Source organism: Curtobacterium sp. 179-B 9B NHS (assembly GCF_045370965.1).
Taxonomy (GTDB): Bacteria; Actinomycetota; Actinomycetes; order Actinomycetales; family Microbacteriaceae; genus Curtobacterium.
Genome location: NZ_JBIQDQ010000001.1, coordinates 1 through 230,686 on the forward strand (window position 1 = coordinate 1; position 230,686 = coordinate 230,686).

Annotated in this window: 205 protein-coding genes, 2 tRNA genes and 2 pseudogenes (1 of these 209 cut by a window edge); 131 read left to right on the top strand and 78 right to left on the bottom strand. The window is 72.4% G+C overall.

Going from position 1 to position 230,686, the window contains the following annotated elements:
* The 3 genes from ACH0A8_RS00005 to ACH0A8_RS00015 all read left to right on the top strand — a co-directional run.
* Nucleotides 1-564: hypothetical protein (locus ACH0A8_RS00005; RefSeq protein WP_406905998.1), on the top strand; the 564-nt coding region annotated here is incomplete at its 5' end.
* Nucleotides 565-654: 90 nt separating this feature from the next.
* On the top strand, nt 655-1,818 hold the full coding sequence (locus ACH0A8_RS00010; protein ID WP_406906000.1) for an exonuclease SbcCD subunit D: 1,164 nt from the start codon (nt 655-657) through the stop codon (nt 1,816-1,818).
* Complete coding sequence (locus tag ACH0A8_RS00015; protein ID WP_406906001.1) at nt 1,818-4,856, top strand: AAA family ATPase; 3,039 nt, start codon at nt 1,818-1,820, stop codon at nt 4,854-4,856. Before ACH0A8_RS00010 ends, ACH0A8_RS00015 begins: the two co-directional genes overlap by 1 nt.
* Before the next feature lie 97 nt (nt 4,857-4,953).
* Here the strand turns inward: ACH0A8_RS00015 and ACH0A8_RS00020 are convergent, their stop codons facing one another.
* Nucleotides 4,954-5,130 (bottom strand): hypothetical protein, encoded by a 177-nt coding sequence (locus tag ACH0A8_RS00020; RefSeq protein ID WP_158407726.1) that lies wholly within the window; start codon nt 5,128-5,130, stop codon nt 4,954-4,956.
* Nucleotides 5,127-5,933 (bottom strand): class E sortase, encoded by an 807-nt coding sequence (locus tag ACH0A8_RS00025; RefSeq protein ID WP_235426468.1) that lies wholly within the window; start codon nt 5,931-5,933, stop codon nt 5,127-5,129. The genes ACH0A8_RS00020 and ACH0A8_RS00025 overlap by 4 nt, the downstream gene beginning before the upstream one ends.
* A gap of 111 nt (nt 5,934-6,044) precedes the next feature.
* Between ACH0A8_RS00025 and ACH0A8_RS00030 the strand changes: the two genes are divergently transcribed.
* Nucleotides 6,045-6,503: a GNAT family acetyltransferase gene (locus ACH0A8_RS00030; protein ID WP_066652210.1), complete on the top strand. Its 459-nt coding sequence runs from the start codon at nt 6,045-6,047 to the stop codon at nt 6,501-6,503.
* Between the two features lie 40 nt (nt 6,504-6,543).
* Here ACH0A8_RS00030 and ACH0A8_RS00035 read toward each other — a convergent pair whose 3' ends face one another.
* Nucleotides 6,544-7,566: an EamA family transporter gene (locus ACH0A8_RS00035; protein WP_406906005.1), complete on the bottom strand. Its 1,023-nt coding sequence runs from the start codon at nt 7,564-7,566 to the stop codon at nt 6,544-6,546.
* A gap of 35 nt (nt 7,567-7,601) precedes the next feature.
* Here ACH0A8_RS00035 and ACH0A8_RS00040 point away from each other — a divergent pair, with 35 nt between their 5' ends.
* The 6 genes from ACH0A8_RS00040 (at nt 7,602) to ACH0A8_RS00065 (ending at nt 14,204) form a co-directional block, all read left to right on the top strand.
* On the top strand, nt 7,602-8,732 hold the full coding sequence (locus ACH0A8_RS00040; protein WP_406906006.1) for a lysostaphin resistance A-like protein: 1,131 nt from the start codon (nt 7,602-7,604) through the stop codon (nt 8,730-8,732).
* A gap of 9 nt (nt 8,733-8,741) precedes the next feature.
* The gene (gene recQ / locus ACH0A8_RS00045) at nt 8,742-10,583 is read left to right on the top strand and encodes a DNA helicase RecQ (RefSeq protein WP_209683972.1); all 1,842 of its coding nucleotides are present in this window, start codon (nt 8,742-8,744) and stop codon (nt 10,581-10,583) included.
* A 126-nt stretch (nt 10,584-10,709) separates the two neighbouring features.
* Nucleotides 10,710-11,423, top strand: coding sequence for a 1-acyl-sn-glycerol-3-phosphate acyltransferase (locus ACH0A8_RS00050; RefSeq protein ID WP_081985203.1), 714 nt, complete (start codon nt 10,710-10,712; stop codon nt 11,421-11,423).
* 121 nt (nt 11,424-11,544) lie between these two features.
* A complete protein-coding gene (locus ACH0A8_RS00055) occupies nt 11,545-11,976 on the top strand; it encodes a hypothetical protein (RefSeq protein ID WP_406906008.1) in 432 nt (143 codons plus the stop codon).
* 118 nt (nt 11,977-12,094) lie between these two features.
* The gene (locus tag ACH0A8_RS00060) at nt 12,095-13,204 is read left to right on the top strand and encodes a M23 family metallopeptidase (RefSeq protein WP_406906010.1); all 1,110 of its coding nucleotides are present in this window, start codon (nt 12,095-12,097) and stop codon (nt 13,202-13,204) included.
* Between the two features lie 142 nt (nt 13,205-13,346).
* On the top strand, nt 13,347-14,204 hold the full coding sequence (locus ACH0A8_RS00065; RefSeq protein WP_209683967.1) for an NAD(P)-dependent oxidoreductase: 858 nt from the start codon (nt 13,347-13,349) through the stop codon (nt 14,202-14,204).
* A 13-nt stretch (nt 14,205-14,217) separates the two neighbouring features.
* On the opposite strand, the gene ACH0A8_RS00070 is transcribed toward ACH0A8_RS00065, so the two are convergent.
* Nucleotides 14,218-14,481, bottom strand: coding sequence for a hypothetical protein (locus ACH0A8_RS00070; RefSeq protein WP_066652222.1), 264 nt, complete (start codon nt 14,479-14,481; stop codon nt 14,218-14,220).
* A 9-nt stretch (nt 14,482-14,490) separates the two neighbouring features.
* Nucleotides 14,491-15,012 carry a MarR family winged helix-turn-helix transcriptional regulator gene (locus ACH0A8_RS00075; RefSeq protein ID WP_066652224.1) on the bottom strand — a complete coding sequence of 174 codons (522 nt, stop codon included), beginning with the start codon at nt 15,010-15,012 and terminating at the stop codon, nt 14,491-14,493.
* Between the two features lie 146 nt (nt 15,013-15,158).
* Here ACH0A8_RS00075 and ACH0A8_RS00080 point away from each other — a divergent pair, with 146 nt between their 5' ends.
* The gene (locus ACH0A8_RS00080) at nt 15,159-16,052 is read left to right on the top strand and encodes an alpha-E domain-containing protein (protein ID WP_209683965.1); all 894 of its coding nucleotides are present in this window, start codon (nt 15,159-15,161) and stop codon (nt 16,050-16,052) included.
* Between the two features lie 139 nt (nt 16,053-16,191).
* On the opposite strand, the gene ACH0A8_RS00085 is transcribed toward ACH0A8_RS00080, so the two are convergent.
* Both ACH0A8_RS00085 and ACH0A8_RS00090 read right to left on the bottom strand, forming a co-directional pair.
* Complete coding sequence (locus ACH0A8_RS00085) at nt 16,192-17,538, bottom strand: MFS transporter (protein WP_066652228.1); 1,347 nt, start codon at nt 17,536-17,538, stop codon at nt 16,192-16,194.
* On the bottom strand, nt 17,535-17,954 hold the full coding sequence (locus ACH0A8_RS00090) for a MarR family winged helix-turn-helix transcriptional regulator (protein WP_406906014.1): 420 nt from the start codon (nt 17,952-17,954) through the stop codon (nt 17,535-17,537). The genes ACH0A8_RS00085 and ACH0A8_RS00090 overlap by 4 nt, the downstream gene beginning before the upstream one ends.
* Nucleotides 17,955-18,072: 118 nt before the next feature.
* Here ACH0A8_RS00090 and ACH0A8_RS00095 point away from each other — a divergent pair, with 118 nt between their 5' ends.
* Nucleotides 18,073-18,825, top strand: a complete 753-nt coding sequence (locus ACH0A8_RS00095; RefSeq protein ID WP_406906016.1) for an SDR family NAD(P)-dependent oxidoreductase — start codon at nt 18,073-18,075, stop codon at nt 18,823-18,825.
* Between the two features lie 429 nt (nt 18,826-19,254).
* On the opposite strand, the gene ACH0A8_RS00100 is transcribed toward ACH0A8_RS00095, so the two are convergent.
* Nucleotides 19,255-20,196, bottom strand: a complete 942-nt coding sequence (locus ACH0A8_RS00100) for an acetamidase/formamidase family protein (RefSeq protein WP_406906018.1) — start codon at nt 20,194-20,196, stop codon at nt 19,255-19,257.
* Nucleotides 20,197-20,322: 126 nt separating this feature from the next.
* Here ACH0A8_RS00100 and ACH0A8_RS00105 point away from each other — a divergent pair, with 126 nt between their 5' ends.
* The 4 genes from ACH0A8_RS00105 (at nt 20,323) to ACH0A8_RS00120 (ending at nt 23,339) form a co-directional block, all read left to right on the top strand.
* Nucleotides 20,323-21,192 carry an alpha/beta hydrolase gene (locus tag ACH0A8_RS00105; RefSeq protein WP_251155344.1) on the top strand — a complete coding sequence of 290 codons (870 nt, stop codon included), beginning with the start codon at nt 20,323-20,325 and terminating at the stop codon, nt 21,190-21,192.
* 83 nt (nt 21,193-21,275) lie between these two features.
* Complete coding sequence (locus ACH0A8_RS00110) at nt 21,276-22,325, top strand: biotin/lipoate A/B protein ligase family protein (RefSeq protein ID WP_066652234.1); 1,050 nt, start codon at nt 21,276-21,278, stop codon at nt 22,323-22,325.
* 43 nt (nt 22,326-22,368) lie between these two features.
* The gene (locus ACH0A8_RS00115; protein ID WP_066652236.1) at nt 22,369-22,890 is read left to right on the top strand and encodes a hypothetical protein; all 522 of its coding nucleotides are present in this window, start codon (nt 22,369-22,371) and stop codon (nt 22,888-22,890) included.
* A gap of 119 nt (nt 22,891-23,009) precedes the next feature.
* A complete protein-coding gene (locus ACH0A8_RS00120) occupies nt 23,010-23,339 on the top strand; it encodes a hypothetical protein (protein ID WP_406906021.1) in 330 nt (109 codons plus the stop codon).
* Nucleotides 23,340-23,357: 18 nt separating this feature from the next.
* Here the strand turns inward: ACH0A8_RS00120 and ACH0A8_RS00125 are convergent, their stop codons facing one another.
* Nucleotides 23,358-23,642 (bottom strand): GNAT family N-acetyltransferase, encoded by a 285-nt coding sequence (locus ACH0A8_RS00125; RefSeq protein WP_209679875.1) that lies wholly within the window; start codon nt 23,640-23,642, stop codon nt 23,358-23,360.
* A gap of 88 nt (nt 23,643-23,730) precedes the next feature.
* Here ACH0A8_RS00125 and ACH0A8_RS00130 point away from each other — a divergent pair, with 88 nt between their 5' ends.
* Together ACH0A8_RS00130 and ACH0A8_RS00135 are read left to right on the top strand one after the other, a co-directional pair.
* Nucleotides 23,731-24,618: a DNA-methyltransferase gene (locus tag ACH0A8_RS00130; RefSeq protein ID WP_406906248.1), complete on the top strand. Its 888-nt coding sequence runs from the start codon at nt 23,731-23,733 to the stop codon at nt 24,616-24,618.
* A gap of 106 nt (nt 24,619-24,724) precedes the next feature.
* The gene (locus ACH0A8_RS00135) at nt 24,725-25,192 is read left to right on the top strand and encodes a hypothetical protein (protein WP_271826280.1); all 468 of its coding nucleotides are present in this window, start codon (nt 24,725-24,727) and stop codon (nt 25,190-25,192) included.
* An 88-nt stretch (nt 25,193-25,280) separates the two neighbouring features.
* Here ACH0A8_RS00135 and ACH0A8_RS00140 read toward each other — a convergent pair whose 3' ends face one another.
* The 8 genes from ACH0A8_RS00140 to ACH0A8_RS00175 all read right to left on the bottom strand — a co-directional run bounded on the left by ACH0A8_RS00140 (nt 25,281) and on the right by ACH0A8_RS00175 (nt 34,521).
* Nucleotides 25,281-27,704, bottom strand: coding sequence for an MDR family MFS transporter (locus ACH0A8_RS00140; RefSeq protein WP_406906023.1), 2,424 nt, complete (start codon nt 27,702-27,704; stop codon nt 25,281-25,283).
* A gap of 212 nt (nt 27,705-27,916) precedes the next feature.
* Nucleotides 27,917-29,536: a phosphoglucomutase (alpha-D-glucose-1,6-bisphosphate-dependent) gene (gene pgm, locus ACH0A8_RS00145; protein ID WP_251155341.1), complete on the bottom strand. Its 1,620-nt coding sequence runs from the start codon at nt 29,534-29,536 to the stop codon at nt 27,917-27,919.
* Nucleotides 29,537-29,699: 163 nt separating this feature from the next.
* Nucleotides 29,700-29,945 (bottom strand): hypothetical protein, encoded by a 246-nt coding sequence (locus ACH0A8_RS00150; protein WP_209683951.1) that lies wholly within the window; start codon nt 29,943-29,945, stop codon nt 29,700-29,702.
* Nucleotides 29,946-30,065: 120 nt separating this feature from the next.
* On the bottom strand, nt 30,066-30,728 hold the full coding sequence (locus ACH0A8_RS00155) for a class I SAM-dependent methyltransferase (protein WP_066652249.1): 663 nt from the start codon (nt 30,726-30,728) through the stop codon (nt 30,066-30,068).
* Nucleotides 30,725-31,375 carry a DUF2064 domain-containing protein gene (locus tag ACH0A8_RS00160; RefSeq protein ID WP_406906026.1) on the bottom strand — a complete coding sequence of 217 codons (651 nt, stop codon included), beginning with the start codon at nt 31,373-31,375 and terminating at the stop codon, nt 30,725-30,727. Before ACH0A8_RS00160 ends, ACH0A8_RS00155 begins: the two co-directional genes overlap by 4 nt.
* Nucleotides 31,372-32,115 carry a glycosyltransferase family 2 protein gene (locus tag ACH0A8_RS00165; RefSeq protein ID WP_406906250.1) on the bottom strand — a complete coding sequence of 248 codons (744 nt, stop codon included), beginning with the start codon at nt 32,113-32,115 and terminating at the stop codon, nt 31,372-31,374. Before ACH0A8_RS00165 ends, ACH0A8_RS00160 begins: the two co-directional genes overlap by 4 nt.
* 475 nt (nt 32,116-32,590) lie before the next feature.
* Nucleotides 32,591-33,664, bottom strand: coding sequence for an NAD-dependent epimerase/dehydratase family protein (locus tag ACH0A8_RS00170; RefSeq protein ID WP_406906028.1), 1,074 nt, complete (start codon nt 33,662-33,664; stop codon nt 32,591-32,593).
* Nucleotides 33,661-34,521: an MTAP family purine nucleoside phosphorylase gene (locus ACH0A8_RS00175; protein WP_251160616.1), complete on the bottom strand. Its 861-nt coding sequence runs from the start codon at nt 34,519-34,521 to the stop codon at nt 33,661-33,663. The genes ACH0A8_RS00170 and ACH0A8_RS00175 overlap by 4 nt, the downstream gene beginning before the upstream one ends.
* A 117-nt stretch (nt 34,522-34,638) precedes the next feature.
* Here ACH0A8_RS00175 and ACH0A8_RS00180 point away from each other — a divergent pair, with 117 nt between their 5' ends.
* From ACH0A8_RS00180 to ACH0A8_RS00210, 7 genes are all read left to right on the top strand, one after another.
* Nucleotides 34,639-35,880, top strand: coding sequence for a molybdopterin molybdotransferase MoeA (locus ACH0A8_RS00180; RefSeq protein WP_406906031.1), 1,242 nt, complete (start codon nt 34,639-34,641; stop codon nt 35,878-35,880).
* Complete coding sequence (gene moaC, locus ACH0A8_RS00185; RefSeq protein WP_406906033.1) at nt 35,877-36,377, top strand: cyclic pyranopterin monophosphate synthase MoaC; 501 nt, start codon at nt 35,877-35,879, stop codon at nt 36,375-36,377. The genes ACH0A8_RS00180 and moaC overlap by 4 nt, the downstream gene beginning before the upstream one ends.
* Nucleotides 36,374-36,886 carry a molybdenum cofactor biosynthesis protein B gene (locus ACH0A8_RS00190; protein WP_066652261.1) on the top strand — a complete coding sequence of 171 codons (513 nt, stop codon included), beginning with the start codon at nt 36,374-36,376 and terminating at the stop codon, nt 36,884-36,886. The genes moaC and ACH0A8_RS00190 overlap by 4 nt, the downstream gene beginning before the upstream one ends.
* A 17-nt stretch (nt 36,887-36,903) precedes the next feature.
* Nucleotides 36,904-37,311 carry a molybdenum cofactor biosynthesis protein MoaE gene (locus ACH0A8_RS00195; RefSeq protein ID WP_209683943.1) on the top strand — a complete coding sequence of 136 codons (408 nt, stop codon included), beginning with the start codon at nt 36,904-36,906 and terminating at the stop codon, nt 37,309-37,311.
* On the top strand, nt 37,308-37,976 hold the full coding sequence (locus tag ACH0A8_RS00200; RefSeq protein ID WP_406906036.1) for a hypothetical protein: 669 nt from the start codon (nt 37,308-37,310) through the stop codon (nt 37,974-37,976). Before ACH0A8_RS00195 ends, ACH0A8_RS00200 begins: the two co-directional genes overlap by 4 nt.
* Before the next feature lie 58 nt (nt 37,977-38,034).
* Nucleotides 38,035-38,433, top strand: coding sequence for a PLD nuclease N-terminal domain-containing protein (locus tag ACH0A8_RS00205; protein ID WP_209683939.1), 399 nt, complete (start codon nt 38,035-38,037; stop codon nt 38,431-38,433).
* A gap of 285 nt (nt 38,434-38,718) precedes the next feature.
* Nucleotides 38,719-40,566, top strand: coding sequence for an ABC-F family ATP-binding cassette domain-containing protein (locus ACH0A8_RS00210; RefSeq protein WP_406906038.1), 1,848 nt, complete (start codon nt 38,719-38,721; stop codon nt 40,564-40,566).
* Nucleotides 40,567-40,626: 60 nt separating this feature from the next.
* Here the strand turns inward: ACH0A8_RS00210 and ACH0A8_RS00215 are convergent, their stop codons facing one another.
* The 3 genes from ACH0A8_RS00215 to ACH0A8_RS00225 all read right to left on the bottom strand — a co-directional run bounded on the left by ACH0A8_RS00215 (nt 40,627) and on the right by ACH0A8_RS00225 (nt 42,253).
* Nucleotides 40,627-41,190 (bottom strand): hypothetical protein, encoded by a 564-nt coding sequence (locus tag ACH0A8_RS00215; RefSeq protein ID WP_406906040.1) that lies wholly within the window; start codon nt 41,188-41,190, stop codon nt 40,627-40,629.
* Between the two features lie 35 nt (nt 41,191-41,225).
* A complete protein-coding gene (locus ACH0A8_RS00220; protein WP_406906042.1) occupies nt 41,226-41,693 on the bottom strand; it encodes a VOC family protein in 468 nt (155 codons plus the stop codon).
* A 65-nt stretch (nt 41,694-41,758) separates the two neighbouring features.
* Complete coding sequence (locus ACH0A8_RS00225; RefSeq protein WP_066652288.1) at nt 41,759-42,253, bottom strand: MarR family winged helix-turn-helix transcriptional regulator; 495 nt, start codon at nt 42,251-42,253, stop codon at nt 41,759-41,761.
* Between the two features lie 94 nt (nt 42,254-42,347).
* On the opposite strand from ACH0A8_RS00225, the gene ACH0A8_RS00230 reads away from it, so the two are divergent.
* The 12 genes from ACH0A8_RS00230 (at nt 42,348) to mpaP (ending at nt 52,112) form a co-directional block, all read left to right on the top strand.
* Nucleotides 42,348-42,419: transfer RNA gene (locus ACH0A8_RS00230), tRNA-Gln, on the top strand.
* Nucleotides 42,420-43,416: 997 nt separating this feature from the next.
* Nucleotides 43,417-43,596 carry a hypothetical protein gene (locus ACH0A8_RS00235; RefSeq protein ID WP_400428065.1) on the top strand — a complete coding sequence of 60 codons (180 nt, stop codon included), beginning with the start codon at nt 43,417-43,419 and terminating at the stop codon, nt 43,594-43,596.
* Between the two features lie 5 nt (nt 43,597-43,601).
* Nucleotides 43,602-44,189: a hypothetical protein gene (locus tag ACH0A8_RS00240; RefSeq protein WP_406906044.1), complete on the top strand. Its 588-nt coding sequence runs from the start codon at nt 43,602-43,604 to the stop codon at nt 44,187-44,189.
* Between the two features lie 69 nt (nt 44,190-44,258).
* On the top strand, nt 44,259-45,251 hold the full coding sequence (locus ACH0A8_RS00245) for a hypothetical protein (protein WP_400428059.1): 993 nt from the start codon (nt 44,259-44,261) through the stop codon (nt 45,249-45,251).
* A complete protein-coding gene (mpaM, locus tag ACH0A8_RS00250) occupies nt 45,248-46,054 on the top strand; it encodes a daptide-type RiPP biosynthesis methyltransferase (protein WP_400428056.1) in 807 nt (268 codons plus the stop codon). Before ACH0A8_RS00245 ends, mpaM begins: the two co-directional genes overlap by 4 nt.
* Nucleotides 46,051-47,322, top strand: coding sequence for a daptide-type RiPP biosynthesis aminotransferase (gene mpaD, locus ACH0A8_RS00255; RefSeq protein ID WP_406906046.1), 1,272 nt, complete (start codon nt 46,051-46,053; stop codon nt 47,320-47,322). The genes mpaM and mpaD overlap by 4 nt, the downstream gene beginning before the upstream one ends.
* Nucleotides 47,323-47,407: 85 nt before the next feature.
* On the top strand, nt 47,408-48,484 hold the full coding sequence (gene mpaC, locus ACH0A8_RS00260; protein ID WP_406906251.1) for a daptide-type RiPP biosynthesis dehydogenase: 1,077 nt from the start codon (nt 47,408-47,410) through the stop codon (nt 48,482-48,484).
* 29 nt (nt 48,485-48,513) lie between these two features.
* Nucleotides 48,514-48,666 (top strand): hypothetical protein, encoded by a 153-nt coding sequence (locus tag ACH0A8_RS00265; RefSeq protein WP_400428047.1) that lies wholly within the window; start codon nt 48,514-48,516, stop codon nt 48,664-48,666.
* 101 nt (nt 48,667-48,767) lie between these two features.
* Nucleotides 48,768-48,926, top strand: a complete 159-nt coding sequence (locus ACH0A8_RS00270) for a daptide-type RiPP (protein ID WP_400428044.1) — start codon at nt 48,768-48,770, stop codon at nt 48,924-48,926.
* 98 nt (nt 48,927-49,024) lie between these two features.
* Nucleotides 49,025-49,747 (top strand): ABC transporter ATP-binding protein, encoded by a 723-nt coding sequence (locus tag ACH0A8_RS00275; RefSeq protein WP_400428041.1) that lies wholly within the window; start codon nt 49,025-49,027, stop codon nt 49,745-49,747.
* A 5-nt stretch (nt 49,748-49,752) separates the two neighbouring features.
* The gene (locus ACH0A8_RS00280) at nt 49,753-50,496 is read left to right on the top strand and encodes a hypothetical protein (RefSeq protein WP_406906049.1); all 744 of its coding nucleotides are present in this window, start codon (nt 49,753-49,755) and stop codon (nt 50,494-50,496) included.
* Nucleotides 50,493-52,112, top strand: a complete 1,620-nt coding sequence (gene mpaP, locus ACH0A8_RS00285; RefSeq protein WP_400428036.1) for a daptide biosynthesis intramembrane metalloprotease — start codon at nt 50,493-50,495, stop codon at nt 52,110-52,112. The genes ACH0A8_RS00280 and mpaP overlap by 4 nt, the downstream gene beginning before the upstream one ends.
* Before the next feature lie 197 nt (nt 52,113-52,309).
* On the opposite strand, the gene ACH0A8_RS00290 is transcribed toward mpaP, so the two are convergent.
* Complete coding sequence (locus ACH0A8_RS00290; RefSeq protein WP_400428033.1) at nt 52,310-52,567, bottom strand: hypothetical protein; 258 nt, start codon at nt 52,565-52,567, stop codon at nt 52,310-52,312.
* 741 nt (nt 52,568-53,308) lie between these two features.
* Here ACH0A8_RS00290 and ACH0A8_RS00295 point away from each other — a divergent pair.
* From ACH0A8_RS00295 to dapA, 4 genes are read left to right on the top strand one after another with little or no spacing between them, the layout of a single operon-like run.
* Complete coding sequence (locus ACH0A8_RS00295) at nt 53,309-54,547, top strand: exo-alpha-sialidase (protein ID WP_400428030.1); 1,239 nt, start codon at nt 53,309-53,311, stop codon at nt 54,545-54,547.
* Complete coding sequence (locus ACH0A8_RS00300) at nt 54,544-55,986, top strand: SLC13 family permease (protein WP_400339734.1); 1,443 nt, start codon at nt 54,544-54,546, stop codon at nt 55,984-55,986. The genes ACH0A8_RS00295 and ACH0A8_RS00300 overlap by 4 nt, the downstream gene beginning before the upstream one ends.
* 27 nt (nt 55,987-56,013) lie before the next feature.
* A complete protein-coding gene (locus ACH0A8_RS00305; protein ID WP_406906052.1) occupies nt 56,014-56,370 on the top strand; it encodes a hypothetical protein in 357 nt (118 codons plus the stop codon).
* Nucleotides 56,371-56,421: 51 nt separating this feature from the next.
* Nucleotides 56,422-57,318, top strand: a complete 897-nt coding sequence (gene dapA / locus ACH0A8_RS00310; protein ID WP_406906054.1) for a 4-hydroxy-tetrahydrodipicolinate synthase — start codon at nt 56,422-56,424, stop codon at nt 57,316-57,318.
* A gap of 88 nt (nt 57,319-57,406) precedes the next feature.
* Here dapA and ACH0A8_RS00315 read toward each other — a convergent pair whose 3' ends face one another.
* A complete protein-coding gene (locus ACH0A8_RS00315) occupies nt 57,407-58,378 on the bottom strand; it encodes an aldo/keto reductase (RefSeq protein ID WP_406906056.1) in 972 nt (323 codons plus the stop codon).
* 164 nt (nt 58,379-58,542) lie between these two features.
* Here ACH0A8_RS00315 and ACH0A8_RS00320 point away from each other — a divergent pair.
* The 3 genes and pseudogenes from ACH0A8_RS00320 to ACH0A8_RS00330 all read left to right on the top strand — a co-directional run.
* Nucleotides 58,543-59,181 (top strand): annotated as a pseudogene (locus ACH0A8_RS00320) (four-carbon acid sugar kinase family protein); the annotation flags it as partial.
* Nucleotides 59,182-59,268: 87 nt separating this feature from the next.
* Nucleotides 59,269-60,863: pseudogene (gene pdxA, locus ACH0A8_RS00325) on the top strand (4-hydroxythreonine-4-phosphate dehydrogenase PdxA); the annotation flags it as partial.
* A gap of 28 nt (nt 60,864-60,891) precedes the next feature.
* The gene (locus ACH0A8_RS00330; protein ID WP_307810389.1) at nt 60,892-61,662 is read left to right on the top strand and encodes a DeoR/GlpR family DNA-binding transcription regulator; all 771 of its coding nucleotides are present in this window, start codon (nt 60,892-60,894) and stop codon (nt 61,660-61,662) included.
* 322 nt (nt 61,663-61,984) lie between these two features.
* Here the strand turns inward: ACH0A8_RS00330 and ACH0A8_RS00335 are convergent, their stop codons facing one another.
* Nucleotides 61,985-62,581: a TetR/AcrR family transcriptional regulator gene (locus ACH0A8_RS00335; RefSeq protein ID WP_209683923.1), complete on the bottom strand. Its 597-nt coding sequence runs from the start codon at nt 62,579-62,581 to the stop codon at nt 61,985-61,987.
* A 103-nt stretch (nt 62,582-62,684) separates the two neighbouring features.
* Between ACH0A8_RS00335 and ACH0A8_RS00340 the strand changes: the two genes are divergently transcribed.
* Nucleotides 62,685-63,572 (top strand): SDR family oxidoreductase, encoded by an 888-nt coding sequence (locus ACH0A8_RS00340; RefSeq protein WP_209683922.1) that lies wholly within the window; start codon nt 62,685-62,687, stop codon nt 63,570-63,572.
* Between the two features lie 83 nt (nt 63,573-63,655).
* Entirely contained in the window at nt 63,656-64,039 is a 384-nt protein-coding gene (locus ACH0A8_RS00345) for a hypothetical protein (protein WP_406906059.1), read from the top strand.
* A gap of 190 nt (nt 64,040-64,229) precedes the next feature.
* On the opposite strand, the gene ACH0A8_RS00350 is transcribed toward ACH0A8_RS00345, so the two are convergent.
* The 3 genes from ACH0A8_RS00350 to ACH0A8_RS00360 are packed head-to-tail and all read right to left on the bottom strand — an operon-like array spanning nt 64,230 to nt 69,076.
* On the bottom strand, nt 64,230-65,756 hold the full coding sequence (locus ACH0A8_RS00350) for a glyceraldehyde-3-phosphate dehydrogenase (RefSeq protein WP_066652317.1): 1,527 nt from the start codon (nt 65,754-65,756) through the stop codon (nt 64,230-64,232).
* The gene (locus ACH0A8_RS00355) at nt 65,756-67,615 is read right to left on the bottom strand and encodes a phosphoenolpyruvate carboxykinase (GTP) (RefSeq protein ID WP_209683918.1); all 1,860 of its coding nucleotides are present in this window, start codon (nt 67,613-67,615) and stop codon (nt 65,756-65,758) included. Before ACH0A8_RS00355 ends, ACH0A8_RS00350 begins: the two co-directional genes overlap by 1 nt.
* 24 nt (nt 67,616-67,639) lie before the next feature.
* Nucleotides 67,640-69,076 (bottom strand): cation:dicarboxylate symporter family transporter, encoded by a 1,437-nt coding sequence (locus ACH0A8_RS00360; RefSeq protein WP_406906062.1) that lies wholly within the window; start codon nt 69,074-69,076, stop codon nt 67,640-67,642.
* A gap of 190 nt (nt 69,077-69,266) precedes the next feature.
* Between ACH0A8_RS00360 and ACH0A8_RS00365 the strand changes: the two genes are divergently transcribed.
* The gene (locus ACH0A8_RS00365; RefSeq protein ID WP_406906064.1) at nt 69,267-70,928 is read left to right on the top strand and encodes an ATP-binding protein; all 1,662 of its coding nucleotides are present in this window, start codon (nt 69,267-69,269) and stop codon (nt 70,926-70,928) included.
* Nucleotides 70,925-71,605 carry a response regulator gene (locus ACH0A8_RS00370; protein WP_326495588.1) on the top strand — a complete coding sequence of 227 codons (681 nt, stop codon included), beginning with the start codon at nt 70,925-70,927 and terminating at the stop codon, nt 71,603-71,605. Before ACH0A8_RS00365 ends, ACH0A8_RS00370 begins: the two co-directional genes overlap by 4 nt.
* A 157-nt stretch (nt 71,606-71,762) precedes the next feature.
* Here the strand turns inward: ACH0A8_RS00370 and ACH0A8_RS00375 are convergent, their stop codons facing one another.
* Nucleotides 71,763-72,272 carry a BLUF domain-containing protein gene (locus ACH0A8_RS00375; RefSeq protein ID WP_066652328.1) on the bottom strand — a complete coding sequence of 170 codons (510 nt, stop codon included), beginning with the start codon at nt 72,270-72,272 and terminating at the stop codon, nt 71,763-71,765.
* Nucleotides 72,273-72,375: 103 nt separating this feature from the next.
* Here ACH0A8_RS00375 and ACH0A8_RS00380 point away from each other — a divergent pair, with 103 nt between their 5' ends.
* The 6 genes from ACH0A8_RS00380 (at nt 72,376) to ACH0A8_RS00405 (ending at nt 78,853) form a co-directional block, all read left to right on the top strand.
* Nucleotides 72,376-72,678, top strand: coding sequence for a hypothetical protein (locus ACH0A8_RS00380; protein WP_066652329.1), 303 nt, complete (start codon nt 72,376-72,378; stop codon nt 72,676-72,678).
* Between the two features lie 111 nt (nt 72,679-72,789).
* Nucleotides 72,790-73,851: a LacI family DNA-binding transcriptional regulator gene (locus tag ACH0A8_RS00385; RefSeq protein WP_406906066.1), complete on the top strand. Its 1,062-nt coding sequence runs from the start codon at nt 72,790-72,792 to the stop codon at nt 73,849-73,851.
* A gap of 89 nt (nt 73,852-73,940) precedes the next feature.
* The gene (locus ACH0A8_RS00390; RefSeq protein WP_066652332.1) at nt 73,941-75,260 is read left to right on the top strand and encodes an ABC transporter substrate-binding protein; all 1,320 of its coding nucleotides are present in this window, start codon (nt 73,941-73,943) and stop codon (nt 75,258-75,260) included.
* Nucleotides 75,261-75,363: 103 nt separating this feature from the next.
* Nucleotides 75,364-76,356, top strand: a complete 993-nt coding sequence (locus ACH0A8_RS00395) for a carbohydrate ABC transporter permease (RefSeq protein ID WP_066652333.1) — start codon at nt 75,364-75,366, stop codon at nt 76,354-76,356.
* Entirely contained in the window at nt 76,353-77,297 is a 945-nt protein-coding gene (locus ACH0A8_RS00400; protein ID WP_209683910.1) for a carbohydrate ABC transporter permease, read from the top strand. Before ACH0A8_RS00395 ends, ACH0A8_RS00400 begins: the two co-directional genes overlap by 4 nt.
* Nucleotides 77,294-78,853, top strand: coding sequence for a glycoside hydrolase family 32 protein (locus ACH0A8_RS00405; RefSeq protein WP_406906069.1), 1,560 nt, complete (start codon nt 77,294-77,296; stop codon nt 78,851-78,853). Before ACH0A8_RS00400 ends, ACH0A8_RS00405 begins: the two co-directional genes overlap by 4 nt.
* Nucleotides 78,854-78,923: 70 nt before the next feature.
* On the opposite strand, the gene ACH0A8_RS00410 is transcribed toward ACH0A8_RS00405, so the two are convergent.
* Nucleotides 78,924-79,781: a formate/nitrite transporter family protein gene (locus ACH0A8_RS00410; protein ID WP_400339692.1), complete on the bottom strand. Its 858-nt coding sequence runs from the start codon at nt 79,779-79,781 to the stop codon at nt 78,924-78,926.
* Nucleotides 79,782-79,987: 206 nt separating this feature from the next.
* On the opposite strand from ACH0A8_RS00410, the gene ACH0A8_RS00415 reads away from it, so the two are divergent.
* The gene (locus tag ACH0A8_RS00415; RefSeq protein WP_406906072.1) at nt 79,988-85,444 is read left to right on the top strand and encodes a discoidin domain-containing protein; all 5,457 of its coding nucleotides are present in this window, start codon (nt 79,988-79,990) and stop codon (nt 85,442-85,444) included.
* A 41-nt stretch (nt 85,445-85,485) separates the two neighbouring features.
* On the opposite strand, the gene ACH0A8_RS00420 is transcribed toward ACH0A8_RS00415, so the two are convergent.
* From ACH0A8_RS00420 to ACH0A8_RS00430, 3 genes are read right to left on the bottom strand one after another with little or no spacing between them, the layout of a single operon-like run.
* A complete protein-coding gene (locus tag ACH0A8_RS00420) occupies nt 85,486-86,457 on the bottom strand; it encodes an ATP-grasp domain-containing protein (protein ID WP_311206213.1) in 972 nt (323 codons plus the stop codon).
* Complete coding sequence (gene alr, locus ACH0A8_RS00425) at nt 86,454-87,611, bottom strand: alanine racemase (RefSeq protein ID WP_311206212.1); 1,158 nt, start codon at nt 87,609-87,611, stop codon at nt 86,454-86,456. The genes ACH0A8_RS00420 and alr overlap by 4 nt, the downstream gene beginning before the upstream one ends.
* The gene (locus tag ACH0A8_RS00430) at nt 87,608-88,288 is read right to left on the bottom strand and encodes a M15 family metallopeptidase (RefSeq protein ID WP_209683889.1); all 681 of its coding nucleotides are present in this window, start codon (nt 88,286-88,288) and stop codon (nt 87,608-87,610) included. The genes alr and ACH0A8_RS00430 overlap by 4 nt, the downstream gene beginning before the upstream one ends.
* A gap of 88 nt (nt 88,289-88,376) precedes the next feature.
* Here ACH0A8_RS00430 and ACH0A8_RS00435 point away from each other — a divergent pair, with 88 nt between their 5' ends.
* From ACH0A8_RS00435 to ACH0A8_RS00455, 5 genes are all read left to right on the top strand, one after another.
* Nucleotides 88,377-89,075, top strand: a complete 699-nt coding sequence (locus tag ACH0A8_RS00435; RefSeq protein ID WP_209683887.1) for a response regulator transcription factor — start codon at nt 88,377-88,379, stop codon at nt 89,073-89,075.
* On the top strand, nt 89,072-90,187 hold the full coding sequence (locus ACH0A8_RS00440) for a HAMP domain-containing sensor histidine kinase (protein ID WP_251160561.1): 1,116 nt from the start codon (nt 89,072-89,074) through the stop codon (nt 90,185-90,187). The genes ACH0A8_RS00435 and ACH0A8_RS00440 overlap by 4 nt, the downstream gene beginning before the upstream one ends.
* Nucleotides 90,188-90,234: 47 nt before the next feature.
* Complete coding sequence (mtnN, locus tag ACH0A8_RS00445) at nt 90,235-90,939, top strand: 5'-methylthioadenosine/S-adenosylhomocysteine nucleosidase (RefSeq protein ID WP_251160560.1); 705 nt, start codon at nt 90,235-90,237, stop codon at nt 90,937-90,939.
* A gap of 444 nt (nt 90,940-91,383) precedes the next feature.
* Complete coding sequence (locus ACH0A8_RS00450) at nt 91,384-93,333, top strand: potassium transporter Kup (RefSeq protein WP_251160559.1); 1,950 nt, start codon at nt 91,384-91,386, stop codon at nt 93,331-93,333.
* 101 nt (nt 93,334-93,434) lie between these two features.
* Nucleotides 93,435-93,650, top strand: coding sequence for a hypothetical protein (locus tag ACH0A8_RS00455; RefSeq protein WP_066652356.1), 216 nt, complete (start codon nt 93,435-93,437; stop codon nt 93,648-93,650).
* 158 nt (nt 93,651-93,808) lie between these two features.
* Here the strand turns inward: ACH0A8_RS00455 and ACH0A8_RS00460 are convergent, their stop codons facing one another.
* The gene (locus ACH0A8_RS00460; RefSeq protein WP_406906074.1) at nt 93,809-94,687 is read right to left on the bottom strand and encodes a DUF808 domain-containing protein; all 879 of its coding nucleotides are present in this window, start codon (nt 94,685-94,687) and stop codon (nt 93,809-93,811) included.
* Between the two features lie 295 nt (nt 94,688-94,982).
* Between ACH0A8_RS00460 and ACH0A8_RS00465 the strand changes: the two genes are divergently transcribed.
* Nucleotides 94,983-95,795 carry a glycoside hydrolase family 16 protein gene (locus ACH0A8_RS00465; protein ID WP_406906075.1) on the top strand — a complete coding sequence of 271 codons (813 nt, stop codon included), beginning with the start codon at nt 94,983-94,985 and terminating at the stop codon, nt 95,793-95,795.
* A gap of 54 nt (nt 95,796-95,849) precedes the next feature.
* On the opposite strand, the gene ACH0A8_RS00470 is transcribed toward ACH0A8_RS00465, so the two are convergent.
* A complete protein-coding gene (locus tag ACH0A8_RS00470) occupies nt 95,850-96,158 on the bottom strand; it encodes a hypothetical protein (RefSeq protein WP_406906076.1) in 309 nt (102 codons plus the stop codon).
* A gap of 64 nt (nt 96,159-96,222) precedes the next feature.
* On the opposite strand from ACH0A8_RS00470, the gene ACH0A8_RS00475 reads away from it, so the two are divergent.
* On the top strand, nt 96,223-96,507 hold the full coding sequence (locus ACH0A8_RS00475) for a hypothetical protein (RefSeq protein WP_066652361.1): 285 nt from the start codon (nt 96,223-96,225) through the stop codon (nt 96,505-96,507).
* Between the two features lie 6 nt (nt 96,508-96,513).
* Here ACH0A8_RS00475 and ACH0A8_RS00480 read toward each other — a convergent pair whose 3' ends face one another.
* The 4 genes from ACH0A8_RS00480 to ACH0A8_RS00495 form a co-directional block, all read right to left on the bottom strand.
* The gene (locus ACH0A8_RS00480) at nt 96,514-96,936 is read right to left on the bottom strand and encodes a glyoxalase (RefSeq protein ID WP_066652363.1); all 423 of its coding nucleotides are present in this window, start codon (nt 96,934-96,936) and stop codon (nt 96,514-96,516) included.
* A 256-nt stretch (nt 96,937-97,192) separates the two neighbouring features.
* A complete protein-coding gene (locus ACH0A8_RS00485; protein ID WP_406906079.1) occupies nt 97,193-98,215 on the bottom strand; it encodes a hypothetical protein in 1,023 nt (340 codons plus the stop codon).
* A 182-nt stretch (nt 98,216-98,397) separates the two neighbouring features.
* Nucleotides 98,398-98,988 (bottom strand): TetR/AcrR family transcriptional regulator, encoded by a 591-nt coding sequence (locus ACH0A8_RS00490; protein WP_066652370.1) that lies wholly within the window; start codon nt 98,986-98,988, stop codon nt 98,398-98,400.
* Nucleotides 98,989-99,107: 119 nt separating this feature from the next.
* On the bottom strand, nt 99,108-101,348 hold the full coding sequence (locus ACH0A8_RS00495; protein WP_066652372.1) for an MDR family MFS transporter: 2,241 nt from the start codon (nt 101,346-101,348) through the stop codon (nt 99,108-99,110).
* A 182-nt stretch (nt 101,349-101,530) separates the two neighbouring features.
* Between ACH0A8_RS00495 and ACH0A8_RS00500 the strand changes: the two genes are divergently transcribed.
* The gene (locus tag ACH0A8_RS00500; protein ID WP_066652376.1) at nt 101,531-103,351 is read left to right on the top strand and encodes a DEAD/DEAH box helicase; all 1,821 of its coding nucleotides are present in this window, start codon (nt 101,531-101,533) and stop codon (nt 103,349-103,351) included.
* Between the two features lie 180 nt (nt 103,352-103,531).
* Here the strand turns inward: ACH0A8_RS00500 and ACH0A8_RS00505 are convergent, their stop codons facing one another.
* Nucleotides 103,532-104,461, bottom strand: a complete 930-nt coding sequence (locus ACH0A8_RS00505) for an NAD-dependent epimerase/dehydratase family protein (protein WP_406906082.1) — start codon at nt 104,459-104,461, stop codon at nt 103,532-103,534.
* A gap of 121 nt (nt 104,462-104,582) precedes the next feature.
* Between ACH0A8_RS00505 and ACH0A8_RS00510 the strand changes: the two genes are divergently transcribed.
* From ACH0A8_RS00510 to opgC, 4 genes are all read left to right on the top strand, one after another.
* A complete protein-coding gene (locus tag ACH0A8_RS00510) occupies nt 104,583-105,332 on the top strand; it encodes a TetR/AcrR family transcriptional regulator (RefSeq protein ID WP_406906083.1) in 750 nt (249 codons plus the stop codon).
* 115 nt (nt 105,333-105,447) lie between these two features.
* Nucleotides 105,448-107,475: a glycosyltransferase gene (locus ACH0A8_RS00515; RefSeq protein WP_406906084.1), complete on the top strand. Its 2,028-nt coding sequence runs from the start codon at nt 105,448-105,450 to the stop codon at nt 107,473-107,475.
* A complete protein-coding gene (locus tag ACH0A8_RS00520) occupies nt 107,472-107,885 on the top strand; it encodes an ATP-binding protein (RefSeq protein WP_066652386.1) in 414 nt (137 codons plus the stop codon). The genes ACH0A8_RS00515 and ACH0A8_RS00520 overlap by 4 nt, the downstream gene beginning before the upstream one ends.
* Nucleotides 107,873-110,389, top strand: a complete 2,517-nt coding sequence (opgC, locus tag ACH0A8_RS00525; protein ID WP_406906087.1) for an OpgC domain-containing protein — start codon at nt 107,873-107,875, stop codon at nt 110,387-110,389. Before ACH0A8_RS00520 ends, opgC begins: the two co-directional genes overlap by 13 nt.
* 193 nt (nt 110,390-110,582) lie before the next feature.
* Here the strand turns inward: opgC and ACH0A8_RS00530 are convergent, their stop codons facing one another.
* The 8 genes from ACH0A8_RS00530 to ACH0A8_RS00565 form a co-directional block, all read right to left on the bottom strand.
* On the bottom strand, nt 110,583-111,461 hold the full coding sequence (locus ACH0A8_RS00530; protein ID WP_406906088.1) for a hypothetical protein: 879 nt from the start codon (nt 111,459-111,461) through the stop codon (nt 110,583-110,585).
* A gap of 135 nt (nt 111,462-111,596) precedes the next feature.
* On the bottom strand, nt 111,597-112,217 hold the full coding sequence (locus tag ACH0A8_RS00535; protein WP_406906090.1) for a response regulator: 621 nt from the start codon (nt 112,215-112,217) through the stop codon (nt 111,597-111,599).
* On the bottom strand, nt 112,214-113,578 hold the full coding sequence (locus ACH0A8_RS00540; protein WP_406906092.1) for a sensor histidine kinase: 1,365 nt from the start codon (nt 113,576-113,578) through the stop codon (nt 112,214-112,216). The genes ACH0A8_RS00535 and ACH0A8_RS00540 overlap by 4 nt, the downstream gene beginning before the upstream one ends.
* 260 nt (nt 113,579-113,838) lie before the next feature.
* A complete protein-coding gene (locus tag ACH0A8_RS00545; protein WP_251160550.1) occupies nt 113,839-114,960 on the bottom strand; it encodes a Gfo/Idh/MocA family protein in 1,122 nt (373 codons plus the stop codon).
* Complete coding sequence (locus ACH0A8_RS00550) at nt 114,957-115,793, bottom strand: ThuA domain-containing protein (protein WP_406906094.1); 837 nt, start codon at nt 115,791-115,793, stop codon at nt 114,957-114,959. Before ACH0A8_RS00550 ends, ACH0A8_RS00545 begins: the two co-directional genes overlap by 4 nt.
* 49 nt (nt 115,794-115,842) lie before the next feature.
* Nucleotides 115,843-116,733, bottom strand: coding sequence for a carbohydrate ABC transporter permease (locus ACH0A8_RS00555; protein ID WP_209683854.1), 891 nt, complete (start codon nt 116,731-116,733; stop codon nt 115,843-115,845).
* Entirely contained in the window at nt 116,730-117,680 is a 951-nt protein-coding gene (locus tag ACH0A8_RS00560) for a carbohydrate ABC transporter permease (protein ID WP_066652406.1), read from the bottom strand. The genes ACH0A8_RS00555 and ACH0A8_RS00560 overlap by 4 nt, the downstream gene beginning before the upstream one ends.
* Nucleotides 117,681-117,738: 58 nt before the next feature.
* Nucleotides 117,739-118,977 (bottom strand): sugar ABC transporter substrate-binding protein, encoded by a 1,239-nt coding sequence (locus tag ACH0A8_RS00565; protein WP_066652409.1) that lies wholly within the window; start codon nt 118,975-118,977, stop codon nt 117,739-117,741.
* A gap of 247 nt (nt 118,978-119,224) precedes the next feature.
* On the opposite strand from ACH0A8_RS00565, the gene ACH0A8_RS00570 reads away from it, so the two are divergent.
* From ACH0A8_RS00570 to ACH0A8_RS00585, 4 genes are all read left to right on the top strand, one after another.
* Nucleotides 119,225-120,244, top strand: coding sequence for a LacI family DNA-binding transcriptional regulator (locus ACH0A8_RS00570; RefSeq protein WP_251160549.1), 1,020 nt, complete (start codon nt 119,225-119,227; stop codon nt 120,242-120,244).
* 161 nt (nt 120,245-120,405) lie between these two features.
* Nucleotides 120,406-121,725: an ABC transporter substrate-binding protein gene (locus ACH0A8_RS00575; RefSeq protein WP_066652411.1), complete on the top strand. Its 1,320-nt coding sequence runs from the start codon at nt 120,406-120,408 to the stop codon at nt 121,723-121,725.
* Nucleotides 121,726-121,823: 98 nt separating this feature from the next.
* Complete coding sequence (locus tag ACH0A8_RS00580) at nt 121,824-122,705, top strand: carbohydrate ABC transporter permease (protein WP_066652417.1); 882 nt, start codon at nt 121,824-121,826, stop codon at nt 122,703-122,705.
* On the top strand, nt 122,705-123,553 hold the full coding sequence (locus ACH0A8_RS00585; RefSeq protein WP_081984659.1) for a carbohydrate ABC transporter permease: 849 nt from the start codon (nt 122,705-122,707) through the stop codon (nt 123,551-123,553). The genes ACH0A8_RS00580 and ACH0A8_RS00585 overlap by 1 nt, the downstream gene beginning before the upstream one ends.
* Nucleotides 123,554-123,688: 135 nt before the next feature.
* Here ACH0A8_RS00585 and ACH0A8_RS00590 read toward each other — a convergent pair whose 3' ends face one another.
* Together ACH0A8_RS00590 and ACH0A8_RS00595 are read right to left on the bottom strand one after the other, a co-directional pair.
* Nucleotides 123,689-123,841 carry a hypothetical protein gene (locus ACH0A8_RS00590; RefSeq protein ID WP_209683848.1) on the bottom strand — a complete coding sequence of 51 codons (153 nt, stop codon included), beginning with the start codon at nt 123,839-123,841 and terminating at the stop codon, nt 123,689-123,691.
* Nucleotides 123,842-124,002: 161 nt separating this feature from the next.
* Nucleotides 124,003-124,449 (bottom strand): MarR family winged helix-turn-helix transcriptional regulator, encoded by a 447-nt coding sequence (locus ACH0A8_RS00595; RefSeq protein ID WP_209683845.1) that lies wholly within the window; start codon nt 124,447-124,449, stop codon nt 124,003-124,005.
* Nucleotides 124,450-124,570: 121 nt separating this feature from the next.
* Here ACH0A8_RS00595 and ACH0A8_RS00600 point away from each other — a divergent pair, with 121 nt between their 5' ends.
* Nucleotides 124,571-125,557: a helix-turn-helix domain-containing protein gene (locus tag ACH0A8_RS00600; protein ID WP_406906098.1), complete on the top strand. Its 987-nt coding sequence runs from the start codon at nt 124,571-124,573 to the stop codon at nt 125,555-125,557.
* Nucleotides 125,558-126,316: 759 nt separating this feature from the next.
* Here ACH0A8_RS00600 and ACH0A8_RS00605 read toward each other — a convergent pair.
* A complete protein-coding gene (locus ACH0A8_RS00605) occupies nt 126,317-127,345 on the bottom strand; it encodes a LacI family DNA-binding transcriptional regulator (protein ID WP_066652428.1) in 1,029 nt (342 codons plus the stop codon).
* A gap of 158 nt (nt 127,346-127,503) precedes the next feature.
* On the opposite strand from ACH0A8_RS00605, the gene ACH0A8_RS00610 reads away from it, so the two are divergent.
* From ACH0A8_RS00610 to ACH0A8_RS00630, 5 genes are all read left to right on the top strand, one after another.
* On the top strand, nt 127,504-128,802 hold the full coding sequence (locus ACH0A8_RS00610; RefSeq protein WP_066652430.1) for an ABC transporter substrate-binding protein: 1,299 nt from the start codon (nt 127,504-127,506) through the stop codon (nt 128,800-128,802).
* 2 nt (nt 128,803-128,804) lie between these two features.
* Complete coding sequence (locus tag ACH0A8_RS00615) at nt 128,805-129,824, top strand: carbohydrate ABC transporter permease (RefSeq protein ID WP_058728968.1); 1,020 nt, start codon at nt 128,805-128,807, stop codon at nt 129,822-129,824.
* Nucleotides 129,824-130,717, top strand: a complete 894-nt coding sequence (locus ACH0A8_RS00620; protein ID WP_066652437.1) for a carbohydrate ABC transporter permease — start codon at nt 129,824-129,826, stop codon at nt 130,715-130,717. The genes ACH0A8_RS00615 and ACH0A8_RS00620 overlap by 1 nt, the downstream gene beginning before the upstream one ends.
* Before the next feature lie 182 nt (nt 130,718-130,899).
* Entirely contained in the window at nt 130,900-133,272 is a 2,373-nt protein-coding gene (locus ACH0A8_RS00625) for a glycoside hydrolase family 3 N-terminal domain-containing protein (protein WP_406906253.1), read from the top strand.
* A gap of 164 nt (nt 133,273-133,436) precedes the next feature.
* A complete protein-coding gene (locus tag ACH0A8_RS00630) occupies nt 133,437-134,594 on the top strand; it encodes a PP2C family protein-serine/threonine phosphatase (protein WP_066652440.1) in 1,158 nt (385 codons plus the stop codon).
* A gap of 21 nt (nt 134,595-134,615) precedes the next feature.
* Here the strand turns inward: ACH0A8_RS00630 and katG are convergent, their stop codons facing one another.
* The gene (gene katG, locus ACH0A8_RS00635; protein WP_406906102.1) at nt 134,616-137,021 is read right to left on the bottom strand and encodes a catalase/peroxidase HPI; all 2,406 of its coding nucleotides are present in this window, start codon (nt 137,019-137,021) and stop codon (nt 134,616-134,618) included.
* A gap of 109 nt (nt 137,022-137,130) precedes the next feature.
* A complete protein-coding gene (locus ACH0A8_RS00640; protein WP_066652441.1) occupies nt 137,131-137,595 on the bottom strand; it encodes a DUF2231 domain-containing protein in 465 nt (154 codons plus the stop codon).
* Between the two features lie 490 nt (nt 137,596-138,085).
* On the opposite strand from ACH0A8_RS00640, the gene ACH0A8_RS00645 reads away from it, so the two are divergent.
* Both ACH0A8_RS00645 and ACH0A8_RS00650 read left to right on the top strand, forming a co-directional pair.
* Entirely contained in the window at nt 138,086-138,259 is a 174-nt protein-coding gene (locus ACH0A8_RS00645; protein WP_200884131.1) for a hypothetical protein, read from the top strand.
* Nucleotides 138,260-138,377: 118 nt separating this feature from the next.
* Nucleotides 138,378-138,950, top strand: coding sequence for a TetR family transcriptional regulator (locus ACH0A8_RS00650; protein WP_066652443.1), 573 nt, complete (start codon nt 138,378-138,380; stop codon nt 138,948-138,950).
* Here the strand turns inward: ACH0A8_RS00650 and ACH0A8_RS00655 are convergent.
* From ACH0A8_RS00655 to xylA, 4 genes are all read right to left on the bottom strand, one after another.
* On the bottom strand, nt 138,908-139,915 hold the full coding sequence (locus ACH0A8_RS00655) for a helix-turn-helix domain-containing protein (RefSeq protein WP_406906105.1): 1,008 nt from the start codon (nt 139,913-139,915) through the stop codon (nt 138,908-138,910). The two genes, ACH0A8_RS00650 and ACH0A8_RS00655, sit on opposite strands and share 43 nt — an antisense overlap.
* 120 nt (nt 139,916-140,035) lie before the next feature.
* Nucleotides 140,036-141,025: an acetylxylan esterase gene (locus ACH0A8_RS00660; RefSeq protein WP_406906107.1), complete on the bottom strand. Its 990-nt coding sequence runs from the start codon at nt 141,023-141,025 to the stop codon at nt 140,036-140,038.
* 114 nt (nt 141,026-141,139) lie between these two features.
* On the bottom strand, nt 141,140-142,630 hold the full coding sequence (locus tag ACH0A8_RS00665; RefSeq protein WP_406906109.1) for a xylulokinase: 1,491 nt from the start codon (nt 142,628-142,630) through the stop codon (nt 141,140-141,142).
* Nucleotides 142,623-143,816: a xylose isomerase gene (xylA, locus tag ACH0A8_RS00670; protein WP_311205992.1), complete on the bottom strand. Its 1,194-nt coding sequence runs from the start codon at nt 143,814-143,816 to the stop codon at nt 142,623-142,625. The genes ACH0A8_RS00665 and xylA overlap by 8 nt, the downstream gene beginning before the upstream one ends.
* 97 nt (nt 143,817-143,913) lie before the next feature.
* Here xylA and ACH0A8_RS00675 point away from each other — a divergent pair, with 97 nt between their 5' ends.
* The 11 genes from ACH0A8_RS00675 to ACH0A8_RS00725 all read left to right on the top strand — a co-directional run bounded on the left by ACH0A8_RS00675 (nt 143,914) and on the right by ACH0A8_RS00725 (nt 155,955).
* Complete coding sequence (locus ACH0A8_RS00675) at nt 143,914-145,107, top strand: Gfo/Idh/MocA family protein (RefSeq protein ID WP_406906112.1); 1,194 nt, start codon at nt 143,914-143,916, stop codon at nt 145,105-145,107.
* On the top strand, nt 145,107-145,808 hold the full coding sequence (locus ACH0A8_RS00680) for a ThuA domain-containing protein (protein WP_311205990.1): 702 nt from the start codon (nt 145,107-145,109) through the stop codon (nt 145,806-145,808). Before ACH0A8_RS00675 ends, ACH0A8_RS00680 begins: the two co-directional genes overlap by 1 nt.
* Entirely contained in the window at nt 145,793-146,890 is a 1,098-nt protein-coding gene (locus ACH0A8_RS00685) for a Gfo/Idh/MocA family protein (RefSeq protein WP_251155295.1), read from the top strand. Before ACH0A8_RS00680 ends, ACH0A8_RS00685 begins: the two co-directional genes overlap by 16 nt.
* Before the next feature lie 109 nt (nt 146,891-146,999).
* Nucleotides 147,000-148,076, top strand: a complete 1,077-nt coding sequence (locus tag ACH0A8_RS00690) for a sugar phosphate isomerase/epimerase (RefSeq protein ID WP_235426493.1) — start codon at nt 147,000-147,002, stop codon at nt 148,074-148,076.
* 137 nt (nt 148,077-148,213) lie between these two features.
* The gene (locus tag ACH0A8_RS00695) at nt 148,214-149,506 is read left to right on the top strand and encodes an ROK family protein (protein WP_406906115.1); all 1,293 of its coding nucleotides are present in this window, start codon (nt 148,214-148,216) and stop codon (nt 149,504-149,506) included.
* Nucleotides 149,503-150,549, top strand: a complete 1,047-nt coding sequence (locus ACH0A8_RS00700; protein WP_066652463.1) for an NAD(P)-dependent alcohol dehydrogenase — start codon at nt 149,503-149,505, stop codon at nt 150,547-150,549. The genes ACH0A8_RS00695 and ACH0A8_RS00700 overlap by 4 nt, the downstream gene beginning before the upstream one ends.
* A gap of 167 nt (nt 150,550-150,716) precedes the next feature.
* Nucleotides 150,717-152,096 carry an MFS transporter gene (locus tag ACH0A8_RS00705; RefSeq protein WP_406906117.1) on the top strand — a complete coding sequence of 460 codons (1,380 nt, stop codon included), beginning with the start codon at nt 150,717-150,719 and terminating at the stop codon, nt 152,094-152,096.
* A gap of 85 nt (nt 152,097-152,181) precedes the next feature.
* Nucleotides 152,182-153,609, top strand: a complete 1,428-nt coding sequence (gene glmU, locus ACH0A8_RS00710; RefSeq protein WP_209683812.1) for a bifunctional UDP-N-acetylglucosamine diphosphorylase/glucosamine-1-phosphate N-acetyltransferase GlmU — start codon at nt 152,182-152,184, stop codon at nt 153,607-153,609.
* A gap of 55 nt (nt 153,610-153,664) precedes the next feature.
* A complete protein-coding gene (locus ACH0A8_RS00715) occupies nt 153,665-154,642 on the top strand; it encodes a ribose-phosphate diphosphokinase (protein WP_406906119.1) in 978 nt (325 codons plus the stop codon).
* Nucleotides 154,643-154,688: 46 nt separating this feature from the next.
* Complete coding sequence (locus ACH0A8_RS00720; protein WP_251155293.1) at nt 154,689-155,474, top strand: putative protein N(5)-glutamine methyltransferase; 786 nt, start codon at nt 154,689-154,691, stop codon at nt 155,472-155,474.
* A gap of 28 nt (nt 155,475-155,502) precedes the next feature.
* A complete protein-coding gene (locus ACH0A8_RS00725; protein WP_251155292.1) occupies nt 155,503-155,955 on the top strand; it encodes a GNAT family N-acetyltransferase in 453 nt (150 codons plus the stop codon).
* Here ACH0A8_RS00725 and ACH0A8_RS00730 read toward each other — a convergent pair.
* The gene (locus ACH0A8_RS00730; protein WP_251155291.1) at nt 155,942-157,543 is read right to left on the bottom strand and encodes a molybdopterin-dependent oxidoreductase; all 1,602 of its coding nucleotides are present in this window, start codon (nt 157,541-157,543) and stop codon (nt 155,942-155,944) included. The two genes, ACH0A8_RS00725 and ACH0A8_RS00730, sit on opposite strands and share 14 nt — an antisense overlap.
* Nucleotides 157,544-157,687: 144 nt before the next feature.
* On the opposite strand from ACH0A8_RS00730, the gene ACH0A8_RS00735 reads away from it, so the two are divergent.
* Entirely contained in the window at nt 157,688-158,374 is a 687-nt protein-coding gene (locus ACH0A8_RS00735) for a hypothetical protein (protein WP_144411237.1), read from the top strand.
* Between the two features lie 216 nt (nt 158,375-158,590).
* On the opposite strand, the gene gndA is transcribed toward ACH0A8_RS00735, so the two are convergent.
* Complete coding sequence (gene gndA / locus ACH0A8_RS00740; protein ID WP_081984671.1) at nt 158,591-160,063, bottom strand: NADP-dependent phosphogluconate dehydrogenase; 1,473 nt, start codon at nt 160,061-160,063, stop codon at nt 158,591-158,593.
* A gap of 113 nt (nt 160,064-160,176) precedes the next feature.
* On the opposite strand from gndA, the gene ACH0A8_RS00745 reads away from it, so the two are divergent.
* Entirely contained in the window at nt 160,177-160,716 is a 540-nt protein-coding gene (locus ACH0A8_RS00745) for a gluconokinase (RefSeq protein WP_209683801.1), read from the top strand.
* Here ACH0A8_RS00745 and ACH0A8_RS00750 read toward each other — a convergent pair.
* A complete protein-coding gene (locus ACH0A8_RS00750) occupies nt 160,703-160,948 on the bottom strand; it encodes an SHOCT domain-containing protein (RefSeq protein WP_209683798.1) in 246 nt (81 codons plus the stop codon). The two genes, ACH0A8_RS00745 and ACH0A8_RS00750, sit on opposite strands and share 14 nt — an antisense overlap.
* Nucleotides 160,949-161,164: 216 nt before the next feature.
* Between ACH0A8_RS00750 and ACH0A8_RS00755 the strand changes: the two genes are divergently transcribed.
* Nucleotides 161,165-162,595 (top strand): sensor histidine kinase, encoded by a 1,431-nt coding sequence (locus ACH0A8_RS00755; RefSeq protein WP_406906124.1) that lies wholly within the window; start codon nt 161,165-161,167, stop codon nt 162,593-162,595.
* Nucleotides 162,592-163,275 (top strand): response regulator transcription factor, encoded by a 684-nt coding sequence (locus ACH0A8_RS00760; protein ID WP_251155288.1) that lies wholly within the window; start codon nt 162,592-162,594, stop codon nt 163,273-163,275. Before ACH0A8_RS00755 ends, ACH0A8_RS00760 begins: the two co-directional genes overlap by 4 nt.
* Here the strand turns inward: ACH0A8_RS00760 and ACH0A8_RS00765 are convergent, their stop codons facing one another.
* The 4 genes from ACH0A8_RS00765 to ACH0A8_RS00780 all read right to left on the bottom strand — a co-directional run bounded on the left by ACH0A8_RS00765 (nt 163,276) and on the right by ACH0A8_RS00780 (nt 170,329).
* Nucleotides 163,276-163,899 (bottom strand): class I SAM-dependent methyltransferase, encoded by a 624-nt coding sequence (locus ACH0A8_RS00765; protein WP_251155287.1) that lies wholly within the window; start codon nt 163,897-163,899, stop codon nt 163,276-163,278.
* Between the two features lie 183 nt (nt 163,900-164,082).
* Nucleotides 164,083-167,490 carry an SdrD B-like domain-containing protein gene (locus tag ACH0A8_RS00770; protein ID WP_406906125.1) on the bottom strand — a complete coding sequence of 1,136 codons (3,408 nt, stop codon included), beginning with the start codon at nt 167,488-167,490 and terminating at the stop codon, nt 164,083-164,085.
* A 229-nt stretch (nt 167,491-167,719) separates the two neighbouring features.
* Nucleotides 167,720-169,159 carry a glucuronate isomerase gene (uxaC, locus tag ACH0A8_RS00775; RefSeq protein WP_406906127.1) on the bottom strand — a complete coding sequence of 480 codons (1,440 nt, stop codon included), beginning with the start codon at nt 169,157-169,159 and terminating at the stop codon, nt 167,720-167,722.
* A 129-nt stretch (nt 169,160-169,288) separates the two neighbouring features.
* Entirely contained in the window at nt 169,289-170,329 is a 1,041-nt protein-coding gene (locus tag ACH0A8_RS00780) for a LacI family DNA-binding transcriptional regulator (protein WP_066652489.1), read from the bottom strand.
* Between the two features lie 143 nt (nt 170,330-170,472).
* Here ACH0A8_RS00780 and ACH0A8_RS00785 point away from each other — a divergent pair, with 143 nt between their 5' ends.
* The 9 genes from ACH0A8_RS00785 (at nt 170,473) to ACH0A8_RS00825 (ending at nt 180,567) form a co-directional block, all read left to right on the top strand.
* The gene (locus ACH0A8_RS00785; protein WP_209683786.1) at nt 170,473-171,825 is read left to right on the top strand and encodes an ABC transporter substrate-binding protein; all 1,353 of its coding nucleotides are present in this window, start codon (nt 170,473-170,475) and stop codon (nt 171,823-171,825) included.
* A complete protein-coding gene (locus ACH0A8_RS00790; protein ID WP_066652494.1) occupies nt 171,825-172,838 on the top strand; it encodes a carbohydrate ABC transporter permease in 1,014 nt (337 codons plus the stop codon). The genes ACH0A8_RS00785 and ACH0A8_RS00790 overlap by 1 nt, the downstream gene beginning before the upstream one ends.
* Nucleotides 172,835-173,782, top strand: a complete 948-nt coding sequence (locus ACH0A8_RS00795) for a carbohydrate ABC transporter permease (RefSeq protein ID WP_066652496.1) — start codon at nt 172,835-172,837, stop codon at nt 173,780-173,782. The genes ACH0A8_RS00790 and ACH0A8_RS00795 overlap by 4 nt, the downstream gene beginning before the upstream one ends.
* A 125-nt stretch (nt 173,783-173,907) precedes the next feature.
* The gene (locus ACH0A8_RS00800; RefSeq protein ID WP_209683783.1) at nt 173,908-174,744 is read left to right on the top strand and encodes a sugar phosphate isomerase/epimerase; all 837 of its coding nucleotides are present in this window, start codon (nt 173,908-173,910) and stop codon (nt 174,742-174,744) included.
* Nucleotides 174,741-175,925 (top strand): Gfo/Idh/MocA family protein, encoded by a 1,185-nt coding sequence (locus tag ACH0A8_RS00805; RefSeq protein ID WP_251154668.1) that lies wholly within the window; start codon nt 174,741-174,743, stop codon nt 175,923-175,925. The genes ACH0A8_RS00800 and ACH0A8_RS00805 overlap by 4 nt, the downstream gene beginning before the upstream one ends.
* Nucleotides 175,922-176,794 carry a sugar phosphate isomerase/epimerase family protein gene (locus ACH0A8_RS00810; protein WP_251159916.1) on the top strand — a complete coding sequence of 291 codons (873 nt, stop codon included), beginning with the start codon at nt 175,922-175,924 and terminating at the stop codon, nt 176,792-176,794. Before ACH0A8_RS00805 ends, ACH0A8_RS00810 begins: the two co-directional genes overlap by 4 nt.
* A complete protein-coding gene (locus tag ACH0A8_RS00815; RefSeq protein ID WP_066652516.1) occupies nt 176,791-178,071 on the top strand; it encodes a mannitol dehydrogenase family protein in 1,281 nt (426 codons plus the stop codon). The genes ACH0A8_RS00810 and ACH0A8_RS00815 overlap by 4 nt, the downstream gene beginning before the upstream one ends.
* Nucleotides 178,068-179,423, top strand: a complete 1,356-nt coding sequence (manD, locus tag ACH0A8_RS00820; RefSeq protein ID WP_245171582.1) for a D-mannonate dehydratase ManD — start codon at nt 178,068-178,070, stop codon at nt 179,421-179,423. Before ACH0A8_RS00815 ends, manD begins: the two co-directional genes overlap by 4 nt.
* A 187-nt stretch (nt 179,424-179,610) precedes the next feature.
* Nucleotides 179,611-180,567: a hypothetical protein gene (locus ACH0A8_RS00825; protein ID WP_406906133.1), complete on the top strand. Its 957-nt coding sequence runs from the start codon at nt 179,611-179,613 to the stop codon at nt 180,565-180,567.
* Between the two features lie 13 nt (nt 180,568-180,580).
* Here the strand turns inward: ACH0A8_RS00825 and ACH0A8_RS00830 are convergent, their stop codons facing one another.
* Complete coding sequence (locus ACH0A8_RS00830) at nt 180,581-181,192, bottom strand: hypothetical protein (RefSeq protein WP_066652521.1); 612 nt, start codon at nt 181,190-181,192, stop codon at nt 180,581-180,583.
* 115 nt (nt 181,193-181,307) lie between these two features.
* Here ACH0A8_RS00830 and ACH0A8_RS00835 point away from each other — a divergent pair, with 115 nt between their 5' ends.
* The 7 genes from ACH0A8_RS00835 to mfd all read left to right on the top strand — a co-directional run bounded on the left by ACH0A8_RS00835 (nt 181,308) and on the right by mfd (nt 191,987).
* Complete coding sequence (locus tag ACH0A8_RS00835; RefSeq protein ID WP_066652525.1) at nt 181,308-182,510, top strand: sensor histidine kinase; 1,203 nt, start codon at nt 181,308-181,310, stop codon at nt 182,508-182,510.
* Nucleotides 182,507-183,163 carry a response regulator transcription factor gene (locus ACH0A8_RS00840; protein WP_251159914.1) on the top strand — a complete coding sequence of 219 codons (657 nt, stop codon included), beginning with the start codon at nt 182,507-182,509 and terminating at the stop codon, nt 183,161-183,163. The genes ACH0A8_RS00835 and ACH0A8_RS00840 overlap by 4 nt, the downstream gene beginning before the upstream one ends.
* Before the next feature lie 10 nt (nt 183,164-183,173).
* On the top strand, nt 183,174-184,133 hold the full coding sequence (locus ACH0A8_RS00845; RefSeq protein WP_406906136.1) for a hypothetical protein: 960 nt from the start codon (nt 183,174-183,176) through the stop codon (nt 184,131-184,133).
* 335 nt (nt 184,134-184,468) lie between these two features.
* A complete protein-coding gene (locus ACH0A8_RS00850; RefSeq protein ID WP_066652537.1) occupies nt 184,469-185,101 on the top strand; it encodes a 50S ribosomal protein L25/general stress protein Ctc in 633 nt (210 codons plus the stop codon).
* Nucleotides 185,102-185,133: 32 nt separating this feature from the next.
* The gene (pth, locus tag ACH0A8_RS00855; protein ID WP_058742290.1) at nt 185,134-185,718 is read left to right on the top strand and encodes an aminoacyl-tRNA hydrolase; all 585 of its coding nucleotides are present in this window, start codon (nt 185,134-185,136) and stop codon (nt 185,716-185,718) included.
* Nucleotides 185,719-185,878: 160 nt separating this feature from the next.
* The gene (locus tag ACH0A8_RS00860) at nt 185,879-188,314 is read left to right on the top strand and encodes a hypothetical protein (RefSeq protein ID WP_406906138.1); all 2,436 of its coding nucleotides are present in this window, start codon (nt 185,879-185,881) and stop codon (nt 188,312-188,314) included.
* A 61-nt stretch (nt 188,315-188,375) separates the two neighbouring features.
* Complete coding sequence (mfd, locus tag ACH0A8_RS00865) at nt 188,376-191,987, top strand: transcription-repair coupling factor (protein WP_066652554.1); 3,612 nt, start codon at nt 188,376-188,378, stop codon at nt 191,985-191,987.
* Nucleotides 191,988-192,241: 254 nt separating this feature from the next.
* Here the strand turns inward: mfd and nhaA are convergent, their stop codons facing one another.
* The gene (gene nhaA / locus ACH0A8_RS00870) at nt 192,242-193,420 is read right to left on the bottom strand and encodes a Na+/H+ antiporter NhaA (RefSeq protein ID WP_406906140.1); all 1,179 of its coding nucleotides are present in this window, start codon (nt 193,418-193,420) and stop codon (nt 192,242-192,244) included.
* A 103-nt stretch (nt 193,421-193,523) separates the two neighbouring features.
* Between nhaA and ACH0A8_RS00875 the strand changes: the two genes are divergently transcribed.
* From ACH0A8_RS00875 to ACH0A8_RS00910, 8 genes are all read left to right on the top strand, one after another.
* A complete protein-coding gene (locus tag ACH0A8_RS00875) occupies nt 193,524-194,222 on the top strand; it encodes a MazG family protein (protein ID WP_209683753.1) in 699 nt (232 codons plus the stop codon).
* Between the two features lie 323 nt (nt 194,223-194,545).
* A complete protein-coding gene (gene hisS, locus ACH0A8_RS00880; RefSeq protein WP_406906143.1) occupies nt 194,546-195,790 on the top strand; it encodes a histidine--tRNA ligase in 1,245 nt (414 codons plus the stop codon).
* Between the two features lie 98 nt (nt 195,791-195,888).
* A complete protein-coding gene (eno, locus tag ACH0A8_RS00885; RefSeq protein WP_058728084.1) occupies nt 195,889-197,172 on the top strand; it encodes a phosphopyruvate hydratase in 1,284 nt (427 codons plus the stop codon).
* 378 nt (nt 197,173-197,550) lie between these two features.
* Nucleotides 197,551-198,108: a septum formation initiator family protein gene (locus ACH0A8_RS00890; RefSeq protein WP_066652590.1), complete on the top strand. Its 558-nt coding sequence runs from the start codon at nt 197,551-197,553 to the stop codon at nt 198,106-198,108.
* Nucleotides 198,109-198,176: 68 nt separating this feature from the next.
* Complete coding sequence (locus ACH0A8_RS00895; protein ID WP_066652599.1) at nt 198,177-198,725, top strand: DUF501 domain-containing protein; 549 nt, start codon at nt 198,177-198,179, stop codon at nt 198,723-198,725.
* Nucleotides 198,726-198,772: 47 nt separating this feature from the next.
* Nucleotides 198,773-200,248 (top strand): NAD(P)/FAD-dependent oxidoreductase, encoded by a 1,476-nt coding sequence (locus ACH0A8_RS00900; RefSeq protein WP_066652606.1) that lies wholly within the window; start codon nt 198,773-198,775, stop codon nt 200,246-200,248.
* A gap of 82 nt (nt 200,249-200,330) precedes the next feature.
* Nucleotides 200,331-200,404 (top strand) — tRNA-Leu (locus tag ACH0A8_RS00905).
* A gap of 223 nt (nt 200,405-200,627) precedes the next feature.
* A complete protein-coding gene (locus tag ACH0A8_RS00910) occupies nt 200,628-201,956 on the top strand; it encodes a threonine/serine exporter family protein (RefSeq protein ID WP_081984684.1) in 1,329 nt (442 codons plus the stop codon).
* 337 nt (nt 201,957-202,293) lie between these two features.
* On the opposite strand, the gene ACH0A8_RS00915 is transcribed toward ACH0A8_RS00910, so the two are convergent.
* Nucleotides 202,294-204,654, bottom strand: coding sequence for an Ig-like domain-containing protein (locus tag ACH0A8_RS00915; protein WP_406906146.1), 2,361 nt, complete (start codon nt 204,652-204,654; stop codon nt 202,294-202,296).
* 237 nt (nt 204,655-204,891) lie between these two features.
* Here ACH0A8_RS00915 and ACH0A8_RS00920 point away from each other — a divergent pair, with 237 nt between their 5' ends.
* Nucleotides 204,892-205,473: a LemA family protein gene (locus ACH0A8_RS00920; protein WP_066652615.1), complete on the top strand. Its 582-nt coding sequence runs from the start codon at nt 204,892-204,894 to the stop codon at nt 205,471-205,473.
* Nucleotides 205,474-205,496: 23 nt separating this feature from the next.
* Nucleotides 205,497-206,399 (top strand): M48 family metalloprotease, encoded by a 903-nt coding sequence (locus ACH0A8_RS00925; RefSeq protein ID WP_251159906.1) that lies wholly within the window; start codon nt 205,497-205,499, stop codon nt 206,397-206,399.
* A 304-nt stretch (nt 206,400-206,703) separates the two neighbouring features.
* Here ACH0A8_RS00925 and ACH0A8_RS00930 read toward each other — a convergent pair whose 3' ends face one another.
* Nucleotides 206,704-207,966, bottom strand: coding sequence for a winged helix-turn-helix domain-containing protein (locus tag ACH0A8_RS00930; protein WP_406906149.1), 1,263 nt, complete (start codon nt 207,964-207,966; stop codon nt 206,704-206,706).
* Between the two features lie 93 nt (nt 207,967-208,059).
* Here ACH0A8_RS00930 and ACH0A8_RS00935 point away from each other — a divergent pair, with 93 nt between their 5' ends.
* Nucleotides 208,060-209,298, top strand: coding sequence for an AI-2E family transporter (locus ACH0A8_RS00935; protein WP_066652641.1), 1,239 nt, complete (start codon nt 208,060-208,062; stop codon nt 209,296-209,298).
* 65 nt (nt 209,299-209,363) lie between these two features.
* Complete coding sequence (ilvA, locus tag ACH0A8_RS00940; RefSeq protein WP_251159904.1) at nt 209,364-210,623, top strand: threonine ammonia-lyase; 1,260 nt, start codon at nt 209,364-209,366, stop codon at nt 210,621-210,623.
* Between the two features lie 343 nt (nt 210,624-210,966).
* Here the strand turns inward: ilvA and greA are convergent, their stop codons facing one another.
* Together greA and ACH0A8_RS00950 are read right to left on the bottom strand one after the other, a co-directional pair.
* Nucleotides 210,967-211,455 (bottom strand): transcription elongation factor GreA, encoded by a 489-nt coding sequence (gene greA / locus ACH0A8_RS00945; RefSeq protein ID WP_066652650.1) that lies wholly within the window; start codon nt 211,453-211,455, stop codon nt 210,967-210,969.
* A 67-nt stretch (nt 211,456-211,522) separates the two neighbouring features.
* Complete coding sequence (locus tag ACH0A8_RS00950) at nt 211,523-211,966, bottom strand: DUF4307 domain-containing protein (protein WP_406906255.1); 444 nt, start codon at nt 211,964-211,966, stop codon at nt 211,523-211,525.
* Nucleotides 211,967-212,087: 121 nt separating this feature from the next.
* On the opposite strand from ACH0A8_RS00950, the gene mca reads away from it, so the two are divergent.
* Both mca and ACH0A8_RS00960 read left to right on the top strand, forming a co-directional pair.
* Nucleotides 212,088-212,978 carry a mycothiol conjugate amidase Mca gene (gene mca, locus ACH0A8_RS00955; protein WP_209683737.1) on the top strand — a complete coding sequence of 297 codons (891 nt, stop codon included), beginning with the start codon at nt 212,088-212,090 and terminating at the stop codon, nt 212,976-212,978.
* The gene (locus ACH0A8_RS00960) at nt 212,975-213,268 is read left to right on the top strand and encodes a hypothetical protein (protein ID WP_406906152.1); all 294 of its coding nucleotides are present in this window, start codon (nt 212,975-212,977) and stop codon (nt 213,266-213,268) included. Before mca ends, ACH0A8_RS00960 begins: the two co-directional genes overlap by 4 nt.
* Nucleotides 213,269-213,427: 159 nt before the next feature.
* On the opposite strand, the gene ACH0A8_RS00965 is transcribed toward ACH0A8_RS00960, so the two are convergent.
* Entirely contained in the window at nt 213,428-214,126 is a 699-nt protein-coding gene (locus tag ACH0A8_RS00965; protein ID WP_209683735.1) for a hemolysin III family protein, read from the bottom strand.
* A gap of 86 nt (nt 214,127-214,212) precedes the next feature.
* On the opposite strand from ACH0A8_RS00965, the gene ACH0A8_RS00970 reads away from it, so the two are divergent.
* From ACH0A8_RS00970 to ACH0A8_RS00980, 3 genes are all read left to right on the top strand, one after another.
* Nucleotides 214,213-214,998: an isoprenyl transferase gene (locus ACH0A8_RS00970; RefSeq protein WP_235426501.1), complete on the top strand. Its 786-nt coding sequence runs from the start codon at nt 214,213-214,215 to the stop codon at nt 214,996-214,998.
* Nucleotides 214,999-215,110: 112 nt separating this feature from the next.
* Nucleotides 215,111-216,220, top strand: coding sequence for an aminotransferase class V-fold PLP-dependent enzyme (locus ACH0A8_RS00975; RefSeq protein WP_066652665.1), 1,110 nt, complete (start codon nt 215,111-215,113; stop codon nt 216,218-216,220).
* 368 nt (nt 216,221-216,588) lie between these two features.
* Nucleotides 216,589-217,950: a PhoH family protein gene (locus tag ACH0A8_RS00980; RefSeq protein ID WP_209683731.1), complete on the top strand. Its 1,362-nt coding sequence runs from the start codon at nt 216,589-216,591 to the stop codon at nt 217,948-217,950.
* Nucleotides 217,951-218,114: 164 nt separating this feature from the next.
* Here ACH0A8_RS00980 and ACH0A8_RS00985 read toward each other — a convergent pair whose 3' ends face one another.
* From ACH0A8_RS00985 to xseA, 5 genes are all read right to left on the bottom strand, one after another.
* Nucleotides 218,115-219,488, bottom strand: a complete 1,374-nt coding sequence (locus tag ACH0A8_RS00985) for an aspartate ammonia-lyase (protein ID WP_209684433.1) — start codon at nt 219,486-219,488, stop codon at nt 218,115-218,117.
* Between the two features lie 164 nt (nt 219,489-219,652).
* Nucleotides 219,653-220,267 (bottom strand): carbonic anhydrase, encoded by a 615-nt coding sequence (locus ACH0A8_RS00990; protein WP_066652668.1) that lies wholly within the window; start codon nt 220,265-220,267, stop codon nt 219,653-219,655.
* Nucleotides 220,268-220,302: 35 nt separating this feature from the next.
* A complete protein-coding gene (locus ACH0A8_RS00995) occupies nt 220,303-220,938 on the bottom strand; it encodes a DUF4245 domain-containing protein (RefSeq protein ID WP_066652670.1) in 636 nt (211 codons plus the stop codon).
* Complete coding sequence (locus ACH0A8_RS01000; RefSeq protein WP_066652672.1) at nt 220,935-221,207, bottom strand: exodeoxyribonuclease VII small subunit; 273 nt, start codon at nt 221,205-221,207, stop codon at nt 220,935-220,937. Before ACH0A8_RS01000 ends, ACH0A8_RS00995 begins: the two co-directional genes overlap by 4 nt.
* 64 nt (nt 221,208-221,271) lie before the next feature.
* Nucleotides 221,272-222,513, bottom strand: coding sequence for an exodeoxyribonuclease VII large subunit (gene xseA, locus ACH0A8_RS01005; RefSeq protein ID WP_066652675.1), 1,242 nt, complete (start codon nt 222,511-222,513; stop codon nt 221,272-221,274).
* A 137-nt stretch (nt 222,514-222,650) separates the two neighbouring features.
* Here xseA and ACH0A8_RS01010 point away from each other — a divergent pair, with 137 nt between their 5' ends.
* Together ACH0A8_RS01010 and ACH0A8_RS01015 are read left to right on the top strand one after the other, a co-directional pair.
* Nucleotides 222,651-223,715 carry a 4-hydroxy-3-methylbut-2-enyl diphosphate reductase gene (locus ACH0A8_RS01010; protein WP_081984691.1) on the top strand — a complete coding sequence of 355 codons (1,065 nt, stop codon included), beginning with the start codon at nt 222,651-222,653 and terminating at the stop codon, nt 223,713-223,715.
* Nucleotides 223,712-224,470 (top strand): DUF6264 family protein, encoded by a 759-nt coding sequence (locus tag ACH0A8_RS01015; protein ID WP_251154685.1) that lies wholly within the window; start codon nt 223,712-223,714, stop codon nt 224,468-224,470. Before ACH0A8_RS01010 ends, ACH0A8_RS01015 begins: the two co-directional genes overlap by 4 nt.
* A gap of 39 nt (nt 224,471-224,509) precedes the next feature.
* Here ACH0A8_RS01015 and ACH0A8_RS01020 read toward each other — a convergent pair whose 3' ends face one another.
* Nucleotides 224,510-225,079 carry a TetR family transcriptional regulator gene (locus ACH0A8_RS01020; protein ID WP_311205967.1) on the bottom strand — a complete coding sequence of 190 codons (570 nt, stop codon included), beginning with the start codon at nt 225,077-225,079 and terminating at the stop codon, nt 224,510-224,512.
* 85 nt (nt 225,080-225,164) lie between these two features.
* Between ACH0A8_RS01020 and ACH0A8_RS01025 the strand changes: the two genes are divergently transcribed.
* Nucleotides 225,165-226,286 carry a zinc-binding alcohol dehydrogenase family protein gene (locus tag ACH0A8_RS01025; RefSeq protein ID WP_251154686.1) on the top strand — a complete coding sequence of 374 codons (1,122 nt, stop codon included), beginning with the start codon at nt 225,165-225,167 and terminating at the stop codon, nt 226,284-226,286.
* A gap of 46 nt (nt 226,287-226,332) precedes the next feature.
* Here ACH0A8_RS01025 and ACH0A8_RS01030 read toward each other — a convergent pair whose 3' ends face one another.
* Together ACH0A8_RS01030 and fbaA are read right to left on the bottom strand one after the other, a co-directional pair.
* On the bottom strand, nt 226,333-227,592 hold the full coding sequence (locus tag ACH0A8_RS01030) for a M18 family aminopeptidase (RefSeq protein ID WP_406906161.1): 1,260 nt from the start codon (nt 227,590-227,592) through the stop codon (nt 226,333-226,335).
* Nucleotides 227,593-227,686: 94 nt separating this feature from the next.
* The gene (gene fbaA / locus ACH0A8_RS01035; RefSeq protein WP_066652690.1) at nt 227,687-228,715 is read right to left on the bottom strand and encodes a class II fructose-bisphosphate aldolase; all 1,029 of its coding nucleotides are present in this window, start codon (nt 228,713-228,715) and stop codon (nt 227,687-227,689) included.
* 120 nt (nt 228,716-228,835) lie between these two features.
* Here fbaA and glpX point away from each other — a divergent pair, with 120 nt between their 5' ends.
* Nucleotides 228,836-229,825 carry a class II fructose-bisphosphatase gene (gene glpX, locus ACH0A8_RS01040; RefSeq protein WP_081984693.1) on the top strand — a complete coding sequence of 330 codons (990 nt, stop codon included), beginning with the start codon at nt 228,836-228,838 and terminating at the stop codon, nt 229,823-229,825.
* Nucleotides 229,826-229,975: 150 nt separating this feature from the next.
* Here glpX and rmuC read toward each other — a convergent pair whose 3' ends face one another.
* On the bottom strand, nt 229,976-230,686 hold the 3' portion of the coding sequence (rmuC, locus tag ACH0A8_RS01045) for a DNA recombination protein RmuC (RefSeq protein ID WP_406906164.1). The gene runs 552 nt beyond the window's last position; 711 of the gene's 1,263 nt are visible here — the last part of the coding sequence; the start codon falls outside the window, past its right edge; it ends in the stop codon at nt 229,976-229,978.

Genomic DNA, 230,686 nt, shown 5'->3' on the forward strand with positions numbered 1-230,686 from the left:
GGCGCTCCCGGCGTCCCGGACCGCCGGTCGCCACGTGCCGTCCCGCGCCACGGCGACGAGCGCGGCCGCGCCGCACGCCGCGCGGCCGTGCAGCGCGTCCGTCGCGTGGGCCAGACCGGGGTCCTCGGGCTCGTCGCCGTCGTGGTCGGGGCGAGCGCCGTGCTCGTGCCGACGCAGGCCGATGCTGCACCGTTCGGTCGGACCACCGGCACGGCCGTCCAGCTCACCGCCGGGACCGTACCGGTCGTCACGACCCTCTCGTGTACGGACTCGAGCAACGGCTCGGTCGTGATCGGCTGGTCGTACGCCGGGGACTTGCCGAAGTCGTTCACCGTGACCGACGAGACCGGGGCGGTGCTCGCGACAACAGCCGACGGCCAGGCGCGGAGCGCGACCGTCAAGCTCAGCAGTGCGCTCGCCCTGGGCACGAGGCGCACCGTGCAGGTGCAGACCAACGCCGCCGCGCCGGGTGCCTGGACGTCGACGCAGAGCGCAGGGGTGCCCATTCAGTTCACGTCGCTCCTCGGGCTCGGGCTCGTCTCCGGCACGAGCTGCGTGCGCTGACGTTCCTGCACGGGCAGCGGCACGCGCCGGTCCTCCACAGGGCGGCACGGGCTCGCGGGTGATGTCCCCGGCCGCCGCTACCGTGGCGGCATGCGGATCCTCCACACCGGCGACTGGCACCTCGGCCGCACGCTGCTCGGTGCGGACCTGCTCGGACACCAGTCGACCTTCGCGGACTTCCTCGTCGAGACCGTCCGCGACCGCGCGGTCGACCTGGTCGTCATCGCCGGCGACGTCTACGACCGTGCGATCCCACCGGTCGACGCCGTCCGGCTGCTCTCGCGGACGCTCGAACGTCTGGCCGAGACGGCGACGGTCGTGCTGACCCCGGGCAACCACGACTCCGCCGCCCGGCTCGGCTTCGGCGCGGGGGTCATGCACGACCGCGTGCGGATCCTGGCGGAGCCGACGGGCATCGGCACGCCGGTGCTGCTCGACGACGAGCACGGCCCGGTCGCCGTGTACGGGATCCCGTACCTGCACCCCGACCTGACGCGCTACGCCCTCGCGGACGTGCCGGACGAGCCCCTCGCCCGGTCCCACCATGCGGTCGTCGGAGCAGCCACCGCACGGATCCGAGCAGACCTCGCCGAGCGCGCCGGCACCCGCAGCGTCGTCGTCGCGCACGCCTTCGTCGGCGGGGCTGCTCCGAGCGACAGCGAGCAGGACATCCGGGTCGGCGGGGTCGACCAGGTCGCTGCCTCGGTGTTCGACGGCATCGACTACGTCGCGCTCGGACACCTGCACGGACCGCAGCGCGTGGGCGCGGGGGACCGCATCCGGTACGCCGGGTCGCCGCTCGCGTTCTCGTTCGGGGAGCGGCAGCAGCGCAAGAGCGTCACCCTCGTCGAACTGGCGGCCGACGGTGGGGTCTCGGTGGAGCTGGTACCCGCTCCCGTGCCCCGGCGCCTGGTCGACGTCCGGACGAGCATGGAGGCGATCGAGTCCGGCGCGCACCGCGCGGACGCCGACGCCTGGGTCCGCGTCGCGGTCACCGACACCGTCCACCCCGAGCGGCTCTACGCCCGGGTGAAGGACCACTTCCCGCACGCGCTGGCGATCACGCACGAGCCCGCCGACCGCCCCGACCGGCAGGCGGCGCGGGCGGTCACGGCGACCTCCGACCCGGTCGAGGTCGCGGCCGACTTCGTCGCGTTCGCCACCGGCGCGACGCCGGGCGACGACGACCGCGCGGTCCTGACCGAGGCGTACGAGGCAGCGGTCCTCGCGATGCACGACGACCGGGGGCGCTGATGTACCTGCACCGACTCGAACTCCGGGCGATCGGGCCCTACCCCGAACTCGTGACGATCGACTTCGCGGCGCTCGCCGCCTCCGGGGTGTTCCTGCTCGAGGGCCCGACCGGCTCCGGCAAGTCGACCATCATCGACGCCGTGGTGTTCGCCCTGTACGGCGGGCTCGCGGGCGAGGGATCGACGCACGACCGCCTGCACAGCCAGCACGCCGACCCCGGGGTGGAACCCTTCGTGGAGCTCGTGTTCGAGACCGGTGCCGGCGTGTACCGGGTCCGCCGGACGCCGCAGTACGACCGGCCGAAGCAGCGCGGCGCAGGGACGGTGCGACAGCAGGCGTCGGCGCAGCTCTTCCGGCTCGCACACTCCGGCGACGTCGTCGGTGAGCCGGTGTCCTCGCGGATCCCGGAGATCGGGCTCGAGGTCGCTCGGGTCGTCGGACTCGACCGTGCACAGTTCCTGCAGACGGTCGTGCTCCCGCAGGGCGAGTTCGCTCGCTTCCTCCGGGCACCGGGCGAGGACCGCCGGAAGCTCCTGCAGTCGCTCTTCGGCACCCAGGTCTACGACCGCACGGCGGACGAGCTCGCCGCCCGCCGCCGAGAGGTCCAGGCCGAGGTGGAGTCCGCCGACGCCCGGGTGCGGGACGCGCTGAGCCGCTTCGCCCAGGCCGCCGGTGTCGTCGACGCCGACGAGGCCTCGGTGCCGGGGACCCTCGACGCGCTGCGCGCCGTGGCCACGGCGACCGCAGCAGATCGCACCGAGGCGGTCGCGGCGGCGGAACGCGCCCGGGTGCACGAGCACGACGTGGCCGCGCGACTGCAGGCCAGGGCGCGACGTGCCGTGCTCCTCGATCGTCGCCGCGCCCTCGACGACGCCGCACCCCGGGTCGAGGCCGCCCGCGCCCGGCTCGCGCTCGCCGAACGGGCCGTCCGGGTCACGACGCCGGCACAGGGGCTCGACGCCGCCCGTTCCCGTGCTGACGAGCACCGTCGCCGAGCGCACGACCTCCGTGCGCGCCTCGGTGTCCCGTCGGACGTCGACACCGCCGCACGCCGCACCGACCTGGCCACCTGCGTCGCGGCGGTCCGGCACCTCGTCGCGGTCGAGGCCACGCTCGACGACCGCCGACGGGCCCGCACGGACGCCGCCGACCGGGCCGCACTGCTCGTCCGACGGGTGGCCGAGCTCGACCGTGCGCTCGAGGCGCGTCCCGCCGGTCGGGCCGCGCTCGTCGAGGAAGCCCGGACCGCGGCCACCGCCGCGGGCGACGCCGAGGCCGCCCGAGCCGAGGTCGAGCGCCTCCGGCAGCTGCGCGCAGACCTCGACGCCCGTGACGCCGCAGCCGCCGCCGTGCACCGGGCGGAGCAGGTGGTGGCGGACCGCCGCGTCCGCGCCGAAGCGCTCCTGCGGACCGAGCAGGCCCTGCGCACCCGCCGCATCGCCGGACTGGCGGGCGAACTCGGCGCGGCACTCGTCCCGGGCGACCCCTGTCCCGTGTGCGGCGCGCTCGAGCACCCGGACGTCGCCCTGCCGCAGGACGACCACCCGGACGCAGCCGCCGTCGACGAAGCCGCCGACGCATCACGTGTCGCCGACGGCGCCCTCGCCGAGGCGGCGTCCGCGCTCGCCGTCGAGCGTGCCGCCCTCGAACGACTGCGCGCCGCCGTCGGGGAGACGGACGCCGACGCCCTGGCGACCCGAGCCGCGGCCGCCGACGCCCGCGTGCAGGCAGCCCACGCTGCGGCAGTCCGCGTCGCCGAGGTCGAGGGGCAGCGGACGGCGTACGACGACGAGACCCGGGCACTCGAGCGCGAGCACAACACCGTGCAGGCCGACCACGCCGTTCTCGTGGCGACGAGCGGGGCAGAGGGATCGCGGCTCGACCAGGACGCCGCTGCCGTGACGGACGCCCGACAGCGCGCAGCGACCGTCGCCGCGGGCTCCTGGGACGCATCCGCCGACACCGACGGCCGCATCGGTGGGACGTCGGACGACCGCTCCCTCGCGCAGCTGGTCCGGCAGCTCGACGACCTCGTCGCACGAGCCGACGAGGTCGCCGTCGCCGAGTCGCAGGCGACGACGGCGGCACAGGCCGTGCGCGAGCGGTCCGCCGAGGTCGACCTGGCGCTGACCGAGCAGGGCTTCGACAGGCTCGACGCGGCCCGGGCAGCACTGCTCCAGCCGGAAGCCTCGGCCGCGCTGCAGGCCGAGGTCGTCGCCGCCGAGCGGGAGCGTGCCGTCGTCGACGCCGGGCTCGTCGAACCGGCGGTGGTGGCGGCCGCCGCCGACGAGGGCTCCGCCGCCGGGGCCACCGTCGCGCTCGACCTGGACGCCGCCCGCACCGCGACCGTCGCCGCTGCCGAGCGTGCGGACGAGGCCACCCGCGCGGCGGTGTCCGCGTCCGACCGGTCGGAGGCCGCAGCCCGCTGTGCCGCCGAGGTGGTCCGGGCCGTCCGTGCTCGCGACGACACGTCGGCACGCAGCCGCGCCGTGGTCCGCCTGGCAGACGTCGCGAACGGTGTCACCGCCGTGAACCCGAGCGGGATCACCCTCGGTACCTACGTGCTCATGCGGCGCTTCGAGGACGTCGTCGCCGCAGCCAACGACCGGCTGCGGGGGATGCTCGGAGGGCGGTTCACCCTCGAGACGTCCGACGAGCGCGAGGCCGGGTCACGGGCCCGCCGGACCGGCCTCGCGCTGGCCGTCCACGACCACACCACCGACACCCGGCGCGCCCCGGGGAGCCTGTCCGGCGGCGAGACCTTCACGGTGTCGCTCTGCCTGGCACTCGGGCTCGCCGACGTCGTGCAGGCCGAGGCCGGCGGGGTCTCGCTCGGCACCCTGTTCGTCGACGAGGGGTTCGGCACGCTGGACCCGGAGACGCTGGACGACGTCATCGGGCAACTCGCACGCCTGACCGCCGGCGGACGGCAGGTCGGCATCGTGAGCCACGTCGAGGAGCTCAAGCAGCGCATCCCCGAGCGCATCGCCGTGCGGCGCACCGCCGAGGGCGGCTCGCGGGTCACGACCACGGTCTGACGGTCCGCGCGGGCAGCGGGCGGCGGGCAGCGGGCAGCAGACGTCGGACCGCAGACCGCCGCTGCGGACCTCGCGGGCGGTCGACGGACGGCTGTGGTCAGGGCGACGGCGGCGCGTCCACCGTGCCGTCGGGCGGCGGCAGGATGTCGGCGGCGATCCACGGGAAGACCCACGTGAACAGCGCGTACACGATCACCGCGAGCAGCACGAGCAGCTCGAGGACCTTCAGGGCAGCAGGGCCGGGCAGGATCCGCCAGACGAACGGGAAGATCACTTCGGCGTCTCCGAGAGTTCCTTGGGGGTGCCCTCCGAGACGGGCATCCAGTAGTCGAGCTTGGCGTGGGTCACGTAGCGCTCCTTGGCGGACCACATGGGGTGGCACGCGGTCAGGGTGAGCCAGCGGTCCTCGGCCGAGGGCGTGACACCCGGCTGGTTCGGCACCGGCGCGATCGTCTCGATCTTGTCCGGCGTGACGATCTGCGAGTCGGTGACCTTGTAGACGTACCAGACGTCGAAGTCCTTCTCCTCGTCGGTCACCCGGACGACGATCGCGTCGTCGGTCTTGAGCTCCGCGATCTGGTTGAGCGGCTTGCCGTACGTCACGCGGTGCCCGGCAACGGCGAAGTTGCCCTCGGCGCCCGGCATCGCGGTGTCCTGGTAGTGCCCGAGCCCGATCGTGTTGAGCACGCGCTCGCGGTCGGTGCCCTCACCGATCGGACGGAGGTAGTCGGCGCCGAAGCGGGGGATCTGCATCGTGCCGAACACGCTCGTGACCTCCGGCGGTTCGGCGAGCACGGGCGCTTCGCCCCGGTGCTCCGAGCCCTCGACCTTCGGCGCTGCGCGCTGCCCGAGGTCGTCGACGAGCTTCGTCTGCTCGTTCACGGCGACGACGTCCGTCCACCACGCGGTCCACACCACGTAGAGGCCCGTGCCGGCACCGGCGATGATCAGGAGCTCGGCCAGCAGCGAGACGAGCGCCCCGCCGACGGTCTGACGGCGTCGAGGGCGTCGTGGCGGCCGCGTGGCCTCGTCCTCGCGCGCCGAGCGGCGCGTCGGGGCGGTGTCGTGTGCGGTCACGGTGCTCCTGATCCGGATGGGGTGGTCGGACAGGTCTATCAGACCACGCCGACGAACAGGTGACGAGTCCTCGTACCTGTGGATGCCCACGGGTCCCGCTAGCGTGGACGGATGACCCCGGTGTTCCGACCGTTCCGCCCCGACGACACCGAGGCGGTCGTCGCCCTGTGGGAAGCCTGTGGGTTGCTGCGTCCATGGAACGACCCGCGTCGTGACATCGCGCGGAAGGTCGCCGAGCAGCCCGAGCTCTTCCTGGTCGCCGAGCAGCCCGACCAACCCGAGCAGCCCGAGCACGACGACGAGCGCACGGTCGTCGGCGTCGGCATGGCTGGGTACGACGGGCACCGCGGCTGGGTGAACTACCTGGCCGTCCGTCCCGACCTGCAGGGCTCCGGGCTCGGTCGCGCCTTCATGGCCGAGTTCGAACGGCTGCTCACCGAGCGCGGCTGCCCGAAGGTCAACGTGCAGGTGCGCGAGGGGAACGAGCAGGTCCTCGGGTTCTACGCCTCGCTCGGCTACGCCCCGGACCGCGCGGTCTCGCTCGGCAAGCGCCTCATCGCCGACGACTGACTCCGGCGCCCGACGCCCGACGCCCGACGCTCGACGCCCGCTAGGCCTGCGCCAGTCCGACCGCGGCCACGAACGCGAGCACGATCCCCGTCCACTGCACCGCGGTCAGCCGTTCGCGCAGCACGACGCCGGCGAGCACCACCGTGCCGATCGGGTACAGCGCGTTGAGGACGCTCACCACCGGGAGCGTGGCGTCGCCCGAGCCGACGTGCAGCGCCGCCTGGATGCAGGCGTTCGCGAGGGCGTCGAGCACCCCGCACGCCACCACGGCGACCACCGTCGGTCGTGACCAGCGCGGCCAGCGGAACGGACCCCGCCACCGCGACGGACCCGACGAGCCGGGTCGGCGCGACCGGCCCGGTCGACGCACCGCCCTCGCGTCAGCCGCGCCAGACCGCGCGGCCGGTGCCGGCGGACCGACGCGATCCGTGCCTCCCGGCCGACCGGACCGTGCCGGCCGCACCGGCCCCGACCGCACCGCCACCACGACCGCCACGGCGCCGAGCAGCACCGTCTGCACCACCCGCCCGACCAGGAGCGTCGCGACCCCGGCGTCCCCGGGTGCCGCGTCGTACGCGAGCACGATCCCGCCGAACCCGCACCCCGCCACCGCTGCAGTGGCCACCCCGACCGCGGTCACCCGCGCACCCGAGGAGTCCCGCACCGCCGCGACCAGCACGACCGCGAGCACCGCGACCACGAGCGCGACCGACGCCGCGAACGACAGCACCGTCCCGCCCAGCAGCGCGACGACGACCGGGGTGAGCGCGGCGAACACCGCCGTCAGCGGCGACAGCACGCTCATCGGGCCGACGGCCAGCGCCCGGTACAGCAGCAGCACCGCCACGGACCCGGAGACACCCGCGGCCGTCCCCGCGACGACCGCGCCGGTCGAGAACGACGCGCCCACGAGCGGCACCCCGGCACCGAGCGGGACCAGCCCGACCGCCGCAGCGGCGGCCGCGACGACCACGGCCCGGACCCGGCGTGCGGCGAGGCCGCCGAGGAAGTCGGCCGCCCCGTAGACGACCGCACCGGTCAGGCCGAGCAGGACGGAGAGCACGGCTCCCATCCTGCCCGTGCCGGTAGCCTGCGCGGGTGAGCGTTCCCTACCACCGCCTGCCCCGTGTCGATGCCCGTTGGCGCTGGTGGCGTCCGCTGGTCGCGCTCGCGTTCCTCGTCGGGTACTACGTCGTGACGCAGATCGTCCTCGCGGTGGCGTACTTCGTGCCGATCGGTGCGACGCAGGGCGCCGAGGGGCTGATCGGGTTCCAGGACGACCTGACGAGCGGCGCCCTCGACCCCACGGACCCGCTCATCCTGTCGCTGACCCTGCTGTCGCTCGTGGTGCTGCTGCCCGGCATCCTGCTCGCGGTGAAGATCGCCCGGATCGGCCCGGCGGGCATCCTGTCGTCGACGCGTTTCCGAGTGCGCTGGCGGTGGACGCTGTGGTGCCTGCTCCCCACGCTCGTCATCGCGATCCCGATGTTCCTGCTGCAGACGTGGGGGATGTTCTCGTTCGACGGCGGCTTCGGCTGGGACCACGACGCCATCGGGCAGTCGACGGTCTCGCCCGCCACCCTGACCTTCACGATCGTGATGGTCCTGGTGCTCGTGCCCTTCCAGGGTGCAGCGGAGGAGTACGTCTTCCGCGGCTTCCTGATCCAGACCATCGCGTCGTGGATCCCGGTCCGGATCGTCGGCGTCGTCGTCGCCGTCGCGGTGTCGACGGTCGTGTTCGCCGCCGGGCACATCCCGAACGGCTACAACGTGTGGGGCATCCTCGACGTCGGCTCGTTCGGGCTCGTTGCCGCGATCATCGTGCTGCGGACCGGCGGCATGGAGGCCACCGTCCTGCAGCACGCTTTCAACAACATCATGATCTTCGTGCTGCAGGCCCCCGGCTGGTCGAAGGTCGACCTCGACGCCTCGGGCGGCACTGCGGGCGGCTTCCTGGTCACGCTCGCGACCTCGCTCGCCTTCTGGGGCATGATCGAGCTCCTCGCGTGGTGGCGGGGGCTCGACCGTCGCTTCCCGGGACACGAGGCGCCCCGCTTCCGCGGTCCGGCTCCGGTCTGGGCGGGCGGTCGGCAGTGGACCCGGCCGGGAGGCACGGGCTGGGCAGCCGCACCGACCCGCGGTCCCGAGACGGACCGGGACACGTCGGCGGCTGGCCCGGACGACGCGGTGCCTGTGGACGAGACGGTGGGTGTCGCCCCGCGCTCGTAGGCTGGGTGCATGAGCACGACGACCACGACCTCGCCGTCGCGGGCTGCCGCGCTCGACGTCCTGCACCGCGTGTGGGGGTACGACGCCTTCCGCGGCGAGCAGGCCGCGATCATCGACCAGGTCGTCTCCGGCGGCGACGCGCTCGTGCTCATGCCGACCGGTGGCGGCAAGTCGCTCTGCTACCAGGTGCCCGCGCTCGTCCGTGACGGCGTCGGCGTGGTCGTCTCGCCGCTCATCGCCCTCATGCAGGACCAGGTCGACGCCCTCGCCGCCAACGGTGTCCGCGCCGCGTTCCTCAACTCCACCCAGGGCCCCGACGAGCGCGCCCGGGTCGAACGGGCGGTCGTCTCCGGCGAGGTCGACATGCTCTACCTCGCGCCCGAGCGCCTGCGACTCGAGTCGACCCGATCCCTGCTCGACCGCGCACGCATCGCCCTGTTCGCCATCGACGAGGCACACTGTGTGGCCCAGTGGGGCCACGACTTCCGCCCCGACTACCTCGAGCTCAGCGTGCTGCACGAGCGCTGGCCGACGGTGCCGCGCGTCGCCCTCACCGCGACCGCGACACCGCAGACCCACCGCGAGATCTCCGGCCGACTCGGGCTCGACGACGCCGCGCACTTCGTGGCCGACTTCGACCGGCCGAACATCCAGTACCGCATCGAGCCGAAGACCGGCGCGCTGCAGCAGCTGCTGACGTTCATCCGCACCGAGCACAGCGGCGACGCTGGGATCGTCTACTGCCTGTCCCGCAACTCGGTCGAACGCACCGCGGCCGCCCTCGCCGACCAGGGGATCCCGGCGCTGCCGTACCACGCCGGCCTCGACGCGAAGGTCCGTGAGCGCAACCAGTCGACGTTCCTGCGTGAGGACGGCATCGTCATGGTCGCGACGATCGCCTTCGGCATGGGCATCGACAAGCCCGACGTGCGGTTCGTGGCGCACCTCGACCTGCCGAAGTCGGTCGAGGGGTACTACCAGGAGACCGGACGTGCGGGGCGTGACGGGCTGCCCTCGACGGCGTGGCTCGCCTACGGGTTGAACGACGTCGTGCAGCAGCGCCGGATGATCGACCAGTCCGAGGGCGACGCGGCGCACCGGCGGCAGCTCAGCGCCCACCTCGACGCCATGCTCGCGCTGTGCGAGACGATCGAGTGCCGCCGGGTGCGGTTGCTGGCGTACTTCGGGCAGGAGTCCACGGCCTGCGGGAACTGCGACACCTGCATCGCACCGCCCGAGCCGTGGGACGGCACCGTGCCCGCGCAGAAGTTCCTGTCGACCGTGGTCCGGCTGGAGCGTGAGCGCGGCCAGCGGTACGGCGTCGCGCACCTCGTGGACATCCTGGTCGGCAAGCAGTCGCCCCGCGTGCAGGAGCTGCGGCACGACTCCCTCGCCACGTTCGGCATCGGCAACGACCTGGGCGAGGGGGAGTGGCGTGCGGTCGCCCGGCAGCTCCTGGCGCAGGGCTACGCGGCGGTGTCGGGCGACGGCTTCGGCACGATCGTCCTCAGCCCCACGAGCGCCGAGGTCCTGAGCGGTCGTACGCGCGTGCTGATGCGTCGCGACCCGGTGAAGGCTCCGCGGGGTCAACGGGTGCGACGTCAGGCGGTCACCGACGTGCCGCAGGAGGCGCTCGGCCTGTTCGAGGCGCTGCGTGCCTGGCGTGCGGCGCAGGCCCGGGAGCAGGGGGTCCCCGCCTACGTGGTGTTCAACGACGCGACGCTGCGGGGGATCGCTGCGGTGAAGCCGGCGGACGAGGACGCCCTCAGCGAGATCTCCGGCATCGGCGGCGCGAAGCTCGAGCGCTACGGGCGCGCGGTCCTCGACGTGGTCGCAGCGCACGCGGACTGAGCCGCCGGCGGTCGCCACGCAGACGCATTCCGCAGACGGAATGTGGCCCGCCCGACGCTCACTACACTCGGAACCTCCCACGACGAGGAGGCCCGGTTGCCCGGTACGACGAAGTTCGCCACCACGATGAGCCGTGCGGTGGTGACCCCGCTCGCGCGCCTGGTCTGGCGACCGCGCATCGTGGGACGGAAGAACGTACCGAAGCACGGGCCGGTCATCCTGGCGAGCAACCACAGGTCCTTCATCGACTCCCCGGCGATCACCCTCATGGCGCCGCGCAAGGTGTCCTTCCTGGCCAAGCAGGAGTACTTCACCGGGACCGGTCTGCGCGGTGCGGTCTCGCGCGCGTTCTTCGGCGGGATCGGTGCCATCGGGGTCGAACGCGGAGCGGGAGCCGCGGCGCAGCACGCCCTCGACCTCGGGCTCGAGCGGCTCGAGGCCGGCGAGGCCTTCGCCATCTACCCCGAGGGCACCCGGTCCCTCGACGGTCGGCTCTACAAGGGTCGGACCGGCGTGGCCTGGCTGGCGCTGACGAGCGGGGCTCCGGTGGTGCCGGTCGCACTCACCGGCACCGAGGACGTGCAGCCCGTCGGCTCGCGGCTGCCGCGGCTCGCCCGCGTCACCATCGAGTTCGGTGCACCGATGGACCTGTCCCACTTCGGCGAGGCGTCGTCCGGCCGTGCACGGCGCCACGCGACCGACGCCGTCATGGACGCGATCCAGGCGTTGAGCGGGCAGGAACCCGCGAACGCCTACAACAATCCGCCGTCGACGATCGTCGAGCGGGTCAAGCAGGTGCTGCGGCGCGACGACCCGACGCAGGCGGTCGAGCCCGACTGATCCAGAACGCGCTATTGCACATTCGGAATATCAGTGGTTGAATCGTCCTCGTGCCCGAGGCACGAGCCCAGTCGGACCGCCCAGGACGGCCCGATCCACCACTGACCGGAAGGCAAGCAGCATGTCCTCCACGCCCCTCTTCGACTCGATCTCGCGTCGGGCCTCCCGCGCCGCGACCACGGCTCCGGAACAGGCGCAGCCCGCGGTGACCCTTCCGGCGGCACCGGCACCGGCGCCGGCCCCGACGGCGACGCTCGCTCCGGCAGCAGCGGTCTCCGTCACCGCCGCACGCACCCGGGTCGTCCCCGCACCCACCTCGCCGCTGACGGCTCCCGTGTCCCCGATGCGGTCCGCCCTGGTGCCGGCTGCCCTCGTCGCCGCGATCGACGCGATCCCGCAGCCGGTCGGGACCGCGCTGCCGAACGAGGTCGCCGTCACGCCCGACCAGCTCGCGCTGGTCGAAGCGGTGACCGATGCGATCACCCGCGCGGTCGTCGACGCCGTCGTCGGGGAGCTCGAGCGCATCACGCGCGACGGCGTCGTCCGCGGCTGAGCCGACCGGCACCGCCACCGATGACGGACGACGTCCGAACGTCCCGACACAGCCGATCCCGACACACCCCATCCCGACCCACCCCATCCCGACCCACCCGATCCGACCTCCCGACACGATGACGACGACCACGACCGACAGCGCCCCCGGCTCGGCGCCGGCGGCACCGATCCGCCCCCGCGGAGCGGCCCGCCGAGCGGCGAACGACGCCGCTGCCCGGTCCGTCCGTGTCGGCCGCCAGACCGCCGAGGCGGCGGTCCCCCCTGCCGCCGCCTCGGTGTCCACCACCACCACCACCATCGACGGCGCTCGGTCCGGAGCAGCCCTGCCGAGTCGTCGTGACCTCCGCACCCCTCGCCGGTCCGCCGATCGTCCCGGCAGGCTCGGCAAGCACAACAAGCACGGCCTGCGCGTACCCGACCTGCGCGTGCCCGACCCGCGCGTGTCCGGGCGACCCGGGCGTGACCGGCACGTCCCCGAGCTCCGCAGGGGCGTCGCTGTCGGTCGGCCTCAGCGTCCCGCGGCGCTGCCGGCGGCCCGATCGGGGTCGTCCTCGCGACTCCTCCCGGCGACGGCGTCCGCCCTCGCCGCCTGCCTGGTCGTCTCCGTGTCGACCCCGGCCGCCGCACTCGACGACCCCACCGGGTTCGGTCTCGGCGCCGCACCCGCATCCGCACCCGCGCACCAGGTCGCCCCGGCGCCGGAGCAGCACTACCGCGTCGCGTCCGGCGTCACCGTCACCGTCGTCCGCGACGGCTTCGACGTGCAGGCGACCCGGGCGGGTGGCGATCGACACGGCCGCGTGCAGATCACGACGGGCTCGGACGTGGTCCGTCCCGTCGCGGGGACGATCCCGACCGCCGGAGGCTTCGGCGGTCGGCAGGTCGCCGGGTGTGGTGCGTGCTCGACGAACCACCACGGGCTCGACTTCGCCGCGGCATCCGGGACGCCCGTCGTCGCCGCGATGCCCGGACGGGTCGTGTCCGCCGGGCCGCTCGGCGGGTACGGCAACCAGGTGCTCCTCGCACATCCGGACGGCACGCAGACGCGGTACGGTCACCTGTCCCGCATCGACGTCCTGCCCGGGCAGACGCTGTCGGCCGGCGAACAGCTCGGCGCCGTGGGCAGCACCGGGGTCTCCACCGGCCCGCACCTGCACTTCGAGGTCATCGTCGGCGGGACGCCGATCGATCCGGCCCCGTGGCTCGCCGCTCGCGGCCTGCTCTGAACGGGTCGCACCGGCGACGGGTGTCGGCGTCCGCACGCCGACCGGGCCAGGCTGGTCGGGTCAGGCTGGTCGGGCCGCGCAGGCGTAGCGTCGAGAGCGACGTCGGCAGGGTGCCGGACGCAGGACGGAGACAGTGGTGCGCGTGACGGTGCTGGGTACGGGGACGATGGGTGCAGGGGTCGCGGGATCGCTGCTGCGCGAGGGCCACCGGGTGACCGTGTGGAACCGCAGCGCCGACAAGGCCCGCCCGCTCGGCGACGCCGGCGCCACCGTGGCGACGGACGCTGCCGCGGCGGTCAGCGACGCCGAGGTCGTCCTGCTGACGCTCTTCGACACCGATGCGGTCGTCGACGTCCTCGAGACCGCTGCCGGGGACGCTCCCGCGGACGCCGTGTGGGTGCAGGCCTCGACCATCGGCGTCGCGGGGACCGAGACCGTGGTGCAGTTGGCCGAGAAGTACGGCATCACCCTCGTCGAGGCGATGATGCTCGGCACGAAGGCCCCGGCGGAGCAGGGCAAGCTCACCATGCTCGCCGCCGGCCCGTCGGACGTGCTCGACCGTGTGGACCCGGTGCTCGACGCCATCGGGGCGAAGACCGTCCGCGCGGGGGAGCGGGTCGGCGACGGCACGGCCCTGAAGCTCGCGGCCAACGCCTGGGTCGCGTCGATCACCGCCGCCACCGGCCAGTCGCTCGCGATCGCCCGTGCGCTCGGACTCGACCCGCAGCTGTTCCTCGACGCGATCGACGGCACCGCGAGCGACTCGCCCTACGCGCACACGAAGGGCGCAGCGATGATCGGCGGTGACCTCGCGCCGCAGTTCGCCCTCGACGGCCTGCGCAAGGACATCGGGCTGATCGGCGACGCGGCACGGACCGCGGGGGTGTCGACGACCCTCCTCGACGCGCTCGACCGGGTCTACGCCGACGCCAGTGCAGCGGGGCACGGCGCCGACGACATCGCTGCGGTGGGCACCGCCTTCGCCGACGACCAGCGGTAGGCCGCCCGCCGGGTCAGTCTCGGCGCAGCCAGCGCAGCACGGCGCCGCGGAGTCGTCCGACGGCCTCGTCGTTCATCGTGTTCGCCAGGTCGAAGGCCTCCCGCGCGGGGTCGGCGCCGTTCCGGATGCGCCGGAGTGCGGCGTCGGCCCGGGCACGCGCGTCGAGCTCGGCGAGCGGCATGTCGTCCTCGGGGTCGCGCGCGTGCTCGCGGCCCGGCTCCTGCGACCGCGGACCGAGCGGTGGGACCCCGACGGGTTCGTCCGGTGCGCTGGGCATGGGACGAGGCTACGCGGAGCGCTCCGTGTCGGCCGCGTCCTCGTCGTGGTCGACGACCCGGGCCATCTCCTCGAGGAACGCGACGATGACCGACATGTCCGTCTGGGGCAGGTGCTCGGCGACCTCGATCGCGCGCGTGTCGAGCTGGTCGATCACCCGCAGCACCTGCCGCATCGACCCGCCGGACGCGGTGAGGATGACCCCGCGGCGGTCATGGGGGTCGGGGTGTCGTTCGACGTGACCGCTGCGGACGAGTCGGTCCACGAGTGCCGACGTCGACGCCGGCGTGATCTCGAGTCGGTCGGCGAGTTCCTTCGCGTTGACGGAGCGTCCCTCGGACTCGGCGTCCAGCAGGACCCGGAGCGCGAGCAGTGCGTTCTCGCCGATGCCGAGTGCCTCGCGCGCCCGGCGCTGGGCAGCGCTCTCGGCACTCCGGTACCTACGGAGCGCGTTCAGTACGTCCACCGCGTCGACCCTGGATCCTGACCCGTACCAGAAGCCCGTGGTGGTGTTCGTCACCTCGGTCGTCATACGGACAATGCTAGACGCTCTAGTTAGGTTGTCTAGCGAGTGTCCCCTGGGAGCGCGTCTGCCGGATGGCTCGCAACACCCGTGACGCGGTCCCGAAACACCGCCGCAACGCCCGCTCGGTAGCTTCGCCGCATGCAGGAGCCGACGTGCTGAGCCGACTCGCGGGGAGCGTGTTCCACGTCGGGAGCGCGGTGGAGCGGGCCGACGTGGTCGCGAGGATGCTCGACGTCTACGTCGTCCGGCCCGACGCGGGTGTGGTCGAGGAGGAGTCCACGGTCGGCTCCGTGCTGCACCGCGTCGTGGGTGCACGCGCGCCCGCACGACGCCGTGAGCGTGCGGCCGTCGTCGAGTCGCTCGCCCTCGACCGGCACGAACCCGCCTCGGTCGCACACGCGGTCGGTGTGGCACGGGACCACGCCCGTCGCGCGCGCGAGGTCGTGTCCACCGAGCTCTGGGACTGCCTCGACGTCACCCGGTCGCGCATGCCGCGCAAGGTCGCCGTCGACCGGGCGCACGAGTTCCTCGCGTGGGTGCGGGAACGGAGCGCGCTGGCCGTCGGCGTCGTCGAGGGCGACGTCAGCCGCGACGAGGTGTGGGAGTTCTTCACCCTGGGCAGGTCCCTGCTGCGGTGCGGCCTCACGGCGCGGTTGCTGGCGTCGTCGCTCGTCGATGCGGGGTCGGCGGCGTCGTGGACCACCGCGCTGCGGGCGTGCGGTGCCGGCGAGGCCTTCCGGCGCGGGCGCGACCACCACGGCGTCGATCCGCGGGACGCCGCCGGGTTCCTCCTCCACGAGTCGCACAGCCCGCGGTCGCTCGCGTTCCTCGCGGCGCGCGCCGACGACTGCCTCGCGGACGTCGCCCCCGCCTGCGTGGGGGACCAGGTCGCCGCGTTCCGGGTCGCGCGTTCGGCGCTCGGACGCGTGGAGGTCGGTGCTCCGGACCGGATCCGAGCCGCCGCCGAGGGACTCGCCGCCGCGGTCGACGCCGTCGTCGCGGCGCTCGAGGACCGCGTCTTCACGGTCGCGACCCCCGCGCGCTGAGCTGCGGTCGTCGGGCGGGGCACAGCGCCGGACGGGAGGGCCGTGGCGGGCTGGCGCCGTGCCTCCCGGCCGGCATCCCGTCGCGGTGCGCGCGCGGCGGGGGTGGCCCGTGCCTCCTGGCCGGCGACGGTCCCGACCCTCAGACCGAGCTGGACCGGTCCGCCACCGCCTCGTCGCGCTCCAGGTCCCGCCGCAGCGCGGCACGCGACGCCCGCGTGCCGACCACCGGTACCGCGTGCGTGACCGCGAGGTGCAGTCGGGCGTCGGCGTCGTACCGCAGCCGCAGGTGTTCCCAGCGGACGAGCCAGACCAGGGCGATCGCGAGCGCGACGAAGCCCGACGCGGCTCCCACCACGATCGCCCAGCGTGGCCCCCACGCATCAGCGACGGCGCCCACCACCGGGGCGCCGATCGGCGTGCCCCCGGCGAAGATCGCCATGTACAGCGCCATCACGCGACCGCGCATCGCGGGCTTCGTGGTGGTCTGCACGAGCGCGTTGGCCGTGGTCATGAAGGTGAGCGAGGCCAGGCCGACGAAGACGAGCACGACCGCGAAGGTCCAGTACGTCGGGGCGAGGGCCGCCGCCGTGCACGCCAGGCCGAAGCCGGCCGAGGCGACGACGAGGGTCCGCATCCGCGGGCGGTCCCGCCGGGCGGAGAGGAGCGCGCCGGCGACCGAACCGATCGCCATGACGGAGTTCAGCAGGCCGAACTCGCCGGCACCCTTGCCGAACTCGACCCGCGCCATGGTCGAGGTGAAGATGGGGAAGTTCACGCCGAAGGTCCCCACGACGAAGATCATGCAGAGCACCACGATGATGTCCGGACGGGTCCGCACGTAGGTGAAGCCGGCGAGGATCTGCCCCTTCCCGCGCTTCGCGCGCACGCGTTCGGCGAGCTGGGCGGGGTCGACGAAGCGGAGCGCGACGAGGACGGCCAGGAACGAGCCGGCATTGATGACGAACACCCAGCCGGACCCGATCGCGGCGATGAGCACCCCCGCGACCGCGGGCCCGATGAGCCGGGCGGCGTTGAAGGACGCCGAGTTGAGCGCGACGGCGTTCGAGACGTGCTCGCCCTGCACGACGTCGGAGACGAACGCCTGCCGGATCGGGGTGTCGAACGCGGCGACGATGCCGAGCGCCAGGGCGAAGCCGTACAGGGACCACAGGGTCGCCGTGTCGGTGAGGACCATGATCCCGAGGCCGAGCCCGAGGGCACCCATGAGTCCCTGCGTGAGCATGAGCATCCGCCGCCGGTCGAAGCGGTCCGCGGCCAGGCCGGTCAGCGGGAGCAGGAGCAGCTGCGGACCGAACTGCAGCGCCATCGTGATGCCGACCGCGATCGCGTCGTTGTCGGACAGCTTCGTCAGGACGATCCAGTCCTGGGCGGTTCGCTGCATCCAGGTGCCGACGTTGGAGACCAGGGCCCCGGCGAACCAGATGCGGTAGTTGCGGGTGGACAGGGAGCGGAACAGGGCGGTCACTGCTGGGCAAGCCTCCTCATGATCTCGGTGGCCTCGGCGAGGGTGCGGCGCTCGGTGGCGGTCAGGGTCGTGAGGCGCGGGGAGAGCCAGTCGTCGCGGCGGCGCCGGGTCTCCTCGACGAAGGTCGCTCCGGCCGGGGTCGCGGCGAGCAGGACCTTGCGGCGGTCGTCGCCGTGGTCGACCTTGGACACGAGGCCACGGTCCACGAGCACCGCGATCGACTTCGTCATGCTCGGCGGTGTGACGCCGTCCTGCCTGCTGAGCTCGGCGAGGGTCATGGCGCCCTCGCGGTGCAGTCGCGCGAGGGCCGAGAACTGGCCGTCCGTCATGCTCGCGTCGACCTTCTGTGAGCGCAGCGTCCGGGACAACCGGGCCACCGCGACGCGGAGGTCGGTGGCGAGTGAGGTGTCGGGCACGACCGTTAGCCTACCTCATTAGTTCAGCGAACGAACGGGTCTGCGCGAGGTGTACGCTACGTACGCAACAGGTGTTGCTTTGTGCACGATCGACGGAACGTCGAGGAAGAAGGAGAACATGTCCGAGTTCGAGGGCAGGGTCGCCGTCGTCACCGGTGGCGGCAGCGGCATCGGGGCTGCGATCGCGAAGGAGCTCGCGGCCGCGGGCGCGCGGGTCGTCGTCACCGACATCAAGGCCGAGGCCGCGCAGCGCGTCGTGGCCGAGATCGAGGACGCCGGGGGCACCGCGAGTGCGTTCGAGGCGAACTCCGCGGTCGCGGGCGACAACGAGCGGATGGTCCAGCACGCGGTCGACACCTACGGCGCGCTCCACCTCGCGGTGAACAACGCCGGCATCGGTGCGGCTCCCCAGCCCATCGGCGAGTACGACGTCGAGGCGTGGGACCGGGTCCGCGCGGTCGACCTCGACGGCGTCTTCTACGGGCTCCGCTACGAGATCCCGGCGATCCTGGCTGCCGGTGGTGGCGCGATCGTGAACATGGCGTCGGTGCTGGGGTCGGTCGGCATCGCGAACAACGCCGCGTACGTGGCGTCGAAGCACGCGCTCGTCGGGCTGACCAAGGTCGCGGCGCTCGAGTACACGGCGCAGGGCGTCCGCACCAACGCGGTCGGTCCCGGGTTCATCGACACCCCGCTCGTCCGGTCGTCGCTCTCCGCCGAGGAGCTCGCGGCGCTCGAGGGTGAGCACGCGGCGAAGCGGCTCGGCACCGATGCCGAGGTCGCAGCGCTCGTGCTGTTCCTGCTGAGCGACAAGGCCTCGTTCATCAGCGGCAGCTACCACCTGGTCGACGGCGGGTACTCCGCGCACTGACCCCGGAGCGGGTGTACTTGGTCGGATCGGGCGTACCCGGTGAGAACGGGCGTACCCGGTGAGAACGGGCGTACCTGATCGCAACGATCGACCAGGTACGCCCGTTCTCACCTTCCATCGCAGGTGCGATGGGAAAGAACGGGCGAACGGGAGGCGCGGCGCGGCTCGAGCGCGCCGTCTCGCCAGCGCGGACGCGACGAGCATGGTGGCGCGCCTGCCAACCGGGACGGATCGGGCGTGCCTGGTCGGTCCGGGCGTACCTGGTCGGAACTTCCGGTCAGGTACGCCCGTTCTCTCCCTGCATCGCGAGTGTCATGGGAAGGAACGGGCAGACAGGAGGCGCGACCCGAGTCCCCGACGTCGAGCACGCTGGTCGCGCCTCCCGTCCCGGCGCGTGGTGCCGATGGACCGTCGGCTCGCGTCGGGCGCTCAGCCTGCGTCGGGCTCGAGGATCGCGTCGTGGGGGAGCAGGGCGTGCACGCCCCAGGTCCGGTTCGCGACCTGGGTCACGCGCATGCTCACCGCGACGCTCGCCATCGCCAGTGCCTGCCCGCGGGTGATCCCGTGCAGCCCGACGATCCAGTCGACCATCCGGTCGAGCGCCGTCGTCGTCGCCGTGTTGAGGTCGGCGTCGAACCCGAACGTGATGTGGCCGGCAGGGGTGTCGGCGTGGACGCCCTCGACCGGGGCGTGGTCGAGCAGGGACAGCGTCATCGTGGTGGTCATGCCGCACTCGACCGCGGTGCCGGAGACCTCGCCGTCGCCCTGTGCGGCGTGCCCGTCCCCGACGGAGAGCAGCGCGTCCGGCACGGTGACGGGCAGGTACAGCGTCGCGCCGGCGACCAGTTCTCGGCAGTCGATGTTGCCCCCGCCGAGCGGACGCGGCGGGATCGTCGAGTGCTCCCCGGTGGGCTCCGGCGGCAGACCGACCACGCCGAGGAACGGCGCGGTCCGGACGCCCAGCCCGAGCTGGTTCCACGCCGTGCCGGCGTCCGCGTCGACGTCCCAGAGCAGCGGCCCGCGCGACGCAGCGTCGACGAGCCCGAGCGCCCGGTTGACCGGGGTGTCGACGCCGCCGGACCCGGTGTAGCCCCAGTCGTCCGGCACCAGCGCGTCGAAGCGCACGGCGAGCACCTGTCCGGGTCGCGCTCCCGCGACCGCGATCGGTCCGACCAGACAGTGCCCGCGTCGCGGATCGAGGAGCGTCGGTGCGTCCGCCCCCGGCGCGGCCAGCCGTTCGGTGTAGCCCGCGGCGCTCAGCGTCCGAACGGTCACGGTGTCACCGTCCTCGACGCGGAGCACGGGCTCGCGTTCCGCGGTGAGGACGTCGACAGCGGTGTCGGGCGAGGCATCGATGCGGTGGGAGGTCACCGGTCGATCCTCCCAGGCGTGCAGCGTTCCTGGTGGACCTGGGCGGGCTCCGAGCCGGCTGCGTGGACGCCGGACGGACACGCCACGGACCGCCTGCGCCGCCTCCACGTCTGCGAGGATCGACCCGTGCCCACCTTCTCCGCCGCTCGAGGGGACTCCTCGTTCACCGACGCCCACGGCGTCGAGATCGTCTACTCGACCTGGCGCGCCGCCAGGCCGAAGGGCATCGTGCAGATCGCGCACGGCGTCGGGGAGCACGGGCTCCGGTACGAGCCGCTCGCGCAGGACCTCGTCCGTGCCGGGTACACCGTGCACGCGAACGACCACCGCGGGCACGGCCGGACCGGTCTGGCGCAGTGGGACGGGGACCACGCGCGGCTCGGACGGCTCGGACCCGGTGGCCTGCGGGCGGCGATCGCGGCCGTGGAGCAGATGAGCGACGTCGCCCGCGCGCAGGACCCCGGCGTCCCGCTCGTGCTCGTCGGGCACTCGTGGGGGTCGCTCATGGCACAGCGGATCGTGAACACCTCGTCGGAGCGGTACGACGGGGTCGTGTTCTCCGCCACGGCGTACCGGCTGCCCGGGTGGATGAACAGCGGCGACCTGAACGCCCGGCACGCGGGCTCCGGACCGACGAAGTTCGAGTGGATCACGCGCGACCGGGCCGTCATCGACGCGATCGCCGCCGACCCGCTCGCGGTCGAGGCCGACGTGATCAAGCTCTTCGGCGTCCGTGACGCCGCGCGGCTGCTCGGCGTGCCGCGCCGAGGCATCCCGCACGACCTGCCGATCCTGCTGCAGGTCGGGTCGGACGACACCCTCGGTGGACCCCGTTCCGTGGAGCGGCTCGCCCAGGCGTACCGCCGTCGCGGTCGGCTGTCGGACGTCCAGGTCCACGTCTACGAGGGGGCGCGGCACGAGGTCTACAACGAGACGAACCGCGACGAGGTGGTCGCCGACCTGATCGCGTGGCTCGACCGCCACGTGGCGCGCTGACGCGACGGGCTGCCGGACGGGAGGCGCGTGGCAGCGGTGCCCCGTGCCTCCCGTCCGGCCGGTGGCGGGCGTAGGCTCGCCCTGTGCACGGTGAGTACAAGGTCCCCGGAGGCAAGCTGGTCGTCGTCGACCTCGAGGTCGTCGACGGGAGCATCCAGGAGTTCCGGCTGGCGGGTGACTTCTTCCTCGAGCCGGACGACGCGCTGCCGCTGATCGACCAGGCCGTGGACGGCCTGCCCGCGACCACCGACGCGGCCGGCATCGCCGCCGCGGTCCGCACGGCGCTGCCCGAGGGGGCGGTGCTGCTCGGCTTCACACCGGAGTCGGTGGGGGTCGCCGTCCGTCGCGCGCTCTCGCGGGCGTCGACGTGGCAGGAGTACGACTGGGAGATCGTTCACGAGGGGCCGATCAGCCCGAACGAGCACCTCGCACTCGACCAGGTCCTGACCGAGGAGGTCGGTGCCGGCCGTCGCGGTCCGACCCTGCGCATCTGGGAGTGGGACCAGCCCGCGGTCGTGATCGGGTCGTTCCAGTCCTTGAAGAACGAGGTCGACCCGACCGGTGCCGCGAAGTACGGCGTCGAGGTCGTCCGCCGCATCTCCGGCGGTGGCGCCATGTTCATGGACGCCGGCGCGATCATCTCGTACTCGTTGTACGTGCCGACCGACCTCGTGCAGGGCATGACCTTCGCCGACTCGTACGCCTACCTGGACGAGTGGGTGATCGAGGCGCTGAAGTCACTCGGGATCGACGCGTACTACCAGCCACTCAACGACATCTCCTCGACCAAGGGCAAGATCGGCGGCGCGGCGCAGAAGCGGCTCGGCACCGGTGCCCTGCTGCACCACGCCACGATGAGCTACGACATGGACGGCCAGAAGATGGTCGAGGTGCTCCGCATCGGTCGCGAGAAGATGAGCGACAAGGGGACGACCTCGGCCGCCAAGCGTGTCGACCCGCTGCGTTCGCAGACCGGTCTGACCCGAGCCGAGATCATCGACCGGCTGATCGGCACCTTCACGAAGCTCTACGGCGCGCACGAGGGCCACGTGACCGAGGCGGAGCGGGCCCGCGCGCGCGAGCTGGTCGAGACGAAGTTCGCGACGCGGGAGTGGCTCGAGCGGGTGCCCTGACCGGGCAGTGACGCCCAGCCGGAGCGCCCTCTGTGCTCTGCGCATGCGTCGTCCGAGCCGTCTCCTGTCCGCCACGGTCGCAGGACTCGTGGTCCTCGGTGTCGCGACGGCCTGCTCGTCCGCACCTGTCTCCGGACTGCTGTCCGACGATGCCGACGCGACACGGGCGGCAGGACTCGACCGGTGGGGCGACGCGATGAACGCAGCGCTGCTCGACGGGGACCGCGGCTTCGGTTCGTCGAACGGACTCGACCGTGGCGCGGCCGGGACGGAGACGCCCGCCGGCGACTGGGACCTCCTCGTCGCCTGCAACGGCGTCGACGGCAAGCGCCTGCGGGTGTCCGTGGGACCCGGCGGCCGTGACGAGGTCCTGCGCACCGACGTACCGTGCGGCCTGGTCACGAGGGTGCCGGTCACGGTGCCGCGCGGCGGCGGGCTGACGGTCGAGGTGGAGCCGCAGTCGGACGCGAGCGATGCCGTCCGGCACGGCGACGTCGTCTCGTACTGGTACGTCTCCATCGTGCACCGCGGCTTCGAGCCGGAGGCGACGGTCGTCGTCGACTGATCCGCACGACGGACACCGTTGGGCGAGCTCGCGAGCAGTCCGCCGGCGCAGCGGACCGATCGCCAGGATCATCCGCGCGGCGGAGGCCCTGGTCGGTCGACTGACGTAGCGTCGGGACCGTGAACTGGTTGATCCTCCTGGGGGCGGTGGCCGTGGCGGCCGTCGTGATGTGGGTCGCCGATCGCGTGGGGTGGATCGATCTGTCGAACAAGGCCACACGCAGCGGCGGATCCGGCGGTGTCGGCGCGATGATGGACGAGGTGTTCGCCCCGACCCGTCACGAGACGCAGGCCGAGTACGAGCGGCAGTCGCGCCTCCCGGAGGAGGCCCCGACGCCCGCCGACGACGACCACGACCTGCTCAGCGGCACCGTCCTCATCCGTGTGCCGTCGGTCGGACACGGCGGGCGGCACGAGGCGCGACCCGGCACGCTCGACCGCACCTACTGAGCGCGAGCACCTGCCGCGCTAGCGCGTGGTGAGCTCCTGGTAGTCCGGGTGCCGCTCGATCCACGCCTTGACGTAGGTGCAGAGCGGGACGACCCGCAGGGACCCCTCGCGGACGTCGTCGAGCGCGTGCTGGACGAGGATCGACGCATGGCCACCGCCGCGGTGTGCGGGGTCGACCTCGGTGTGGGTGAAGCGGATCTCGTCGCCGTCGACCTCGTACGCCGCGAAGCCGATGACCTCGCCGTCCTCGACCAGGGAGTACTGCTGCGCGTCGGTGTCGTTGCGGACTTCGGGTGATGCCATGCAGGGGACCGTACGCCGTCGGACGTGGTGGGGGCTGGGTGCGGTCGGGCGTCGGTCCGCTCTGCGGGAGGATGGTCCGGTGCGCAGCATCGACGACTCGAGCCCCGACCTCGTCGTGCTCGGCGACAACTCCGACGTCCTGCCGACACTGCCCGACGCGTCGTTCACGGTCGTCTACCTCGATCCGCCCTTCAACACCGGACGGAAGCAGCGGCGCCACGCGGTGACCGCCGAGCGCCGGACCGTCGGCCACGCCGGGACGATCACGGGCTTCCGTGGTCGGACCTACGAGCGGATCCGCGGTGACCTGATGCGCTTCGACGACCGCTTCGAGGACTACTGGGCGTTCCTCGAGCCACGCCTGCTCGAGGCCTGGCGGCTGCTCACCGACGACGGCACGCTGTACCTGCACCTCGACTACCGCGAGGCCCACTACGCCAAGGTGCTGCTCGACGCGCTCTTCGGCCGCGACGCGTTCCTCAACGAGATCATCTGGGCGTACGACTTCGGCGCGAAGTCCCGCACGCGCTGGCCGACCAAGCACGACACGATCCTGGTCTACGTGAAGGACCCGGAGCGCTACTGGTTCGACTCCGAGACGGTCGACCGCGAGCCGTACATGGCGCCGGGACTCGTCACGCCGGAGAAGCGCGAGCGCGGGAAGCTGCCGACGGACGTGTGGTGGCACACCATCGTGTCGCCGACCGGCAGCGAGAAGACCGGCTACCCGACGCAGAAGCCCGAGGGGGTCCTGCGTCGGATGGTGCAGGCGTCGTCGCGCGAGGGGGACTGGGTGCTCGACTTCTTCGCGGGGAGCGGCACGCTCGGTGCGGTCGCTCGTGACCTGGGCCGGCGGTTCGTGCTCGTGGACGACAACCCGGTGGCGGTCGACGTGATGCGGCGTCGGTTGCCGCACGCAGCGGTCGAGTCGGCGGTCGGTTCGGTGGTCGTGTCTCCCGTCGCGCAGGAGGACTGAGCGCCTGCCGCCCGGAGCGGCCAGGATGGATCGGGGCGGACGCGTTGCGCCCGGGGAGACGGGGGAGATGGCGGCGAAGAGTGTCCGCACGGCTGCGGTCGGACTGATGGTCAGTGCACTCGCCCTCACGGCCGGGTGCACGGGCGGGACGGGTTCCCCGTCGTCGCGGCCCGAGGACGCGGAGCGAGCGGTGCAGCAGATCGTGGACGACTCCGCCAGTGCGCTCGGAGGGGACTGGACCGTGGAGGAGGGCCCACGACTCGGGACGTGCACGGACGAACGCGGCAACGGCGAGGGCGTGCACTCCACGATCCTGTCCTCGCGAGCCGAGCGCGGCGACATCGAGACCGATGTCAGCACCCTCACCACGCTGTGGAAGCGTGCCGGGCTCGTGACGGAGCGCTTCACCAACGGGGACGGCAGCTACTCCGGACTCAACGGCAGGGGCGCCGGGATCGCGAACATCGCGTTCAACTCGTCCGACCTGGGCGGCGGCGACACGATCAGTGCGACCTCGGAGTGCGCGGCTGGCGACTACGTCGAGCTCCGGGAGCAGGAGCGCGGGCAGCGCTGACGAGCGCGGCGCCCGTCCGGGCGGGACGACGGAGGCGACACCCTCGACGTCGTACGACGTCGACGATGTCGCCTCCCACGGCGGCGGGCTACTCCGCCGTGTGTCGCCCGTGGTGCTCGGCCGTGGTACCCGGCGGCGTGGCCCCGTCCGACGAGGCGTGCGCCGGGTGCGTCCGGATGGTCGCGGTCGTGGCCGGAGGCTCGTCCACCGGTGCCGCCGCGGCGTGCGCGCCGTGCGTGGTCGCGTCGGTGAGCGGTGCCCGGGTGCCGCCCTCGGGGTGGTGACCGGCGCGGTCAGCTGCACCCGTGTCGGAGGCGGGCCGGTCGGCGGCGGAGGTGGAGCCTCCGGACCGGTCCTGCGGCTGCTGCACCGTGACGTCGGGCGAGGTCGGGACCGCCCGGACCGACCCCGTGTCCGGGGTGACCAGCGAGCCGGTGTCCGCCGCCGCCTGCTGCGCGTCCGCTGCCAGGCGGTCGGAGTCGCCCTTCGCCGCGTTCGCTTGTTCCTGCAGTGCAGACACCTTGCGGAGCGGCGGGACCCGGAAGAACCAGGTCAGGACGAAGGCGAGCAGGATGACGCCCAGCCCGACGAAGTAGACGACGACGGCCGACTGGCTGAACCCGACCAGGAACGGACGGGTGAGCCGCTGGTCCGCACCGTTGAGGAACGACGTGTCGCTCGTGGCCGAGCCGGCGGACGAGCTGGCCGCCGTGTCGCCGTTCTTCAGCTGGTCGACCAGCTTCGGCGCGACCTCGTCGACCACGGCCTTCCGCTGGTCGGCGTTGCTGTAGTCGATCTGCAGCGTGCCGTCGACGACCTCGGCGTTCGCCTTGGACGCGGCGGTCTCGAGCGCCTGCTGCTCGGCGGCCGACTTGTTCGCGGCGACCTGCTCGGCGATGACCGAGTCGGCAGAGGCGGCGGGGATCCGGCCGGCGGCGACCTGCTGCTGCACCTGCGCGGTGACCTGCTTCGTCACGGCCTGGTCCGCGGCCTGCTTCGCCGCTGCGGCACCCTGGTCGAGACCCTGCTGCACGTTCTGCTGCACCGGGTCGACGATCTTCGACCAGATCTGGTCCATCACGCCCTTGTTCTCGGACGCGCTGGCGACCGAGGGGGTGAGCGCGGCGGTGAGGGCCGGCTTGAGCGTCGACTCGTTCTGCATCGCGCCGGTGATGTTCGTCGGCATGAGCGTGAACAGGACGGACAGGAGCACCGCGGTGCCCATCGTGCCGCCGATCTGGCGGAAGAACGTCGCTGCACTCGTGGCGACGCCGATGTCCCGCGGGGAGACCGAGTTCTGCGCGGCGAGGGTCAGTGTCTGCATGAGCTGCCCGAGCCCGAGACCGATGCCGAACATGCCGAGCATGAGGAACCAGAGGGGGCTGTCGGCGGTCAGGAAGGTGAGGAGCGTGAAGCCGATCGCCGTGAACGCGGTGCCCGTGATCGGGAAGGCGCCGTAGCGGCCGGTGCGCGAGATGATCTGACCCGAGGCGATCGAGGAGATCATCAGACCGAGCACCATCGGCAGCATGGCGAAGCCGGACTCGGTCGGGGTGACGCCCTTGACGATCTGCAGGTAGAGCGGGATCGTCAGCATCGCGCCGAACATCCCGAAGCCGACGAGCACGGACAGGACCGCGGCCATCGAGAACACCCGCGAGCCGAAGAGCTTGAGCGGGAGGATCGCGTCGTCGCCCATGGAGCGCTCGACGATCACGAAGGCGACGAGACCCAGCGCACCGATCGCGTAGCAGGCGATCGCGCCGGGGGAGTCCCAGCCCCACTCGCGACCCTGCTCGGCGATGAGGAGCAGCGGGACGAGGGTGACGATGACCAGCGAGGCGCCCCACCAGTCGATGCGGGGCTTCCCGCGGTCGCCGAACTTCGGCAGGTGCAGGAACGTCGTCACCATGAAGAGCGCGATGATGCCGACGGGCACGTTGACCAGGAAGACCCAGCGCCACCCGCTGACGAACAGGATCTCGGACGCGCCGGCGAACAGCCCGCCGACGAGCGGCCCGATGACCGAGGAGATGCCGAACACGGCGAGGAAGTAGCCCTGGTACTTGGCGCGCTCACGCGGGGCGAGCATGTCGCCCATGATCGCGAGCGGCAGCGACATCAGGCCGCCGGCGCCGAGGCCCTGCAGCGCGCGGAACCCGGCGAGCATGAGCATCGAGGTCGAGAACGACGCGGCGAGCGACCCGAGGATGAAGATGCCGATCGCGGTGAGGAACAGCGGGCGGCGGCCGAAGATGTCGGAGAGCTTGCCGTAGATCGGCGTCGTGATCGTGGACGCGATCAGGTAGGCCGTGGTCACCCACGCCTGCTGGTCGAGCCCGTGCAGGTCGTCGCCGATCGTGCGGATGGCGGTGCCGACGATGGTCTGGTCGAGCGCGCCGAGGAACATGCCGGCCATCAGTCCGTAGATGACGAGCAGGATCTGTCGGTGGTTCATCACCGCGTTCGAGGACGTGGTGGGGGCCGCGGGTGCGGTCGCCGTCTGGGTCATTCGGTCTCCCGTGCGTACTGGTGCTCGCGCGTCGCTCTCGCCCGGGCGCGGGGAAGCGTTGTTGCGCGCACTGCAAAAATACAACCAGCGCAAACGGATTGTTCCCATCCGCCTCGTTCCTGTGGACATCGGCAGGGTCCTCCGGCGGATGCGGAGGAGCGACAGGGGCGCCACCGGACGGATCCGGTGACGCCCCTGTCGGTCGTCGGGGACTACGCGCCCAGGGCGGCGTCCACGATCTCCTTCGCCTCGCGCTGCACCTGCTCGAGGTGCTCCTGCCCGACGAAGCTCTCCGCGTAGATCTTGTAGACGTCCTCGGTGCCGGAGGGCCGTGCGGCGAACCACGCGTTGTCCGTGACCACCTTGACGCCGCCGACGGCGGCGTCGTTCCCCGGCGCCTTCGAGAGCTTCGCGGTGATCGGGTCGCCGGCCAGGGTGTCGGCGGTGATCGCGTCGCCGTCGAGCTTCGAGAGCCGGGCCTTCTGCTCCTTGCTCGCAGCGGCGTCGACCCGCTGGTAGACCGGCGCACCGAAGCGCTCCGTGAGCTCGGTGTAGAGCTGCGAGGGGGTCTTGCCGGTCACCGCGGTGATCTCGGACGCCAGGAGCGCCAGGATGATGCCGTCCTTGTCGGTCGTCCACGCCGTGCCGTCCTTGCGGAGGAACGAGGCGCCCGCGGACTCCTCGCCGCCGAACGCCACGGAGCCGTCGATGAGACCGGGGACGAACCACTTGAAGCCGACGGGGACCTCCCACAGCCGGCGGCCGAGCGACTCCGCGACGCGGTCGATGATGCTCGACGACACGAGCGTCTTGCCGATCGCCGCGTCGTCGCGCCACTCGGGGCGGTGCGCGTAGAGGTACTCGATCGCCACGGCGAGGTAGTGGTTCGGGTTCATCAGGCCGCCGTCGGGCGTGACGATGCCGTGACGGTCCGAGTCGGCGTCGTTGCCGGTCAGGACGTCGAAGTCGTCCTTGTGGGCGAGCACCGACGCCATCGCGGACGGGCTCGACGGGTCCATGCGGATCTTGCCGTCCCAGTCGAGGGTCATGAACGCCCACGTCGGGTCGACCTCGGGGTTCACGACGGTCAGGTCGAGGCCGTAGTGGTCGCGGATGCGCTCCCAGTACGGCAGGGACGCCCCACCCAGGGGGTCGGCGCCGATCTTCACCCCGGCGCGCTTGATCGCGTCGATGTCGATGATGTGCTCGAGGTCCGCGACGTACGTGCCGAGGTAGTCGTAGCCCTCGGCTGCGGTCTCGTCCTGGCGGCGGACGTCGGCGTTTCCGCCGGCGATGATCGCGTTCGCCCGGTCGGCGATCCACGACGTGGCGTCGCTGTCGGCCGGGCCACCGTGCGGCGGGTTGTACTTGAAGCCGCCGTCACGAGGGGGGTTGTGGCTCGGCGTTATGACGATGCCGTCGGCAGTGTCGCCGTGCTCCGCGCGGTTGTACCGGATGATCGCGTGGCTCAGTGCGGGCGTCGGGACGAAGCCGTCCTCGGCGTCGGCGAGCACGCGGACGCCGTTGGCGGCCAGGACCTGGAGCGCGGTCTGCTCCGCCGGCGCGGAGAGCGCGTGCGTGTCCCGGCCGATGAACAGCGGACCGGTGGTGCCCTGCTCGGTGCGGTACTCGACGATCGCCTGCGTGATCGCGGCGATGTGCGTGTCGTTGAAGGCGGTGTCGAGCGACGAGCCGCGGTGGCCGGAGGTGCCGAACACCACCTTCTGCTCGGGGATCGACACGTCGGGGACACGCTCGTGGTACGCGGCCAGGAGGGCGTCGAGGTCGACGAGGTCGTCTGCGGTCGCGGGGGTGCCGGCGCGGTCGTTCATGCGCCCATCCTGGCACCAGGACCCTCCGCGCGTCGCCGGGTGTCACGCAGCCGCACGGGTCCGGCAGGAGACCGTCCCGGTACGGCACGAGCGGCCGCCCTGCCGGGGACGTGGGGGGACGTCCCGGGTCGGGCGACTGCTCGCGGTCTGGGGGAGCCGGGGCTCAGGCGGTCCGGAACGACCCGGTCGTCGTCCGCAGCGAGCCGGTCACGGTCCGCGTCGAGGACGTCGCGGTGCCGGGACGGCGGAACTGGGTGTCCACGAAGCGGCCGAGCGCACGGCCCGCCCCGGTGCCGGTGTAGCTGCCGACCGGGCGCCATGCGGCCTCGACCGTGTACGCGCCGAGCTCGTCGCGCTGCTCGAGACCGGAGACGTAGGCGCCGCCGAGGGGGTTCTGTCGGTTCTGCACGGGTGCTCCTCGTCGTCGTGCCGAGGGTCCCGGGTCGTCGGACCGACGACCAGGACGCCGTCGGCTGTTGCCCACGACGCTACCGCGTTGTCTTGAATCATGCAAGACAACGCGACGCGGTCACGCGACGAGTTCGCAGAACGTCCGTCCGTCGGCGGTCCAGCTCTGCCGGGCTCGCAGCCCCGCCGTGGCCGCGTGACGGAGGAGTGCGTCGACGCCGACCTCGGCCCACGGGAAGCCCTCGCTCCGGTTGCCGTCCACGTCGACCACGTGCGCGGTGAACGCACGGTCCGCCGCGCGGTCCACGTGGGTCTCGACGACCACGCGGCCGCCGTCGCGGACGATCTCGCCGCACCGGGCCAGGAGCGCGACCGGGTCGCCGCCGATGCCGATGTTGCCGTCGATCACGAGGGCGGTGTCCCAGCGGCCCTCGTCGGGGATCGGGTCGAACACCGAGCCCTGCACGGCCGTGCCGCCGGAGCGTCGGGCGATCGCGACGGCCTCGGCGGAGACGTCCACGCCGAGCGAGGGGATGCCGAGCGCCCGGGCGGCGACGAGCATGCGACCGGGGCCGCACCCGATGTCGATCACGGGGCCGTCCGCGCCCTCGAGGAGGGAACGGTCGATCCGGTCGGCTGCGGCGCTCCACCGGCCGACGTCCATCGTGACCTCGACGTCGGGACGCTCCGGGTCGGTCAGGCGCAGGTGGCCGTCGGTCTGCAGGGCGCGGGCGTACGGCTCGCCGCCGCCGGCGCCGAACGTGACGGTGTCGTGCATCGTCATCGGGCACCTCCGGTCGTCGTGGTCATGGTCGTGTCGTGCTCGGCGGCGAAGGCCGTGGCGAAGCGCGAGGTCGGCGCGAGGGCGGCGACCTGCTCGGCGTCCGCGACGGTGTCGACGTCGAGCAGCGCGGGCAGGGTGCCGACCGACAGGCCGGCGTCGGTCAGGCGCGCGAGCTGCACGGCGCCCGTGTCGTCCTGCGACATCGGGACGCCGCGGAGCAGGGCGCCGTCGGGCTCGCGCAGGTACAGCGACCAGAAGCCACCGTCGTCCGCCGGACCGAACCACGCGTCGCGGTCCGGGTCGTCGAACACGGGTGCGAGGTGCTCGGGGGTGGCCTGCGGGGTGTCCATGCCGACGAGCAGCGTCGGACCGGTCATCGCGTCGAACATCGCCCCGAGGCGTTCGTCGAGCCCGCCACCGACCTGGTGCAGGACCTCGAAGTCGTCGGTGCCCTCGGGCAGGACGACGCCGTCGTAGAGCAGCACGCGACGCGCGGCGGGCAGGGCACGCACCGTCGCGATCGTGTCGGCCAGCGCGGCCGAGGCGACGCGGGCGGCACCCTCGGGGGTCAGGGCCGGCGTCAGCCGGGTCTTGACCTTGCCGGGCAGGCACTCCTTGGCCACGACGACCACCGTGACGTCCGTCATGAGCGTGCTCCTTCCGTGGTGGGCCCGGCCACGTCGCGGGCCGGACCGGGCGCAACCACGCGGGGGCGTGCCTCCCGGCCGTACTCGCGCAGCAGACGGGACATGTCGCGGACGGCGTTGACCGTCCCGCGGAGCGTGCCGGTGACCTTGCTGTCACCGACGCGCTGGGCGTACCCGATGTCGGACTCGTCGACCCGCCACCCGGCCGCGTGTGCCGCCAGGACCATCTCGAGCGGGTAGCCGCTGCGTCGGTCCTGCAGGCCGAGGGCGACCAGGTCGGCGCGGCGCATGACGCGCATCGGGCCGAGGTCGCGGAGGCGGTAGCCGGTGGCGCGGCGCATCAGGACCGCGAGCACGCGGTTCGCGAAGCGGGCGTGCGGCGCCCACGCGCCACGGGTGGTCGGCACGCGCCGACCGAGGGCGAGGTCGGTCCGCCCGTCGGCCACGCGGGCGACGAGGTCGGGCAGCTCCGCGGGGTCCATCGAGGCATCGGCGTCGCAGAACGCGACGTACTCCGCGGTCGCGGCGGCGACGCCGGCGGCACACGCCGAGCCGAAGCCCTTGACCGGTTCGGTGACGACCGTCGCGCCGTGGGCGCGGGCGACGTCGGCGGATCCGTCGGTCGAGCCGTTGTCGACGACGATGGCGCGGTACCCCTCGGGCAGGCGGCCGATGACGCGCGGGAGCGCGTCCGCCTCGTCCAGGCAGGGGAGGATCACGTCGACGGTCATGTGGTCCATTCGGTGCGGGTCGCCCTGGCGACGGGGCCGATCTCCGGTCGCGCGCGTCGCGTCCTCGTCGGGCTGGTCGCCGGCGGGTGGGGTTCGGTCCATGCTCACGACGTAACACGATGACACGTCGCGGGGTACAGGATCCTGTCCCCCGGGGCGTGTCGAGCGCGGTGATCGGACCGTCTGGCCCGCGATCGGGGGACGGCCGGGAGGCCCGGGTGCGGTCCCGGGTCCGCGTGCGCGGGCGGGTGGTGCGTGCTCGCCCCGCGCTGGTGCGGTGGCGCCCCGCGCTGGCGCGGTGGCGTCCCGCGCTGGTGCGGTGGCGTCTCGCGCTGGTGCGGTGGCGTCCCGCGCTGGTGCGCTGGCGTCCCGCGCTGGCGGTGGCGGACGCGAGTCTCGCCTGGGCGGACACGGCTCGCGCCCCGAGGCGCGAGCCGTGTCCGCTGAGACGAGTCTCAGGCGGCGTCGTCCGCTGGACGCTGCGTCACCGCTGCACGGCGGCGCGGAGCGGTGCGGTCGCGAAGTCACGCATGCCCTGCTCGAAGTCGACCTGCGCGTGCCAGCCGAGCTCCGAACGGATCCGCTCGGACGACGCCGTGATGTGCCGGACGTCTCCGAGTCGGTACTCCCCGGTGACGGCCGGCTGCGGGCCGTCCGGCCCGGCGATGGCCGCGGCCATGTCACCGATGGTGTGCACGACGCCCGAGCCCACGTTGTACGCGCGGAAGGTCTCGGCGGGCAGCTCCGCGGTCGCGGCGATCGACGCGGCGTTGGCACCCGCGACGTCGTCCACGTGCACGAAGTCGCGACGCTGGCGGCCGTCCTCGAAGACGCGGGGTGCCTCGCCGCGGGCCAGGGCCGAGCGGAAGAGCGACGCGACGCCGGCGTACGGGGTGTTCGACGGCATGCCCGGCCCGTAGACGTTGTGGTAGCGCAGGGCGATCGCGGTACCGCCGGTCGCGCGGGCCCACGACGAGGCCAGGTGCTCCTGCGCGACCTTCGTCTGCGCGTAGACGTTGCGGGGGTCCAGGGCGGCCGACTCGTCGATCAGCCCGGGCACGAGCGCGCGACCGTCGGGCCCGATCGGGTCGAAGCGTCCGGCGTCGAGGTCCTCGCGTCGTCGTGCCGGCGGCCGCATCGGTTGACCGTCGGCGGTCTCGTACGCGCCCTCGCCGTAGACCACCATCGAGCTCGCGACGACCAGGCGGCCGATGCCGTGCCGGTCCATACCGGCGAGCACGTGCGCGGTCCCGGCGTCGTTGGACGACACGTAGTCCGGGGCGTCCTGGAAGTCGACGCCGAGGCCGACCTTGGCCGCCTGGTGGCAGACGACGTCGACGCCGTCGAGCGCCGCCTCGAGGGCGACACGGTCACGGACGTCACCGTGCACGAACGACAGGCCCTGCTGCTCGTGGGCGCGGACGACCTCGGACGGGTCGCCGTGCACGTCGTCACGCAGGGAGTCGAGCACGCGGACCTCGTGCCCCTCGGCGAGGGCGCGACGGACGATCGCGGACCCGATGAAGCCCGCGCCGCCGGTGACGAGCAGGCGGCTCACGCCGTCGCCCCGAGGACGCTGGCGCTGGCGGCAGCGGGGACGAGCTCGCGCGGGGTGTAGTCGTCGGGCAACGCGGCGACGACGCCGCCGATGGCGCGGACGATGACCTCGTTCGCGCGGGCCAGGCGCTCCATGACGGCGCCGTGGGTGACCGGGGCGTCGGTGGACCGTGCCGCCTCGTCCTCGGTGGGGGCCAGGCCGGCGTCCGCGTCGGTCACGAAGGACAGGTTGACCGTGCCGATGCCGAGCTCGGCAGCGAGCGGCACCTCGGGCGTCATCGTCATGTTGATCGTGTGGCCGCCGGCCTCGCGCATCCAGGTCGACTCCGCGCGGGTCGAGAAGCGCGGGCCCTGGATGACGACGCACGTGCCCGTCGGCCGGAAGGGCACGTCGAGCGCGGCGACGGCGTCGATCGCGGCGCGGCGGAGCACCGGGTCGAAGGGGTCGGCGAAGGACAGGTGCTGCACCTGGTCCTCGAAGAACGTGTCCTTCCGGCCCCAGGTGCGGTCGATCAGCTGGTCGGTCACGACGAAGGTGCCGGGGGCGTAGTCCGGGTGCAGGCCACCGACCGCGCTCGACGAGACGATCGCACGCACGCCGAGGGACCGGAGGGCCCACACGTTCGCGCGGTGGTTGATCAGGTGCGGGGCGACCGAGTGCTCGCGACCGTGGCGGGTGAGGAACGCGACGCGCTTGCCGGCCATCGTGCCGACCGTGATCGGACTCGACGTCGGGCCGTAGGGCGTGTCCACGGTGATCTCGTCGGCGGTGCCCTCCTCGAAGAGGCGGTAGAGGCCGGAGCCCCCGATCACCCCGATGCGAGCCGTCGTTCCGTCCACAGGTTCGGTCGTGGTCACGTGGTCCTCCACAGGTCCTCCGGATGTCCTCGGCGCGTGGTGCGCCCTGGATACGCTACTGACGCCCCTCCGGCATCGACCGGGAACGGGGTGTCCCCACGAGGTTCGGAGGCATCCGTGCGCACGATCGGTCAGCACCGCGACGAGGTCGCCGCGCTCCTCGCGCCCGTGCTCGCTGCGCGGGCGGAGGAGACCCTGCCGCTCGACGCGCTGGCGGACGGCGCCGGTGCCGGCCGTGGGTACCGGGTGCTCACCCGGGCCGTCTCCGCGCCGGTCCCGCTGCCGGTGTTCGACAACAGCCAGATGGACGGGTTCGCCGTCCGGTCGACCGATGCCGGCCACGACGTCCGCGTGGTCGACCCGATCCCCGCCGGGGCCGTGCCGGCACCGCTCGGCCCGGGCACCGCTGCGCCGATCATGACCGGGGCGCGTATCCCCGAGGGCGCGGACGCCGTCGTGCCGGTCGAGGCGACACCGCCGGGGGCGTTCCCCGCGGCGCTGGGGCTCGACACGCTGACCGTGCCCGCCGGGACGACCACCGGGACGTTCGTCCGCCGGGTCGGCAGCGACGTCGCCGTCGGCGCCGAGCTCGCCCCGACCGGGTCCCCGGTGACGCCGGCGCTCCTGGGGGCCCTGGCCTCGGCGGGTGTCGGCGAGGTGTCCGTGGTCCGCCCGGTCCACGTGCTCGTCGTGTCCACCGGCAGCGAACTCACCGATGACGCCGCGCCTGACGGGCTCGACGGAGCGGGCGCGGTGATCCGCGACGCGAACGGTGTCGCGCTCCGTGCGGCCCTGGCCGAGGTCGGTGCGATCGCCCGTGGCGTCCGGCTCAGCGACGCCCCGGACGCCTTCCTGCCGGGACTCGAGTCGGCCGTCGGTGACTGGGCCGACGTCGTCCTGACCACCGGTGGGATCAGTGCGGGGGCGTACGAGGTCGTGCGTCAGGTGCTCGAGCCGCGCGGACTCGCCGTGACCCCGGTCGCGATGCAGCCCGGCGGACCCCAGGCCCTCGGACTCGTCGACCTCGCCGGTCGACGAGTGCCGGTCGTGGCGTTCCCGGGCAACCCCGTGTCCGCCCTCGTGTCGTTCGAGGTGTTCCTGCGGCCGGAGCTCGCGGCCCTCGTCGGTGCACCGGACCGCCCGACCGCCGAGCTGCCGGCCGCCGAGTCGGCGAGCTCACCCGTCGGCAAGCACCAGGTCCGCCGCGGCCGGGTCGCCGACGGGCGTGTGCACTTCGTGGGCGGGCCGAGCTCGCACCTGCTCGGGCACCTCGCGGCTGCCACCCACCTCGTCCACGTCCCCCTCGGCACCGACTCCGTCGAACCGGGGGACCCGCTGACCGTCTGGAGCCTCCGATGACCGACGACCACCCGAACGGCGTGCGCGACGCCGAGCTCTCCCACGTCCGCGCCGACGGCACCGCGCACATGGTCGACGTGTCCGACAAGGACGTCACTGCCCGCTCGGCCACGGCCGCGGCCACGCTGGTGACCCGCACCGACGTCGTCGAGCGGATCCTCGACGGGTCGCTGCCCAAGGGAGAGGTGATCGGCACCGCCCGGATCGCGGCGATCATGGCCGTCAAGAAGACGTCGGACCTGGTGCCGCTCTGCCACCCGCTGCCCATCGCCGGGGTCGAGGTGGACATCACCGGCGACGGCGACCGCGTGCGGATCGAGGTCTCCGTGCGCACGACCTCCCGCACCGGTGTCGAGATGGAGGCCCTGACCGGCGCGAGCGTCGCGGCACTGACCGTGTACGACATGGTGAAGGCCGTCGACCGCACGGCCGTGATCACGGACGTCCGGGTGCTTGAGAAGCACGGCGGACGCTCGGGCGACTGGAGCAACCGATGAACCCCGAACCGACCAGGGGCCGCGCGGGCGTCGTCGTGGTCTCCACGCAGGCCTCGACCGACCCCGCGCTCGACCGCACCGGACCCGTCATCGCCGCATGGCTGCGCGAGCGCGGCTTCGCCGTCGCCGAGCCGACGATCGTGCCCGACGGCGGCCCGATCGCCGAGACGGTGTCCGCCGAGCTCCTCGCGGACGCGAAGGTCGTCGTCACCACGGGCGGTACGGGCGTGACCCCGACCGACCGCACGCCCGAGGCCGTCGCACCCCTGATCGACCTCGAGCTGCCGGGCATCACCGAGGAGATCCGCCGGCGCGGACTCGCCGGTGCCGGTCCGACCGCGCTGCTGACCCGCGGGGTCGCGGGCATCGCCGGTGGCCGCACCGTCGTCGTGACCCTGCCCGGGTCGCGCGGGGGCGTCGCCGACGGGCTCGCGGTGCTGGACGGGGTGCTCGACCACGTGCTGGCCCAGCTGCACGGCGAGGGCCACGCACCCCGGAGCGCGTCGTGAGCGGCGACCGTGTCGTCGTGGCCGACGTCGTGGACCGGGTGATCACGGTGGACGAGGTCTCCGCTGCCGTCACGACCGACCGCGACGGCGCCGTCGTGACCTTCGCCGGGGTCGTCCGCGACCACGACGAGGGCAAGGGCGTCACGGCACTCGACTACGAACGGCACCCGAGCGCGGGAGACGTCATCGCCGAGGTCGCCCGGACGATCGCCGTCGACCACCCCGAGGTCCGCATCGCCGTGCTGCACCGCGTCGGCGCGCTCGGCATCGGGGATGTGGCGCTCGCCGCAGCAGTGGCGTCGCCGCACCGTGCCGAGGCCTTCGCAGCCTGCGCCGCGCTCGTCGACCTGGTGAAGGAGCGGACGCCGATCTGGAAGCGCCAGGAGTTCACTGACGGCACGGACGAGTGGGTCGCTGCGCTGTGACGGACGAGGAGACCGCGGCCGGTCACCGGTGGGCACTCGCGCAGGAGCGCGCGGAGGCCGTGCTCGCGGTTGCTGCCCCGGCCGACCGTCAGCGATCGGTGGGTGGCGTCGCATGGGTCCTCGGCGGGTCTGCGGGGGTCGTCGCCGTCCTGGTCGCGCTGGCACTCACGGCGCCACCCGAGGCACCCGCGAGGACGGTCGTGGCCATCGGCGTCGCCCTCGGCGCGCTCGTCCTCATGGTCACGCAGATCATCCGAGCGGCCGCGGCACGTCGACGTGCCGGACCGTCGCCAGCGCCGGTGGTGGCGGTCCTGCAGACGCGCGAGCGGCACGCGGTCCGGCAGGCGTTCCACGGCCGCCGTCTCGTGCCGGACGACCGTCACGACGTCGTGACCGCCGCGGCCGTGCAGGCAGCGTCGGGAACCGAGCTGGTGTGGTTCTGTGCCACAGCGGTGCTCTGGGTGAGCAGCGCTGCCGTCGGTGGCACGCTCTGGCCGATGTACGCCGCGCTCGCCGTGGTGAACATCGCAGCCGTCGTCGTTCCCGCTCGGGACACCCTCGCCGCGCGACGGTGGCTGACGCAGCACCCGCTGGCCGCGGGCGCTCTCGACGTCACCACGGCCGAGACCTGTGGAACCGCGCAGGAGACCGACGCCCGATCGTGATCCCGGCACTCGTTCAGGGCATGGTCCCGCACTCGGCGGATCCATAGACTCCGGAGCCATGAGCGTTCTGCTGTACGGCGCGGGGATCGTGCTGCTCGTCTTCGCCCTGATCGACATCGTCACCCGGGGCGAGGACCAGGTCCGCGGACTCCCGAAGTTCGCCTGGGTCCTGATCTGCATCTTCGTGCCCGTGGTCGGCAGCATCGTGTGGTTCGCCGTCGGGCACGACTGGAGCGCGAACGACCGGAACCACGGCCGCTACCTCGAGCCGAACCGTCACGAGGACCGGTACGCCAGCATCGGTCACGCCCGCGCCGCCCACGGCGACAAGCGCGTGAACGGCACCGAGCAGGAGCTCGCCGAGCTCGAACGCGAGATCGAGTACTGGGAGGCGCAGGCGCGCCTCCGGCGTGCCAAGGAGGCCGCGGGCGAGGGCGAGCCGACCCCGGGGAGCTGAGCCGCGCCTCCAGGCCGGCAGCCGCTGCCCCGCTCGCTCGCCGCAGCCGCTGCCCCGCTCGCCGCAGCCGTTACCACTGGCCGCAGCACAACCGGAAGCACGTCGCGCCGCGGAATCTCGTTGCGCGACGTGCTTCCGGTTGTGCGGGAGCACCCAACGCCGCCCCGCAGCGCCCGCACCCCGCAGCACCCGCACCCCGCGGCGCCCGCACCCCGCGGCGCCCGCACCCCGCGGCACCCGCACCCCGCGGCGCCCGCACCCCGCCGCGCCGCCTACCCTTGACGGGTGGCTCATCTCCTCGGCGCCGAGAACGTGCATCTCGAGTTCCCCACCCGTGTCGTCTTCGACAGCGTCACCCTCGGCCTCGACGAGGGCGACCGCATCGGCGTCGTCGGCCGCAACGGTGACGGCAAGTCGACCCTGCTCGCCCTGCTCGCGCAGCGCCTCGAGCCGGACGCCGGCCGCGTCACCCACCGGCGCGGCCTGACCGTCGGGTACCTCGACCAGCGCGACGTCCTGCCCGCGGGGGCGACCGTCGGCAGCATCGTCGTCGGCGAGCTCGAGGAACACGAGTGGGCCGGGGACCCGAAGATCCGCGACATCATCGGCGGCCTCGTGTCCGACATCCCGTGGGAGGCCACGGTCGACGACCTGTCCGGTGGGCAGCGGCGACGGATCGCGCTCGCGAAGCTGCTCGTGGGTGACTGGGACGTGCTGTTCCTCGACGAGCCGACGAACCACCTCGACGTCGAGGGCATCCAGTGGCTCGCCGACCACATCAACCGCCGGTGGTCGTCGAACCAGGGCGGCATGGTCGTCGTGACGCACGACCGGTGGTTCCTCGACGCGGTGTCGACCGACACGTGGGAGGTCCACGACGGTGTCGTCGAGCCGTTCGAGGGCGGCTACGCGGCGTACATCCTGCAGCGCGTCGAGCGTGACCGGCAGGCAGCCGCGAGCGAGCAGCGGCGGCAGAACCTGGCCCGCAAGGAGCTCGCCTGGCTCCGCCGCGGTGCCCCCGCGCGGACCAGCAAGCCGAAGTTCCGCATCGACGCGGCGAACGCCCTGATCGACGACGTGCCGCCGATCCGTGACACCGTCGGCCTGTCGCAGATGGCGACCGCCCGGCTGGGCAAGGACGTCGTCGACCTGCTCGACATCGGTGTCTCGTTCGGCGACGACGTGATCCTGCGTGACGTCGAGTGGCGGATCGCACCGGGGGAGCGGACCGGCATCCTCGGACCGAACGGTGCGGGCAAGTCCACGCTCCTCAACCTGGTGTCCGGCAAGCTGCAGCCGACCGCCGGCCGCGTGAAGACCGGCAAGACCGTGCAGGTCGCGGTGCTCGACCAGCAGCTCGCCGACCTGCAGCAGTTCGCGGACGACCGTGTCCGCGAGGTCGTCGCCCGCAAGAAGACGAGTTACGTCGCAGACGGCAAGGAGATGACGCCGTCGCAGCTGCTCGAGCGGCTCGGCTTCACCTCGGAGCAGCTGTCCACGCCGGTCAAGGACCTCTCCGGCGGGCAGAAGCGCCGCCTGCAGCTCATGCTCATCCTGCTCGACGAGCCGAACGTGCTGATCCTCGACGAGCCCACGAACGACCTCGACACCGACATGCTCGCCGCGATGGAGGACCTGCTCGACACCTGGCCGGGCACTCTGCTCGTCGTGTCGCACGACCGGTACCTGCTCGAGCGGGTCACCGACCAGCAGTACGCGGTCCTCGGCGGGCACCTCCGTCACCTGCCCGGTGGCGTCGACGAGTACATGCGGCTGCGCGCGTCCGGTTCCGTCCCGCAGACGGCTGCTGCGGCCGCCGCCGCCTCGGCCGGGAGGCCCGACACGGCTCCGGCAGGCGGCTCCGGCGGTGCCGCGGCCGGGTCCACCACCCCTGCCGCGCCCGGCCTGTCGGGTGCGGACCGTCGCGTCGCGGAGAAGGAGATGTCGGCCCTCGACCGGAAGATCGCGAAGGCGGGGCAGGACCGGCAGAAGCTGCTCGACGCGTTCGCCGCGCACGACCAGTCGGACTACGCGGGGCTCGGGGCGCTGCAGACGAAGCTCGGCGCCCTCGACGCCGAGGTCGAGCAGCTCGAGGAGCGCTGGCTCGAGGTGGCCGAGCAGCTCGGGGTGTAACGGGGGCCGCGGGTCGGAGACCCGTAGCTCGACCGACGTAGCGTTACCGGGTGGCCCGGGTCAGGGGCCCTCGCAGCCGAGTTCGGTCGGCTCGAGGTCCTCGCCCCGGCCCACGCCGTAGGCGGACGGATCCGTGACCGTGCGCAGTCGGCCGAGCCGGTCCTGCTCGGTGACGACGACGGCGCGGACGAACCCGGCGCGCTGGTCCGGGTCGAGCACGAACCGACCGACGACGTCGAGGTGCCCGTGCGGCGGGACGACGAGCCCACTGTCGACCGGCACCGTCCGGCCGTACTCCGACGGGCGCGCGGCGTCCTCGGTGACGGTGAGCCCGGCAGCGTCGGCGGTCGGGTGCGGCGCGAGCGCGAGGTGTTCGAGCCGCACGCCCTGCACGGTGTCGACCCGGACCGTGCGGACGTGCACGTCGTGGGCGGTGTCGTTGGCGAACTCCGTCAGGAACCAGGCGGCTGCGTCGCTGTCGTCGTCGGGGAAGGTGCCGCTCACGCAGCCACCCAGGATGTCCGTCGACAGTCCCCGGGCGGGTGCGAGCTCGATCGCGAGGCCCGCCGCGAGCACGAGTGCCCCGACGATGCTCGCTCCGACGACGGCCCGTCCTCTGTCCATGTCGCAACCGTAGGGCAGGTCAGGGTCGGGAGACGTTACTCGATCGACTCCGGGTCGACGCTGTCCTGCTCGGGGTCCGCTCCGGCCGGGTCACCGCCACCGGGGTTCGCCACGACCTCCCAGAGGTGGCCGTCCGGGTCCTGGAAGAAGCCGGACCACATGCCCCACGGGCGCGTGTACGGCGCCGCGAGCATCGTCGCTCCGGCGGCTTCCGCACGGTCGAGGAACGCCTGTGCGGCCTCCTGCGACGGCTCGAAGTGCCCGATGGTGGTGCTCGGTGCCTCGGCGAGTGCGACGCCGGAGTCCTTCCGCATGTCCTCGCGCCCGTAGACGCTGACGATCAGCCCGTCGTCGAGGGTGAACATCGCGGTGGTGCCGCCCGCCGCGGTCTCGGACGCGGGGTACTCGGTGCCGATGATCCCGCTGCCGTCGATGCCGAGCAGTGCGCGGTAGAAGGCTGCCGAGCGTCCGACGTCGGCCACGGCGAGGGTGATGGCGTGCATGCCGCGCACGCTACGCCGGACCGGCCGCCGGCCGCCGGCCGCCGGCTGCCGGCTGCCGGCTGCCGTCAGTCGCCGAGCCCGAGGATGAGTCGTCGGAGCAGCCCGGACAGCTGCGCCTGCTCGTCCTCGGACACCCCGGACAGGATCGCGCGTTCGGCCTGGAGCAGGTCCGCGATCGCAGCGTCCACGGCTGCGCGACCGCTCGCCGTGAGGGACACGAGGATGCCCCGACCGTCCCGCGGGTCCGTCCGCCGGTTCACGAGCCCTCGCGCCGCGAGCCGGTCGACCCGGTTCGTCATCGTGCCGCTCGACACCAGGGTCTGCTGCAGCAGCGCCTTCGGGCTGAGCTCGTACGGTTCGCCCGCACGCCGCAGCGCCGACAGCACGTCGAACTCCCACGGCTCGACGTCGCTCGCGTCGAACGCGGCCCGTCGTGCGCGGTCGAGGTGCCGGGCGAGCCGGTCGACGCGGGACAGGACCTCGAGCGGCCCGAAGTCCAGGTCGCCCCGCTCCCGACCCCACGCCGCGACGATCCGGTCGACCTCGTCCTGCTGCGGCATCCCTCCATCTTGGCCGAACCGGTCGCGCGCGGCCAGCGCCCGGGCCGTGGGAGGATGGACGGGCACCGGACGGGCTCCACCCCGTCCGGTGTGTTCCGCCTTGGTGTAACGGCAGCACGACGGCCTTTGGTGCCGTTAGGTCCGGGTTCGAATCCTGGAGGCGGAGCGCGGGGGTGATCCGAGTTTTCGGCGTTCGGGTTGAGACTTTTCGCTGCTGGGGGGGGGGGGCTTGGCGGCCCGGAAAGCCGGATTGGGCGCACCGCGGACGAACTGCGAGACGTCGAAGGCGATTGCACCCATAGGCCAAAGGTGCTCTGCGCCAACGACGGTACCCCCTGCCCGAAAAACGGGCAGGGGTACCGCGGCTGGGGCGGCCGTTAGGAGGATCGATGTTCAGTTCGGAGCGAGCAGTGCGCTGTGCGATGAGTCTGAGTTGCTCTATCTCCGCAAGTCGGTTGAACGGGTTGCGACGATCGTGCTCTTCGACCGTGAGGCTGTCGAGGCCCTGCTCGAAGAGCGCCGCGCTCGAGCGGTTCATGCGGTTCATACCCCGGAGAGCGAGGCGGGCCTTGAGCCAGTCGATGATGCGGGAGATGTTGGCGCTGTGTCCGCCGAACCGTTGGACAGCGTCGCCCGGCGCGTCATCACCGCCCTGAACTGGGCGTAACCCCGCTCGGGCAACCGCTCAACGGCGTCGCATCGGCTGTGAGCGGGTCGCGCGATCGGCGGCCGGCCACGAGTGACGGTCCTGATGCTGTAAGGCTCGACGCCGTCATTGAGTTCACGCATTGACCGAGTCGGAGACTCTCACGGTCATCGACCAGCAGATCGAACGCGGAATAGGAGGAATCGCAGTTGGTTCCGTAGTTCTTGTAGCAATGTCGCGTCGTGGTCGTTGCGGTAGTCGGCGCGGAGGAGTGTGTTTGCGGTGATGATGTGGTCGGGGTGGTCTGTGTAGCCGGCGGCTGCGGTGAGGAAGATCCTGGGATCGGCTGGGCGGACGAGTTCGGTGCTGGAGAAGCCGACCGTGTCGGATTCGGGGTAGAGGTGAGCTCGCGCTGTGTCTCGCAGGCGGTGGTCGCTCGCATTGTGATCGAGGGTGCGACGGAGCAAGCGTCAACCACGGGTTGACGTCACCCTGAAGGCGCGGCAGCATGTCACCCATGCGGAACACCATGATTCTCGGACTCATCGCCCTTGCTTTCGGACTCCTCGCGATCGGAACCGGTTACGCCTGGAGCGTCGGGCGTGACGGCATGCTGCTCGCTGTCGCAATCGGGGCCATCGTCTTCGGTCTCGTCTTCGCGGTGTTCGCCGTGAATGCAGCACGGGGCCAGCGCTGAGCCGCATGACCGACTCTGACGCCATCACCGCACAGCTGCGGGAGCTGATCGCCCGCGCCCTCCCCGAGCTGGACGACGACGATCCCGGTCTCGGTCCGGAGGCCCTCCGCGAGCAGTCACTGAGAGCGGTTGAGCTGTGCCTGACGATGCGCTCGTCGCTCCGTGAGGTCACCCAGGCGGCCGTCGACGGGGCAAGGCGGAACGGGGCCTCCTGGGCAGCGATCGGGCAGATCCTCGGTTCGTCTCGGCAGGCCGCGCAACAGATGTACGGGTCGGCGGGGGTCGACGCTGCTCCGTCCGCGGTCGACGCCGCGCCAGTGGTTCGGACGCTCTACCCGGTGACCGCGTTCGACGAGATGGGCAAGCTCGCGAAGCTGGGCGCCGATGGCTGGCACGCGATCCGTGTCGGGCTGCAGTCCCACGAGCTCGTGCAGGACACCCGCCCGTGGGAGCACGTGCGGGTGCTCCAGGGGGGCCGGAAATCCACTCGCCTGCCGATCGAGGGCTGGACGGAGGTTCCCGGCGGGACGTTCCCATGGGTGTACTTCACGCGACCGGTTCCGTCTGGACCGAGGGATTCGGCTCGCCGATGACATGCGGGAAGATCCGGGCCCCGTTCGAGGGGTAGAACGTACCGCCGCAAAACCTGTTATGGTCGCCGCGTGAGTTTTCTTGGGGGAGACATCCACGGCTTCGTGATGAGCTGGATGCAGGGGGCACAGGCCACTCGGAGGCGTCAGCGCGTGGCGTTCGCGGCGACGATCGAAGGCGCAGAAGCATTCGCGACGTCGTGGTTCGGTAGCGACTTCGACGCCGTGTTCGTGCCGAACGTCGAAGGGCGCACGACCGACGGCGCCCCGCTCGTCGGTTTTGACGGAGAGCTCGCCGAGGACGGCGAGGTACGGCTCGACGATGACCTCATCATCCAGTTCCAGAACTACGCGGTCGCCGAGTTCCTGAGCTTCCCTGGCCCGACGGTGCTGGTGCCGCAGACGAGCCACGACCGTGACGCCTTCGCGGCGCACCTGGCCGCGGCCCGTTCGACCGGCGTGTTCCCGGCCGTCCTCACCGATCCGCAGGTCGTCGTCGGCGATCGTCAGGCCTGGGTGGGCGGACCGGTCCCTGCCGAACCCGATTTCGTGTTCGTCGGCGAGGACGGGACCGTGTCATCGTCGCCGTGGGGGCCGGGGTACGGCCGGATAACGGACGGCCAGTTCGCTGCTGACACGGGCGTGCAGGACGGTCCTGTAGACGAGGCGGCGCTGCATTTCCTGCAGACGCTGGAAGCGTTGCGGTACGCCGCCGCGCGTGGCCTCGGCAGCCTGTCGGCCTCCGGCTACGGATCGTTCCTCGACAGCGATTCGTCCCCCGAATCCGTGCGTACCCAGACGACGAGCGGCGCGGTGCTCCTGTTCGACGCCGAACACCACCTGCTCCACATCTCCGACCAGCACAAGACGTACTCACTCACCCGCGACTTGGCCTCCCTCGTCGAGCTGCAACTCCGGTTCGGCGACCAGGCGCTCGAGCACGCGGATGAGTCGACCACTCTTCGCCGGCTTCCGGAGGACGAACGAGCCTCCGCCCTGGAGCAGGTGCGGAAGTTCATCGGGTCGCGGCTCTCCGCCGGCGAGGCCGAGCGGGTCAGCGCGTGAGCGGCGTCAGCTCGCCAGTCCTTCCCGCCGCGCTGACCGAAGCCCTCGGCGACCACGCCGGTGACGTCGTAATTGCTGACCTCTACGGCGATCAGGGCTCGAACGTGTACGAGGCGGCTGCGGTCCACGACACGCATGAGATCCGCGAGCTCATACGGGCGACACGAGGGGCCGGTTCCGAGGTACTCGAATTCGCAGCGGGCTCGGGCCGTCTCTCGCTGCCCCTCGCCGCTGCCGGAAGGCGGATCGTCGGCGTCGACTCGTCGCCGTCGATGATCGCGCTCCTCGACGACAAACTCGCCGGGCGCCATGCGGCACTCCGCTCGTCGATCCGCACGGTCGTCGCCGACATGACCACGTACGACGACGGAACCCGGTACTCCACCACGGTGCTCGGGTGCATCTCCATCTCGCTCCTCGACGAGGACCAACGCAGGCGCTTTTTCCGTGGCGCGTCCGCCTGGCTCGCCCCAGACGGCGTCCTGCTCATGTCCACGACGGACACGACTGTGCTCGGCGACACCACCGGCAGGTACCAGGACTTCCCGGGACTCTCTGGCCAGCGGTACCGATTGTTCGAGGAAATCGACCTGCTCGAGTCGGTCCGTCACGTCGGGGTCATCGACGTCGACGACCTACGCAGCGACCCGGTGACGGTCTTCTTGACACATGTGCGCGCCATCGCCCCCGCCGTGCTCGAGGCGGAACTCGCCGATGTCGGTCTGCGCGTCCGTGCCGTGCGCCCGGTCGCGACGCCGGACGGAGCACACCCGATCGTCATCCTCGAAGCGGTGTGGGCATGACCGAGCCGCGTGCGAACAGCGTCTGGCCCGCACTCGTTCCCCTTGCCACGCACAACGACCCCGGCACGCAGATCGTCGCGGCCTCAGGGACGCGCTTGACGTTCGGTGATGGGACCGAGTCGCTCTGCGGGACGAGCGGATTGTGGAACGTGAACCTCGGCTACGGCAACGAGCACATCGCGGAAGCGGTGCACGAGGCCATGCTGCGTGCGTCCTACGTGTCGCTGTTCCGCTACTGGAGCGAGGACATCGAGGCCGCAGCCGCTCAGCTTCGCGATGCAGCCGGACCCGGGCGCTACGCACGGGTCCTGTTCACGACGTCCGGGGGTTCCGCGAACGACGCTGTCATGAAGCTAGCCCGGCACTTCGCAATCCTGGACGGTCAGCCGGCCCGGAAGACCATCGTCGGACTGACGGGGAGCTACCACGGTCTCACCTACGGTGCGCACGCGCTCAGCGGTGACGACCTCGGTCAGCCGCTCTACGGAGTCGATTCACGGCAGATCCGTCACGTGACTCCAAACGACCTCCACGAGCTGGAACGGTTGCTCTCCGCGACCGGGGACCGGGTCGCCGCCGTCATCGTCGAGCCGGTCCTGGGGTCCGGCGCCTTCCCACTCAACGATGAGTACGTCGAACGCCTGTGCGCGCTCCGTGATCACCACGGCTTCCTCCTCGTCGCTGACGAGGTCGCCACCGGTTTCGGACGGACCGGGCAGATGTTCGCCTCGGAGTCCTGGCCGGGCTCGCCCGACCTCCTCATCGCGTCCAAGGGGCTGACGAACGGCACGCAGGCTGCCGCGGCGATCCTCGTCGCTGAGCGGGTCACGGAGCGGTTCCGCGGGAACGAGAGTGTCTTCGTGCACGCCGAGACGCAAGCAGGGACCCCGGTCGTCGGAGCGGCGATCAGTGCGACGATCGACGAATTCGAGCGGTCGAGCGTGGTCGACCAAGCCCGTCACCTGGGCCGCACTCTGGACGCGGAACTCGACGCGATCCGCGCCGAGTACCCGTCGGTGCTCGAGACTCGGGGTCTCGGGAACTTCCGAGCCGTCGCGCTGGCCGATCGGGAGGGCGAACCGCAGCGCGAGCCAACGGTTCTGGCCGGCGTCCGGCACTCGATCCGGCGAGCAGGCGCCATCGTCCACCCTGGGCCCGACGGGTTCCAGCTCGTGCCCGCACTGACCTACACCGACGACGACGTTCAGACGTTGTTCGCTGCTGTCCGCTCCGGACTCGATGAGTACGACGATGCGCTCCACGGCTGACGGCCTGGGCTGGGTCGTTCAGCCCGGTCCGCTGAGCATCGACTCGTTCGGCGAGTTCGTGCGCCAGGTCGCCGGCGCGACCGCGGTGAGCCGCGTCTGCATCGTCGCAGACCGCCACCGTGCTGCGCTCCCGACCATCAGTGGCCTCGTCGGCGAGCTCGTTGAACGCTTCGACGCCGAGGTCCACGCTGCGGAGGACGACAGCGATGAGCTCGTCGCGAGCATCGCCGGAGCCGGGCCGTGGGACGTCGTGATCGGAGTGGGCGGCGGTGTCACGCTCGACGTCGCGAAGCTGGTCGCGCTGCGGTCCGACGACCTCCGCAGAGCCACCGCCCCGGGCCGGTCGAGCCGTGTCGTCCTGCCGGACAGTGCGCGGACGGCGCGGCTCGCCCTGGTCCCGACGACGTTCGGTACCGGTTCGGAGCAGTCGTTGTCGGCATGCCTAACCACGCGAGGGCGGAAGCGCCTGGTGTCCGGCACAGCCCTGGGTGCGGACGTCGTCCTGGCACGGCCGGATCTGCTCGCCAGCCTCGACAACGAGCAGGTGACGGAAGGGCTAGTCGAAGTGGCCCTCCGCTTGACCACCGTCTACGCATCGGGCGAAACGGCGCCGCTGGCGGACACGCTCACGCAGGCCGCGCTCAGACAGGTCGTCGAGCTGGCGCCGCGACTCGGGTGTGGTGAGCGTGCGACGTCCGACCTCCGCACCCTCGCCTCGATCAGTGCATTCAGCCACTCCGGCTGGCTGAGCCGGGACCGACCTCCGATGACGACCCTGCCGTGGATCATCACGACGGAGGCATCGCTGGCCTGGTCATGCACGAAGGCGGTCGCCGCCTCGCTCGTCATGCCCGCCTACTGGTCCGTCATGCCGGAGCGCGACGGCAGGCTCGGGTCGCACGAGCGGCTCTGCGAACTCTGGGCGGCGTCGCTCCCATCGGCAGCGACGCCGGCCGAGGCGCTGAGCACCATCACCGGCGAACGGCTGGCTCAGCCGTCCGGCGAGAAATTCACCCGGTTCAGCGACGACGCGCTCGCGGCGCGGATCACTGAACGCTGGGGTGCCGGACTTCCCTTTACGGGGGAGGCGAGTCGAGACGACGTCCGAGAGGTCGTCGCCGCAGCACTCGCTCTAGGGAAAACGGTCGCACAGACCCTGTGACCGATGACTGTTTGAAGGGAGGGACAAACATGCAGGAACTCAAGACGAACACCATGCTCGACCTCGGCGCGACCGAGCTGGAGGACATGGAAGCACCGGACTTCTGGGGTGGCTTCGCAGTCGGCGTTGGTTCGGCCATCGCCGCTGCCGGCGCAGCCGCCGCGATCGTGGCGCTGACCTGATCCGTCGCTACTCGGTGCGCGGACAGACGTGCGCGCACCGAGGAGCGAGGCGGGGGCGCGTCTTCGCACCCGCAAGAACCTGATAACGAAAGGAGTGTGACATGACCGAGACAATCACTTCGGTGGGCACCCTCGACTTCGCCGTGAGCGAGCTCGAGGACCTCGAGGCGCCTGGCTTCTGGGACACGGCCGCGGGCTTCGCGACCGGCGTCATCGTCGGCGGCGGCATGGTCGCCGGTGGGGTCCTGATCCTCACGTGACGACCGTCGAGGGGTGGTCTCGAAAACGGGACCGCCCCTCGATCCACGGCGTCAACACGCGACCAGCACTCCTGCTCGATCATCGAGAGGTACGAATCATGAACCTGGCCGAGTTCAACGGCTTCAGCAAGACCTACGGCAGCAAACAGGTCGTCGAGGACCTGACTTTCGCCGTGCCCGAGGGACGTGTTGTCGGATTGCTCGGCAAGAACGGAGCAGGTAAGTCCACCGCGCTGCGTGGCCTGCTCGGATTGGTCCGTCCCACGTCCGGACACGCGCTCGTACAGGGACAGCCGTTCTCGTCGCTGTCGAACCCCGCCCGGGTCGTCGGGTACAGCGTGGACGGGGTCCAGTCACTGCAGCACGCCCGCGTCGCCGACGACCTTTCGACGTGGGCGAACCTCGTCGGCGCGTCGAGAGCCCGCGTCGAGGAACTCCTCGACCTGGTCGGAATGACCGAGCACCGACGCACACGGGTGCAGAAGCTGTCGACGGGCCAGAAGCAACGCCACGCACTCGCCATCGCCCTCCTCGCGCAGCCGCGCCTGCTCATCCTCGACGAGCCGACGAACGGGCTGGACCCGCAGGGCATCCGGTGGCTCCGTGAACTGATCCGTCACTACGCAGGACTGGGGAACAGCGTGTTGATCTCGAGCCACATGCTCGCCGAGGTGGAGCACACCGTCGACGACGTGGTCATCCTCGACCGGACGGTTCGGTACTCCGGCTCCCTCGCCGACCTCACGGGCAACGGCGCCTCGCTCGAGGAGCGGTTCTTCGACCTCGTGCCCACCCCCGTCGCGGCTGGGGCCGGACGATGAGCGCCGTGGCCACGCTCGCGCTGCGTTCCGAGGTCCGTCGTGCCTGGCTCGGTCGGGCAGTGCCCTACTTCCTGGTGTTCGGCGTGGTCCTCACCGCGGTGTCGGCGGGTGGCACCTTCTCCGGACTGACCGCGCAGTTGCGTACTCCGAACGGCGACGTCGAGACGACCGTCACGATGGTCCGAACGTGGTTCGCGCTCTCCCTGTTCATCGGGATGGCGACCGCATTCGACTCGGCTCGGGAGGTCAGCTCCGGCGTCGCGAGTCGCGTCATCACCGCAGTCGGCAGCAGGACCTCCTACTTCATCGGCAAGGCGACTAACGGGATCCTGGTCGGCTTCGTCGGCGCGCTGCTCGGAGCGGCCGCGTCGATCGGCTTCGCGTCGATCCTGCTGTCGATGAACGACTCGGGCCTCCACATGTCGAAGGAAGCCTGGCTGATCGTCCTCGGCTGCGCCGCTGTGAACACGGTCGCTGGGCTTTGGGGCACCTTCATTGGCCTGCTAACCCGCAATGCGATCGTGGCGATCGTCATCGTGTTCGCGTTGTGCATGTTGGTCGAGCCGGCGCTCCAGGCGTTCCTCCCCGATGTCGGAAAGTTCTTCATGACCAACGCGATGGCGTCGGTCTACCTCGACAAGCAGGACCACCTACTGCCCGTGCCCGGAGCGAGCGCCGTCATCGCCGGCTGGCTGGCGGTGCTCGGGCTCGGTGCGTTCCTGCTCACCCGCGCGAAGGACCTTCGTTGACCGAGGTACTCCAAACCCGACCGACCCTCTCGCCGGCGTCGTCAATCACGCAGACGGCCGAGGGGTGGGTCGGGGTCAACCCCGACGGCAAGGCCTACACGTTGGGCGAGGCAATCGCGCTCTACGCGCTCGCGCTGGAGACCGCGAGAACCAACGACGAGCTGCGGGACCGACTGCGCAGCGACACCGGTCAGGAGTGGACCGACGCAGACCTCGGCGCTGCACGGGGCCAGCTCGCGAAGCTCGGATTCCTCGAGCACGACGCTGGATCCGCGGCATCGCGGAAGCGGCGGGTCCGGTACGTCCCGCCCCTGACGGTGCAGGTCACGCTCGCGAACCCCGAGCGGCTCTTCTCGCTCCTGCAGCGGTCGTTGCAGCGGGTCAGTGGTCGGACGGTGTCCACCGTGGTCGCCACGGTGGTCGCTGCTGGACTGCTCGCAGCGGTCATCAACAGGGACGTCGTACTCAGTAGCGTCACGCATCCGCTCGGACTCTCCGAGTACGCGGTGCTCGTGGTGATGCTCACCGCTGCGACGGCGCTGCATGAGGCCGGGCACGCCGGAGCACTCGCTCGGCTGGGCGGCCGCCCACGACGCGTCGGCGTCATGCTTTTCTACCTGATGCCCGCGTTCTTCTGCGACGTGTCGGATGCCTGGCGAGTCGGTGATCGACGACAGCGGGCGCTCGTGGCCGCGAGCGGTGTCCTCGTGCAGGTCACCCTCGCAGGCCTGGCAGAGACGGCCGCGCTGCTCCCGTTCGGCGAGGCGTGGACCGAGGTGCTAGCTGCTTTTGGAGTCGTGTCCTTCCTCGCAGCGCTGGTGAACGCTATCCCGTTCGTGAAATTCGACGGGTACATCGCGCTCATGGCCCTCACCAATCACAACTTCCTACGACGGGATGCCATCGCCGAGGGACGTCGATTGCTCGCGCGGTCCTTCCTCTCCCGCAGGGTGACGTACGCCTTCCCGGAGCAGCGCTGGATGCGCTGGTACGGCGTCGGCTGCATCCTGTTCCCGGGCTACCTGGTCGCATCGGCGATGTGGTTGTGGTTGGGCGACCTCCGCGCGTTCGGCGTCGTCGGTGGGGTGATTGCGCTGGTGGCTGTCCTCGCCTTCGTCGTTGCGGTCGCCCGTGAGGTCGGGCGGGTGCTTCGGACCGCCGTGGACGCCGGCATGCCCGTCGTCGGCGCTGGGACGGCTGCCGTCGTGCTCCTCGGGCTGGCAGTCGCGGCGGGAACCCTCGTCTCGGTTCCGTCGGTCACCGTGGGCGGGTACGTTCGAGACGGCCACGACGTCCGACTCGTACTCCCCGTCGGCGCTGACGCTGACTCCATTGCCCGTCCGGCCCGCGTGGTCCTGCGGAGCAACGGTCTGTTCCTGCACGACGGCGACGTTGAGGCGGCCCTCATGAGTTCAACACGGTTCGGCTCGGAGGTCGTGCCGTTCGCCGCCGTGGCACCGGTGCGAACCTCGATGGTCGAGTTCCGTGCGTTCTCCGCGCCGCTTGAGCTCAGCGGTCAGGACGCGGCCATCCGCGATCTTGACCCCGCTGGCCAAGCAGTGGTCTCCGGACCCTCCGCGCCGTTATGGCGAGTGCTCTGGGACGGGATGTTCTGAGCTCGGCGGCGGCGCGCTCGACGAACCGGCCGCGTTCCGGGCGGGAGGCGCAGAGACCGCCCATGCCGCGTCTCACGCCAGAGATCGGCCGCGCCGCCCGAAGTCGAGCGTGCGCGGCGCGGGGATGTCCGCCCACCGCGTCCCTCCAAGCAACAATGGCGCGGCGGTGTGACGCCAAGCTGATCAGCCGGCCTTCGTCAGCTGGGCAGGTTGTGGCGGAGGTCGTAGCCGGTATCGGCGCGGAACAGCAGCCGGTCTCGAATCTCTTGCAGTGATGCTGCGTCGTCGGCGTTGCGGTAGTCGGCGCGGAGGAGCGTGTTCGCGGTGATGATGTCGTCGGTGCGGTCCGTGTAGCCGGCGGCGGCTGCGGTGAGGAAGATGGTGGGATCGGCTGGGCGGATGAGTTCGGTGCCGGAGAAGTCGATCGTGTCGGGTTCGAAGCCGAGCGCGGCCATGTCGACCTCTTGTTCGGTGAACGCGAGTCAGGCGCGATCACTGAAATACCAATTCTCTCGTTCGTGCGGGGCGCGGAGCTGCCGTGCAGCCGAGCTGGGAGACAGCTGAGGCTCGGACCGACCTGCGAACGCAGCTCGGTGCGGCGTTCTCCGCATTACACGCGAGATGCTCGGGCTGACAGCTGTCTCGACCATTAAGGGCCCGATCGACGCTCGTGCTGACCGACCGGACGGCCGGCGCGATGGCGGTTATCGGGGCCGGAGCGGTGCGGTCGCGGTTCCAGGCGGGTGTGCGCCATGGATCACCGCGTGGTGCCATGGAACGCAAACCCAATGCCCCTGGAACGCTCACAATCAGTGGGGGCAGCGATCCGCGCGCCTGCTGGCATCCGCGAATAAGCCGAACACCTCGCGCGGCGTCGGTCCGGTCGACGCCGGTCAGCCTCCCTTCGCGACGGGTGTCGCGACGTGCCCAGTCGCCTCTCCGAGAGCCCCGACGACGACCTGTGGTGCGCCGGGTCCACCTCCTCGCGGCTCGCAGCCGCGACGGGGCGGTGCTGACCCGTGCGCGTGGCGACGATCGCGTACTTCGAGCGACAACGGCGCATGCGCCTTCGTACAACGGCACGAGTGTGCGCATGTCGCGCATTGTCATTGCGCACTTCGAGCAGGTCTGTCAGGATGAGCGCGCAGCACCGATCCACCGGTGCCCACCGTCAACGTCGACTGGAGGATCCCCGCATGAGTGACTTCGACGGGCTGTTGCGAGCCCGGTCCGACGGGGGCGCAGAAGCGCTCCTCCCGACTCCCACGGTCCAGTGCCACGCGGCCAACCTCGCGTTCCTGCCCGGGGGAGACCTCGCCTGCGTGTGGTTCGGCGGCACGCAGGAGGGCGTCTCCGACATCTCGATCCACCTGTCGCGCCTCCCCGCCGGGACGGAGCGCTGGCTCGAGCCCGTCCAGCTGAGCTTCGACAGTGCGCGTTCCGAGCAGAACCCGATCCTCTTCACCGCGCCGGACGGCACCGTCTGGTTGCTGTACACCGCTCAGCTCGCCGGGAACCAGGACACCTCCGAGGTACGACGACGGGTCTCCCGCGACGGCGGCGAGACCTGGGGAGAGCCGGCACCGCTGCTCGGACGCGATGCGCCGGTCGGCGTGTTCGTGCGCCAGGCACCCGTCGTGCTCGAGAGCGGTCGGATCCTGCTCCCGGTGTTCAACTGCCGGACGGTCCCCGGTGAGAAGTGGGTGGGCAACGACGACACCGCCTCGGTCTGGTACTCCGACGACGGCGGCGAGACCTGGTCCGAGGTCGCCGTGCCCGAGTCGACCGGGTGCGTGCACATGAACATCGTGCCGCGCGATGACGGCGTGCTCTGGGCGTGCTTCCGATCCCGCTGGGCTGACCACGTCTACGAGTCGACGTCGTCGGACGGCGGGATGACCTGGGAGCCGTGCCGGCCGCTCGACCTGCCGAACAACAACTCGTCGATCCAGGCGCGCTCCCTCGACGACGGCCGCATCGCGATGGTGATGAACCACTCGAGCAAGGACGACGCGACGAGCCGCCGTGTCTCCCTGTACGACGAGATCGACGACGCGGGCCTCGCAGCTGACAGCGGCCCGCGGGTCGCTGAGCCCGCGTTCGACGCCGACGGCCCGAGTGCGTTCTGGGGCGCCCCGCGCGCGCCGATGACGCTCGTGGTCTCGAGCCCCGACGGGCGATCCTGGCCGACCGCCTACGACATCGAGAACGGCGACGGGTACTGCCTCTCGAACAACAGCCGTGAGTCACGCAACCGGGAGCTGTCCTACCCCTCGGTGCTCCCCGATCCGGCCGGGGGGCTGCACGTCGCCTACACGTGGCACCGAAAGTCGATCAAGCACGTGTACCTGCCTGCCGACGTCCTCGCTGCGATCGTGTCGACGCCGTCCGTCTCCGCCGGCCCGGACCTCCCTGCGAAGGAGCAGCGAGCATGACCCTTCCCATGGTCTTCGCACTCGCGATCACCGTCTTCATGATCGTGCTGATCATGATCGACCGCCTGCCGTTCGGCGTCCCGCCGTTGATCGCCTGCCTGCTGATGGTGGTGTTCGGCGTCGTGCCGATCAACGTGGCCTTCAGCGGCTTCGCCAACGCGACCATCATCATGCTCGCCTCGTTCATGGCGGTGATCGCCGCCTTGCAGAAGACCGACCTCGTCTCGGGCTTCAAGCGGATGATCACGAGACTCGGGACGAAGGGCGGGTTCCGTGCCTACGTCCTCATCGTCGTGTTCGTCATGGTGGGGTGCAGCATCTTCGGCACGGGGTCGACCGCTTACTACGTGCTGGTCATCGGCCTGCTGTCGACGCTCGCGTACAACAAGAAGCTGCCGCCGTCGAAGGTCCTCATGCCCGCCGGGTTCGCCGCGAACCACCCGATGCTGCCGTTCAACGTGGCGCTGCAGTACGGCATCGTCGTCGCGGTGCTCGAGGCAGCAGGGGTCCGGGAGAACATCGACCTCGTCCGGTTCTCGATCGTCAACCTCGTGCTCAGTCTCGGGTTCCTCGTCTGGTGTCTCATCGCCTACCGTCTGCTGCCGGACCACCCCATCGTCGACGGCGAGTCCGCCCCGGAGAGCACGAGCGCGGCGAAGGAACCGGCCACGGTCGGTGCCGGCAGCACCCCGACCGGCGACGCGTCCACGCCGGGCACACGTGCCGCTTCGTCCGCAGCGGACCCGGCCACGCCCGGCCCCCACGCCGCCGAGGCGAACGCGACCGCGATCGCCTCGTCGAGCGCGACCGCGACGGTCACCGCGCCGACGCTGGACCGTCGGAAGCAACTGGCGACGTACGCCTGCTTCGTCCTGGCGATCGCCGGCATGATCTCCTACAGCTACATCGGCGACGCGGGGTACGCGATCACGGGTCTCTCCGTGGCGCTCCTCCTGGTGATGAAGGTCCTGGACTTCACGGAGATCCGCGACGCCATCAGCCAGCCGATCATCATCATGTCCGCCGGTGTCATCGGCATCGCTGAGGCGCTCGGCGCGACCGGGCTCACGAAGCTCGTCGGCGAGTCCGTCGCCGGACTGCTCGGCGGCAACGTCAGCCCCTTCCTGCTGGTGTTCGCGTTCTGTGTCCTGACGAGTGTCCTCGCGACCCTCACGGGGTCGACGATCGGCACGGTGTACGTCTTCGCACCGCTGGCGATCGCGACCTGCGTCAGCCTGGGGCTCAACCCCGCGGCTGCGGCCGTCGCCATCGTCATCTCCGGGTGGAACGGACACTTCCTCCCCATCGACGGGCTCCCCGCGATGGTGATGGGGGTCGGGAAGTACTCGCTCCTCCAGTTCTGGAAGTTCACCATCCCGATGTACTTCATCCGCCTGCTGGCGCTGACGGCCGGCGCCCTCCTGCTCTTCCCGATGTGACGGACCTGACGTGACGGAGAACCTGTCGTGACGACCACCTTCGAGCTCGCCCACGTGGGCATCAACAACCCCGACGCCGCAGCCGCGCAGGAACTGTGCGACCTCTTCTGCCTCATGTTCAACCTCGACCCCCGCCAGGGGAAGAAGTCCGAGTTCGCCGGCACGTTATTCGAGTGCGTGCGATCCCAGTACCTGGGTACGCACGGCCACATCGGGATGTCGACCGACGACCTGGAGGCAGCGGTCGAGGAACTCACCGCGAAGGGCTTCGGCTTCGACCAGGACACGGCTGCACACTTCGAGGACGGCCGTCTGCAGAACATCTACCTGGCGGGGGAGTACGGCGGCTTCGCGGTCCACGTGATGCAGCAACCCCGTCCCTGACCCACCACCCGACCGCCTGGCCCCCCACCCAGCCGACAAGGAGTACCTGCAGTGACCACCACGATCAGCGGCAGCATCCACGCGCTCGTCACCCCGTTCCACGACGACGAGTCGCTCGACCTCGACCAGATGCGGCTGCACACCGACCGCGCCGTCCGGGCGGGCGCCGACGGCGTCTTCTGCCTCGGTACCAACGGCGAGTTCTTCCAGCAGACCGAGGACGAACGGCTCGCCGTGCTCGAGGCGGTCGTCGACGCCACCGGTGGCCGCGTCCCCGTCTACGGCGGCGCCGGTGCCGTCGGGACGAAGGAGACGGTGCGCATCGCCCAGCGCATGCAGGCGTCGGGTGCCGACGTGCTGTCGGTGATCACGCCCTACTTCGCTGCGGCGTCGCAGGACGAGCTGTACCGCCACTTCGCGGCGGTCGCCGGAGCCGTCGACATCCCGGTGCTCATCTACAACATCCCCGCGCGGACCGGGAACACCATCACGCCGGCGACGGTCGCCCGACTCGCGGAGATCGACAACATCGCGGGTGTCAAGGACTCGTCGGGGAACTTCGACGCGATCCTGCAGCTGATCGAGCTGACCGACCCCGAGCACTTCGCGGTGCTCGCGGGGACCGACTCGCTGGTCCTGCCGACGCTGCAGGCCGGCGGCGCGGGCGGCATCACCGCCGTCGCGAACGTCTACCCGCGGACCATGGTCGAGATCACCCGGAAGTGGGCGGCGGGCGACCTCGAGAGGGCCCGCGCGGCGCAGGCGTCGATCCGCCCGCTGCGCAACCTGTTCGCGCTCGGCAACCCGAACACGATCGTCAAGGCGGCCACCAACGCCGCCGGCGAGCCCGTGGGGCCGTGCCGCGCGCCGTTCAACCTGCTGAGCGAGGCGGCGCTCGAGAAGATCGCGGACACGGTGCGCGCCGATCAGGCGGCAGGACTGGGCTGAGCCTGCGCGACCCCGGACCGACGGGAGGCGCGGTGCCAGCCGGCACTGCGCCTCCTGTCCGTCACGTGGTCGGGCAGCCATCTATGCGTCAGCGGTTGTAGGCCGGCATCGGTCCGCGGAGCGCAGCGGCCACGTCGTCGACAGCCCGCTGCACGTCCTCCGGCAGCGCACCGGCGGCCAGCGCGGTGAGGTTCGCCTCGATGTTCGTGAGCCGCGACCCACCGATCAGGACGGCGTCCACGACGGCACGGCCGATCGTCCAGCGCAGCGCGAGCTCGGCCATCGGCATCCCCGCACCCTCGGCGATCGCACGGAGCTGTCCGACCGCGGCGAAGACCTCGTCGTTCCAGTACCGGTCGCGGTACATGCCGGCGAGCGGCGAGGACCCGAAGCGTCCCGCCGTCGGGTGCTCGTCCGGTCGGTGCCTGCCGGTCAGGAGCCCGCCGCCGAGCGGGTTGTAGACGATCGTCGCGAGTCCGGTGCTCCTGGCGTACTCGGCGTACTCGTCGTCGATGCGGGTCGCGATCACGCTGTAGACCTGCTGCCCGAGGACGGGCGCGTCGAGACCGAGTCGCGCGGCGGTGTGCCGCAGCTCCGCGATCTGCCAGGCCGCGAAGTTCGAGACACCCCACGTGCGCACCACGCCCGCCTCGACGAGCGCCCGGACGGCGGTCAGCGTCTCCTCCGCCGTGGTCGAGCGGTCGGGCTGGTGCAGGTAGAGGACGTCGACGTGGTCCGTCCGGAGCCGTCGGAGGCTCGCGCGCACGCACCGTTCGACCGCCACGGCGGACAGCGGCGCGGCCCCTCCGGCGTCCGGGTTCGGGATGCCGACCTTCGTCGCGAGCACGACCTCGTCGCGGCGTCCGGCGAGCACGGAGCCGAGGATCTCCTCGCTGCGGCCGCCGGCGTACCCGTTGGCCGTGTCGATGCCGGTCCCGCCGGATGCCAGGAAGCGGTCGACCATCTCGGCCGCCGTGGGCTCGTCGACGCTGTCGCCGAAGGTCATGGTGCCGAGGACGGCGGGGGCGAGCCGCCGGCCTCGGATGTCGGTGTCACGCACTGGGTTCCTCTCGTTCGGGCGCCGTCGGAGCGACTCGTCGTCGAGTCGCCGAGCGGCAGCCGTGCGCGCCCACTATTGCGTGTTTCACGCAGTTCGTCTAGCGTGTTTCGTGCACGCCGTCGATGCTTCGACGGGACCGTCCACCGAGCCCGAGGAGGGGTCCGATGTCGAACCGCCTCGCCGCGATCGCCGACGACCTGTCCGGAGCCGCCGAGGTCGCTGCGGTCCTCGGCACCGGGTCGGTCACCGTCGCCCTGACGCTCCCCGCCGCGCTCGAGCACGTCGCTCGATCGCGGTCCGACGTCGTTCTGGACTGCGACACGCGGTCGCTCGACCCGGCCGCGCGTCGTGCGGCCGTCGCGCAGGCATCACAACGGATGCGCGCAGCCGGAGCGCCGGTGCGGCTGGTGAAGACCGACTCGCTGCTGCGCGGCGGCGTGGGAGACGTCATCGACGGGCTCCTCGACGCCGGCGCACGCGTCGTGGTCGCCACGGCGCTCCCGGCACTCGGGAGGACGGTCGTCCACGGTCAGCTCCTCGTGCACGGCCGCCCGGTGGCGGATGCAGGGCTGCACGGCCTGGAGGCCCGGGTCGTCCCCGGCCCACTGGCCGCGGTCGGACCGCGAGCCCGGTCCGTCCCGCTCGCGGTCGTCCGCGCCGGGAGCGCGGCCGTCCTCGACGCGGTCGAGCGAGCGATCGGCGCCGGCGAGGTCCCCGTCGTCGACGCCGCCTCGGACCACGACCTCGACCGGATCGCAGCGGCGCTCGACGGTGCGGACTGCACGATCGTCGGGTCCGGCGGGATCGCTGCGGCAGTCGGTCGCCTCCGCGGAGCGCAGCCCCCGGGCCCCGTCGTGACGAACGATCGGGAGCGGGTGGCGCTCGCCGGGGGACTCCAGCCCGTCCTCCTCGTCGTGGGCACGGCCAGCACCGAGGCGACCGGGCAGCTCGCGGCCCTCGCAGCGAACGGTGTCCCCGTCGTGCCCGTGCCCCGTGACGTCCTGCTCCGCGCCGTCGACCGCCGTGAGGTCGACGACGTCGACCACCCGGCGATCGAGGAAGCGCGCGCAGCCCTGCGCAGTGGGAGCGCGGCGATCTGCGTCGAGGACCGGAACGACCCGGTCCCGCACCTCGCCCGACGGCTCGCCGACGGTCTCGGCATCGTGGCCGCCACCATCAGCGGTCGGTCCGCCCTGGTGCTGACCGGTGGCGAGACCGCCCGCTCCGTGCTCAGTCGCCTCGGCATCGCGACCATCGTGCCCGAGGGCGCCGTCGAACCCGGATGCGTCGTGTCCCGCGCGGACGACGGCCGGCTCGTCGTCACACGACCCGGCAGCTTCGGGACCGTCACGAACCTGCTCGACGCGGCCACGTTCCTCCAGTCCGCTCGCGACGACCCGTCCGCGACGCAGGCCGCGTCGAAGCGGCCGCAGGCCGCACGAACCGAAAGGCAGTACCGCAGATGAACGCAACTCCGATCGTCGCTGTCACGATGGGTGACGGGGCCGGTGTCGGCCCAGAGATCGTCGTCGAGGCCGTCGTGTCGCCGGACGTCCTGGCCGTCTGCCGCCCCGTCGTCATCGGCGACCTCGGTCGTCTCCGCCAGGCCGCCGCCATCCGGAACGTCGACGTCACCTTCAACGTCGTCGAGGACGTCGCTGACGCCGGGCACCGGGACGGCGTCATCGACGTGGTCGACCTCGGACTCCTGCCCGAGGACCTGCCGTGGGGGCAGCTCTCGCCGGTCGCCGGCGATGCAGCCTTCCAGTACATCCGTGTCGCGTGCGAAGCGGCGATGGCCGGGAAGGTCCAGGCGATCTGCACGGCTCCGCTCAACAAGGAGGCGCTGCACGCCGGTGGCCACGTCTTCCCCGGGCACACCGAGCTCCTCGCCGAGCTCATGGGCGTCGACGAGGTCTCGATGATGCTCTCGACCGCCAAGCTGAAGGTCGTCCACGTGACCACCCACCTCGGTCTCATCGACGCCGTCGCGAAGATCGAACCCGGACTCGTCGAGCGGACCATCCGGCGCGGGAACGAAGCCCTCGTCCGGTCGGGCAACCCGCACCCGAAGATCGGTGTCGCGGCGATCAACCCGCACGCCGGCGAGAACGGCCTCTTCGGGTACGGCGAGGAGGCCGAGAAGATCGCTCCGGGCGTCGAAGCGGCGCGCGCCGACGGCATCGACGCCGTCGGACCGCACCCGGCCGACACCCTCTTCTTCCTCGCCGGCCGCGGGGACTACGACCTGGTGGTCGCGATGTACCACGACCAGGGGCACGGCCCCGTGAAGGTGCTCGGGATCGAGGCCGGGGTGAACATCACGGTGGGTCTGCCGGTCATCCGCACGTCGGTGGACCACGGGACGGCGTTCGACATCGCGGGCTCGGGCAAAGCCGATGTCGCTAGCATGATCGAGGCGCTCCGCCAGGCCGCCGAGCTCGCCCCGACGTCGGGCGCGCTGCGACCGGCCTCGGGCGCCTGACAGGTCCTGAGTCCCCACTGTCCGGAAGGTGCCCGTGTCGATCTCGGCCAGAGCTCGGCGTGACGCGATCGTCACGCTCGCGACGACGGTCGGACTCGCGAGCGTCGACGAACTCTCGGAGCGGTTCGGGGTCACGGCATCCACCATCCGCCGGGACCTCGCGACCCTGCAGGAGCAGCGGAAGCTCACCCGGACGTTCGGTGGCGCGATGGCGGTGGCCGCGCACCCCGAGGCGTCGCTGCGGCAGCGGCTCGGTGAGCACTTCGACGCGAAGCGCGACATCGCGCGGCGCGCAGCCGAGGCCGTGCAGCCCGGGACGTCGCTCTTCCTCGACAACGGCTCGACCGTCGCGGCGTTCGCCCATGCGCTCCCGGTGGACGCCGACCTCACCGTCACCACCACCAGCGTCGGGGTCGTCACCGACATGGCGGACCGCGACGACGTCCGACTCGTCATGCTCGGCGGCGAGTACCGGTCGTTGAGCAACGGCTTCGTCGGACCCCTGACGGAGGCGGCGCTCGAGTACCTGACGTTCGATGCGGCGTACCTCGGCGCCGACGCGGTGTCCCCGGAGCGTGGGATCTGCGAGGCGGACCTCGGTCAGATCCGCCTGAAGGAACTCATCGCTCGTCGTGCGGCAGCGGTGTACGTCCTCGCTGACTCCTCGAAGCTCGCGCAGTCGGAGTTCCACGCATGGACCCGGCTCGGTGGCGGATGGACCCTCGTCACCGACGACGGCATCGCACCGGACCTCGTCGAGCGCTTCGACACCGCGGACGTCACCGTCGTCACGGCCTGACCGCCCGCACGTCCGAGGACGGGACGCGCCACCACCGGCGGGCCGTGCTCGCGGAGGTCCGGCGCTCGGCGCGCTGGTCACGGGGCTTCGGGGGCGGGACCGGTCGCGGCAGGTCAACGTCCGGGCCCTCGTCGATCGCACTGATCGTCTTGGGGCATCGTGCTCGTGGCGACCGGCGTCTTCGATCCGGCACGCCACGGCACCCGGGTCGGCGAGGGCATCATCGAACTCGCGGCCCAGTACCGGCCGGACCGGGTCGTCCTCGGTGGCGGCGCCGTCACCGGCATCCGCGAACAGACCGAACACCTCGCGCTGGGCTCGTTCATCGAGGTGTCGCTGGCGCCGCCCCGACCGCCGCAGACCGCAGTGCCGCCGCCTCCTGCCGCACGAGCGCCCCGAGCACCTCGACGGACGCCCCCGCCGGCTCGGCCGTCCACCGCTCGAACCCGTCCCAGTACGCCCGCACGCCGATCTCCGCGAGCACCACGGCCCGGTGCCCAGACACGCCCCGCTCGCGCAGCGCCGAGGCGAGCGCGTCGGAGACGACCGACCGCTTGTAGACGTACCGCTCGCGCAGTGCCTCGTGCTCGAGCGTCAGTGCCGTGATCGCGGCGCCGACCTCCTGCTGCTCCGGCACGTGCGCGGCAACGAGGGCGCCGAGCACGTCGTCGACCAGTGTCTCGTCCACCTGGTCCGCTGGCGCGTCCCGCACCACGCGCCGGACGGTGTCGATGGTGGCGGCCTGCCCCTGGAAGAGGATCTCGCGCTTGTCGGGGAACTGCCGGAAGAGCGTGGCCTTGGTGAGGCCGGCGCGCTCCGCGATCTGTGCCGCGGTCGTGGCGTCGTAGCCCTGCTCCGCGAAGAGCTCGAGCGCCGCTCGGAGGAGTCGACCCCGGGGGTCCGGTTGCCAGCGTGCCACGGGCAGAGTCTAGTCGATGCGACTCGGTCGCATCAGGTGTACGGTGACGATACCAAGTCTCATAACACGAGCGGTGTCGCATCGGCACCGGACGGGAGTCACCATGCACGTCTTCATCACCGGCGCGTCGGGTTGGATCGGCAGCGTCCTCACCCGCGACCTCGTTGCGCACGGACACGACGTCGTCGGGCTCGCCCGCTCCGCCTCCTCCGCCGAGCGCATCCGGGCCGCCGGCGCCGAGGCGGTGCGCGGCGAGATGGCCGACCACGCGCTCATCGTCGAGCAGGCCACCCGGGCCGATGCGACGGCGCACCTCGCGTTCACGCTCGACTTCGACGCGTTCGACGAGGCGATCGACAACGAGGTCGCGCTGTTCGACACGCTCGGTGACGCGCTGGCCGGCAGCGGGAAGGCCCTGTTCGCCGCTTCGGGCACCCCGACGACCCCGCGCGGCACGGCGACCGAGGGCGACCCGCTCGATCCTGACGGCCCGGCTGGTGCCCGTGCGCGCACGGCTGCTGCGGTCCTCGGGCTAGCCGACCGGGGCATCCGCGCCGGGCTGGTGCGGATGCCCCGGACGGTGCACGGCGTGGGGGACCGGAACGGGCTCGTCGCCGCACTCGTGCAGCTCGACCGACAGCTCGGCGCGGCTGCGTACGTCGGTGACGGATCGAACCGGTGGCCGGCGGTGCACGTCGGCGACGCAGCCCGTCTGTTCCGGCGAGCGCTCGAGAGCGCTCCGGCAGGGTCCGTCCTGCACGCCGTCGCCGAGGAGGGGGTCCCGATGCGCGCGGTCGCCGAGTCGATCAGCAGGCAGACCGGCATGCCGGCACAGCCGGTCGACGCGACGACACTCGGGGTGTTCGGTGCGCTGCTCGGCGGCGACCAGCCCGCGTCGAGCGCTCGGACGCGCGCGCTCCTCGGCTGGGAGCCGACGGGCCCGACCCTGCTCGAGGACCTCGACGCCGGGCACTACACGCAGGCCGCATGACGCGACGGTCCCGACGGACGAGGCACCGCCGATCGGCCCTTGCTCGACGAAGCGTCCGGCGCCCAGCGCGCTAGGGTCGGCGCATGGGGCTTCGGGGGCGGGACCGGTCGCGGCAGGTCAACGTCCGGGCCCTCCTCGCGATCGCACTGATCGTCCTGTGGGGCATCGTGCTCGTGGCGACCGGCGTCTTCGATCCCGCTCGCCAGACCCCGCCCTCCCAGTTCGACCACGACGACGGCATGCTCCCGCCCACAGCAGCCGATCGTCGGACCTCTGCCGTCCAGGCTGCCGCGCTGATCGGGTCCTTGCCCGTCGCCGTCCTCGCCCTCTGCATCGCGGCGAGCTCGCTCCGCGTCTGGCGCGAACAGGTGTCGGCGGTCGTCGCGACCGGTCTCGCCAGCCTCGCCGCGCTGGCCGCCATCGGCCTCGCCTGGATCGGCGTCGGCACCGTCGTCTTCTTCACCTAGCCGGTGCAGGTGACGGCACCGACGTCGGGGGAGACGGCACCGACGTCGCGTCCCGAGCGGTCGACGTGGCACGGCGATCGTGCCGGTCGTCCGCAGGCCGGCTGACGGACCGGCACCGCGACGACGGACTGGAGGCGCGGATCACCGTCGCCGGTCGGCGTCCGGTGGTCCGCGCCTCCCGTCCGCCCCGTCAGGACGACAGGTGCGCTGCCGCACGGACCGGACGGAGTGCGTGACCGGCGGGCGACGCCGCCCGCCGGCCGCCGGCCATCTCCTGCAGGACCCGGTGCACCTGTCGGCTGTAGCCGGACTCGTTGTCGTACCAGACGTACAGCACCGCGTGCTCGGACCCGTCCGCGATCGTCGCGAGCCCGTCCACGATGCCCGCCCGCCGACTGCCGAGCAGGTCCGTCGAGACGACCTCCGGCGACTCGACGTAGTCGATCTGCCGCCGGAGCGGCGAGGTGAGCGAGGCGTCCCGGAGCACCCCGTTCAGCTCGTCGCGTCCGACCGGGTGACCGAGCGTCAGGTGGATGACCGCGAGCGAGACGTTCGGCGTGGGGACGCGGACGGCGCTGCCGGTGAGCCGGCCGCGGAGTTCGGGCAGTGCCTTCTCGGCGGCCTTCGCTGCGCCGGTCGCGGTGATCACCATGTTCAGGCCCGCCGCCCGCCCTCGCCGGTCGGCGGGGTGGTAGTTGTCGACCAGGTTCTGGTCGTTCGTGGCGGAGTGCACGGTCTCGACGTGCCCGTGGACGATGCCCCAGGCGTCGGACACGACCTTGAGCACCGGGACGATCGCGTTCGTCGTGCACGAGGCGGCACTCACGACCGGGTCGTCGCCGATGCCGTCGTGGTTGATGCCGTGCACCACGTTCGGTACGTCGCCCTTCCCCGGCGCGGTGAGCAGCACGCGGGCCGCTCCGGGGGCGAGGAGGTGCTGCCCGAGCCCCTCGGCGTCGCGCCAGCGACCGGTGGTGTCGACGACGATCGCGTCCTCGATGCCGTGCGCGCGGTAGTCGACGGCGTCGGGGGAGTCGGCCGAGACGAACTGCACGAGGGTGCCGTTCGCGGTGATGGTGTCGTGCTCGGTGTCGACGGTCACCGTGCCGGCGAAGGGGCCGTGGATCGAGTCCCGGCGGAGCAGGCTCGCCCGCTTGACCAGGTCGCCGGGCCCGCGACGGCGGACGACGACGGCACGCAGGGCGAGCGGGGCGTGCTCCCCGGCGCGTTCGAGCAGGATCCGGGCGAGCATCCGACCGATCCGCCCGAACCCGTACAGCACGACGTCGCGCGGGGCGTCGCGGTGCGGTCCGTCCGCCGTGCCGCGGTGCAGGAAGAACTCGTCGGTGAGGAACTCGCGCAGGGTGCTGCCGAGGCGGTCACGTCGGTGGCGGGACGCGAGGTCGCCGAGGTCCACCGACACCGACGACAGTGCCATCGTGTCGAGCTCGGTCAGGATCGCCAGGCTCGTTGCGACCGGCAGTTCGGTCTCGTCGACCCGGCGGCTCGACCGGTGCGCCTTGACGATCCCGATCGGGGACTGCCCCACCAGGGGACGGCCGTGGACGGACGGCACGACGTCGTCCCGCCGGTACAGCCGTCCGATGAGCGGCACCATCGCCTCGGCGGCAGCGAGCTTCTCGTCCCACACCCGCTGCAGGCGCGCACGCTCGGCGGCGGTGGACACCCCGGTCGTGGTCGGGGCGCCGGACGGCATCAGGCGACCTGCCGGACGTCGGCCGTGGCGTGCAGGGCCGCGCGACGCTCGTCGAGGATCGCGGTGAGCACCGGGGGCGTGCGGTCGCCGAACCCGGCGAGGAACTCCTCGGTCAGGTCGCACTCCTCGAGCCACGGCCCGGGGTCGACGGCGAAGAGGGCCTCGAGCTGTGCGGCGGTGACGTCGAGCCCGTGCACGTCCAGGTCGTCCAGGTCGGGGAGGAGGCCGACCGGGCTCTCGACCGCCGGCACGGTGCCCTCGACGCGGCGCGCGATCCACTCGAGCACGCGGGCGTTCTCGCGGAAGCCCGGCCACAGGAAGGCGCCGTCCTCGCCCCGCCGGAACCAGTTGACCTGGAACACCGCCGGTGCCCCGGCGCCGAGGCGCTCGCCGATCCGGAGCCAGTGCGCCCAGTGGTCGGCCATGTCGTAGCCGCAGAACGGCAGCATCGCGAAGGGGTCGCGGCGGAGCTCCCCGACGGTGCCCTCGGCTGCGGCGGTCCGCTCGGACGACACCGTCGCACCCATGAACACGCCCTCGGCCCAGGTCGACGCCTGCGCCACGAGCGGGACGTTCGTCGACCGACGACCGCCGAACACGACGGCGTCGACGGCGACGCTGCGCTCCCACCCGTCGGCGAGCGTCGGGACCCGGTCGAGCGCCACCGTGAACCGGGCGTTCGGGTGCGCGGCCGGAGTGCCGCTCGCCGGTGTCCAGTCGGCGCCGGTCCAGTCGACCAGGTGCGCGGGCGGTTCGGGGGTGAGGCCCTCCCACCAGACGTCGCCGTCGTCCGTGAGCGCGACGTTCGTGAAGATCGTGTCCGCGGCGATCGTCTCGACCGCGACGGGGTTCGTGTCGGGGCCGGTCCCCGGTGCGACGCCGAACAGCCCGGCCTCCGGGTTGATCGCGTGCAGTCGTCCGTCGGCACCCGGGCGGAGCCAGGCGATGTCGTCGCCGATCGTCTCGACGGACCACCCGGGCAGGGCCGGCTGCAGCATCGCGAGGTTGGTCTTGCCGCAGGCCGAGGGGAACGCGGCGGCGACGTGGACGGCCCGGCCCTCGGGCGAGGTGAGCCGGACGAGCAGCATGTGCTCGGCGAGCCACCCCTCGTCACGACCCATCACCGAGGCGATCCGGAGCGCGAAGCACTTCTTGGCGAGCAGGGCGTTGCCGCCGTAGCCCGAGCCGTACGACCAGACCTCGCGGGTCTCCGGGAACTGCACGATGTACTTCGTCGCGTTGCAGGGCCAGGACAAGTCCGGCTGCGGGACGCCCTGGTCGTCGCGGAGCGGATGCCCGACGCTGTGCACGGTCGCGACCCACGGCACGCCGGCGTCGATCGCGCGGAGCACGTCCGCCCCGAGCCGGGTCGTCCTGCCCATGCTGAGGACGACGTAGGCCGAGTCGGTCACCTCGACGCCGAGCTGCGAGATCGGGCCGCCCACCGGTCCCATCGAGAACGGCACGACGTACATCGTGCGGCCGCGCATGCTCCCGGCGAACCGCTCGTCGAGCTCGGCGCGCATCGCGACCGGTTCCCGCCAGTGGTTCGTCGGACCGGCGTCTTCGGGCGTGCGGGAGCAGGTGAACGTGCGCCCCTCGACCCGGGCGACGTCGTCCGGGTCCGACCGGGCGAGGTAGCTGTTCGGTCGGCGTTCCGGGTCGAGGGCGATCAGCTTGCCCTCGTCGACGAGCTGCTGCGTCAGGCGGGCGGTCTCGTCGGCTGACCCGTCGCACCAGACGACCTGGTCCGGGCAGGTGAGGGACGCGATCCGGGCGACCCACGCCTCCAGGGCGACGCGGGGCGAGCCGGGCACGGTGTGCGGTGCGGGACTCGTGTGGTTGGGGTTCGTGATCATCGTCGATCTCCTCGTGACGGGGGACTACCGGCGGGTGGCGGTCGAGCCCTCGGGCTCGACGATGGTGCGAACGGCCGCGGTCGAGATCCGCTCGTCGGTGGCGGGAGCGGAGCCGGGACCGTCTGCGCGAGCCGACGCGCCGTGGTCGTCGGCGGACATCGTCCGCTCGTCGAACGGCGCCGCACCGGACAGCACCCGCTCGACCTGCTGCTTGTCGATCTGCTTCGTCCACGTCCCGACCAGCACCGTGGCCACGGCGTTCCCGGTGAAGTTCGTCAGCGCGCGGGCCTCGGACATGAACCGGTCGATGCCGACGATCAGGCCGACGCCGTCGACCAGGTCCGGGCGGTGCGCCTGCAGGCCGCCGGCGAGGGTGGCGAGTCCGGCACCGGTCACCCCGGCAGCGCCCTTCGACGCGATGATCATGAAGACCAGGAGCGAGATCTGCTCGGGGATGTTCAGCGGCGTGCCGAGGGCGTTCGCGATGAACAGCGAGGACATCGTCAGGTAGATCGCGGTGCCGTCGAGGTTGAACGAGTACCCGGTCGGCACCGTGACGCCGACGACGGGCTTCGAGACGCCGAGGTGCTCCATCTTCGCGATGAGCCGCGGGAGGCTGACCTCGCTGGAGGACGTCGACACGATGAGCAGGTACTCGCGGCCGAGGTACTTCATGAGCCGGAAGATGTTGACGCCGGTCACGACGCGGAGCAGGACACCGAGGACGCCGACGACGAACACGATGCAGGTGATGTAGAACGCGACCATGAGGGTCCCGAGCGCGACGAGCGCCGCGACGCCGGTGGCACCGACCACCGCTGCGATGGCCCCGAAGGCGCCGATCGGGGCGGCCCACATCACCATCGCGAGGATGCGGAACACCAGGGCCTGCAGGTGTCGGATGCCGGTGAGGATCGGCGCACCCTTCTCGCCCATCGCCTGCAGCGCGAAGCCGACGAGCAGCGCGACGAACAGGGTCTGCAGGATGCTGCCGCTCGTCAGGGACGACACGAGCGTCGCGGGGATGATCCCGAGCAGGAACCCGGACGTCGAGGACGCGCTCTCCTCGGTGCCGGCGGGCAGCTCATACGTCGCCTTCGACATGTCGAGCTGGTCGCCGGGGTGGATGAGGTTGCCGACGACGAGGCCGATCGCCAGGGCGAACGTCGACATCGCGACGAAGTAGCCGAGCGCCAACCCGCCGACCTTGCCGACCGTCGCCGCCTTCGCGATGGAGCCGACGCCGAGCACGATCGTGCAGAAGATGACCGGCGCGATCATCATCTTGATCAGCGCGATGAAGCCGTCGCCGATCGGCTTGAGTCCGACGGCGAAGTCGGGGGCCGTCAGGCCGACCACGATGCCGGCGAGCACGGCCACGATGACCGCGATGTAGAGCCAGTGCGAGCGATCCAGACCGCGTCGCCGTGGGCGGGCGGTGGTCGAGTGCGTCGATGCCATGCGACTTCCTTGTCGTCAGGATCAGGAGCGGCGTCGCTCCGGTCGGTTCGTCCTCGGGGGAACGGACACACCCTCGCGCGGAGCGACCCGCGGCGGCGACTTGTGTTCACAACGTTCACGGGGAGGCTGCGCGGACGGGCCCCCGTGCGCGAGGATGGGTCGTCCCGCAACGGAGCGAGGAGGCAGCTCAGTGGTACCCCGTCGGTGGAGCATCGCCGCGCGACTCTTCGCGCTGCAGCTGCTGTTCGTCGTGGTCGGGGTGGCGGTCGGTGGCGTCTGGAGCTGGACCTCGGCGCGAGCCGACCTCGAGGCGGACGCGGCCGAGAAGTCCACCGCCGTCGCGGTGTCGATCGCCCGGAACCCGTTCGTGGTCCAGCAGGCGACCACCGCGGACCCGTCCGAGCGCCTCGAGCCGTACGCGCTCGACCTGATGCGCCGCACCCACACGGACTTCATCACGATCATGGCGCCCGACCGGACCCGGTGGACGCACCCCGACCGGTCGGAGCTCGGCCGGCCGTTCCGCGGTACGGTCCAGCCGGCGCTCGACGGCCGGACCTTCACCGAGACCTCCACCGGGACGCTCGGCCCCTCGGTGCGGGCCGTCACGCCGATCACCGACGACGACGGCCGGATCGTCGGGCTGGTCGCCGCCGGGGTCACCGTGGCGAACATCTCGAGTGCCCTCGTGCCGCGACTCACGTCGGTCGTCCTGCTCGGCCTGGCGGTGGTCGCGGTGTCCGCGTTGTTCTCGTGGTTGCTCAGCCGGTACCTCGGTCGGGTCACCGCGGGACGGGGCCCGGAGGAGCTCGCGCGGGTCTTCGCGTCCTACGAGGGCGTGCTCCACTTGGTGCACGAGGGGCTCGTGGTCGTCGACCGGTCGGGGGCGGTCGTCCTGCACAACGACCGTGCGGCGGAGCTGCTGCACCTGCCGGCGCCGGCCGAACGCCAGGATCCGGTGCCGCTGGCGGCGCTCGACGTGCCGGACGCCCTCCGGACCCTGCTCGCATCGGGTGACCGTGCCGTGGACGAGACGTACCCCACGAGCGACCGGGTGCTCGTGGTCAACCAGGAGATGGCGTTCCCGCGGGGGGCGACCCGGCCGGTCGGCACCGTCGCGACCATCCGCGACCAGACCGACCTGCTGCACCTGTCCGGCGAGCTCGCCGCCACCAGGACGCTCACCGATGCGCTGCGCTCGCAGACGCACGAGTTCGCCAACCGCCTGCACACCGTCGTCGCGCTGCTGGAGCTCGGTCGGGTCGACGAGGCGATCCGGTTCGCCGCACACGAGATCGACCGGCACAGCGAGGTCGAGCGGCACGGCGAGACCGACCGGCGCAGCGGGACCGACGCGTCCGGCGAGAGCGACCCGTGCGCCGACCCGGCGCACACCGAGCCCGAGGTGCTCGACGCCCTCCTCGCCGCCAAGCGGGCACAGGCGGGCGAGCGCGGCGTCGACCTGGTCGCCGACACGAGCGGACTGCTCGGCCCCGTCCCGGCCGCACCCGCCGACGTGGTCACCGTGCTCGGCAACCTCGTGGACAACGCCGTCGACGCCGTCGCCGGTTCCCCGCAGGGCCCGGACCGCGGCCGCGTCGAGGTCGTCGTCGCCGCAGCCGGCGGGACCGTCCGGCTCGTCGTCCGCGACGACGGACCGGGCATCGCCGACGTCGACGCCGTCTACGAGCGCGGGTGGTCGACGAAGCAGTCCGGTCCCGAGGGACGCGGCATCGGCCTCGACCTCGTCCGCGCCACCCTGGCCCGCATCGGCGGTGACGTCGCCGTGACCACGGGACCGGACGGCAGCACGTTCACCGTCGAGATCACCACCGGGCGGGTGCCCTCGTGACCGCGCCCATCCGGGTCCTCATCGTCGAGGACGAGCCGCTGACCGCCGAGGCGCACACGGCCTACGTGTCGCGCCTCGAGGGCTTCGCCGTGGTCGGCACCGTGGGGACCGGTCGGGCGATGCTCGCCGCGGTCGCTGCGGAGCGACCGGACCTCGTGCTGCTCGACCTGAACCTGCCGGACGCCCACGGCCTGCAGCTCGTCCGCACGCTGCGAGCCGCCGGTTCCGCCGTCGACGTCGTCGCGGTGACCGCGGCACACGACGTCCAGGCGGTGCGGAACGCGATCGCCCTCGGGGTCGTGCAGTACCTCGTCAAGCCCTTCAGCTTCCGGTCGTTCGCCGACCGGATGACGTCGTACCGCGAGTTCCGGCGCGGGTTCGAGGACCGTCGTGCCCTCACGCAGGCCGACATCGACCAGCGGCTCGGGACGCTCCGTCCGGTCGCGCCCGCCGACCACGAGAAGGGCATCGCCCCGGAGACGCTCGAGGTGGTGCGCGACGCACTGCTGCAGCGGTCCGACGGTGGTTCGGCATCCGAGGTCGCCGAGGCGACCGGGCTGTCGCGGGTCACCGTCCGGCGGTACCTCGAGCACCTGGCCGCTGCCGGGCAGGTCGCCAAGGACGTCCGCCACCGCGGGCAGGGACGGCCGGAGTACGAGTACCGCTGGTTGCGCTGATCGGCGCGCTGCGGGCGTGTGACGTGCGGCGTACCGGACGGGAGGCACGACGCGTGCCGGCGCGGCACGCTGCGGCCGTGCGCGGTGCCGGACGGGAGGCACGGTGCGGGCCGGCACCGCGCCTCCCGTCCGTGGTCCGGTCGCCCCGGCAGCGGGGTCAGCGTGCGCGGGCCGTGCCCGCGTCCGCACCTGCTCCGGTCCGGTCCTGCCGGAACCACTGCAGGAGCTCCCGCACCGCGGCGAGGTCCGGTGCCCCGCCGTGGTCGTCCGGCAGGAAGTCGAGGTCGTCGAAGGTGGTGCGGTGACCGGGCACCGCGGCGCGCTGCAGGGTGGTCTCGGCCGCGTAGCCCATCGACCAGTCCGGGAACTGCCGTGCGGGCACCTGTTCCTCGAGCAGCACGGTGACCTGGTCGTGGCGCGGGTCCTCGGCGATGTACGCCATCTTCTCGCGGACCGCCGTGGCGGGCCCCTCGAGCAGCTGCAGGAACCGGTGGTCGCGGAACAGCAGCAGGCCGGTCACGCCGGCGCGGGCGTTCGCGCTGCGGGCGTGCGCCAGCAGGTCGTCGAGGTCGTCGAGTCCGAAGCCGACGACCGCGCGGCTGGCGTAGACGAGCGACAGCAGCGCGCCGTCACCCGGGGTCTGCGTCGGTTCCGATGAGGGCTGCACGGGTCCACTCAACCCGCGCGAGCCGAGAGCCGACCCGGTGACCGGGCGGTGACGTCCCCCGGTTCCCTGTGACCGACGTCGTGCCGCTCTCTACGGTGGAGCGATGCGAGAAGAGCTCGAGGCGGTCCTGCAGGCACACCGCGTCACGCCACTGCCCGACGGCGTGGACCGTGCCAGTGCCTGCGACCCGGAGCTGCCGAGCGCGGAGATCGTCGGGTGGGCGACCCTCGTCGTGGCCGGGGTGCCGCTGTCGGCGTCCGAGCAGGACCGGCTCGCGGACACCGCAGCGAACGCGTTCGCCCTGATCGCGGTGCTCCCCGTGGGCGCCCGACCGTACTTCGCCCGGCTCGGGCTGATCGCGACCCTGGCGTCGGCGCTCGCCGTGGGAGCGCCCGCTCCGCGCTAGTCCCTCGCCGCGCCCGCGTCCGCCGAGTGCGTGACTAGGCTCAGCACGTGCGGTCCGCGGGTGGTTCCCGGAAGGGCCGTCGGGCCGGACGGGCAGAGAGCAGGAGACCACGTGGCGCGAGCGACGAGCATCCGCGACGTGGCGGCCGAGGCCGGGGTGTCGATCACGACGGTGTCGCACGCGCTGAGCGGCAAGGGCACCGTGAGTGCCCGGACGCGCCTCCGGGTCGAGGAAGCGGTCGAACGGCTCGGGTACGCGCCGAACCCGATCGCCCGTGCCATGCGGACCGACCGACGGGCGGTCCTGGGGTTCGTGTCCGAGGAGATCGCGTCGACCCCGTACGCGGGCAAGATCATCGTCGGGGCGCAGGCCGAGGCGGCCGCGCACGACCACGTCCTGATGATCGTCGACATCGCAGCCGGGGAGTTCGACGACCCGCGCATCGACGCCCTGATCCAGCGGCAGGTCGACGCGGTGGTGTTCGCCTCGGCGTCGAACCGGGTCATCCGGCTGCCGCGGTCGCTCGACCCGGCCCGGACGGTGCTGCTCGACGCGTTCGACCCCGCTGCTCCGGTGCCGTCGGTGGTGCCCGACGAGCAGGACATCGCCGCGACGGCGGTCCGCGCGTTGCTCGAGGCGGGGCACCGGCGCATCGCGCACCTGACGGTCGAGGGCGCCGGTCCCGCCGTGACCGGCCGGGTCGAGGGGTACGAGCGGACCCTGGTGGAGGCCGGCGGCACCCCCGTGGTGGTCCGCGCGGTCGGCGAGGTCGCGGATGCCGCAGCGGGCTTCCGGGCGGCGACGGAGCTGTTCGGACCGGTACCGGAGGCGGCCGGCGACCGCGCCACCGAGCGCCCGACCGCGGTGTTCGCCTTCAACGACCAGATGGCGATGGGGGTCTACCAGGTCGCGGAGGAGCGGGGCATGCGGATCGGCCGTGACCTGTCGGTCGTCGGCATCGACGACCTGCAGCTCGTGGCCGCCGCCCTGCGTCCGGGCCTGACGACCGTCGCGCTCCCGCACGAGCAGATGGGTCGCGCGGCGGTCCGCCGTGCGCTCGAGCAGACGGGAGCGCTGACCGCACCGCCGACGCCGCGTGCCGGGGTCGAGCGGCTCCGCGGAGAGCTCGTCGTCCGCGACTCGATCGGACCGGTAACCGTTACTCGTTCGTGACCCGCGCCCGTGGCGAGCGGTCGGCCCCTGTGTGATGCTCTTCCTCAACACAAAACGATTTGGGTTTGTGCGAGTGAAAGGTCGAAGTAATGAGGCTTCGTAAGGGCATCGCCGTCGCCGCCGCGCTCGCGGTCGGGACCGGCTTGACGCTGACCGGCTGCAGCGCCGGAGGATCCGCATCGTCCGACGGCACGGTCACGATCTCCGGTGGCTTCACCGGTGCGCAGGCCACGGCGTTCCAGAAGGACCTGGACACGTGGGCCGAGGGCCAGGGCATCACGGTCAAGTACTCGGGCAGCGACAGCTTCCAGACGTCGATCGTCACGCAGGTGAAGGGCGGCCAGGCCCCCGACGTCGCGATCTTCCCCCAGCCCGGCGTGCTCAAGTCCCTCATCAGCCAGGGCATCCAGCCGCTCGACGACCTCGTGGACGTCAAGAGCGTCACCGCGGACGAGGCGAACGGCCTCGCCGACATCGCGAAGGTCAACGGCAAGACGTACGGCCTGCCCTACAACATCAACGTGAAGTCGCTCGTCTGGTACGACCCGGCCGCGTTCGAGGCCAAGGGGTACGAGGTCCCGAAGACCGACGCCGAGCTCACCGCGCTGCAGGAGAAGATCATCAAGGACGGCTCCGGCTACCCGTGGTGCGTCGGCATCGCGTCGCAGGGCTCGAACGGCTGGCCGATGACGGACTGGCTCGAGGAGTACGTGCTCCGCTACGGCGGCCTCGAGAAGTACGACGACTGGATCACCCACGAGGTGAAGTTCGACTCGCCCCTGGTCAAGCAGGCCGCGGGCAAGGTCGAGTCGATGATCTTCGCCGACGGCGCGGTCAACGGCGGCGGCAAGGCCATGGCGTCCACCGACTTCGGCGCGGCGGGCAACAACCTGTTCGTCGACGGCGGCAAGTCGGCCGGGCAGTGCTACATGATGCGCCAGGGCACCTTCATCACCGGCAACTTCCCGGCCGCGATCCAGGAGCAGATCGCGAAGGGCGACACGACGAACGTGAACGCCTTCCCGCTCCCGACGCCCGAGGGTGCCGCGACCTCCGGCACGCTCGGCGGTGGTGACCTGGTCGCCGCGTTCAAGACGGACGACGACACGAAGAAGGTCGTCGACTACCTGGTCGGCAAGGAGTTCGGCACGAACGGCTACGCCAAGAACTGGTCGGCCGCGCTCTCGCCGCACAACGACTTCCCGGCGTCCGAGTACACCAGCCCGTTCCAGAAGGTCGCGCAGCAGGCCGTGAAGGACTCGAAGGTGTTCGGCTTCGACGCCTCCGACCAGATGCCCGGAGCCGTCGGTGCCGGTACCGAGTGGACGAACCTGACGGCCTGGACCGCGGGTCAGCAGTCACTCGACCAGACGCTCAAGGCCATCGACGACTCCTGGCCGTCGCAGTAACACCCTCCACCTGCGCCGTGGCGGTGCCGACCGGCGCCGCCACGGCCGTCGGCGCCTGCACGCCGCGACGACACACCCCGACAACGAAGTGAGGTGACCCCTCGTGCAGCAAGTCCTCAGCGTCCTCGTCTCCGTCATCGGCGGACTGGCCGTCTCGTTCCTGATCTACCTCGGGCTGAACTTCCTGGTCTCGAAGACGCACGGCAAGTGGCACGGCCGACTGCTGCCCTACGTCTTCATCGGGCCGGTCCTGCTCCTCCTGCTCGTCTTCCTGGTCGTCCCGACGGTGCAGACGGTCATCCAGAGCCTGCAGAAGACGGACCAGTACGGGCTGACGTCCTTCGGCGGCCTCGACAACTACGTCTCGCTCTTCTCGACGCCGTCGTTCCTGTCGACCCTGTTCAACAACCTGCTCTGGATCATCGTCGTCCCGGCGGTGGTGGTCGTGATCGGCCTGCTCGTGGCGACCCTGGCGGACCGCCTCGGGCCGAAGCGCGAGAAGACGTTCAAGTCCCTGATCTTCCTGCCGATGTCGGTGAGCTTCATCGCGGCCGCGTCGATGTGGTCGTTCGTGTACGCGTACAACGCACCGGGACAGCCCCAGGTCGGACTGCTCAACGGCATCTGGACCGCGATCACGCACCAGAACCCGATCCCGTGGCTGCAGAACGACTTCCTGCGCATGAACAGCTTCCTGCTCATGGCGGTCGTGATCTGGCTGAACGCCGGCTACGCGATGGTCCTGCTCTCCGCGGCGATCAAGGCCGTGCCCGAGGAGACGATCGAGGCGGCACGCATCGACGGTGCCAGCGAGCGGCAGGCGTTCTTCCGTGTGATCGCTCCCCAGATCCGCACGACCATCATCGCCGTCGGCATCACGGTCCTCATCACGGTGATGAAGATCTTCGACATCGTCTTCGCGATGACCAACGGGCAGTTCGACACGAACGTGCTCGGCGTCGAGTTCTACTCGCAGTTCTTCGCGTTCAACAACCCCGGGAAGGCGTCCGCCGTGGTCGTCATCCTCATCCTCGCCGTGGTGCCCGTCATCGTGTACCAGGTGCGGACCTACCGCGAACAGGAGGCCCTCCGATGACCGAGATCGTCCCGGTGGCCGGAGCCCCGGAGATCGTCGCGACGAAGCGCGAACGGGTCACGAAGACCAGCGCCGAGCAGCGTCCCCGCGTCCTGCTGAGCATCGTCATGGGCGTCATCGCCGTGCTCTGGATGGTGCCGGCGATCGGCCTGCTCGTCACGAGCTTCCGCACGACGACCGCCGCCCAGAGCACCGGGTGGTGGACCGTCTTCGGGAACCTGTTCGGTACGGAGTGGACCCTCGACAACTACTCGAACGCGCTGACGGGGGCGACCTCGGGGACCGGGCAGAGCCTGGCGGCCGAGTTCCTCAACAGCGTCGCCGTCGCGGTCCCGGCCACGATCCTGCCGCTCATGATCTCCGCGTTCGCGGCCTACGCGTTCACGTTCCTGCAGTTCCGGTTCAAGGAGTTCTACTTCGCGGTCATCGTCGGGCTGCTCGTGGTGCCCGTGCAGATCTCGCTGATCCCGGTCCTGCAGCTGTACAAGACGATCACGCAGGCGACCGGGCTGCAGATCACCGGCACCTTCCCGGCGGCGTGGATCGTGCACTCGGCGTTCGCGCTCCCGCTCTGCATCTACATCCTGCGGAACTACATGTCGACGCTCCCCGTCGCGCTCATCGAGGCCGCCCGCGTCGACGGCGCGTCGCACTTCCAGATCTTCTGGCGGCTCGCGGTCCCGATGTCGGTGCCGGCGCTGGCGTCGTTCGCGATCTTCCAGTTCCTCTGGGTCTGGAACGACTACCTCGTCGCGTACATCTTCATCGGCAACACGAACCCCGTGCTGCAGCAGGGCCTGCTCGGGCTGCTCGGACAGTACGGGTCGGGCTGGAACCTGGTCGCGGCCGGCTCGTTCATCGTGCTGATCGTGCCCCTCGTGGTGTTCCTGTCGCTCCAGCGCTTCTTCGTCCGTGGCCTCACCGCGGGGTCGGTCAAGTGAGCACGGAGACGGCGACGCAGTCCGACGCGCCGGAGACGGAGCGCAGCCGGACCGAGCCAGCGACGGACGGCGCCACGATCCGGCGCCCGCGGCGGCACTTCACGCCCGCCCGCAACTGGATGAACGACCCGAACGGCCTGGTCGTCCACGACGGCCGGTACCACCTCTACTTCCAGCACAACCCGGACGGGATCGACCACGGCACGGTCGGCTGGGGGCACGCGTCGAGCACCGACCTGCTCACGTGGACCGAGCACGAGGTGGCGCTCGAGGCCGACGCGGACGGGCAGGTCTTCTCGGGCTCCGTGGTGTTCGACGCGGAGAACACGAGCGGGCTCGGATCGGCCGAGCAGCCGCCGCTGGTCGCGATCTGGACGCAGGCCGCCGAGACCGAGCAGTCGCAGGCCCTCGCCTCCAGCACCGACGGCGGGTACCGGTGGCGGAAGTACCCGGGGAACCCGGTGCTGCGCCGCGGCTCCGCCGACTTCCGCGACCCGAAGGTGTTCCGGTACGAGGGAACGGACGGCCCCTGCTGGATCATGGTCGCCGTCGAGGCCCAGGACCGCCAGGTGCTCGTGCACCGGTCGACCGACCTGCGCACCTGGACCCTCGTGTCGACCTACGGTCCCGCCGGTCCGGTCGGTGGCGTCTGGGAGTGCCCGGACCTCTTCCCCCTCACCGTCGACGGCGACCCCGACCGCGTGGTCTGGGTGCTGCTGGTCAGCCTCAACCCCGGCGGGGTCGCGGGCGGATCCGGCACGCACGTCGTGCTCGGGCAGTTCGACGGGGAGCGGTTCGTCCCGGACGAGCCGCTCCCCGCCGAGACCCGGTCGCCGGACGGGTCCTGGCGGCAGCAGTCCACCGAGGAGCTCGCGACGTACCGCTGGCTCGACCACGGTCCCGACTCGTACGCCGGCGTGACCTTCTCCGGTACGGGCCTCCGAGACCGGACGCTCGTCGCGTGGATGGACAACTGGGACTACGCGAAGGACCTGCCGACCACGCCGTGGCGCGGCGCGATGACCGCTGCTCGGGCCCTCGGCCTGACCGAGCGGGACGGACGCCTCGAGCTGGTGCAGCGGATCGTCGGCCCGACCGGTGCCGTGGACACGGTGCTCCGTCACGACGACGACGCGGCGAGCACCCACGAGCTCCCGGGACTCGTCCGCGTCGAGGTCGTGATCACGCTGCGCGGACCCGACGGTGTGGTCCGGTTGGAGCTCGACGACGCCGACGGCCGACGTCGGCTCGGCCTGCGCTACGACGCCGCCGACGCCTCGCTCCGGCTCGACCGTCCCGCCGTGCCGGGGCTCCCGGCGTCGTTCGGACGGCACGTGGCGTCGACGGTGCGACCGGAGGGCGACCGCGTCGCGCTCACCCTGTGGTTCGACGAGTCGTCGGTCGAGGTCTCGTCGGGTGCCGGCACCGGCTCGATGACGGCGCTGCTCGCCGGGTCGGCGACCGACGCACGCCGTCGCCTGCTGGTGGACCCCGGGCCGCACGCGGTCACCGTGACGGCATCCGCCGACGCGGACGAGGTGACCCCGGTCGGCTGACCCGACGCCGTACCGGACGGGAGGCCCGTGGCGACGCCGCCACGGGCCTCCCGTCCGGCACCCGGTCCGGTCAGCGCGCGGTGCCCCGCTCCTGCTCGCCCGTCGCACGGTCCGGTGCGTCCGGCGCGTCGCGCCGTCGACCGCGCAGCAGGTCCGCCGACCGGATGAGGCGCAGCGACGTCACCAGCACGACACCGCCGAGCACGTTGAACACGAGCACGTAGCCGAACCAGGCGGCCCACTGGCCGTACGTGATCGACGCCCCCGCCTGGATGGCGCCGAAGACCAGCAGCGAGTCCAGGATCGAGTGGAAGAGCTGCAGACCGGCCAGCAGGAAGCCACCGGCGATCGCCGCGACGAGCTTCGCCGGGTCCGAGTCGGTGCCCTGCTGCATGCGGGTCACGAGGGTGATCGTGCTCCCACCGAGCACGGCGAGCACCGCGGTCTGCAGTCCGAAGGGGGCGTCGACGTAGTGCCGGGCGGACTCCTCGAGCACCGTGTGCCACTGCGGGAACGCCTGGACGACGAGCCACATCACGACCCAACCGCCGGCGAGGTTGCTGACCAGCGTCCCCGCCCAGAGCCGGACGAGCTGCCACACCGTGCCCTCCCGGGCGACGAGCGCCACGATCGGCACGAGGAAGTTCTCGGTGAAGAGCTCGCTGTGCGCCAGGTACAGCGCGACGAGCCCGATGCTGAAGGCGAGGCCCGCGAGCAGGTGGCTGTCGGTCTCGTGCAGGACGGCCAGGTACCCCATCACGCCGAGCCCGATCTCCAGGCCGCCGGCGAACCCGGTCGCGAGCACCACCCGCAGGGTCCGCTGCAGGCGTTCGGCCCCCTCGTCGACCACCGCGTCGAAGGACTCCTCGATCTCGTCCTCGACCGGGGCGTCGTTGTCGCCGACCTCGCGGCGTCGTTCGTCCGTCACCGGTCCGACGGTAGCCCCGGGCCCGCTGGGAGCCGACGACGGTGCGGATCGGGGCCCGGCGGACGCGCAGCGGGGTCGTGCCGCCACCGCATCTCTAGAACGGATCCTCACTTCTCCTGACGTCCAGCGCGGGCCTGCCGACAGGGGTCCCTGCGACCCGACGCACGCCCCGCCGCCGAACCTCCGCCCCCGGAAGGGACCCCTCCGTGCACCTGGTCCGCACCGTCGTCGTCACGCTCCTGCTCGGCGGGCTCTCGCTCGCGCCCGTCGCCGCCGCGGACCTCGCGTCGGCGAGCACCCTCCCGACGGTCCTGCCGGACCCTGCCGCAGGGACCGGAGCCGCCGACCCGACGCACCAGCCGGTCGACCGGGCCGTGGCATCCGCTCCCGGTGCTGCCGGCCCGCAGGTCGACGGCGTGCGCGTCGGGGCCGGCTCGTACGCGCCGACGCCGCCGGCGGAGATCGCGTCCGTCGCCGACGTGCGGAAGACCGTCGACCAGCACCTGTACGTCGACCCGTCGCAGGCGGGGAAGCCCGTCCCCACGAACCAGTGGTGGACCGACCTGCTCGTCAGCAGGTACTCGGGCGACATGTGGGCGTACCCGTTCGTGTCGTCGAACAGTGCGCAGGGGACGAAGGTGACCCTCCCGACGTCCTGGAACGCGGACGGCACCGCGATGCGGCTCGACGCGCCGGTCACCGTGGGCGGCACGGTCGACCCGACGCCGGACGCCTCCGACCGGGTGCTCGCCGACTTCGAGGACGGTCTGCCCGACGGGTGGACCACGACCGGTGACGCCTTCGCCGGGACCTCGTCCGGGACCGCGTCGGGGCAGAGCGCCGTGTCCGGCTGGCTCGGTGGTGGGTTCGTCGACTCGTTCACCGACCGCGACGGCGACGGCGCGACCGGCACGCTCACCTCGCCGGGGTTCACGGTCGACCGGTCGGCCCTCGCCTTCCTGGTCGGCGGGGGCCGACACCCCGGGGCCGAGGCAGTGCAGCTGCTCGTCGACGGCGCGGTGGTCGAGGAGGCGACCGGCGCGGACAGCGAGGAGCTGCGCTGGACGACGTGGGACGTCAGCGCGTACCGCGGACGGACGGCGCAGGTCCGGGTCGTCGACTCGCTCCGTGCCGGGTGGGCGCACGTCCTGGTCGACCAGGTGCTGCTCACGGACGCCCCGGACGGCATCGCGGAGCGCTTCACCACGGCGTTCTCCGCCGATCGGGCCGACGCCCTGCGCTGGGGCGACTGGAACGTGAGCTGGCGGATGCCGCAGGCCGGACCGGGCGGTCAGTACATGGACGTGACGAGCGTGCAGGGGTCGCCGTACGAGTGGTTCGAGTTCCACGGCATGACCCCGCGCATCACCCTGCAGGACGGCGCCGCGCTCACCGACGCCGACGGCCGCGGACTCACCGGGACGATCACGACCGACCGCTTCGAGATCCGGCAGGACGGGCACGTGTTCGGGGTGCACGCGCCCACCGGCACCACCTTCACCCGCTCCGGGAACGTGCTCGAGGCATCCGCGGGCACCCCCTTCCTCGTGCTCAGCGCGGTGCCCGAGCAGGGGCTGACGCTCGACGACCTGCACCGCACGGCCTTCGCCGTCCCGCGGGACACCCGGATGGACTACTCGTACGACCCCGCGGCGGGTCAGGTCGAGCAGCGGTGGTCGCTGCAGACCGACGTGCTGCAGGGCTCGGACCACGACACCGTCCAGGGCTGGCTGCAGCACCAGTACGCCGAGGCGACGCACGACCTGTCGTTCACCGGAGCCACGTACGCGACGCCGCGCGGCACGATGAGGACGACCGTCGGGCACGACGGCTGGAAGCTGCGGTACGCCTTCAGCGGGCTGACCCCGATCGGCGCCGAGCCGACGAGCACGGGCGACGACCCGTACCGCGAGGAGGTCATGCGGCAGTACCTGTCGGACTACGCCGCGAAGGAGACCTACGGCGGCGACACCTACTGGGGCGGTAAGGACCTGCAGCAGCTCGGCGCGTACATGAGCGTCGCGGACCAGATCGGCGACACCGAGGACGCCGACCGGATGCGGGCGACCCTCGAGCGCGCACTCACGGACTGGTACACGTACAGCGAGGGCGAGCGGGAGCACTTCTTCGCGATGTACCCGACGTGGAAGGCCCTCATCGGGTTCGGCGACTCGTACGGGTCCGCCCAGTTCAACGACAACCACTTCCACTACGGCTACTTCACACTCGCGACCGCGCTGCTCGGACGGGCCGACCCCGAGTGGGCACAGCGGTACGGCGAGATGGCGACCCTCGTCGCGAAGCAGTACGCGAACTGGGACCGGGACGACGAGCGCTTCCCGCACTTCCGCACCTTCGGTGTGTGGACCGGTCACTCGAACGCCGGCGGTGTGTCCTCGCCGGGCGGCAACAACCAGGAGTCGTCGTCCGAGGCGATCCAGTCCGAGGCCGGGCTGTTCCTGCTCGGGTCGGTGCTCGGTGACGAGGACATGCAGGCAGCCGGTGCGGTGCAGTACGTCACCGAGCGTGCCGCCGTCCGCGACTACTACCAGAACGCCCACGGCAACCCGGCGTCGGCGGCGTACGACGGCGACGGCGCGTTCCCCGAGGCGTACGACGCCGGACAGGCCGGCATCCTCTTCGACTCCGGGCAGGCCGAGGCCACGTACTTCTCCGGCGACCCCGCGTGGATCTACGGGATCCAGTGGATGCCGACCGCGCCGTGGTTCACGTACTTCGGGTGGGACCCGGACTTCTCGAAGGCGATCATGCGGCAGATGATGGCAGCCCGGGGCGAGGTCGTCGGGCAGGACGGCGTCGTGGACGGCAACGCCGGGCACGTGCAGATGCTCACCAAGAAGTGGTGGGGCGTCGGTACCTACGGGGACGTCGCGATCACGCGGGACCGGCCGGCGGCGATCGGTGAGCTGCAGGACGCGATCCGGGCCGTGGAACGGAACCACCCGGGCTACGTGACCGCGAAGACCGCGACGAACCCCCTGTACGACCGGTCGACGGACACGCTGTACGTCTCGGTCGACGACGACGGCTCCGTCGTGTTCCCGTCCCGGTGGTGGACACCCGAGGCCCTGCCGGCGGCACTCGTGCCCGCGCAGCTCGACGGCCCGACGGCGGACCGGCAGCCGGGGGACTGGCCGGAGCCGTCGCCGCTCCTGCCGTTCCTCGTCACCGACTACCGGGCGGACCCCGACACCATCGGCCGGCTGTACGGCGTCGACCTGACCCACCACCGCCCGGGCGCCGACACCGCCCGCGCGGCCGCCGTCTTCAGCGAGATGGGCGATGCACTCGGCAACGTCGTCCTCGGGTTCCTCGCCCAGTACGACCCGGACACCTACGCCGACGTCCACGCGGCGCTCTGGGAGGCGCAGGACCCGACCGTGACCGGACAGTCGATGGCCGGGATGGTCTACCACCAGGCGATGTCGAACCGCACCGTCGGGCACGAGGTCACCGACCGCCACACGTCGAACCCGCTGAGCCAGGTGTTCCGCGCCGCCGACGGCACGTACTCCTACGTGATCGACAACGTCGACGACGTCCAGCGCACCTACGACGTGTACGCGGGGCAGCGGGTCGTCGGGCAGATCGCGGTGCCCGCCCGGACGCAGATCACGTCGCACCTCGATGCCCGACTGGCGAAGGTCGTCGTCGGGACGGAGGGCGACCCGCGCACGCTCGCCCCGGGCAGCACGACCGCGTTCACCGCGACCGGCTACGACCAGTACGGCGCGACCGTGCCGCTCGACGACGTGCGGTGGTCGACGAGTGCGGGGACGATCGACCAGGACGGCACCCTGCACGCGGGGGCCGCGGCGGACCAGGTGTCCGTGACCGCGACCGTCGGCACGGTCTCCGACGCGTACGACGTCCGTGTCGCCCCGGCACCGGTGCTCACGGGCATCGCCGTGACGCCCGGCACCGCCCGTGCCGTGGTCGGCGAGCCGGTGACGTTCTCCGCCGAGGGCCACGACCAGTACGGTGACCCGGCTCCGCTGCCCGCCGACGTCGCCTGGAGCACCACCGCTCCCGGCACGGTCACCGGTGACGGGACCCTCACCACCACCGCGCCCGGCGCAGGCTACGTCGTCGCGACGGTGGGCGACGTCGAGGCCGGCGGGGTCGAGGCCGGCGGGGTCGAGGGCAGCGCCGTCGTGTCGTCGATCGCCTCGGTCCCGGTGGTCGAGGGGACCACCGCGACCGCGAGCTCGACCGACGGGGGCAACACCGCGGCGAAGGCCGTCGACGGGGACCCCGCCACCCGCTGGGAGAGCGCGCACGGCGTCGACACGGTGGACCTGACGCTCGACCTCGGGTCCGCGCGGGACGTCGACTCCGTCCGGGTCACGTGGGAGAACGCCGCGGCGGCACGGTACGTCGTGCAGGTGTCCGACACGAACGACGGCCCCTGGCGGAACGTCCGCACCGTCACGAACGCGGACGCGTCGGTGGACACCGTGCCGGTCGGCGCGACCGCCCGCTTCGTCCGGCTGCACATGACCGACCGCCTCACCCAGTACGGCTACTCGGTGTGGGACGTGCAGGTGACCGGGACACCGGCCACCGCCGACGTGGACGTGCGCGACCTGCTGGTCGCCCCGCGCAGCGTCACGGTGCTGCCCGGCTCCTCCGTCCGGCTCGCCGCGTACGGGTTCGACGCCGACGGCTACGGCGGTCTGCTGACCGGTGACGCCCAGCCCGTCTGGACCGCGGACGAGGGTGCGACGGTGAGCGCCTCGGGCACGGCGACCCTGCCGGACCGCGGCGGTGCCACCGCGACGGTCCGCGCGGTCCGTGGTGCGGCGACCGGGCAGGCCGTCCTCACGACCCTCGACCAGGGTGAGTCGCCCGCGGTCTCCCGCGACGTCGCCGTCGGCAAGCGGGTGACGACCTCGTCCGACGAGCGCGGGGACCTGTCGGGCGACGCCGCCGTCGACGACGACGACACCACCCGGTGGTCGAGCACGGCTCGCGACGGCGAGTGGCTCGCCGTCGACCTCGGCTCGGTGCTGCCGCTCGACCGCGTCGAGGTCCTCTGGGAGACGGCTGCAGCGGCGTCGGACCACGTCGAGGTCCGCGACCGGGCATCCGACCCGTGGCGCACGGTCTCGACGACGGCCGAGGGACGGGGCGGGACGGAGACGCACGACCTCGACGGCGTCCGGGCCCGCTTCGTGCGCCTGGTGGCCGACTCGCGCACGACCCGGTACGGCGTCTCGGTGTGGTCGTTCCGGGTGTTCTCCACCGAGGGCACGCCGACGCCGGACCTCGCCCGGCGCGCCGCGGTCTCGTCGTCCGGCGACGAGTCGGCAGGCACACCGGCGCGTCACGCGGTGGACGGGGACCCGGGCACGCGGTGGGCGAGCGAGCACCGGGACGATGCCCGGCTCGACGTCGACCTCGGTGCGCGCCACGAGGTGCACGAGGCGACGATCCGGTGGGAGGACGCGTACGGCCGCGCCTACCGCATCGAGGGACGGGACGGGACGACGGGCGCGTGGACGACCATCGTCACCGTCACCGACGGTGACGGCGGCACCGACCGGGTCCCGCTGTCCGGTACGTGGCGGCAGATCCGGTTGCAGGGTGTCGACCGGGCGACACCGTACGGCTACTCGGTCTACGGGTTCGAGGTCCGGTAGACCGGGCGGCGGGCGGCACACCCCGCCGCCCGCCCGCCGGATCATCCGAGCACCGCGGCGAGCAGCTCGTCGACGAGCTCGACGTAGCCGAGGCCCACCGCCGCGTACATCCGCGGGACCTGCGACTGCTCGGTGAAGCCCGGCGCGGTGTTCACCTCGTTGAGCACCACCCCGTCACCGGTCACGAAGAAGTCGAAGCGGGCGACCCCGGCGCAGCCCAGGACCTCGTAGAGCACGGCGGCGGCCCCGGTGACCGCTGCGTGCTCGGCGACCGACAGGCCGGCCGGGATCCGGAACGGGGCGCTACCGTCGTACTTCTGTTCCCGGTCGAAGACGCCGCGCTCGTCGGTGGCGATCTCCAGTGTCGCGCCGCACCGCAGGACGCCGGACCGGTCGCGGAACAGCGCCACGTCGACCTCACGCCCGGCGACGAACGACTCGACGAGTACGGTGCTGCCGGCGGAGCGTGCGTGCTCGATCGCCGCCGTCAGGTCGTCGTGCCGCCGGACCAGGGTGACGCCGTTGCTCGACCCGGCCGACGTCGGCTTCACCACGAGCGGGGGTGCGGACGGGACGGCCGCCGCTGCCTCGGTCGCCGACACCGCTGCCGCGACGCGCACGGCGGGCGCGCAGGCGATGCCGACCGCGCCGGCGACCGTCTTCGTCACCCACTTGTCCGCCGCGAGGGCGCCGGCTCGGACCGGTGAGCCGACGACGGGCACGCCGACGAGGTCGAGCAGCCCGGCGACGGCGCCGTCCTCGCCGTGCTCGCCGTGGAGCAGCGGGAAGGCCGCGTCGCAGGACGTCAACCGGGCGACGGCATCGGCCGGGGACAGGAGCGCCCCGCCCTCGTCGTGCCACGTGCCGTCACGGCCGACGGTCAGCGGGACCGCGGTGTGGCCGCCGGTGCGGAGTGCGGCGACGACGGCCGCCGCGGAGGCCAGGGACACGTCGTGCTCGTCGTTCGCGCCGCCGCCGATCACGGCGACGCGGTGGTGTGGTCGGTCGGTCACGGGTGCTCCTCGGTGCTCGGATTGGTGCTGGTGCTGGTGCTGGTGCTGGTGCTGGTGCGGTGCACGCGGGCGACCCGGCTGCCGATCCGCGTGACGAGCTCGTGCGGGATCGTCCCCGCCCACGCCGCCCACTCGGCGACGGTCGGTTCGCCGCCGTCCCCGGGACCGAACACGGTGACCGGTTCGCCCGGGGACGTGCGTTCGGTGCCGGTGTCGACGACGACGCTGTCCATCGAGAAGCGCCCGACGACCGGACACCGGCGCCCACGGACCAGGACCTCGGCCCGGCCCGAGGCAGCGCGGGGGAGACCGTCGCCGTACCCGAGCGGCAGCAGCGCCAGGTTCGTCGCGGACGCGGTCGTGCTCGTCCCGCCGTACCCGATGCGGGTGCCCGCCCGCGCCGAGCGCGAGGACACGACCGCGGTCGTCAGTGACAGCGCCGGCCGCAGCCGGTCGGTCGTGCCCGAGGGGTCGATGCCGAAGAGTCCGGCGCCGATCCGGTGCAGGTCGAACCCGGCCCCGACGCCGGTCAGCGTGGCAGCGGTGGCCGCGAGGTGCACCGTGGACGGGGTCAGCCCGCGGCGACGGGCGGTCCGGACGGCGTTGCCGAAGAGCAGGCGTTCGCGGACGTTCTGGTCGTCCTCGGGGCGGTCCGCCGAGGACATGTGCCCCATCACGCCGACGACCCGGACCGCGCCGGTGCCCTCGGCCTCGCGCGCCAGCGAGCACAGCGCTGCCCAGTCGGCCGGCGCACACCCCTCGCGGGCCATGCCGACGTCGACGTGCAGGTGCACCCGTGCCGCGCGACCGACGGCGCGTGCCGCGACCACGACGGCGACCAGGACGGCGGGGTCGGCGACGGCGAGCGCGACGTCGGCGCCGACCGCCGCGGCGAAGTCCGCGTCCGGTGGGTTCAGCCAGCTCAGCACCGGTGCGGTCACGCCCTCGGCGCGGACCGCGAGCGCCTCGTCGACGCTCGTGACACCGACGGAGCCGGCCCCGGCCTCCAGGACGGACCGTGCGACCGCCCCGTGCCCGAACCCGTCGGCCTTGAGCACCGCCATCAACCGTCCGCCCGTCAGGGCGGCGAAGAAGGTCGTGTTGGCGCGGATGGCGTCGTCGTGGACCGTCAGGAGCGACCCGGACGCGGTCACTGCTGCATCCGCGGGTCGCCGGTCGGGTCCCAGTACTTGCGGGGGCACCCGTCGGAGGGGGCGTCCGGCCGGAGCTCGAAGTGCCACGCCTCGTTGTCGTAGACCTGGCAGAGCCCGTACCGAGCGCCGTTGTCCTGCAGCCAGGTGGCCGCATCCCAGTCCCCGATGTCGATCGCCTCGCCGCGGACGTGGAGCGACGTCTCGGGCGTCGAGACCCAGCGCGCCGCCTCCTGCCGCGAGCCGTACTCGGCGACGGCGTCGTCGAGGAGTCGTTCCTGGAGCGCGGGGGAGCGCCAGCCGCTGTTCACGACGAAGCGCACGCCCTCGCCCTCGGCGTCCCGGGCAGCGCGACGGACCGCGTCGAGCAGGTCCGGCTGCAGTCGTGCGACCGCGGGCAGGTCGTCGTCGAAGACCGACGCGCCGGACGGCACCTCGCCGGCGGCGGATCCGGTGGCGGCGCCGGCCGTGCCGTCGTCGTGTGTGCCGGCGGAGGCGCCGGTGAGGCCGTGCCCCGGTGCGCCGCCGGTCGCTCCGGGGCGGCCGGAGACGGCGGACAGCACGACGAGGACGACGGCGACCGCCGCGACGAGGGCGAGGAGGACGACGACCAGGACGGCCCCGGTTCGTCGCGGTCGTGCGGGGACGGGGACGGAGGGAGGAGCGGGACGGTGCTGCATGTCGACCAGTGCAGCGTGGACCGTGTCGTCGGAGCGTACGCGTTTCCGCATACGCTCCCGACACGTACCGCCGCCTAGCATCGGTGCCGTGCGTGTGCTGATCCTCGAGGACGAACCCCTGCTCGCCGAGGCCGTCCGCGACGGCTTCCGCCTCGAGGCCATCGCGGCCGACGTCGCGCAGGACGGGGACGCCGCGCTCGAGCTCCTCGCGCTGAACCGCTACGACGTCGCGGTGCTGGACCGGGACGTCCCCGGGCCGACCGGCGACGAGGTCGCCGCACACCTGGTCGCGACCGACGCCGGCGTCCCGGTGCTCATGCTGACCGCGGCCGACCGACTCGACGACAAGGTCTCCGGCTTCGCCGTCGGTGCTGACGACTACCTGACGAAGCCGTTCGCACTGCGGGAGCTCGTGCTCCGCGTCCGCGCGCTGGCACGGCGGAGCGGCGAGCACCGCCCACCGGTCCTCGAAGCGGCGGGGCTGCGGGTCGACCCGTTCCGCCGCGAGGTCTTCCGCGACGGCCACCACGTCGCCCTCACCCGCAAGCAGTTCGCCGTGCTCGAGGTCCTCGTCCGCGCCGGTGGCGGGGTGGTGAGTGCCGAGCAGCTGCTCGAACGCGCCTGGGACGAGAACGCGGACCCCTTCACGAACGCCGTCCGGATCACGGTGTCGGCGCTCCGCAAGCGTCTGGGGGAGCCGTGGGTGATCGCCACCGTGCCGGGCGTCGGCTACCGCATCGACACCGACGGACCGCGTGCCGGCGGCGTGACGGACGGCGGCTCGTGACCGACCGTCGCCGCGGCGCCAGCGTGCGGGTGCGACTCGCCCTCAGCTACGCGGGGGTGGTGGTGCTCACCGGAGCGCTGATCCTCGCCGTGGTCTGGGTGTTCCTCCTGCGGTACGTGCCCGTCGGGAACCTGGCCACGACCGACGGCTACGTCCCCGACCGTTCCGACCTCGTCCGTGCGTTCGTCCCCGCAGCGGCCGCGGTGTCCGTGGCACTCGTGGTCGTCGGGCTGGTCGGCGGGTGGTTCCTCGCCGGCCGGGTGCTGGCGCCGCTCCAGCGGATCACCGACGCCACGCGACAGGTCGCGGCCGGGTCGCTCGCGCACCGCGTCGCGCTCCCCGGGCGACGCGACGAGTTCCGTGACCTCGCCGACGCGTTCGACGGCATGGTCGGGCGGCTCGAGGCGTACGTGGCGGAGCAGCAGCGCTTCGCGGCGAACGCGTCGCACGAGCTGCGGACGCCGCTGGCCACGACGCGCGCGCTGCTCGAGGTCGCCGCCCGCGAGCCGGACCGCGACCCGGCCGGGGTCCTCGAGCGGTTGCGGAACGTGAACGAGCGGGCGGTCGACCTGACCGAGGCCCTGCTGGTGCTCGCACGAGCCGGCCGGGAGCTCCCGGACCGCGAGCGGGTGGACCTGTCGCTCCTGGCGGACGAGGCCGTCGAGACCGTCCTGCCCCTCGCCGAGGCGCGGGGCATCGACGTCGAGCCCGTCACGGCGACGGCGTGGACGACCGGCTCGACGTCCCTGCTGCTCCAGCTCGTGACGAACCTCCTGCAGAACGCCGTCGTCCACAACGTCGGCCCGGGGCGGGACGGCTGGGTCCGCGTCACGACGGGCACCCGGCAGGGCGCGTCGGTCGTCGTGGTCGAGAACCCCGGTGCCGTCGTGCCCGCCGCGGTCGTCCCGACCCTCACCGAGCCGTTCCAACGGGTGGCCTCGCGGCGGCGCGAGGACGACGCCGGCGCCGGTCTCGGTCTGGCGATCGTCGCGGCGATCGTGACCTCGCACGGTGGCACGCTCGACGTCGCCGCACGTCCGGAGGGCGGTCTCGTCGTCGAGGTGGCACTGCCCGCCGCGGGGTGCCCGGCCGGGCCGTCCTCTGCCGCGTGAGCGCCGTCGTGCACGGGAGCCGGGCCGCTCCGTGCGAGGATCGGTCGGTGCAAGCAACGCCCGTCGCCGTCGTCATCGCCGCGATGACCGAGGAACTCTCCGCCGTCGCCACCCTGCTGGGTGGTGTCGTCATCGACGACGGGCCGGTGGGCGGACACGACGAGCACCACCTGCTCGACGTCGGCGGATCGGTGGTCGCCCTCCGCCGCAGCGGCATCGGGTTCACGAACGCGACGGCCGCCGTCGCGCACTGCTTCCACGACTTCGGCACCGTCCCGGTGCTCAGCGTCGGGACCGCCGGCGGGCTCATGCGCGGCATCGAGATCGGTGACGTCGTCGTCGGCGAGCACTACGTGAACATCAACGCGGACGCGACGGCGTTCGGCTACGCGCTCGGGCAGGTCCCCGGGATGCCGCCGCAGTACGCGCCCGACTCCCGCATGCTCGCCCGCGCCGCCGCTGCTCGGACGCCGTACCGCATCCGATCCGCGACCATCGGCTCGAGCGAGGTCTTCGTCACCGAGGGGCGCGCCCGTGCGTTGCGCGAGGTCTTCCCCGCGGTCGCAGCGGTGGACATGGAGTCCGCGGCCATCGCGCAGTTCGCGCACGTGCACGACATGCCGTTCCTGTCGATCCGTGGGATCAGCGACCTGTGCGCACCGGACGGCGACGAGTTCCGGGAGCACCTCGACGACGCGTCGGCACGCGCAGCGCGCGTGGCGCACGACGTGCTGCTCGACCTGGCGGCCTGAGGCGGCGACCACCAGCGACCGCCACCGACCGCCGGACGGGAGGCAGGGCACCCGTCGGCCCCGCGCCTCCCGTCCGTCGGGCGCCCGCGTCGGACGCGCGTGGCGGCAGACCGGGTGAGCGCCGGGTCAGCGACGCCGGCGGCTGGCGATCAGGCCGCCGAACACCAGGACGACCGCGATCACGAAGACGATCAGCTGGGCCGGTTGGAACCCGTCGAGGTCCATGGTGCACTCCTTCCGTGCGCGGGACGTCCGCGCTCGCATCGACCCGAACGGTAGGACGCGGTTCCTGTACGCGTCGAGGGGACGGGGTACGACTCCTGCACGACAGCCGGTCTCCGCACACTCGTGCACGGTTGGGCGCCAGCCGAGTGCCTCGACGCTCCGCCGGTGCGATGATGATCCGCGGCCGTCGCCCGGACGGCCCGGACGGAAGTGACGAGCGTGACCGAGACCCGCTCCCCGGCGCCGACGAGCGACACCGTCGACGACCCCTCGCACGGGCCGGCGAAGGGCATCGCAGCCCTCGCCCTCACCGCCCTCGGCGTCGTGTTCGGCGACATCGGCACCAGCCCGCTGTACGCCCTCCGCACGGTGTTCACCATCGACGGCGGCATCGTGAAGGCGAACCAGGAGGACGTCTACGGCGTCATCTCGATCATGTTCTGGAGCGTCACGATCGTCGTGTCGATCAAGTACGTGCTCGTGCTCATGCGCGCCGACAACGACGGCGAGGGCGGGGTCATGGCGCTCGCCGCACTGGCGCGCCGGCTCTACGCGAAGCGGCGCGGGGGCGCGACGGTCTTCCTGGTGATCGGCATCATCGGTGTCTCGCTCTTCTACGGCGACTCGGTCATCACCCCGGCCGTGTCCGTGCTCTCCGCGGTCGAGGGGCTCTCGACCGCGGCGCCGTCGCTCGAGCACCTCATCGTGCCGATCGCGGCCGTCATCCTCGTGCTGCTGTTCCTCGTGCAGCGGTTCGGCACCGGCAAGGTCGGCAACCTGTTCGGTCCGGTGATGCTGCTCTGGTTCGTGGTCATCGCCGCGGCCGGCGTCCCGCACATCGTCGCGCACCCCGGCGTGCTGCAGGGGCTCTCGCCGACCTGGGCGATCTCCTTCCTCGTCGCCCACCCGTACATCACGTTCGTGGCGATGGGCGCCGTCGTGCTCGTCATCACCGGGGCCGAGGCGCTGTACGCGGACATGGGCCACTTCGGCCGTCCGGCGATCCTCCGCGCCTGGTTCTTCGTGGTGTTCCCGGCGCTCGTGCTCAACTACCTCGGCCAGGCGTCGCTGGTGCTGCAGGACCCCTCGGCGGCGAAGGACCCGTTCTTCCTGCTCTTCCCGGACGCCCTGCAGATCCCGGTCGTCGTGCTCGCGACGATGGCCACGGTGATCGCGAGCCAGGCGGTCATCTCCGGCGCCTTCTCGCTCACACGCCAGGCCGTCCAGCTCGGGCTGCTGCCGCCCCTGACGATCCGGCAGACCTCGCGGGAGGAAGGCGGCCAGATCTACCTGCCGGCGGTCAACCTGCTGCTCTTCATCGGTGTCCTCGCGATCATGCTCGCCTTCCGGTCGTCGGCGAGCCTCGCCACCGCCTACGGGGTGTCGGTGACCGGCGCGCTGGTCGTGGACACGCTGCTGCTGCTCCTGGTCGTCAAGCCGCTCTGGCACTGGGCGACGTGGAAGCTCGTGCTGGCCGCGGTGGTCTTCGGCGGGCTCGAGCTGACCTTCCTGGCCGGCAACCTGTCGAAGATCGTGCACGGCGGTTGGGTCCCGCTGCTCATCGCCCTCGCGGTGATCACGCTGATGACGACCTGGCGTCGGGGACGGCAGCTCGTACAGGAGGAACGCAAGGAACGCGAGGGGTCGCTCGCCGAGTTCATCGAGCGCATCAACACGAAGCACGTCCCACGGGTCGAGGGCATCGCGATCTTCCCGCACCCCAACAAGGAGACGACCCCGCTGGCGCTCCGCGCGAACGTCGAGCACAACCACGTGGTGCACCGGACCGTGATCATCGTCTCGGTGCTCACCGCGAACGTGCCGCACGTGCCGCACGCCAAGGCGTTCTTCCGCGACGACCTCGGGTACGAGGACGACGGCATCGACCACATCACGGTGAAGTTCGGGTTCTCCGACGACCAGGACCTGCCGCGGGCACTGCACGCCGCGTGCCTGGCCGAGGTGCTCGACGTCGATCCGGAGGCGATCGCCGGGGCGTCGTACTTCATCTCGCGCGGTGCGCTCCGACCGCAGGCCGGCAACCGCGGCATGGCGCGCTGGCGGAAGAAGCTCTTCGTCGGGTTGGCGCACAACGCGGCCGATCCGGCAGCGCGCTTCGGGCTGCCGGCACAGCGCACGGTGACGATGGGCAGCGACGTCGAGCTCTGAGCGCCGTCCTGGGCGGCTGAGCACCGTCCAGGCGGACGGCGTAGCGTCCGACGGGTCGTTCCGCCACCCGGGCTCCTGCGGCACCGAACGGAAGCCGCACCATGGCACACCGGAACGACCTCACCTGGCGTCAGGACAGCGACGCCTCCTGGTCGGCGTGGGCCGACGGCCGCGTGCTGGCCCGCATCACGCTCCAGCGGCAGTACGAGCTCGAGTCCGAGGACGGATCGGTGCGCGGGTCGCACAGCGCCCTCGGCAGTGCACAGGCGCAGCTCGAGGCCTGGTACCAGTGGGAGACCGCGGTCGGCGACGCCTGAGGCCACCGTCCCTCGGCCGGACCGGGCCGCCGCAGCACTCCGCCCGGTCGCGGTGACGACCCACCGTGCCGCGGCCACGTCGCGCCGGTCGGCCCGTGCCACGGCCACGTCGCGCCGGTCGGCCCGTGCCACCGTGCCGTCGGGGGAGCCCGGCCGGGTCAGTGTGCGCGGCCCCGCAGGCGACCGACACCGAGCACGATGCCGACCACGACCATGCCGAGCACGAGCCCGAACACGGCCGACACCGCGGTGTCGACGATCCACGTGACGACCGGGCCGGCGGCCTCGACCGCGTGCTCGACCACGTGCAGCAGTTCTTCCGGGCCCGCCCAGAACGTCTCCGCCAGGTTCGCGATCACCAGGTGCCCACCGACCCAGAGCATGGCGACCGTGCCGACGATGCTGATGACCCGGAACACCGTCGGCATCGCGCGCACGATCCGCGCACCGGCACGGCGGGTCCGCCGGGAGTCGTTCTTCATCATCTGCAGGCCGATGTCGTCGACCTTCACCAGGAGCGCCACGGCGCCGTAGACCAGGGCCGTCATCCCGAGCCCGATCAGCGCGAGGGCACCGACCTTCGGCCAGAAGTCGAGCCCGGTGTCCAGGCTCGACAGGGCGATGAGCATGATCTCGGTGCTGAGGATGAGGTCGGTGCGCACGGCGCCGAAGACGAGCTTGGGCTCCGTGGTCGGCTGCGCGTCGCCGGCGGCCTCGTGGTGCACACCGAACCACTCGGTGACCTTCTCGGCGCCCTCGAAGCACAGGTACGTGCCGCCGATGACGAGCAGCCAGGGCAGCACCCGCGGGGCGAACGCCGACAGCAGCAGCGCCAACGGGATGATGATGACGAACTTGTTGAAGAGGCTGCCGAGCGCGATGCGCCCGACGACGGGGAGTTCGCGAGCCGGTTGCAGTCCCTGGACGTACTGCGGTGTGACCGCCGCGTCGTCGATCACGACCCCCGCGGTCTTCGCGCTGGCCTTGAGGGCCGCGGAGAGGATGTCGTCCACCACGGCGAGCAACCCGACTGACATGTCGCTCACCCTACTGGAGCGGTCACCGGCGTCCGTCCCGCGCCCTCCCGCCGGCCGGCGCTTCCCCCAGATCGGGGTACGTGTGACGGCGGGTCCGTGCCGACATCCGTGGAGCGGCGCGCAGTCAGACCGTTCTGCTCGCGCGAACGGGGTACGCCGCTGGGGGTTGCCTGGCAGCCGCCCGTCGTTCCACTGACGGCAGCCCTTCCCGAGCCGACACAGCAGGGCACACCGAGCACCACCACCACGGTCCGCCGACGCCACCCACGTCGGCGCCCACAGGCAGGAGCGCCCCTTGCAGTCCTCGATCGTCGCAGCCCTCACCGTCGCCGTGCTCGCAGTCGGCGCGGTCGCCGATGTCTCGGCTCCCCCCTCCGCGTCCGCCGCGCCGACGTCGACCACGACGACCTCCGCCCCGAAGGGCACCGTCGTGTCGAACGGTCGGACCTGGAAGCAGACCTACCGGCAGGACTTCGCCACGGCCGCGCCGGCGGGCGGGGTCGCCGCGAAGTACCCGGGCATGGGCCTGTACGACGGGTTCTCCGACACGAGCGGTCAGGGGCGTTACACGCCGTCGAAGGTGCTGAGCGTGCAGAACGGTGCGCTCGACTTCTGGCTGCGGTCCGACCGCGGTCAGCCGCTCGCCGCGGCCGTCATGCCCGACGGCTACGCGCCGCACCGCACCGGCCGCGTCTCGATCCGCTACAAGACCACGAAGACCCCCGGGTACAAGTTCGTCGTGATCCTGTGGCCGTCGAGCGACCGGTGGAACGAGGGCGAGATCGACTGGCCCGAAGCGGCCCTCGGCGCGAAGCCCCGACCCGCGTCGGCCGTCCCGGGCAGCCTGCGGAACGGTGCCATGACCTTCCAGCCGGAGCGTGAGACCTTCGCGGCCACCGACACGAGCAGCTACCACGTCGCCACCACCGAGTGGGACAGCAAGGTGGTCCGCTTCTTCTGGGACGGCAAGCTGGTCGCGTCGACGACGAAGGCCGTGCCGACGAAGCCGATGCGGGTCACGCTGCAGGCCGAGACCGACACCGGTGGGCGCGTGCCGGCGGGCGCCTCGGGGCACGTGAGCGTCGACTGGATCGCGATCTACGACTGACGGGAGGCGCGGTGTCGGTGAGCGGGACCGCCCACCGGCACCGCGCCCCCCGGCTCAGCCCGTGGTGCGACGGGCGGTCAGCCGACCGCGGCCCAGTGGCAGTGCGCCGCTGCGGTAGGCGAAGCCGTCGGCATCGCCGACCGTGCCGCTGGCGGTGCCGAAGTGCCACAGGCGGTTGAAGCAGGAGACGCCGATCCGGGTCGACCCGTCGTCGGCGACCGCCCACGTGCCGGTGCCCCACTGGGCCGGGTGACCGACGCCGTCGATCGTCACCGTCGGTCGGGCTCCCCAGGTCAGCAGGGGGCGACCGAGGTCGAGGGTGATCCGGCGCTTCGTCGTGCCGGACGGCTGCGGGGTGTCCATGCGGTCAGGGTACGGGCGTCGGCACCCTGAACGCGCCCGGGCGGCCGTCCGTAGGATCCGCTGCATGGCTGACTTCACCGCTGCACAGGCCGCCGTCGTCCGGATCGAGCGCGCGGAGGAGGGCCGGTGGGACCTCACCCTCGTCAGCGACTCCGGCGTCCGGATGGGGCACGGCGTGCACCTCCCCGACGCTGCGTCCGACGATGCCGAGGACGAGCGGGTCGCAGCCCTCGACTTCGTGCGCGGGTACGGGTTCCGCTTCGAGGCCGACGCCGTCGTCACGGACGGCCCGGACGCGTTCTGGGCGCCGTTGCTCCCGCTCGGGTCCGACGAGCACCCGACGGACTGAGGCTGGTCAGTCCTGGTCGTCGAGCGCTGACCGTTCGAACCCGATCAACCAGGTCACCCCGAACGCGTCGCGCACCGTTCCGTCCCAGTCGCCCCACGGCCGCTCCTGGAGGTCGTCGACCACCGTGCCGTCGGAGGCCAGGTCCACGAACCACCGCCGGAGCACCTCGGGCCGGGCGCTCCCGAGCAGGGCGAACAACAAGCCGGAGACCGCGAGCGCGGTGTCGTCGGGGCCGGTGTCGGCGGCGAAGAGCCGGACCGGGCCGACGAGCTCGCCGTGCGCCACGGCGCCGGGCGGCCCGTCCTCGCGAGCGGCCTCCTCGTACGAGGTGACGCGGACGTCGCCGCCGAAGACCTGCTGCCAGCGGGCGAGCGCCGTGCGGGCGGTGCCGGGGAGCAGGAGGTACGGGGTCGGGGCTGTGCCGTCCATGGGCTGACCGTACTCCGGTGCTCGCAGGCGGGCCCCCTTCGGCCTCCCTGTCCGTGGTCGACGTGAGATGCCGGCGTCGTGCCGAGACGCCGGCGTCGTGCCGAGACGCCGCCGTCGTGCCGAGACGCCGGTGTCGTGCCGAGACGCCGCCGAAGAGGACGGCGTCTCGCGCGATCGGGGGCGTCTCGCGGTGACGCCGGCGTCTCGGACCCGTCCGGCACGGCGAAACGCCGGCGTCTCGGGCCGGCCGCCCGGCTCAGGCGCGGTGCCGCGTCCGACGCGCCCGGCGCAGTCCGACCACGGCCGTGCCGAGCGTGAGGAGCGCCACGGCCCAGCCGATCGGCACGGCGGCATCGGCCCCGGTCCAGGCGAGCTCGCCGGCGGTGTCCGCGACGGAGCGGGCGCTCGACGGACCACCGTCCGGGTCCTGCCCGACCCGGGCTGCGGTGGTGGCGTCTCCCTCGGGAGCGGTCGCCGCCCGTCCGCCGGTCACCCGCACCGGGAACGTGGTCGCGGTGCCGTCGACCGACACCCGGACGGTCTGCGACGCCGCACCGGTGAAGGTCACCGTGACGGTCCCGTCGGCGCGGTCGACCCGGTCGGCGTCGTCGCTCGCACGGACCTCGGCGTCCTCGGCGACCGCCACCGTGTTGCCGAACCGGTCGGTCGTCCACGGTTCGAGCGTGAGGGAGCCGCCGAGCGCCACGCCCAGCGGATCCGGGTAGACCCGGCCGTCGGCACCGACCCAGGTGTACGTCCCGTCCGACGCGGCGGGGACGGTGCGGACGACCACGCCGACGCCGGTGGCGGCAGCGGGCAGGACGGTCCAGCGCACCCAGTGCTCCGCGGAGCCGACCGCGGTCGTCGCGGTGACCCGCACGGTGGCGGTGCCCGCGTGGGTCGGGGTGCCGGAGAGCACACCGTGGGCGAAGGTCAGCCCGTCGTCCGGGTGGGCCGTGGCGCCGTCCGCGGTGGTGAGCGAGTACGCGGCTCCGTCGGCGTCCCGTGCGCGCAGGTCGGCGGAGGACGGTTCGCCGGCCCGGACGGTCGGGAGCACCTGGGGGGAGGACTCGCTGGTGGCCGCTGCCCAGGACGGCACGTCCGCCGTCGTCGGCGGGGTGACCGGTGTCGGCGACGACGACGCTGTCGACGCCGACACGGGCTGGGTGGCGCCCCGGGCCGTGGCGGCCGGCAGGACGCCGAGTGCGGCGGCGACCAGCACGGCGGCAGCCGCTGCGGTGGTGCGCGCTGCGGACCGAGCGCTCGGGACGTGGTGCATGGTGCTCCTCGCGGATCCCCGGAGCGTCGGGAGACCGCGCCGGGACCGGTCGTCGGGTACGTCCGGTGCCGCGAGCGTAGGCGGCGAGGAACCTTCGCGGACGATCGGTTGCGGCTTCCCGAAGGGACCCTGTGGAACCCCGCAGCGCCGTGCGGCACCGTGCGTCGCACCGCGGGCGCGGATCAGGACGCGGCGATCGCGCCCATCTCGGCGACGACGGTGCGGAGCTTCACCGCGAGCTCGTCGCTGTCACCGACGGTGTCGCGGTGCGCGACCTCGGACAGCGCGGACAGCACGAGTCCGACGGCCGTGCGAGCGGTCTGCTCGTCGGTGCGCGACGACACCGTGGCGAGGAGCGACTGCCGCGACTCGGCCATCCACTGCATGACCATCGGTGCCATCTCGGGTCGGAGCACGAGGAGCTCCTTCATCCGGCGGCGGTCCTGGGAGAGCGGGACGGTCGCGGCGATCAGGACGCACAGGTCGTCGACGAGTCGGCCGTCCGCCTCGGCGAAGCGCGTGGCCGCCCACTCCGGCACCTCGACGGTGTCGAGACCGAGCGCCGCGTGCGCCTTCGACGTGAAGTAGTTGAAGAAGGTCCGCGGGGAGACGTCGGCGTCGCTGCAGATCTGCTCGACGGTGACGCCGTCGAGACCGTGCTCGGAGACGAGCGTCAGGGCGGCGTCGTGGAGCGCCTGCCGGGTCTGCTGCTTCTTCCGCTCGCGCAACGTGCACGGCGCGGTGACCGGCTCCGGTGCTGCTGTGGTGCTCACGTGCACTCCTGTGGTGCTGGGCGGCCACCGTGTCCTGCGGTGGCCCGGGTCGTCTGCGCCGGACGGGTCCGGCACGGGGAGGCCGCCCGCACCCCGGGCGGGGTGCGGGCGGCCGGGGGTCACCGACGCTGGGTCGGCGTGGAGCCGGTCATCGGCCCGGTGAACGATCCGGCCTCGGCTGCCGCGAGCCCGGCGCGGGCCTCGAGCTCGGCCTCGGCCGACGGCGCCGAGCGGTCGACATCGGACGAGGAACCGTCGGACGAGGAGCCGTCTGACGAGGATCCGTTCGCGGCGTCGTGCTGTTCCTGCAGCGCCGAGCGCTGGCGCAGCGGCGGCACCCGGAAGAACCACGTGAGCACGAAGGCGAGCAGGATCACGCCGAGTCCGACCCAGTAGATCGTCACGGACGAGGCGTTGAAGCCCGCCATGAACGGCCGCGTGAGGCGGCTGTCGGCGCCGGTGAGGAACGAGGTGTCGTTCGTGCTCGTCGCCGCGGAGTCCGAACTGGCGCCGTCGTCGATCTGCTTCGCCAGGGCCGGCGTGAGCTCGTCCACCCAGTACGACCGCTGCGAGGCGTTCGACCAGTCGACCGACACCGTGCCGTCCTGGACGCTGGCGTGCGCCTCGTCCGCCACGGCCTCGAGGGCTGCGGACTCTGCGGCCGGGGTGGCCGCTGCGACCTGCTGGTCGATCACGCCCTGCGCCGCGGCTGCGGGCACGGCACCGGCGGCGACCTGCTGCTGCACGGCCGCGGTGACCTGCTGCGTGACGGCCTGGTCGGCCGCCTGCTTCGCCTGCGCCGAGGCGTCGTCGAGCTTCCCCTGGACGGTCTGCTGCAGCGGGGTGGTGATCGGGGCCCAGATCGTGTCGATCGCGCCCTGGTTCGCCGGCTTGCTCGCCACCGCGGGGTCGAGTGCGGCCGACAGCGCCGGCTTCAGGTCGGCCTGGTTCGCGGTCGCCGTCAGGATGTTGCTCGGCATGACCGAGAACAGGATCGAGAGCAGCACCGCGGTGCCGAGCGTTCCGCCGATCTGCCGGAAGAACGTCGCCGAGCTGGTCGCGACGCCCATGTCCCGGGCCTCGACCGAGCCCTGCGACGCCAGGGTCAGCGACTGCATGACCGAGCCGAGCCCGAGGCCGATCAGGAACATGCCGATCATCAGGAACCAGAGCGGCTTGTCGATCGTCATGAAGGTCAGGACGACGTAGCCGGCCGACACCAGGAACGTGCCGATGACCGGGAAGATCCGGTAGCGGCCGACACGGGCGACGATCTGGCCCGAGGTGATCGACGCGATCATCAGACCACCGACGAGCGGCAGTGTGGCGAAGCCCGACTCGGTCGGGGTCAGGCCCACGACGATCTGCAGGTAGAGCGGGATGGTCAGCATGGCGCCGAACATCGCGAAGCCGACCAGGAACCCGATGACGGTCGCCATCGAGAACGTGCCGGAGCGGAAGAGCTTCAGCGGGATGATCGCCGCGTCGCCCATCTTCGACTCGACGAGCAGCAGTGCGACGAGTCCGAGCGCACCGATCACGTAGCTGGCGATCGCGGCGGGCGAGCCCCAGCCCCAGGTGCGGCCCTGCTCGGCGACGAGCAGCAGCGGCACGAGCGTGACGATGACGGCCGTCGCGCCCCACCAGTCGACCTTCGGCTTGTCGCCCTTGCCGTGCACCTTCGGCAGGTGCAGGAAGACGATCACCATGATGAGCGCGGCGACGCCGATCGGCACGTTGATGAGGAGCACCCAGCGCCACCCGGTGATCCAGAGGATCTCGGAGGAGCCGGCGAGCAGGCCGCCGATGAGCGGTCCGATGACGGACGAGATGCCGAACACGGCGAGGAAGTACCCCTGGTACTTCGCACGCTCACGCGGCGCGAGGATGTCACCCATGATCGCGAGCGGCAGCGACATGAGCGCGCCGGCGCCGATGCCCTGCACGGCACGGAAGGCCGCGAGCATGAGCATCGAGGTGGACATCGAGGACAGCACGGCGCCGAGGATGAAGACGACGATGCCGAAGATGTAGAGCGGCCGTCGGCCGAAGATGTCGGAGAGCTTGCCGTAGATCGGCGTCGCGATCGTCGACGTGATCAGGTAGGCCGTGGTCACCCATGCCTGCTGGTCGAGACCGTGCAGGTCGTCGCCGATGGTGCGGATCGCCGTGCCGAACACCGTCTGGCCGAGGGACGACAGGAACATGCCCGCCATCAGGCCGTAGATCACCAGGAGGATCTGGCGGTGCGTCATGAGCGGCTGCTGGCCGGAGGTGCCGGGCGCGTGCGCGCCGGTCGCCGCGTCGGGGCCGGCGGTGTCGCGGCCCTGCTGCACCGAGACGGGTGCGGTGGCGGTCATCGAACTCCTTTTTCGTACTGTGTAACTTTGCAGACCGCGCAACGATACATCCGGTGGTTCCGGAATGCAACTAAATGGCGACGGACGGGAGGCGCGTCGCGGCGCCGCCACGCGCCTCCCGTCCGGCCACCGCTCGCCCGGTCGCGTCAGCGGGCGTCCGCCGTCCGAGGTACCGTTTCCCCATGAGCACGGACACCGCCACCGCCACCGAGACCGCCGACGAGGGGCCCGTGGTGACCTTCGCCGACCTCGGCCTGAGCGATCCGGTGCTCAAGGCCGTCAAGGACATCGGCTACGAGACCCCCTCCGCCATCCAGGAAGCGACGATCCCGACGCTGCTCGAGGGGCGCGACGTCGTCGGCCTCGCGCAGACCGGCACCGGCAAGACCGCGGCGTTCGCGCTGCCGATCCTGTCCCGCATGGAGTCGGGCAGCAAGGTGCCCCAGGCCCTCGTGCTGTCGCCGACCCGTGAGCTCGCGCTGCAGGTGTGCGAGGCGTTCGAGCAGTTCGCGTCGCACATGAAGCACGTGCACGTCCTGCCCGTCTACGGCGGCCAGGCGTACGGCGTGCAGCTGTCCGCGCTGCGCCGTGGCGTCGACGTCGTCGTCGGCACGCCCGGTCGCATCATGGACCACATCGCGAAGGGCACGCTCGACCTGTCCCAGCTGAAGTACCTCGTGCTCGACGAGGCCGACGAGATGCTCAAGATGGGCTTCGCCGAGGACGTCGAGACGATCCTGGCCGAGACGCCGGACGACAAGCAGGTCGCGCTGTTCTCGGCGACGATGCCCGCGCAGATCCGTCGCATCTCGCAGCAGTACCTGAACGACCCGTCCGAGATCACCGTCAAGACCAAGACGAAGACCGCCGCGAACATCACGCAGCGCTACCTGATGGTGTCGTACCCGCAGAAGGTCGACGCGCTCACCCGCATCCTCGAGGTCGAGGACTTCGAGGGCATGATCATCTTCGTCCGCACGAAGAGCGAGACCGAGACCCTGGCCGAGAAGCTCCGCGCCCGCGGGTACGCCGCGGCGGCGATCAGCGGTGACGTCGCCCAGGCGCAGCGCGAGCGCACGGTCAACCAGCTGAAGTCCGGCAAGCTCGACATCCTGGTCGCCACGGACGTCGCCGCCCGTGGCCTCGACGTCGACCGCATCACCCACGTCGTGAACTTCGACATCCCCGTCGACATCGAGTCCTACGTGCACCGCATCGGCCGCACCGGTCGCGCGGGCCGCAAGGGCGACTCGATCAGCTTCGTCACCCCGCGCGAGCGCCGGCTGCTGTCGGCCATCGAGCGCCACACGAAGCAGCCGCTCACGCAGATGCAGCTGCCCACGGTCGAGGACGTCAACGAGACGCGCCTGAGCCGGTTCGACGACGCGATCACCGCGGCGCTCGAGCAGCAGGACCGCATCGAGAAGTTCCGTGACGTCATCGCGCACTACGTCCGCAACCACGACGTGCCCGCCGAGGACGTCTCGGCCGCGCTCGCGGTCGTGGCGCAGGGTGACTCGCCGCTGCTGCTCGACCCGGCCGACGACCAGCTCCGCAACCAGGTGGACCGCGACGGCCGCCGTGGTGAGCGCCGCGACCGTGACGACGACCGTGGTGGCCGCGAGGACCGTGGGCCGCGCCGCTCGCAGCCGATGACCGCCTACCGGATCGAGGTCGGGCGTCGCCACCGCGTCGAGCCGCGCCAGATCGTCGGCGCCCTGGCGAACGAGGGCGGCCTGCGGCGCGACGACTTCGGCGCGATCCAGATCCGACCCGACTTCTCGATCGTCGAGCTGCCCGAGAGCATGGACCCGGGCGTGCTCGACCGGCTCGCCGACACCCGGATCAGCGGGAAGCTCATCGAGATCGCGCCGGACCGCCGCGGCGGTGCCCGTCGGTACGACCGCGACGACCGCGGACCGCGTGCGCCCCGTCGGGACGACCGTCCCCGCCGTGACGACCGCCGCGACGACGACCGTCCGGCACGCAAGCCCCGGCACTGACCAGCCATCGGTCGGTCACTGACCGGCCACTGACCGGCCACTGATCCGCTGCGCGACCCCGTTCTCCGGGGTCGCGCAGTCGCGTCGCGGGACCCCATCGGCCCTGCCCACTGCCGGGCCGACTCCGGGACGGACGCGAGCCGCCCGCCCGTCGCGGGTCGTGCCTCCCGTCCGGTCGGCTCAGACGGTCAGCCCGTCCACCGTGCGGCGGCAGACCTCGTCCCAGGGCGTCGGGCCGAACCCGAAGTGCGACCGGGTCGCGGTGTCGTCGACCACGTAGGGGGCCGACCACTGGTAGCCGAGCTGCGCGACCTCCCGCATGAACGGGGACACCGCGCCGATCCCGCGGAGCAGGCCGATCGGCAGTGACCGCACGCGGACGGCGGGCCGACCGGCCGTCCGGAGCATCTCGGTGAGGACCTGCTCCTGGGTCCGCGGTGCGTTGGTCGGGACGATCCAGGTCCGACCGTGCGACCGCTCGTCGTCCGCCGCGGCGACGAGGAGCCGCGCGACGTCGCCGACGTCGGTGTACGAGTGCGGCTGGTCCGAGCGCCCGATCACGGTGACGGGCTTCCCCCGCATCGCGGTCGGGAGCACCCGCGTGACGTGCCCGTTGACGCCGGTGCCCGGGCCGACGTAGTCCGAGCCGCGGACCTCGACCGTGCGGATGCGTCCGGCCTCGTGCGCCGCCAGCGCGTCCGCCCACATCCGGGCCCGCAGGACGCCCTTGTGGTCGGTCGCGGCGTCGGGCAGGTCCGCGCGCATCGGTCCGTCGACCGGGCCGTACGGGTACAGGTTCCCGGTGATCGCGTACACGGCACCCGTCCGCTCGGCGGCGGTGAGGAGGGAGGACGCCAGCGGCGGCCACACCCGCTCCCACTGCGTGTAGTCGCCGGGGTTCGCGCAGTTGTGGAGTGCTGCCGCGCCGTCCGCGACGGCGGTCAGGGCGTCCGCGTCGGCGGCGTCGAGCCCGACGTGGCGGACCCCGGGCAGACCGGTGTCGCGTCCGGAGCGGGTGACGACGACGACCTCGTCGCCACGCTCGGACAGCAGTGCCGCAGTGTGGCGACCGACGGGGCCGGCGCCGACGACGACGTGGTGACGGGGCATGGTTCCTCCTGAGATTCGGGAGAGCAGTGCTCTCGGAAGCCATCATGCAGCCGGACGGGCTCCGATGCAAGAGCAGTGCTCTCGTTTGTGTGCAGTGCTCTCCCGTGGCACGCTTGACGGCATGGTGGAGAAGGCGAGGACCGCCCGGTCCCTGGCACGGGAGGCCGTGCACGCGAGCATCCTCGCGGCCGCGCGCGCCCGGCTCACCGAGGAGGGACCGGCGCAGCTGAGCCTGCGCGCCGTCGCTCGTGACGTCGGCCTGGTGTCCTCCGCCGTGTACCGGTACTTCCCGAGCCGCGACGACCTGCTCACCGCGCTGCTCGTGCTCGACTACGACGAACTCGGCGCCGCGGTCGAGGCGGCAGAGGCGCCGGTCGACCGGTCCGACCACGTCGGCCGCTGGGTCGCCGCGTGTCGTGCCGTCCGGCAGTGGGCGATCGGGCACCCCGGGGACTTCGCGCTCCTGTACGGCTCACCCGTGCCCGGGTACGTCGCACCGCAGGACACGGTCGAGCCCGCCTCGCGGACGACGCACGTGCTCGTCCGCGTCGTCACCGACGCGTGGTCGGGAGTCGCCGGGTCCGAGCTGGCTCCGGACTGGAGGCTCGGTGCCGGTCCCGCGATCGGCTCGCGGCCCGCAGCGCCGGGCGCCGTCGCCGACGCGGTCGCCTCCACACGGGCGCGCGGCTTCCACGACGACCCCTCGCCCGAGGTCGTCCTGCGGACCCTGATCGCCTGGACGACGGTGTTCGGCGTCCTGTCGTTCGAGCTGTTCGGGCACGCGGTCGGCTCGGTGACCGACCCGGCGGCGTACTTCGACGAGGTGATCGTCCGCCTCGCGCACGATCTGGGGCTCGCAGCGCCCGGATGAGCCGATCTCACCCCGCGGACGGGGCGGCGGGCTGACAGCGGTGCCCTGCCTGCGGTAGACAGGGCGGTACGGCGCACTCACCCAGCGCTCGCCGGCTGCAGCAGGAAGGACGCCGATGACCGCGCTCGACGTCAGCCGTCAGGACCGTCGCCGACTCACCACCGGTACCCCGACCAAGCGGCTCGCGACCGTGCGCACCGTCGCGCTCCTCGCGTCGATCGCCGGCGTCAACTACATCGTCTGGCGCTGGATCGGCTCGGTGAACTGGCACTCGTGGTGGATCGCGGTGCCGCTGATCCTCGCGGAGACCTACAGCGTGATCGACTCGCTGCTGTTCGCGTTCGGCGCCTGGCGACTCCGCGAACGCGGGGAACCGCCGACGAAGCCCGCCGGGGACGTCACCGTCGACGTCTTCATCACGACGTACAACGAGCCGGTCGAGCTGGTCGTCCGCACCGCCCGTGCGGCGAAGGCGATCACGCACCCGCACGCCACGTGGATCCTCGACGACGGCAACCGCCCGGAGATGCGCGCCGCCGCCGAGTCCCTCGGCATCGGCGTGATCACGCGCGGCGCCGACTGGGTCGACCGGCCACGGCACGCGAAGGCCGGCAACCTCAACAACGCGCTGCTCGCGACGCAGGGCGAGTTCCTGCTCATCCTCGACGCCGACCAGGTCCCGGAGCCGTCGATCCTCGACCGGACGCTCGGCTACTTCAAGGACGAGCGCATGGCGCTGGTCCAGACGCCGCAGTGGTTCGAGAACGTGCCCGAGGCCGACCTGCTCGGCAGCCAGGCTCCGCTGTTCTACGGGCCCATCCAGCAGTCGAAGGACGGCTGGAACGCGGCGTTCTTCTGCGGATCGAACGCGATCCTGCGGCGCGAGGCACTCATGCAGCTCGGCGTGACCCGCTACGTGCGCGAGGTCGAGGAGTCCGTCGAGCGGACCATCAAGACGTCGCGGAAGCTGCTCGCACGAGCCCGCGAGACCGAGACCGACCCGCGGGTGCTCGACGCGCTCGACGGTGCGGAGCAGGTCGTCGACCGTGCCCGTGACCAGATCGACCGCGGCGAACCGCTCGGCGACGTCACCTACGACTTCCAGCGCGGCATTGACGCGATCGCGTACCGGTTCGCCGCCGCCGACCTCGAGTCGGTCCGCCGTGACCTGCAGGAGCTCGCCGCGATGTCGACCGAGGCGGACACCTTCGCCGGCCTCGACGACGCTGCCCTCGACGTGCTCGGACGACGGGACGCCTCGCCGGTGGCCGCGATCGAGTCCATCGCGGTGCTCGCCCGGGCGCTCGACGTGAACCGCGACGACGAGGCCCAGCCGATCATGCCGCTCGCCACGATCTCCGTGACCGAGGACATGGCGACCGCGATGCGCCTGCACGGCCTGGGATGGAGGTCCGCGTACCACGACGAGATCCTGGCGAAGGGCCTCGCGCCGGAGGACCTGCCCACCATGCTCGTGCAGCGACTCCGCTGGGCGCAGGGCACCATGCAGGTCTTCTTCCGCGAGAACCCCCTCGTGCAGAAGGGCCTGTCGTGGGGGCAGCGCCTCATGTACTTCTCGACCATGTGGAGCTACCTTTCGGGCTTCGCGGCGATCGTGTACATCGCGGCCCCGGTGCTCTGCCTGTCGTTCGGTGTCGTGCCCGTGCAGGCCTACAGCGTCGACTTCTTCGTGCGGCTCATCCCGTTCCTCGTGCTCAACCAGCTGCTGTTCTGGGTGGTGGCCGCCGGCAGACCCACGTGGCGCGGGCAGCAGTACTCGCTCGCGCTGTTCCCCGTCTGGATCGAGTCGGTGACGAGCGCGCTCGAGAACGTGTTCCGTGGCAAGCCACTGGGGTTCCGGGTCACGCCGAAGGTCAAGGACGAGTCCGACCAGCGACCGCGGTGGGACCTCGTGAAGCCCCAGCTGTACGCGATGGGTGCGCTCGTCGCCGCCCTCGTGATGATCGCGATCCGGTACGCCACGGGCCAGGCGGACGGCATCGCGCCGCTCGTGAACACCGCGTGGGTGATCTTCGACCTGTTCATCTTCAGCATCGTCGTCCGCGCCGTGCTCTACCGCGGACCGGAGGCGGGGACGCCGCAGTCCGAACACGTGTCCTCGACGGCAGGAGGCCCACTGTGACCGACCACGACCTGACCTTCGACGTCCCGGCCGTCGCCGAGTCGCTCGACGTCGTGCAGGACCGCTTCGGCGCCTGGTGGGACACCATGGCGATCGACGACGCCCGTCTCCGCTTCTCGCTCGAGACCGCCCTCGCCGAGATCGCCGCCAACATCGTCGAGCACACGCGACGCACCGATGCCGAGGCCGGCCGCGGGTACACGGTGGAGCTCTGCGCCACGGACCGTGAGCTCGTCGCGGTGCTCACCGACAACGGGCGCCCCGCCGACGTCGACCTGTCCGCCGTGACCATGGCCGACCCCGACGAGGAGAGCGGTCGCGGCCTCGCGCTGGCGATCGCCGCGCTCGACCGCCTCGAGCACGAGCACACCGGCGGCCACAACATCTGGACCCTGGCGTGCAACCGGTGAGGGGCGCGCTGGCGAAGGCCGTCGCGTTCCTCGTCGTCGTCGGGACACTGCTGCTCGGCGGGGCGCTCCCCGCGTCGGCCGTGTCGGCTCCGGGTCGTGCCGGCGAGACGCCCTCCGACGGGCGCGTGTGGTTCGGCCCGGACCTCGACTGGGGGAGCGACGCCCCCGACGGGTACGAGGGTCGGCTCGGCGCGACGCCGTCGGTCTACGGGGTCGAGATCGAGTACCCCTTCGACCGCAGCGCACGGGACGAGTTCCTGCGGGCGACCCGCGCGGCGGCGACCCAGGGCGCGGTGCTCGCGGTGAGCCTGGAGCCGTCGCGGTCGCTGCGGTCCCTCACGAAGGCCGACGCTGCCGCGGCGAACCGGCTGTTCGAGGAGGTCCACCGGCAGTACGACACCCAGTTGCTCGTGCGCTTCGCTCCCCAGATGAACGGCACGTGGGTTCGCTGGGGACAGCAGCCGACCGCGTTCGTCCCGGCGTTCCGGACGCTGGCCGCGGCCGTGCACGCGGGTGACTCCGACGCTGCCATGGTGTGGTCGCCGTCGTACGGCGCGGGCTACCCGTTCGGCGAGTCCGCCGGGCGGCTGCAGACCCTGTCGGGCAGCGACGTCGCCGAGCTGGACACCGACGGCGACGGCCGACTCACCGCCGCCGACGACCCCTACGGCCCGTACTGGCCCGGCGCCGAGAGCGTCGACTGGGTCGGGCTGTCGATGTTCTTCTTCGGCAAGGGCAAGGCGACCGAGGCCGCCGGTCGCGACGTCCCGCTGACCCGCAACGAGGTCCCGCAGGACGGCGAGGTCGCGGCACGCTTCGACGAGACCTGGGGCTACGAGCAGACGCAGTCCGAGGGCACGTTCACCGAGCGCTTCGCTCAGGGCGAGGACCGGCCGATGCTGCTCGACACCGGCGCGCTGTACGACCACTCGTTGCGCGGTGCGGCCGAGCTCCCGGTCAAGCAGGCGTGGTGGCGGCAGGTGATCGCCGCCGTGCAGGACCACCCCGAGGTCCGGGGCGTGACGTTCCTCGAGACGAACCGGCGCGAGCCCGAGGCCGGCAACCGCGTCGCCGACTGGCGGGACACGGCCGACCCGGGGATCGCCGGGTCCTTCCGGACGGACCTCGAACAGGACGGGGACTTCGTCCTCGGACCGGTGACGGAGCGCGTGACGACGCAGGAGGGTGCCGCGGCGATCAGCCAGCAGTACGAGACCGGCGGCGACCAGATGGCGTGGATCGTCTGGTGCGCCTTCGGCCTCGCAGCGGCGTTCCTGCTGAGCGGGCTCGTCGGACGGCTGCTGCCGAGCTGGCGGTACCCCGACGACGGCAAGCCCGGGCGCGACCTGCGCCTCGACCTCTTCCGCGGGTTCATCATCCTCGCGGTGGTGATCACGCACATCGAGATCGGCGGGCCCTACTCGTACATCACGCTGCACGCCACCGGTGCGATCACCGGCGCCGAGATGTTCGTGTTCCTGTCCGGCATGGTGCTCGGCATGACGTACCCGTTCGCGATCAAGAAGTTCGGCGAGTGGGTGGCGGCCGTCGGGGCGTGGAAGCGGGCGCGGAAGCAGTACGTCGTCACCCTGGCGGTGATCGTGGTCGTCTTCGCGCTGAGCTTCGTGCCGTTCCTGAACACCGATGCGATCACCACCTTCACCGACCGGGGGACCGGCACCGGGGGCGTCGGCGCCGAGGGCCGGGTGTACGACCTGTACCCGAACGCGATGCAGCTGCTGGCCTACCCGCCGCCCTGGTTCGCGATCCGGCAGTTCCTGCTGCTCGAGATGGGGCCGTGGCCGTTCAACATCATGGGCCTGTTCGTGGTGCTGAGCCTGTTCATCCCCGTCTTCCTGTGGGTGATCCGGCGCGGCTTCTGGTGGGCGCTGCTCCTCGTCAGCTGGGGGCTGTACGCGTTCCAGGCGCTGAACCCCGAGTTCCGCCCGCTGAACTCGCAGTTCGAGTCGGTGTTCCCGCTGCTCACCTGGCAGGTGGTCTTCACGCACGGCCTGGTGCTCGGCTACTACCGGCGCCAGGTGATCGGTGCGCTGACCGGCCGACTCGGCAAGGTCCTGATCGGCATCGGGATCACCGGGTACGCCGCGTTCCTCGTCTACGTGTGGGCGGGCGACCAGTTCGGGTTCACCCCGGCACCGTTCCCCGCGTCGATGTACAACGACCTGTACAACACGGCGTACCAGCGGGTGGACCTGCAGTGGGGGCGTCTGGTCGACATCGCCTTCTTCGCGATCGTCTCGTACGCGATCCTCACCGTGTTCTGGAAGCCCATCAGCGCCGTCATCGGGTGGCTGTGGATCCCGATCGGGCAGGCGAGTCTCTACGTGTTCGTCTGGCAGGTCTTCTTCGCGCTGGCCATCGCGTCGATCCCGGGCGTGGACTGGTTCAACGGGTGGATCGGCTTCGCGGCCCACACGGCCCTGATCCTGCTGGTCTGGTACATGATCCGGAAGCGCTTCATGTTCTCGGTCATCCCGCGCTGACCCGCGTGGGCGGCATGGTCCGTCGCAGCGGGCTCCGAGTCTCGTCCTGACCGACGGTCTTCGCGGTCGGCGGCACGAGGACCGTCGCTGAGCCCGAGTCTCGGGCCGGGGCGGGCGGGCGGGACGGAACGACGGACGGGAGGCGCGGTGCCAGCTGGCACCGGGCCTCCAGTCCGTCCGTCGCGTGGTCGCGTCAGCGCGTGGCGACGCGCAACGGCTGCGGGTCCACCGGATCCGGCGGGACCGGCAGGGAGCCGCGGACCTGGTTCTGCGCCTGGCAGTCGCTCGTGCAGTTCGTCGCGCCCTGCGACAGCTCGACCGCGTCCTCGCCGAGCACACCACCCATGCGTCCGCCGGGCTGGACCGTCCAGGTCGTGGTGGTCGCGGTCTGCGAGGTCTTCGTCGCGACCTGCGGGCTGTCCTTGCCGAGCAGCATCTGGTGCGCGTCGCTGCCCGAGGACACCGCCGCGACGCCGTCGCCGAAGTTGATCTTCCCCGTGTAGGGGTTGGTGAAGTAGAACAGCCCGGCCCCGAGCGTGTGCGTGAACGTCACGGGCTGGGCGAACTCGGTCTCCATCTGGAAGATCCCGCCCTGGGCGCCGTCCTTCGCCTGGATCTTGAACTTGCCCGCGCCGGTGCCGAAGATCGCCACGAGCGTGTCGTCGCGGACCTCGAGCGAGGAGAGCTTCGTGCCGGCGAGCTGCGCGGCGGTGAGCGACGGGACCTTCGACGCGAACACCACGGTCGGCTTCGTCACCATCCGCTGGGTGTCCGGTGCCCCGGTCAGCGTGTAGTCGTACACGCCGAGGTCGGCGACGCGGATGTCGAAGCCGTTGTGCTTCCCGCGGACCGCGATGGTGCCGGCGACGGCGACGTCCTTGAGCTTGAAGTCCTTGCCGACCGCGGGGTTCGTCGTGGTGCCGTTCACGGTGACGGCGTAGTCCCCGCCGGTCGACGTCTTGCCGGACGCGTTCGCGGGGGACACCCCGACGAGGGCCGCCGCGGCGACGGCGCCGAGCGCGATCGCGGTGGCGATGCCGGTGGTGCGGCGTCGCGTGCGCTGGGTGGTCATGGGGTGCCTCCTGGGCTGGTCCGACGCGCCGGCGGTGGTCGCGTCCCTCGTGACGATCGTCGCCGGGACGCGGAGGCGGCACCATCGGACCTTGGTACTAGTACCCGCTCCGCCGGCGTGTGCACGGCCGGGTCGTCACCAGCCGTGGTCGCGGGCCCAGAGCGCCGCACTCGTCCGGTCGGCGACGCCGATGCGGCGGAACAGCGATCCGACGTGCACCTTCACGGTCCGTTCGGCGATCCCGAGCTCGGTCGCGATCTGGCGGTTCGACAGGCCACGTGCGATGCGGTCGAGCACGTCGCGCTCGCGGGGCGGCAGGGCCGGTCCGCGGTCCCGCCCCGGAGCCGGCGCACCCGGCAGCAGGGCACGGGCGACGCGTGGGTCGACGGGTGCCTCGTCGCGCGCCGTCGAGCGGACCGCGGCGACGACCTCCTCCGGAGCCGCGTCCTTGAGCAGGTACCCGGTCGCCCCGGCGGCCAGGGCAGCGCGCACGCGGTCGTCGTCGGAGAAGGTGGTGAGGATGAGCACCCGGACCGCCGGCATCGAGGTGCGGATCACCCGCGTCGCCTCGACCCCGCCCGCGCCCGGCATGGAGAGGTCCATCACGACGACGTCCGGGTGCAGGGACGCGGCACGCTCGGTGGCCTCCTCACCCGTGCCTGCCTCGCCGACCACGTCGCAGTCGGTCGTGGTCGCGAGCACGGCGCGGAGGCCCTGTCGGACCAGGGCGTGGTCGTCGACGAGCAGGACCCTCACCGCAGCGACTCCGTCCTGGCGGGCAGCGTCAGCTCCCAGGCGGTCCCCGCCCCAGGTGCGGTCCGCAGCAGCAGCGCGCCGCCGGTGTCCTCGGCGACCTCGCGCAGGAGCGTCGTGCCGAGGTGCCCGGCGGGAGCCGGCCCGTCGAGGAGCCGCGGGTCGAACCCCACCCCGTCGTCGGACACGCGCACCACCAGGTCCCCGCGGTCGGCCCGCACCGACACCCGGATGCGGGTCGCGTCGGCGTGCTTCACGGCGTTCCAGACCGCCTCACGCACGAAGCGCACGACCGCGGTCCGCGCGGCCGTGGAGGCCTCGAGCGGCTCCGGCACGTCGACGTCCGTCACCACCCCCGCGGCCCGGGCACGGGCGCACGCGTCGTCGAGCGCGGCACCCAGGCCGTCGCGACCGGGAGCGGCCGGGCGGATCGTCGCCATCGAGGTCCGGAGGGCGGACACCGCCTGCCGGAGCGTCTCGGCGGCGGCACGGGTCTCGGGCACCGCACCGAGGGAGAGTGCGAGCCCGGCGACGTCCTGCACGGGACCGTCGTGCAGTTCGCCCGCGAGGCGTCGGCGCTCGGCCGCCTCGGCGTCGAGCGCGCGCCCGAGCAACCGCTCGCGGAGCCGCTGGCCCGTGCGGATCCGCACGAGCAGCCAGAGCAGCAGCGGCACGAGCAGCACGAGCACGACCCCGACGGTGCCGAACGCCAGCGCGGCGAACGCGGCCCGCAGGTCGGCGGCGCGGGCGATGACCTGGTCGTACGGCCGGTACGCCTCGAACAGCAGGGCGTCGCCCGAGGGCGTGTGCACCGCCTGGTACGCCTCGAGCAGCGGTCCGTGCCCGCGTTCGTACCGGTTCTCGGGCTCGTCCAGGTCGGACACCTCGGCGTCGGACCGGTCGGTCCGGAGCGCCGCGAGGTCCTCGTCGGAGAGCGGGAAGCGCTCACCGACCAGCCGGGGTTCGTCGGACCAGAGCACGGTGCCGTCCGCGCCCCAGAGCTTCAGGCGCACGGTCGAGCCGGCGCGGGACTCGCCGGCCAGGGCGTCGTCGAGTCGTGCGCGGGCGACGGCTCGGGCGTCCGGGTCGCCGCTGGTGACGTCGTCCACGAGGGCGGGCTCCACCACCACCCGGGCGAGCGCAGCCGTGTCGGCGGTGGCGTCCCGCACGGCGAAGGACTCGGCGACGCGCTGCGACACGAGGGTGCCCGCGGTCGCGACGACGGCGCCCCCGAGCAGCGCGGCGACGACGACCCCGACGAGGACCCGCCGCCAGGGGGTCCGTGCCGCACGACGACGCGGGTCGGCGGTGACGAGCACGACCGGGGTCGGCTGCCCGCTGGTCGACGCCCGGTGTCCACGCACGGAGCAACCGTAATCGCCCTGAGCCACACTCGCGTCCTGATCACGGATGCCGGACGAGCCGAAAGTGTGTCGCGTGCCCGTTCCTCCCCATCACGCCTGGAGTGGGAAGCGGAACCGCGCGTACCTGGTCAGGAGGAACGACCTGGTACGCGCGGATCCGCCCGCGACGCGCGGATCCGTCCGGCAGGGCGGCGCGAACCGGGACGGACAGGAGGCGCGGTGCCGGCCGGCACCGCGCCTCCCGTCCGTGCGTGCATGCGTCAGCCCGCGGGCGTCCGGTCCGGCGCGGAGGCGAGCGCCTGCCGCACCGACCCCCACGCGGCGAGCCGCTCCCGGACCGCGTCGTCCCGCTCGACCTCGAGCGCCGTCGCGTGGGCCTGCTCGAGCACGTCGTCGACCACCACGCGCTGTCCCGAACGGGCGGAGGCGATCGCCGCGTCCACCATCACCAGGCTCATGACGTTGCCGTGCACCTCGCCGTCGGGGGTGACCCCGGTCCGGACGGCCCGCACGAAGGACGCGAGCGCCCCGGCGATCTCCCTACCGACCCCCGGCGCACCTGCCGGCGTGCCGGGTGCGTCGTCGATCACGCTCGACGGGTCGTGGTCGCCGTCCCACGATGCCGACCCCGACGCTCCCGACGCGCGCCAGTCACCGTTCCACGACGTCTCGTCGCCGGGCGCGCACCACGAGCCGTCGTAGACGTACCGGACGTCGTCCTCGAAGGTGAACACCGCGGCGGCGTCCGCGTCACCGCGGTACCAGGACCACGACGGGTTCCACGACTCGCAGTACACCGACACCGGGTCGCGCTCGAGCACGTAGCGGGCGGAGTCGAACGCGTGGATCGCCATGTCGAGGAGCAGGACGTCGTCCATCTCCTCGCGGAAGCCGCCGAAGTGCGGGGCCTTCGCGAACCGCGTGTTCAGGCTGCCGACCCCGCCGAGCGCGCGGACGTGCTGCCGGAAGGCCACGAGCTGGTCGTTGTAGCGGCGCGACTGCGACACCATGAACAGCTGCCCGGTGGCCTCGGCTGCGGCCGCGAGGGAGAGCGCCTCGGCGACGGTCTGCGCCGCGGGCTTCTCGCCGAGCACGGGGAGTCCCGCGTGCAGGGCGTCCATCGTCACCGGGTGGTGGGCGACGGGCACCGTGATGTCGAGGACGGCCTCGGCACCGGTCTCCGCCAGGAGCGCGGGCAGGTCACGACCGACCGGGATCGTCGGGGACCCGGCGAGCTCGGCCCCGGCGCGGGCGGCGTCGAGGTCGAGGTCGACGACTCCGACGAGCTCGACGTCCGGGTCGGCGGCGACCGTCCCGAGCCACGCGCGGCCCATGCCGCCGGCGCCGACCTGCACGACCCGCAGCGGGGCGTGCTCGGTCATGCGCGGGCCTCGGCGGGCTCGGCGGACTGGGCGGGCTCAGCGGGCTCGGCGAGCTCGTCCTCGGGTGCGTCGTCGAACGGGCCGCGGTAGTGCTGCCCGTCGAAGTACTCGCCGAGGTCGTAGCGGCGCAGGGTCGGCAGCTCGCGCTCGCGCTCCGGTCGCGCCCACTCGGCCGCGTTCGCGATCACCCGTCGGACGTCCGGGTGGTGGTACACGGGGAAGTCCTGGTCACCGGGGGAGAAGTAGAAGATCCTCCCCAGGCCGCGGCGGTAGGTCATGCCGCTCCGGAAGACCTCGCCGCCGGTGAACCCGGAGATGAAGACCAGCTCGTCGGGCGTGGGCACGTCGAAGTACTCGCCGTACATCTCCTGCTCGGGGATGACGATCGGGTTCGGGACACCGCGGGTGATCGGGTGCTGCGGGTTCACGGTCCAGACGAGCTCCTGGTCGTGCTCGCTCCGCCAGCGCAGGGTGCAGGTGGTGCCCATGAGCTTGCCGAAGATCTTCGACCAGTGGCCGGAGTGCAGGACCACGAGCCCCATGCCGGACAGCACGTGCTTGTGGACGCGGTCGACCACGGCGTCGTCGACGTCGGCGTGGGCGGCGTGCCCCCACCAGGTCAGGACGTCGGTCTCGGCGAGCACGGCATCGGTCAGCCCGTGCTCGGGCTCCTGCATGGTGGCGGTGCGGACGACGGCGTCCGGCAGGTTCTCGCGGATGCCGTCGGCGATCGCGCCGTGCATGCCGTCGGGGTAGCGCTCGGCGACGTGCTGCTCGACCTGCTCGTGGACGTTCTCGCCCCAGACGGTGATGCGCAGCGGGGTGGTGGTCATGGTGTGGGCCTTCCTGGAGGGGTGGCGTGGAGCACGTCGGGGGCGGTCGTCACTTGACCGCCCCGCCGAGTGCACCGGCGGAGATGTAGCGCTGGGCGACGATGAGGAGCACGGCCGCCGGCAGGGACGCGAGGACCGACGTCGCCATGACGGGTCCCCAGTCGGTGACGTTCGAGCCGATGTAGTTGTAGATGCCGAGCGTGATCGGTCGGACCGCGTCGGTCGAGGTGAGCGTGAGCGCGATGAGGAAGTCGCCCCACGCGCCGAGGAACGTGAAGAGTGCCGCGGTGACGATGGCGTTGCGGCTGATCGGCAGCACGATCGACACGAAGGCACGCAGGTCGTTCGCGCCGTCGACGAGCGCGGCCTCGACCAGGCTCGGCGGGATCGACTCCATGAACGCCCGCATGAGCAGGATCGCGAAGGGCACCTGCACGGCGCTGTCGGCCAGGATCAGCCCGACGTAGCTGTTGAGCAGCCCGACGTTGTTGAAGAGCGTGTACAGCGCGTTGGCGATCACGATGCCGGGGATCATCTGGGTGATGAGCAGCACGAGCAGGAACACCTTCGTGCCGCGCATCCGGAACCGGGCGAGGCCGTACGCCGCCGGGGTCGCGATCGCCAGCGTGAGCACGACGGTGCCGAGGCCGATGATCATGCTCGACACGAAGTTCTGCCCCTGCTGGGCGAAGGCCGCCCGGTAGCCGGCGAACGTCGGGTTCCACGGGAACCAGGTCGCGGTGGCGGCTCCCGAGGTCGCCTGGAGGCTCGTGTTCACCATCCAGTACACGGGGAAGACCATGATCGCGAGGAACACGATCCCGAGGATGGTGAACGGCAACCCCTTCGCGGTGCGGCGCGGGCGGGGCGCTCGTGCGCTCCGCTTCGTCGTGATCGCGCGGGTGACGGTGACGGTCTGGTTCGCGAGTCCGACGCTCATTCGTCGACCGCCTTCCGGGAGATCGCGATGTAGACCATCGCGAAGACGAACGAGACGACGATGAGCACGTTGCTCACCGCGGCTCCGATGCCGAACTGGAAGTTGATGAACGACTGGTGGTAGGCGTTCGTGGCGAGCGTCTGCGTCGAGTTCGCGGGACCGCCGCCGGTCAGGCCGAGGATGATGTCGACGACCTTCAGCGTGTAGACGACCCCGAGCACGATGACCACGCTCACGACGCTCCGGATGCTCGGCCAGGTGATGTACCAGAACGCCTTGACGCCGGTGGCACCGTCGAGGGCGCCCGCTTCGTAGAGCTCCGGCGGGACGGACTGCAGCCCGCTGTACAGGATCGTCGTGTTGAAGGGGATGCCGAGCCAGACGTTCACGCCGATGACGGCGATGAGGGCCAGGCTCGGGCTGACCAGCCACGGCACGGGGCCGATGCCGACGACGCCGAGCAGCTGGTTCAGCGCACCGCTGTCCTGGTCGAGCAGCCACTTCCACACCGCGCTCGAGGCGATGAGGGGGAGCAGCCACGGCAGGAGCAGCAGGCCGCGCAGGAAGCCCGACAGCGGGAAGTGCCGCCGGAAGAACAGCGCGAGGCCGAGGCCGAGGACGAACTGCAGGACGATCGAGCCCGCGGTGAACAGGGCGGTGTTGACGACGCTGGTCGTGAAGACGCTGCTCGAGAAGACCGCGATGTAGTTGCCGAGGCCGACCCAGGGGGCCTCGCCGGTGAAGAAGGTCTTCGTCGTGTAGTCCTGGAACGACATCAGGATGTTCTTGACCACGGGGTAGCCGAAGAACAGGGCCACGAACACCGCGGCCGGCACGACGAACAGCCAGCGGGTGATGGACGACCGGATGCGCGCGCGGCGCTGTCCGGGGCGGGCGGGGGCCGCGGGCGTCGTCGCCCGGGGCCGGATCTGCGTGGAGGCGCTCATGTCAGGTCCTTCCGTCAGGGAACGGGGAGCCGGTCTCGCGACCGGCTCCCCGGCTCCGCTACTGGTTCTGCGACTGCGCCTGCTCGAGCGCCTGCTCGGGGTCGGCCTTGCCGGTCAGTGCGAGCTGCACGGCGGTGTAGATCCTCGTGGCGGCCTTGGGCCAGTCCGGTCCGAGCTCGGCCGTCCGGGCCCGGGCGGTCTGCACGGTGGTGACGAACGAGGCCACGTCGGCGTGGTCCTCCGCCCACTTCTTGCCGACCTCGATGTTGGTGGGCACGTTGCCGCTGACCCCGGCCAGGACGGCCTGCATCTTGTCGCTGTTCAGGCACCCGACGAACTTGCCGGCGAGCTGCATCGTGTCCTTGTTCCCGGTCTGCGGGACGGTGAAGGCCTCGCCGCCGAGCGGGGCGACGGTTTCGGACCCGGTGCGCGTCGGGATCGGGACGCTGTCGAACTCGAGGTCCTTCGCCTTCTTGAGCGCCGGCAGCTGCCACGGACCGTTGATCATCATCGCGGCCTTGCCGGCGATGAACTGGTTGTTGACGTCGGCCTGCGCCCAGTTGATCGAGCTCTTCGACATCGAGCCGTCGTCCTGCAGGTCCTGCACGAGCTGCAGCGCCTGGGCGGCCTCGGGCGTCGCGATGTCCTTCTCGTCGCCGCCGTTCGACCAGAAGAACGGCAGGAACTGCCAGGTGCCCTCGTAGGTGTTGATGTTGCTCATCGCGAAGCCGTACGTCGACCCGTTCGTGAGCTTCTTCGCGGCTTCCTTGAGCTCGTCCCACGTCTTGGGCGGCTGGACGCCTGCCTCGTCGAGCAGCTTCTTGTTGTAGTACAGCGCGATGGAGTTCGTGTTCGGCTGCAGCCCGTAGAGCTTGCCCTCGAACGTGTTCGCGCCCTTCACGCCGGGGACGTCGTCGTCCGCGTCGAGGCCGTAGTCGGCGAGGTCGGACAGCGCCCCGGACGAGGCGATCTGCTGCACGTCGGGGTTGTCGAGCATGAGCACGTCGGGCAGGGTGCGCGACGACGCCTGCTGCAGGACCTTCGAGATGAGGCCGGCGCCGGCGACGTGGTTGATCTTCACCTCGACGCCGACGTCCTTCGCGCACTGCTGGTACACGGGGTCGTAGTTGGCGTCGTAGTAGTCCTCGATCGTGAGGGTCTTGCCGCCGCCGCCGGACGACGATGCGTTGCCGGAGCCGGAGCACCCGGCCAGGACGAGGGGGACCGTCGCGACGATCGCGGCGGCGCCGACGAGGGCGCGGCCCCGGCGGGACGTGGAGCGGAAACCAGGCTTCATTGCACTGCTCTTCTCTTCGCGGATGCGGGGAAGGACACGGTGCGTCGACTCCACTGACGTCGTCGTCGCGGTGGTCCTGGGGCGAGAAGCTAACAGAAAAGCGCTTCACCTGTAAAGCGCTTTTCTGGTTCCGGTGCGGGTCTATGCTCGTGACCACCGCAGTGCACGCGGAGCAGGACGGCACCGTCGCCGGCCTGCCGCCGGACGTGCACGGAACCCGACGGTGCCGATCGATCAGGAGGGGCCGATGGCCACGATGCAGCAGGTCGCCGACCGCGCCGGCGTCTCCATCGCGACGGTGTCGTTCGTGGTGAACGGCACGAAGTACGTCACGCCGGCGACGACGGCGAAGGTCACCGCGGCGATGCGCGAGCTGAAGTTCCGCGGCAACGTCGTGGCGCGCGCGCTCGCCAGCCGGCGGACGCGGATCATCGCCCTGCTCTTCCCGACCACGGGCAACCGCTTCAGCCCGACCACGTCCGAGTTCTTCATGAACGCCGCGGAGCGGGCCTCCGAGCGCGGGTACCACCTGGTGCTCTGGCCCGTCGACCCGGCCGGCGACGACCTCGACGACCTCGTCTCCGGCGGTCTCGTCGACGGCGTCGTCCTCATGGAGGTGCGGATGGACGACCCGCGCGTGGTCAAGCTGTCCGAGCTCGGGGTGCCCTTCACCCTGATCGGCCGGACGCGCGACGCGGACGAGCTGCCGTACGTGGACATCGACTTCGAGACCACCATCGAGGACGGACTCGACCACCTGCAGGGTCTCGGCCACCGGCGCTTCGGGCTCGTGCTCGAGAGCCTCGAGGGCACACCGATGGCCGGGTACGCACCGCACCTGCGGGTCGAGGACACCTTCCGCCGCTCGGTCGCCGAGCGCGGCGGTGCGGGAACGATCGTGTACGCCGGCCCCGGGAGCGAGGGCGGTCGCGACGCCGCCCGACGCCTGCTCGAGGTGGACCCGGACGTCACCGCGGTGCTCGTGATGAAGGACGACTCGTCCGCCGGTCTGCTGGTCGGTCTCTACGCCGCGGGTCGACGGGTGCCTGATGACGTCTCGGTGCTCAGCATCGCGTCGTCGGCCGCAGCGGGGGACCAGCACCACCCCCGCCTGTCGACGATGATCGCGCCCGGTCGCGAGCTCGGCGTGCGCGCGGCCGACGCGCTGATCGACCGCCTCGACGGCACGTCCGTCGAGCTCCCGCACTTCCTGCTGCCCTGCGTGCTCCGCCCCGCCGAGTCGACGGCCCCCGCACCCACCCGCTGACCAGCGCGGCCATGCCTCGGACGGGAGGCACGTGGCGGGGCCCGCACCGCGCCTCCCGTCCGTCGCCTACTCAGGCTCCCTGTGCGGTCGCTCAGGCGCGCTTGGTTCTGTGGTGCCACGTGATCGCCGGGTGCTCGCGCACCCTTCGTCGAGGAGGACGGATGGCAATCGACCGCAGGCTCTTCCTGCTCGGGGGCACGGGGGTGCTGCTGCTCGCCGGCTGCTCCACCCGGCCGGAGCGCACCACCGTCGAGCAGTGGCCCACCGACCCGCCCGAGGGCGACGTCACGATCAGCTGGTGGGCGGGGCAGGTGGCCTCGAAGGACGGCGGTGACCTCCGTCGCCGGTTGATCGCGGAGTTCCAGAAGGAGCACCCGAACATCCGCGTGCGGATCGTCAGCGCCCCGAGCGACACCGACACGAACCGCACCAGCCTGACGACGCAGATCGCCGCGGGGAGCCCGACACCGGACGTGTACCTGGGCGACGTCGCGTGGCCCGGGCAGTTCGCGAAGAACAAGCTCGCGACCCCGGTGAACCAGCTCGTCGGCGAGGACTTCTTCGAGCAGTTCCCCGAGGGACTCCGGCTGGCCGCCAGCGTCGACGGGACCTACTACATGTTCCCGCTCTACATCGACGAGTCGTTCTTCCTGTACCGGCAGGACCTGCTCGACAAGCACGGGTTCCAGGTCCCGCGCTCGTGGGAGGAGGTCAAGGAGACCGCCGCGAAGCTCGTCGACACGGGCGACGTCGACTACGGGCTGGCGTTCCAGGGCGACGTGTACGAGGGCCTCACCTGCAACGTCACCGAGTTCGTCGCCGATGCGGGCGGCTCGCTGCTCAACGACGACCTGACGAAGCCCGCGACCACGAGCTCGGAGACGAAGCGCGCCTTCGAGTTCATGCGGTCGCTCATCACCGACGGCGCCGCACCGCGCGCGACCCTGACGTACCAGGAGCAGGACACGAACGACGCCTTCGCAGGCGGTCGCGCCGCGTTCCTGCGCAACTGGTCGTACGCGTGGGGCATCGCCAACGGGCCGGACTCCGCGGTCGCGGGCAAGGTCGGTCTCGCCGCGCGCCCGACGTTCGACGGCACGGACGAGCACCACTCGACGATCGGTGGGTGGGGGAACTACATCAACCCGCACACCCAGCAGCCCGCGGCGGCGCTCACCTTCGCGGCCTGGATGTCGAGCGAGACGGCGCAGCAGTTCCTCACCCGCGAGGGCGGCGTCCTGCCGGCCCGCAGCGCGAGCCTCGTCAGCGACGACGCGAAGCGGCAGAACCGCCCGACGTACGACACCGCGGCGGGCATCACGCTCGTTCCCCGTCCGACCTCGACGGCGTACTACCCGAAGGTCTCGCAGGGCGTGTACCAGAACGGCAACAGCATCCTCGGCGGGCAGGCCTCCGTCGACGGCGGCACCCGCGCGATGGCCTCCGCGATCTCGCTCGCCCTGACCGGGGACGCGCTGTGAGCGCCGGCACCGCGACGCGGACGCCGGCCGGTGCGGCCGGGGGACGGACTCCGGGGAGGAGGCCCGACGGGTACCGCCAGGCGAGCGCTCGGTCGCGGATGGAGCGCGTCCGTGCCCGGGGCGCGTGGGGCTTCGCTGCCCCGGCGCTCCTGGTCGTCGCCGCGGTCACGATCTTCCCGGTGGTGTACTCGATCGTCCTGAGCTTCGCGGACGTCGAGATCGGCTACGACGGCTTCACGATCCAGGGCTTCGGCCTCGGCAACTACGCGGCCCTGCTGCAGAGCGCCGACTGGTACCGGGCGCTCGGCTTCACGGTGCTGTACACGGTCGTCACGGTGTCCGTGGAGCTCGTCCTCGGCATGCTCGTCGCCCTGGTGCTCGAACGGCTCGGGGTCACCCGTGGCTGGATGCTCGCGCTGCTCCTCGTGCCGTGGTCGCTCGTGACGATCGTGAACGCACAGCTGTGGAAGTACATCTACGACTCGACGTACGGCGTCGCGACGTGGTTCTTCGGGCTGTTCGGCGACGCCCCGGTGATCCTCGGTGAACCGGTCCCCGCGATCACGGGTCTGATGGTCGCGGACATCTGGAAGACCACGCCGTTCGTGGCGATCATCCTGCTCGCGGGCCTCGTCCAGATCTCGGAGGACCTCTACGAGGCCGCCGAGCTCGACGGGGCGAACGGGTGGCAGACGTTCTGGCGAGTCGTCGTCCCGCAGTTGGCTCCGACCCTGACGATCGCGGTCCTGTTCCGCGTGCTGCAGGCGTTCGGCGTCTTCGACCTGCCGTTCGTGCTGACGAACGGCGGACCGGGCACCACGACCCAGTCGCTCGCGATCATGGGCTACAAGGTGCTCTTCCAGGACATCAACATCGGACCGGGCGCAGCGATCGCGACCAGCACCGCGGTCATCGTGGCCGTCGGGTGCCTGCTCTTCCTGCGGGCGTTCCGGAACCAGGCGAAGGGAGGGGATGCCTGATGCCCCGTCAACGTGTCCGCAAGGGCTGGCGGAAGTGGGTCAACACCGTCAACGTCAGCGGTGTCGTCATCGCCGTGCTCACCGCGCTGCCGCTCTACTGGCTGGTCTCGACCTCGCTCAAGCCGTCGTCGGAGATCGCCCAGTCGCCGCCGACCGTCGTGCCGCAGTCGCTGACGTTCGACAACTTCGTCGTGGCCTTCCGTGACAACGCCCTCGGGCAGTACATGGTGAACAGCATCGTGGTGTCGGTGGCGACGACGGTCATCGTGCTCGCGCTGTCGTTCCTCGCCGGCTACGCCCTCGCCGGACGGTGGATCAAGGGCCGCACGGCGATCATGACCTCGCTGCTCATGCTGTCGGTCTTCCCGGCGATCGCGGTCCTGACGCCGCTGTACCTGCTCGAGCGGAACCTCGGGCTGCTCAACTCGTACCCGGGCCTGGTCGTGCCGTACGTCGCGTTCAACCTGCCCTTCGCCATCTGGATCATGCGCAACTACCTGCAGGGGATCCCCTCGACCATCGAGGAGGCCTCCGAGATCGACGGCGCCGGCGCCTGGCGCACCGTGCTGTCGGTGATCCTGCCCATGGCGAAGCCCGGGCTCTTCACCGTCGGGGTGTTCACCTTCACGGCGTCGTGGAGCGAGTTCCTCATGGCGCTCACGTTCAACAGCGAGAACTCGTTCCGGACCATCCCGGTCGGCATCGCCCTGTTCGGGACCCAGTTCACCGTGCCGTTCGCGCAGATCTTCGCGGCGAGCGTCGCCGCGACGATCCCGATCGTCATCCTCGTGCTGGTGTTCCGCCGCTCGATCGTCTCCGGGCTCACCAGCGGAGCGGTCAAGGGGTGACGTCCGCAGCCTCGGTGACCGCGGACCGGTCGCCGGCCCCGTGACGGACGGGAGGCCCGTGGCGATACCGCCACGGGCCTCCCGTCCGTCATCCGGCCGGTGCGCGCTCGTCGCGGCCCGGACGGTGCCGTGCCGTCAGCGACGTGCGTCGCGCGCGGTGTCGGTGAAGAAGTCGGCGTACAGGCCGTTCACGTCCTGCAGCTCGCCGTACTTCCACCGCTTGCGCATCCGGCGGAACGTCTCGATGCGCACCGGGTCGATGCCCGGCTCGGACTGGTACGAACCCATGGTTCCTCCCCGTTTCCCTGATCCACCCCCGTGTGGGGGTACCCAGTGGTGACGGTACGGGCAGAGCGGCTCCGCGTCCGGCAAGATAGGTCGGGAAGTTACCTAACTGCGCTTGTTGGACAAACGTTCGAGCAGGGTCCTCGGCCGCCCGTAGCCTGCCGTCAGGGGGTCGGAGCGCCGTACTCGAGCGCCTCGATCACACGATCGATCACGCGGACGTACCGCGTGGTCTCGCGCTCGGAGAAGGAGGACAGGAGCTCGTGCAGGTGCTCGTTCGTGCTGTCCATCGCCGCGGCGTAGGCGCGCTGCGTCTCCGGCGTGAGCTCGATGAACCGGCTGCGGCCGTCCTCCGGGTTCGGCACGCGGCACAGGTGCCCGGCGCGTTCGAGCCGGTCGACCGTCCCCGTGACCGCCGGGCCCGTCAGGCCGAGGTGCGACACGAGGTCCTTCACCCGGACCGTCCGGTCGGCCGCAGCGGCGCGGGCGACGAACTGCAGGACCGTGAGGTCCGAGCCGGAGACGGAGAGGCGTTCCCGCAGTCGGCCGCGGAGGGCACCCATCGCGGCTTCGAGCCGGGTGATCGCCGCCGTCAGGTCGATCTCACTCACGTGGTCGCCCCCTCCGTGCGCATCGGTCGTGCGCGACACTACGCGGCACCCACCCCAGAACCGTATCCGGATAACGAGGAAGCATGCGCCATCTGGACAGAGCCACCCCGACGGACCTGCCGTGGCTGACCCGTTGATCGAGGCGTTCGGCGCCGAGGAGACCATCGCACCGGTGCGGTTCGAGGTGTCCGGGACGCGCCCGGACACCGCCGTCCGCGACCTCGGCGGCATCTACGCGGGGGAGCGGTGGAGCGCCGTGCCGTCCCACGGACGGTTCGACTACCGCTACACCGCGATCGGGGACAGCGAGGTCACCATCCGGCGCTCCCAGATGCACGGCGAGATCCGGGGCTGGATGCCCGTCGGCTCGGTCGACTACGTCGTCACGTGGATCAGCACCGGCACGGGTGAGCTCGAGATGCGCGGTGAGCGTTGGCCCATGCTGCACGACACCCCGGTGATGTTCCCCGCCGACGAGGAGTTCGGCTTCGTCACCGCCGACTACGACCAGCGACTGGTGCACTTCGACCGCGAGTTCGTCCGACGTGTCGCCGCGGCGCGGGCGGACGTCGCGGACCGGCCGATGCGGTTCGACGCGCGACGCGGTGCCGACGAGTCGATCGAGCACCGCTGGCAGGGCGCCCTGACGGCGTTGTCCCGGGCGCTGCGCGTCGGCGGACCGGACTCAGACGCGTGGCAGGACGCCAAGGTCACCGCTGCCGAGGTCTTCCTCGACATGTTCCCGCCGCAGAGCGACGACCTGCCCGACGTGCTGGAGCAGCCGCGGAACGCCCGGCTCCGGGCCGCCGTGGAGTACATCCACGCGCACGCCGCCGAACCGGTGTCGATCGTCGACCTGTCCGAGGCCGCGGGGTTGAGCGTGCGGTCCGTCCAGGAGTCCTTCCGGCGGGTCTTCGACGTCTCCCCGCTGACCTACCTGCGCCACGTGCGGCTCGACCGCGTGCACGAGGAGCTCCTCGAGGCAGGGCCGCAGGCCGGTGCCGTCGGGGACATCGCGCGCCGGTGGGGCTTCGCGCACCTCGGGCGGTTCTCGGCGTCCTACGCCGAGCGCTTCGGCGAGTACCCGAAGCAGACGCTGCGGCGCTGAGCGCTGAGCGCTGAGCCGCTGCGCCGCGCCGGTCGGCGCAGCGCGCAGCGGCGGGCGCGACGTGCTCGCGCACGACCACAAGCACGTCGCGCCACGGAACGCCGTGGCGCGACGTGTCTTCGGTTGTGCCGCTGGCGCCGCGGGCGCGAGGGGCGCGGCCCGCGCCGCGGCCTGCGCCGCTGTCGGCGGGTGCGACGTGCTCACGCATGACCAGGAGCACGTCGCGCCACGGAAAGCCGTGGCGCGACGTGCCGTCGGTTGTGCCGCTGGCGCCGCGGGCGCCGCGGGCGAGAGCGGCGCGGCCCGCGCCGCGGCAACGACATGATTCCGTCTCCCGAGCGCGGCGCACTGTCGCTCTCGCGGACGACTCGCGCCACCGCGCAGCAGGCGAGCACCGCCGGACGGGAGGCGCGGTGCCAGGTCGTCGCGCGCCTCCCGTCCGTCGATCCGTCGGGACGTCGTGACGGCTGAGCGGGTACGACACGCCGCGGGCGTGCGTCGGGCGGGTGCGATCGGTTGTCAGCAACGCCGAGCGTGACGGATGTTGCCCGCTCGCCGCACCGCCGGGAGGCGCGGTGCCGGGTCGTCGCGCGCCTCCCGGCCGTCGACCCGGCCGTCGACCCGTCGCGACGGCTGAGTGGGTACGACACGCCGCGAGCGTGCATCGGGCGGGTGCGATCGGTTGCCAGCAGCGCCGAGCGTGACGGATGTGGCCCGCTCGCCGTACTGACGGGAGGCGCCGCGCAGCGGCCGCGCGCCTCAGGCGTGCGCCGGCGCCGTGCTGCTCCGGACGCGCAGCGTCGAACGCAGGCGCACGTGGTCGCTCGTGGGCTCGCCGCGGAGCATGGCGAGGAGCATCGCGACCGCGCTCGCGCCGAGTTCGGCGAGCGGCTGGGCCACGGTGGTGAGCGGCGGCGTCGTGGTCGACGCCTGCGGGACGTCGTCGAACCCGACGACCGACAGGTCCTCGGGCACGCGCAGCCCGAGCGACGCCGCGGCGTGCAGCACGCCGATGGCCGACGAGTCGTTCGCGGCGAACACCGCCGTCGGCCGGTCGGGCAGCGTGAGGAGCTCGTGCGCGACGGCTGCCGAGCGCTCCTCCTGGTAGTCACCGGCGCGCACGAGTCGCTCGTCGACCGCGATGCCGGCGGCGGCGAGGGCGTCCCGGTAGCCGGTCTCGCGGAGCTGCGACGACGCCAGGTCGCTGCGCCCCTGCACGTGGGCGATGCGGGTGTGCCCGAGCTCGAGCAGGTGGTCCACGGCGTCCCGGGCCCCGGCGACGTTGTCGGTGTCGACGGTCGCGTGGCCCTCCGGCCCGGTGTGCGGGTCGATCGCGACGACGGGGATGGACGCTCCCGACAGGGCGGCGGAGGGGGTCACGACGATGGCGCCGTCGATGAGCGTTCCGGACAGGCGTGAGAGCGAGCGGCGTTCCCACCCGGGCTGCCCCGTGCCGGCCTCGAGTCCGGCGTAGGCGAGCAGCTCGTAGCCGGTCCCCGTGGTCGCCGCCGAGACGCCGCGCAGGAGCTCGGTCGAGAACGGCTCGAACTCGGGGACCAGGATGCCGATGACGTTGGTGCGGGAGCTCCGCAGGCTGCGCGCGACGAGGGACGTCTCGTAGCCCAGGCGCTCGACCACCTCCTGGACGCGGAGCATGGTCGCGGGCGCCACGCCGTCGCGGTTGTTGACCACCTTCGACACGGTCGGGATCGAGACGCCGGCGGCACGCGCGACGTCCGCGATCGTGACCCGCCCCGGTCCGGGCGTGTGGTCGACGGCGGTCTGCATGTGCTCACCGTACCGCCGCAACAGCGTTCCGCCAGCGAACAGATCACGGTTAGAAAACGTTATCGATAACGATTGACAAGCCCGTGGAGCAGCTGGCACGCTCTCCGCAGCGGCATCGACTGCCGCGAACGTCAACGACGACACCGAGGAGTTCCACGATGACGAGGAAGATCCGTGCCGCGGCAGCCATCGCGCTGGTCGGGGCCACCGCTCTCACGCTGGCGGGTTGTTCCGCCGGCGGCAGCGACCCGTCGGAGGACGGCGGCAAGGTCACGATGACCTTCTGGCACAACTCGACCACCGGTCCGGGCAAGGCCTACTGGGACAGCACCGTCAAGGCGTTCGAGGAGAAGTACCCGAACGTCACCATCAAGACCCAGGCGATCCAGAACGAGGACCTGGACGGCAAGCTCCAGACCGCGCTCAACTCCGGTGACGGCCCGGACGTCTTCCTGCAGCGCGGCGGCGGCAAGATGGACGCGATGATCGCGGCCGGTCAGCTCATGGACATCTCCGACTCGATCAGCGACGACGCGAAGCAGTCGATCAGCAAGGGCACCTTCGCCGGGTACGAGAAGGACGGGAAGACCTACGCCATGCCGGGCGCCGTGCTCCCCGAGGGCATCTGGTACTCGAAGGACCTGTTCGAGCAGGCCGGCATCGACGGCACCCCGACCACGATGGACGAGCTGAACGAGGACATCGCCAAGCTCAAGGCCAAGGACATCGACCCGGTGGCCGTCGGCGCGAAGGACGCCTGGCCCGCCGCGCACTGGTACTACAACTTCGCGCTCCGCGAGTGCAGCGAGAAGACGCTGAACGACGCGGCGAAGACGCTCGAGTTCGACGACGCGTGCTGGACCAAGGCCGGCCAGCAGCTCGAGGACTTCAACGCGACGAAGCCCTTCAACCAGGGCTTCCTCACCACCGCCGCGCAGCAGGGCGCCGGCAGCTCGGCCGGACTCCTGGCGAACCACAAGGCCGCGATGGAGCTCATGGGCGCCTGGGACCCGGGCGTGATCGCCTCGCTGACCCCCGACGCGAAGCCGCTCGGCGACCTCGGGTGGTTCCCGTTCCCCGCGGTGGACGGCGGCAAGGGTGACCCGAAGTCGATGATGGGTGGTGTCGACGGCAACTCCTGCTCGGCACAGGCCCCGAAGAAGGCCTGCACGGACTTCCTCAACTTCATCGTGCAGAAGGACAACCAGGAGGCGTACTACAAGGCCTTCAACGCGATCCCCGTCAACAAGGACGCGCAGTCCGTCGTGTCCGAGCCCTACCTGAAGACGGCCCTCGCCGCCTACCAGGAGGCCCCGTTCGTCTCGCAGTACCTCGACACCCTGTACGGCCAGAACGTCGGCAACGCGCTGAACACCAGCGTCGTCGACCTGCTCGCCGGCAAGGGCAGCGCGAAGGACATCGTCGAGACCACCAACCAGGCCGCGGCCAAGGGCTGATCATGGCGCTCGACACCTCCCTCGGCACGACCCCGGCGAAGGCGTCGGGCACGGCTCCCGGGACGTCCCCGGCGGGGAGCGGTTCGCCGCTCCCCGCCCGGCGGACCGCCCAGCGCGTCGCCGACTGGCGCAAGCGCGTCGAGATCGCGGTCCTCGCCGGACCCGCGGTCATCGTCTTCGTGACGTTCGTCATCCTGCCGGTGGCGCTCGCCGCGTACTACGGCTTCTACAAGTGGCAGGGCTACGGCCCGCCGACGAACTTCGTCGGGCTGCAGAACTACCTGATCATCTTCCAGGACAAGGCGTTCCAGTCGGTCCTGCTGCACAACGGCTTCATCGTCGTGATGTCGCTCGTGCTCCAGGGCCCGATCGCCATCGTCCTCGCCCTGCTGCTCAACCAGAAGATGCGCGGCCGCGGGCTCGTCCGCGTGCTCGTCTTCGTGCCCTACGTGATCTCCGAGGTCATCGTCGGCACCGGCTGGAGCCTCATGCTGCAGTCCAACGGCGCCGTGAACGACCTGATGCAGGGCATCGGACTCGGCGGACTCCGTCAGGACTGGCTGTCCAACCCGGACATCGCCATCTGGAGCCTCCTCGCGATCATCTCGTGGAAGTACATCGGCTTCGCGGTGATCCTGTTCCTGGCCGGTCTGCAGAGCATCCCCGAGGAGCTCTTCGAGGCCGCGGCGATCGACGGTGCGAGCTACTGGCAGATCCAGCGCCGCATCACCCTGCCGCTGCTCGGCCCCACCATCCGCATCTGGGCGTTCCTGTCGATCATCGGCTCGCTCCAGCTGTTCGACCTCGTCTACATCATCTGGGGCCAGTACATCTCGTCGACCGCAGGGACCTCGACCATGGCGACGTACATGGTCGCGAACGGCCGGACCTCGGGCAACTACGGCTTCGGCAGTGCCGTCGCGGTGGTCATGTTCCTGATCTCGCTCGCCGTCGCCCTGGTCTACCAGCACTTCGTGCTCCGTCGGGACACCGCCGGCGCCATCACCGAGAGGAAGCACTGATGGCCGTCACCAGCGCCACCACCAACCTCGTCGCCCCCGGCCGCCGCGGTGCCCGGGCACGGAAGTCCGGCGCAGCACTCGGCCAGGCGAGCCCACTGACCTACGTCGTCGCGATCCTGTTCGTCGCCGCGAACCTCGCCCCGGTGCTCTACATCGTGCTGGGCGGGTTCCGGACGAACTCGCAGATCACGACGAGCCCGGCCGGTCTGCCGGCACCGTTCCAGTTCGGCAACTACGGATCGGTCCTGTCGAGCGGGATCTTCTGGCAGCAGCTCGGCAACTCGACGATCAGCGCGGTCACCACGACGCTCGGCGTCGTCGTGCTCGGGCTCATGGTCAGCTTCGTGCTCGCCCGCTACTCCTTCCGGGGTCGCGGTGCGGTGTACGCGCTGTTCGCCGCGGGCCTGATGTTCCCGATCACGGTCGCGATCACACCGCTCTACCTGCTCGTCAAGGACCTCGGTCTCACGAACAGCCTGGCGGGCGTGATCCTGCCGCAGATCGCCTTCGCCCTGCCGACGACCGTCATCATCCTGGTGCCGTTCCTGCGGGCGATCCCGGACGAGCTCGAGGAGGCCGCCTCGATCGACGGGGCCAGCCGCCTCGGCTTCTTCTTCCGGATGATCGTCCCGCTGTCCCTGCCCGGTGTGGTGACCGTCGGCATCCTGGCGTTCATCGGCAGCTGGAACAGCTACATCCTGCCGCTGTTCATCCTCAACAACGAGGCCGCCTACACGCTGCCGCTCGGCGTCCAGGCGTTCTCGTCGCAGTACTCCGTCGACACGGCGAAGGTGCTCGCCTTCACGTCGATGTCGATGATCCCCGCGCTGGTGTTCTTCACGATCTTCCAGAAGCGCATCGTCGGCGGTCTGACCGGGGCGGTGAAGGGGTGACCACGCTCGACCACACGGTCACCACCGACGGCACCACCGACGGCCAGGCGGCACGCGGCACGTCCGCACCGCGGCCCGCCGCCACCCGTGACGGACGGGAGGGACGTGGCGACGCCGCCACGGGCCTCCCGTCCGACCCGGGGCACGTCACGGACGCGACCGCGTCCGACCGCGTCACCGCGCTGCTGGCCGCGATGACCCTCGAGGAGAAGACCGCGCAGCTGGTCGGCTACTGGCTCGACCAGAACGGCGTCGTCGCCCCGATGCAGGGCGAGATGGCCGCGGCCCAGCAGGGCACGACGCTCACCGACGTCACCCGGCACGGCCTCGGCCAGTACACCCGCGTGTACGGCACCCGTCCCGTCGAGCCCGACGAGCGCGCCGCCTGGCTGTGGGCGGAGCAGCGTCGGCTGAAGCGCGAGACCCGCCTCGGCATCCCGGCGCTCGTGCACGAGGAGTGCCTGACCGGGCTCGCGGCGTGGAAGGCCGCGACGTTCCCGACACCGCTGGCGTGGGGTGCGTCGTTCGACCCGGAGCTCGTCGAGCACGTCGGCGCCGTGATCGGCCGCTCGATGCGCGAGCTCGGCGTCCACCAGGGCCTCGCGCCCGTGCTCGACGTCGTCCGCGACCCCCGCTGGGGACGGGTCGACGAGTGCATCGGCGAGGACCCGTACCTCGTCGGCACCGTCGGTACCGCGTACGTCCGCGGTGTGCAGAGCGCCGGCGTCGACGCCACGCTCAAGCACTTCCTCGGCTACTCGGCCTCGCGCGCCGGCCGCAACCACGCCCCGGTCCACGCCGGACCGCGCGAGGTCGCCGACGTGTTCCTGCCGCCGTTCGAGATGGCCCTCGTCGACGGCGGCGCCCGGAGCGTCATGAACTCGTACGCCGAGGTCGACGGCGTCCCCGTCGCCGCCGACCCCGCGCTGCTCACCGACCTGCTGCGCGACCGGCTCGGGTTCGACGGCACGGTCGTGGCCGACTACTTCTCCGTCGCGTTCCTCGAGGTCATGCACGGCGTCGCCCGTGACCGCGGCGAGGCCGCTGCGACGGCGCTCGCCGCCGGCATCGACGTCGAGCTGCCGACCGGTGACGCCTACCTGGCGCCGCTGGTCGAGCGGGTGCGCAGCGGACTCGTCGACGAGGCCCTCGTCGACCGCGCCGTGCTGCGCGTGCTCCGGCAGAAGGAGCGGCTCGGCCTGCTCGACCCGGACGTCTTCGAGGACGAACCGCCCACCGGTGTCGACCTCGACTCGCCGGAGCACCGGGCGCTCGCGCGGCGGCTCGCGGCGGAGTCGCTCGTGCTGCTCTCGAACGACGGCGTGCTGCCGCTCGACGGTGGCGCCGCAGCCCCCGTCTCCCCGACCCCGGGCGCCGACCTGCAGGGCCCGGTCGCGGTGATCGGCCCGAACGCCCACCGCGCCGAGGCCCTGCAGGGCTGCTACTCGTTCGCCAACCACGTGCTGGCCACGCACCCCGGGCTGGAGGCCGGTTTCGCGATCCCGACCGTGCTCGAGGCGATGCAGGACGCGCTCGGGTCCGACACGGTCCGGTACGCCCGCGGTGCCGAGGTCGAGGGCGAGGACCGCGCCGCGTTCGCCGAGGCGGTGGCGGTCGCGCGGGAGTCCTCGGTGGCGGTCGTCGTCGTCGGCGACCAGGCCGGCCTGTTCGGTCGTGGCACGGTCGGCGAGGGCAACGACTCCGAGTCGCTCGACCTGCCGGGCGTGCAGCGCGAGCTCGTCGAGGCCGTCGTCGCCACCGGCACGCCGACCGTCGTCGTGCTGCTGACCGGTCGTCCGTACGCGATCGGCTGGGCACTCGACGGCGACCAGCCGAAGCCCGCGGCGGTCGTCCAGGCGTTCTTCCCCGGCGAGGAGGGCGGCACCGCGATCGCCGACCTGCTCACCGGTGCCGCGGCACCGTCCGGCCGCCTGCCCGTCTCGCTGCCGCGGTCCGCCGGCGCGCAGCCGTACTCGTACCTGCACCCTCGTCTCGGCGGACCGTCCGACGTCACCGCGACGGACTCCACGCCGGTCCGACCGTTCGGCTACGGCCTGACCTGGACGTCCTTCGCGTACGAGGACCTGACGGTGGACGGGACCGCGTCCACGGACGGAGCGCTCACCGCGTCGGTCACCGTGCGGAACACCGGCGACCGGGACGGCGTCGAGGTCGTCCAGCTCTACGGGCACGACCCGCACGCGTCGATCACGCGCCCGGTCGCGCAGCTGCTCGGCTACGCCCGGGTCGCGGTCGCGGCGGGGGAGTGCGTCACGGTGCGGTTCGACGTGCCGGTGCAGCGGTTCGCCTTCACCGACCGCGCGATGCGGAAGGTGGTCGAGCCGGGGGACGTCGAGGTGTGGGTCGCGTCCGACGCGGCGGCGTCGCGGCCGGGAGGCCCGGTGGAGACGGGCGGGATCGTCGCGTCCGGGGACGGTCCGGTCCGGCACGAGTTCCCCCGGTCGGCGACGGACCGTGCGGTCGTGCGCCTGACCGGCGCCGTGCACGAGGTCACGCTGGCCGACCGGCGCACCGTGACCTGGACGACCGTCTGAGCTGCCGACGCCGCCGTGGAGTGTCCGGATCAGGGCCTCTGCGGCGGCGTCCGCGTGCGTTCCGACGTCCGGCCGGTAGCGTGGAACGAGTCTTCCACGGGGACCGCGTCACGGTGCGCCACCACGCACCGCGGCCCCGGTGGACCAGGAGGAGGACGACACCCGTGAGCACCGACGACCAGGCACGCGTGCGCAGCGCGCTCGTGGCGGCACTCGACGTCGTCGACGCGCCACCGTCGGAGCGCTTCGAGCGCATCGTCCGGGTCGCGCGCGAGGTCTTCGACGTGCCGCTGTCGTACGTCAACGTGCTCGACGACGACCTGCTGCACACCCTCACCCCGAACGTGCCCGACGAGATCGTCTCCGGACCGGTCGGGTGGTCCTTCTGCCAGCTGACGGTGCAGCACACGGAGCCGACCGTCGTGCCGGACACCACGGCCGACCCCCGGACCGCCGACCTGCCGGGCGTGACACGGCGCGGCATCCGGTTCTACGCGGGCGTCCCGCTCACGATCGCGGGTGGGGAGCCCGTCGGGACGCTCTGCCTGATGGACACGCGACCGCGCGCCTTCTCGCCGCAGGACACCGCCGCGCTCATCGACCTCGGACACTGGGCCGAGCGCGCGCTCGCCCAGGGGCTGCACCACGACCGCCTGCTCGAGGTCGCAGGCGCACTCGCGCCGAGCGCCGTCGCGCCCGACGGCTACCGGATCGCCGGCACAACGGTGCCCTACGGCGACCTCAGCGGCGACCTGCACGACTGGTCGGTCGTCGACGGCGACCTCGTGCTGACGCTCGCCGACGTCATGGGCAAGGAGCAGCCGGCCGCGCTCCTCGCGGCCGGGATCCGGGCTGCCCTCCGGCAGCACCGCACCGTCGCGCCCGTGGCCGCCGTCGCCGCCGTCGAACCCGCCCTCGCCGAGGACCTCGGACGTGCGAGCGCCTTCGCCACACTGTTCCACGCCCGGCTCGACCCGGCCAGCGGCGTGGTCGACGTGGTGGACGCGGGCCACGGGCTGGCGGTGCACGTGCCGGCGGCGGGGACGCCTCGGGTGCTCCGGTCCCACGGGCTGCCGCTGGGGTTGCACGCCGAGGGTGCACGGCGCAGGGCGTCGACCACGGTCCTGGAGCCCGGGGACGTCCTCGTCGTGGTGAGCGACGGGGCGCTCGACCTGGGTGACGGGACGATCGACACCCTGCTGGACCTCGCGCGGACCCTGCGCGCCGCGTCGAGCGTCGACGCCTTCCTCGAGACGGTGCGGCTGCGTGCGGCCGAGCGGGCCGAGGACGACGTGACGGTCGTCGTCCTCGGCCGGGCCTGACCGCGCACAGCGGCCTCCGGCTCAGGCAGCCATCGGGCCGTACCGGCGGTGCCCCTTGACGTCGTAGCGATCGAGCATCATCACCTTGTCCCAGGCGGCGACGAAGTCCCGCACGAACCGCTCCCGCCCGTCGCTGCCGGCGTAGACGTCGACGATCGAACGGAGCTGCGCGTTCGACCCGAACACCAGGTCGTTCCGCGAGGCCGTCCACCGCTCCTCGCCGGTGGCCTGCACGGTCCCGGTGAAGGTCGACTCGTGCTCGTCCGTCCTCGTCCACACCAGGTCGGTGTCGGTGAGGTTGACGAAGAAGTCCGTCGTCAGCGCGCCGACGCGGTCGGTCAGGACGCCCGTCGACGAGCCGTCCCAGTTCGCGCCGAGCACCCGCAGCCCGCCGGTCAGCACCGTCCACTCCGGTGCCGTGAGCGTCATGAGGTTCGCACGGTCCAGGAACACCGCCTCCGGAGCGACGCCGGGGGCGAAGTCTGCGAAGCGCTCGGACACGTGGTTCCGGAACCCGTCGGCGATCGGCCGGAGCCACTCGAACATCTCGACGTCGGTCTGCTCCTGGGACGCGTCCACACGGCCGGGCGTGAACGGCACGGTGACCTCGACACCCGCGGCGCGTGCGGCGTCCTCCACCCCGACGCAGCCCGCGAGCACGACCAGGTCGGCGAGCGAGACGTGCTTCCCGTCCTGCTCGAAGGCGGCCTTGACGCTGCGGAGGGTCTCGACGACCGGGACCGTCCGCCGGTTGATCGGCCAGTCCTTCTGCGGGGCGAGCGCGATCCGCCCGCCGTTGGCACCGCCGCGCTTGTCACTGTCCCGGTAGGTCGACGCGGCGGAGTACGCGGTGACGACCAGGTCGGAGACCGAGGTGCCGGTCGACCGGATCGCCGCTCGGAGCGTCTCGACGTCCGCGTCGCTCAGGGGCTCGCCGACCGGGTCGGGCAGCGGGTCCTGCCACAGCAGGTCGTCCGAGATCGTCGTCTCCGGACCGAGGTAGCGGTGCTTCGGCCCCATGTCGCGGTGCGTCAGCTTGTACCAGGCCTTCGAGAAGGCCGTGGTGAACAGGTCGAAGTCGGCGAGGAAGCGCTCGCACACCTCGCGGTAGGCCGGGTCGACCTTGAGCGCGATGTCCGAGGTCATCATCATGAGCGCGTGTGTCTCGCCGGGCACATGGGCGTCCGGGGTGCGCGGGGCCTCGGGGTCCGCCGGGGTCCACTGCAGGGCGCCCGCCGGGCTCTTGGTCTGCTCCCACTCGTGGCCGAACAGGTTCTCCAGGTAGCTGTTGTCCCAGCGGGTCGGGTCCTGGGTCCAGCTGCCCTCGATGCCGTTCGTCATCGTGTCCTTGCCGTTGCCGGCACCCTTCGGGTTGTGCCACCCGAGCCCCATCGCCTCGATCGGCGCGATCTCCGGCGGCGGACCGATCTCGGCCGCGGGGACCTGGCCGTGGCTCTTGCCGAACGCGTGGCCACCGGCGATCAGGGCGACCGTCTCCTCGTCGTTCATGGCCATCCGGCTGAAGGTGATGCGGATGTCCCGCGCCGAGCCCATCGGGTCGCCGTTCGCGTACGGTCCCTCGGGGTTCACGTAGATGAGCGCCTGGTGCGAGGCAGCGAGCGGGCTCTGCAGGTCGTAGTCCGCGTCGCCGTTCTCGCCGTGCCACCGCTCGTCGCGCTGGACCATGTCGTCCTGGCTCTCGACGTGGTGCGGGTCCCGGACCTCCGGGCCCCACCAGGTGCCCTCGTCCGGCTCCCACGCGTCGAGTCGACCGCCGCCGAAGCCGTACGTCGGCAGACCCATGAGCTCGAGCGAGCAGTTCCCCGTGAGGACCATCAGGTCGGCCCACGAGAGCGCGTTGCCGTACTTGTGCTTGATCGGCTGGAGCAGACGACGCGACTTGTCGGTGTTCCCGTTGTCCCACCAGCTGCTGATCGGGGCGAAGCGCTGCATCGCGGTGCCCGCTCCGCCGCGACCGTCCGCGATCCGGTAGGTCCCCGCGGCGTGCCAGGCCATCCGGATCATCTGCGGGCCGTAGTTGCCGTAGTCCGCGGGCCACCAGTCGACCGAGGTCGTGAGCAGCTGCGTGATGTCGCGCTTGAGCTCGTCGAGGTCGATCGTCGCGAAGGCCGCCGCGTAGTCGAAGTCCGCACCGAGCGGGTCGGCGTCGACGCCGTTGCGGTGCAGCAGCTCGACACGGAGCCGCTGCGGGTACCAGCCCTCGAGCGACGACGGTGCCTGACCGAACGTCCCGCCCAGGTGGTCACCGCCGGCGGGCAGGGACCCGGCCATGTGGAAGCTGCAGGTGTCGGTGCCGTCGGTGTCCCGGCCGTGGGAGCCGTGGAAGGACGCGCCCTGCGGGGTCGCAGTGTCGTGCTGCCCGCTGTCGTCGGTGCCGTGCGTGCCGGTCGTGCTGTCGTTGCTCAACGCTGCTCCTGTTCGATGACTGTCCGCGGAACGCGGGGGACGCCCGTCACGCTCCGCCCCGAGGCTGTGAGGACGGCGGGAGCAGTGCGCATCCCGCCGGCGGGTCCGGTCAGCCCTTCCAGACGGACACGGCGCCGGCGTGACCGATCACGACGACCTCGACGAGCGAGCCGATGCCGGCGGCGACGAGCAGCACGGGGCCGACGATCCCCACCGCTCGTGCGAGCCCGGCGTCCGCGACCCGCGGGGCGGCGAAGCGGTGCCAGCCCCACCACAGCGTCAGCAGCACGAACACCGCGATCGACCACGGCAGCAGTCCGTCGGCGAGCTCGGTGTGCCGCTCGAGCAGCGCGGTCTCACGCTCGCGGTGCTCGAGCCACTCGCCGGACGATGTCGCGAGCGGCACCGAGACCAGCGCCACCAGGGCGATGGCCGGCGCGCCGACCGCGAGCCACCGTCGGGCTGCCGGCCAGGCCGCCGTCACGATCGCGGTGAGGGCCGCGACGGGCACCGAGACCGTGGTCAGGTGCACGAGGAGCGGGTGCAGGGGGATGCCGTCGAACTGCCAGTCCATCGTGGCCTTCCGGATCGCGCGTCGGTGGTTCCGACGACCTGCGATCAGCCAAGCGGACCGACCGGTACCGCGCTCGCCCGGCAGGCCGGTCGACGCACTCCGCGATCACTCGAGACCTCACACGGAGCGGCCGGAGCGCCACACCGGGACGACCCCGTCAGGGGCGGTGGTCGTACCGACCCGGCGGTGGGGCGAGCGGCAGCTGTCGCGGCGACTGGCCGCCGTTCCTCGCAGCGCCCACGGCCGTGAGGGAGCGGGTCACGATGCTCACCGCGGTCGCGAACCACCCGCGCCTCCGCGGATGCTCGAACGCGTCGTCACCCCACGGTCGGTCGTCGTCCGAGTGCCCCATGCCGCCCCTCCCGGTGTCGGTGCTCGTGAGGCTGCACGGCCGCGGCCCGCACCGGGAGGTCCGGGACCCGACCTCGCTCCGGGAACCCCGGGGGAGCGTGGGTACCGTGGCACTCCTCACACCGTGAAGGAGCACGCCATGTCGGACGCACACGACCCCCGCGACACCACCAACGACCCCGAGGGCACCGAGAAGGCCGACGGCCTCGGCGAGGACGGCACGATCCCCGCGCACCCCGAGGGCGTCGCCGCCGGCTTCGCCGGTGACGACTCGCACTTCAACCCCGAAGAGGACGACGAGACGGCGGAGTAGCCGACCCGAGCACGAGACGTACGGGAGGCCCGTGGCGACGCCGCCACGGGCCTCCCGTTGCGTCTCCGGTCGCCGCGTCGCCTGCGGGACCGGGCCGCGGATCGGTACCGTGTCGGGCATGGCCCGCTTCACACCCCCCGCTGCCGACGCGATGCGTGCGGCCCTGCTCGCCGCCGCCCGCGACGAGTTCGCTGCGCACGGGCTGGGCGGGGCGCGGATCGAGCGCCTCGCCGCCGACGCCGGGAGCAACAAGGCGCAGGTGTTCCACTACTTCGGGGGCAAGGACGGCCTGTTCGACGCGCTGCTGACGAGCGAGCTGACGGCCGTGCACGAGGCCGCGCCGCTCGACACGGCCGACCTGGCGGCGTGGGCCGGACGCCTGCACGACGTCCTGGTCGAGCGTCCCTGGGTGCAGCGTCTCGCCACCTGGCACCGGCTCGAGCGGCCGGAGACACCGATCGAGGCGCTCGCCGAGCAGTACGCCGACGACGTCGCCGAGGTCGAGCGGGCACAGCGCGCCGGTGTGCTCCCGCGGCGCTTCCGCCCCGCGGTGCTCTACGGGCTGGTCGTCCAGCTCGCGGAGGTCTGGTCGACGCTCCGGCCCGAGGCGTCCGCTCCGGTCGCCGCGGTCGTGCCGCAGCGCCGCCGTCAGGTCGTCGTGGACGCCGTCGGAGCGCTGCTCGGCGACTGACCGGTGTCCCGTCGGGCCCTGCGGTGCAACGTGTCCGAGGGGCGCTCGACGAAGGCGCCGGCGTAGGTCCCCGCGAACCGGCCGAGGTGTGCGAACCCCCACGCCTGCGCCACCTCGGAGACCGTGGTGGTGGTCGGGTCCCCGGCCTCGAGCGCGGCACGGACCCGGTGCAGTCGCACGTCGCGCAGGAACTGCATCGGGCTCGCGGCTCCGACGCGGTGGAACGCCGCCTGCAGCCCGCGGGCGCTGAGCCCGGTGGCGCGACAGACGTCGGCAGTGGTGAGCGGGCGGTGCGCGTTCGCGGCGATCCACTCCTGCGCGACCCGCACCGATCCCCGTCCTGCGGCCGTGACGCCGGACGCAGCGGTCACGTCGAACGCCCCGATGACGGCCTCGGCGACGCGACGGTGCTGCACCGAGCGGACGACGGGGTCGGCGCCCGGGTCCCACAGGGTCGTGGCGGCGCCCGCGATGGTCCGCCGCAGTGCGGGGAGCGCGTCCGGGTCGGCCTCCGCGCGCAGGTCCAGCGGGCCGGGGAGGTCACCGCGGACCGCAGCCGAGACGGACTCGAGGAAGGCGCCGTCGAAGCGGATCACGTGCTGGACCGCGGGGGCGGCGTCGAAGGTGAACGGGCGTCCTGCCGGGTACATCACGGGGACGTTCGGCCGCATGGTGATCCGGTCACGGCGGTCGGTGTCGAGGACCATGCCCGGCCCGGTCGCCCACGCCAGGGTGTACTGGCGCCCCGGGTTGATCGTGCCCCAGCGGTGCGCCGCGACCGCTGACGTCGCGGTGGTCACCTGGTCGTCGCCGACCGCGCGGTACCGGTACGAGAACCCCTCGGAGACCGCCTGTCCGATGTTGATGTCGTGACTGCTGTAGACGCCCTCGAACAGCTCCACGGCGTCGTCGACCGCTGCGCCGTGCTGTTCGGTGGCGGTGGGGGTGCGGAGATCGGTTCGCATGCGCGCACCAGTCTGCGCCTCCTCGCCGAGGACCAGTGGTGCAGTGCGCGTCGCGGCGTTGCGGCGTTGCGGCGTTAAATTTATCGTCGCCGGTCCGACGTTGTTAAATTTAACTGCGGGTCAGCCGAGGTGCCGAGCGAGGAACGCGGCCTGCCGCTCCCAGTGCCGGTGGCCGCCGCCCTCGTGGCCGTTGTAGGGGTAGACCTCGATGTGCTTGTCGGTCGACGCGAGCGCGTTGTACGCAGCGAAGGTCGTGCGCGGCGGGACCACGTCGTCCATGAGGGCGACCGAGAACAGCGCCGGGGCCGTGATGCCTGCGGCCAGGTTCACGCCGTCGAAGTACGCCGCGGTGTCCCACACGGTGTCGACCGCGTCCCGGTGCACGGCGAGGTACTGGGCGAGCTCGAGGTAGGGGCCGCCGGTCGCGACGTCGGTGCCGTGCTCCCAGTCGGACAGGAACGCGACGTCGGGCAGCACGGCGACGAGCGGCGCGGTGTGTGCCTCGACCAGGGCGGCCGCCGCGATCGCGATGCCCCCGCCCTGGCTGCCGCCGGTCAGTGCGATGCGGTCCCGGTCGACGCCCGGCAGTGTCCGCACGACGTCGACGAGTCGGACGGCGTCCGTGTAGACCCGCCGGTAGTAGTGCTCGGCGGGCGAGGCGATGCCGTTCGCCATCCACCCGCCACCGTTCGGGCCGGACCCGTGCGGGTCGGGGGTGTCGCCGCCGGTTCCCCAGCCGCTGCCCTGCCCGCGGGTGTCCATCACGACGTGCACGTACCCGGCGAGCGCCCACGCGACCCGCTCGCCGGGCAGCCCGCGACCACCGCCGTAGCCGATGAACTCGACCACGGCGGGCAGGTCGCCCGTCGTGCCCGCCGGCCGCGAGACCCAGGCGCGGACGGGGTCGCCGCCGAAGCCCGGGAACGTCAGGTCCTGCACGTCGAGCGCCGTGACCGGCGTGGTGGCGGGGACGAGCACGGGCTCGGTCCCGGCGCCGGCCGCCCGCGCCTCGGCGACGGTGGCGGTCCAGAAGGCGTCGAGGTCGTCGGGCCGCCGCACGGTCGGGCGGTAGGCGCGCAGCTGGTCGAGGGGCAGGTCGGTGAGCGGCATGGGGTCCTCGCTGGTGGTGGGTCGTTCCGGGTGTCCCTGGTCGGAACGGGCGTACCTGGTCGGGAGTTCCGACCGGGTACGCCCGATTCCACCAGGTGGACGCGCCTCAGCGCATCAGCGCGCGGCGGCGCGGTACTGCTCGAGCACCTCGGGGTGCGGGTCCGCGGGCACCACCGTCGCGGCGACCTCCCACGACGGCAGGCTCCCGGTCAGCACCCACGCGGCCTGTCGAGCGGCACCCGAGGCGACGTACTCGCCCGGTTCCGGGATCGACACGTCGCGGCCGAACACCTGCGCGGCGACGGCCCGGACGGCCTCGTTCCGTGCGGCGCCGCCGATCAGCAGCAGCCGCGACACCTGCACGCCGGTGGCCTCGACCGCGGCGAGGCCGTCGGCCAGGGCGCAGAGCATGCCCTCGACGGCGGCGCGGGCGAGGTGCGCCCGGTCGGTCGTCGCGGGCGTCATGCCCACGAGCGAGGCGGTGGCGTCCGGTCGGTTCGGGGTGCGCTCGCCGACGAAGTACGGCACGAGCACGAGCCCGCCCGCCCCTGCCGGCGCCTGCAGCGCCAGCTCGCCGAGCTCGCCGTGGTCGACGGAGAGGAGTCCGCCGATCACCTCGAGCACGCGGGCCGCGTTGAGCGTGGTGACGATCGGGAGGCGCGACCCGGTCCCGTCGGCGAAGCCCGCCACGGTCCCGCTCGGGTCCGTCACCTCGGTGTCGGTGACGCCGAAGACGGTCCCGCTGGTCCCGAGGGACGCCGCGACGTCACCCGGGCCGAGCCCGAGGCCGAGCGCTGCCCCGGCGTTGTCGCCGAGCCCCGGGCCGACGACGAGACCGGCGCGGGCGACGGCGCCGCCCGGCAGCTCGACGTCGGACGCCAGGGTGCCCATCGCCTCGTCGGGCGCCACGACCCGCGGGACCACGACCGGGTCGTCGCCGCCGACGTGCGCGTCGCCGTCGTGCGGTCCGGCAGCGACCCGCGAGGGACGCCCGAGCGCCTGCTCGAACAGCTCCGCGTCGTACTCCCGGCGCACCGGGTCCCAGTAACCGGTGCCGCTGGCGTCCGAACCGTCCGTCGCCAGGGCGTCGAGGTCCGGGCCGAGCGGGCTCTCGTCGGCGGGGCCGTACCCGCGCAGTCGCCACGACAGCCAGTCGTGGGGGAGTGCGACGGCGGCGACGCGCGCCGCGTTGTCGGGCTCCGCGTCGCGGAGCCACCGCAGCTTGGTACCGGTGAACGACGCCACCGGGACCAGACCCGTGCGGGCGACCCATGCCTCCCGGCCGAGCTCCTCGACCATCTGCGCGGCCGCGTCGGCGCTGCGGACGTCGTTCCACAGGAGTGCGTCGCGGACCACGCGGCCGTCGGCGTCGAGCGCGACCATGCCGTGCTGCTGCCCGGCGATCGCGACGGCGGCGACGTCGTCGAACCCGCCGGCGTCCGCGATCGCGGTGCCGAGCGCGTCCCACCAGTGGCGGGGGTCGACGGAGGTGCCGTCCGGGTGGGACGCGCGCCCCTCCCGGACGACCGCACCGGTCGCCGCGTCACGGATCGTGACCTTGCAGGACTGGGTCGACGAGTCGACCCCTGCGACCAGGTCAGCCACGAGCGCCCATGAGGTGCTCGATCGCGAGCTGCTGCAGGCGCACGAAGCCGAAGCCCTTGCCGCCGAAGTACGCGTCGGCGTCGAAGTCCTCGTAGGCCGAGCGGTCGGCGAGGAAGTCGTCGTACGACTCACCGCTGTTCAGCGTCGGCGTCGAGAGCTCGTCGACCTTCGCGGCGGACAGGGCCTCCTGCACCTCGGGGTCGGCGCGGAACGCCTGGGCGCGCTCCTTGAGGAGCAGGTACATGCGCATGTTCGCCTGCGCCGAGTCCCAGACGCCGGTGATGTCCTCGGTGCGGCTCGGCTTGTAGTCGAAGTGGCGGGGGCCGTCGTACGCCTGGCCGCCCTGCGGGGCGCCGTGCTCGAGCAGGTCGACGAGCGAGAAGGCGTTCTGCAGGTCGCCGTGGCCGAACACCAGGTCCTGGTCGTACTTGATGCCGCGCTGCCCGTTGAGGTCGATGTGGAAGAGCTTGCCCTGGTAGAGCGCCTGGGCGATGCCGGCCGTGAAGTTCAGGCCCGCCATCTGCTCGTGGCCGACCTCGGGGTTGATGCCGAAGAGCTCCGGACGCTCGAGCGTCTCGGTGAAGGCGATCGCGTGACCGAGGGTCGGCAGGAGGATGTCGCCCCGGGGCTCGTTCGGCTTCGGCTCGATGGCGAAGCGGATGTCGTAGCCCTTGTCGGTGACGTACTGGGCGAGCAGGTTCACGGCCTCGCGGTAGCGCTCGAGGGCGGCCTGCACGTCCTTGGCGGAGTCGTACTCCGAGCCCTCGCGGCCACCCCACATGACGAACGTCTTCGCGCCGAGCTCGGCGGCGAGGTCGATGTTGCGGAGCACCTTGCGGAGCGCGAAGCGGCGCACGGCGCGGTCGTTCGAGGTGAACCCGCCGTCCTTGAAGACCGGCGCCGAGAACAGGTTCGTCGTGACCATCGGCACGATGATGCCCGTGGAGTCGAGCGCACCCTTGAGCCGGTCGATCTGCGCCTGGCGCTCGGCGTCGGTCGAGCCGAACGCGAACAGGTCGTCGTCGTGGAAGGTCAGGCCGTAGGCGCCGATCTCGTCGAGCTTCTCGACCGCCTCGACCACGTCCAGCGCGGGACGGGTGGGGCCGCCGAACGGGTCGGACCCGTTGTAGCCGATGGTCCAGAGACCGAAGGAGAACTTGTCGTCGCGGGTGGGCGTCGTTGCCATGGTGGATCACCGTTCGTCGTCGAAACAAAATGTTGCCGCGCCCAACATAAGCGGTAGGGTGGATCCTGGCAACACCGGATCGCAAAGGAGCGAGTGGATGGCACAGGACGGACACGGACCGGGACGACTGCGCGTCGCCATGGTCGGGCACGGCTTCATGGGAGCGGCGCACTCCCAGGCGTGGCGGACCGCACCGCGGTTCTTCGACCTCGGCGTCGAGCCCGAGATGGCCGTGGTGGTCGGCCGTGACGCCGAGCGCACCGAGGCAGCGCGCGTGCAGTACGGGTGGCAGGCCGCGTCGACGGACTGGCGGCAGGTGGTGGCGGACCCCGACATCGACCTCGTCGACATCGTCTCGCCCGGTTCCTCGCACGTCGAGGTCGCGATCGCCGCCCTCGAGGCCGGCAAGCACGTCCTCTGCGAGAAGCCCCTCGCCAACACGGTCGAGGAGGCCGAGGCGATGACCGCCGCTGCGGAGGCCGCCGCCGAGCGCGGCGTCCGCGCGATGGTCGGCTTCAGCTACCGCCGCGTCCCTGCGATCGCGTTCGCCCGGCAGCTGGTGGCGGACGGGAGGATCGGCACGGTCCGCCAGGTCCGCGCGCTCTACCTGCAGGACTGGTTGTCCGACGAGGACGGCCCGATGACGTGGCGCCTCGACAAGGCGCTCGCCGGCTCGGGCTCGCTCGGCGACATCGGTGCGCACGCGATCGACCTCGTCGAGCACGTCACGGGCGCACACCTGTCGACCGTGTCCGGCACGCTCGAGACCTTCGTGCACGAACGTCCGCTGATGGCCGAGGGGGTCGGGCTCTCCGGCACCGCGTCGAGCGACCGCGGACAGGTCACCGTCGACGACGCCGCGTTCTTCCTCGGTCGGCTCACCGGCGGCGCTGCCGACGGTGCGATCGGCACCTTCGAGGCCACGCGCTACGCGACCGGGCGGAAGAACGGCCTGACGCTCGAGGTCAGCGGGTCGGAGGGCGCGATCCAGTTCGACCTCGAGTCCATGAACGAGCTGCGCCTGTACGAGTCGTCGGCGCCCGCGGGGGAGCAGGGCTTCCGTCGCATCCTCGTCACCGAGCCGGAGCACGAGTACATGGCCGCCTGGTGGCCGACCGGGCACCTCATCGGCTACGAGCACACCTTCAGCCACCAGGTCGCCGACCTCGTGCGGGCGATCGTCGCGGGCACCGACCCCTCGCCGTCGTTCGCCGACGGCCTGCACGTGCAGCGCGTCCTCGACGCGGTCGAGCGCAGCGCGTCCGACGGCAGCGCCTGGACGGCGATCTGATGGCCGACACGACGAAGCGAGCGCTGGTCGTCCGTGGCGGGTGGGACGGGCACATGCCCGTCGAGACCACCGACCTGTTCGTCCCCTTCCTGCGCGACAACGGCTTCGACGTCCGCGTGTCGGACTCGACGGCCGTGTACGCCGACGAGTCCGTGATGGCGGACGTCGACCTGATCGTCCAGGTCGTCACGATGTCGACGATCGCCGACGACGAGTTCGCGGGACTGCAGCAGGCGGTGCTCGGCGGCGCCGGGCTCGCCGGGTGGCACGGCGGGATCGCGGACGCCTTCCGGAACACCGCCGACTACCTGCACATGGTCGGCGGGCAGTTCGCGCACCACGCGGGCAAGCACCCGTCCGAGCGCACCGGCGAGCAGTCCGACAACTACATCCCGTACACGGTGCACATCACCGAGGCCGGGCACGAGCACCCGATCACGCAGGGCATCGAGGACTTCGACCTCGTGACCGAGCAGTACTGGGTGCTCTCCGACGAGTACAACGACGTGCTGGCGACGACGACGCAGGAGGCCCGGGACTTCGACGCCTGGAACCGTCCGGTCACCGCGCCGGCGATCTGGACCCGGCAGTGGGGGCAGGGACGCGTGTTCGTCTCGGCACCCGGGCACCGGCTCGAGGTCGTCGAGTCGCAGCCGCTCCGCACGATCATCGAGAGGGGACTCCTGTGGGCAGCCCGATGAAGGTCGGTGTCGTCGGGGTCGGCGTCATCAGCCAGCAGTACTTCGAGCACTTCCCGGCACTGCCCGGGCTCGAGCTCACCGCCGTCGCGGACATCGACGTGGCCCGGGCACGGTCGGTGGGCGAGACGCAGGGCGTCCGCGGTTCCTCGGTCGACGAGCTGATCGCCGCGGACGACGTCGACGTCGTGCTCAACCTGACGATCCCGGCGGCCCACGCCGAGATCGCCACGCGGGCGCTCGAGGCCGGCAAGCACGTGTACGGCGAGAAGCCGCTGGCGATGTCGACGGCCGAGGCGCGCCCCGTGCTCGACCTCGCCCGTCGCTCGGGCCTGCGGGTGGGCAGCGCGCCGGACACCGTGCTCGGCACCGGGATCCAGACGGCGCGGCAGGCGCTCGACAGCGGCGCGATCGGCACCCCGGTCGGCGCCGCCGTGTCGTGGTCGGCGCCCGGGCACGAGCTCTGGCACCCGGCGCCGGCGTTCTACTACCAGCCCGGCGGCGGCCCGCTGCTCGACATGGGGCCGTACTACCTGACGAGCCTCGTGTCGTTCTTCGGCCCGGTCGTCCGGGTCAGCGGAGCCTCGACCCGGTCGGACCGCGAGCGCACCATCGCGACCGGCCCCGCGGCCGGCACCCCGCTCCGGGTCGACATCGACACGCACGTCGTCGCCGTCCTCGAGCACGCGGACGGCGTCGTCTCGACCGTCACGGTGTCGTTCGAGGTCTGGGCCACCAGGGCGCCGCTGTTCGAGGTGTTCGGCACCGCGGGCACCCTCGGCGTCCCCGACCCGAACCGGTTCTCCGACACCGTGTCGATCGCCGACGCAGCCACCCGCGAGTGGCGGGACCTGCCGACGAGCGCCGGGTACGCCGACGCCGGACGCGGCTACGGCCTGGCCGACATGGCGCACGCGATCGCGACGGATCGCCCGCACCGCGCGTCCGGCGACCTCGCGTTCCACGTGCTCGAGGTGATGGAGGCGGTCTCCACCGCGGCCCGCGAGCACACCGTGGTCGAGGTCCGGTCGCGCGTCGACCGCCCCGACACCGTGCCGGCCGGTGCCACCCCCGGGTCCTGGTGAGCCAGACTCGGCAGCAGCAGCAGCAGCAGCAGCAGCAGCAGCAGCAGCAGCAGCAGCAGCAGCACGACGCGACACGACACGACACGACAGGCGAGGAAGGACGACGACGATGACGACGACGGACGGAACCGGCGAGACCGGGGCGAGCGGCGCCTCCAGGCCGGACGGCGGCGGCCGCTCGACCAGGCCGGTGACCCTGTTCACCGGGCAGTGGGCGGACCTGCCCTTCGAGGAGGTCGCACGGCTGGCGGGCGAGTGGGGTTACGACGGGCTGGAGATCGCCTGCTGGGGCGACCACCTGGACGTCCGACGCGCCGCGACGGACCCGGCGTACGTGGCCGACCGGAAGGCGGTCCTGGAGCGCAACGGACTGCAGGTCTGGACGATCGCGAACCACCTGACCGGCCAGGCCGTCTGCGACGACCCGATCGACCAGCGGCACGAGGACATCCTCGCGCCGCACGTGTGGGGCGACGGCGACCCCGAGGGCGTCCGGCAGCGGGCGGCGGAGGAGCTGCAGTGGACCGCCCGTGCGGCCGCTGCGCTCGGGGTGTCGACCGTGACCGGATTCTCGGGATCCTCGATCTGGAAGACCGTCGCCGGGTTCCCGCCCGTGCCCCCGGCGATGATCGAGGCCGGGTACCAGGACTTCCACGACCGCTGGTCGCCGATCCTCGACGTGTTCGAGGAGGTCGGCGTCCGCTTCGCGCTCGAGGTGCACCCGTCCGAGATCGCCTACGACTACTGGACCGCGAAGCGGGCGCTCGAGGTGTTCCGGGACCGCCCGTCGTTCGGGTTCAACTTCGACCCGTCGCACTTCGTGTGGCAGGACCTCGACCCCGCCGCGTTCCTGCTCGACTTCGCCGACCGGGTGTACCACGTGCACTGCAAGGAGTCGGTGAAGCAGCTCGACGGCCGCAACGGTCGACTCGGATCGCACCTGCCGTGGGGCGACCCCCGTCGTGGGTGGGACTTCGTCTCCGCCGGGCACGGGGACGTGCCGTGGGAGCGGGTGTTCCGCGTGCTGAACCACATCGGGTACGACGGCCCGACGAGCGTCGAGTGGGAGGACGCCGGCATGGACCGACTGGTCGGCGGCCCCGAGGCGCTCGCGTTCGTGCGTCGCCTGGGGACGATCGCCCCACCGGACGCCGCGTTCGACGCCGCGTTCTCCCGCTCGCGCTGAGCCGCGCGCGGGTACGGACGGACCCGCGAGACTCGGCACCGCGGACAGTTCCGCGGTGCCGAACCCGCGAAGGTGTCCGCCGAGCCGAGACTCGCCCCCCCACACCACACCACACCACACCACCACGAGGAGGACCCATGGCCAGGTCGGCCACGACCACGCCCGGGAACGTCGCGCGCGTCCTCCGCATCGTGCACGAGGGCGGGCCGGTCACCCGTGCCGAGCTCACCCGTCGGACGGGACTCAACCGTTCGACGGTCCTGGCGCTCGTCGGGGAGCTCGTCGAGCAGGGGCTCGTGCACGAGGAACTCCCGGGAGCCGGGGCGGACCGTCCCGCCGGGGTCGGTCGGCCGAGCGCCGTCGTCCGGGCATCGCGCGACGTCGTGGCCGCCGCGGTGACCGTGGAGATCGACGCCGTCGCGGTGGCGCTCGTCGCGCTCGACGGCACCGTGCGCGACCGCCTCGTCGAACCGCAGTCGAGCGTGCCCGGTGCCGCCGCAGCGATCGACGCCGTGGCCCGTGTCCTCGCCACGCTGACCGCACGCGCCGATCCGGCACTGCGGCTCGTCGGTGTGGGCGTCGCGGTGCCGGGCATCGTCCGGGTCGAGGACGGGGTCGTCCGCGACGCCCCGCACCTCGGTTGGCGGGACGAGCCCTTCGCCGGGCCCCTCGCCGAGCGTCTCGGGCTGCCCGTCCGCGCGGCGAACGACGCGAACGTCGGTGCGTGGGCCGAACGGCTCTACGGCAGCGCGCGCGGCGTCGACGACCTCGTGTACCTCAACGGCGGCGCCAGCGGCATCGGCGGCGGGATCGTCAGCGCCGGCCGCCCGTTCAGCGGCGCGGACGGGTACGCGGGCGAGCTCGGGCACACCTTCGTCGCGGCGAACGGCATCCGCTGCCACTGCGGGGCGATCGGGTGCCTGGAGACCGAGGCTTCACGCGGGGCCCTCACCGCGGTGACCCGGACCGCGCCCGACGACCTGGACGCCCTCGCCGCCGCCCTGGCCGAGGGGCACGACGCGGTCGAACGGGTCGTGGACCGCCAGGCGACCGCGCTCGCGACCGCGATCCGGAACGCCATCCACACCGTCGACCCGCAGGTCGTCGTGCTCGGCGGCTTCCTCGGCGTGCTGCTCGGGCACGTGGGGGACCGCGTCGAGGACGACGTCCGGGCGCAGACGATGGCCGCGATGACCGACCGGCTGCGCATCGTGCCGGCGGAGCTCGGCCGTGACGTCCTCGTCCGGGGCGCCGCCGAGCTCGGCTTCGCCGACCTGCTGCGCGACGGGGCCCTCCCGACCACCAGCGGCGCGACCACGACCGGCCCGAGCGGCGCGACCACGACCGGCGCGACCGGGACCCGCGCGACCGACACCGACCACACCACAGCCGACCGCGACGACGCGGTCGAGGAAGCGAGATCCGCATGAGCACCACCTCCGACACCCAGCGCGCGAGCGTCCTGCTCGGCACCGAGGACCTGACGATCGAGGACCGCCCCGTCCCCGAGGTCGCCCCCGGCGACGTGCTCGTCCGCGTGGCCGCCGTCGGCGTCTGCGGCTCCGACGTCCACTACTACCGCCACGGCCGCATCGGCGACTTCGTCGTCGAGGAGCCCCTCGTCCTCGGCCACGAGCTCTCCGGCACGATCGCCGCGGTCGGCGAGGGCGTCGACCCCGCCCGCGTCGGCGAGCGCGTCGCCGTCGAGCCCCAGCGCCCCTGCCACCGCTGCGCGCAGTGCCTGGCCGGCCGCTACAACCTCTGCCCGCACATGCGCTTCTACGCGACACCGCCGGTCGACGGTGCCTTCGCGGAGTACGTGACGATCGAGGCCGAGTTCGCGCACGCCCTGCCCGACACGGTGTCCTTCGAGGCCGGCGCACTGCTCGAGCCGCTGTCCGTCGGCATCGCCGCGGCGCGCAAGGCCGGCATCGTGCCCGGCTCGAGCGTCCTGATCGCCGGTGCCGGTCCGATCGGGGTCATCTGCGCCCAGGTCGCCCGGGCGTTCGGCGCGACGCGCGTGGTCGTCAGCGACCTCGTCCCCGAGCGGCGCGAGCGTGCGCTGTCCTTCGGCGCCACCGAGGTCGTCGACCCCGTCTCGGTGGACGTCACGTCGGACATCGTCCCCGTCGACGCCTTCATCGACGCCAGCGGTGCGCCCCGTGCCGTCTCGGACGGCATCAAGGCCGTCGGACCGGCCGGCGCGGCGGTGCTCGTGGGCCTCGGCAACTCCGAGATGGTGCTGCCCGTCGAGCACATCCAGAACCTCGAGGTGACGGTCACCGGCATCTTCCGCTACACGAACACCTGGCCGGTCGCGATCGGTCTGGTCGCGTCGGGCCAGGTCGACCTCGACGCGCTCGTCACCGGGCGCTTCGGACTCGACGCGGTCCGCGAGGCCCTCGAGAGCGACACCGACCCGGCCTCGCTCAAGTCCGTCGTCTACCCGAACGGCGTGCCCGCGGGCGCGTGAGGACGCGAGCCGACGTGCGCGACGCGGGTCGCGCCGTCCGGTGAGCGGTCGACGGACGGGAGGCGCGGTGCCGGCGAGTGCCGTCCTCCCGTCCGTCGTCCGGTCACCACGGCGAGCCGTGGCCGGGTCGGCCCCGCCGCGACACCGCGACGCGCTACGGTTCGGCCATGACCGCGACACCGGCGGCGGCAGTGCCGCGACGCACCGACCGGCGGGCACTCGTGTCCTGGGCGCTCTGGGACTGGGGGTCCTCGGCGTTCACCGCCGTCGTCACCACCTTCGTCTTCAGCACCTACCTGGCGAGCCGGGCGTTCGTCGACCCGCGGCTCGTCGCTGCCGAGGACTCGTCGACGGCCGCTGCGCAGACGGTCGAGCGGGAGCTGGCGCACAACGCCGCGACGGTGTCGACGGCCCTGACCCTGGCGGGGATCGTCGTGGCGCTCGTCGCACCTGCGGTGGGGCGGCTGGCGGACTCGTCCGGGCACCGCCGCCGGTCCGTGCTCATCGGGACGATCGGGGTGGCGCTGTCGATCGGGGCGATGGTGTTCGTCGCGCCGCAGCAGCCGTACCTGGTGCTCGGCGCAGCGCTCCTCGGCATCGGGACCGTCGCGTACGAGGTCGCCACCGTCGGCTACAACGCGATGCTCGGCCAGGTGGCGTCGGGCCCGCAGACCGGCCGTGTCTCGGCGATCGGCTGGGCGGCCGGGTACTTCGGCGGGATCGTGCTGCTCGTCGTCCTGCTCCTGCTCTGCATCCAGGACTTCGGCACCGAGGGGGTCGCCGGCCTGCTGCAGCTGCCGTCGACCGTCGCGTCCGGGTCGTGGGACGTCCGGGTCGCGATCGGGATCGCCGCGGTGTGGCTCGCGGTCAGCTCGGTCCCGCTCTTCCTGACCGTGCCCGAGGCGGCGCCGGACCGTTCGCGCACGGGCGGTCTGCTCAGCGCCTACCGTGACCTCGGACGGCACGTCGCCCGGCTGTGGCGGGAACGCCGCAACGTCCTGGTCTTCCTGCTCGCGAGTGCCGTGTTCCGCGACGGCGTCGGTGCGGTCTTCACCTTCGGCGGCATCGTCGCCGCGCAGGTGTTCGGCTTCAGCCCGTCGCAGGTGATCCTCTTCGCGATCGCGGCGAACGTGGTGGCGGGTGTCGCGACCTTCGCCTCCGGGCGGCTCGACGACCGCTTCGGTTCCCGGGCGGTCATCACGGTCGCGCTCGTCGGGCTCGCGCTCACCGGCATCGGGGTGTTCCTGATCGGGAGCGCGACGGCCGGGTTCTGGGTGCTCGGGCTCACGCTGGCGATCTTCGTCGGGCCGGTGCAGTCGTCGTCCAGGGCGTACCTGGCACGACTCGCCACCCAGGGACGCGAGGGCGAGCTCTTCGGCCTCTACGCGACGACCGGGCGAGCGGCGTCGTTCCTCGCGCCGGCGCTGTTCGGCATCGCGGTGACGATCGGCGGCTCGACGCGGTACGGGATCATCGGCGTGGTCGTGGTCCTCGTCGCGGGCCTCGTGCTCATGGCGTTCGTGCAGCGGGAGCCCGCGCGGGCGTAGCGCACGGTCCGCTCTCCCCACGCCGGGCCGGCGCTGCCGGTGCGGGTCGAGCACCCGGTCGGAGCACATGCGCCAGGATGGGTGCATGACCGACCAGCGGATCGCCGTCGTCGTCCTCGCCGCCGGGCAGGGCACGCGCATGAAGTCGTCCACCCCGAAGGTGCTGCACCGCCTCGCCGGCCTGCCCCTGCTGGCGCACGTGCTGCGCACGGCGTCCTCGATCGAGCCGGAGCACGTCGCCGTGGTCGTGCGGCACGAGCGCGAGCGCGTCGCGGCCGAGGTCGCCGAGCGTGCCCCCGGGGCGATCGTGGTCGACCAGGACGAGGTCCCCGGCACCGGACGCGCCGTCGAGGTCGCGGTGCAGGCGCTCCCGGCGGACTTCGACGGCTCGGTCGTGGTGCTCTCCGGGGACGTCCCGCTGCTCGACACGGCGTCGCTCCGACGCCTCGTGGACGCGCACGCCGGCAACGCCGTGACCCTGGTCAGTGCGATCGCCCCGGACCCGACGGGGCTCGGCCGGGTCGTCCGCGACGCCGCCGGGGCGTTCGTGCGCGTCGTCGAGCACAAGGACGCCACCGAGGCCGAACGGGCCATCACCGAGGCGAACGCCGGCATCTACGCGTTCGACGTGACCCACCTGCGTGCGGTGCTGCCCTCGCTCACCACGGCCAACGCGCAGGGCGAGAAGTACGTCACCGACGTCCCGTCGCTCGTCGCCGCGCGCGGGGGAGCGATCGACGTCGTCACGCTGACCGACCCGTGGCTCGTCGCCGGCATCAACGACCGCGCGCAGCTCGCCGACGCGGCGCGTGAGCTCAACGCCCGCATCGTCCGTCGGCACCAGCTCGCCGGTGTCACCGTGCAGGACCCGGCGACCACGTGGATCGACGTCGACGTCACCGTCGAGGCCGACGCCGAGATCCTCCCCGGCACGCAGCTCGTCGGGGCGACGGCGATCGCCGCCGGCGCGGTGGTCGGACCGGACACCACGCTCCGCGACACCGAGGTCGGAGCCGGCGCGGTCGTGAACCGCGTCGACGCGACGCTGGCGGTCATCGGCGACGGCGCCACGGTCGGTCCCTTCGCCTACCTGCGACCGGGGACGGTCCTGGGCGAGCACGGCAAGATCGGCACGTTCGTCGAGACGAAGAACGCGGTGATCGGCCGCGGCAGCAAGGTCCCGCACCTGTCGTACATCGGTGACGCCGAGGTCGGCGAGGACTCGAACATCGGGGCCAACACGATCACCGCGAACTACGACGGCGTGCACAAGCACCGCACCGAGGTCGGGTCGAACGTCCGCACGGGCTCGCACAACGTGTTCGTCGCCCCGGTTAGGATTGGTGACGGGGCGTACACCGGCGCGGGTACGACCGTCCGCAAGGACGTACCGGCCGGGTCGCTGGCGATCAGCTACGCCCCGCAGCGCAACACCGACGGATGGGTCGAGGAACACCGACCCGGTTCGCCGGCGGCCGAGGCGGCTCGGCGCGCGCACGGCGAACAGATCTGACGGCGGTCGGGTCGATCGAGACGACCCCGAGCGGGTCAGGGAGTGAGCACCGCACTTGTCCGGAATCAAGACCACGGGCCAGAAACGACTCGTCCTCGTGTCGGGCCGGGCGCACCCGGAACTCTCGGCGCAGATCGCCGACGAGCTCGGAGTCGACCTGGTGCCGACCGATGCCCGGACCTTCGCGAACGGTGAGCTCTACGCCCGCTTCGACGAGTCGGTCCGCGGTTGCGACGCGTTCGTCATCCAGTCGCACACCGCGCCCATCAACGAGTGGCTCATGGAGCAGCTCATCATGGTCGACGCCCTGAAGCGTGCCTCGGCGAAGCGCATCACCGTCGTCGCGCCCTTCTACCCCTACGCGCGCCAGGACAAGAAGGGCCGCGGGCGCGAGCCGATCTCGGCCCGGCTCGTCGCCGACCTGTTCAAGGCCGCCGGTGCCCACCGCATCATGAGCGTCGACCTGCACGCCGCACAGATCCAGGGCTTCTTCGACGGCCCCGTGGACCACCTGTTCGCCATGCCCGTCCTGCTCGAGCGCTTCCAGCAGATCCTCGACCCGGAGACCCTGACCGTGGTGTCGCCCGACATGGGCCGTGTGCGCGTCGCCGACATCTGGTCCGAGAAGCTCGGTGCTCCGCTGGCGATCATCCACAAGCGGCGCGACCCGCTCGTGCCGAACCAGGTGTCCGTGCACGAGATCGTCGGTGACGTCTCCGGCCGCGTGTGCCTGCTCGTCGACGACCTCATCGACACCGGCCGCACCATCGCGAAGGCCGCCGAGGCGCTGAAGAACGCCGGCGCGACCGGCGTGGTCGTCGCGGCGACCCACGCCGTGTTCTCCGACCCGGCCACCGAGCTGCTGCAGAGCGAGTTCATCGACCGCGTCGTCGTCACCGACACGCTGCCCCTGCCCGAGGACAAGCGCTGGGACCGCCTCGAGGTCCTGCCGATCGCGCCGCTCATCGCCCGCGCGATCCACGAGGTCTTCGACGACGGGTCCGTGACCTCCATGTTCGACGGTGCCGCGTAGGCGGACCGGACGCGTGTCGGGCGTGACCCGGCCGGCGGGCTGAGCCGTGCCTCCCGTCCACCCGGCACGCGGTGCCCTGGCTGCCCGTCTGCGGGCGACGGGCAGCGTGTTCGCCGAGGACGAGGCCGACCTGCTGCTCGAGGCCGGCGACGGCGATCCGGTGAAGCTGCGCGGGCTCGTGCAGCGGCGACTCGGCGGTGAGCCGCTCGAGGTCGTGCTCGGCTGGGCCGCGTTCGACGGGCACCGTGTCCGGGTCGTCCCGGGGGTCTTCGTGCCGCGGACCCGCACCACCGTCGTCGCCGAGCAGGCCGCGCGACGCCTGCACCGCTACGACCGGGTCGTCGACCTGTGCTGCGGTGTCGGGGCGATCTCGGTGGCGTTGCTCGGACGGGTCGGCGCACTCGACCTCGTCGCGGCGGACATCGACGCGGACGCCGTCGACGTCGCGGCGGAGAACATCGGCGACCGGGGGATCGTCGTCCTGGGCGACCTGTTCGCGCCGTTGCCCGAGCGCTTCCGCGGTGTCGTCGACGTCATCGCGGTGAACGCACCGTACGTGCCGTCGGACGCGCTGGCCACCATGCCGGCCGAGGCGCGGGAGCACGAGCGGCGCATCGCGCTGGACGGTGGGCCGGACGGGCTCGACGTGCACCGGCGCGTGGCCGCGGGAGCGGGGGAGTGGCTGCGCCCGGGCGGCGCGGTCGTCATCGAGGTCTCGTCGACGCAGGCGCCGCAGTCCGCTGCGCTGTTCGAGGGTGCCGGGTTCACCGTGACGGTCGAGTCCGACGACCAGGTCGAGGGCACGTGCATCGTCGCGGAGCTCCCCGCCTGACACTCGTCCGCCGCGGTACCGTCGCGGTGTGGAGTACTCGTTCGCACTGCCGACCGCAGCGGAGTTCCGGGCCCTGTACGACGAGACCGGGTGGGGTGCGTGGGACCTCGAACGGTTCCGTCGGGCGCTGGCCGGCAGCTGGGTGGTGTGCAGCGCACGCGACGAGACGGGACGTCTGGTCGGCATCGGTCGGCTGATCAGCGACGGCGCCCTGCACGCCTTCGTGACCGAGATGATCGTGGCGGAGGACGCGCGCGGCCGGGGCGTCGGCGGCGAGGTGCTCGCGCGGCTCGTCGACGAGTCGCGCCGTCGTGGGGTCGACGACGTGCAGCTCTTCGCGGCTCGGGGCCGAGCTGCCTTCTACGAGCAGCGTGGCTTCGGACGCCGGCACGAGGACGGACCGGGCATGGACCTCGTGACGGTCGTCGCGGCGCCCGGCAGCGGCAGCGACGGCATCGGCAGCGGGGTCAGCCGGCGCTGACCTGCACCGTGTGCCACCCGGTCGCGCCGTTCGGCGCCGGCGGCCGCTCGACGCTCGTCTGCACCTGACCGTCGGCGCTGACCGCCCGGACCCGGATCGTGTGCGAGCCGGCGTCGGGCGTCCAGCGGTACACCCACTGTCGCCAGGTGTCGGCCGAGACGGAGTCGGCGAGCGTGGCGTCCTGCCACGCGCCGTCGTCGATGCGGACCTGCACGGCCTTCACGCCGGTGTGCGGCTGCCACGCGACGCCGGCGACCGCGACCTGCTGCCCGGCGGTCACCGAGGCACCGCCGCGAGGGGTGTCGATCCGCGACTCGAGCTTCACCGGCCCGCGCTCCGACCACCCGCGGGGTGTCCAGTAGCCCTGGGCGTCGGCGAAGCGGGTGACCTCGAGCTCCGTCACCCACTTCGTCGCGGAGACGTACCCGAACAGCCCGGGGACCACCATCCGCACCGGGAACCCGTGCTCGGCCGGCAGCGGTTCGCCGTTCATCCCGATCGCGAGCAGCGCAGCTGTGCCCTCGTCCTGCAGCACGTCCAGCGGCGTGCCCGCGGAGAACCCGTCGATGCTGCGGGACAGCACCATGTCGGCACCGTCCTGGACACCCGCACGAGCGAGCAGCTCACGGATCGGGTAGCCCAGCCACAGCGCGTTGCCGATCAGGTCGCCGCCGACCTCGTTCGACACGCAGCTGAGCGTGGCCATGTGCTCCTGCAGCGGGAGTGCCAGCAGCTCGTCCCACGTCAGCTCGACCTCGCGGTCGACGGCGCCGTGGATGCGGAGCGACCAGTCTGCGGGGTCGACGGACGGGACCCGCAGCGCGGTGTCGATCCGGTAGAAGTCGGCGTTCGGGGTGACGTAGGGCGTGATCCCGTCGACGTCGAGGGACGCGCCCCCGGGAACGGCGGGCGCGGTCGTCGCCGCACGCGGCAGCCGGACCGCCCGCCGTGCCGCTGCGGCGGCCTGCACCGCCGCGGTGCCGGCTCGCGACGCTCCTCCCACGACGATCGCCGCCACGGCCGTCGTCGCGCTCCACACGAGGAAGGTGCGCCGCTCGGTCGCCGCGGGGCGGGGCGAGGCCGACGGCGCGGCGGTCGCTGCCTCCCACCGGCGGAGGCGACGCAGGAGCACGCGGAGCACGACGATCGCGGCTGCGACGCCGAGGACCGTGGGCGCTCCGTCCCACGTGCCGCTGCCCGATCGGGTGGTGACGGCGATCAGCGCGAGGACCGCACCGGCCGCGAGGACGAGCGCGCCGAACGGCGGGCGGGCACGTTCGAGCACACCGGCGCCAGCGCTGACCGCGGCCGTGACCACAGCCATGAGCACGAAGAGGGCGACCTTGTCCCCGGTGCCGAACAGGCCGACCATCAGGTCCTTCGCCGCCGGGGGAGCGAGGTCGATCACGGCGGAGCCGACGGCCACCAGCGGACTGCCCGCCCCGCCGAGCAGCAGTGCTCCGAGCTCGGCGACCGCCAGGAACGCGGCGATCGCGATCACGCCGCAGACCGCGGCGAGCAGGGCCGGGCGACTGACCGGGGTCGGGGTCGGTGCCTGCTCGGTGGTCGGTGCCGCTGACGTGCTCACCCGTGCAGCGTAGGTCGGCGCCACCGCGGATGGGCTGACAACAGCACGGCGGTGGACGCCTCGGTCCCGCTCCGCGCCGGGTTCGTCGGTCGTGCGCCGCTCCGGGACAGCGCCGCCGACCGCGGCCGTGCGAGGATCGGGAGCGTGTTGGACCGACCAGACCGCGTGCCCAGCGGCCGCCGCGCGCACCGGCCGCGGACGCCGGGGAGCGCTGGCCGCCGGTTCGCGGTCCTGCGGTGGACCCTCGTCGGTGTCTGGACCGCGCTCGTCGTCAGCCGCATCGTGGTCGTGGCGGCAGCGCCGCAGACCGACCTGGCGTTCCTCGGCATCGCCGAGCTCGTCGCGATCTCCGTCGGCGTGGTCGGGCTCGTCGTCGCCGTCGTCCGCGCCCGCGCGATCCGTCGGCGACGCGCGGACGAAGCGCTCGCACTGGCCATCCGTCGCATCGACCCGACGGTCTGGCTGGTCCCCGCGGCGCCGACACCGGAACTGCGCCAGGACGTGCTGCGGGCCCGCCCCGAGGTCACCCTGGGCGAGCGCGTGACCTGGGCGTTCGGAGCCACCGAGGCGTCGCTCTGGGAACTCGAGGAGCGCCGGGCGACGCGGCTGCTCGTGATCCGCTGGAGCCGGATGGTGCACGTCGGGGTCGAGGACGTCCCGGGGGAGCGCGACGCGAGCGCCGTGGCGATGCACTACGTCCGACCGGACGACTCCGCTGCCGTCGCGACGTTCTTCGTCCGCTCGTCGCCCGGGTCCCGACGGCTGCTCGGACGGGGACCTCGGCTCGAGCGACTCGTCGCCGACCTCGCGCGGGAGCGGATCGTGGCCTGACCGCGTCGCCCGTGTCCGGCCCCGGGGCCGAACGGATCGACCGACCGGCCGCGGCAGCTGCCTCCTCCGGCCGGGCGGCAGCACGCCCCGCTGACCCGGCGGGAGCACGCCCCGCCGACTCTGCGGCAGCAGGCCCCGCCGACCCGGCGGGAACACGCCCCGTCGACTCTGCGGCAGCAGGCCCCGCCGTCCGACGGGGCCTGCTGCCCGACCGGGTCAGTGCGTGGAGGGTTCCTGCTCGACCTCGCGCCGGCCGTCCTCGGACCACAGCGTGTGGAACGTGCCGTCCTTGTCGACGCGCTGGTAGGTGTGCGCTCCGAAGAAGTCACGCTGCCCCTGGATGAGCGCCGCCGGCAGTCGATCGGACGCGAGCGAGTCGAAGTACGCCAGCGCGGACGAGAACCCCGGGGCGGGGATGCCGGACGCAGCGGCGATGCCGACGATGCGACGCCAGGCCGCTTCGCCCTCGGCGACGGCGTCCGCGAAGTACGGGTCGACCAGCAGGCTCTCGAGCGCGGGGTTCTTGTCGTACGCCTCGACGATGCGGTTGAGGAACTGGGCGCGGATGATGCAGCCACCGCGCCAGATCTTCGCGACCGCGCCGAGGTCGATGTCCCAGTCGTACTCCTTCGCCCCGGCGATGATGAGGTCGAAGCCCTGCGCGTACGCGACCACCTTCGACGCGTACAGCGCGGCCCGGACGTCGTCCTCGAACGTGTCGGGGACGTCGACCACGTCCGGTCGGTTCGTCACGGAGCGCTGGACGGCTGCGCGCTGCGACGGCTTCGAGGACACCGCGCGGGCGAAGACAGCCTCACCGATGCCGGAGACGGGGATGCCGAGCCCGACCGCGTTCTGCACCGTCCACACACCCGTGCCCTTGGAACCGGCCTCGTCACGGATGACGTCGACGAGCGGCTTCCCGGAGTCGGCGTCCTGCTGCTTGAGGACCTCGCCGGTGATCTCGATCAGGTAGGACTCGAGGTCGCCCTCGTTCCACTTCTCGTAGATCTGGACGAGTTCGTCGACCGAGTGTCCGCCGGCACGACGGAGCAGGTCGTAGGACTCGGCGATCAACTGCATGTCCGCGTACTCGATGCCGTTGTGGACCATCTTGACGAAGTGACCGGCGCCGTCGGTACCGATGTGCGTCACGCACGGCTCGCCCTCGGCCACCGCGGCGATCGACTTCAGGATCGGGCCGAGGGTCTCCCACGCCTCGTCCGAGCCGCCGGGCATGATCGACGGGCCCTTCAGCGCGCCCTCCTCGCCACCCGAGATGCCGGTGCCGACGAAGTTCAGGCCCTGCTCACGCAGGTCGTGCTCGCGGCGGATGGTGTCGTGGAAGTTGGCGTTGCCGCCGTCGACGATGATGTCGCCTTCCTCGAAACGGTCGGCGAGCTGCTCGATGACGGCGTCGGTGCCCTTGCCCGCCTGCACCATGATGATCGCGGTGCGCGGCTTCGACAGCGACGCGACGAAGCCGTCGATGTCCTCGGACGCGATGAACCCCATGTCGCCGTGCTCGTCCAGCAACTCCTGGGTGCGCGCGTAGGTGCGGTTGTACACCGCGACCGTGTTGCCCTCGCGCGAGGCGAGGTTGCGGGCCAGGTTCGACCCCATCACCGCCAGACCGACGACACCGATGTTCGCCGTGCCGCCGTCGTCGTGCTGTTCGTTGTCCGCCACCTGAGTCTCCTTCGTCCTGACGTGTCGCGGCCCACGGTACGACCGACACCTGGGGTCGGCACGGGGATCCGGTCAACTGGGGACGGGAAGCGGACGACCCGTACTGTGGAGGGATGACCGACCACGACGTCCTCCCGCCCGTGCTCGTGATGGGTGTCTCCGGCTCGGGCAAGTCCACGATCGGTCAGGCGCTGGCCGACGCGCTCGCCGAGCAGGGCCAGCCGAGCACGTTCGTCGACGCCGACGACCTCCACCCGGCCGCCAACAAGGAGAAGATGCGGCAGGGTACGCCGCTGACCGACGAGGACCGATGGCCGTGGCTGGACGCCTGCGCGGCACGGATCGCCGAGGTGCAGGCGTCGGGGCGCCGGTGCGTCATGGCGAACTCCGCGCTGAAGCGCGTCTACCGCGACCGGCTGCGCAGCGCGGCACCCGACCTGGTGATCGCCTTCCTCGACGGGTCGCACGACCTCATCGCCGAGCGCCAGGCGCACCGTCACCACGAGTACATGCCGTCGTCGCTGCTCGACTCGCAGTTCGCGACCCTCGAGCGGCCCCAGCCCGACGAGACCGTCGTCGCGGTGTCCATCGAGGGGTCGGTCGACGACACCGTGGCGACGATCACGTCGGCGCTGGCGGTCACTTCCGGCTGAGCTCCGCGAGCCGCGAGCGGTACTCGTCCGCGTCGATGTCACCCCGGGCGAACCGGTCGGCGAGGACGGCCCGGGCATCGGACCGCGCCCGCCAGCCGCCGCGACGCAGGACGCCGAACACGACGGCGGTGGCCAGGAGCACCAGCAGGAAGAACGCCGGGAACAGGAAGAAGGGCGGCCCGCCGTGCCCGAGGGGGCCGACGGCGGCGAAGGTGGTGAGAGCGGTGTGCACGGTTGCCTCCTGGGCGGATCGTGTCGCCCGGTCGGGCGACGTTCCCAGCATCCGGTCCGGAGGCTCGTCCCGCGTCCGCCACGGAGGCCGACTCCCGCCTGCTCCCGCAGCCGTACGACCGGTCCTCCTGCACCGCCGACTACTCCCGTGGGAGTAGTCCACAGCTCCTGCCACGACCCGATGCCGTGCCGCCGAGGCGACCCTAGGCTCGGACGCATGCACCGCACCCCCACTGCCGCCGCCGAGGCGACCGACGACCAGCGAGACGGCGTCCGTCGCTTCGCCCGGTTCGGTCGGGTGCTGCCGGTCGCACTCGTGCAGATCGTGGGGACCCTGCTGGCGGCGCGTTTCCCGAACGGGCCGACCGACACCGTCGGCCCTCGCGGTGGCCCGCCCTGGGCGACCCACGTCCTCGGCTCCTCGATCGTCGACGCAGCGCAGCCGGGTCCACTCGCGATCGTGCTGCTCGTCGTCGGGGTGCTCGTCCTGCCGTGGCGCTGGCGGTGGCCGACGGGCGTCCTCGCCGTGACACTCGTGACGACGATCGGCTACGCCCTGCTGGTCAGTCCGCGGGGGCCGTTCGTGGCCGCGCTGACGATGGCGGCGGTGAACGCGTGGCTGCACGGGGGCCGCACCGCAGTGGGTGTCGCGCTCGGACTGGCCGTCACGGCGCTGCCGACCGCCGACGAGTTCCTCGGCCGTGCACCCGCGCGGAACCTCGACGCGGTCGTCCTCGCCGTCGCCTGGGCAGCGGTGACCCTGTCCGTGGCGGAGCTCGTCCGCGTCCGTCTCGACCGCGTCGCGGACCGACGGCGTCGGCGCGCTGCCGCAGAGCAGGAACGCGCCCGTGACGAGCGCGTCCGCATCGCCCGTGAGCTCCACGACTCCGTCGCCCACAGCATGTCGCTCATCAACCTGCAGGCGGGTGTCGCGCTCCACCTGGGGTCCGCGCTCCCCGAGCAGACCCGCACCTCGTTGGCCGACATCCGTGAGACGAGCCGCGAGGCACTGGTCGAGCTGCGGACGATCCTCGGGGTCCTCCGGTCGGTCGACGGGTCCGGGGACCGGGTCGTTGACAGGACGGACGGACCGACCGGCGGAACGGCCGACCGCGGGTCCGCCGGGAGCGAGCCGCTCCCCGGCGCCGCGGACCGCACCCCCGTCCCGGGGCTCGACCGCCTGGCGGACCTGGTCGAGCGGGCACGCGCGGCCGGGGTCGACATCAGCGCGACGGTCGACGGTGACCCTGCACCGGTGGACCGGACCACGGACCGCACGGCCTTCCGGATCGTGCAGGAGTCGGTGACGAACGTGATGAAGCACGCTCCCGAGCACCGCGCCCGCATCGCGGTGCGGTTCGGACCGGAGATCGTGGACCTGTCGGTCGAGGACTCCCCGGCCCCGGACCGTGACCCGGCCGACGCCCGGGTCACGCCGCTGCTCGGACCGTCCGGCAACGGCATCATCGGGATGCGCGAGCGGGCCTCCGCCGTCGGTGGCACCCTGTCGGCCGGACCCACGCCGGACGGCGGGTGGCGCGTCGTCGCACGACTGCCCTCGACCGTCGCCGCGCGGTCGTCGGACGCGGCCGAGCACGAGCACGAGCACGAGCACGAGGACGAGGACGAGGACGAGGAGCGATCGTGACGACCACCGACGAGGCCATCCGGGTCGTGCTCGTGGACGACCAGGTGCTCATCCGCGCCGGGCTCCGCGCCCTGGTCGACGCCGAACCGGGGATGACCGTGGTCGGCGAGGCCGGCGACGGTGACTCGGCCGTCGCGGCGGTCCGGCGTGAGCGTCCGGACGTCGTGCTGATGGACATCCGGATGCCGGGCACGGACGGGCTCGTCGCGACCCAGCGCATCTCGGCGGATCCGGACCTCGACGGCGTGCACGTGGTGATCCTCACCACCTTCGAGGAGGACTCGTACGTGTTCGAGGCGATCCGTGGCGGTGCGGCCGGCTTCCTCGTGAAGGACACCGAACCCGCCGAACTGCTCCGCGCCGTCCGTACCGTGCACGCCGGGGAGTCGTTGCTGTCGCCGGGTCCGACGCGCTCGCTCGTCGCCGCCTACGCAACGCACGCGAAGCCGTCCGCGCTGGCCCCGTCCCTCGACGTCCTCACTGAACGCGAGCGCCAGGTCATGCAACTCGTCGCCCTCGGCCTGACCAACACGGAGATCGCCGAGCGGCTCTTCGTCAGTCCGATGACCACGAAGACGCACGTCTCGCGCGCCATGATCAAGCTCGGTGCCCGCGACCGCGCGCAGTTGGTCGTCTTCGCCTACGAGACCGGGCTGGTCACTCCGGGATGGCAGCCGTGATCAGGCCCGGTGCGCGAGGACGGCCGCGTGCGGGCGCGCTCCGTCGTCGGAGCGTCGGTGCACGGCGTCGACCGTGAGACCCGCGTCCTCGATCGCAGCGACCATCCGCTCGACGGGCCATCGGTGGGCGGTCGTCACCGCGTGGTCGAACGGCTCGAGCGTCGGACCCTCGAAGAACCCGACGAGCAGCCCGCCCCCGGGTGCCAGGATCCGGCGGCACTCCGCGAGCGCGACCGGCACCCGGTCCGGACGGTGGTGCACGAGCGAGTACCAGGAGAGCACACCGCCGACACCGCCGTCGGACAGACCTGTCGCCTCGATCGTCCCGGTCCGGAAGTCGACCTCGGGAGCGGCAGCGCGCGCGAGCTCGACGAACCGCGGTACGGGCTCGATCCCGATGACGGCGTGGCCACGACGGTGCAGGTGCGCGGTCCAGTGGCCGGGTCCGCATCCCACGTCGAGCAGGAGTCCGTGCGTCGTGTCCGCCCAGTCCTCGACGAGCGTCCGGTCCTCGGGGTGGACGGCGTCCATGGACCCGAGGACCTCGGCGTACTCGTCCGCCCGGTCGTCGTAGGCCGCCACGACACGGGCGTCCGCTCGAGCTGCTGCGCTCGGGGCGCTCATCGAGGCAGGGTCCACGGGGCGACGCTACCGCCGACCGCCGACCGCCGACCGCCGACCGCCGACGTACCGACGGGCGCACGACCGGGGCCGCTGCTGCCCGACGGTGAGCGGTGGGCGCACGACAGCGGGGTCGAGCCCCCCGGAGGTGACCCGACCCCGCCGTGCGGAGCGCCGGACGCCGGGTCAGTCAGACGACCGACGGGACCGTCGTCGGCTGATGAGCACGGTCAGCCCGGGCACGAGGAGCGCGAGCGCCAGCGCCACCGCAGCACCGACGGTCGTCCCCGTGTAGGCGAGTCGGCCGGCGGACAGGGCCTGCGCCGCGCCGGTCCGCTCGTGACCGCTGCCGATCGGCGCGTCACCGCCCCTGGTACCGGCACCGGTGCCACCAGGACGGCCGCCGTCACCGTCACCGGGGTTCCCCGGGCCATCGGTCCCGTCGCCTGCCCCCGGGTCCCCGCCGTCGTCCCCACCACCGCCGTCCCCACCGTCGCCGGGTCCGGCCTCGACCAGGCCGGCATCGACGGTCGTGTCGCGGCGTACCCCCTCGAGCGCACCCTCCGCGCTCGTGACCCGGTCGATCATGACCGCCGCGGTCTCACCGTCCGGTCCGGCGTCGGAGTCGACCGCCGGGTCGTCGCCGACGTGCTCCTCGGTGAAGTGCATGCCGTCGGGCGCCGTGAAGTGCACGCGGTAGTCGCCCGGCCGCAGCCCGTCGAACCGGTACCCACCCTCGTCGTCGGTGGTCGTCCGCCGCTCGACCGCGTCACCGTGGTCGTCGGTCCCGGTGAGGGCGACGGGGACGCCACGGACGCCGGGCTCGTCGTCGTCCTGCAGGCCGTCGTCGTTCCGGTCGTCCCACACCCGGTCACCGATCATGCCGGCGACGACCCGGACCGTCGACGGGTTCGACTGCACCGGGAGCGCCAGGTCGGACGTCCGCAGGCCGAACCGGTTCACGTAGCGGTCGCCGTCGTGCGCGCCGCTCGTCGCGAGCACGAGCCGGTGCGTGACGGTCTCGCCGGCGGGGACCGGCGTCTGCCGTTCGATCCGGACGGCGGTCACCCGGTCGAGTGTGTCCGGGCAGCCGCTCGCACCGAACTCGTCCTCGGTGCACCAGTGGGTCGTACCGCCGGGCTGGTTGCTCGGGTCGGCACCGTCGGGGGAGACGTCGGCGGCCTCGGTGTCGGTGTACCGGACGACCTCACCGGCGTCGGGGTCGGTGGGGGCCGGCGCCGCGAGTCCGACGGTGCCGTGGAAGTCCGAGCCTCGTGCGTCTCCGTGGTGCGGGAGCACGTCGATCAGGTCGAGGCCGCCGATCGCGGCGTCGTCGGTGTTCGTGACGTCGAGGTCCCACTCCGGATCGTCGCCGGTCACGACGACGGGGGCAGGCGTGCGCTTCTCGACCCCGACCCCGCCGGTGGTGACGACCTCCAGGCCGCGCTCGGCGGTGCGCCAGCGCTCGTCGGACCGGTCGGCCGGTGACGCCACGGTCACCGTGTTGCTGATCGGACCGGCCGGCGCCGAGCGGTCGATCCGCGCCGTGTAGGTGATCGGGGTGATGCGGCTGTTCGGTTCCACGTCGTGCAGCGTCCAGGTCAGACGCTGGTGCTCCTGGCCGTCGGCACCCGGCACCGTGTCGACCTCGGGGGTCCTCGACGCACTGTCCTCGACGTACGAGGTGTGCGCGGGCAGGACGTCACGGACGGTCACGTCGGTGGGGCGTCCGTCGGCGAAGCCGTTCGTCAGGGTCGGACGGAGCGCGTAGTCGACGGTGTTGCCGGGGACGACCGAGCTCGTCCGGTCCGGGGTGTCCGCAGCGGCGGAACCCGGATCGACGACGACCTTGCCGACGCGGACCAGGTCCTCGGTGAGCACCACGCTGTCGGCCAGCCCGCCGGCACCGAGCCCGGGGTCCTGGTGGTCGTGCACCCACTCGGGCCGGTGGTCACCGAAGCGGGCGTGCCCGAAGTCGTACACCCGGGTCCCGTCGGGCGCGCGCTGCGTCGTCACCGTGGAGTACAGACCGCCGCTCGCGCCGCCGGCCAGGTCGCCGGTGACGCGGACCGCCCCGACCGCCGCGATGCCGCCGGGGACCTCCGCCGGGTCGTCGAACCAGGGGCCGTCGTCGTCGTCGCAGGTGCGGACCTGGCCTGCCGCCGGTGACGCCATGTCGTACGCGGCGTACTGCACGTGCGCGTGCTCGAGGCCGCTCGACCACGCAGGAGCCCGCCCTGCCACCGTCGTCAGGCGCTGCGTCCGGCGGTCGAAGGTGTCGCAGAGCGCTGCGCCGCGGAAGGGTGCGAGACCGGTGTTCGCCATCGTGACGTCACTGCGGAGTCGGGTGCCGCCCGTGGCCCACGGGTCCCCGTCCTTCGCCGATCCGGCGGTCACGCCGCTGCCGTCGCTCCCGAGGCGCCAGAGCCGCTTGCCTGCGCTGCCCGGTCCGAGCTCGACGAGGTTCCGCCGGGCGCTGTTGTCGGCCGTCGGCTCCGCGCCGCCGGGGAAGTTCGGGGTCCCGCTGACCGAGGTCGTCTGCAGCGGCGTGAAGGTGTTCACCGACTCGACGGACGTCGGCACCGACGGGGTGGGCATCCACAGCGAGATCCACCCGCTCACGACGTACGGCTTCGCGCCGCCGCTGATCGGGCCGCCGCCGATGTTGCGCCCCGGCATGCGCGCGGCGTCCGTCACGGCGCCGTGGATCGTCACGTCGACCTCGCCGCCGGGCGCTGCCTGCGTGCAGGTGACGGTGCCGGAGTCGGCCACGGCTCGGTCGCCTCCGCCGCGGCCGCCCGGCAGACCGCCGAACTGCACGCCGTCCTCGCCGTTGCGGCCGCAGGCGGGTCGACCGCCGTTCCAGAGCACCGCACCCGACGGTCGGTCGCCGAGCAGGTGGGACAGGTCGTCGGTGAAGTGCATGTCGCCCGTGCTCCGCTCGAAGCCGAGCAGGCCCTGCCCGGGGACGGGGGACTGCCAGTCGACGGTGATCGGGTAGCGCAGTTGCACGCCGGGGGTGCCGTCCGGCCCCGGCACGTCCGACCGCAGGGTCGAGCCCACCACGGCCTTGCTGAGGTTGTACCGCGGCGCGGCGGACACGACGGTCGTCGCCGACGTGACCGGTGCGGTGGGCTCGGCGTCGTCGGCGGTCGCGGTGCCCGTCACGGCGATGCGGTCACCGTTCCGCAGGTCCCCGGAGACGTCGAGCACGGCCGGCACGGCGACGGCGTGCCCCGAGGGGACGTCGCCGAGGTCGCAGGTGAGCCGCTGGCCCTCGACCGCCGACCCGGCACCCGTGCACGCGAGCGGGACCCCCGCCCAACCCGTGCCCGCCGGGGCGTCGAGGACGAAGCGCTCGTGGTGCGCGGTCCCGTCGCCGGCGTTCACCGTGACCCGGTACGTGACGGCGTCGCGGGTCCGGACGATGCCGTTCGCGGGACCCCGGTCCCCGCCCGGGCCGTCGTCCGGCGTGAAGGGCCCGCGGCCGTCGGCGGCGACCTCGACGGCCAGGCCGACCACCGCCGCCGGCGCGGTCGCGGCAGCGGCAGCACCGGCCGGTCCGAGCAGGACCGAGGGGACCGCGAGGGCCACTGCCCCCAGGGCGCCGACCGCGCGGCCGAGCGAGGACGGCCCGTCGGGTCCGCCGAGTCGGCCGGGTCGGCCGGAGCGGGCAGGGGCGGGCGAGGGAGGACGTTTGGACGACGGACGACGAGACATGGCGCTCCTCGGTCGGAGATCGGATGGACGACGGACGCCTCACCCTGACCCCGCCGACGCCGCAGGACCGAACACTCCGCATGTCACATGTGCGGCATCCCGCTCAGAGCTTGAACGTCGCCCGCGGGATGTCCGACGCGATCCTCCGTGCCGTCCGCACCGCGTCCTCCTCGGAGAGCTGGTGCGACACCACGAGCGACGCCAGGTACGCCGCATCGGCCCGTCGTGCCATGTCGTGCCGTGCCGGGATCGAGCAGTACGCCCGGGTGTCGTCGATGAACCCGGAGGTCTTCGTGAACCCGGCGGAGTCCGTCACCGCCGCCCGGTAGCGGCCGATCGCCGCCGGGGTGTCGATGAACCACCACGGGGCGCCCGCGTACACGGCGGGGTAGAAGCCGGCCAGGGGGCCGATCTCGCGCGAGAAGACGGTCTCGTCCACGGTGAACAGCACGAGGTGGAAGCCGGGTGCGGTCCCGAAGGCCTCGAGCAGCGGCCGGAGCGGCTCCGTGAACGCGCCGACGGCCGGCAGGTCGTGGCCCGTGTCCGGGCCGAACCGCTCGAGGGTCGGCGTGTGGTGGTTCCGGAGCACGCCCGGGTGCAGCTGCATGACGAGGCCGTCGTCGACGCTCATCTCCGCCCACCGGTAGAGCATGTCGTGGCGGTAGGCGACCGCCTCGGCCGCGGTGACGCCCGACGGGCCCTGCATCGCCGCCGCGTGGATGCGCGAGCGCTCGGTCGCGGACAGCGGCGCGGATCCCGCGTCGAGCACGCCGGTGTCGGTGGCGGTCGCGCCGTGCTCGATGAAGTACCGGCGCCGGTCCCGGAGGGCCGCCAGCAGCCCGTCGTGGTTGCCCGTGTCGATGCCGGACGCCTCGCCGATCGACGCGACCACGTGCCTCCAGTCCGGGCGTGACGGGTCGAACACGGCATCCGCGCGGAAGGTGGGGAGCACCCGACCGGTGAAGGAGGGGTCGTCGGCGAGCCGTGCGTGCGCGGCGAGGTCGTCCGCGGGGCCGTCGGTGGTCGCGAGCACCTCGATCCCGAAGGAGTCGAACAGCGCGCGGGGTCGGAGCGCCGGCGTCGCGAGCGCGGCTGCGATGCGGTCGTACTGCGCGTCCGCGTTCGCGGCCGACGGCTGCTCGGTCAGACCGAAGACGTCGTGCAGCTCTGTCTCGAACCAGTAGCGGACCGGCGTGCCGGCGAAGTCGTCCCAGTGCTCGGCGAGCCGGCGCCAGACCTCCCGGCCGTCGGGGTCCGGGTGCGTGCCCGTCAGGTCGCGGCGACCCAGTTCCTGCAACCCGACCCCGTTCGCGTGCAGCAGGCGCAGGACGTAGTGGTCGGGCGTGACCAGCAGCGCAGCGGGGTCCGGGAACGGCTGGTCGTCCGCGATGAGCGCCGCGTCGACGTGCCCGTGCGGGGAGATGATCGGGGCGTCGCGGACCGCCTCGTAGACGGTGCGGGCGACCGAGCGCGTCCCCGGGTCCGCCGGGAACAGCCGGTCGGGGTGCGGTGCGAGCGGCGTGGTCGTGCTGGTGGAGGGCATCATCGGCTCCTTCGGGCAGGCGGGCGAGGTCGGGCGAGGTCGGGCGAGCGGGCGGGCGAGAGGGCAGGCAGTCGAGCGAGGTCGGGCGAGCGGTGGGTGGGCGAGCGGGATCGAGCGGCGGTGCGGGGATCAGCGGGGCCGCACGGGTGCCGGGCCCGTGGACCCCCGGACGGTCAGGTGGGTCGGCAGCGCGACGGCGCCCGACGGGTGCTCACCCGGCGGCTCGTCGGCCGGCAGCGCATCGAGTCGACCGAGCAGCATCCGGATCGCCACCCGACCGGCGCGCTCGATCGGCGACGTCATGGTCGTCAGGGGCGGGTTGCAGAAGTCGGCACCGAAGATGTCGTCGCAGCCGACCACGCTCACGTCCTCGGGCACGCGGACGCCCCGCTCCCGGAACCGCGTCAGCATCCCGATCGCGATGAGGTCGTTGAAGGCGATGCACGCGGTGGCCCCGGCGTGCACGGCGGCGTCGGCGGCGGCCGCTCCGGAGTCGACGAACGGCGCGTGCGGGCCGACGCGGGCGACCCGGACGCCCAGACGCCCCGCCACGCGGACGAGCGCCCGCCAGCGGCGTTCGTTCGACCACGAGCTGTCCGGGCCGGCCACGTAGAGCACGTCCCGGTGCCCGAGGGAGACCAGGTGCTGCACGGCCTGCTCGACGCCTCCGGGGGTGTCGATGAGGACCGACGGCACCCCGGCCGGGCGACGGTTCACGACGACGAGCGGGGTCCGCTCGGCGAACCGGGCGATCTGCGCGTCGGACAGGCGGGACGCCGTGAGCACGGCGCCGTCGGCCTTGCCGGCGACGGCACGCAGCGCCGCGACCTCGGCCTCGGCGGACTCCTCGGTGTCGACGAGCAGCTGCGTCCACCCGGCGGCGGAGAGCTGGTGCTGCGTGCCGCGGATCACGTCGAAGTAGAAGGGGTTGGTGATGTCCGACACCAGGACGGCGACCGCCCGGGTCCGTCCCGAGGTGAGCGCCCGGGCCTGCGAGTTCGCGACGTAGCCGAGCTCGCGGGCGACCTGCTGGATCCGCTGCTGGGTGTCGCGGTTGACCCGGTCCGGCAGCGAGAGCGCGCGGGAGACCGTGGACGGGGCGACCCCGGTCGCGTCGGCGATGTCCCGGATGGTCACCCGCCGCGAGGTGTCCGTGTCTGCGCTGCTCACGAGGCGAAACTAGGCCGGCGTGGCAACAAGTGGCAACCGGTTGCCGGTTGTTGCCACGGCCGGGACAGTGGTGGCACGTCGGCAGCGCAGCCGCCGTCCCGGGCACCGTCGCCCGGGGGAGATGTCGAGGAGGACACCCCCGCATGAGCACAGGAAGACGCAGGACCCGCATCCTGGTCGGTGCCGCCGTCGTCGCCGTCGCCGCCCTCTCGCTGCAGGGCTGCGCGATCGTCGACGGCAGCGGCGACGACCCGGACACCCTCCGCGTGATGATGGGCGCGGACACGACCTACCCGAAGGAACGCGCGCAGTGGCAGCGGGAGACCGCCGCCGAGTTCGAGCGCACCACGGGTGCCGACATCCAGTGGGAGACCTACTCGACCCCGCAGGAGGAGCTCACCGCGATCCAGACCAGCGTCATCTCGGGCCAGGGCCCGGACGTCTACGCGATCGGGACGACCTTCACCCCGACCGCCTACGCCACCGGTGCCTTCGTCGAGATGGGGCCGGAGCAGTGGGACGCGGTCGGCGGCAAGGACCAGTTCGCACCGGCGTCCCTCGGCATCTCAGGTCCGAGCACGGCGGAGCAGATCGGGATCCCCTTCGCCAGCCGACCGTTCGTGATGGCCGTCAACACGGAGCTCCTCGAGCGGGCCGGGATCACGGACCTGCCGACGACCTGGGACGAGCTCACCGAGGACGCCCGGAAGACCACCGGCGACGGTACCTACGGCATGGCGATCGCCTACGCGGACGGCTTCGACCCGTGGAAGTTCGTGTGGGGGATGGCACAGAACGCCGGCAACACGATCATCGACGGTGGGAAGGCCGAGATCGACGCCCCCGCCGTCGAGCAGGCCTACCGCACCTACTTCGACTGGGTGACGGAGGACGGCGTGGTCGACCCCGCGGCGATCGGCTGGAACAACCCGCAGGCCCTCGCGCAGTTCGCCGACGGCAAGGCCGCGTTCTTCCCGATGACCACGACGACCTCCCTGAACTCGCTGCAGGGCTCGGCCGTCGACGGCAAGTACGAGTACGCCCTGCTGCCGACCGTGCCACCCGGCGCGACCGAGCGCCCCGCCGACGGCATCGAGGCGGCGAGCATCCTGTCCGGGGACAACCTCGTCGTCGCCGACTACGGCTCGAAGCAGGACCTGTCGTTCGACTTCGTGCGGCAGGTGTCCTCGCCCGAGGCGCAGGAACGCTACTTCGAGCTGTTCGGGCAACTGCCGACGAACACCGTCGCGGCGGACCGCATCGCGCAGCAGAACCCCGACCTCGCCCCCATCGTCCGCGCCGGCGAACTGTCGAAGCCCACCGCCTTCACCGGCGCCTGGTCGGACGTGCAGCTCTCGCTGGTCGACGTCGTCGTGCAGTCGATCCCGTCGCTGAAGCGCGGCGAGGTCAGCGACGACCAGCTCCGGAAGCGCCTCGCAGCGGCGCAGCGGGACGCCCAGGCAACGCTCGACCGCCAGAAGAACGGAGGGCTGTGATGACCACCACGCAGACCCGACCCCGCCAGGAGACCCCGCGGGAGGTCCGCCCGCACGGGACGACCCCGCTGTACCAGCGCGAGCGTCCGCTCTGGATGCTCCTGCCCGGCGGCGTCCTCATGCTCGCCGTCATCGTCGTACCGCTGCTCGTCGGCCTGTACATCGCGATGCTCGACCTCGACCAGTACACGCTGCGCCAGTGGTTCAGCGCCCCCTTCGTCGGGTTCGCCAACTTCGCCGAGGCCTTCACCGACTCGCCGCTCCTGCACTCGATCTGGATCTCGGTGTCCCTGTCGGTGCTCGTCACCGCGGTCACCGTCCCGATCGGTGTCGCCGCGGCGGTCTCCACGCAGAACCGGTTCCCCGGGCGCGGCCTGGTCCGGTCGATCTACCTCGTGCCGTACGTGCTGCCGGCCTTCGTCGTCGGGACGTTCTTCCGCACGATGCTCCAGCCGCAGGGCGTGGTGAACACCGTCCTCGGCACCGACGTCCTCTGGCTGAACGGCTCCGCGTCCTACTGGGCGCTCGCCGGCGTCATGGTGTGGACGAGCTGGCCGTTCGTCTACCTGCTCTCGCTCGCCGGACTGCAGGCGGTCGACAACGAGGTGCACGAGGCCGCCGCCCTCGACGGCGTGACGTGGTGGGCGAAGCTCCGCTACATCGTCTTCCCGTACCTGCGCGGACCGCTGAGCCTGGCGATCATCATCTCGATCCTGCACAACATCAACAACTTCACGCTGCCCTTCGTGCTCTTCGGCAACCCCCTGCCCTCGAGCGTCGAGGTGATGCCCGTCCTGACGTACATCGCGAGCTTCCAGTCGTTCCGCTTCGGCCTGTCCGCGGCGATGGCGATCTGCTCGCTGGTGATCGTCGCGATCCCGCTGTTCGTCTACCTCCGGGCCGTCAAGCTCGACACCGGAGACGACGCGGGCCCCACCCGGAAGCAGCGTCGCGCGGACCGCGCCCTGCTCGCCGCCCCGGCCGCCGCCGACCTCGAGGGAGCCCGCGCATGAGCGCCTTCAGCCAGACCCGCACCCGTCCGACCGCGACGCTCACCGAGAGCATCACCGCCGGTGGCGCGAAGCGCCCGAAGCGTCCGTACGACACCGACGTCACCCGGCTGCTGCCGCGGTGGCTGCTGGTCACCGTGATCGCGGTCCTCGTCGCGTTCATCGCCGTGCCGGTGCTGTACATCCTGTTCGGCTCGGTGAACTCGGACGTCGCGGTCGCCCGCGGCGAGTACTTCCCGTCCGAGTTCACGCTGTCGAACTACGTGGCGATCTGGGACACCGTGGCGCTCGGGCAGGGCCTGGTGAACTCCCTGCTCACCGCCGGTGCGGTGGCGGTCGCGAGTGCGGCGCTCGCCGTGTCCACCGCCTACGTGCTCGTCCGGTTCCGGTTCCTCGGCAGGCTGACGATCCTCCGCGGGCTGCTCGCCCTGCAGTCGATCCCCGGCACCCTGCTGCTCCTGCCCGTCTTCGTGGTCTTCGCCAACATCGCGAGCGCCACCGGCGTGCAGGTGATCGGCACCCGCTGGGGCCTCTTCGTCACCTACCTGACGTTCGCCCTGCCGTTCTCGACGTGGGTGATGGTGACGTACCTGCGCGGTCTGCCGAAGGAGCTCGAGGAGGCGGCCCGCATCGACGGCGCCTCGAGCACCCGCATCCTGCGGAGCGTCGTGCTGCCCCTCTCGTGGCCCGGCATCGTGGTCTCGGCGATCTTCGCCTTCCTGCTCGGCTGGAACGACGTGCTCTTCAGCACGATCATGACGACCCCGAACACCCGCACGGTCGCCGTGGTGCTGCAGGTGCTCGGCACCGCCCAGGAGGGCGGCGCCGTCCCGATCTACGGCCAGATGATGGCCGCGTCGATCGTCTGCGCCGTGCCGGTCGTCGCGCTCTACCTCATCTTCCAGCGCTACCTGGTCGGCGGGCTCACCGCCGGCTCCGTCAAGTGACCTGGTCGGCGGGCAGAACCCGTCGAGGCCGCCGGCTCCGTCACGTAGCGAACGCAACCACACGACGGACGGGAGGCGCGGTGCCGGCCCGCCACGCGCCTCCCGTCCGACAAGGAAGGAACACGATGACCCAGCCAACGTGGGAGCTCTCCGGCTTCGGCGACGAGATCGATGCCGACCCGGCCGTCCAGGTCGCGGTGCTGCAAGCGCTCGGCGCGAGTGCGATCGAGGTGCGCAGCGCCTGGGGCACCAACGTCGTCGACCTCGACGACGACCAGCTCGCCGGCCTCCACCGCCTGTTCGAGGAGCGCGGGCAGACCGTGTCCGCGATCGCCTCGCCGATCGGCAAGGTGGTCGTCGACCGGCCCGTCGAGCACGAGGTCGAGCGGCTGGGCCGCGCGATCGCGGCCGCGCACGCGCTCGGCACGACGAACATCCGGATCTTCTCGTTCTACTTCGACGGGCGCACGGCGGACGAGGTGCGCGACGACGTCATGGTCCGGATGCGTGCGCTCGCCGACCTCGCCGAGCGCGAGGGCGTCACCCTGCTGCACGAGAACGAGAAGGACATCTACGGCGACGTCCCCGAGCGCGTGCTCGACATCGTCGAGAGCGTCGGGTCGAGCGCGCTGCGGCTCGCCTGGGACAACGCGAACTACGTGCAGTGCGGCGTCCGGCCGTTCACCGACGGCTGGGCGCAGCTCGCGCCGTACGTCGACTACCTGCAGGTGAAGGACGCCCTGGCCGCCGACGCGTCCGTCGTCCCGGCGGGGGAGGGCGACGGCGAACTGCTCGAGACCCTGACCGCCCTCCGCGACGCCGGCTACTCCGGGTACGCCTCCCTCGAACCGCACCTCAGCGACGTCACCTCCCTCGGCGGGTTCTCCGGCCCCGCGGCCTTCGGCCGTGCCGGACGGGCCTTCCGTTCCCTCACCGACCAGATCGGAGTCACCCTGCGATGAGCACCCCCCTGAAGTTGGCGGTCGTCGGCGCCGGCGTCATCGGACGCCACCACGCCCGCGTCGCCGTGCAGCACCCGGACCTGCAGGTCGTCGCCCTCGTCGACGCCGTCCCCGCAGCCGCCACCGGCGCGGCGGACGAGATCGAGGCGACGGGCGCCGACCGGCCCGTCACCACCGCGACCGTCGAGGAGGCCATCGCGCAGACCGACATCGACGTCGTCGCGATCTGCTCCCCGTCCGGCATGCACGTCCAGCTGGCCGAGGCGGCGCTCGCCGCGGGCAAGCACGTCGTCATCGAGAAGCCGCTCGACACCACGATGCCCCGGGCGCGCCAGATCGCGGCGCTCGCCGCGGACGCCCGCTCGCGTGGGGTGACGGCGAGTGTGATCAGCCAGCACCGCTTCGACCCGGCCTCGGTCGCGGTCGCGGGAGCCGCGCACGGCGGCGACTTCGGCACCGTGACCTCCGGCGTCGCGAGCGTCGCCTGGTACCGCTCGCAGGGCTACTACGACTCGGGCGACTGGCGCGGCACCTGGGCGCTCGACGGCGGCGGCGCGGTGATGAACCAGGGCGTGCACACCGTCGACCTGCTCGTCTGGGCACTCGGTCGTCCCGAGGAGATCTCGGCGCAGGTCGGGCTCCTCGCGCACGACCGCATCGAGGTCGAGGACACCGCGGTCGCGACCGTCCGGTTCCGCGGCGGCGCGCTCGGCGTCATCCACTGCACGACCGCCGCCTACCCGGGACTCTCCGCGCGCTACGCGGTGTACGGCACGCACGGTTCGGCGATCGTCGACGACGACCGGCTCGCGTACTTCCACGTCGCACCGGACGCGGCGACGCTCGAGTCCGCGTCGACCACGGCGAACGCCACCGCGGTCGCCGACGCCGTCGACCAGAAGCACGACGTCGTCCCGCCGGAGCACGTCGTCGGCGGCCCGCCGGAGCCCGACCACTTCGCCGCGGGGCACGCCCGCCAGTACACGGACATCGTCGCCGCGATCCGCGAGGGGCGCGACCCCGGCGTGACCGTCGACGACGCCCTCGTGTCGCTCGCGACCGTCCGCGGCCTGTACGTCAGCGCGACCCTCGGGCAGCCGGTCCGGATCGACGACGTCATCGAGGGGAAGTACGACGACGTCGAACCGGTCGTCGCTCCCCGGGAAGGAGCAGTCCGGTGAAGTTCTCCGTGTTCACCGCGTCCACGCCCGACTGGACCCCGTCGCAGGCAGCCGACACCCTCGCCGAGCAGGGCTGGGACGGCATCGAGTGGCGGATCGTCGACGACCGCACCGAGGACGGCTCGTCCGGCTTCTGGGCCGGCAACCGGTCGACCTGGCAGTTCACCGGCATCGCGGACCGGGTCGGCGAGATCGCCCGCACCACCGCCGCCGCAGGCCTGCAGTACTCGGGCATCGGCGGCTACCAGCCGGTGTCCGACCACGAGGGCGTCGAGACGATGCTCCGGGTGACGAGCGAACTCGGCGCCCGCCAGGTGCGCGTCACCATGCCCTGGTACCAGCGGGAGCGCGAGCGGACCGGTGCCACCTACGGGGAGCTCTTCGACCGCACGCGCGCCGACCTCGAGTGGGCGGCGGTGCGTGCTGCCGCGCTCGGTGTCAAGGCACTCGTCGAGCTGCACCACATGACGATCACCCCGTCCGCGTCGGCCGCGCTCCGGCTCGTCGACGGGCTCGACCCCGAGCACGTCGGCGTCATCCACGACCTGGGGAACCTCGTGATCGAGGGGCAGGAGGACCACCTCGCGGCCTTCGAGCTCCTCGGGCCGTACCTCGCCCACGCGCACGTGAAGAACGCACGGTGGGTCGACACCGGCGAGACCCGGGCCGACGGCAGCCGGATCTGGCGGAACGAGTGGGCACCGCTGCGCGACGGCCAGGCGTCGGTGTCCGAGTACCTCGACGCCCTGCGACGGCACGGGTACGACGGCTGGGTCACCATCGAGGACTTCTCGACCGACCTGCCGCTCGCCGAGCGCACCGCCGACAACCTGGCGTACCTGCGCTCCCTGGTCCCGGTGACCGCATGAGTCGGCGCCCCGGCATCGCCCACCTCGGCATCGGCGCGTTCGCGCGCGCCCACCTCGCCTGGTACACGCAGCACGCCAGCGGTGATCCGTGGGGGATCACCGCCTTCACCGGGCGCTCGCCCGGGGCAGCCGATGCGCTCGCCGGCCAGGACTGCCGGTACACGCTGGTGACGCGAGCGGCCGACGGCGACACGGCCGAGGTGGTCGACTCGATCGTGGCGGCGCACCCCGGCGGCGACGGCACGGCCTGGAGGCACGTGGTCGCGTCCCCGGGGACGACCATCGTCACGCTGACGGTCACCGAGGCCGGCTACCGCGCCGACGCCGACGTGCCGGCCCGGTTGGTCGACGGGCTCGCCGCACGCCGGGCCGCCGACGGCGGACGCATCGCCCTGGTGTCGCTCGACAACCTGACGCACAACGGCGCCGTGCTCCGCGAGGCGGTGCTGGGGGCGACGGACGACCCGGCACTCCGGTCGTGGATCGAGTCGTCCGTCGCCTTCCCGTCGTCGATGGTGGACCGGATCACGCCGGCCACCACCGCCGCCGACCTCGACGAGATCGGCGACCTGCCCGGGGCGTTCGACGGCGACCGTGTGCCCGTGGTCACGGAACCCTTCGCCGAGTGGGTGCTCGAGGACGTGTTCGACGGCATCGACCGCCCCGAGTGGGAGACCGCCGGCGTCCGGCTCGTGCCCGACGTCACCCCGTACGAGCAGCGGAAGCTCTGGCTGCTCAACGGGGCGCACTCGCTCCTGGCGTACCTCGGCCTGCTGCTCGGCCACGACACGGTGGCGTCGGCGATGGACGACCCACGCTGCCGGACCGCCGTCGAGCAGCTCTGGGACGAAGCCGCCGCCGAACTCCCGCTGCCGGCCGACGAGGTCGCCGACGCCCGGGCCGCGCTCGTCGAGCGGTTCGCAAACCCGCGCATCCGGCACACCCTGCGCCAGATCGCGTCCGGCGGCTCGCAGAAGCTGCCCGTCCGCGTCGTCGACGTCCTGCGTCGGCGACTCGAGCGCGACCCCGACGCCGGGGTCGGCCCGGGAGCCGCGACCCTGCTCGCCGCCTGGTGGGTGCACTGCACCACGCAGGCCGAGCTGGTGGACGACGCCGGAGCACCCGGGCCAGACTCGGACGTGCACGACGTCCTGGGGGTCGTCGCGCCCGACCTCGACACCACCCCCGTGGTGGCCGCCGTCACCGCGGCCGCCGAACGCATCCGCGCCGCCGCGGCACCAGCACGCGGCCCCGTCGACGAAGGAGTCCACGCATGACCGACACCGGCACCACGAACCCCGCTGCGCCCGTCCCCGGCGCTGCCGACGGCGGCGCGGCGACGGACCCGACCGCCGGCCGACCGGACACCTGGGCGTCGGCCGACCGCGGACAGCTCATCGACCGGGCGGAGGTCATCGTCACGAGTCCGGACCGCAACTTCGTCACCCTGCGGATCACCACCGCCGACGGTGTCACCGGGCTCGGCGACGCCACCCTCAACGGCCGTGAGCTCGCCGTGTCCGCGTACCTGTCCGAGCACGTCGTCCCGCTGCTCGTCGGGCGGGACGCCAGCCGCATCGAGGACGCCTGGCAGTTCCTCTACCGCTCGTCGTACTGGCGCCGGGGCCCGGTCACGATGGCCGCCATCGCGGCCGTCGACATGGCGCTGTGGGACATCAAGGCCAAGGTCGCCGGGATGCCGCTCTACCAGCTGCTCGGCGGGGCGTCGCGCACCGGACTCATGGCGTACGGCCACGCCTCGGGCAAGGAGTTGCCGGAGCTCTTCGACTCGATCCGCGAGCACCAGGAGGAGGGCTACCGGTCCATCCGCGTGCAGACGGGCGTCCCCGGGCTCGAGAGCATCTACGGCATCGCGTCGAACCGGACGACCGAGGGCAACGCCGGCGTCCGGTACGACTTCGAGCCGGCACAGCGGGGTGCGTTCCCGGCGATGGAGGACTGGGACACCCGTGCCTACCTGCGCCACGTGCCGACCGTGTTCGAGGCCGTCCGGAACGAGTTCGGGCCCGAGCTGCCGCTCCTGCACGACGGCCACCACCGGATGACCCCGCTGCAGGCGGCCAAGCTCGGCAAGAGCCTGGAGCCGTACGACCTGTTCTGGCTCGAGGACTGCACCCCCGCCGAGAACCAGGAGGCGCTCAAGCTCGTCCGGCAGCACACCACCACGCCGCTCGCGATCGGCGAGGTCTTCAACACGATCTGGGACTTCAAGGACATCATCCGCGACCAGCTCATCGACTACGTGCGCGGCGCCGTGACCCACATGGGCGGCGTCACCCCGCTGCGCAAGACGATGGACTACGCCGCGATGTACCAGATCAAGTCCGGGTTCCACGGGCCGACGGACATCTCACCCGTCGGACTCGCCGCGCAGATGCACCTCGGGATGGCGATCCACAACTTCGGCATCCAGGAGTACATGCAGCACGGACCGAGGACGAACCAGGTGTTCCGGCAGACGTTCACCTTCACGGACGGGTACCTGCACCCGGGCGACGAGCCGGGCCTCGGCGTGACGCTCGACGTGGACGAGGCGGGGAAGTACCCGTACGAGCAGGCGTACCTGCCGTTCAACCGCCTGGCCGACGGCACCGTCCACGACTGGTAGTCCGACGCCGGACCGGCGGCCGACCCCGCCCCCGCCCCCGCCCCCGCCCCCGAGCGGGCGGCGTACGGCACGGTCGCGCACGACGGTGACGTACGCGGCCCGCTCGGTGGAGGACGTGCGGCGTGTCCTGCCCGGTCGCTCGTGGTTCCGCCGAGAGCGCGGGTGAGCCGACGGGCATGCTGGGGGCATGGAGTTCGCGGACGAGGCGAGGGAACTGCTCCTCGTCGCGCCCGCCGACTTCGTGCGGGAGCGCACCACGCGGCAGCGTGCGGTGCGGAAGGACGACCGAGCGCTCGCGACGCGCCTCGGCGGTCTGCGCAAGCCCGCGCCCGCGGCGTGGGTGGTCGACCTGCTCGCGCACGAGGGCGCCCTGGACGAGGCGGTCGAGCTCGGGCCCGCGATCCGGCAGGCCCAGGCGGATGCGGACCCCGACGAGATCCGACGGCTCCGCCGCCAGCGGTCCGACGTCGTCGCCGCGCTGGCGCAGGCGGGGGCCGACCTGGCGTCCGACGCCGGGCACCCGCTGACATCCGCCGTCCTCGACCAGGTCCGCGCGACGATCGAGGCTGCGATGGCCGACGGACACGCGGGCGCCGCCGTCCGGTCCGGCCTGCTCGTCCGACCGCTCGAGAGCGCCGGGTTCGACGACGTCGACCTCGACGGGGCACTGGCCGATCCCGACGCGGTCCCGGACGCGTGGTCCGGTACCGACGCCGAACCCATCCCGATCACCAGCGCGCGGCGATCCCGGAAGGGGAGCCGAGCCTCCCGGCCGGAGCCGGAGCCGGAGCCGGAGCCGGAGCTGCAGCCGGAGCCGCAGTCCGAGCCGGAGCCGGAGCCGGAAGCCGAACCGCAGGCCGAACCCGGACCGCGTACCGACCCCGCTGCCGAGCGCCGCGCCGCTCGCGAGGCCGAGGCGACCGCTCGGGCCGAGTCCCGCGATGCCGACGCGGCCCTCGACGCGGCGGAGCAGGAACTCGAGGCCGCCGAGGACCGTCGTGCCGAGCTCGAACGGCAGCTCGCCGAAGCAGTCGTCGAGGTCGAGCGGGCCGAACGCGCGCGCGACGAGGCAGCGGACGCGAGTGACCGCGCGCGGGACCTCCTGCGCGCCGCGCAGCACCACCGCCGAGACGTCGGTCGCTGACCGGTGACGACCCTCAGGCACCAGCCGATCGCTCGGAACGCACCTCCGCGACGAGCCGCTGCACGCGCGACCACCGACGACGCTCAGCGACGGCGAGGACGACCACCAGGACGGCGGTCGCGAGGACGATGGCGGGGACGAGCGGCCCCGGGGAGCCGAGCAGGACGATCCCCAGTCCGACGAGGCTCGGCAGGGTCGCCGCCGACGTCCGGCGCTGCCACCGGGTGATCGCGTCGACCAGGTCGACCGATCGCGGCGTGGGTACCTCCGCACCGCGGAGCTGTCGGCGGAGGTCCCGACGATCGGCAGCCCCGAGGAGTGCGACCGGAGACCGGGCAGGGAGGAACGGTTCGAGTCGCCCGCGCCGTCGAGCGACCGACCACGCCCCGACCGCCACGACCCACCCGAGGACCGCGACGGCGACGCGCCAGTCGAGCCCACCGAGGACCGCGAGCGGCACGTCGATGCCGGCCACCAGCGTCGCGGCGGCGGCGAGGGCGGCCTGGATCGACGGCCCGCGTCCCCGCCTCGGTCCGCGGGCGAGCGCTTCGGCTGCGCGCGCCGCCGCTGCCCACCGGTCGTCGGTGGCCGGGTCGCGCGCGGGCAGGGACTCGTTCGTCGACACGCCCCGACGCTAGCGACGCGTCCTGACCGCAGGGCTCGACGGCACCTCATCCACTCGGATGAAAGGTGCCGCCCGAGCTCGCAGCCGCGTCGACGCCCGCCCTACGCTCGCCGACATGACCTCCTTCCTGCGTCGCCGCGTCCGGCACGTGCTGCCTCCGGTCGTCGGTGCCGTGTACCTGGTGCTCTGGATCGTCGCCGAGGCCGGACGCTCCGAGCTGACCGGGCACGTGCTCGTCGTCGCCGCGTTCGCCGTCGCCATCGGGTTGACGAACTGGATGCCCGCGACGGCGCTCGGCCTGGTCGTGGTGGTCCCGCTGCTGCAGGCGCTGCACCTGCTCGACCGCCCGCGCGCGACGACGTGGCCGGAGTACCTGGCGATCGCGATCGTCGTGGGCGTCGTCGGTGCAGGGCGGTCGGGGCTGCTCCGGTGGCTCGCGGTCCCGGTGCTCGGCGTCGCGAGCATCGCCGCCGCCTGGGCGATGGCGGTGCCGACGGTCGCCGACCCCGACGTCTGGGGCAACTGGACCGGGGCGCACTCGGGGACGCGGAGTGACCTCGTGCTCCTGTCGCTGGCGATCGCCGGCGCGAGCGGCATCGCCTGGGCCGCCGGCGTCGCCGTCGGTGCAGCGTGGCGGATCGGCCTCGCCAGGACCCGCGTCGTCGCGGCCGAGCGGGAGACCGAGGTCACGACCGCCGAGCTCCGCGCGGAACAGGAACGCGCCAGGATCGCCCGCGACGTGCACGACTCGCTCGCACACTCGCTCGCCGTGGTGGTCTCGCAGGCCCAGGGCGCCGCGGCGATCGCCGGTGCCGGCGCACCGGCAGCGACGGCCCTCCGCGACATCGCCGACGTGAGCCGGAGCGCCCTCGGCGACGTCCGTGCACTCGTCGAACGCATCCAGGGCACCGGGTCGGTGGCGGTGCACGGCCTCGTGGACGTCCCCGACCTCGTCGAGGACATGCGCGACCTCGGCATGCGTGCGACGTTCGAGCAGCACGGTGTGCCCGGAGCCGTCGGCACGGCGACCGGGGGAGCGGTGCACCGGATCGTGCAGGAGAGCCTGACGAACGTCCTCAAGCACCAGGGGCGGACGGCGTCGACCCGCGTCGTGCTCGACTGGCGCGGCCCGGGCCTCGGCATCGTGGTCACCTCGCGAGGGGACGCGCCCCTGGTGCAGCTCGACGGCGCGGGCTCGGGCATCGAGGGCATGCGGGAGCGGGCACGGCTCGCCGGCGGGTGGCTCCGGGCCGGTGCGGGTGACGACGCCGACGAGTTCGTCGTGACCGGTTGGGTGCCCGTCGAGGACGCCCGGTGAGCGCGATCCGCGTCGCCGTGGTCGACGACCAGCACCTCTTCGCCTCCGGCATGCGGATGCTCGTCGAGGCCCAGGACGACATGGTCTGCGTCGGCACCGCTGCCGACGGCGCCGCGGCGCTCGAGCTCTGCGCCGACGAGGACCCCGACGTCCTGCTCCTGGACCTCCGCATGCCGGTGCTGAACGGCATCGAGACCACCGCACGCCTGGCCGCGCAGGGCGGAGACCGCCCGAGGGTCGTGGTGTTGACGACGATCCGCCGCGACGAGGCCGTGCTCGCCGCCCTCCGTGCGGGAGCGGCGGCGTTCCTGACGAAGGACGCCCTGCCCGAGGTGGTGCTCGGCACGATCCGCGACGTCCACGAGGGGCGTCCGGCGCCGACCGAGGCCGAGGCGCTCGACCTGCTCCGCGCCGACGGGACCCTCGTCGAGACCCCGCGCCCGGACGAGGTGCTCGACGTCCTCACCGCCCGGGAGCGCGAGGTCTTCCTGCTCGTCGCGAAGGGGCTCAGCAACCAGGAGATCGCGGCGACCGTGTTCCTCAGCGAGGCCACGGTCAAGACGCACGTCCGCGCGGTGCTCACGAAGCTCGGACTCCGGAACCGGATCCAGGTCGTCATCACCGCACACGAACGCGGACTCGTCCGCGCCTAGGGGGAACACCATGCGCATCACCCAGCGTGCCGCGAAGTCCGGCGCACTCGTCCTCGTCCTCGCCGGCCTCGGGGGAGCCGTGCTGCACAGCCTGCCCGAGCCCGCCGACCACGCCGTCCGCCCGACGGTGGAGCGCGACCTCGACACGTGGTCGATGCCGCTCGACGGCTACGCCCGGCCCGCGGTCGACGAGACGTCCTACGCTGAGGAACTGGTCGCGGAGCCGTGTCTCGAGCGGCTCGGGATCGACGGGGCACCACCGTGGGCGACGGTCTCGGGGCTCCGCGCACTGAGCGAAGCGGACGACCCGGCGGTCCGCGGCAACACCGCGCCGGCACTCGCGACGACGAAGCCGCTGCTGCCCGCACTGGCCGAGCGCCGCGGGTACCACCTCACGTCGACCATCGGCGCGAACGTCGAGGCGAGACGGTCGTGGGCCGGCTCTCCCGAGCGGACCGCGGTCATCGCGGCAGCGCCGCGGGACGCGGTCGCCGGCTGCTGGCACCAGGCCCGTCGGACGCTCGGCACGAACGGGCGCGGCGTGGAGCAGAGCACCGAGGTGGCCGAGCGGCTCACCGCCCTCGCCGCCGCCGACGCCCGTCAGGACGCATCGGTCGAGGCGACGACGGGCGCCTGGCACCGCTGCATGTCCACGGCCGGTCTGGTCGACCTCCCCGTGGCGCCGAGCGGCCTCCCGTCGCAGTCGATGCTCATGGACTACGGCCTGAACTTCCGTGAGGGTGAGGTCACGAAGCCCGAGATCGCCCTCGCCGAGCACGACCTGGCCTGCCAGCAGTCGTCCGGCTACCGGGAGGCGCTCTACGACGCGCAGTGGTCCCGGCTCCTCCACGTCACCGCCACCGACGCCGCCGTGCTGGCAGCCGCCCGGCCGGACCAGCTCGCGGTCGCCGACCGCGTCGCCAGGACGATCGAGCGACTGGCGCCGGAGGCACCGGAGGGCGTCGACTGACGGGCACCGGCGACAGACCCGCGGTCGCGGGCAGGTGGACCTGGGGGGACCGGTCCGCGACCGTGCGCAGGGACGGACGGGAGGCTCGTGGCGGCACCGCCACGAGCCTCCCGTCCGGTGGTGGGCGGTGCCGCGGTGCGACACGCCCGACGTCCCCTGCTAGACTCACAAACCGACTTCGGCGAGGGCCGCGCAGCGCGCGGCCGTGATCGACGCGGTAGGGAGACCCGGCCCAGTCCTGGGAGCGTTCCTCACGCGTGCACGCGTTCGAGTTGCAACACCACAGACCCCCCGATGCCGGCACCCCGGCGTCGACCCCGACACCAGGAGGCACCATGGCCGACTACACCAAGCTCGCAGCGGAGACCCGCACCAAGTTCGGCAAGGGCGCTGCGCGCAAGCTCCGCGCCGCCGACAAGATCCCCGCGGTCGTCTACGGCCACGGCACCGAGCCGCAGCACATCACCCTCCCGGGCCACGAGACGATGCTGCTCGTCCGTACCGCCAACGCGGTCGTCGACCTCGACATCGAGGGTGCGGCCCAGCTCGCCCTCGTCAAGGACGTCCAGCGCGACCCGGTGCGCCAGATCATCGAGCACATCGACCTCGTCGTCGTGCGCCGTGGCGAGAAGGTCACCGTCGACGTCCCCGTCGTCGTCGAGGGCGAGTCGTTCTCCGGCACGATCCACGTCCAGGACCTCTCCTCGGTCTCGCTCCTCGTCGAGGCGACCGACATCCCGGAGCACGTGACCGTCGACGTCGAGGGCCTCGAGGACGGCACCCAGGTGCTGGCCTCGCAGCTCGAGCTGCCGACCGGCGCCGAGCTCGAGACCGACGGCGAGGCGCTCGTCGTGCAGATCGTCACCCCGCGTGGCACCGCTGACGACGACGCTGCCGACGAGGCCGCTGCCGAGGCGGGCGCCGAGGCCGGCGCCGAGGGCGGCTCCGCCCCGGTCGACTCCGAGTAACACACCCTCCGCGGAACGTCTGGCCGACGCTGATGACAGGAACGACCCTCGTCGTGGTCGGGCTCGGGAACCCCGGGCCCGGCTACGCGGGGAACCGTCACAACGTCGGCCAGATGGTCCTCGACGAACTCGCCGCCCGCATGGGTGCGACGTTCAAGAAGCACAAGACGCCGAACCAGGTCGCCGAGGGGCGCCTGGTGCCCGGCGGACCGAAGCTCGTCCTGGCGAAGCCGGGATCCTTCATGAACACCTCGGGTGGCCCGGTCTCGAGCGTGCTCGGGTTCTACAGCGCCACCCCGGCGGACCTGGTCGTCGTCCACGACGAACTCGACCTGCCGTTCGACACCGTCCGTCTCAAGGGCAGCGGCGGGCACGGCGGCCACAACGGGCTCCGCGACATCATCAAGGCGACCGGCACGAACGAGTTCACCCGGGTGCGGATCGGCATCGGCCGTCCCCCGGGTCGCCAGGACCCCGCCGACTACGTCCTGCGTGACTTCTCGCCGACCGAGAAGAAGACGCTGCCGAACCTGCTCGCCGACGGCGCCGACGCCGTCGAGGCGATCGCGGAGCTCGGGCTCCTCGCCGCGCAGCAGCGCGTGCACGCGCCCTCCTGACGCGTCCGGTCGAGTTCGCGGATCCGGCCGGGAGGCACGGTGTGGGTCGTCCACGCTGCTGTCCGGTTCCCGCCGGGTCCCCGAACTGGGGGACCGTCACGTCCCCCGGTCGTCGGTAGGTTCGCCGTCGGGGCGACCGTCCCGACGAGGAGGGGGCGACGTGGGGCGAGCACGACACCGGGCAGGACCGACAGACGTCGCACAGCGCTCCGGCACGGGGGTGCGTGCGGTCCTCGCCGTCGTCCCGGCCGCGGTCGCGCTCATCGCGGTCGGCATGGCCTCCCTGCTCACCCAGGACGGCGCGGTCGCAGCGACCGAGACCTGGACACCGACGAGCGCCGAGTCGTCCGCGCCACCGGTCGCGAGCAGCTTCTCCGCCCCGAACGACGTGCACCACGACGTCGACGGACGACTCCTGGTCGCCGACTTCGCCGGGAACGGCCTGCTGCGCCGCGGACTCGACGGCACCTGGAGCGTGGTCGCTCCGTTCGGCACGGCGCCGGGCGACATGTGGAACCCGTCGGCCGTGACCACCCTCGACGACGGCCGCATCCTCGTCGCCGAGGCCGGGCGGCGGTCGATCACGCTCCTCTCCCCGGACGGGCTCGTCGTCTCCCGGTGGGCCCCGCCTCCGAGCGGACGAGCCGTCTCCGAACTCGCGGTGCAGGGGACGACGGTCTTCGCGGCCGTGCCCGGCAGCGGATCGCTCTGGACGGCCGAGCTCGGCAGCGGGACGTGGACGGCGGTCGCGGGTCCGTGGTCCGACCCGAGCGGCGTCGCGATCTCCGCCGACGGTGGAACGCTCACCGTGACGGACGCCGGACCCGACGAGGTGTGGCAGGTCGACCGCGCGTCGGGCGTCGTCAGCGCGCTCGGGTTCCCGGCCGACGGGCAGACCCGGCTCCGCGGGGTGGCGGTCGACGACGGGGACGTCTTCGTCGTGGACAACGGGAACGGTCGCGTCTGGTCGGACGCCGGTGGCGCGTGGGCTCCGGCGTTCTCGACGGCGCCCGACGGATCGGCACTCGCGAACCCGACCGCCGTGTCCGTCGGCCCGGGTCGGAGCCTGGTCGTGGCGGACTACAACCGGCAGCGGATCGTCACCGCGACGTCGTCCGGCCGCGTGGAGGAGAGCCCGGGCACGAGCCCGACCGCGCCGACGGCGGAGCCCCTGCCGTCGGACACCCTGACGCCCGAGCCGACGGCTGGCCCCACGACCGCCCCGTCTCCCGGACCTTCGGCGGAGCCGACGACTCCGGCGACCGGCGAGCCGACGACGCCGGCGAGCAGTGACCCGAGCAGCGGTTCGACCCCCTCGCCGACGGCCGACCCGACCGACCCGCCGACGGCGGAGCCGACCGTCTCGCCGACGGCCGACCCGACCGACCCGCCGACGCCTGACCCGACCGCAGAGCCGACCGCCTCGCCGACGTCCGACCCGACGGGGGAGACCACCCCCGATCCGACGTCGGAACCGACCGCTGCACCGACGTCCGACCCGACGGGGGAGCCCACCCCCGGGCCGACGTCGGAACCGACCGCAGCGCCGACGTCGGATCCGACCGACCAGCCGACGCCGGCGACCGACGAGCCCACCCCCGCCCCCACGGGTGAGCCGACCGACGAGCCCTCCGACGAGCCGAGCGCGACGCCGACGGTGACCCCTGCACCGACCTCGTCGCCCTCCCCGACCGACGATCCCACCGCGGAGCCGACCGCCACGCCGCAGCCCGTCCCCTCGACGGAGCCCGGTCCCTCGACGGACCCGGAGCCGACCGACGAGCCGGGCCCCACCCCGACGCCGCCCGGACCGACCACCCCGGAGCCGACCCCGACGCCGTCGGGCACCCCGGGCGCGACACCGACGACCGACCCGGACCCCCGACCCGAGCCGGATCCCGACCCGACGTGGGGGGCGAGCGCGACCCCGACCCCCTCCGCCCCGGCCACGGCAGGACCGCTCCCGACCGGGACACCCTCGACGGGAGCGCAGCCGTCGCCCGCACCGTCCCCGACGGCCGAGCCGACCGCGGGGCCGGAGCCCGGAGCGACCTCCGCGCCGGAGCCGACCACCGCGCCCGGACCGACCACCGCGCCGGAGCCGACCACGGCGCCCGGACCGACGACCGCGCCGGAGCCGACCACCGCCCCCGAGCCGACCACCGCGCCCGGACCCACCACGGCGCCCGAACCGGGGGCGACCACCGCCCCGGAGCCCGGACCGTCGCCCGCGCCCGACGTCTCGTCCGGACCCACCCCCGGTCCGACCGGCGCCCCCGGACCGACGCCCGCACCCGACCCCGACCCGTCGCCCGGCCCGGGCGGCACCACCGGCGGGGGAGGACCGACCGCCCCGACCCCGAGCGACCCGACCCCGAGCGCCGACCCGGGGGCGGCCCCCGGCCGCGGCGGGACCACCGGCGTGACGGGTGCCGACGCGGCGGACGGTGCCGCGCCTCCCGACCGGGCCGGCTCCCCGTCTGCGGACCGCAGCCCGACCAGCCTCGCCTGGACCGGCGCCGCACCCGTCGCGCCCGCGCTGCTCGTGGCCGCGCTGCTCGTCCTGATCGGGTCCCGACTCCGTCGCCGCAGCTGACCGTGTTCGCCGCCCGCGCACGCCGGGCCGGGTGTCGGACGACGCCGGTACCATCGTCTGAGTGACGATCTCGGGCATCATCCCTGCGCTCTCGCGCGCCTCCGCGTTCGATCGCGTCCTCCGCGCTGCCGGGCGTGACGCGGACTTCTCCGTCGTCGACGGCCTGCGGGTCCCGTTGCTCGGCGCGCTGCTCGCCGAGCGCAACGGTCCCCAGTGCCTCTTCGTCGTCACCGCCACCGGGCGCGAGGCCGAGGCGGTGCGCGGCGCCTTCACGTGCACGGTCCCCGACGCCGAGGTCCTCGAGTTCCCCGCGTGGGAGACCCTGCCGCACGAGCGCCTCAGCCCGAGCGCCCAGACGGTCGGCACCCGCATCGCGACGCTCCGCAAGCTCGCCGCGTGGCAGGACGCCGATCCGGCCGACCGCCGCACGATCGTCGTGGTCGCGAGCGTCCGCGCCGCACTGCAGCCCATCGCGGGCAACCTGACGTCGCTCGCCCCGGTCGCACTCGCGACGGGTTCACGCGGCAACGACCTCGCGGCCATCGCGTCGCAGCTCGTCGACCTGGCCTACGCCCGGGTCGACCTCGTCACCCGCCGCGGCGAGTTCGCGGTGCGCGGTGGCATCCTCGACGTCTTCCCGCCCGGTGCCGACCACCCGGTGCGCGTCGACTTCTTCGGCGACGAGATCGAGGCGATCAAGGCGTTCTCGGTCGCCGACCAGCGCACCACCGACGACGACCTCGGCTCGGTCGAGCTCACCGCCTCGCGCGAGCTCCTGCTCAGCGACGACGTGCGCCAGCGGGCACGCGAGATGCTGCACGAGTTCCCGAACCTGTCGCAGATGCTCGCGAAGATCGCCGAGGGGATCCCGGTCGAGGGCATGGAGTCCCTCGCGCCGGCCCTCGTGCAGGACCTCGTGCCGATCACCACCTACCTGCCCGAGACCGCCACGATCGCGGTCCTCTCGCCCGAGCGGGTCGCCGGTCGCGCGCACAGCCTGGCCGAGACGAACACCGAGTTCCTGCAGGCCGCGTGGAGTGCCGCGGTCGCGGGCGCACAGGCACCCATCGACCTCGACGCGGGCAACTTCCTGTCCGTGCAGCAGCTCAAGAACACCCGTGGCCAGCGCACCTGGTGGACGGTCACGCCGTTCGACTCGGGGCTCGACGAGGGTGACCGCGAGCGCGTGCTCACCGACGCCGAGGCCGCTGCTGAGGCCGGTGAGTACATCCGCGTCCGAGCGGAGTCGATCCCGAGCTTCGCGGGCAGCGCGGACGGGGCCGTCGAGCACGTCAAGCAGCTCGTCGACGACGGCTGGGGCGTCGTCGTGACGGCGCAGGGCAAGGGGCTCGTCGAGCGCGCGGTGCAGGTGCTCGCGGACGCGGGTGTCGCGGCTCGTGCCGAGGACCTCACCGCGCCGCCCGAGCCGGGTGTCGCGATCGTCACCACCGCCACCGTCGAGGCCGGCTTCGCGACCCCCGACCCGCGGATCGCCGTCCTGAGCGAAGCCGAGTTCTACGGCCGCAGCGTCCAGCAGGGCGCCCGCACCGTCAAGAAGCTCGCCGCCCGCCGCAAGAACGTCGTCGACCCGCTGCAGCTGAAGCCGGGCGACGTCGTCGTGCACAACACCCACGGCATCGGCAAGTTCGTCGAGCTCGTCTCGCGCGAGGTCAGCTCCGGCGGTCGCAACGCCGTGAAGACGCAGCGTGAGTACCTCGTGCTCGAGTACGCCCCGTCGAAGCGGAACTACCCGGGCGACAAGCTCTTCGTCCCGACCGACCAGCTCGACCAGCTCTCCCGGTACGTCGGCGGCGAGAACCCCACCCTGTCCAAGATGGGCGGCTCGGACTGGTCCGCAGCGAAGTCGAAGGCGCGCAAGGCCGTCCGCGACATCGCCGTCGACCTCGTGAAGCTGTACTCGGCACGCATGGCCTCGAAGGGGCACGCGTTCGGCCCGGACACCCCGTGGCAGCGTGAGCTGGAGGAGGCCTTCCCGTTCGCCGAGACCGCCGACCAGCTCACCACCATCGACGAGATCAAGCGCGACATGGAGAGCCCGATCCCGATGGACCGCCTGCTCTCCGGCGACGTCGGCTACGGCAAGACCGAGGTCGCGATCCGCGCGGCGTTCAAGGCCGTGCAGGACGGCAAGCAGGTCGCCGTGCTCGTCCCGACGACGCTGTTGGTGCGTCAGCACATGGAGACGTTCCAGGAGCGCTTCGCGGGCTTCCCCGTGCACCTCCGCGCACTCAGTCGCTTCCAGACCGAGAAGGAGTCGAAGGAGACGATCGCCGGCCTCGCCGACGGCACCGTCGACATCGTGATCGGCACACACCGCATCCTGTCGCAGAACATCGCGTTCAAGGACGTGGGGCTCGTCATCATCGACGAGGAGCAGCGGTTCGGCGTCGAGCACAAGGACCAGCTCAAGAAGCTCAAGACCAACGTCGACGTGCTCGCGATGTCCGCGACCCCGATCCCGCGGTCGCTCGAGATGGCCGTCACCGGCATCCGGGAGATGTCGACGCTCGCGACCCCGCCGGAGGACCGCCACCCCATCCTGACCTTCGTCGGGCCGCAGTCCGACCTGCAGGTCGCCGCCGCGATCCGCCGCGAGCTCCTGCGCGAGGGCCAGGTCTTCTACGTGCACAACCGCGTGAAGGACATCCAGTCGGTGGCGTCGCACCTGGCCGAGATCATCCCCGAGGCCCGGATCCAGGTCGCCCACGGGCAGATGTCCGAGGGCACCCTCGAGCAGGTCATGGTCGACTTCTGGGAGCGCAAGTTCGACGTGCTCGTGTCGACGACCATCGTCGAGACGGGCCTGGACATCGCCAACGCGAACACGCTGATCATCGACAAGGCCGACAAGTACGGGCTGTCCCAGCTCCACCAGCTCCGAGGTCGCGTCGGCCGCGGGCGTGAGCGCGGGTACGCGTACTTCCTCTACGACGCCGACAAGCCGCTCTCCGAGACCGCGCAGGACCGACTGGAGACCATCGCCGCGAACAACGAACTCGGTGCCGGTATGCAGGTGGCCATGAAGGACCTCGAGATCCGGGGTGCCGGCAACCTGCTCGGTGGTGAGCAGTCCGGGCACATCGCGGGGGTCGGGTTCGACCTCTACCTGCGGATGATCGGCGAGGCCGTGTCCCAGTTCAGGGGAGACGTCGCCGAGGGGCAGACCGAGCTCCGGCTCGAGATCCCGGTCGACGCGCACATCCCCGAGGACTACGTCGAGTCCGAGCGGCTCCGGCTCGAGGCGTACCAGAAGCTGTCGGCCGCATCGGCCCCGGCTGCGCAGCCCGAGGCGATCGACATGGTGCTCGACGAGCTCACCGACCGCTACGGCCAGCCGCCGCAGCCGGTGCTCACCCTGGTCGAGGTGTCGCGCCTGCGGCGCATGGCGCAGCAGGTCGGCCTGTCCGACGTCGTCGTGATGGGGTCGAACCTGCGGATCGCGGGCAAGGAGCTCGCCGACTCGGCCCAGGTCCGGCTGAAGCGCATGTTCCCCGGCGCGCGCTGGTTCCCGCAGCAGGACGCCGCGAGCATCCCGCTGCCGAAGCCGCACGGCGAGACGCTGCCCGACGACGGGCTCATCGAGTGGGTGGAGAGCATCCTGACGGCCGTCTACGGCGCGTCCAAGGCCCCCGCGGAGGCGCCCGCGTCCTGACACGCGGCCGGGCGCGGCCTGGAGGCGTGGCTCGACGCGGCTTGGAGGCGCGGCCCGACGCGGCTCGGAGGCGCGACCCGACGTGGCCTGGAGGCGCGGTGCCAGCCGGTACCGCGCCTCCAGGCCGTCGGGTGGCCGTCATCCGACATCGCACGTGTCGATGGACCCGTGCGGAGTCGCACGGTGCGCCTGGAACGACACGTCCGCTGTCGTCCGACGGCGGACGTGTCGTTGTGCAGCGGCCGCTCGGTGCGCTACTCGGTGGCCTCGGCCTCGGAGAGCTCGCGTCGCGCGCGGTAGCGGCGGGCGCGCAGGCTGACGACGACGGCGGACGCGAGGATCGCGATGCCGGACCCGACGAGCACGGCGAGGACGCCCTCGTCGAGGATCTCCTCGTTCCGGGCGAACGCCAGCTCGTTCATGAGCAGCGAGACCGTGAAGCCGATCCCGCCGAGCACGCCGACCGTCACGATCGACCAGAACGAGAGCGTCGATCGACCGGGGGCGCGGAAGATGCGCGTCGCGACGGCACCGAACAGCGTGATGCCGATGACCTTGCCGACCGGGAGCGCGAGGACGACGGCCCAGAACGTGGGGGAGAGCTCGCCGACGCCGACGCTCGGGATCACGACCGCCGCCGAGGCGAAGGCGAACACCGGCAGGACGACGGCGTTCGACCACGGCTCGACGTTCTCGTGCAGCGTGTGTCCCGGACGGCGGGGCAGGACGAGACCGAGCGCGACGCCGGCGATGGTCGCGTGCACTCCCGAGTGGTACACGAGCCACCACGTCACGAGGCCGACCAGCACCATCGCGGCGATGATCCACACGCGGCCGGTGCGGCCCGGACGCAGCAGCCGACCGAGCACCGCGAAGACGGCGAGGGCGACGACCGCACCGCCGAGCGCGAGGAAGTCGGTGCCGTGCGCGAAGACGACGGCGATGATGACGATCGCGATGAGGTCGTCGAGCACCGCGAGCGCGAGCAGGAAGACGCGGAGCGTGGAGGGCAGCCCTCGACCGAACATCGCCAGGACCCCGAGCGCGAACGCGATGTCCGTCGCGGTCGGGATGGGCCACCCGTGCTGGTAGGGCGTGCCCGAGGTCACCAGGAGGAAGATCCCGGCCGGCACGAGCACGCCGCCGACCGCGGCGATCGCCGGGATGACGGCCGTCTTCGGGTTCGAGAGTTCGCCGTCGAGCAGCTCCTGCTTCAACTCGATCGCGACCAGCAGGAAGAAGACCGCGAGCAGGCCGTCGCTGATCCAGTGCGACACGGACAGGTCGAGACCGACCGTTCCCCACGGCGAGTGCGCGTCGAGGGCTCGTTCGAGGCCAGGTCCGAGCGGCGAGTTCGCCACGAGGAGGCCGAGCACGGCGGCGGTCAGGAGCGCGATCGCGCTGAAACGGGGGGAGCGGACGAGTGCCGACATGGATCTCCGACGGTGTGCGGGTACGGGTACGGAACCGTCGACCAGACTTCCCGACACACCAGGGGTCAGCCTACCGGAGCGGCCTGCGTGCGAGCATGACGCCATGACCGCCGTCACGGACCTCGTCGAAGTCGTCGACCGCCTGCTCGCCCCCGACGGCGGTTGCGTGTGGAACCGTGCACAGACCCACGCATCGCTCGCGCGGTACGCCGTGGAGGAGTCGTACGAACTCGTCGACGCCATCGACTCCGGCGACGACGACGACCTCCGCGAGGAACTCGGCGACGTGCTCTACCAGGTCGTGTTGCACGCCGGACTGGCTGCAGCGCAGGGCCGGTTCGACCTCGAGGACGTCGCCGCCGGTGCTCGCGACAAGATGGTCCGTCGGCACCCGCACGTGTTCGGTGCCGAACGGGCGGACACGGAGGCGGAGGTCGTCCGGGTGTGGCGGGCGGCGAAGTCGGCCGAGAAGGCGTCGCGCACGAGCGTCCTCGACGGGGTCCCGAGGGCGATGCCGCCGCTGGAGCGAGCCGTGAAGCTGCTCGAACGCCTGGAGGACCGTGGCGACGCCGCCACGGTCGTCGCCGCCGCCGTGCGCGCATCGGGGCGGGAGATCGGGAAGACAGGCGGGTCGGCGGACGTGGGCACGGTCCGGTCGGCGGGTGCGAACGCTGTGGACGAGCGGTGGGGCGCGCGCATGCTCGCCGAGGTCGCCGCGGCGCGGGAGGCGGGCGTCGACGTGGTCGCGAGCCTGCGCGCTGCGGTGACCCGGCTGGAAGCCGAGGCGCGCGTCGGGGAGTGAGGCGGGCCTCCGAGGCCGGTGGGTTGCGCCGCTGAGGCGGGGCCGTCGCGCTACCGAGACGGGGCCGTCAAGCCGCTGAGACGAGAGAGCGGGCACCCTCCCAACCCGAAAAAGGAGGGTGCCCGCGAGCGGGCCACGACGTGCCAGGGGGACACGACGACAGGGACGCCCGCTCGAACCGCGGGGCACCGTTGCAGCACACCGGCCCCGCGAACGATCTGGTGGCCGGATCAGGAGGCCGCCAGACCGAGGTTCTGCATCCAGAGTATCAGTGGACCGGATGCGGTGCAAGGTCATGCCCTGGTTCTGGCAGGATTGGCGGCATGGCGACGACCGTGACGGCTCCCCGTGGCATGCGTGACTTCCTCCCGGCGGACAAGGCCCGTCGCGAGCACGTCCTCGGGGTGGTCCGGGACGTGTACGCGCGACACGGGTTCGACGAGATCGAGACCCCGGTCGTCGAGGACGCCGCACGCCTGCACTCGGGGCTGGGCGGCGACAACGAGAAGCTCGCGTTCGCGGTGATGCGCCGAGGGCTCACCACCGAGGACCTCCAGAAGGCGGATGCGCCGCTCGACCTCGCGGACCTCGGGCTCCGCTTCGACCTGACGGTCCCGCTCGCCCGCTTCTACGCCTCGCACCGCGCCGAGCTGCCCTCGGTGTTCCGTGCCGTGCAGATCGCACCCGTGTGGCGTGCCGAGCGTCCGCAGAAGGGGCGCTACCGGCAGTTCGTCCAGTGCGACATCGACATCCTCGGCGAGCCGGGGCAGCTCGCGGAGATCGAGCTCATCCGCGCGACCACCGCCGCGCTCGCCGCGCTCGGCATCGCGGACACCACCATCCGGATCAACGACCGTCGCATCCTGCTCGCGCTGCTCGCTTCGTGGGGGATCACCGACCCGGACGCCGCGGACCGGGCGCTGATCACGGTCGACAAGCTCGACAAGATCGGTGCGGACGGTGTGGCCGCCGAGCTCCGCGCGACGATCGGCGCCGACCTGCCGGGCCTCGAGGACACGATCCGTGCGCTCGAGGCCGCGGACTGGGCGTCCGTCGAGGGGGCGTCGTGGCTCGATGCCGAGGCGTTCGCGGACCTGCTCCGCCTCCGCCGGGCCCTGCCGGGCGTGGACCTGCGCTTCGACCCGACACTCGTGCGCGGCATGGGCTACTACACGGGCACGATCTTCGAGGTCGCCCACCCCGACTTCGGTTACAGCCTCGGCGGCGGCGGTCGCTACGACGGCATGATCGGACGCTTCCTCGGGCAGGACGTGCCCGCGGTCGGGTTCTCGCTCGGGTTCGAGCGGCTCGTCGACCTCGTCACGCTGCCGGAGTCGGCCGAGTCGGACGCCGTCGTGCTCCTGTACGACAAGGACGTCGACCCGGTCCGCCTCGCGGCGCTCAAGACCGAGGCCCTCGCGTCGCACCGTCGCGTCCGGCTCGAGCGGCGGCCGAAGAACACCAAGAACCTGCTCGCGAGCCTCGCCGAGCAGGGCTTCGCGGCCTTCGCCGGTGTGCGGGCCGACACCGAGACCCTGGAAGGTGTCGAGTTCCGCCCGCTGGCGTGAACTCCTCCACACCCGACGTCATCCGCGGCGAGGCGTCCACCGCGCCTCGGTAGGATCGACCCGCTGTCCACCACAACCGAACTCGTAGGGAGTACCCCGTGGCCCAGATCGATGCCGTAGGCGCACGCGAAGTCCTCGATTCCCGAGGCAACCCGACGGTCGAGGTCGAGGTCCTCCTCGACGACGGCGTGGTCTCGCGCGCGCTCGTCCCGTCCGGTGCCTCCACCGGTGCGTTCGAGGCGTACGAACTCCGCGACGGCGACGCGAACCGCTACGGCGGCAAGGGCGTCCTGAAGGCCGTCGACGCCGTCCTCGACGAGATCGGCCCGGCGCTCGAGGGCTTCGACGCCACCGACCAGCGCCTCGTCGACGCCGCGCTCATCGAGCTCGACGGCACCGAGAACAAGTCCCGCCTGGGCGCCAACGCGATCCTCGGCGCCTCGCTCGCCGTCGCCCGTGCCGCCGCCGACTCGGCCGACCTGCCGCTGTTCCGCTACCTCGGTGGCCCGAACGCGCACACGCTGCCCGTCCCGCTCATGAACGTCGTCAACGGTGGCGCGCACGCCGACACCAACGTCGACATCCAGGAGTTCTTCCTCGTGCCCTACGGCGCCGAGAGCTTCTCGGAGGCCCTGCGCTGGGGCGTCGAGACCTACCACGCCCTCAAGGGTGAGCTGAAGAAGCAGGGTCTCGCGACCGGCCTCGGCGACGAGGGCGGCTTCGCCCCTGAGCTCGCCTCGAACCGTGCTGCGCTCGACTTCCTGCTCGCCGCGATCGAGAAGGCCGGCTTCACCCCGGGCAAGGACATCGCGCTCGGCCTCGACGTCGCCGCGACCGAGTTCTTCCACGACGGCAAGTACGCGTTCGAGGGCAAGCAGCTCTCGAGCGAGGAGTTCACCGGGTACTTCTCGGACCTCGTCGCGAACTACCCGCTCGTCACCATCGAGGACGCCCTGGCCGAGGACGACTGGGAGGGCTGGAAGCACCTCACCGCCGAGCTCGGCTCGAAGCTGCAGCTCGTCGGCGACGACCTGTACGTCACGAACCCGAAGCGTCTGCAGCGGGGCATCGACGAGCAGGCCGGCAACTCGATCCTGGTCAAGGTGAACCAGATCGGCACGCTGACCGAGACCCTCGACGCCGTCTCCCTGGCGCACCGCCACGGCATGACCGCGATCCTGTCGCACCGCTCGGGCGAGACCGAGGACACCACCATCGCCGACATCGCGGTGGCCGTCGACGGTGGCCAGATCAAGACCGGTGCCCCGGCCCGCTCGGACCGCGTCGCGAAGTACAACCAGCTGCTCCGCATCGAGGAGGAGCTGGGCGACGCCGCGGTCTACGCCGGCCGCACCGCGTTCCCCCGCGCCGCTGCGCTCTAGGTCGCACCCGCACCACCACGAGACGCCGTCCTCCTCCGGGAGGGCGGCGTCTCGCCGTCCCCGGGCACTCCCGGTGTCGCCGTCGCGCCGGTCCGCCCTCGCCCTCGAATCGGTCTGCTCTCGCCCTCGAGCGGGCAACATCTGCGACGTCCGGCGCAGCAGTCCGACGGATCTCGCCCACTCGGCGGACGCGAGCGGCACGTCCTGCCCGTTCGGCGGCCAGCCGGCCCAGCGGTGGACGCTCGGCGGTGGGTGGCGGACGGGAGGCGCGTGGCGGCCGTGCGCCGCGCCTCCCGGCCGCTGGGAGGGTGCCGAGCGACGCACGACGGTCCGCGTGCCGGGTCACGTGACCGTGCCGTGCCGGGTTATCGTCGAGCCGTGCCCAGCCAGAAGCCCCGCGTCCGCCGCATCCCCGTGGCCGTGCCGGAGTCCGGTGCGCACGAGCAGCCCTGGTACCGGTCCATCCGGTTCTCCGGCTTCAGCCTCCTCATGCTCGCGATCATCGTGCTGTTCGTCGTCGTGCTCGCCCCCTCGCTGCGGACGCTCATCCAGCAGCAGGAGCAGATCGCGCAGCAGCAGCGCGAGGTCGCAGCGCAGAAGGCCGACGTCGCGCAGAAGAAGCAGGACGTCGCGCGGTGGGACGACCCGGCCTACATCGAGGCCCAGGCCCGCGACCGGCTGCTCTACGTGTACCCGGGCGAGGAGAGCTACCTCGTGATGGGTGCGGAGCAGGCGAAGGGGTCGGACCGGGCCGAGACCGACTCCGGCAGCCCGGTCAGCTCGACGGTGCAGACGCCGAAGGTCGACTGGGTGCAGGCGATGCTCTCCAGCGTGCTGCAGTCAGGACTGACCGAGAAGACCACCGAGCAGCTCGTGGCGCCCGACGTCTCCGGCACCGGAGACCCGACCGGCGCGGCGACGAGCGACAGCAAGTAGGGCAGCCGGGGGCGCCGCGGCGTCACGGAGTGGGACGGCGACCAGGACTCGGGTAGGCTCACGTGCCCGTGACGACCCCTCCCTTCGATCCGCCGTCCGACCGCGACATCCAGGTCGTCTCGGCGCAGCTCGGGCGACCGGCCCGCGACGTCGTCGGGATCGCTGCACGGTGCGCCTGCGGCAACCCCACCGTCGTGTCGACGAAGCCCCGACTCGCGAACGGCACCCCGTTCCCGACGTTCTACTACCTGTGCCACCCCGCCGCCACCGCGGCCGTGAGCACGCTCGAGGCGAACCACGTCATGCCCGAGCTCGCCGCCCTGCTCGAGGACGAGACCGTCGCGGCGCAGTACCGCGCGGCCCACGAGTCCTACCTGGCGGACCGCGAGTCGATCGAGCACGTCGACGAGATCGACGGCATCAGCGCGGGCGGCATGCCCACCCGCGTGAAGTGCCTGCACGCGCTCGTCGGCCACGCCCTCGCTGCCGGACCCGGCGTCAACCCCATCGGCGACCTCGCGCTCGAGCGCGTGGACTGGTCGCCCTCCCGCTGTGAGTGCCGGGCGTATGATGGCATCGCAGACGCTGGAGTCGGGGCGGGTGGCGGCGAAGACTGACCAGCCTCCCGGCAAGCAACCACCCCACTCCAAGGAGATCATCCCCCGTGCCCAAGATCCTCGTCGTCGGCGGCGGCTACGCCGGTTTCTACACCGCCTGGAAGCTCGAGAAGCACCTGCGTCAGGGTGAAGCCGAGGTCACCATGGTGGACCCGCTGCCGTACATGACGTACCAGCCGTTCCTGCCCGAGGTCGCCGCCGGCTCGATCGAGCCGCGTCACGCGATCGTGTCGCACCGTCGTCACCTGAAGAAGACCCGTGTCGTCACGGCGAAGGTCACGAAGGTCGACCACGCCACGAAGACCGCGACGATCACCCCGGCCGAGGGCGAGGCGTGGGAGGAGTCCTACGACCAGATCGTCATGACCGCCGGTGCCGTCTCGCGCACCTTCCCGATCCCGGGCGTCGCGGACGAGGCCATCGGCCTGAAGACCATCGAGGAGGCCGCGGCGATCCGCGACAAGATCCTCACGAACTTCCACAAGGCGGCGAACCTGCCGGCCGGTCCCGAGCGCGACCGACTGCTCACCGTCGTCGTGGTCGGCGGTGGCTTCGCCGGCATCGAGGTGTTCGCCGAGCTCCGCTCCTTCGCGTCCGACCTGCTGAAGAGCTTCCCGCAGCTGTCCTTCGACGACACGCACTTCCACCTGGTCGAGGCGATGGGCCGCATCATGCCCGAGGTGTCGCTCGAGACCTCGCACTGGGTGCTCGAGAACCTCGCGTCCCGCGGCGCGACCGTGCACCTCGAGACCCAGCTGGCCTCGGCCGAGGGCGGCGTCTGCCAGCTCAAGGCCAAGGACGAGTCGATCGAGACCATCGAGTCCGACCTCATCATCTGGACCGCCGGCGTCATGGCGAACCCGATGGTCAAGGGCACCGACTTCCCGCTCGAGCAGCGCGGTCGCATCCGCGTGCAGCCCGACCTCCGCGTGGTCGACGACAACGGCGTGATCGCCGACGCGTGGGCCTGCGGTGACGTCGCGGCCGTGCCGGACCTGACCGGTGGCGGTGTCGGCGGCTTCTGCGTGCCGAACGCCCAGCACGCCGTGCGTCAGGCGAAGCAGCTCGCGAAGAACCTGGTCGCGGTCGTCCGCGGCGAGGCGACGACCGACTACAAGCACGAGAACCTCGGTGCCGTCGCGGGCCTGGGTCTCGGCACGGGTGTGTTCCAGTCCGGCAAGTTCGCCATGAAGGGCTTCCTGGCCTGGGGTGCCCACCGCGGGTACCACGGCCTGGCGATGCCGTCGTGGGAGCGCAAGTGGCGCGTCATCGGCGACTGGGTCGGCGGCTTCTTCCTGGGCCGTGACATCGCGTCGCTCGACGACCGTGAGACCCCGCGTGCCGCGTTCGAGGCCTTCGCGTCGCGCCCGAAGCCCGCTGCAGCCGAGGAGCCCAAGGCCGTCGCTGCCCCGGCTCCGGCGGAGGGTCAGCCGGCCGACGCCGCCGGCCCCGCGTACGCCACCCCGGCCGAGGACGTCTCGAAGGACGCTGCGCCCGTCGCAGCCCCGGCGGACGCCAAGTAGCACCAGCACCAGCACCAGCACCGACGGCCGTCGCCCCACGTGGGGCGACGGCCGTCGTCGCGTCGGTAGGCTGTTGCGGCCCGCCCCCGTGGCCCAATCGGTAGAGGCACGCGACTTAAAATCGCCGAGTTGTGGGTTCGAGTCCCACCGGGGGTACGCGAGGCGCGGGTGCGCCGCCGGCCGCGCCGCCGCGCCGGCCGCGCCGCCGGCGACGGCGACGGCGGGCGAGTCTCGGCTCCGCGGACAGTTTCGCGGATCGGCCGTCGCGAACGTGTCCGCACAGGCGAGTCTCGTGCGAGCGCCCCGCCGTCCGCACAGGCGAGTCTCGTGCGAGCGCCCCGCCCGCACAGACCCCAGCCGCGCAGTAGCATCGACGTCCGTGGTCGGACTCGGAAGCGCTCTCGCGAACCTGCGCAACGCGCTCAACCGACCCGAGGCGCACGTCGAGGTCGTCGACGGCGAGACGGTCCCCACCGGGATGCTGCTCGGGACCCTCGGCGCCCTGCTGCTCGACGCCGGCAGCTCCGTCACCGACGTCCGCTCCGCGCTCGAGAAGGCCCGCGACGCCGCCGGGGTCGGACCGACGCTCGCCGTGGGTGTCCTACCCGCACTCGTCATGGTCAGTGAGGTCGCCACCGGCGCCGCCACCATCGTCAACGCCGAGGGCGTCGAGCTCTCGTCGCGTCAGGCAGCGCGGGCGAACCGCCTCGTGCTCGGCCTGGAACGCGGGTCCATCGCCCTCGCCGAGATCCCCGCCCGGGTGCGCGCGATCCGGACCGGGACCGTGCCGCCGCCGGCGCTGCCGTGGATCACCGGGAACGCCCTCACCTCGGTCGGACTGGCCGTCGTGTTCCGCTGCCCGTGGTGGGCGATCGTGCTCGCGCTCGTCGTCGGTGCCCTGGTCGGTGTGCTCAGCCTGGTGCTCCGCCGCTTCCGCGAGGCCGTCGCGATCATCCCGTTCCTGGCCGCGTTCATGTCGACGAGCGTCGTCGGCCTCGTCGCCGCCGGCACCGGGTTCGACCACGTGCCCCTGTTCGCGGTGTGTGCGCCCGTCGCGGTCTTCGTGCCCGGCGCGCTGATCACGAACGCGCTGCTCGAACTGACGGCCGCCGACATCGTGACCGGAGCCTCGCGCCTGGTGCAGGGGCTCATCACGCTCGGCTTCATGGCCGCCGGTATCGCCGCGGGGAGCGCCCTCACCGGCCTGCGCGTCGACCCGTCGTCGGCGGCCCTCGTCGGCGAGGTCGCCGGCGTCGGCACGCTCCGCGGTGGTTGGGAGGCCGTGCCGTCCTACTGGGTGTCCTGGGTGGCGGTGGCGGGCCTCGCCGTCGGCCTCGGGCTCGTGTTCCGCTCCGGCTGGCGGCTCACCGTCGTGTCCGTCGCCGTCATGATCAGCGCGTACGCGGTCGTGAGCGGCACGACGCCGGTGTGGGGCAGCGTGGTCGCGACCGGAGCTGCGGCCGCGCTGCTGTTCGTCGCGACGCGGTTGCTCGAGCGTGTGGTCCCGGTGATCCCGGCGACGGTGTCGTTCTTCCCCGCGTTCCTGCTGCTCGTGCCCGGCACCGTGGGACTCGTCGCGGTGACCACGTTCGACCCCGTCGCGCTCGGCACGCCCCTGGCCACGTTCGTCAGCCTGTGCATCGGGACGAAGATCGGCGGCCTGCTGCCCGGTCTGTTCCGGCGGAACGCCCCGCACCGCGTGGCCTGAGACCCGGGGCGCGCGGCGGTCGGGAGGCGCGCGGCCGCCCCGTCACGTGCCTCTCGTCCGACCGGTACGGGCCGGGAGGCGCGTGGCGGGCGAACCCGGCGTCTCCCGTCCCGTGGGTGGCGGGCCGGGAGGGGCGTGGGTGGCGAGCCCGGCGTCTCCCGTCCGGTGGGTGGCGGGCCGGGAGGGGCGTGGCGGGCGGGCGCGGCGCCTCCTGTCCGGTGGGTGGCGGGCCGGGAGGGGCGTGGCGGGCGGGCGCGGCGTCTCCCGTCCGGTGGGTGGCGGGCCGGGAGGGGCGTGGCGGGCGAGCCCGGCGCCTCCCGTCCCGTGGACGGACCGGTCAGCGGTGCTGTGCGGCGGTGCGCGAGCCGCGCAACCAGACCCAGCAGCAGACGACGGCGGCGGCGCACAGGGCGGAAGCCACCGCGGTCTCGGTCGGTGAGGGGACAGCGGGAGCACCCGCGCCCGCCGTCACCGCCGCCAGCGCGACCCCAGCGGCGGTGAGGCCGACCCAGCGCGCACGCGCCCCGGCGACGAGCACCGCACCCGTCGACCCGGGCAACGGCAGCAGCGACACGACGAGTGCCCCGACCGCGCCGACGCAGAGCGTGGTGGCGAACTCGGCCGTCAGCGTCGTCCAGAAGCCCGACCCGTGCACCAGCGAGTGCAGGACCCAGCCGACGGTGGCGACGCCGAGCAGCGCGGCCGAGCGGGCCGTGGCGCTCCGGACCCCGCGGGCGAGGCTCGAGCCCAGTCGCAGGGCGGCGGTGTCGGCGCCGGGGCGTCCGACGGGGACGAGGACGGCCCCGACGACCAGGGCGGGGGAGAGGTCGGTGACGCGGGTCAGGGCGCAGCCCAGCACGGCGGCGAGCACGAGCCAGGGGGAGACGCGGAAACCGACGGCGGCGCGGTCCTTGCCGGCCGCCCAGCGGGTGGCCAGGACGACGACCCCGGTGGTGACCGCCGAACCGAGCAGCACCGCGAGCGCGAGCCGGACGTAGCGGGCCTCGAGCGCGACGCCGACACCGAGGAGCGTCGTGACGACCACGATCCCGACGCCGACGGCCGTCGCGGCCCAGGTGGGCAGGACCTCGTCCCCGAGTCGTCGCTCCGTGCGCGAGCGGTTGCGGCCGAGCAGCGCGGCGAACGGGTTGCGCAGGCGACCCCGGGCCGCGGCGCCGACCACCGCGAGCGGCACGGCGACGAGCACGAGGAACCCGGCGGCGACGCCGGTGGCGAGCAGGACGGTGCCCCACGAGAACGAGGCCTGGATCGTCGGGACGCCGCGGTCGTAGGCGGTGTCGGCGGTCCAGTCGCCCGCGGGGCCGGACCAGTCGGGCACCCCGCTGGTGCTGCTCCCGGCGCCTGCCGTGCCGCTGCCCCCGGCCGTCCCGGTCGACCCGCCGCCGCTCGTGCCGGTGTCGGTCGGGGTCCCGGTGCCGTCCGTCGCACCGGACGTGTGGTCCGGCGTCGTCCCCGGCGTGCCGGACGACGACGTCTGCCCGCCCGGGGCCCCGGAGGCACTCGCGCTCGGCCCGGCGCTCGGCGCTGCGGTCGCGTCGCTCAGCACGACGCGGACCCCAGACGACGACGGTGAGGAGTTGCCCGCGGCGTCCTGCTGCATCGCGCTCAGCACCCGGGTCCCGGCGGGTGCGGTCGCGCCCGTCGTCGTGCACGCCCACCGGCCGTCGGCACCGACGTCGGAGCGGCACACCGGCGAGCGGTCGACGTACACGGTGAGGACGGCGCCGGGCTCACCGGTGCCGCGCACGGTGAGCGGCTGGGAGCGGACGCGCTCGTCGGACTCCGGCGTGGTGACGACCGGTGCTGCCGGGGCGGTCCGGTCCACGACCACCGTCCGCGGGGCCGAGGGGGCGCTCCGCAGGTCCGAGCGGAAGCCGTTCGCGGTGCTCGCGGTCTGCGCCGCGGAGACCGTGATGCGCCCGTCGCGCGCGCTGCCGGGCAGCGCGACGGTCCAGCGACCGCCGGCGTCCACCCGCGCGGTGCGGTCGGTCGGGGTGCCGGAGACCGACACGGCGACGGTCGCTCCGGGCAGGCCGGTGCCGGACACGGGACCCGAGGTGGGACCGTCGGTCGTGACGGCCGGCGGGACGACGACGTCCGAGGCCGGAGCGCGGGACGACCCGAGCGCGGCGTCGGTCTCGTCGGCGACCGTGAAGACCTGCTGCGGGCCCGAGCGGACGGTGGCGATGCACGACCAGGACCCGTCGGTCGCCACGGTCGTCGTGCAGCCGCTCGAGCCCGTGGCCGCCGGTCCGGTGACGCGCAGCCGGTGCCCGGGGGTCCCGGCGCCGTGCAGCCGGACGGTGGCGGTCGTGACGTCGCCGGGGTCGGCGATGCTCGGGCGGACGGCGGGGCGGTCCGTCGGCGAGGGTGCCGGGGAACCGGTGTCCGGTGGCAGGGTGCCGAACTGGGGGAAGGGCGTCGGGGAGGCGGTCCGGGCCGCGTCGTCGTCCTGCTGCGGCACGGTGTCGGTGGTGGAAGTCGTGGTCGTGGTCGCGGACGTCGTCGCGGGCGCGGCTGCGGCGGGCTGTGCGCCGAGCAGGACCGTCCCGGTGGCGAGCACCGTCACCAGCGCCGCGGCCAGCAGCCCGACGCGCGATCGGGGTCGACCCACGGGACCGCCGCCCCCGACGGTCCCCTCCTGCACGTTGTCCCCGAGCCTGTCCACCGTCTCCATCACACGCGATCATCGGGCTCGGGTCAATCCACCACCCGGATGATGTGTCCCGGGACCGATCCCCGGCTGGGGGTCCCCGGACGGTGGGTGTGCGCCACTCGGGAATCCCCCGTGAACCAGACTGCGCGAACGGGTCGTGCCGGTGCGCCTCGGTACACTCGTGGACGGTCGTCCCACGGCCACGCACCGGCCGCGGTCCCACTGCGCCGGACCCGAAGCGCAAAGGAGTACGCCCAGATGGACACCGGACTCGTCACGACGCTGATCGTCGTCGGAGTGGTGGTGGTCCTGCTCGTCGTGGTCGGGATCTACCTCTGGGTGACCTACAACTCGCTCGTCACGCTGAAGCTGCGCGTGGACGAGGCGTGGAGCGACATCACGGTGCAGCTGAAGCGCCGCGCGGACCTCATCCCCACCATCGTCGAGACGGTGAAGGGGTACGCAGCGCACGAGAAGTCCGTGTTCGAGTCGGTGACGCGCGCCCGCGCCGAGACCCTCGGCGCATCGGACGCCTCGAGCGCCTCGGTGGCCGAGGGGCACATGCAGAAAGCCCTGAAGGGTGTGTTCGCCGTCGCGGAGGGCTACCCCCAGCTGCAGTCGAGCCAGAACTTCCTGCAGCTGCAGTCGGAACTCGTCGACACCGAGGACAAGATCCAGTCCGCCCGGCGCTTCTACAACGGTGGCGTGCGCGAGCTGAACACGAAGATCCGGGTCTTCCCCAACTCGACCTTCGCGAAGAGCAAGGGCTTCAGCGAGGCGACGTTCTTCGAGACGGCCGAGCCCGCGGCGATCGCCGAACCGCCGCGCGTCCAGTTCTGACGCCGACCGGGGCGGCCTGACCCGTGTACAGCGCCATCGCGCGGAACAAGCGCAACACCGTCGTCATCATCCTGGTCTTCCTGCTCATCGTCGGGGCGCTCGGGTTCCTGGGCGGCTACCTCGCGGGCAACGTCTCCGTGGGCGTCATCGTGCTGCTCGTCGCGCTCGGGTACGCGGTGCTCCAGTACTTCCTGGCCGGGCGGCAGGCGACGGCCATCGCCGGCGGCGTCGAGATCGACCGGAACACGGAGCCGCGGCTCTGGCGGACGGTCGAGAACCTGGCGATCACGAACGGCATGCCGATGCCGCGGGTGTTCGTCATCGAGGATCCGGCACCGAACGCCTTCGCCACCGGACGGGACCCGGAGCACGCGATCGTCGCGGCGACGACCGGGTTGCTCGCGATCATGGACGACAGCGAGCTGCAGGGCGTCATGGCCCACGAGCTCGGTCACGTCAAGAACTACGACATCCGCGTCTCGACCATGGTGTTCGGCCTGGTCGTCGCGGTCGGGTTCCTGGCGGACGTGCTCCTGCGCATCTCGATCTTCAGCGGGCTGAGCGGGCGCGGGCGGAACAGCGACTCCGGGGGTGGAGGTGGCAACCCGATCGTCCTCGTCGCGGGGATCGTGGCCGTGCTCGTCGCCCCGATCGCGGCCGCGGCGGTGCAGGCGGCCGTCTCGCGGCAGCGGGAGTACCTCGCCGACGCCACGGGTGCGATGACCACGCGGTACCCCGAGGGACTCGCCCGTGCGCTGGAGAAGCTCCAGGCGTACGGCCGACCGACCCGGTCGCAGAACTCCTCGATGGCGCACCTGTGGATCGCGGACCCGATGCGACCGGGCGTGATGGACCGGTTGTTCTCCACGCACCCGCCGCTGCCCGACCGGGTCGCGCGACTCCGGGGGAGCCTCGACCGGTTCTGACGGGCGCTGCCGCCGTCGCCGCCGTCGCTGCGATGCCGGCGCCGAGACGCCGGTGTCCACACGAGACGGACCCGTGCCGGCGAGACGCCCTCGGAATCCGCGGCGCCTCGACGACGATGCGGCGTCTCGACGACGCTGCGGCGTCTCGACGACGTAGCGGCGTCTCGGCGACGACGCGGCGTCGCCACGACGCGGCGGCGTTCCGCGGGCCGTGCACGACCGGCGCGACGCAGCGGCGGGTGACGGGGCCACGACCCGAGCCGGACGGGCGGGGCGGACGGGCGCCGTGCCTCCCGGCCGCTGGTCACACGACCGTGTCGTCCTCGGGAGCCGGAGCATCGGCGTCGTCCGCCGCCTCGTGCGGGACGAGCGCGACCCCGAGCGCCGCGGCCACCGCACCCGCGGCGGTGCCGCGATCGGTGACCTCGACGCCGTCGAGGCCCTGCCACGCCGCCGCCCGCCGCAGCGTCTCGGCGAGGCGCTCCGCGTCGAGGTGCTCGCCGGGCTCCTGCCAGGCCGTCCGCACCCGGAGCACGCCGCGCTGCCGATCGCTCTTCAGGTCGACGCGTCCGGTCAGCCGGTCGTCCTGCAGGACGGGCAGCACGTAGTAGCCGAACACACGCTTCGGTGCCGGCGTGTAGATCTCGATGCGGTAGTGGAAGTCGTACATGCGTTCCGCCCGACGCCGGAACCACACGACGGGGTCGAACGGGCTGAGCACCGCGTCGGCGGCGACGTGCCGTGGGACCCTGGCGTCGACGTGCAGCCAGGCACGGTCCCGCCAGCCCGCCACCCGGACCGGTACGAGTTCGCCGCGCTCCTCGAGCTCCGTGATCGCGGCGGCGGTGTCGTCCGCACGCAGGCGGAAGTAGTCGGCGAGGTCCGCGCGGGTCCCGACGCCGGATGCGCGCGCGGCACGCCGGACCAGCTCCGTGACCGCCGTGTGGCGGTCGGGCGCGGCCTCGAGCGTCCCCACCGGCAGCACCTGGTCGGGCAGGGCGTAGACACGCTCGAACCCGGCGCGTCCGGCGCTCACGACCTCGCCCCAGCGGAACATCTGCTCGAGCCCCGCCTTCACGTCGCTCCACCCCCACCACGGCCCGCGTCGGACGTTCGCCTCGTGCTCGACCGCGCTGGCGGGCAGGGGCCCCTCGGCGGCGAGCAGTGCGCGGAGCTCCCGGCGGACGCTCGCGGTCCGTTCCACGCCGGCGATCCGGTTCGGTCGGGCGTCGCGTTCGCGGTACGCGTCCATCCGCCACCGGAAGAGCGGGAGGTCCGTCCGCGGCAGGAACGCCGCCTCGTGCGCCCAGTACTCCGCGTAGGGGCCGGAGCGCCGCATGGTGAGCCGGTCCAACGTGTCCCGGTCGTAGGGACCGAGGCGGGCGAAGAGGGGCAGGTAGTGGCTGCGTTCGAAGACGTTGACCGAGTCGATCTGCAGCAACCCGAGCCGGCCGATCGTGCTGGTCAGGGTGCGGGTGCCCACCGCGTCGCGCGGGGGTGCGCCGAAGCCCTGGGCCGCCAGCGTGACGCGGCGGGCCTCGGCGGCGGAGAGCGTGGACCGGACCATGGCACGACGCTACCGATCGACGCCGACACCGGGGTCGGGCCGACGTATGCCGCATCTGGAACACACACCGGCACGCGTCGGTACACTCACCGCATGGCCTGGGGAAAGAAGACGCATCCGGATCCCGTCGTCGAGCAGGTCGTGCCGACGGGCATGCGGATCGCGGGCGCGTGGTCGTGGCGCGTGCTCGTGGTCGTCGGTGTGGTCGCGGTCTTCATCTACCTCGTGACGTTGTTCAGCGAGGTGCTCATCCCGTTCCTCATCGGGATCGTCGTCGCCGCCCTGCTCGTGCCGCTGTCGAACTGGATGCAGCGCCACCACGTGCCGAAGTGGATCGCCGTCGTGGTCAGCCTCGTCGGGGGCCTCGCGGCCGTCGGCGGACTCATCTGGCTCGTCGTCGACCAGATCGCGGCGGCCTACCCCTCGCTCCGCGACCGGACGCTCTCGCAGTACGACAACATCCGCGAGTTCGTCCTCAGCTCCGGTCTGGGCATCAGCCAGTCCGACCTCAACAACTACCTCAACCAGGCGACCGACTGGCTGTCGAGCAACTCCGGCTCGATCCTGTCCGGGGTCGCGAGCGCGGGATCGTCGCTGACGCACCTGCTCACCGGCTTGTTCGTGGTCATCTTCACGGTGATCTTCCTGCTCATCGACGGCAAGAACGTGTGGCGCTGGACCGTCCGGCTGTTCCCGAAGAACGCCCGCGCCGCGATCGACGGCGCCGGGGTCGCCGGGTGGACCACCCTGACGAGCTTCATCCGCGTGCAGATCTTCGTCGCGTTCGTCGACGCCGTCGGCATCGGCATCGGTGCCGCCGCGCTGCAGCTGCCGCTCGTCATCCCGATCGCCGTGTTCGTGTTCCTCGGCGCGTTCATCCCGGTCGTCGGCGCCATCGTCACGGGCTTCCTCGCCGTCTTCATCGCCCTGATCTTCAACGGCTGGGTCGCGGCGCTCGTCATGCTCGGCGTGATCCTCGTCGTGCAGCAGGTCGAGGGGCACATCCTGCAGCCGCTCGTCATGGGCAGCGCGGTCAAGGTGCACCCGCTCGCCGTCGTCCTCGGCGTCACCGCGGCGTCCGGGCTGGCCGGCATCGCCGGAGCCTTCTTCGCGGTGCCGCTGATCGCGACCGTGAACTCGATGGTGACGACGATCGCGAGCGGCCGGTGGAAGGGGCTCGACTCCGACCACGTGCTCGAGGCGAAGCAGCGCGACCACCACGCGAGCGTCGAGGCGAAGAAGCGCCGTCGCTGGCGGAAGCGCCACCCCGACGGCGTCCCGGCCCCGGGCAGCGACGAACAGCCCACCGCCGCGAAGGGGACCGCGGGCTGAGCGGGCGTTCACCGACGGACCGTCACGAGTTCGCCGTGACGGCTCCGACGGACGATGATGGGTCCGTGACCGACACCTCCGCGCCCCAGCAGCAGACCGACGCGTTCCCGACGCTGGCGGACATCGAGGCCGCTCGGCAGACCATCGCGGGCGTCGCACGCGTCACGCCGATGGAGACGTCGCAGTTCCTCGCCGAGCTGCTCGGCTCGCCGGTGCACCTGAAGTGCGAGAACCTGCAGCGCACGGGCGCGTACAAGGTGCGCGGTGCCTACAACCGACTCGCCGCCCTCAGCACCGAGCAGCGAGCGGCGGGCGTCGTCGCCGCGAGCGCCGGCAACCACGCGCAGGGAGTCGCCCTCGCCGCTCGTGAGCTCGGCATCCCGGCCACGATCTTCACCCCGGTGGGCGTCGCGCTGCCGAAGCTCCAGGCGACGCGGCACTACGGCGCCGAGGTCGTGCTGCGGGGTCACTCGGTGGAGGAAGCGCTGAGCGCCGCGAAGGACTTCGCCGCCCACACCGGTGCGGTGTTCATCCCGCCCTTCGACCACCCGGACGTCATCGCGGGCCAGGGCACGCTGGGCCTCGAGATCATCGACCAGGTGCCCGACGTCGACACGGTGGTCGTGCCGATCGGTGGCGGCGGGGTCATCTCCGGCATCGCGCTCGCGGTGAAGGGCATGTCCGAGCGCCTCGGTCGTCCGATCCGGGTGATCGGCGTGCAGGCGGAGAACGCCGCGGCGTACCCGTCGTCGATCACCGCGGGAGCACCGGTGACGATCACGACGAAGCCGACGATCTCGGACGGCATCGCGGTCGCCCGACCGGGCGACCTGAACTTCCCGATCATCCGCGACCTGGTCGACGAGATCGTGACCGTCTCGGACGACGACACCGCCCGTGCCCTGCTGGTGCTGCTCGAGCGCGCCAAGCTCGTGGTCGAGGCCGCCGGCGCCGTCGGCGTCGCGGCGATCATGTCGGGCGCCGTCCGCGACACCGGCCGCACCGTCGTGCTGCTGAGCGGTGGGAACATCGACCCGCTCATGATGGAGCGGATCATCACCCGCGGTCTCGTCGCGGCGTCGCGCTACATCGGCATCCGGATCATGCTGCCCGACCGCCCCGGGCAGCTCGCCCGCGTCGCCCAGGTCATCTCGGACGCCGGCGCCAACGTGGTCGAGGTACTGCACACCCGGCACGGGCAGGGCCTGGTGATCAACGAGGTGGCCCTGGACCTGTCGATCGAGGCACGCGGTCCCGAGCACGCGCAGGAGGTCATCCAGCGCCTGCACGAGGTCGGCTTCCGCCCGGAGCTGCTCGAGAACTGACCCCGCCGCGCTGGCTGCACGCGTCGGTGTCAGCGGTGCGCACGGGACGGCCGCGCAGGCCTCAGGGTCGCGTGAGCGACACCGCGGACGGCCGGGAGGCGCGTGGAGCTCCCGTCATGACCCTCACGGTGATCCTGCCCTCGCTCCGCGACGTGGTCGCGCACTGACCGGCGCCGAGAGCCCAGTCGGCCCCTGCACAACGAAGAGCAGCTCGCGCCACGTGGTTCCGTGGTGCGAGCTGCTCCTCGTTGTGCACTGGCACGTCGCGCCGCCTGCTGGCCCGCCGCGCGCTCTGCGCCGCCCGCCCCGGCCGTCGCGCCGGGCGCACTGCGGCGCCGGGCGCCTACGGCTCGTAGCGCTCGACCTTCGTCACCTTGGCGCTGATCTCCTTGCCGTTCGGCGCGGTGTAGGTCGTCTCGTCGCCCGCGCGCAGCCCGAGGATCGCGGCACCGACCGGGCTCACCGGGCTGTACACGGTCAGGTCGGACCCCTCGGCCACGATCTCGCGGTTGCCCACGAGGAAGGTCGACTCGTCGCCGGCGATGACCGCCGTGACGACGGTGCCCGGCTCGACGGTGCCGTCGAAGTCGGCCTCGCCCACGGTGGCGTGCTTGAGCAGCTCGGTGAGCTGCCGGATGCGGGCCTCGATCTTGCCCTGCTCGTCCTTCGCGGCGTGGTAGCCGCCGTTCTCCTTGAGGTCGCCCTCTTCACGCGCCGCCTCGATGCGGTCCGCGATCTCCTTGCGGGCCGGGCCCGACAGCTGTTCGAGCTCGGCCGTGAGACGGTCGTGCGCCTCCTGGGTCAGCCAGGTGGTCTGCGTGTCGTTGCTCATCGGTCTCCCTTTCGACAAAGGACGAGACCGGCCGGTGTGGCCGGTCTCGTCCGCGAATCAGTCGAGTCTAGGGAACCCAGCAGTCGTGGATCAAGCCGGTCACGCCGCGGGTCGTGGTGTTCACCTCGGTCGAGATCGAGCGGGTGCGCTGCTCGGATGCCGGCAGCGTCACCTCCTTCCACCCGACGATCGAGTACGACTTGTCGAGCACCTGCACGGCGCACCGGACCTCGGTGCCCGGGTCGGCCGACACCTGTGAGTGCACGACGGTGCGGTGGTCGGAGACGACGGTGTACCCGAGCTCGGTGTTGTCGAGCCCGTGTGACTCCTGGTCGAGGCCGGCCCAGACCACCCACGCGACGAACACGAGCACGACGGCGATCGCCGCGAGGACCCCGAACAGCTTCCCGCGGCGCCGACGATCCGGCGTGCGCCCGTACCGGTCGTCCAGCGACGCGGTGGTGGCCGTGGCCGACGCAGCGGTGGGGGTGGGGTGCAGCGGTTCGGACAGTTCGGGGCTCCTGGGGTGATTATCCTGGTCCCAGGGTAGTTCACGCCCCGCTGTGCGCTGCCCCCACGCCCGGGTCGATCCGTGCGCGTCCCGCCCGCTCCGTCACCCGTGAGGATCCTCCGTGCCGTACCGCCTGCTGGCCGTCCACGCCCACCCCGACGACGAGTCGAGCAAGGGTGCCGCGACGGCCGCGAAGTACGTCGCCGAGGGGCACCAGGTGCTGGTCGTCTCCTGCACCGGCGGCGAGGCCGGGGACATCCTCAACGACCAGCTCGGTGAGCCGGCGACGAGCCGCGCCCACCGCGACATGGCGGGCTACCGGCGCACCGAGATGGCGGCTGCGCAGGCAGCGCTCGGCATCGACCACGTCTGGCTCGGCTACCACGACTCCGGGCTGCCGGACGCCGAGAAGGGCGAGACGGTCCGTCCGGGCACGTTCTCGACGGTGCCCCTCGAGTACTCGACCGAGGCACTCGTCCGCGTCGTCCGCCGCTTCCGTCCGCACGTGCTCGTCACCTACGACGAGAACGGCGGCTACCCGCACCCCGACCACATCCGCACGCACGAGGTCTCGGTCGCCGCCTGGCGCGCCGCCGCCGACCCCGCGGAGTACCCGGACGCCGGGGAGCCGTGGTCGATCAGCAAGCTCTACTACGAGCGCACCATGAACCCGCGCCGCTTCCGCACGATCTACGAGGCACTGCGCGAGCGCGACCCGGACAGCGCTGCCGTCGAGCAGCTGCGCGAGTGGGTGGAGCGGTTCGCCGACCGGCCGGACCTGGCGACGACCCACGTCGACGTCCGCGACCACTTCGACGCCCGCGACGCCGCCCTGCACGCGCACGCCAGCCAGGTGCCGCCGGACAGCGTCTTCTTCTCGTGGCCGAACGACCTCCTCGCGACGGTGTGGCCCACCGAGGACTACCAGCTCGTCGAGGCCCGCGTGCCCACCGACCTGCCGGAGTCCGACCTGTTCGCGGGGCTCCCTGACGACGAGGACACCACCGCGTGAGCACCATCCTGACGGCCACCGCCGCCGCCCCCAGCCCGAGCCCGTCGGTCGTGCCCGACGTCGACGTCACCCCCGGGGTCGCCGGCTTCGTCGCGATCGCGGTCGTCGCGGTCGTCACGATCCTGCTCGTGGTCGACATGACCCGCCGGATCCGTCGGACCCGCTACCGCGCGGAGATCCGCCAGCGGCTCGAGTCCGACGCGGGCGACGGCACGACGACGGACGAGCCGGTGCGTCGCGCCGACGAGGACGGCCGGACCGACGTGGGCGACGACACCGAACGCGGCTGAGCCCGCGACGTCGGCAGCGGCGACACCAGCAGCGGCGACGTCGGCAGCAGCGACGTCCCCAGCAGACGGACGAGAGGCCCGTGGCGAGCGTGCCACGGGCCTCCCGTCCGTCGTCCGGTCGCCCCTGCCGGCCGGTGCCGCGGTCCGCAGCGGCTGCGGTCAGCGCACCGGGTCGAGGGCCACGATGAGCACGCCGACCCACTGCGCGGCGAACGCGACGACGGTCAGTGCGTGGAAGACCTCGTGGAAGCCGAACACGGTCGGGGCGGGGTCGGGGCGCTTGAAGCCGTAGACCAGGGCGCCGATGACGTACGCCAGGCCGCCGGAGAGCACGAGGACCGTCATCGGGACGCTCGCGGCGAAGAACTGCGGGAGCAGACCGAGCGCGGCGCACCCGAGCACGAGGTAGATCGGCACGTACAGCCAGCGCGGGGCGCCGATCCACAGGACGCGGAAGGCGATGCCCAGCGCGGCTCCGGACCACATCACCCAGAGCACGACCACCATGAGCGTGTGCGGCAGCGCGCAGATCGCGATCGGCGTGTAGGTGCCGGCGATGAGCAGCAGGATGTTCGTGTGGTCGATCCGCTTGAGGACCTTCTTCACCGTCGGGCCCCACGGGAAGCGGTGGTAGGTCGCGGAGACGCCGAACATGAGCAGCGACGTCGCCATGAACACGGCGCTGCCGGCCTTCGCGGCCCCGCTGTCGGCCAGCGAGATGAGCACGATGCCCATCGCGATGGCGAACGGGAACGTGCCGAGGTGGATCCAGCCGCGCCAGGCGGGACGCGGCGGCTCGGTGGTGTCCGCTTCCTCGGTGAACGGGACGTGGGGGAGCGTGGCGGTCTCGTCCTGCATGGGGCGACAGTAGGGCCCCCGGCCGAACGGCAGCAGGGAATGCACAGCCCCGCACGACCGACGCCACGGTGCACTACAGTCGTGGCGTGACCGGCAGGGTGGGATGGGCAGGGCGCGGCGTCCTCTACCGTGCCTACCAGCGTCGTATCCGCCGCCAGATCGACGGCCAGGCGATGCCGAAGCACGTCGCCATGATCGTCGACGGCAACCGTCGCTGGGCCAAGCAGCTCGGCCTCGAGTCGGCCGCCCACGGGCACCGTGCCGGCGCCGCCAAGATCCCCGAGTTCCTCGACTGGTGCGACGAGCTCGGCATCGAGGTGGTCACGCTCTACCTGCTGTCCGCCGACAACCTGACGGGTCGGGGTGGCGAGGAGCTCGAGCAGCTCGTCGGCATCATCGGCGACCTGGCCGGGACGCTCGCCGTGCACCGCGACTGGCGCGTGCAGCACGTCGGGTCCGACGAGGGGCTGCCCGCGGGTCTCCTCGGGGCGCTCGCCGACGCCGAGGCCCGGAGCGCAGCCCACACCGGCCTGCACGTGAACCTCGCGGTGGGCTACGGCGGACGCCGGGAGATCGCCGACGCCATGCGGAGCATCGTCCGGGCGCACGGCGAGGGCGGCGGCACGCTCGACACCCTGGCCGAGGTGCTGACGCCCGAGCTCATCGGCGACCACCTGTACACGCAGGGCCAGCCCGATCCCGACCTGGTGATCCGCACCTCGGGTGAGCAGCGGTTGTCGGACTTCATGCTGTGGCAGAGCGCGCACAGCGAGTTCTACTTCGTCGAGGCCCTCTACCCGGACCTGCGCGAGGTCGACTTCCTGCGGGCCGTGCGCGACTTCGGTCTGCGCTCCCGTCGTTTCGGCGGCTGATCGCGGGAGGCTCCCGACGGCGGCGGCGAGTGCGTCGGGCGGCTCAGGTTCGCGCGGCCTCCGTGCGTCCCAGTAGACTCACAGGGTTTTCGTCCCACGGAAGGTTGCCCCTGTGAACATCGCCGAGTACGCGGCCGGCTTCGACGAGGAGCCCGGCTACCTCGACCACGCCGCCTTCGGGCCGGTGCAGACCGCCGTGCTCGAGGAGCAGCGGGTGCTCGGGACGATCCAGGAGCGCATGCGCTTCGGCGCCGTGGAGACCCTCGACGAGCAGGACGCCCGGGTGCGCACCGTCGCTGCCCGGCTCGTCGGCCGTCGCGAGGACCAGGTGGTCTCGCAGACCGCCACGACGCCGGGGCTGCTGCACACCGCGTTCGGCCTGACCGGCGGTGTCCTGGTGGCCGCCGACGAGTACCCGTCGCTGCCGCTCGCACTGGCGAGTGCCGCCTCGGCGACGGGCGGCCGCGTGCAGCCCGTCGTCGTCGAGTCCGGTGCCGGCTGGATGACCCCGACGCTGGTCCGGGAGCGCCTGACCGACGACGTCGCCGCCGTCGCCGTGTCGCTCGTCGACTGGCAGACCGGGTACCTCGCCGACCTCGCTGCGATCCGGGAGGTCATCGGGGACCGCCTGCTCATCGTCGACGCGATCCAGGGCTTCGGCGTCGTCGACGCCCCGTACGAGGTCGCCGACGTCGTCGCCACCGGCGGGCAGAAGTGGCTGCACGCCGGGTGGGGCACGGGCTTCCTCGCGTTCAGCGACCGGGCCCTGAACCGCCTGCGCCCGGCGCTGTCCGGGCCGCACGGCACGACCGGTTGGCCGACCGAGGTCCCCTCGGTGAAGCCGGGCGCCGCGGGGTACCAGATGACGCGCGTCGACCCGGTCGCCCAGGCCCGGATGGCGGTGTCCCTCGAGCGGCTGGTCTCCGTCGGGGTCGGAGCCGTGCAGGAGCGCGTGGCCGACCGGGTCGAGCGGGTGCTCGACATCGCCGACGAGTTCGGCCTGTCGGTCGAGTCCAGCCGTGACCCGCGCGAGCGTGCCGGCATCGTCGTGCTGCGTCCGCCGCAGGGTCGGCTCACGGCGCTGTCCGCGGCGCTGCACAACCACGGGGTCACGGCGACGACGCGGCTCGGGGTCGCGCGGGTGTCGGTGTTCGCGTCCACCACGGACGCGACGCTCGACATGTTCCGCGACGCGTGCCTGTCCTACGCCACGATGCAGTAGCGCGCCCGCCGGCCGCCCGCCGGCCCGCCGGCCTGGCCGCGGTCCGCGAGACTCGGCCGGGCGGACGTGTTCGCGCCTGCCAGCCCGCGAATCCGTCCGCGTCCGTGAGTCTCGCCGCTGCGCGCCTGCGCCCGAGGCGGCCGGGAGGCCCGTGGCGGGCCCGCCCCGTGCCTCCCGGCCGTCGTGGTGCGCGTTCACGTGACCGTAACCTCCGGGTCCGCGTGTCGCGGTCCGGCTGTCGGGGGCCGGTCGTAGCTTGGCCCCACCGGGCACGGTGCCCGGTCGGAGCGGCCAGGCAACGGTGCTTCGGGACCGCTCTCCGGCCGCGTCGAGGACAGTGACCGGGCCGAGCGCGGCCCGGGGATGGAGTGGTCGTGACCTCTCGCAACGTCGCTCGCGAACCCGCCCAGCGGTCCACCGCGGACTCGTCCACGTCGGTCGCTCAACGCACGTACGTGCTCGACACGTCGGTGCTCCTCAGCGATCCGCGGGCGCTGTTCCGCTTCGCCGAGCACGCCGTGGTGCTGCCCGTGGTCGTCGTCAGCGAGCTCGAGTCCAAGCGTGACGACCCGGAGATCGGGTACTTCGCGCGCCAGGCCCTGCGGCTGCTCGACGAACTGCGGGTCGAGCACGAGCGACTCGACTTCCCGGTCGCACTCGACGACGGCGGTTCCTTCCGCGTCGAGCTGAACCACTCCGAGCAGTCCGTGCTCCCGTCCGGGCTCCGGCTCGGGGACAACGACTCGCGGATCCTCGCGGTCGCGTCGAACCTGGCGAACGACGGGCTGGACGTCGTCGTCGTGTCGAAGGACCTGCCGCTCCGCGTGAAGGCGTCGTCGATCGGCATGGCCGCCGAGGAGTACCGCGCCGAGCTCGCCGTCGACTCCGGCTACACGGGCATCACCGACCTGCAGGTCTCCGGCGAGCAGATGAGCGACCTGTACGAGCACGAGGAGATCCGGTCCTCGCGGCTCGACGGCGTCCCGGTGAACACCGGCGTCGTCATCCACTCGGAGCGCGGGTCGGCCCTCGGCCGCGTGCACGAGGCCGGCGCGGTGTCGCTCGTCCGCGGCGACCGCGAGGTCTTCGGGCTGCGCGGGCGCTCCGCCGAGCAGCGGCTCGCGATCGACGCCCTGCTCGACCCGGAGATCGGCATCGTCTCGCTCGGGGGATCGGCCGGCACCGGCAAGTCGGCGCTCGCGCTCTGCGCCGGGCTCGAGGCGGTGCTCGAACGACAGCAGCACAAGAAGATCATGGTGTTCCGGCCGCTCTACGCCGTGGGCGGGCAGGAGCTCGGGTACCTGCCCGGCGACGCCTCCGAGAAGATGAACCCCTGGGCGCAGGCCGTGTTCGACACCCTCGGCGCGCTGGTGTCCGACAACGTCCTCGACGAGGTCGTCGAGCGCGGGATGCTCGAGGTGCTGCCGCTCACGCACATCCGCGGGCGGTCCCTGCACGACGCGTTCGTCATCGTGGACGAGGCGCAGTCGCTCGAGCGGAACGTCCTGCTGACCATGCTGTCGCGCATCGGGCAGAACTCGCGTGTGGTGCTGACGCACGACGTCGCCCAGCGGGACAACCTGCGGGTCGGCCGGCACGACGGTGTCGCGAGCGTGATCGAGCGCCTGAAGGGGCACCCGCTGTTCGCGCACGTGACGCTGACCCGCTCCGAGCGGTCGGCGATCGCGGCGCTCGTGACGGAGCTGCTCGACTCGCCCGACCTCGGGTAGCGCGGCTGGTCGGCCGCCGGCGGGACTCGCCTGGGCGGACACGTTCGCGGTCACAGGACTGCGAACGTGTCCGCAGGCGCGAGTCTCGGGGGCGACCCGACGACGGACGGGAGGCACGGTGCCAGCCGGCACCGTGCCTCCCGTCCGTCAGTGGGTCCCGTGGGTCAGTTCGGGTGCGTCATCGACAGCACGTCCAGCGCGCTGTCGAGCTGCTCCTCGGTGACCTCGCCGCGCTCGACGTGCCCCAGGGCGACGACCGCCTCGCGCACGGTGATGCCCTCGGCGACGGCGTACTTGGCGACCTTGGCCGCGGCCTCGTACCCGATGACGCGGTTGAGCGGCGTGACGATCGACGGGGACGACTCGGCGAACGCGCGGGCGCGCTCGAGGTTCGCCTGCAGCCCGTCGATGGTCTTGTCGGCGAGCACCCGCGAGCTGTTCGCGAGCAGGCGGATCGACTCGAGCAGGGCCGTGCCCATCACCGGGATCGCGACGTTGAGCTCGAAGGCACCCGAGGCGCCGGCCCAGGCGACCGTCGCGTCGTTGCCGATGACGCGTGCAGCGACCATCAGGGTGGCCTCGGGGATGACCGGGTTCACCTTGCCGGGCATGATCGACGAGCCGGGCTGCAGGTCCGGGATGTGCAGCTCGCCGAGGCCCGTGTTCGGACCCGAGCCCATCCAGCGCAGGTCGTTGTTGATCTTCGTCAGGCTGACCGCGATGACCTTGAGCGCACCCGACGCCTCGACCAGTGCGTCCCGGGCACCCTGTGCCTCGAAGTGGTCGAGCGCCTCGGTGATCGGCAGGCCGGTGTCCGAGGCCAGACGGGCGATGACCTGCTGCGGGAAGCCCTTCGGCGTGTTGATGCCGGTGCCCACCGCGGTGCCGCCGAGCGGGACCTCGGCGACGCGGGGGAGCGTGGCCTGCACGCGCTCGATGCCGAGCCGGACCTGGCGGGCGTAGCCGCCGAACTCCTGCCCGAGAGTGACCGGGGTGGCGTCCATCAGGTGGGTGCGTCCGGACTTCACGGCGTCGGCCCAGAGCGTCGCCTTGGCCTCGAGCGACTCCGCCAGGTGCTCGAGCGCGGGGACGAGCGTGCGGATGAGGGCCTCGGTCACGGCGACGTGCACGGAGGTCGGGAAGACGTCGTTCGACGACTGGGACGCGTTGACGTGGTCGTTCGGGTGGACGTCCGTGCCGGCGATGCGGGTCGCCAGGGTCGCGAGGACCTCGTTCATGTTCATGTTCGACGAGGTGCCGCTGCCCGTCTGGTAGACGTCCACCGGGAACTGGTCGTGGTGCTCGCCGCCGATGATCGCGTCGGCCGCCCGTGCGATCGCGTCGGCCACGGTCGGGTCGACGATGCCGAGGGACCCGTTGACGACCGCTGCGGCGCGCTTGATCCGGGCGAGGGCGACGATCTGTGCCGGCTCGAGTCCGCTGCCCGAGATCGGGAAGTTCTCGACCGCGCGCTGCGTCTGGGCGCGGTAGAGGGCATCCACCGGGACCCGGACCTCGCCCATCGTGTCGTGCTCGATGCGGAAGCCGTCACCGCCCGTCGCGGTCCGGTCGGTCGCGGTCTGGTCGGGCTCGCTGGTGTGGGTCACGTCGTCGTGGTCCTTCCTGTGGTGCACGGCCGGAGCGGTCGCCCCGGTGTCTTCGGCGGCCCGGTGGTCTCCGGGCGTCGCGTCGTGGCGGCCGGTCAGGCCTGGCCCACGACGGTGTCGATGGTGACCTCGCCCGTGGAGAGGTCGTAGGTCGCCCCGACGACGGCCAACCTACCGTCGGCGACCGCGTCGGAGACGACACCGGACCGCTCGATCACCTGGCGGAGCGTGGCCTCGAGGTGCGCGGCACCGACGGCCTCCTGCGGGAGCTCGGCGTCGGTCGCGCGGACCCGCTCGACGCTCGGCGCGATCGCGTCGACGAGCGACTGCAGGTGCGGCGCGGGCACGGGCTCGCCCGAGCGCGCCGCGGCGACGGCTCCGCACGCGGTGTGGCGGAGGACGACGACGAGCGGGGTGCCGAGGGCGACGACCGCGAACTCGATGGAGCCGAGCACGACGTCGTCGACGATCTGACCGGCGTTGCGGATCGCGAACAGGTCACCGATGCCCGCGTCGAAGACGTGCTCGAACGGCACGCGTGAGTCGGAGCAGCCGAGCACGGTCGCGAAGGGCGCCTGCGAGCCCGTGAGCTCGCCACGGCGGTCCGGGTCGATCCGGCCGGTGCGGCGCTTGTCGGCGGCGAAGCGGGCGTTGCCCTCGACGAGCAGGCGGAGGGCGTCGGACGGGGTGGAGGCGGCGCGGTCGGGCATGGTCTTCCTCGTGCTTCGGGTTCGGTCGGGCGGGGTCAGTTCGCGAGCTGCTCGGTGACGGCCTTCGCGACGGTCGTGAACGACGAGTCGTCGGCCGTGCCGGACAGGACGATGGTGTCGCGGCCGAAGGTGTGCACGAGCGAGTACGCGTGGTTCCCGGCGTCCTTGCCCTCGTCACGACGGTCGTACACGGTCCACTTCGTGCCGTCGATGGTGCGGTCACCGGTGGCGGGCTCCTGGTCGAGCTGGTTGGCCACCCACGACGCGTTCGCATCGATGCCCTGCTGGAGGCCGATGTACTGGCGGTCCGGGGTGACGAGGCCGACCGTCCAGACCCGCACGCCGTCCGACGTCTTGTCCTGGAAGTCGGCGCGGTTCGAGGTGAAACCGTCGGGCAGGTCCGGTGCCGCGAGCGTCACGCCGGGCACGTCGGCACCGGCGGCGACCTGCTGGTAGTCCACGGACCGGTCGACGGTCTGGTCCGGTCGCACGACCACGGCGACCAGGAAGAGCACGATGCCGAGCGATGCGATGAGCGCCAGCACGAGGTTGAATGCGGTCTGGTGCTCGCGGCGGGAGCGTCGCGCGGCGTCCTTCCGGGCCCAGGTCTCCTCCGGGGTCTCCGGGCGGCCGAGCTCGGCGACGATCGGGCGTCCGTCGGGGTCGGTCACCGTGCTGCTCCGTCCGGGTCGCCTGCGGTGTCCGCGGTGCCGTCACCGGCAGACGCGGCACGGGCGGCGTCCAGCCGGGCGCGCGCGCCGACGAGCCACTCCTCGCACCGGGCCGCGAGGGCTTCGCCACGCTCCCAGAGCGCGAGCGAACGCTCGAGCGTCGCGGACCCCTGCTCCAGCTCACCGACGACGCGCACGAGTTCGTCGCGCGCCGCCTCGTAGCTCAGCGACTGCACGTCGGACGGCACGGGTTCCTGCTGGGATGACACACCCCGATCCTACCGAGCACCCTCCGTCGGCGGTGCACCGCCGACGGAGCCCGTGGAGACCGGGCTACGCCCCGGAACCGTCCGGCCCCGGTCCCTCCGGCTCGAGTGTCCCCGTCGCCGTGCCCGCGCCGAGGGTGACGTGGACCGGCGTCGCACCATCGAGGTCCTCGGTACCGCGCACGACCCCGCCGTCACTCCGCTGCACGATGGCGTAGCCGCGGCGCAGGGTGTCGCGCGGCGAGAGCGCGCGCAGCCGCCCGGTCAGGTGCCCGACGTCGCTGTGCGAGCGCTCGAGGCGTCGGTCGAGCAGCTCACGGGCACGGGACAGGTCGCGTGCGACCTCCTCGGCCCGGGTGTCGACGAGCCAGGCGGTCGACGCCAGCGCCGGGCGCGACCGGAGGGCGGCGATCCGGTCGGCCTCGACCGACAGGGTGTGCGAGAGCCGCAGCCCGAGCCGGGCCCGGGCCTGGCGGACGTTCGCGAGCTCCTCGGCCACGTCGGGCACCACGCGCTTCGCGGCGTCCGTGGGGGTGGAGGCGCGCAGGTCGGCGACCTCGTCGAGGATCGGGCGGTCCGCCTCGTGCCCGATGGCGGAGACGATGGGAGTGGTGGCGGCAGCGGCGGTCCGGACGAGTCCCTCGTCGCTGAAGCCGAGCAGGTTCTGGAAGTCGCCGCCACCCCGGGCGACGATGATGACGTCGACGGTCGGGTCGGCGTCGAGCTCGACGATCGCGGCCGTGACCTCGCCCACGGCCCGCTCGCCCTGCACCGCCGTGTGCACCGTGCGGAACTCGACCTGCGGCCAGCGGAGCTGCGCGTTCCGCTTGACGTCCTTCTCGGCGTCGGAGTCCTTGCCGGTGATCAGGCCGATCCGGTGCGGCAGGAACGGCAGACGCTTCTTGCGGGACGGGTCGAACAGGCCCTCCGCCGCCAGGGTGCGCCGGAGCCGTTCGAGCCGCTCGAGCAGGTCACCGAGGCCGACGTGCTTCATCTCGACCACCTGCATGGTGAGCGAGCCGCCCTTGACCCAGTAGTTCGGCTTCACCGCGGCGACGACGCGGGCGCCCTGCCCCAGGTCCGCGGGCACCCGGGAACGCACGCTCGACCAGATCGAGAAGGACACGGTCGCGTCGACCTCGACGTCCTTGAGCTTGCCGTAGACGTTGCCGCCGGCGACGTTCCACTGCGTGATCTCGCCCTCGACCCAGGCGGTGCCGAGTCGGTCGATCCAGTCGCGGAGCTTCGCCCCGAGCAGGGCGACGGGCCACGGGTTGTCGGCCGTCGGCGGGCCCTGTTCGATCGCCATACCCACCATCGTGCCGCATCCCGGCGACAGCGCCGGCCCGCGGCGCCGCACGCCGGTGCTCCACCACGTCGTCACGGCCCGGCTCGGCCCCGGACGCACCCAGGCCCCGCGCGTGCCCGGCACCTATCATCGGGGACGTGACGATCACCAACGGCCGCACGGTCCCACTCGCCCCGCCGCGGGTGCACGCAGCGCGTGGTCGGCTGCGGGACGAGCCGGTCGCCGGCACGAAGAAGGTCCTGCTCGCCGCGCCCCGCGGGTACTGCGCGGGTGTCGACCGTGCCGTGGTCGCCGTCGAGAAGGCGCTCGAGCAGTACGGCGAGCCGGTCTACGTGCGGAAGCAGATCGTCCACAACGTCCACGTCGTCTCCACGCTCGAGCAGCGCGGCGCGGTGTTCGTCGACGACGTCGCCGAGGTCCCGCGCGGCGCACACGTCGTCTTCAGTGCGCACGGCGTCGCACCCGCCGTCGTGGCCGGTGCCGCAGAACGCGACCTGCACGCGATCGACGCGACCTGCCCCCTCGTCACCAAGGTCCACCGCGAGGCCACCCGCTTCGCGAAGGCGGACCGCACGATCGTCCTGATCGGCCACGCCGGTCACGAGGAGGTCGAGGGCACCATGGGCCACGCGCCCGAGCGCACGATCCTGGTCAACGGACCCGAGGACGTCGCCGCGCTCGAGGTGCCCGACCCCGACAACCTCGTCTGGCTGTCGCAGACCACCCTGAGCGTCGACGAGACGATGGAGACCGTCCGCCTGCTCCGTGAGCGGTTCCCGTCCATCGAGAACCCGCCGTCGGACGACATCTGCTACGCCACGCAGAACCGCCAGGTCGCGGTGAAGAAGGTGGCGCCCGACGCCGACCTCGTCATCGTCGTCGGTTCGGCGAACTCCTCGAACAGCGTGCGCCTCGTCGACGTCGCCCTCGAGTACGGTGCGGCGTCCGCCCACCGGGTCGACTACGCCGAGGAGATCCGCCAGGACTGGCTCGACGGTGTCCGCACGGTGGGTGTGACCAGCGGTGCCTCGGTGCCCGAGGAACTCGTCACGGAGGTGCTCGAGCAGCTCGCGGACGCCGGCTACGGCACCGTGGAAGAGGTCGTGACGGCGCACGAGGACCTCATGTTCTCGCTCCCCAAGGAGCTCCGCACGGACGCCGCGGGCAACCCCACCCGCGCCCTCGGCGGGCGTCGCTCGTGAGCGGCCTCCGCGGCGACTGGTCGTCGGCACCGGCCCGTGAACCGGGGCACGTGGACGAGACCGCCCTCGGCCTGGAGGCCCGTCCCGCCTCCGCCGCACCGGCCTCCGGTCGACGGGACGGCCGGGTCCACGGCACGCCCGCTCCCGAGTACGGCGAGTACGCGCCGGAGGGCTGGGTGAACCCGGTCCTGGTCGAGCAGGAACGGCGCGACCGGCAGCGGCGCGAGGCCGACGACCGTGCCCGCGCGGCACCCCAGGGGCCGACCGACCGTGGCACGGCACGCACGACCCGTCCGACGGACCGCCGCACTTCCGGTGGCACCGGCGCCGGGCCGTCGCGGGGTGCCGCGGCCGGTCAGGAGCGGCCGACGCTCTCGAGCCGCTTCGGGGCGTCGCAGTTCGACTTCGTGGTGACGGTCGCCCTGTTGGCGTTCGGTCTGCTGTCGGTCGTGCAGTCGCTCGCCGTGAGCGACGTCGCCTCCGCCGTGCGCAGGGCGTTCGAACAGCAGGGCCTGGAGCTCTCCGACCCCACGGCGCTGTCGACCGCCGCTGCCGTCGGAGCCATCGGCAACGTGGTCGTGTTCGCCCTCGTCGCGTGGTGGTCCCTGCGTCGGCTGGCCGCTCGGAGGTGGACGTTCTGGGTCCCGCTGCTCGGCGGGGCCGTGGCGTCGCTCGTCAGCCTGGTCGCCTTCGCCGTGGTGATGTTCCAGGACCCGGGCTTCGTGCAGGTGCTGATGCAGCAGTCCGGGGCCTGACCCTCGGGCCCTCGCTGTCGTGTGCGGGCCGTGCGCTCGTCAGCGACCGGTGTCGAGCAGTCCGGTGACCCGGTCGACCGTGGCGTCGATGTGGTCCTGCAGCGGTGTGCCGTCCGCGTCCTCGAGCCACGTCTCGAGCGCGGTCTGCAGGACGAGGACCGTGAGCCCGGCGACGGAGCGGGCGGTCCGGTCGTCCTCGCCGCGGCGACGGAAGCCGTCCCGGACCGCCGCCCGCAGGTCCTCCTGCTTCCGCAGGTCCCGCTCCCGCAGGTCGGGCTCCTCGCTGATGATCCGTCGTGCGGCGAGCACCTGGTCGCGGCGGGGGTCGAACCGCTCGGCCGCGAGCCGCCGGAGCCCGTCGAGGACCACGCGCATCGGTGCCTCCTCGGCCGGCGCGGTCTCGATCATCCGGGTCGCGATCGCGGGGATCTCGTCATCGCCGAAGAAGACCTCGCGCTTGTCGCTGAAGTGGCGGAAGAACGTGCGCCGGGTGACGCCCGCCCGCGCGACGATGTCGGGGACCGTCGTCGCATGGAAGCCGCGTTCCGCGAAGAGCTCCATCGCGGCCGTCCGCAGTCGCTCACGGGTGTCCGGTGCCCATCTCGCCATGGGGACACCCTAGTGATGACACTCGGTGCCGAGGGCGGGTAGAGTGACGACACCAGGTGTCATCGCTCGTGACGAAAGGCCCGCCGTGCCCGACAACTCCGCCGCTCTGCTCCGTGAACCCCGGGGCGCACTCGTCGTCGACCGGGTACCGGTCCCCGTCCCCGCCGAGGACGAGGTGGTCGTGCGCGTCCGCGCCGCTGCCGTCAACCCCGTGGACTGGGTGATCCAGGGCACGGGGCCGGTGACCTACCGCTGGCTCCGGACGCCGGCGGTGCTCGGCTCGGACGTCGCCGGCGAGGTCGTCGCCGTCGGCTCCGGCGTCACCCGCTTCGCGGTCGGCGACCGCGTCGTCGGACTCGCGACCGGGACCGACCGTGGCCGCGACCCGGTGCACGAGGGCGCGTTCCAGGAACACACCGCGCTGCTCGAACGCCTGACCGCCGCGGTGCCGGACGACGTGCCCCTCGAACAGGCCGCGGTCCTGCCGCTCGGGGCCTCGACCGCCGCCTGCGCGCTGTTCCAGCCGAAGCACCTCGGGCTCCCGCTCCCCGGGGCCGCCGACGCTCCGTCGGACCGCTCCGGCGTCGTCGTGGTCTGGGGTGGTTCGACGAGCGTCGGGATGAACGCGGTGCAGCTCGCCCGTGCCGCCGGGTACGCGGTCGTGAGCACCGCGTCGCCCCGGAACGCCGCGACCGTCCGGTCGCTCGGGGCCGACGTCGTCGTCGACCACGGTTCGCCGACGGCGGTGGACGACCTCGTCGCCGGCGTCGCCGGACGCCCCGTCGTCGGTGCCGTCGCGCTCGGGACGACCTCGACGGCCGCGTGCATCGAGGTGCTCCGCCGGACGGGTGGCACCGCGCTGGCGATGGCGAGCACGCCGGTCTCCCTCGACCGGATCGCCGGCCGTCGGCGACTCTTCCCGGCGATGCTCCCGGTGTTCACCCGCCTCGGACTCGCCACGCTGGCGCTCACGCTGCGTGCCCGTCGTGCGGGGATCCGGGCCGCGTTCGTGTGGGGGAGCAGCCTGCGCGACGACGACCTGGGCGCGGAGCTGTGGGGCCGGGTCCTGCCCGAGGGGCTCGCCGACGGCTCGATCCGACCGATGCCGGAGCCGCTCGTCGTCGGGCACGGGCCGGGCGCGGTGCAGGGCGCGATCGACCGGCAGCGCGCAGGGGTGTCCGCGCGCAAGGTGGTCGTGACGCTCTGACCAGCGGGCCAGCCGGCGCTGTCCGGCCGGGCAGGCCGTGACCCGCCTACCCGGCGAGGAAGGCGGCGACGGCGCCGTGCAGTGCCGCGAGGTCGTCCACGTGCACGAGCTCACGGACCGAGTGCATCGACAGCAGGCCGACGCCGATGTCGATCGTCGGGATGCCGAGCCGCGTCGCCGCGATCGGGCCGATGGTCGAGCCACCGGGGATGGTGTTCACGTTGACGAAGGGCTGCCAGGAGACGCCGGCGGCATCACAGGCGGTCGCCCACACGGCCTCGCCCTTCGCCTCGGTCATGTAACGCTGGTTCGCGCTGATCTTCAGGAGCGGGCCCGCTCCCGGACGCGGACGGTTCGTCGGGTCGTGCTTCTCCGGCTGGTTCGGGTGGACGAGGTGTCCGGCGTCGCTCGACAGGAGCCAGGACGCCCGGAACGCCCGGGCGGCCTCGGAGCGGGTGGCACCGAGCCCCTCCTGCACACGGCCGAGCACGTCCTCGAGGAACGGGCCACCGGCACCGGACGGAGTCGAGGAACCGATCTCCTCGTGGTCGAACGCCGCGAACACCGGGATGTGGTCGCCGTCGGTCCGCGAATCGACGACCCCGCGGAGCCCGGCGTGCACGCTCGTCAGGTTGTCCATGCGGCCGGACGCGAGGAACTCCCGATCGATGCCGATGCGCGCCGGGGGCTGCGTGTCCGCGAGGAAGAGGTCCCACGAGACCGCGTCCTCCCCGAGCCGGCCGCGCAGCCACCCGAGCACGTCGGTGCCACCGGTGGTGCCGTCCGTGCCGACGACCGGCAGGGTGTGGCGCTGCCGGTCGATCTCCTTGCCGTCGTTCACCCCGCGGTCGAGGTGGATCGCGAGGTTCGGGATCCGCGCGACCGCGTCTGTCGACACGAGCCGCACCGATCCGTCGGCGTCGACCACACGTCCGGCGATGCGGAGGTCGCGGTCGAACCAGGTCGACAGGAGCGCGCCGCCGTAGACCTCGACGTTGAGCTGCTCCCACCCGCCCACGCGCACGGCGGGGTTCGGCTTGATGCGGAAGCCGGGGGAGTCGGTGTGGGCACCGAGGATCCGGAAGGGGGTGGTGGGCGTCGCCGACTCCGGCAGACGCCAGGCGATGACCGCGCCGTCGCGGACGACGACGTAGGCGCCCGCCTCGGTCGGCCAGGCGTCGAGTTCCGACAGCTCGGTGAACCCCGCTGCGACGAGCTGGTCCCGCGCGACCGCGGCCGCGTGGAACGCGGTGGGGGACTCGGTGACGTACTGGGCGAACGAGGAGGCGATGGCGTCGGAGGTCACCCGCCCATCGTGGCACGGGCGGTGGCGGTGACCGGACGCGGAACGGGGCGCGTCCTTGCGGACGCGCCCCGTTCCTCCCGGCTGGTGGTGCCGATCAGCCCTTGCTGTTGCCGGCCGAGCCGAGGACCTTCGCCGCCTCGACGACGCGGGCCGCCATGGCGGTCTCGGCGACCTTGCCCCAGGCACGCGGGTCGTACTGCTTCTTGTTGCCGACCTCGCCGTCGATCTTCAGCACGCCCTCGTAGTTCCGGAACATCGAGTCGGCGATCGAGCGCGTGAACGCGTACTGCGTGTCCGTGTCGATGTTCATCTTGATGACACCGTTGCGCACGGCCTCGTGGATCTCGTCGTCGGTCGAGCCGGAGCCGCCGTGGAAGACGAGGTCGAGCGGGTTCTCACCGGTGCCGTGCTTCTGCGCGACCGAGGCCTGGATCTCGCCGAGGAGCTCCGGGCGCAGCTTGACGTTGCCCGGCTTGTAGACGCCGTGCACGTTGCCGAACGTGAGCGCGGCGATCCAGCGACCCCGGTCGCCGAGCCCGAGCGCGTCGACGACCTTCTCGACGTCGTTCGGGGTCGTGTAGAGCGCGTCGTTGGTGCCCTCGTGCTGGACGCCGTCCTCTTCTCCGCCGACGACGCCGATCTCGACCTCGAGGATCGCGTTGATGTTGCGCGTCTTCTCGATCATCGTGCGGGCGATCTCGATGTTCTCGTCGAGCGGCACGGCCGACCCGTCCCACATGTGCGACTGGAAGATCGGGTTGCGGCCCTGGCGGACCTCCTCCTCGCTCGCGGCGATGAGGGGCATGACGAAGCCGTCGAGGGCGTCCTTCGGGCAGTGGTCCGTGTGCAGCGCGACCGTGACGTCGTAGTTCTTCGCGACCTCGTGGGCGAAGCGGGCCATCGCGAGGGCGCCGGCGGCGCGGTTCTTCACGGTGTGCCCGGCGAAGTAGTCGGCGCCACCGGTCGTGACCTGGAGGATGCCGTCCGAGCCGGCCTCCTGCAGGCCCTGGAGGACCGCGTTGATCGTCTGGGAGGAGGACACGTTCACCGCGGGGTAGGCGAACTTGCCGGCCTTCGCTCGTTCGAGCATCTCGGCGTACTGTTCCGGCGTTGCGATGGGCACTGCGATCTCCTTCGACTGGTGGTTCCCCGCCGAGCCTAGTCAGGGCTCCTCAACGGGTTACAGCGTGCACGTCCGTGCACCCGTGCGGCCGCCCCGGAGCCCGGTCGGTAGGCTCTGGTCGTGACTCCCACGACTGAGACCGGCTCCCTGTTCCTCCAGCCCGACCGCAACCTGGCGCTCGAGCTCGTGCGTGCGACGGAGGCCGCCGCGATCCGTGCGCAGCCGTGGGTCGGCCGGGGCGAGAAGAACCTCGCGGACGGCGCAGCCGTCGACGCGATGCGGAAGTTCCTCGGCACGGTGAACTTCGACGGCGTGGTCGTCATCGGCGAGGGCGAGAAGGACGACGCCCCGATGCTCTTCAACGGCGAGCACGTCGGCAACGGCCACGGCCCGGCCTGCGACATCGCGGTCGACCCGATCGACGGCACCTCGCTCACCGCCGCCGGCCGGCAGAACGCCATCTCCGTGATGGCCGTCTCCGACCGCGGCTCGATGTACGACCCGTCGGCGGTGTTCTACATGGACAAGATCGCCGCGGGCCCCGAGGGCCGTGGCGTCCTCGACCTCGAGAAGCCGATCGGTGAGAACATCCGCGCGCTCGCGAAGGCGAAGCACAAGGACATCGAGGACATGCAGATCGCCGTCCTCGACCGCCCGCGCCACGACGAGCTCATCCGCGCGATCCGCGCAACGGGCGCCGGCACGCGCCTGCTGCTCGACGGTGACGTCGCCGGTGGCATCTCGGCGGCACTGCCCGGTTCGAAGATCGACATGTGCGTCGGTGTCGGCGGTACGCCCGAGGGCATCATCACCGCGTGCGCGATCAAGGCGCTCGGCGGCGTGATCCTCGGCAAGCTCCAGCCCAAGGACGACGAGGAGCGCCAGAAGGCACTCGACGCCGGGCACGACCTGGACAAGGTCCTCGACCAGGACGACCTCGTGACGGGCGACAACACGTTCTTCGTCGCGACGGGCGTCACCGACGGTGTCCTCGTGGACGGTGTCCGTCGGTCGCGCGGTGTCATCCACACCGACTCGCTCGTGCTCCGCTCGCGCTCGAACACGATCCGCCGCATCCAGGCCGACCACCGCGCCGAGAAGTGGTTCTGATCCGTCCCGGCCGCTGACGGCCGTCGGGACGCCTGACCGCTCGCACGACGAGAAGCACCCCGAACCACGCGATCACGTGGTTCGGGGTGCTTCTCGTCGTGCCGGAGCACCTCGCGCCGTGGCGCCTCGTGCCGCGGCGGCGCCGCGCGGTCAGTCCTCGTCGAGGGCGCCGACGAGCTCCGGCGCGGTGAGCAGCCGCGGCTCGTCGTCGATCGTCGCCGGGTCGGCGAGCACCTTCGACTCGTCGAGCAGCGACAGCCGCCGGGCGCTCGGCAGCACCTGGCGCTCGAGCGACCCCACGAAGCGGTTGTAGTCGACGACCGAGCCGCGGATGGCCCGGCCGAGCTTGTCGACGTGCCCGCCCATGGTGGCCAGGCGGCCGTACAGCTCGCGGGACACCCGGAAGAGCTCGCGTGCCTCGGCGGTGACGACGTCCTGCTGCCAGGAGAACGCCACCGTCTTCAGCACCGACCACAGCGTGACGGGTGACGCCAGTGCGATGCGCTTGCGGAAGGCGTGGTCGAGCAGTCCGGGGTCGGCGGCCAGCGCGCTCGAGACGAGCGACTCGGACGGGATGAACGCGATCGTCAACTCGGGCGACGCGTCGTAGCCCGTCCAGTACTCGCGGGCGGCGAGGGCGTCGACGTGCGCCCGGAGCGCCTTGACGTGCTGCGCGATGAGCTGCTCGCGCCGGGCACCCTCGGCACCCGTCGCGCTCGCCGGGATCTCGGCCGCCTGCAGGTAGGCGCTGAACGGCACCTTCGCGTCGACGGCGATCGTCTTGCCGCCGGGCAGGTGCACGACCATGTCGGGTCGGGCGGTCCCCGCGGTCGTCGTGACGGAGGACTGCACGTCGAAGTC

Bases quoted from the DNA above. Each gene is read 5' to 3' on its own strand.
- recQ (WP_209683972.1), top strand. From the start codon at position 8,742: ATGAGCACGACGACCACGACCTCGCCGTCGCGGGCTGCCGCGCTCGAC.
- ACH0A8_RS00590 (WP_209683848.1), bottom strand. From the start codon at position 123,841: ATGGGTTCGTACCAGTCCGAGCCGGGCATCGACCCGGTGCGCATCGAG.
- ACH0A8_RS00785 (WP_209683786.1), top strand. From the start codon at position 170,473: ATGAGCACAGGAAGACGCAGGACCCGCATCCTGGTCGGTGCCGCCGTC.
- glmU (WP_209683812.1), top strand. From the start codon at position 152,182: ATGACCGACCAGCGGATCGCCGTCGTCGTCCTCGCCGCCGGGCAGGGC.
- ACH0A8_RS00645 (WP_200884131.1), top strand. From the start codon at position 138,086: ATGTCGGACGCACACGACCCCCGCGACACCACCAACGACCCCGAGGGC.
- ACH0A8_RS00655 (WP_406906105.1), bottom strand. From the start codon at position 139,915: ATGCGAACCGATCTCCGCACCCCCACCGCCACCGAACAGCACGGCGCA.
- ACH0A8_RS00380 (WP_066652329.1), top strand. From the start codon at position 72,376: ATGCGAGAAGAGCTCGAGGCGGTCCTGCAGGCACACCGCGTCACGCCA.
- ACH0A8_RS00265 (WP_400428047.1), top strand. From the start codon at position 48,514: ATGCAGGAACTCAAGACGAACACCATGCTCGACCTCGGCGCGACCGAG.
- ACH0A8_RS00505 (WP_406906082.1), bottom strand. From the start codon at position 104,461: ATGCCCCGTCACCACGTCGTCGTCGGCGCCGGCCCCGTCGGTCGCCAC.
- pth (WP_058742290.1), top strand. From the start codon at position 185,134: ATGACAGGAACGACCCTCGTCGTGGTCGGGCTCGGGAACCCCGGGCCC.
- ACH0A8_RS00225 (WP_066652288.1), bottom strand. From the start codon at position 42,253: ATGCCGCAGCAGGACGAGGTCGACCGGATCGTCGCGGCGTGGGGTCGG.
- ACH0A8_RS00485 (WP_406906079.1), bottom strand. From the start codon at position 98,215: ATGCACCACGTCCCGAGCGCTCGGTCCGCAGCGCGCACCACCGCAGCG.
- ACH0A8_RS00915 (WP_406906146.1), bottom strand. From the start codon at position 204,654: ATGGAGACGGTGGACAGGCTCGGGGACAACGTGCAGGAGGGGACCGTC.
- ACH0A8_RS00215 (WP_406906040.1), bottom strand. From the start codon at position 41,190: ATGGACAGAGGACGGGCCGTCGTCGGAGCGAGCATCGTCGGGGCACTC.
- ACH0A8_RS00275 (WP_400428041.1), top strand. From the start codon at position 49,025: ATGAACCTGGCCGAGTTCAACGGCTTCAGCAAGACCTACGGCAGCAAA.
- ACH0A8_RS00650 (WP_066652443.1), top strand. From the start codon at position 138,378: ATGGCCCGCTTCACACCCCCCGCTGCCGACGCGATGCGTGCGGCCCTG.
- ACH0A8_RS00160 (WP_406906026.1), bottom strand. From the start codon at position 31,375: ATGACGGACGTCACGGTGGTCGTCGTGGCCAAGGAGTGCCTGCCCGGC.
- ACH0A8_RS00585 (WP_081984659.1), top strand. From the start codon at position 122,705: ATGCCCCGTCAACGTGTCCGCAAGGGCTGGCGGAAGTGGGTCAACACC.
- ACH0A8_RS00270 (WP_400428044.1), top strand. From the start codon at position 48,768: ATGACCGAGACAATCACTTCGGTGGGCACCCTCGACTTCGCCGTGAGC.
- ACH0A8_RS00755 (WP_406906124.1), top strand. From the start codon at position 161,165: ATGCACCGCACCCCCACTGCCGCCGCCGAGGCGACCGACGACCAGCGA.
- ACH0A8_RS00565 (WP_066652409.1), bottom strand. From the start codon at position 118,977: ATGAAGCCTGGTTTCCGCTCCACGTCCCGCCGGGGCCGCGCCCTCGTC.
- ACH0A8_RS00990 (WP_066652668.1), bottom strand. From the start codon at position 220,267: ATGCCCGACCGCGCCGCCTCCACCCCGTCCGACGCCCTCCGCCTGCTC.
- ACH0A8_RS00575 (WP_066652411.1), top strand. From the start codon at position 120,406: ATGGCAATCGACCGCAGGCTCTTCCTGCTCGGGGGCACGGGGGTGCTG.
- ACH0A8_RS00135 (WP_271826280.1), top strand. From the start codon at position 24,725: ATGGTCAGTGCACTCGCCCTCACGGCCGGGTGCACGGGCGGGACGGGT.
- ACH0A8_RS00835 (WP_066652525.1), top strand. From the start codon at position 181,308: ATGACCTCCTTCCTGCGTCGCCGCGTCCGGCACGTGCTGCCTCCGGTC.
- ACH0A8_RS00660 (WP_406906107.1), bottom strand. From the start codon at position 141,025: ATGCCGCTCACCGACCTGCCCCTCGACCAGCTGCGCGCCTACCGCCCG.
- ACH0A8_RS00430 (WP_209683889.1), bottom strand. From the start codon at position 88,288: ATGCAGCACCGTCCCGCTCCTCCCTCCGTCCCCGTCCCCGCACGACCG.
- ACH0A8_RS00140 (WP_406906023.1), bottom strand. From the start codon at position 27,704: ATGACCCAGACGGCGACCGCACCCGCGGCCCCCACCACGTCCTCGAAC.
- ACH0A8_RS00745 (WP_209683801.1), top strand. From the start codon at position 160,177: ATGACCGACCACGACGTCCTCCCGCCCGTGCTCGTGATGGGTGTCTCC.
- ACH0A8_RS00850 (WP_066652537.1), top strand. From the start codon at position 184,469: ATGGCCGACTACACCAAGCTCGCAGCGGAGACCCGCACCAAGTTCGGC.
- ACH0A8_RS00300 (WP_400339734.1), top strand. From the start codon at position 54,544: ATGACCCTTCCCATGGTCTTCGCACTCGCGATCACCGTCTTCATGATC.
- ACH0A8_RS00545 (WP_251160550.1), bottom strand. From the start codon at position 114,960: ATGACCGAGCACGCCCCGCTGCGGGTCGTGCAGGTCGGCGCCGGCGGC.
- ACH0A8_RS00115 (WP_066652236.1), top strand. From the start codon at position 22,369: ATGCGTCGTCCGAGCCGTCTCCTGTCCGCCACGGTCGCAGGACTCGTG.
- ACH0A8_RS00345 (WP_406906059.1), top strand. From the start codon at position 63,656: ATGGGGCTTCGGGGGCGGGACCGGTCGCGGCAGGTCAACGTCCGGGCC.
- ACH0A8_RS00190 (WP_066652261.1), top strand. From the start codon at position 36,374: ATGAACCCCGAACCGACCAGGGGCCGCGCGGGCGTCGTCGTGGTCTCC.
- ACH0A8_RS00805 (WP_251154668.1), top strand. From the start codon at position 174,741: ATGAGCACCCCCCTGAAGTTGGCGGTCGTCGGCGCCGGCGTCATCGGA.
- ACH0A8_RS00060 (WP_406906010.1), top strand. From the start codon at position 12,095: ATGACGACGACCACGACCGACAGCGCCCCCGGCTCGGCGCCGGCGGCA.
- ACH0A8_RS00515 (WP_406906084.1), top strand. From the start codon at position 105,448: ATGACCGCGCTCGACGTCAGCCGTCAGGACCGTCGCCGACTCACCACC.
- hisS (WP_406906143.1), top strand. From the start codon at position 194,546: ATGGCGACGACCGTGACGGCTCCCCGTGGCATGCGTGACTTCCTCCCG.
- ACH0A8_RS00350 (WP_066652317.1), bottom strand. From the start codon at position 65,756: ATGCCGTCCGGCGCCCCGACCACGACCGGGGTGTCCACCGCCGCCGAG.
- ACH0A8_RS00220 (WP_406906042.1), bottom strand. From the start codon at position 41,693: ATGCACGCCATCACCCTCGCCGTGGCCGACGTCGGACGCTCGGCAGCC.
- ACH0A8_RS00055 (WP_406906008.1), top strand. From the start codon at position 11,545: ATGTCCTCCACGCCCCTCTTCGACTCGATCTCGCGTCGGGCCTCCCGC.
- ACH0A8_RS00240 (WP_406906044.1), top strand. From the start codon at position 43,602: ATGACCGACTCTGACGCCATCACCGCACAGCTGCGGGAGCTGATCGCC.
- ACH0A8_RS00475 (WP_066652361.1), top strand. From the start codon at position 96,223: ATGGCTGACTTCACCGCTGCACAGGCCGCCGTCGTCCGGATCGAGCGC.
- xylA (WP_311205992.1), bottom strand. From the start codon at position 143,816: ATGGCAACGACGCCCACCCGCGACGACAAGTTCTCCTTCGGTCTCTGG.
- ACH0A8_RS00705 (WP_406906117.1), top strand. From the start codon at position 150,717: ATGACCGCGACACCGGCGGCGGCAGTGCCGCGACGCACCGACCGGCGG.
- uxaC (WP_406906127.1), bottom strand. From the start codon at position 169,159: ATGCCCTCCACCAGCACGACCACGCCGCTCGCACCGCACCCCGACCGG.
- ACH0A8_RS00845 (WP_406906136.1), top strand. From the start codon at position 183,174: ATGCGCATCACCCAGCGTGCCGCGAAGTCCGGCGCACTCGTCCTCGTC.
- greA (WP_066652650.1), bottom strand. From the start codon at position 211,455: ATGAGCAACGACACGCAGACCACCTGGCTGACCCAGGAGGCGCACGAC.
- ACH0A8_RS00875 (WP_209683753.1), top strand. From the start codon at position 193,524: ATGACCGCCGTCACGGACCTCGTCGAAGTCGTCGACCGCCTGCTCGCC.
- ACH0A8_RS00965 (WP_209683735.1), bottom strand. From the start codon at position 214,126: ATGCAGGACGAGACCGCCACGCTCCCCCACGTCCCGTTCACCGAGGAA.
- ACH0A8_RS00640 (WP_066652441.1), bottom strand. From the start codon at position 137,595: ATGGACTGGCAGTTCGACGGCATCCCCCTGCACCCGCTCCTCGTGCAC.
- ACH0A8_RS01020 (WP_311205967.1), bottom strand. From the start codon at position 225,079: ATGGCGAGATGGGCACCGGACACCCGTGAGCGACTGCGGACGGCCGCG.
- ACH0A8_RS00155 (WP_066652249.1), bottom strand. From the start codon at position 30,728: ATGACGATGCACGACACCGTCACGTTCGGCGCCGGCGGCGGCGAGCCG.
- ACH0A8_RS00295 (WP_400428030.1), top strand. From the start codon at position 53,309: ATGAGTGACTTCGACGGGCTGTTGCGAGCCCGGTCCGACGGGGGCGCA.
- ACH0A8_RS00675 (WP_406906112.1), top strand. From the start codon at position 143,914: ATGGCACAGGACGGACACGGACCGGGACGACTGCGCGTCGCCATGGTC.
- ACH0A8_RS00015 (WP_406906001.1), top strand. From the start codon at position 1,818: ATGTACCTGCACCGACTCGAACTCCGGGCGATCGGGCCCTACCCCGAA.
- ACH0A8_RS00125 (WP_209679875.1), bottom strand. From the start codon at position 23,642: ATGGCATCACCCGAAGTCCGCAACGACACCGACGCGCAGCAGTACTCC.
- ACH0A8_RS00495 (WP_066652372.1), bottom strand. From the start codon at position 101,348: ATGACCGCCACCGCACCCGTCTCGGTGCAGCAGGGCCGCGACACCGCC.
- ACH0A8_RS00455 (WP_066652356.1), top strand. From the start codon at position 93,435: ATGGCACACCGGAACGACCTCACCTGGCGTCAGGACAGCGACGCCTCC.
- ACH0A8_RS00470 (WP_406906076.1), bottom strand. From the start codon at position 96,158: ATGGACACCCCGCAGCCGTCCGGCACGACGAAGCGCCGGATCACCCTC.
- ACH0A8_RS00935 (WP_066652641.1), top strand. From the start codon at position 208,060: ATGGCCTGGGGAAAGAAGACGCATCCGGATCCCGTCGTCGAGCAGGTC.
- ACH0A8_RS00920 (WP_066652615.1), top strand. From the start codon at position 204,892: ATGGACACCGGACTCGTCACGACGCTGATCGTCGTCGGAGTGGTGGTG.
- ACH0A8_RS00700 (WP_066652463.1), top strand. From the start codon at position 149,503: ATGAGCACCACCTCCGACACCCAGCGCGCGAGCGTCCTGCTCGGCACC.
- ACH0A8_RS00340 (WP_209683922.1), top strand. From the start codon at position 62,685: ATGCACGTCTTCATCACCGGCGCGTCGGGTTGGATCGGCAGCGTCCTC.
- ACH0A8_RS00290 (WP_400428033.1), bottom strand. From the start codon at position 52,567: ATGGCCGCGCTCGGCTTCGAACCCGACACGATCGACTTCTCCGGCACC.
- ACH0A8_RS00790 (WP_066652494.1), top strand. From the start codon at position 171,825: ATGACCACCACGCAGACCCGACCCCGCCAGGAGACCCCGCGGGAGGTC.
- ACH0A8_RS00530 (WP_406906088.1), bottom strand. From the start codon at position 111,461: ATGACCACCCAGCGCACGCGACGCCGCACCACCGGCATCGCCACCGCG.
- ACH0A8_RS00605 (WP_066652428.1), bottom strand. From the start codon at position 127,345: ATGCAGACCGCCGTCGACCACACGCCCGGACCGGGGCGGGTCACGATC.
- ACH0A8_RS00480 (WP_066652363.1), bottom strand. From the start codon at position 96,936: ATGGACGGCACAGCCCCGACCCCGTACCTCCTGCTCCCCGGCACCGCC.
- ACH0A8_RS00695 (WP_406906115.1), top strand. From the start codon at position 148,214: ATGGCCAGGTCGGCCACGACCACGCCCGGGAACGTCGCGCGCGTCCTC.
- ACH0A8_RS00610 (WP_066652430.1), top strand. From the start codon at position 127,504: ATGACGAGGAAGATCCGTGCCGCGGCAGCCATCGCGCTGGTCGGGGCC.
- ACH0A8_RS00355 (WP_209683918.1), bottom strand. From the start codon at position 67,615: ATGATCACGAACCCCAACCACACGAGTCCCGCACCGCACACCGTGCCC.
- ACH0A8_RS00680 (WP_311205990.1), top strand. From the start codon at position 145,107: ATGGCCGACACGACGAAGCGAGCGCTGGTCGTCCGTGGCGGGTGGGAC.
- ACH0A8_RS00615 (WP_058728968.1), top strand. From the start codon at position 128,805: ATGGCGCTCGACACCTCCCTCGGCACGACCCCGGCGAAGGCGTCGGGC.
- ACH0A8_RS00165 (WP_406906250.1), bottom strand. From the start codon at position 32,115: ATGGACCACATGACCGTCGACGTGATCCTCCCCTGCCTGGACGAGGCG.
- ACH0A8_RS00930 (WP_406906149.1), bottom strand. From the start codon at position 207,966: ATGGTCCGGTCCACGCTCTCCGCCGCCGAGGCCCGCCGCGTCACGCTG.
- ACH0A8_RS00620 (WP_066652437.1), top strand. From the start codon at position 129,824: ATGGCCGTCACCAGCGCCACCACCAACCTCGTCGCCCCCGGCCGCCGC.
- ACH0A8_RS00815 (WP_066652516.1), top strand. From the start codon at position 176,791: ATGAGTCGGCGCCCCGGCATCGCCCACCTCGGCATCGGCGCGTTCGCG.
- ACH0A8_RS00050 (WP_081985203.1), top strand. From the start codon at position 10,710: ATGAGCCGTGCGGTGGTGACCCCGCTCGCGCGCCTGGTCTGGCGACCG.
- ACH0A8_RS00095 (WP_406906016.1), top strand. From the start codon at position 18,073: ATGTCCGAGTTCGAGGGCAGGGTCGCCGTCGTCACCGGTGGCGGCAGC.
- ACH0A8_RS00460 (WP_406906074.1), bottom strand. From the start codon at position 94,687: ATGTCAGTCGGGTTGCTCGCCGTGGTGGACGACATCCTCTCCGCGGCC.
- ACH0A8_RS00500 (WP_066652376.1), top strand. From the start codon at position 101,531: ATGAGCACGGACACCGCCACCGCCACCGAGACCGCCGACGAGGGGCCC.
- ACH0A8_RS00070 (WP_066652222.1), bottom strand. From the start codon at position 14,481: ATGCCCAGCGCACCGGACGAACCCGTCGGGGTCCCACCGCTCGGTCCG.
- ACH0A8_RS00765 (WP_251155287.1), bottom strand. From the start codon at position 163,899: ATGAGCGCCCCGAGCGCAGCAGCTCGAGCGGACGCCCGTGTCGTGGCG.
- xseA (WP_066652675.1), bottom strand. From the start codon at position 222,513: ATGGCGATCGAACAGGGCCCGCCGACGGCCGACAACCCGTGGCCCGTC.
- ACH0A8_RS00235 (WP_400428065.1), top strand. From the start codon at position 43,417: ATGCGGAACACCATGATTCTCGGACTCATCGCCCTTGCTTTCGGACTC.
- ACH0A8_RS00570 (WP_251160549.1), top strand. From the start codon at position 119,225: ATGGCCACGATGCAGCAGGTCGCCGACCGCGCCGGCGTCTCCATCGCG.
- ACH0A8_RS00825 (WP_406906133.1), top strand. From the start codon at position 179,611: ATGGAGTTCGCGGACGAGGCGAGGGAACTGCTCCTCGTCGCGCCCGCC.
- ACH0A8_RS00075 (WP_066652224.1), bottom strand. From the start codon at position 15,012: ATGACGACCGAGGTGACGAACACCACCACGGGCTTCTGGTACGGGTCA.
- mpaD (WP_406906046.1), top strand. From the start codon at position 46,051: ATGACCGAGCCGCGTGCGAACAGCGTCTGGCCCGCACTCGTTCCCCTT.
- ACH0A8_RS00400 (WP_209683910.1), top strand. From the start codon at position 76,353: ATGACCGAGATCGTCCCGGTGGCCGGAGCCCCGGAGATCGTCGCGACG.
- ACH0A8_RS00030 (WP_066652210.1), top strand. From the start codon at position 6,045: ATGACCCCGGTGTTCCGACCGTTCCGCCCCGACGACACCGAGGCGGTC.
- ACH0A8_RS00010 (WP_406906000.1), top strand. From the start codon at position 655: ATGCGGATCCTCCACACCGGCGACTGGCACCTCGGCCGCACGCTGCTC.
- ACH0A8_RS00205 (WP_209683939.1), top strand. From the start codon at position 38,035: ATGAGCGTTCTGCTGTACGGCGCGGGGATCGTGCTGCTCGTCTTCGCC.
- ACH0A8_RS00390 (WP_066652332.1), top strand. From the start codon at position 73,941: ATGAGGCTTCGTAAGGGCATCGCCGTCGCCGCCGCGCTCGCGGTCGGG.
- ACH0A8_RS00360 (WP_406906062.1), bottom strand. From the start codon at position 69,076: ATGGCATCGACGCACTCGACCACCGCCCGCCCACGGCGACGCGGTCTG.
- ACH0A8_RS00510 (WP_406906083.1), top strand. From the start codon at position 104,583: ATGGTGGAGAAGGCGAGGACCGCCCGGTCCCTGGCACGGGAGGCCGTG.
- ACH0A8_RS00555 (WP_209683854.1), bottom strand. From the start codon at position 116,733: ATGAGCGTCGGACTCGCGAACCAGACCGTCACCGTCACCCGCGCGATC.
- pgm (WP_251155341.1), bottom strand. From the start codon at position 29,536: ATGAACGACCGCGCCGGCACCCCCGCGACCGCAGACGACCTCGTCGAC.
- ACH0A8_RS00580 (WP_066652417.1), top strand. From the start codon at position 121,824: ATGGAGCGCGTCCGTGCCCGGGGCGCGTGGGGCTTCGCTGCCCCGGCG.
- manD (WP_245171582.1), top strand. From the start codon at position 178,068: ATGACCGACACCGGCACCACGAACCCCGCTGCGCCCGTCCCCGGCGCT.
- ACH0A8_RS00690 (WP_235426493.1), top strand. From the start codon at position 147,000: ATGACGACGACGGACGGAACCGGCGAGACCGGGGCGAGCGGCGCCTCC.
- ACH0A8_RS00795 (WP_066652496.1), top strand. From the start codon at position 172,835: ATGAGCGCCTTCAGCCAGACCCGCACCCGTCCGACCGCGACGCTCACC.
- ACH0A8_RS00550 (WP_406906094.1), bottom strand. From the start codon at position 115,793: ATGACCACCACCCCGCTGCGCATCACCGTCTGGGGCGAGAACGTCCAC.
- moaC (WP_406906033.1), top strand. From the start codon at position 35,877: ATGACCGACGACCACCCGAACGGCGTGCGCGACGCCGAGCTCTCCCAC.
- nhaA (WP_406906140.1), bottom strand. From the start codon at position 193,420: ATGTCGGCACTCGTCCGCTCCCCCCGTTTCAGCGCGATCGCGCTCCTG.
- ACH0A8_RS00560 (WP_066652406.1), bottom strand. From the start codon at position 117,680: ATGAGCGCCTCCACGCAGATCCGGCCCCGGGCGACGACGCCCGCGGCC.
- ACH0A8_RS00800 (WP_209683783.1), top strand. From the start codon at position 173,908: ATGACCCAGCCAACGTGGGAGCTCTCCGGCTTCGGCGACGAGATCGAT.